This is a genomic window from Nonomuraea sp. IBHARD001, assembly GCF_056106265.1.
Map to the genome: position 1 here is coordinate 5,732,824 of NZ_JBWBBW010000002.1, position 229,425 is coordinate 5,962,248.

The 229,425-nt window shown below is 71.9% G+C and carries 186 protein-coding genes, 10 tRNA genes and 1 riboswitch (2 of these 197 cut by a window edge); of the genes, 98 read left to right on the forward strand and 98 right to left on the reverse strand.

Going from position 1 to position 229,425, the window contains the following annotated elements; translation table 11 throughout:
- Positions 1–375: the 5' portion of an HD domain-containing protein gene (locus ACTWNK_RS28195; protein WP_474307563.1), read on the reverse strand. The gene continues 231 nt to the left of window position 1, outside the view; 375 of the gene's 606 nt are visible here — the first part of the coding sequence; the start codon lies at positions 373–375; the stop codon falls past the left edge of the window.
- Positions 372–824, reverse strand: coding sequence for an Lrp/AsnC family transcriptional regulator (locus ACTWNK_RS28200; protein ID WP_474307564.1), 453 nt, complete (start codon positions 822–824; stop codon positions 372–374). The genes ACTWNK_RS28195 and ACTWNK_RS28200 overlap by 4 nt, the downstream gene beginning before the upstream one ends.
- Positions 825–921: 97 nt before the next feature.
- Between ACTWNK_RS28200 and ACTWNK_RS28205 the strand changes: the two genes are divergently transcribed.
- Positions 922–4,341, forward strand: coding sequence for an indolepyruvate ferredoxin oxidoreductase family protein (locus ACTWNK_RS28205; RefSeq protein ID WP_474307565.1), 3,420 nt, complete (start codon positions 922–924; stop codon positions 4,339–4,341).
- Positions 4,342–4,463: 122 nt separating this feature from the next.
- Here the strand turns inward: ACTWNK_RS28205 and ACTWNK_RS28210 are convergent, their stop codons facing one another.
- The 3 genes from ACTWNK_RS28210 to ACTWNK_RS28220 all read right to left on the reverse strand — a co-directional run bounded on the left by ACTWNK_RS28210 (position 4,464) and on the right by ACTWNK_RS28220 (position 7,273).
- The gene (locus ACTWNK_RS28210; protein ID WP_474307566.1) at positions 4,464–5,093 is read right to left on the reverse strand and encodes an alpha-ketoglutarate-dependent dioxygenase AlkB; all 630 of its coding nucleotides are present in this window, start codon (positions 5,091–5,093) and stop codon (positions 4,464–4,466) included.
- A gap of 88 nt (positions 5,094–5,181) precedes the next feature.
- The gene (locus ACTWNK_RS28215; protein WP_474307567.1) at positions 5,182–6,897 is read right to left on the reverse strand and encodes a S8 family serine peptidase; all 1,716 of its coding nucleotides are present in this window, start codon (positions 6,895–6,897) and stop codon (positions 5,182–5,184) included.
- A gap of 124 nt (positions 6,898–7,021) precedes the next feature.
- Positions 7,022–7,273 (reverse strand): hypothetical protein, encoded by a 252-nt coding sequence (locus ACTWNK_RS28220; protein ID WP_474307568.1) that lies wholly within the window; start codon positions 7,271–7,273, stop codon positions 7,022–7,024.
- 89 nt (positions 7,274–7,362) lie between these two features.
- Between ACTWNK_RS28220 and ACTWNK_RS28225 the strand changes: the two genes are divergently transcribed.
- Together ACTWNK_RS28225 and ACTWNK_RS28230 are read left to right on the forward strand one after the other, a co-directional pair.
- Positions 7,363–7,608: a type B 50S ribosomal protein L31 gene (locus ACTWNK_RS28225; protein WP_474307569.1), complete on the forward strand. Its 246-nt coding sequence runs from the start codon at positions 7,363–7,365 to the stop codon at positions 7,606–7,608.
- 118 nt (positions 7,609–7,726) lie between these two features.
- Positions 7,727–9,862: a DUF7927 domain-containing protein gene (locus ACTWNK_RS28230; protein WP_474307570.1), complete on the forward strand. Its 2,136-nt coding sequence runs from the start codon at positions 7,727–7,729 to the stop codon at positions 9,860–9,862.
- On the opposite strand, the gene ACTWNK_RS28235 is transcribed toward ACTWNK_RS28230, so the two are convergent.
- Entirely contained in the window at positions 9,822–11,252 is a 1,431-nt protein-coding gene (locus ACTWNK_RS28235; protein ID WP_474307571.1) for an MFS transporter, read from the reverse strand. The two genes, ACTWNK_RS28230 and ACTWNK_RS28235, sit on opposite strands and share 41 nt — an antisense overlap.
- A gap of 212 nt (positions 11,253–11,464) precedes the next feature.
- Between ACTWNK_RS28235 and ACTWNK_RS28240 the strand changes: the two genes are divergently transcribed.
- Complete coding sequence (locus ACTWNK_RS28240; RefSeq protein ID WP_474307572.1) at positions 11,465–12,184, forward strand: hypothetical protein; 720 nt, start codon at positions 11,465–11,467, stop codon at positions 12,182–12,184.
- On the opposite strand, the gene ACTWNK_RS28245 is transcribed toward ACTWNK_RS28240, so the two are convergent.
- From ACTWNK_RS28245 to ACTWNK_RS28255, 3 genes are read right to left on the reverse strand one after another with little or no spacing between them, the layout of a single operon-like run.
- Entirely contained in the window at positions 12,174–12,296 is a 123-nt protein-coding gene (locus ACTWNK_RS28245; RefSeq protein ID WP_474307573.1) for a hypothetical protein, read from the reverse strand. The two genes, ACTWNK_RS28240 and ACTWNK_RS28245, sit on opposite strands and share 11 nt — an antisense overlap.
- A complete protein-coding gene (locus ACTWNK_RS28250; protein WP_474307574.1) occupies positions 12,293–12,538 on the reverse strand; it encodes a DUF6011 domain-containing protein in 246 nt (81 codons plus the stop codon). Before ACTWNK_RS28250 ends, ACTWNK_RS28245 begins: the two co-directional genes overlap by 4 nt.
- A 5-nt stretch (positions 12,539–12,543) precedes the next feature.
- Positions 12,544–12,915: a MerR family transcriptional regulator gene (locus ACTWNK_RS28255; protein ID WP_474307575.1), complete on the reverse strand. Its 372-nt coding sequence runs from the start codon at positions 12,913–12,915 to the stop codon at positions 12,544–12,546.
- A gap of 82 nt (positions 12,916–12,997) precedes the next feature.
- On the opposite strand from ACTWNK_RS28255, the gene ACTWNK_RS28260 reads away from it, so the two are divergent.
- Positions 12,998–13,654 (forward strand): SDR family NAD(P)-dependent oxidoreductase, encoded by a 657-nt coding sequence (locus tag ACTWNK_RS28260; protein ID WP_474307576.1) that lies wholly within the window; start codon positions 12,998–13,000, stop codon positions 13,652–13,654.
- Here the strand turns inward: ACTWNK_RS28260 and ACTWNK_RS28265 are convergent.
- Entirely contained in the window at positions 13,651–14,094 is a 444-nt protein-coding gene (locus ACTWNK_RS28265) for an SRPBCC family protein (RefSeq protein ID WP_474307577.1), read from the reverse strand. The genes ACTWNK_RS28260 and ACTWNK_RS28265 overlap by 4 nt on opposite strands.
- On the reverse strand, positions 14,094–14,447 hold the full coding sequence (locus tag ACTWNK_RS28270) for an ArsR/SmtB family transcription factor (RefSeq protein WP_474307578.1): 354 nt from the start codon (positions 14,445–14,447) through the stop codon (positions 14,094–14,096). The genes ACTWNK_RS28265 and ACTWNK_RS28270 overlap by 1 nt, the downstream gene beginning before the upstream one ends.
- 159 nt (positions 14,448–14,606) lie before the next feature.
- On the opposite strand from ACTWNK_RS28270, the gene ACTWNK_RS28275 reads away from it, so the two are divergent.
- Complete coding sequence (locus ACTWNK_RS28275) at positions 14,607–14,744, forward strand: hypothetical protein (protein WP_474307579.1); 138 nt, start codon at positions 14,607–14,609, stop codon at positions 14,742–14,744.
- Positions 14,745–14,764: 20 nt separating this feature from the next.
- On the opposite strand, the gene ACTWNK_RS28280 is transcribed toward ACTWNK_RS28275, so the two are convergent.
- Positions 14,765–15,430: a TetR/AcrR family transcriptional regulator gene (locus ACTWNK_RS28280; protein WP_474307580.1), complete on the reverse strand. Its 666-nt coding sequence runs from the start codon at positions 15,428–15,430 to the stop codon at positions 14,765–14,767.
- A gap of 72 nt (positions 15,431–15,502) precedes the next feature.
- On the opposite strand from ACTWNK_RS28280, the gene ACTWNK_RS28285 reads away from it, so the two are divergent.
- Complete coding sequence (locus ACTWNK_RS28285) at positions 15,503–16,507, forward strand: hypothetical protein (protein WP_474307581.1); 1,005 nt, start codon at positions 15,503–15,505, stop codon at positions 16,505–16,507.
- Here ACTWNK_RS28285 and ACTWNK_RS28290 read toward each other — a convergent pair.
- The 3 genes from ACTWNK_RS28290 to ACTWNK_RS28300 form a co-directional block, all read right to left on the reverse strand.
- Positions 16,491–16,970, reverse strand: a complete 480-nt coding sequence (locus tag ACTWNK_RS28290; protein WP_474307582.1) for an NUDIX domain-containing protein — start codon at positions 16,968–16,970, stop codon at positions 16,491–16,493. The two genes, ACTWNK_RS28285 and ACTWNK_RS28290, sit on opposite strands and share 17 nt — an antisense overlap.
- A 47-nt stretch (positions 16,971–17,017) precedes the next feature.
- Positions 17,018–17,332, reverse strand: a complete 315-nt coding sequence (locus ACTWNK_RS28295; protein WP_474307583.1) for a hypothetical protein — start codon at positions 17,330–17,332, stop codon at positions 17,018–17,020.
- A 334-nt stretch (positions 17,333–17,666) separates the two neighbouring features.
- Positions 17,667–17,738: transfer RNA gene (locus ACTWNK_RS28300), tRNA-Val, on the reverse strand.
- Positions 17,739–18,252: 514 nt separating this feature from the next.
- Here ACTWNK_RS28300 and ACTWNK_RS28305 point away from each other — a divergent pair.
- Complete coding sequence (locus tag ACTWNK_RS28305; protein ID WP_474307584.1) at positions 18,253–18,669, forward strand: SsgA family sporulation/cell division regulator; 417 nt, start codon at positions 18,253–18,255, stop codon at positions 18,667–18,669.
- Between the two features lie 25 nt (positions 18,670–18,694).
- Here the strand turns inward: ACTWNK_RS28305 and ACTWNK_RS28310 are convergent, their stop codons facing one another.
- Complete coding sequence (locus ACTWNK_RS28310) at positions 18,695–19,282, reverse strand: DUF305 domain-containing protein (RefSeq protein WP_474307585.1); 588 nt, start codon at positions 19,280–19,282, stop codon at positions 18,695–18,697.
- A gap of 165 nt (positions 19,283–19,447) precedes the next feature.
- On the opposite strand from ACTWNK_RS28310, the gene ACTWNK_RS28315 reads away from it, so the two are divergent.
- Positions 19,448–20,764: an LVIVD repeat-containing protein gene (locus ACTWNK_RS28315; protein WP_474307586.1), complete on the forward strand. Its 1,317-nt coding sequence runs from the start codon at positions 19,448–19,450 to the stop codon at positions 20,762–20,764.
- Positions 20,765–20,813: 49 nt separating this feature from the next.
- Here the strand turns inward: ACTWNK_RS28315 and ACTWNK_RS28320 are convergent, their stop codons facing one another.
- Genes ACTWNK_RS28320 through ACTWNK_RS28330 form a run of 3 tightly spaced genes read right to left on the reverse strand, consistent with a single transcriptional unit; the run spans position 20,814 to position 23,578 of the window.
- Positions 20,814–21,647, reverse strand: a complete 834-nt coding sequence (locus ACTWNK_RS28320; RefSeq protein ID WP_474307587.1) for an aminotransferase class IV — start codon at positions 21,645–21,647, stop codon at positions 20,814–20,816.
- Positions 21,647–22,645 carry a chorismate-binding protein gene (locus ACTWNK_RS28325; RefSeq protein ID WP_474307588.1) on the reverse strand — a complete coding sequence of 333 codons (999 nt, stop codon included), beginning with the start codon at positions 22,643–22,645 and terminating at the stop codon, positions 21,647–21,649. Before ACTWNK_RS28325 ends, ACTWNK_RS28320 begins: the two co-directional genes overlap by 1 nt.
- Positions 22,646–22,672: 27 nt before the next feature.
- Entirely contained in the window at positions 22,673–23,578 is a 906-nt protein-coding gene (locus ACTWNK_RS28330) for a LysR family transcriptional regulator (RefSeq protein WP_474307589.1), read from the reverse strand.
- Between the two features lie 58 nt (positions 23,579–23,636).
- Here ACTWNK_RS28330 and ACTWNK_RS28335 point away from each other — a divergent pair, with 58 nt between their 5' ends.
- Positions 23,637–24,794 (forward strand): NAD(P)-binding domain-containing protein, encoded by a 1,158-nt coding sequence (locus ACTWNK_RS28335; RefSeq protein WP_474307590.1) that lies wholly within the window; start codon positions 23,637–23,639, stop codon positions 24,792–24,794.
- A gap of 28 nt (positions 24,795–24,822) precedes the next feature.
- Here the strand turns inward: ACTWNK_RS28335 and hutH are convergent, their stop codons facing one another.
- The gene (gene hutH, locus ACTWNK_RS28340; RefSeq protein WP_474307591.1) at positions 24,823–26,370 is read right to left on the reverse strand and encodes a histidine ammonia-lyase; all 1,548 of its coding nucleotides are present in this window, start codon (positions 26,368–26,370) and stop codon (positions 24,823–24,825) included.
- A gap of 117 nt (positions 26,371–26,487) precedes the next feature.
- Here hutH and ACTWNK_RS28345 point away from each other — a divergent pair.
- The 7 genes from ACTWNK_RS28345 to ACTWNK_RS28375 all read left to right on the forward strand — a co-directional run bounded on the left by ACTWNK_RS28345 (position 26,488) and on the right by ACTWNK_RS28375 (position 29,129).
- A tRNA-Gly gene (locus ACTWNK_RS28345) sits at positions 26,488–26,559 on the forward strand.
- 12 nt (positions 26,560–26,571) lie between these two features.
- Positions 26,572–26,646: transfer RNA gene (locus ACTWNK_RS28350), tRNA-Val, on the forward strand.
- A gap of 173 nt (positions 26,647–26,819) precedes the next feature.
- Positions 26,820–27,188 (forward strand): RNA-binding protein, encoded by a 369-nt coding sequence (locus ACTWNK_RS28355; RefSeq protein ID WP_474307592.1) that lies wholly within the window; start codon positions 26,820–26,822, stop codon positions 27,186–27,188.
- Complete coding sequence (locus ACTWNK_RS28360) at positions 27,145–27,672, forward strand: DUF6879 family protein (RefSeq protein WP_474307593.1); 528 nt, start codon at positions 27,145–27,147, stop codon at positions 27,670–27,672. Before ACTWNK_RS28355 ends, ACTWNK_RS28360 begins: the two co-directional genes overlap by 44 nt.
- A 39-nt stretch (positions 27,673–27,711) precedes the next feature.
- A complete protein-coding gene (locus ACTWNK_RS28365; RefSeq protein WP_474307594.1) occupies positions 27,712–28,548 on the forward strand; it encodes a helix-turn-helix domain-containing protein in 837 nt (278 codons plus the stop codon).
- A 222-nt stretch (positions 28,549–28,770) separates the two neighbouring features.
- On the forward strand, positions 28,771–28,965 hold the full coding sequence (locus ACTWNK_RS28370) for a hypothetical protein (RefSeq protein WP_474307595.1): 195 nt from the start codon (positions 28,771–28,773) through the stop codon (positions 28,963–28,965).
- Entirely contained in the window at positions 28,962–29,129 is a 168-nt protein-coding gene (locus ACTWNK_RS28375; RefSeq protein WP_474307596.1) for a hypothetical protein, read from the forward strand. Before ACTWNK_RS28370 ends, ACTWNK_RS28375 begins: the two co-directional genes overlap by 4 nt.
- Before the next feature lie 648 nt (positions 29,130–29,777).
- On the opposite strand, the gene ACTWNK_RS28380 is transcribed toward ACTWNK_RS28375, so the two are convergent.
- The 3 genes from ACTWNK_RS28380 to ACTWNK_RS28390 all read right to left on the reverse strand — a co-directional run bounded on the left by ACTWNK_RS28380 (position 29,778) and on the right by ACTWNK_RS28390 (position 32,082).
- Positions 29,778–30,062 (reverse strand): hypothetical protein, encoded by a 285-nt coding sequence (locus ACTWNK_RS28380; RefSeq protein WP_474307597.1) that lies wholly within the window; start codon positions 30,060–30,062, stop codon positions 29,778–29,780.
- Positions 30,063–30,137: 75 nt separating this feature from the next.
- Complete coding sequence (locus ACTWNK_RS28385) at positions 30,138–30,797, reverse strand: response regulator (RefSeq protein ID WP_474307598.1); 660 nt, start codon at positions 30,795–30,797, stop codon at positions 30,138–30,140.
- 37 nt (positions 30,798–30,834) lie between these two features.
- A complete protein-coding gene (locus tag ACTWNK_RS28390) occupies positions 30,835–32,082 on the reverse strand; it encodes a sensor histidine kinase (protein WP_474307599.1) in 1,248 nt (415 codons plus the stop codon).
- 160 nt (positions 32,083–32,242) lie between these two features.
- Here ACTWNK_RS28390 and ACTWNK_RS28395 point away from each other — a divergent pair, with 160 nt between their 5' ends.
- Positions 32,243–32,965, forward strand: coding sequence for a DUF2306 domain-containing protein (locus ACTWNK_RS28395; RefSeq protein WP_474311011.1), 723 nt, complete (start codon positions 32,243–32,245; stop codon positions 32,963–32,965).
- A gap of 61 nt (positions 32,966–33,026) precedes the next feature.
- Here ACTWNK_RS28395 and ACTWNK_RS28400 read toward each other — a convergent pair whose 3' ends face one another.
- Positions 33,027–33,476 carry an Lrp/AsnC family transcriptional regulator gene (locus ACTWNK_RS28400; protein ID WP_474307600.1) on the reverse strand — a complete coding sequence of 150 codons (450 nt, stop codon included), beginning with the start codon at positions 33,474–33,476 and terminating at the stop codon, positions 33,027–33,029.
- Between the two features lie 93 nt (positions 33,477–33,569).
- Here ACTWNK_RS28400 and ACTWNK_RS28405 point away from each other — a divergent pair, with 93 nt between their 5' ends.
- The 4 genes from ACTWNK_RS28405 to ACTWNK_RS28420 all read left to right on the forward strand — a co-directional run bounded on the left by ACTWNK_RS28405 (position 33,570) and on the right by ACTWNK_RS28420 (position 36,502).
- Positions 33,570–34,424, forward strand: a complete 855-nt coding sequence (locus ACTWNK_RS28405; RefSeq protein ID WP_474307601.1) for an LLM class flavin-dependent oxidoreductase — start codon at positions 33,570–33,572, stop codon at positions 34,422–34,424.
- Positions 34,414–34,842, forward strand: a complete 429-nt coding sequence (locus tag ACTWNK_RS28410; RefSeq protein WP_474307602.1) for a nucleoside deaminase — start codon at positions 34,414–34,416, stop codon at positions 34,840–34,842. Before ACTWNK_RS28405 ends, ACTWNK_RS28410 begins: the two co-directional genes overlap by 11 nt.
- Before the next feature lie 206 nt (positions 34,843–35,048).
- Positions 35,049–35,882: a metallophosphoesterase family protein gene (locus tag ACTWNK_RS28415; protein WP_474307603.1), complete on the forward strand. Its 834-nt coding sequence runs from the start codon at positions 35,049–35,051 to the stop codon at positions 35,880–35,882.
- Positions 35,879–36,502: a 4'-phosphopantetheinyl transferase family protein gene (locus tag ACTWNK_RS28420; RefSeq protein WP_474307604.1), complete on the forward strand. Its 624-nt coding sequence runs from the start codon at positions 35,879–35,881 to the stop codon at positions 36,500–36,502. Before ACTWNK_RS28415 ends, ACTWNK_RS28420 begins: the two co-directional genes overlap by 4 nt.
- Here the strand turns inward: ACTWNK_RS28420 and ACTWNK_RS28425 are convergent.
- The 4 genes from ACTWNK_RS28425 to ACTWNK_RS28440 all read right to left on the reverse strand — a co-directional run bounded on the left by ACTWNK_RS28425 (position 36,499) and on the right by ACTWNK_RS28440 (position 41,980).
- Entirely contained in the window at positions 36,499–38,472 is a 1,974-nt protein-coding gene (locus ACTWNK_RS28425; RefSeq protein ID WP_474307605.1) for a prolyl oligopeptidase family serine peptidase, read from the reverse strand. The two genes, ACTWNK_RS28420 and ACTWNK_RS28425, sit on opposite strands and share 4 nt — an antisense overlap.
- A gap of 417 nt (positions 38,473–38,889) precedes the next feature.
- The gene (mreB, locus tag ACTWNK_RS28430; RefSeq protein ID WP_474307606.1) at positions 38,890–39,969 is read right to left on the reverse strand and encodes a rod shape-determining protein MreB; all 1,080 of its coding nucleotides are present in this window, start codon (positions 39,967–39,969) and stop codon (positions 38,890–38,892) included.
- A 16-nt stretch (positions 39,970–39,985) separates the two neighbouring features.
- Complete coding sequence (locus ACTWNK_RS28435; protein ID WP_474307607.1) at positions 39,986–41,146, reverse strand: 4-hydroxybenzoate 3-monooxygenase; 1,161 nt, start codon at positions 41,144–41,146, stop codon at positions 39,986–39,988.
- A 21-nt stretch (positions 41,147–41,167) separates the two neighbouring features.
- The gene (locus tag ACTWNK_RS28440) at positions 41,168–41,980 is read right to left on the reverse strand and encodes an SAM-dependent methyltransferase (protein ID WP_474307608.1); all 813 of its coding nucleotides are present in this window, start codon (positions 41,978–41,980) and stop codon (positions 41,168–41,170) included.
- Positions 41,981–42,141: 161 nt separating this feature from the next.
- Here ACTWNK_RS28440 and ACTWNK_RS28445 point away from each other — a divergent pair, with 161 nt between their 5' ends.
- Positions 42,142–43,653: a M1 family metallopeptidase gene (locus tag ACTWNK_RS28445; protein ID WP_474307609.1), complete on the forward strand. Its 1,512-nt coding sequence runs from the start codon at positions 42,142–42,144 to the stop codon at positions 43,651–43,653.
- Between the two features lie 32 nt (positions 43,654–43,685).
- Here the strand turns inward: ACTWNK_RS28445 and ACTWNK_RS28450 are convergent, their stop codons facing one another.
- The gene (locus tag ACTWNK_RS28450; RefSeq protein WP_474307610.1) at positions 43,686–44,423 is read right to left on the reverse strand and encodes an HNH endonuclease family protein; all 738 of its coding nucleotides are present in this window, start codon (positions 44,421–44,423) and stop codon (positions 43,686–43,688) included.
- A gap of 40 nt (positions 44,424–44,463) precedes the next feature.
- Positions 44,464–47,832: a WD40 repeat domain-containing serine/threonine protein kinase gene (locus ACTWNK_RS28455; RefSeq protein WP_474307611.1), complete on the reverse strand. Its 3,369-nt coding sequence runs from the start codon at positions 47,830–47,832 to the stop codon at positions 44,464–44,466.
- Positions 47,833–47,997: 165 nt separating this feature from the next.
- Between ACTWNK_RS28455 and ACTWNK_RS28460 the strand changes: the two genes are divergently transcribed.
- The 4 genes from ACTWNK_RS28460 to ACTWNK_RS28475 all read left to right on the forward strand — a co-directional run bounded on the left by ACTWNK_RS28460 (position 47,998) and on the right by ACTWNK_RS28475 (position 53,319).
- Complete coding sequence (locus tag ACTWNK_RS28460) at positions 47,998–48,411, forward strand: hypothetical protein (protein WP_474307612.1); 414 nt, start codon at positions 47,998–48,000, stop codon at positions 48,409–48,411.
- A 79-nt stretch (positions 48,412–48,490) separates the two neighbouring features.
- Positions 48,491–48,862, forward strand: a complete 372-nt coding sequence (locus tag ACTWNK_RS28465) for a hypothetical protein (protein WP_474307613.1) — start codon at positions 48,491–48,493, stop codon at positions 48,860–48,862.
- Positions 48,863–48,890: 28 nt separating this feature from the next.
- Complete coding sequence (locus ACTWNK_RS28470; protein ID WP_474307614.1) at positions 48,891–52,478, forward strand: tetratricopeptide repeat protein; 3,588 nt, start codon at positions 48,891–48,893, stop codon at positions 52,476–52,478.
- Between the two features lie 157 nt (positions 52,479–52,635).
- Positions 52,636–53,319 (forward strand): Crp/Fnr family transcriptional regulator, encoded by a 684-nt coding sequence (locus ACTWNK_RS28475; protein WP_474307615.1) that lies wholly within the window; start codon positions 52,636–52,638, stop codon positions 53,317–53,319.
- 3 nt (positions 53,320–53,322) lie between these two features.
- On the opposite strand, the gene ACTWNK_RS28480 is transcribed toward ACTWNK_RS28475, so the two are convergent.
- From ACTWNK_RS28480 to ACTWNK_RS28505, 6 genes are all read right to left on the reverse strand, one after another.
- Positions 53,323–53,562 carry a helix-turn-helix domain-containing protein gene (locus ACTWNK_RS28480; protein ID WP_474307616.1) on the reverse strand — a complete coding sequence of 80 codons (240 nt, stop codon included), beginning with the start codon at positions 53,560–53,562 and terminating at the stop codon, positions 53,323–53,325.
- A 163-nt stretch (positions 53,563–53,725) separates the two neighbouring features.
- Entirely contained in the window at positions 53,726–55,111 is a 1,386-nt protein-coding gene (locus tag ACTWNK_RS28485; RefSeq protein WP_474307617.1) for an MFS transporter, read from the reverse strand.
- Between the two features lie 120 nt (positions 55,112–55,231).
- Positions 55,232–55,966, reverse strand: a complete 735-nt coding sequence (locus tag ACTWNK_RS28490; protein ID WP_474307618.1) for a GntR family transcriptional regulator — start codon at positions 55,964–55,966, stop codon at positions 55,232–55,234.
- Between the two features lie 65 nt (positions 55,967–56,031).
- Positions 56,032–57,006 (reverse strand): LLM class flavin-dependent oxidoreductase, encoded by a 975-nt coding sequence (locus tag ACTWNK_RS28495; protein ID WP_474307619.1) that lies wholly within the window; start codon positions 57,004–57,006, stop codon positions 56,032–56,034.
- A 32-nt stretch (positions 57,007–57,038) separates the two neighbouring features.
- Positions 57,039–58,397: a dihydroorotase gene (locus tag ACTWNK_RS28500; protein WP_474307620.1), complete on the reverse strand. Its 1,359-nt coding sequence runs from the start codon at positions 58,395–58,397 to the stop codon at positions 57,039–57,041.
- Positions 58,394–59,332, reverse strand: coding sequence for an alpha/beta hydrolase (locus ACTWNK_RS28505; RefSeq protein ID WP_474307621.1), 939 nt, complete (start codon positions 59,330–59,332; stop codon positions 58,394–58,396). The genes ACTWNK_RS28500 and ACTWNK_RS28505 overlap by 4 nt, the downstream gene beginning before the upstream one ends.
- A gap of 192 nt (positions 59,333–59,524) precedes the next feature.
- Here ACTWNK_RS28505 and ACTWNK_RS28510 point away from each other — a divergent pair, with 192 nt between their 5' ends.
- From ACTWNK_RS28510 to ACTWNK_RS28550, 9 genes are read left to right on the forward strand one after another with little or no spacing between them, the layout of a single operon-like run.
- On the forward strand, positions 59,525–60,370 hold the full coding sequence (locus tag ACTWNK_RS28510) for an ABC transporter ATP-binding protein (protein ID WP_474307622.1): 846 nt from the start codon (positions 59,525–59,527) through the stop codon (positions 60,368–60,370).
- Positions 60,367–61,185 (forward strand): ABC transporter permease, encoded by an 819-nt coding sequence (locus tag ACTWNK_RS28515; RefSeq protein WP_474307623.1) that lies wholly within the window; start codon positions 60,367–60,369, stop codon positions 61,183–61,185. Before ACTWNK_RS28510 ends, ACTWNK_RS28515 begins: the two co-directional genes overlap by 4 nt.
- On the forward strand, positions 61,178–61,951 hold the full coding sequence (locus tag ACTWNK_RS28520) for an ABC transporter permease (protein ID WP_474307624.1): 774 nt from the start codon (positions 61,178–61,180) through the stop codon (positions 61,949–61,951). The genes ACTWNK_RS28515 and ACTWNK_RS28520 overlap by 8 nt, the downstream gene beginning before the upstream one ends.
- 43 nt (positions 61,952–61,994) lie before the next feature.
- Positions 61,995–63,023: an ABC transporter substrate-binding protein gene (locus ACTWNK_RS28525; RefSeq protein WP_474307625.1), complete on the forward strand. Its 1,029-nt coding sequence runs from the start codon at positions 61,995–61,997 to the stop codon at positions 63,021–63,023.
- Positions 63,020–64,087: an alcohol dehydrogenase catalytic domain-containing protein gene (locus ACTWNK_RS28530; protein ID WP_474307626.1), complete on the forward strand. Its 1,068-nt coding sequence runs from the start codon at positions 63,020–63,022 to the stop codon at positions 64,085–64,087. The genes ACTWNK_RS28525 and ACTWNK_RS28530 overlap by 4 nt, the downstream gene beginning before the upstream one ends.
- Entirely contained in the window at positions 64,084–65,184 is a 1,101-nt protein-coding gene (locus ACTWNK_RS28535; RefSeq protein ID WP_474307627.1) for a CaiB/BaiF CoA transferase family protein, read from the forward strand. Before ACTWNK_RS28530 ends, ACTWNK_RS28535 begins: the two co-directional genes overlap by 4 nt.
- Positions 65,181–66,029: an amidohydrolase family protein gene (locus tag ACTWNK_RS28540; RefSeq protein ID WP_474307628.1), complete on the forward strand. Its 849-nt coding sequence runs from the start codon at positions 65,181–65,183 to the stop codon at positions 66,027–66,029. Before ACTWNK_RS28535 ends, ACTWNK_RS28540 begins: the two co-directional genes overlap by 4 nt.
- Positions 66,022–66,846, forward strand: coding sequence for a DODA-type extradiol aromatic ring-opening family dioxygenase (locus tag ACTWNK_RS28545; RefSeq protein ID WP_474307629.1), 825 nt, complete (start codon positions 66,022–66,024; stop codon positions 66,844–66,846). The genes ACTWNK_RS28540 and ACTWNK_RS28545 overlap by 8 nt, the downstream gene beginning before the upstream one ends.
- A complete protein-coding gene (locus tag ACTWNK_RS28550) occupies positions 66,843–67,145 on the forward strand; it encodes a hypothetical protein (protein WP_474307630.1) in 303 nt (100 codons plus the stop codon). The genes ACTWNK_RS28545 and ACTWNK_RS28550 overlap by 4 nt, the downstream gene beginning before the upstream one ends.
- Before the next feature lies 1 nt (position 67,146).
- Here ACTWNK_RS28550 and ACTWNK_RS28555 read toward each other — a convergent pair whose 3' ends face one another.
- The 3 genes from ACTWNK_RS28555 to ACTWNK_RS28565 all read right to left on the reverse strand — a co-directional run bounded on the left by ACTWNK_RS28555 (position 67,147) and on the right by ACTWNK_RS28565 (position 69,227).
- Positions 67,147–68,259, reverse strand: a complete 1,113-nt coding sequence (locus ACTWNK_RS28555) for an alpha/beta hydrolase (RefSeq protein WP_474307631.1) — start codon at positions 68,257–68,259, stop codon at positions 67,147–67,149.
- Between the two features lie 3 nt (positions 68,260–68,262).
- Positions 68,263–68,643, reverse strand: coding sequence for a hypothetical protein (locus tag ACTWNK_RS28560; RefSeq protein WP_474307632.1), 381 nt, complete (start codon positions 68,641–68,643; stop codon positions 68,263–68,265).
- A 110-nt stretch (positions 68,644–68,753) separates the two neighbouring features.
- Positions 68,754–69,227, reverse strand: a complete 474-nt coding sequence (locus tag ACTWNK_RS28565; RefSeq protein WP_474307633.1) for a DUF6968 family protein — start codon at positions 69,225–69,227, stop codon at positions 68,754–68,756.
- Between the two features lie 191 nt (positions 69,228–69,418).
- Between ACTWNK_RS28565 and ACTWNK_RS28570 the strand changes: the two genes are divergently transcribed.
- Positions 69,419–70,153: a FadR/GntR family transcriptional regulator gene (locus ACTWNK_RS28570; protein ID WP_474307634.1), complete on the forward strand. Its 735-nt coding sequence runs from the start codon at positions 69,419–69,421 to the stop codon at positions 70,151–70,153.
- Positions 70,154–70,185: 32 nt separating this feature from the next.
- Positions 70,186–70,869, forward strand: a complete 684-nt coding sequence (gene pyrF, locus ACTWNK_RS28575; protein ID WP_474307635.1) for an orotidine-5'-phosphate decarboxylase — start codon at positions 70,186–70,188, stop codon at positions 70,867–70,869.
- Here pyrF and ACTWNK_RS28580 read toward each other — a convergent pair.
- The 10 genes from ACTWNK_RS28580 to ACTWNK_RS28625 all read right to left on the reverse strand — a co-directional run bounded on the left by ACTWNK_RS28580 (position 70,864) and on the right by ACTWNK_RS28625 (position 81,660).
- Positions 70,864–71,742, reverse strand: a complete 879-nt coding sequence (locus ACTWNK_RS28580; protein WP_474307636.1) for a ribokinase — start codon at positions 71,740–71,742, stop codon at positions 70,864–70,866. The two genes, pyrF and ACTWNK_RS28580, sit on opposite strands and share 6 nt — an antisense overlap.
- A complete protein-coding gene (locus ACTWNK_RS28585) occupies positions 71,739–73,136 on the reverse strand; it encodes an ADP-ribosylglycohydrolase family protein (protein WP_474307637.1) in 1,398 nt (465 codons plus the stop codon). Before ACTWNK_RS28585 ends, ACTWNK_RS28580 begins: the two co-directional genes overlap by 4 nt.
- A 76-nt stretch (positions 73,137–73,212) precedes the next feature.
- Positions 73,213–74,358, reverse strand: coding sequence for an ADP-ribosylglycohydrolase family protein (locus tag ACTWNK_RS28590; RefSeq protein ID WP_474307638.1), 1,146 nt, complete (start codon positions 74,356–74,358; stop codon positions 73,213–73,215).
- Positions 74,355–75,350 (reverse strand): ADP-ribosylglycohydrolase family protein, encoded by a 996-nt coding sequence (locus tag ACTWNK_RS28595; protein WP_474307639.1) that lies wholly within the window; start codon positions 75,348–75,350, stop codon positions 74,355–74,357. Before ACTWNK_RS28595 ends, ACTWNK_RS28590 begins: the two co-directional genes overlap by 4 nt.
- Before the next feature lie 6 nt (positions 75,351–75,356).
- The gene (locus ACTWNK_RS28600; RefSeq protein WP_474307640.1) at positions 75,357–76,463 is read right to left on the reverse strand and encodes an ADP-ribosylglycohydrolase family protein; all 1,107 of its coding nucleotides are present in this window, start codon (positions 76,461–76,463) and stop codon (positions 75,357–75,359) included.
- Positions 76,460–77,755 (reverse strand): ABC transporter substrate-binding protein, encoded by a 1,296-nt coding sequence (locus ACTWNK_RS28605; RefSeq protein WP_474307641.1) that lies wholly within the window; start codon positions 77,753–77,755, stop codon positions 76,460–76,462. The genes ACTWNK_RS28600 and ACTWNK_RS28605 overlap by 4 nt, the downstream gene beginning before the upstream one ends.
- A gap of 40 nt (positions 77,756–77,795) precedes the next feature.
- A complete protein-coding gene (locus tag ACTWNK_RS28610) occupies positions 77,796–78,614 on the reverse strand; it encodes a carbohydrate ABC transporter permease (RefSeq protein ID WP_474307642.1) in 819 nt (272 codons plus the stop codon).
- Positions 78,611–79,531 (reverse strand): carbohydrate ABC transporter permease, encoded by a 921-nt coding sequence (locus tag ACTWNK_RS28615; protein ID WP_474307643.1) that lies wholly within the window; start codon positions 79,529–79,531, stop codon positions 78,611–78,613. The genes ACTWNK_RS28610 and ACTWNK_RS28615 overlap by 4 nt, the downstream gene beginning before the upstream one ends.
- The gene (locus tag ACTWNK_RS28620; protein WP_474307644.1) at positions 79,528–80,550 is read right to left on the reverse strand and encodes a LacI family DNA-binding transcriptional regulator; all 1,023 of its coding nucleotides are present in this window, start codon (positions 80,548–80,550) and stop codon (positions 79,528–79,530) included. Before ACTWNK_RS28620 ends, ACTWNK_RS28615 begins: the two co-directional genes overlap by 4 nt.
- Before the next feature lie 90 nt (positions 80,551–80,640).
- Positions 80,641–81,660 (reverse strand): phosphotransferase enzyme family protein, encoded by a 1,020-nt coding sequence (locus ACTWNK_RS28625; protein ID WP_474307645.1) that lies wholly within the window; start codon positions 81,658–81,660, stop codon positions 80,641–80,643.
- A 109-nt stretch (positions 81,661–81,769) separates the two neighbouring features.
- On the opposite strand from ACTWNK_RS28625, the gene ACTWNK_RS28630 reads away from it, so the two are divergent.
- Positions 81,770–82,174: a GlcG/HbpS family heme-binding protein gene (locus tag ACTWNK_RS28630; RefSeq protein WP_474307646.1), complete on the forward strand. Its 405-nt coding sequence runs from the start codon at positions 81,770–81,772 to the stop codon at positions 82,172–82,174.
- A gap of 302 nt (positions 82,175–82,476) precedes the next feature.
- A complete protein-coding gene (mihF, locus tag ACTWNK_RS28635; protein WP_474307647.1) occupies positions 82,477–82,785 on the forward strand; it encodes an integration host factor, actinobacterial type in 309 nt (102 codons plus the stop codon).
- A 1,173-nt stretch (positions 82,786–83,958) separates the two neighbouring features.
- On the opposite strand, the gene ACTWNK_RS28640 is transcribed toward mihF, so the two are convergent.
- Together ACTWNK_RS28640 and ACTWNK_RS28645 are read right to left on the reverse strand one after the other, a co-directional pair.
- Positions 83,959–84,606, reverse strand: a complete 648-nt coding sequence (locus tag ACTWNK_RS28640) for a response regulator (protein ID WP_474307648.1) — start codon at positions 84,604–84,606, stop codon at positions 83,959–83,961.
- Positions 84,597–85,844, reverse strand: a complete 1,248-nt coding sequence (locus ACTWNK_RS28645; RefSeq protein WP_474307649.1) for a sensor histidine kinase — start codon at positions 85,842–85,844, stop codon at positions 84,597–84,599. The genes ACTWNK_RS28640 and ACTWNK_RS28645 overlap by 10 nt, the downstream gene beginning before the upstream one ends.
- 186 nt (positions 85,845–86,030) lie before the next feature.
- On the opposite strand from ACTWNK_RS28645, the gene ACTWNK_RS28650 reads away from it, so the two are divergent.
- Positions 86,031–87,326 (forward strand): acyltransferase family protein, encoded by a 1,296-nt coding sequence (locus ACTWNK_RS28650; protein ID WP_474307650.1) that lies wholly within the window; start codon positions 86,031–86,033, stop codon positions 87,324–87,326.
- 17 nt (positions 87,327–87,343) lie between these two features.
- Here the strand turns inward: ACTWNK_RS28650 and ACTWNK_RS28655 are convergent, their stop codons facing one another.
- Positions 87,344–88,387 carry a DUF4344 domain-containing metallopeptidase gene (locus tag ACTWNK_RS28655; protein ID WP_474307651.1) on the reverse strand — a complete coding sequence of 348 codons (1,044 nt, stop codon included), beginning with the start codon at positions 88,385–88,387 and terminating at the stop codon, positions 87,344–87,346.
- A gap of 76 nt (positions 88,388–88,463) precedes the next feature.
- On the opposite strand from ACTWNK_RS28655, the gene ACTWNK_RS28660 reads away from it, so the two are divergent.
- Positions 88,464–90,959: a DEAD/DEAH box helicase gene (locus tag ACTWNK_RS28660; protein WP_474307652.1), complete on the forward strand. Its 2,496-nt coding sequence runs from the start codon at positions 88,464–88,466 to the stop codon at positions 90,957–90,959.
- A gap of 47 nt (positions 90,960–91,006) precedes the next feature.
- Here the strand turns inward: ACTWNK_RS28660 and ACTWNK_RS28665 are convergent, their stop codons facing one another.
- Positions 91,007–91,639: a hypothetical protein gene (locus tag ACTWNK_RS28665; RefSeq protein WP_474307653.1), complete on the reverse strand. Its 633-nt coding sequence runs from the start codon at positions 91,637–91,639 to the stop codon at positions 91,007–91,009.
- Positions 91,640–91,687: 48 nt separating this feature from the next.
- On the opposite strand from ACTWNK_RS28665, the gene ACTWNK_RS28670 reads away from it, so the two are divergent.
- Entirely contained in the window at positions 91,688–92,200 is a 513-nt protein-coding gene (locus ACTWNK_RS28670; protein ID WP_474307654.1) for a DUF2087 domain-containing protein, read from the forward strand.
- Positions 92,197–92,529 (forward strand): DUF1330 domain-containing protein, encoded by a 333-nt coding sequence (locus ACTWNK_RS28675; RefSeq protein ID WP_474307655.1) that lies wholly within the window; start codon positions 92,197–92,199, stop codon positions 92,527–92,529. Before ACTWNK_RS28670 ends, ACTWNK_RS28675 begins: the two co-directional genes overlap by 4 nt.
- On the opposite strand, the gene dusB is transcribed toward ACTWNK_RS28675, so the two are convergent.
- Positions 92,478–93,587 carry a tRNA dihydrouridine synthase DusB gene (gene dusB / locus ACTWNK_RS28680; RefSeq protein WP_474307656.1) on the reverse strand — a complete coding sequence of 370 codons (1,110 nt, stop codon included), beginning with the start codon at positions 93,585–93,587 and terminating at the stop codon, positions 92,478–92,480. The two genes, ACTWNK_RS28675 and dusB, sit on opposite strands and share 52 nt — an antisense overlap.
- Positions 93,588–93,717: 130 nt before the next feature.
- On the opposite strand from dusB, the gene ACTWNK_RS28685 reads away from it, so the two are divergent.
- From ACTWNK_RS28685 to ACTWNK_RS28730, 10 genes are all read left to right on the forward strand, one after another.
- Complete coding sequence (locus tag ACTWNK_RS28685; protein WP_474307657.1) at positions 93,718–94,371, forward strand: ACT domain-containing protein; 654 nt, start codon at positions 93,718–93,720, stop codon at positions 94,369–94,371.
- A gap of 57 nt (positions 94,372–94,428) precedes the next feature.
- Positions 94,429–94,500: transfer RNA gene (locus ACTWNK_RS28690), tRNA-Gly, on the forward strand.
- 28 nt (positions 94,501–94,528) lie between these two features.
- Positions 94,529–94,602, forward strand: a tRNA-Cys gene (locus tag ACTWNK_RS28695).
- A 1-nt stretch (position 94,603) separates the two neighbouring features.
- Positions 94,604–94,678, forward strand: a tRNA-Val gene (locus ACTWNK_RS28700).
- A gap of 173 nt (positions 94,679–94,851) precedes the next feature.
- Complete coding sequence (locus ACTWNK_RS28705) at positions 94,852–95,103, forward strand: hypothetical protein (RefSeq protein ID WP_474307658.1); 252 nt, start codon at positions 94,852–94,854, stop codon at positions 95,101–95,103.
- On the forward strand, positions 95,084–95,611 hold the full coding sequence (locus ACTWNK_RS28710; RefSeq protein WP_474307659.1) for a DUF6879 family protein: 528 nt from the start codon (positions 95,084–95,086) through the stop codon (positions 95,609–95,611). Before ACTWNK_RS28705 ends, ACTWNK_RS28710 begins: the two co-directional genes overlap by 20 nt.
- A gap of 1 nt (position 95,612) precedes the next feature.
- Complete coding sequence (locus ACTWNK_RS28715; RefSeq protein ID WP_474307660.1) at positions 95,613–96,455, forward strand: helix-turn-helix domain-containing protein; 843 nt, start codon at positions 95,613–95,615, stop codon at positions 96,453–96,455.
- A gap of 186 nt (positions 96,456–96,641) precedes the next feature.
- Positions 96,642–96,836, forward strand: coding sequence for a hypothetical protein (locus ACTWNK_RS28720; protein WP_474307595.1), 195 nt, complete (start codon positions 96,642–96,644; stop codon positions 96,834–96,836).
- Positions 96,833–97,000, forward strand: a complete 168-nt coding sequence (locus ACTWNK_RS28725; protein ID WP_474307596.1) for a hypothetical protein — start codon at positions 96,833–96,835, stop codon at positions 96,998–97,000. The genes ACTWNK_RS28720 and ACTWNK_RS28725 overlap by 4 nt, the downstream gene beginning before the upstream one ends.
- A complete protein-coding gene (locus ACTWNK_RS28730; protein ID WP_474307661.1) occupies positions 96,997–97,632 on the forward strand; it encodes a hypothetical protein in 636 nt (211 codons plus the stop codon). The genes ACTWNK_RS28725 and ACTWNK_RS28730 overlap by 4 nt, the downstream gene beginning before the upstream one ends.
- Here ACTWNK_RS28730 and ACTWNK_RS28735 read toward each other — a convergent pair.
- The gene (locus ACTWNK_RS28735; RefSeq protein ID WP_474307662.1) at positions 97,580–98,632 is read right to left on the reverse strand and encodes an aldo/keto reductase; all 1,053 of its coding nucleotides are present in this window, start codon (positions 98,630–98,632) and stop codon (positions 97,580–97,582) included. The two genes, ACTWNK_RS28730 and ACTWNK_RS28735, sit on opposite strands and share 53 nt — an antisense overlap.
- 88 nt (positions 98,633–98,720) lie before the next feature.
- Here ACTWNK_RS28735 and nfi point away from each other — a divergent pair, with 88 nt between their 5' ends.
- The 4 genes from nfi (at position 98,721) to ACTWNK_RS28755 (ending at position 102,533) form a co-directional block, all read left to right on the forward strand.
- A complete protein-coding gene (gene nfi / locus ACTWNK_RS28740) occupies positions 98,721–99,368 on the forward strand; it encodes a deoxyribonuclease V (RefSeq protein WP_474307663.1) in 648 nt (215 codons plus the stop codon).
- A 47-nt stretch (positions 99,369–99,415) separates the two neighbouring features.
- The gene (gene glsA, locus ACTWNK_RS28745; RefSeq protein WP_474307664.1) at positions 99,416–100,663 is read left to right on the forward strand and encodes a glutaminase A; all 1,248 of its coding nucleotides are present in this window, start codon (positions 99,416–99,418) and stop codon (positions 100,661–100,663) included.
- Between the two features lie 84 nt (positions 100,664–100,747).
- Complete coding sequence (locus ACTWNK_RS28750; RefSeq protein ID WP_474307665.1) at positions 100,748–101,836, forward strand: hypothetical protein; 1,089 nt, start codon at positions 100,748–100,750, stop codon at positions 101,834–101,836.
- Complete coding sequence (locus ACTWNK_RS28755; RefSeq protein WP_474307666.1) at positions 101,826–102,533, forward strand: hypothetical protein; 708 nt, start codon at positions 101,826–101,828, stop codon at positions 102,531–102,533. Before ACTWNK_RS28750 ends, ACTWNK_RS28755 begins: the two co-directional genes overlap by 11 nt.
- On the opposite strand, the gene ACTWNK_RS28760 is transcribed toward ACTWNK_RS28755, so the two are convergent.
- A complete protein-coding gene (locus tag ACTWNK_RS28760; protein ID WP_474307667.1) occupies positions 102,472–103,173 on the reverse strand; it encodes a Crp/Fnr family transcriptional regulator in 702 nt (233 codons plus the stop codon). The genes ACTWNK_RS28755 and ACTWNK_RS28760 overlap by 62 nt on opposite strands.
- 86 nt (positions 103,174–103,259) lie before the next feature.
- Here ACTWNK_RS28760 and ACTWNK_RS28765 point away from each other — a divergent pair, with 86 nt between their 5' ends.
- Positions 103,260–104,480, forward strand: coding sequence for an FAD-dependent oxidoreductase (locus tag ACTWNK_RS28765; protein WP_474307668.1), 1,221 nt, complete (start codon positions 103,260–103,262; stop codon positions 104,478–104,480).
- 120 nt (positions 104,481–104,600) lie between these two features.
- Here the strand turns inward: ACTWNK_RS28765 and ACTWNK_RS28770 are convergent, their stop codons facing one another.
- From ACTWNK_RS28770 to ACTWNK_RS28780, 3 genes are all read right to left on the reverse strand, one after another.
- Complete coding sequence (locus ACTWNK_RS28770) at positions 104,601–105,710, reverse strand: hypothetical protein (protein WP_474307669.1); 1,110 nt, start codon at positions 105,708–105,710, stop codon at positions 104,601–104,603.
- 51 nt (positions 105,711–105,761) lie between these two features.
- Positions 105,762–106,271, reverse strand: a complete 510-nt coding sequence (locus tag ACTWNK_RS28775) for a SigE family RNA polymerase sigma factor (RefSeq protein WP_474307670.1) — start codon at positions 106,269–106,271, stop codon at positions 105,762–105,764.
- Between the two features lie 113 nt (positions 106,272–106,384).
- On the reverse strand, positions 106,385–106,969 hold the full coding sequence (locus tag ACTWNK_RS28780; RefSeq protein ID WP_474307671.1) for a hypothetical protein: 585 nt from the start codon (positions 106,967–106,969) through the stop codon (positions 106,385–106,387).
- Between the two features lie 187 nt (positions 106,970–107,156).
- Between ACTWNK_RS28780 and ACTWNK_RS28785 the strand changes: the two genes are divergently transcribed.
- Together ACTWNK_RS28785 and uvrA are read left to right on the forward strand one after the other, a co-directional pair.
- Positions 107,157–108,572, forward strand: coding sequence for a WGR domain-containing protein (locus ACTWNK_RS28785; RefSeq protein WP_474307673.1), 1,416 nt, complete (start codon positions 107,157–107,159; stop codon positions 108,570–108,572).
- Positions 108,573–108,618: 46 nt separating this feature from the next.
- Complete coding sequence (uvrA, locus tag ACTWNK_RS28790; protein ID WP_474307674.1) at positions 108,619–111,090, forward strand: excinuclease ABC subunit UvrA; 2,472 nt, start codon at positions 108,619–108,621, stop codon at positions 111,088–111,090.
- Here uvrA and ACTWNK_RS28795 read toward each other — a convergent pair.
- Positions 111,087–111,479, reverse strand: coding sequence for a winged helix-turn-helix transcriptional regulator (locus tag ACTWNK_RS28795; RefSeq protein WP_474307675.1), 393 nt, complete (start codon positions 111,477–111,479; stop codon positions 111,087–111,089). The genes uvrA and ACTWNK_RS28795 overlap by 4 nt on opposite strands.
- Positions 111,480–111,588: 109 nt before the next feature.
- On the opposite strand from ACTWNK_RS28795, the gene ACTWNK_RS28800 reads away from it, so the two are divergent.
- From ACTWNK_RS28800 to ACTWNK_RS28810, 3 genes are read left to right on the forward strand one after another with little or no spacing between them, the layout of a single operon-like run.
- Positions 111,589–112,443: an NmrA family NAD(P)-binding protein gene (locus ACTWNK_RS28800; protein WP_474307676.1), complete on the forward strand. Its 855-nt coding sequence runs from the start codon at positions 111,589–111,591 to the stop codon at positions 112,441–112,443.
- Between the two features lie 41 nt (positions 112,444–112,484).
- Complete coding sequence (locus ACTWNK_RS28805) at positions 112,485–113,516, forward strand: MsnO8 family LLM class oxidoreductase (protein WP_474307677.1); 1,032 nt, start codon at positions 112,485–112,487, stop codon at positions 113,514–113,516.
- On the forward strand, positions 113,510–114,433 hold the full coding sequence (locus tag ACTWNK_RS28810) for a LysR family transcriptional regulator (RefSeq protein WP_474307678.1): 924 nt from the start codon (positions 113,510–113,512) through the stop codon (positions 114,431–114,433). Before ACTWNK_RS28805 ends, ACTWNK_RS28810 begins: the two co-directional genes overlap by 7 nt.
- On the opposite strand, the gene ACTWNK_RS28815 is transcribed toward ACTWNK_RS28810, so the two are convergent.
- Entirely contained in the window at positions 114,430–115,191 is a 762-nt protein-coding gene (locus ACTWNK_RS28815; protein WP_474307679.1) for a serine hydrolase, read from the reverse strand. The two genes, ACTWNK_RS28810 and ACTWNK_RS28815, sit on opposite strands and share 4 nt — an antisense overlap.
- Entirely contained in the window at positions 115,188–116,771 is a 1,584-nt protein-coding gene (locus ACTWNK_RS28820) for an N-acyl-D-amino-acid deacylase family protein (protein WP_474307680.1), read from the reverse strand. Before ACTWNK_RS28820 ends, ACTWNK_RS28815 begins: the two co-directional genes overlap by 4 nt.
- 179 nt (positions 116,772–116,950) lie before the next feature.
- On the opposite strand from ACTWNK_RS28820, the gene lysA reads away from it, so the two are divergent.
- A complete protein-coding gene (lysA, locus tag ACTWNK_RS28825) occupies positions 116,951–118,216 on the forward strand; it encodes a diaminopimelate decarboxylase (RefSeq protein ID WP_474307681.1) in 1,266 nt (421 codons plus the stop codon).
- Here lysA and ACTWNK_RS28830 read toward each other — a convergent pair.
- Together ACTWNK_RS28830 and ACTWNK_RS28835 are read right to left on the reverse strand one after the other, a co-directional pair.
- A complete protein-coding gene (locus ACTWNK_RS28830) occupies positions 118,195–119,175 on the reverse strand; it encodes a WD40 repeat domain-containing protein (RefSeq protein WP_474307682.1) in 981 nt (326 codons plus the stop codon). The two genes, lysA and ACTWNK_RS28830, sit on opposite strands and share 22 nt — an antisense overlap.
- 5 nt (positions 119,176–119,180) lie before the next feature.
- Positions 119,181–120,233 (reverse strand): WD40 repeat domain-containing protein, encoded by a 1,053-nt coding sequence (locus ACTWNK_RS28835; protein ID WP_474307683.1) that lies wholly within the window; start codon positions 120,231–120,233, stop codon positions 119,181–119,183.
- Positions 120,234–120,526: 293 nt separating this feature from the next.
- Between ACTWNK_RS28835 and ACTWNK_RS28840 the strand changes: the two genes are divergently transcribed.
- The 4 genes from ACTWNK_RS28840 to ACTWNK_RS28855 all read left to right on the forward strand — a co-directional run bounded on the left by ACTWNK_RS28840 (position 120,527) and on the right by ACTWNK_RS28855 (position 122,821).
- On the forward strand, positions 120,527–121,294 hold the full coding sequence (locus ACTWNK_RS28840) for a sirohydrochlorin chelatase (protein ID WP_474307684.1): 768 nt from the start codon (positions 120,527–120,529) through the stop codon (positions 121,292–121,294).
- 42 nt (positions 121,295–121,336) lie between these two features.
- Positions 121,337–121,882 (forward strand): GNAT family N-acetyltransferase, encoded by a 546-nt coding sequence (locus ACTWNK_RS28845; protein ID WP_474307685.1) that lies wholly within the window; start codon positions 121,337–121,339, stop codon positions 121,880–121,882.
- A gap of 116 nt (positions 121,883–121,998) precedes the next feature.
- The gene (locus tag ACTWNK_RS28850) at positions 121,999–122,400 is read left to right on the forward strand and encodes a nitroreductase family deazaflavin-dependent oxidoreductase (RefSeq protein WP_474307686.1); all 402 of its coding nucleotides are present in this window, start codon (positions 121,999–122,001) and stop codon (positions 122,398–122,400) included.
- A gap of 55 nt (positions 122,401–122,455) precedes the next feature.
- On the forward strand, positions 122,456–122,821 hold the full coding sequence (locus tag ACTWNK_RS28855; RefSeq protein ID WP_474307687.1) for a PH domain-containing protein: 366 nt from the start codon (positions 122,456–122,458) through the stop codon (positions 122,819–122,821).
- Positions 122,822–122,844: 23 nt separating this feature from the next.
- Here the strand turns inward: ACTWNK_RS28855 and ACTWNK_RS28860 are convergent, their stop codons facing one another.
- Complete coding sequence (locus tag ACTWNK_RS28860) at positions 122,845–124,281, reverse strand: PH domain-containing protein (protein ID WP_474307688.1); 1,437 nt, start codon at positions 124,279–124,281, stop codon at positions 122,845–122,847.
- The gene (locus ACTWNK_RS28865; RefSeq protein ID WP_474307689.1) at positions 124,278–124,820 is read right to left on the reverse strand and encodes a PH domain-containing protein; all 543 of its coding nucleotides are present in this window, start codon (positions 124,818–124,820) and stop codon (positions 124,278–124,280) included. Before ACTWNK_RS28865 ends, ACTWNK_RS28860 begins: the two co-directional genes overlap by 4 nt.
- Positions 124,821–124,944: 124 nt before the next feature.
- On the opposite strand from ACTWNK_RS28865, the gene ACTWNK_RS28870 reads away from it, so the two are divergent.
- Entirely contained in the window at positions 124,945–126,360 is a 1,416-nt protein-coding gene (locus ACTWNK_RS28870; protein WP_474307691.1) for a hypothetical protein, read from the forward strand.
- On the opposite strand, the gene glgA is transcribed toward ACTWNK_RS28870, so the two are convergent.
- The gene (glgA, locus tag ACTWNK_RS28875; protein WP_474307692.1) at positions 126,361–127,536 is read right to left on the reverse strand and encodes a glycogen synthase; all 1,176 of its coding nucleotides are present in this window, start codon (positions 127,534–127,536) and stop codon (positions 126,361–126,363) included. It lies immediately after the preceding gene.
- 70 nt (positions 127,537–127,606) lie between these two features.
- Between glgA and glgC the strand changes: the two genes are divergently transcribed.
- Together glgC and ACTWNK_RS28885 are read left to right on the forward strand one after the other, a co-directional pair.
- Positions 127,607–128,842, forward strand: coding sequence for a glucose-1-phosphate adenylyltransferase (glgC, locus tag ACTWNK_RS28880; protein ID WP_474307693.1), 1,236 nt, complete (start codon positions 127,607–127,609; stop codon positions 128,840–128,842).
- Positions 128,843–128,884: 42 nt separating this feature from the next.
- Positions 128,885–131,959: an ATP-binding protein gene (locus ACTWNK_RS28885; RefSeq protein ID WP_474307694.1), complete on the forward strand. Its 3,075-nt coding sequence runs from the start codon at positions 128,885–128,887 to the stop codon at positions 131,957–131,959.
- 64 nt (positions 131,960–132,023) lie between these two features.
- Here ACTWNK_RS28885 and ACTWNK_RS28890 read toward each other — a convergent pair whose 3' ends face one another.
- The gene (locus tag ACTWNK_RS28890; protein WP_474307695.1) at positions 132,024–132,950 is read right to left on the reverse strand and encodes a TIGR03564 family F420-dependent LLM class oxidoreductase; all 927 of its coding nucleotides are present in this window, start codon (positions 132,948–132,950) and stop codon (positions 132,024–132,026) included.
- A 91-nt stretch (positions 132,951–133,041) separates the two neighbouring features.
- Between ACTWNK_RS28890 and ACTWNK_RS28895 the strand changes: the two genes are divergently transcribed.
- From ACTWNK_RS28895 to ACTWNK_RS28905, 3 genes are all read left to right on the forward strand, one after another.
- Complete coding sequence (locus tag ACTWNK_RS28895; RefSeq protein WP_474307696.1) at positions 133,042–133,566, forward strand: TetR/AcrR family transcriptional regulator; 525 nt, start codon at positions 133,042–133,044, stop codon at positions 133,564–133,566.
- A 281-nt stretch (positions 133,567–133,847) separates the two neighbouring features.
- Complete coding sequence (locus ACTWNK_RS28900; protein WP_474307697.1) at positions 133,848–137,522, forward strand: nSTAND1 domain-containing NTPase; 3,675 nt, start codon at positions 133,848–133,850, stop codon at positions 137,520–137,522.
- A 10-nt stretch (positions 137,523–137,532) separates the two neighbouring features.
- Positions 137,533–138,324 (forward strand): alpha/beta fold hydrolase, encoded by a 792-nt coding sequence (locus ACTWNK_RS28905; RefSeq protein WP_474307698.1) that lies wholly within the window; start codon positions 137,533–137,535, stop codon positions 138,322–138,324.
- Positions 138,325–138,329: 5 nt separating this feature from the next.
- Here the strand turns inward: ACTWNK_RS28905 and ACTWNK_RS28910 are convergent, their stop codons facing one another.
- On the reverse strand, positions 138,330–139,034 hold the full coding sequence (locus tag ACTWNK_RS28910) for a carbon-nitrogen hydrolase family protein (protein ID WP_474307699.1): 705 nt from the start codon (positions 139,032–139,034) through the stop codon (positions 138,330–138,332).
- Positions 139,035–139,129: 95 nt separating this feature from the next.
- On the reverse strand, positions 139,130–139,885 hold the full coding sequence (locus ACTWNK_RS28915; protein WP_474307700.1) for an enoyl-CoA hydratase/isomerase family protein: 756 nt from the start codon (positions 139,883–139,885) through the stop codon (positions 139,130–139,132).
- Positions 139,886–139,956: 71 nt separating this feature from the next.
- Between ACTWNK_RS28915 and ACTWNK_RS28920 the strand changes: the two genes are divergently transcribed.
- Positions 139,957–141,540: a hypothetical protein gene (locus ACTWNK_RS28920; protein WP_474307701.1), complete on the forward strand. Its 1,584-nt coding sequence runs from the start codon at positions 139,957–139,959 to the stop codon at positions 141,538–141,540.
- Here ACTWNK_RS28920 and ACTWNK_RS28925 read toward each other — a convergent pair.
- The 5 genes from ACTWNK_RS28925 to ACTWNK_RS28945 all read right to left on the reverse strand — a co-directional run bounded on the left by ACTWNK_RS28925 (position 141,537) and on the right by ACTWNK_RS28945 (position 147,774).
- The gene (locus tag ACTWNK_RS28925; protein WP_474307702.1) at positions 141,537–142,607 is read right to left on the reverse strand and encodes a mechanosensitive ion channel family protein; all 1,071 of its coding nucleotides are present in this window, start codon (positions 142,605–142,607) and stop codon (positions 141,537–141,539) included. The genes ACTWNK_RS28920 and ACTWNK_RS28925 overlap by 4 nt on opposite strands.
- A 12-nt stretch (positions 142,608–142,619) precedes the next feature.
- Positions 142,620–143,615, reverse strand: a complete 996-nt coding sequence (locus tag ACTWNK_RS28930; RefSeq protein WP_474307703.1) for a ribonucleotide-diphosphate reductase subunit beta — start codon at positions 143,613–143,615, stop codon at positions 142,620–142,622.
- Positions 143,615–145,792, reverse strand: coding sequence for a ribonucleoside-diphosphate reductase subunit alpha (locus ACTWNK_RS28935; protein WP_474307704.1), 2,178 nt, complete (start codon positions 145,790–145,792; stop codon positions 143,615–143,617). The genes ACTWNK_RS28930 and ACTWNK_RS28935 overlap by 1 nt, the downstream gene beginning before the upstream one ends.
- Positions 145,793–145,896: 104 nt before the next feature.
- Positions 145,897–146,098, reverse strand: a riboswitch (cobalamin riboswitch).
- A 4-nt stretch (positions 146,099–146,102) separates the two neighbouring features.
- Positions 146,103–147,077, reverse strand: coding sequence for a Bug family tripartite tricarboxylate transporter substrate binding protein (locus tag ACTWNK_RS28940; protein WP_474307705.1), 975 nt, complete (start codon positions 147,075–147,077; stop codon positions 146,103–146,105).
- Positions 147,078–147,159: 82 nt separating this feature from the next.
- A complete protein-coding gene (locus tag ACTWNK_RS28945) occupies positions 147,160–147,774 on the reverse strand; it encodes an ArsR/SmtB family transcription factor (RefSeq protein WP_474307706.1) in 615 nt (204 codons plus the stop codon).
- An 81-nt stretch (positions 147,775–147,855) separates the two neighbouring features.
- On the opposite strand from ACTWNK_RS28945, the gene ACTWNK_RS28950 reads away from it, so the two are divergent.
- Together ACTWNK_RS28950 and ACTWNK_RS28955 are read left to right on the forward strand one after the other, a co-directional pair.
- Complete coding sequence (locus ACTWNK_RS28950) at positions 147,856–149,265, forward strand: alpha/beta hydrolase family protein (protein WP_474307707.1); 1,410 nt, start codon at positions 147,856–147,858, stop codon at positions 149,263–149,265.
- A 153-nt stretch (positions 149,266–149,418) separates the two neighbouring features.
- A complete protein-coding gene (locus ACTWNK_RS28955; RefSeq protein WP_474307708.1) occupies positions 149,419–150,615 on the forward strand; it encodes a cytochrome P450 in 1,197 nt (398 codons plus the stop codon).
- A 37-nt stretch (positions 150,616–150,652) separates the two neighbouring features.
- Here ACTWNK_RS28955 and glmS read toward each other — a convergent pair whose 3' ends face one another.
- Both glmS and ACTWNK_RS28965 read right to left on the reverse strand, forming a co-directional pair.
- Positions 150,653–152,473: a glutamine--fructose-6-phosphate transaminase (isomerizing) gene (gene glmS, locus ACTWNK_RS28960; RefSeq protein ID WP_474307709.1), complete on the reverse strand. Its 1,821-nt coding sequence runs from the start codon at positions 152,471–152,473 to the stop codon at positions 150,653–150,655.
- Positions 152,474–152,491: 18 nt separating this feature from the next.
- The gene (locus ACTWNK_RS28965; protein ID WP_474307710.1) at positions 152,492–152,758 is read right to left on the reverse strand and encodes a hypothetical protein; all 267 of its coding nucleotides are present in this window, start codon (positions 152,756–152,758) and stop codon (positions 152,492–152,494) included.
- A gap of 242 nt (positions 152,759–153,000) precedes the next feature.
- On the opposite strand from ACTWNK_RS28965, the gene ACTWNK_RS28970 reads away from it, so the two are divergent.
- From ACTWNK_RS28970 to ACTWNK_RS29025, 12 genes are all read left to right on the forward strand, one after another.
- The gene (locus tag ACTWNK_RS28970; protein ID WP_474307711.1) at positions 153,001–155,340 is read left to right on the forward strand and encodes an N-acetylmuramoyl-L-alanine amidase; all 2,340 of its coding nucleotides are present in this window, start codon (positions 153,001–153,003) and stop codon (positions 155,338–155,340) included.
- 243 nt (positions 155,341–155,583) lie between these two features.
- Positions 155,584–155,655: transfer RNA gene (locus ACTWNK_RS28975), tRNA-Gly, on the forward strand.
- A 12-nt stretch (positions 155,656–155,667) separates the two neighbouring features.
- A tRNA-Cys gene (locus ACTWNK_RS28980) sits at positions 155,668–155,738 on the forward strand.
- A 73-nt stretch (positions 155,739–155,811) separates the two neighbouring features.
- Positions 155,812–155,883, forward strand: a tRNA-Gly gene (locus tag ACTWNK_RS28985).
- A 1-nt stretch (position 155,884) separates the two neighbouring features.
- Positions 155,885–155,959, forward strand: a tRNA-Val gene (locus ACTWNK_RS28990).
- A 158-nt stretch (positions 155,960–156,117) separates the two neighbouring features.
- Positions 156,118–156,489 (forward strand): hypothetical protein, encoded by a 372-nt coding sequence (locus tag ACTWNK_RS28995; RefSeq protein WP_474307712.1) that lies wholly within the window; start codon positions 156,118–156,120, stop codon positions 156,487–156,489.
- Positions 156,470–156,991 carry a DUF6879 family protein gene (locus ACTWNK_RS29000; RefSeq protein ID WP_474307713.1) on the forward strand — a complete coding sequence of 174 codons (522 nt, stop codon included), beginning with the start codon at positions 156,470–156,472 and terminating at the stop codon, positions 156,989–156,991. The genes ACTWNK_RS28995 and ACTWNK_RS29000 overlap by 20 nt, the downstream gene beginning before the upstream one ends.
- 6 nt (positions 156,992–156,997) lie before the next feature.
- Positions 156,998–157,858: a helix-turn-helix domain-containing protein gene (locus ACTWNK_RS29005; RefSeq protein WP_474307714.1), complete on the forward strand. Its 861-nt coding sequence runs from the start codon at positions 156,998–157,000 to the stop codon at positions 157,856–157,858.
- A 368-nt stretch (positions 157,859–158,226) separates the two neighbouring features.
- Positions 158,227–158,391, forward strand: coding sequence for a hypothetical protein (locus ACTWNK_RS29010; RefSeq protein WP_474307715.1), 165 nt, complete (start codon positions 158,227–158,229; stop codon positions 158,389–158,391).
- Positions 158,388–159,026: a hypothetical protein gene (locus tag ACTWNK_RS29015; protein ID WP_474307716.1), complete on the forward strand. Its 639-nt coding sequence runs from the start codon at positions 158,388–158,390 to the stop codon at positions 159,024–159,026. Before ACTWNK_RS29010 ends, ACTWNK_RS29015 begins: the two co-directional genes overlap by 4 nt.
- Before the next feature lie 97 nt (positions 159,027–159,123).
- Positions 159,124–159,339 (forward strand): hypothetical protein, encoded by a 216-nt coding sequence (locus ACTWNK_RS29020; protein WP_474307718.1) that lies wholly within the window; start codon positions 159,124–159,126, stop codon positions 159,337–159,339.
- A gap of 60 nt (positions 159,340–159,399) precedes the next feature.
- The gene (locus ACTWNK_RS29025; protein WP_474307719.1) at positions 159,400–159,858 is read left to right on the forward strand and encodes a hypothetical protein; all 459 of its coding nucleotides are present in this window, start codon (positions 159,400–159,402) and stop codon (positions 159,856–159,858) included.
- 203 nt (positions 159,859–160,061) lie between these two features.
- On the opposite strand, the gene ACTWNK_RS29030 is transcribed toward ACTWNK_RS29025, so the two are convergent.
- On the reverse strand, positions 160,062–164,237 hold the full coding sequence (locus ACTWNK_RS29030; protein WP_474307720.1) for an nSTAND1 domain-containing NTPase: 4,176 nt from the start codon (positions 164,235–164,237) through the stop codon (positions 160,062–160,064).
- Between the two features lie 105 nt (positions 164,238–164,342).
- Here ACTWNK_RS29030 and ACTWNK_RS29035 point away from each other — a divergent pair, with 105 nt between their 5' ends.
- The gene (locus ACTWNK_RS29035) at positions 164,343–164,630 is read left to right on the forward strand and encodes a VOC family protein (protein ID WP_474307721.1); all 288 of its coding nucleotides are present in this window, start codon (positions 164,343–164,345) and stop codon (positions 164,628–164,630) included.
- Here ACTWNK_RS29035 and ACTWNK_RS29040 read toward each other — a convergent pair.
- From ACTWNK_RS29040 to ACTWNK_RS29110, 15 genes are read right to left on the reverse strand one after another with little or no spacing between them, the layout of a single operon-like run.
- A complete protein-coding gene (locus ACTWNK_RS29040) occupies positions 164,627–165,502 on the reverse strand; it encodes an ABC transporter permease (RefSeq protein ID WP_474307722.1) in 876 nt (291 codons plus the stop codon). The genes ACTWNK_RS29035 and ACTWNK_RS29040 overlap by 4 nt on opposite strands.
- Positions 165,495–166,385 (reverse strand): ABC transporter ATP-binding protein, encoded by an 891-nt coding sequence (locus tag ACTWNK_RS29045; RefSeq protein ID WP_474307723.1) that lies wholly within the window; start codon positions 166,383–166,385, stop codon positions 165,495–165,497. The genes ACTWNK_RS29040 and ACTWNK_RS29045 overlap by 8 nt, the downstream gene beginning before the upstream one ends.
- A complete protein-coding gene (locus ACTWNK_RS29050; RefSeq protein WP_474307724.1) occupies positions 166,382–167,554 on the reverse strand; it encodes a M20/M25/M40 family metallo-hydrolase in 1,173 nt (390 codons plus the stop codon). Before ACTWNK_RS29050 ends, ACTWNK_RS29045 begins: the two co-directional genes overlap by 4 nt.
- Positions 167,551–168,435: an ornithine carbamoyltransferase gene (locus ACTWNK_RS29055; RefSeq protein WP_474307725.1), complete on the reverse strand. Its 885-nt coding sequence runs from the start codon at positions 168,433–168,435 to the stop codon at positions 167,551–167,553. Before ACTWNK_RS29055 ends, ACTWNK_RS29050 begins: the two co-directional genes overlap by 4 nt.
- Positions 168,432–175,505, reverse strand: a complete 7,074-nt coding sequence (locus tag ACTWNK_RS29060; RefSeq protein ID WP_474307726.1) for an amino acid adenylation domain-containing protein — start codon at positions 175,503–175,505, stop codon at positions 168,432–168,434. Before ACTWNK_RS29060 ends, ACTWNK_RS29055 begins: the two co-directional genes overlap by 4 nt.
- Positions 175,502–178,708: a non-ribosomal peptide synthetase gene (locus ACTWNK_RS29065; RefSeq protein WP_474307727.1), complete on the reverse strand. Its 3,207-nt coding sequence runs from the start codon at positions 178,706–178,708 to the stop codon at positions 175,502–175,504. The genes ACTWNK_RS29060 and ACTWNK_RS29065 overlap by 4 nt, the downstream gene beginning before the upstream one ends.
- Positions 178,705–188,028 carry a non-ribosomal peptide synthetase gene (locus tag ACTWNK_RS29070; protein ID WP_474307728.1) on the reverse strand — a complete coding sequence of 3,108 codons (9,324 nt, stop codon included), beginning with the start codon at positions 188,026–188,028 and terminating at the stop codon, positions 178,705–178,707. Before ACTWNK_RS29070 ends, ACTWNK_RS29065 begins: the two co-directional genes overlap by 4 nt.
- Positions 188,018–194,305, reverse strand: coding sequence for an amino acid adenylation domain-containing protein (locus ACTWNK_RS29075; protein ID WP_474307729.1), 6,288 nt, complete (start codon positions 194,303–194,305; stop codon positions 188,018–188,020). Before ACTWNK_RS29075 ends, ACTWNK_RS29070 begins: the two co-directional genes overlap by 11 nt.
- Positions 194,302–195,069, reverse strand: a complete 768-nt coding sequence (locus ACTWNK_RS29080) for a thioesterase II family protein (RefSeq protein WP_474307730.1) — start codon at positions 195,067–195,069, stop codon at positions 194,302–194,304. Before ACTWNK_RS29080 ends, ACTWNK_RS29075 begins: the two co-directional genes overlap by 4 nt.
- Entirely contained in the window at positions 195,062–201,148 is a 6,087-nt protein-coding gene (locus ACTWNK_RS29085; protein WP_474307731.1) for an amino acid adenylation domain-containing protein, read from the reverse strand. Before ACTWNK_RS29085 ends, ACTWNK_RS29080 begins: the two co-directional genes overlap by 8 nt.
- A complete protein-coding gene (locus tag ACTWNK_RS29090) occupies positions 201,138–204,278 on the reverse strand; it encodes an amino acid adenylation domain-containing protein (RefSeq protein WP_474307732.1) in 3,141 nt (1,046 codons plus the stop codon). The genes ACTWNK_RS29085 and ACTWNK_RS29090 overlap by 11 nt, the downstream gene beginning before the upstream one ends.
- A complete protein-coding gene (locus ACTWNK_RS29095; RefSeq protein ID WP_474307733.1) occupies positions 204,275–209,203 on the reverse strand; it encodes an amino acid adenylation domain-containing protein in 4,929 nt (1,642 codons plus the stop codon). Before ACTWNK_RS29095 ends, ACTWNK_RS29090 begins: the two co-directional genes overlap by 4 nt.
- A complete protein-coding gene (locus ACTWNK_RS29100) occupies positions 209,200–210,156 on the reverse strand; it encodes an LLM class flavin-dependent oxidoreductase (RefSeq protein WP_474307734.1) in 957 nt (318 codons plus the stop codon). Before ACTWNK_RS29100 ends, ACTWNK_RS29095 begins: the two co-directional genes overlap by 4 nt.
- Positions 210,157–210,161: 5 nt before the next feature.
- The gene (locus tag ACTWNK_RS29105; protein ID WP_474307735.1) at positions 210,162–210,365 is read right to left on the reverse strand and encodes an MbtH family protein; all 204 of its coding nucleotides are present in this window, start codon (positions 210,363–210,365) and stop codon (positions 210,162–210,164) included.
- A 51-nt stretch (positions 210,366–210,416) separates the two neighbouring features.
- Positions 210,417–215,864, reverse strand: a complete 5,448-nt coding sequence (locus tag ACTWNK_RS29110) for a type I polyketide synthase (RefSeq protein WP_474307736.1) — start codon at positions 215,862–215,864, stop codon at positions 210,417–210,419.
- 171 nt (positions 215,865–216,035) lie between these two features.
- Between ACTWNK_RS29110 and ACTWNK_RS29115 the strand changes: the two genes are divergently transcribed.
- Positions 216,036–217,319 (forward strand): MFS transporter, encoded by a 1,284-nt coding sequence (locus ACTWNK_RS29115; protein ID WP_474307737.1) that lies wholly within the window; start codon positions 216,036–216,038, stop codon positions 217,317–217,319.
- Positions 217,300–218,109: an alpha/beta fold hydrolase gene (locus tag ACTWNK_RS29120; RefSeq protein ID WP_474307738.1), complete on the forward strand. Its 810-nt coding sequence runs from the start codon at positions 217,300–217,302 to the stop codon at positions 218,107–218,109. Before ACTWNK_RS29115 ends, ACTWNK_RS29120 begins: the two co-directional genes overlap by 20 nt.
- Here ACTWNK_RS29120 and ACTWNK_RS29125 read toward each other — a convergent pair.
- Both ACTWNK_RS29125 and ACTWNK_RS29130 read right to left on the reverse strand, forming a co-directional pair.
- The gene (locus ACTWNK_RS29125; RefSeq protein WP_474307739.1) at positions 218,099–218,314 is read right to left on the reverse strand and encodes a helix-turn-helix domain-containing protein; all 216 of its coding nucleotides are present in this window, start codon (positions 218,312–218,314) and stop codon (positions 218,099–218,101) included. The genes ACTWNK_RS29120 and ACTWNK_RS29125 overlap by 11 nt on opposite strands.
- Positions 218,315–218,413: 99 nt before the next feature.
- The gene (locus tag ACTWNK_RS29130; protein ID WP_474307740.1) at positions 218,414–221,332 is read right to left on the reverse strand and encodes an AfsR/SARP family transcriptional regulator; all 2,919 of its coding nucleotides are present in this window, start codon (positions 221,330–221,332) and stop codon (positions 218,414–218,416) included.
- 179 nt (positions 221,333–221,511) lie between these two features.
- Here ACTWNK_RS29130 and ACTWNK_RS29135 point away from each other — a divergent pair, with 179 nt between their 5' ends.
- The 3 genes from ACTWNK_RS29135 to ACTWNK_RS29145 are packed head-to-tail and all read left to right on the forward strand — an operon-like array spanning position 221,512 to position 224,250.
- Positions 221,512–222,543: a pyridoxal-phosphate dependent enzyme gene (locus ACTWNK_RS29135; RefSeq protein ID WP_474307741.1), complete on the forward strand. Its 1,032-nt coding sequence runs from the start codon at positions 221,512–221,514 to the stop codon at positions 222,541–222,543.
- Between the two features lie 20 nt (positions 222,544–222,563).
- A complete protein-coding gene (locus ACTWNK_RS29140; protein ID WP_474311012.1) occupies positions 222,564–223,598 on the forward strand; it encodes an ornithine cyclodeaminase family protein in 1,035 nt (344 codons plus the stop codon).
- A 25-nt stretch (positions 223,599–223,623) separates the two neighbouring features.
- Positions 223,624–224,250: a rhomboid family intramembrane serine protease gene (locus ACTWNK_RS29145; protein WP_474307742.1), complete on the forward strand. Its 627-nt coding sequence runs from the start codon at positions 223,624–223,626 to the stop codon at positions 224,248–224,250.
- On the opposite strand, the gene ACTWNK_RS29150 is transcribed toward ACTWNK_RS29145, so the two are convergent.
- Entirely contained in the window at positions 224,247–225,266 is a 1,020-nt protein-coding gene (locus ACTWNK_RS29150) for a FecCD family ABC transporter permease (RefSeq protein ID WP_474307743.1), read from the reverse strand. The genes ACTWNK_RS29145 and ACTWNK_RS29150 overlap by 4 nt on opposite strands.
- Before the next feature lie 4 nt (positions 225,267–225,270).
- Positions 225,271–226,305, reverse strand: a complete 1,035-nt coding sequence (locus ACTWNK_RS29155) for a FecCD family ABC transporter permease (protein ID WP_474307744.1) — start codon at positions 226,303–226,305, stop codon at positions 225,271–225,273.
- Between the two features lie 486 nt (positions 226,306–226,791).
- Between ACTWNK_RS29155 and ACTWNK_RS29160 the strand changes: the two genes are divergently transcribed.
- The gene (locus ACTWNK_RS29160; RefSeq protein WP_474307745.1) at positions 226,792–227,826 is read left to right on the forward strand and encodes an iron-siderophore ABC transporter substrate-binding protein; all 1,035 of its coding nucleotides are present in this window, start codon (positions 226,792–226,794) and stop codon (positions 227,824–227,826) included.
- 273 nt (positions 227,827–228,099) lie between these two features.
- Here the strand turns inward: ACTWNK_RS29160 and ACTWNK_RS29165 are convergent, their stop codons facing one another.
- On the reverse strand, positions 228,100–228,663 hold the full coding sequence (locus ACTWNK_RS29165) for a DUF305 domain-containing protein (RefSeq protein WP_474307746.1): 564 nt from the start codon (positions 228,661–228,663) through the stop codon (positions 228,100–228,102).
- Positions 228,664–229,245: 582 nt separating this feature from the next.
- Here ACTWNK_RS29165 and ACTWNK_RS29170 point away from each other — a divergent pair.
- Positions 229,246–229,425 carry the 5' portion of a BlaI/MecI/CopY family transcriptional regulator gene (locus tag ACTWNK_RS29170; RefSeq protein WP_474307747.1) on the forward strand. The gene runs 192 nt beyond the window's last position, so 180 of the gene's 372 nt are visible here — the first part of the coding sequence; the start codon lies at positions 229,246–229,248; the stop codon falls past the right edge of the window.

The window sequence follows — 229,425 nt, forward strand, 5'->3', positions numbered from 1 at the left end:
GTCACACAACACGGCCCCGTCGACGTCACCGGGCTCGGGCGCGTGCGAAGCGGTCAGCCGTACCAGCCTGGCCACCTCGCGCACCCGGGAGGCGGGCAGACCGCAGGCGGGCAGGCGGGCCTGGGCGAGCTGGGCGCTGCGCTCCTCGTCGCGGCCGGGCTGCCCGTCGTAGACGGCGTCGTGGAACCACGCGGCCAGCCGTACGGCCTGCGGATCGGCGGCGGTTCCGGCGAGCAGGTCGAGGGCGGCCAGGACGGCACGCAGGTGGGTGAGCGTGTGGTAGCGGCGGTGCGGCTCGGCCCAGCGGGCGACGAGTTCGGCGCCGAGCGCCCGGGAGGCGGGCGAGTCGGGAAGAACGCTCCAATGGTCGATCACAGCGGGAGCTCCCCACCCGGTTTGAGGGCTTTCATAGCTATCTGGGAGGTGAGTTTGTCGAGACCCGGCAGGCGGCCCAGCTTCTCCAGGCACAGCTGCCCGTACGCCTCCATGTCGGCCACCGCCACCCGCAGCACGTAGTCCGGCCTGCCGAACATCCGCAGGCACTCCACCACGTCCTCGACCTCGACGACCGCGGCCTCGAACGCCTCGACGGTCTCGGCGTCCTGCGCCTCCAGTTCGACATAGGCCAGCACCTGGAATCCCCTGCCGACGGCGGCCGGATCGATGACGGCGCGGTAGCCGCTGATCACCCCGCTCTCCTCCAGATTGCGTACACGGCGCAGACACGGGGAAGGGGTGAGCCGCACCCGTTCGGCCAGGTCAAGGTTGCTGAGCCGGCCCTCGACCTGGAGCAGGCGCAAAATTGCGCGGTCAGTGGCGTCCATAGCTGTTGATGCTAACAAGCAAGGAAATCCCGGTGAATGTTGACATCGGATTCTGGACCCCCTGACATAACCTTGCGGCAATCGAAGGGAGCCTGTCATGACGATCCTCGCCGACAGCTATGTGCTCGAGGAGAGCACCGTGTTCATGACCGGCACGCAGGCCCTGGTCAGGCTGATCCTCGACCAGATGCGCGCCGACCAGGCCGCGGGCCTGGACACCGGGGCCATGGTGTCCGGCTACCCGGGCTCCCCGCTCGGCGGTTTCGACCAGGAGCTGGCCGCCAGGAAGGCGCTCGCCGAGCCGCTCGGCATCGTGCACCGCCCCGGCCAGAACGAGGAGCTCGGCGCCACCGCCGTCTGGGGCAGCCAGATGGTCCCCTCGCTGCCCGGCCCGCGCAAGCGCGGCGTGCTCGGCGTCTGGTACGGCAAGGCTCCCGGCGTCGACCGGGCGGCCGACGCCTTCAGGCACGGCAACTTCGTCGGCGCCCACCCCGACGGCGGTCTGATCGCCCTGTGCGGCGACGACCCGACCTGCAAGTCCTCCACGCTTCCCTCGGCCACCGAGAGCGCGCTGGCCGCGCTCGGCATGCCGATCGTGTTCCCCGGCACCGTGCAGGAGCTGCTCGACCTGGGCAGGCATGCCATCGCCGCCTCCCGCGCGAGCGGCCTGTGGGTGGCGATCAAGGCGGTGTCCAACGTCGTGGACGCCTCCGGCACCGTCCAGGCCGGTCCGGGCCGGATCCAGCCGGTCATGCCCGTGGTGGAGTACCAGGGCAAGCCGTACGTTCACCGGCCCGACGCCACGCTGCTCACGCCGTGGTCGCTGGAGATGGAGCGCACGCTGGTCGGCCCGCGCACCGAGCTGGCCAGGGCCTACGCCCGCGACAACGGCCTCAACACGATCACCTCCGACCCCGGCGGCGCCACCTTCGGCATCGTGGCGGCGGGCACCGCCTACCAGGACCTGTGCGAGGCCTTCCGCAAGCTCGGCGTCACCCCGCAGGAGGCGGGCGTCAGACTGCTCAAGATCGGCATGCTGTGGCCGCTGGACGCCGACATCGTCCGGACGTTCGCCAGGGGCCTGCGCGAGATCCTCGTCGTGGAGGAGAAGTACCCCCTGCTCGAAGGCCTGGTCAAGGACGCCCTGTACGGCACGCCCGACGCCCCGGCGGTCGTCGGCAAGCGTGACGGGCGCGGCGCCGCGCTGATCCCCCAGGCCGGAGGCGTGGACGCCGATCTGCTGGCCAAGGTGCTCGCGCCCAGGCTGCCGGAGACCGTGCGCGAGCGGGTCGCCCCGGCGCTCAAGGTGATCAACCGCCCGGCGCCGCTCAAGCTGCTCGGCCCCTCCCGCACGCCGTTCTTCTGTTCCGGCTGTCCGCACAACCGCTCGACCGCGGTGCCCGAAGGCTCGGTCGTGGGCGCGGGCATCGGCTGTCACACCATGGTCGTGCTGAACCCGGAGAACAAGGGCGACCTGGCCGGGCTCACCCAGATGGGCGGCGAGGGCGCGCAGTGGATCGGCCAGGCGCCCTTCACCGACACTCAGCACATCTTCCAGAACCTGGGCGACGGCACCTTCCACCACTCCGGCTCGCTGGCCGTACGCGCGGCGGTGGGTGCGGGTGTCAACATCACCTACAAGATCCTCTACAACAGCGCGGTCGCGATGACGGGCGGGCAGACGATCACGCCCGCGCTCAGTGTCGCCGAGCTCACCCGCTGGCTGCAGACCGAAGGGGTGCGCCGGGTGATCGTCACCACCGACGAGCCCGAGCGCTACAAGCGGATGCGCCTGGCGCCGATCGCCGAGGTACGGCCGAGGACCGCGCTGGAGCAGGCGCAACGCGACCTGGCCGCGGTGCCGGGCGTGACGGTGCTCGTGCACGACCAGCAGTGCGCCGCCGAGAAGCGCCGCCTGCGCAAGAAGGGCGACCTGCCGGACCCGGCCATGCGCGTGGCGATCAACCAGCGCGTGTGCGAGGGCTGCGGCGACTGCGGGCAGAAGTCTGAATGCCTGTCGGTGCTGCCGGTCGAGACCGAGTTCGGCCGTAAGACCGAGATCCACCAGTCCTCGTGCAACAAGGACTACTCCTGCCTCGAAGGCGACTGCCCCTCGTTCCTGACCGTGCTGCCCGCCAAGGAGGGCAAGGGCGCCAAGCCGAAGGCCAGGAACGCGCCCAAGCCGCCCCGCCTGCCGCTGCCCGACATGCGCACCGGCGAGACGACGATCAGGCTGGTCGGCATCGGCGGCACCGGCGTGGTCTCGGTGGCGCAGATCATCGGCAAGGCCGCCATGCTCGACGGCCGCCAGACGCGCGGCCTGGACCAGACCGGCCTGGCGCAGAAGGGCGGCACGGTCGTCTCCGACATCCTCATCTACGACGGCGAGGGCTCCGACCGCTCCGGCCAGGCCAGTGCGGGCAGTGTCGACGCCTACCTCGCCCTCGACCTGATCGGCGCGACCGACCCCAAGCACCTGGCCACCGCCGGACGCGAGCGCACGGTCGCGGTCGTGTCGACCAGCCTGGTGCCGACCGGCGCGATGGTGGTCGACCCCTCGCGTCACTCCACGGAGATCGGCTCGCAGGTCGCCGCCCTTGAGGCGCGTACCCGCAGCGAGCTGAACGTCTATGTGGACGCCGAGCGGCTGGCCCTCGATCTGTTCGGCGACCACATGGCCACCAACACGATCGTGGTCGGCGCCGCCTGGCAGCGCGGGCTCATCCCGATCGGGCTGGCCTCGATGGAGCAGGCGCTGGGCAAGCGCGGCCTGGCCGCCTTCCACTGGGGCCGTGCCGTCGTGGCCGCGCCCGAGGCCGTCGCCGCCGCCTCGGGCACTGCGCCGAAGGCCGCGGCGCCCACGGCCAAGGTGCGGGCGCTGATCGCGTTCGCGGATGGCGACGAGGCCCTGCACAAGCTGCTGGCCGTACGGGTGCCCGACCTGGCCGCCTACCAGAGCCCTCGCTACGCGGTGCGCTACGCCGATGCCGTACGTGCGGTGCACGAGCGGGCGCCCGGGGCGATCGCCCTGGCCTATGCCACGCAGCTGCATCGGCTGATGGCCTACAAGGACGAGTACGAGGTGGCCAGGCTGCACCTGGACCCGGCCGAGCGGGCCCGCGTCGAGGCGGAGTTCGGGCCGGGCGCCCGCATCGCCTACAACCTGCACCCGCCGGTCCTGCGTGCGCTCGGCATGAACCGCAAGATCAAGCTCGGCCCGTGGTTCGACCCGGCCTTCAAGCTCCTGTACGGCATGCGCCGGGTACGCGGCACGAAGCTGGACGTCTTCGGCATCGGCGAGGTGCGCAAGGCCGAGCGCGACCTGGTCGGCGAGTACACCCGTGACGTGCGGGCGGCGCTCACGGCGCTCGGGCCGGGCACCGAGGAGCAGGTGCTGGAGCTGGCCGGACTGCCGGACGTGATCCGCGGCTACGAGCACGTGAAGCTGCGCGGCGTCACCCGCTACCGCGAGCGCGCGGCCGAACTGCTGGCGGCGCTCGGCGCGACCGGCCGCTGATCAGTCCCCGGCCCGGACCAGCGCCATGCCCGCCACGCCGATCGCCATCGCGATCAGGCGTCCGTAGCCTCCTGTCAACCGCGACGGGAGGCTGCGGCTCCAGGCTGCGGCGCGTGCGGGCCTCAGCGCACGCCCCTGGGCCGGAACTGGATGCTGATCCTCGGTCCCACGGCCTTGGCCGTCTTGGGGATGGCGTGCTCCCAGGTGCGCTGGCAGCTGCCGCCCATCACGATCAGGTCGCCGTGGCCGACGTCGTGCCTGACCACGGCGCCGCCGCCGCGCGGGCGCAGCAGCAGCGAGCGCGGGGAGCCGAGCGAGACGATGGCCACCATGGTGTCGTCGGTGGCGCCTCTGCCGATGGTGTCGCCGTGCCAGGCCACACTGTCGCGGCCGTCACGATACAGGCACAGGCCCGCGGTGGTGAACGGCTCGCCGAGCTCGGCGGCGTAGTGCCGGTCGAGGGCGGCGCGGCCCTGCTCAAGGGCGGGCTCGGGCAGTTTCGCGCCGTCGCCGTAGAAGCACAGCAGCCTCGGCACGTCGACCACGCGGTCATACATCCGCCGCCGCTCGGCCTGCCACGGCACGGCGTCGAGCAGCCGCTCGAACAGGGCGTCGGCGCCGGAGATCCAGCCGGGCCGCACGTCGACCCAGGCGCCGTGCGCCAGCTCGGTGCGGCGTACGCGCTCGCCGAGCGGGCCGGGCGCGGCCTCGTCGCCCAGGTCGAGCAGCGAGCCTTGAAGTGCAGCTCTCATACCGACGAGTGTACGCCACGATGGGAACACATTTTCGATGATCGGCCGCCCGGCCGTCGCGGACGCGTCCGGCCGGGCGGCCTGCGGATCAGCGTCCGGCCCGCAACGCGTCCACGATGCCGGCGCCGTAGAAGCCGTTGCGGCCCCTCGACCCCTCGCAGGTGTGGGTGGCGGTGACGGTCGAGCCGTCGGGCAGGACACGCGTGTAGGTGTAGGCCCTCGGGTTCGGGCACGCCGTGTCGGTGGCGGTGGACTTCAGCACGTCCTCGACCACGTCCGGGTCGAGCGTCTTGCCGCCGCGGTGCCAGTCGCGGTGCCCGAGACGGCTGACGATCAGCGCGGCCACGCCGACGGCGCGGGGCGAGGCCATCGAGGTGCCCTGGCTGTAGCGGTAGTACGCGCAGACGGTGCCCTTGCAGTCGCGCACCACGCTGGTGGTGTTCGGCGTGCCGTCGGGGTTGAGCTCGCCGCGTGCGACCGCGAGCGACTGCGGGTAGGCGGCCAGCGTCGCCCGTGTCACGTCACGGGTGTTGCCCGGCGTGTCGTAGACGTCTCCGCCGGGCGAGGCGACGGCGATGTAGCCGTTGCCGTAGTCGGAGAAGTACGACTTGCGCTTGCTGATACCGGTCGAGGAGACCGCGATCACGTGCTTGCCCTCGCTGGGCAGCGAGACGCAGTTCGGCGAGATCGTCCGGCTGTAGGGCACCTCGCCCGGCACGCTGGCGAAGTCGGGGCTGGAGGCGTCGGTGAGCTCCTTGGTGTAGTCGGTCGCGCCGTTGCCCGCGGCGGCGACCAGCGTGACGCCCTTGCGGTGGGCGTAGTCGAGTGCGCGCTGGGTGGCCTTGATGATGGTGGCCTGCTCGGCGCGGTCGGCGGGTGAGTCGGCCGGGTTGTTCGTGCAGTTGAACAGCCACGGGTCGATGTAGTAGCTCATGTTGGCCACGTCGACGCCGATGTCGCCCGCGTAGGTGAGCGCGTCGACGCTCGCCTGCAGGAAGAAGTAGCCGGAGTCCTGGCCCACGCGCAGGTTCACCAGGGTGACCTTGGGCGCCACGCCCGCGATGCCGAGCTTGTTGATCGGCGAGGCGATCGAGGAGGCGACGTGGGTGCCGTGGCCGTTCTCGTCGACGTCGTTGGCGTCGTTGCACGACTGGTCGGGCTCGGCCGCGCACGGCCCGTCGACCTCGCCGCCGTCGGCGTCGACGGGGATGTCGACGGTGAAGTTACGGCTCTTGGCGCGGTTGAAGTTCGGCGCGATGTCGGGGTGGGAGCCGTCGACGCCGGTGTCGAGCACGCCGACGAGCACACCGGGGTCGCCCTGGTTGTGCTTGTAGGAGCCGTCGACGGTGGCGTTGATCTGCTTCAGGTCCCACTGCAGCTCCGACAGCGGCTCGGCCTGCGGCCTCGGCCTGCCGAAAGTGCTGGCCGCCGGGGCGCCGTCACCGGCCTGCTCGACGGCCCTGGACTCGATCGCCTTGCGTACGGCCGCGCTCACCTTGGCGCCTTCGGCGGGCACGCTGCCGATGGAGCGGTTGTGCGCGACGCCCTCGATGACACCGCCCGCCGTCGCCTGGGCGGTGAAGGCCGGGTTGGTCGTCGTCACGGTGGCGACGCCCACCGCGGTGTTCTCCTTGACGAGGGTGGCGCCCGCGGCCCGCAGCGCCTGCTGCGCCTCGGCCGGGCTCACGCCCTCCTTGTACAGGACGATGTACTCGGTCTGCTCCGCCCGCTCGGCCAGCGCCGGCGGCCCGAGTCCGGCTAAGACGAGTGCCGCCGCGGCGCTGAAGATGATCGCGCGTCTCACACACACCTCCGTGTGATGAAAGGGTTTGATCATCAATGTGGCCACGGCGTCGTGAATAGTCCAGACATTTGCCGATATGTGCCAACGATTTATGCCGACATCGAGTGCAGGACGCAGTCAGGGGTCAGGCGATGTCCGTCCCGGTGCCCGCCTGCTCGTCAGGGCCGTGCAGCGATGCCAGGTCGACGATCTCGGCCACGTCCTCGATGTCGCGGAAGTAGCCGGGCCCCACGGCCTCGCCCCTGCGCGTGATGAGGTACCAGGTCTCCCCCTCGGCGGCGTCGGCATGCGAAAGGCGGGCCAGGACCAGGTGCGAGCCGGTCAGGAGCACGGGTTCGACCCGGAGCCCGCCGGGACCGACGAGATAGCGCGACACACGTGTGGTGTACCCGGAATACGACAGCCCCTCCCGTTGCTTACGACGACAACGGTTTTCATAACCGCCAAGCGAAAGGACCAGCCGCCATGCAGAAGAACCTCCACCCCGCCTACCGCCCGGTCGTCTTCCGCGACGCGAGCGCGGACTACGCCTTCCTCACCCGCTCGACCGTGAGCAGCGCCAGGACCGTCGAGTGGAGCGACGGCCGCAGCTACCCCGTCGTCGACGTGGACGTGTCCTCGGCCAGCCACCCGTTCTACACCGGCAGGAGCCGCGTGCTGGACACGGCGGGCCGCGTCGAGCGCTTCAACCAGCGCTACGGCCGAGGCTGAGGCCCCAACGCGAGACCATGTGTGATCCAGTTTCCGGCGTCGTGCCGTCGCGGCTGAGCCACGGGCCGCCCGTACCCTCCTAGCGTCACCCCGAGGAGCACCGAATCGGGGGCATGGGATGAACAACGGGATACGGGCGGCCCTGGCGACGGCGCTGGCCGCGTGCTGCCTCACCGGCCTGCCGGGCCAGGCCCAGGCCGCGTCCGGCTCGCTGCTGCTGGCCGAGAACTTCACCGGTGCCTTCGTCGCCGACCCGGGATTCGTGCCGCTCGGCGACGCCTGCCTGACCCGCGCCACGGACCCGCCGCCCGCGGGTACCTCCACGCTCGGCCCCTGCCCACCCGTGCAGACCGGCCCGGTGCCCGCGACGGGAGCCGCGCCCGGCTACCTGCAGCTCACCGACAGCCGCTTCGGCCGCACGGGCGGCGTGCTCTACAACCGGCCGCTTCCCGCCAACGGCGGCGTCCAGGTGAGCTTCGACCAGTACCAGTACGGAGGCACCGGCGCCGACGGCATCGCCTTCTTCCTCGTCGACGGCGCCGCCGACCTGGAGCGCACCGGCGCGTACGGCGGCAGCCTGGGATACGCCCAGCGCGGCGACGAGCCCGGTGTCGCCCACGGCTACCTGGGGCTCGGGCTCGACGCCTACGGCAACTACGCGGTGGACTTCGAGGGCAAGGGCACCGGATGCCCGGACGGCCAGACCTCGCCGGCGCAGTATCAGGTCTACGACCGCCCGCCGAACAATGTCACCCTGCGCGGCCCGGGCGACGGCACCACCATGTACTGCTACCTGGCGGGCACCGGCACCGGCGCCCAGATCGGCGTCGACCCCGACGGCAACAAGCTCTACGGCAGCACGCTGCCAGGCAGCCTGCACTCCCCCACGCTGGCCGGGGCCTGGCGCACGGTGACGGTCACGGTCAGCCCCGACACCAGGCCGACCGTGACCGTGGCCGTCGACTTCCACGACGGGGCCGGCTCCCAGCAGGTGCTCAGCGCCACCATGCCGACCGATGCGCCGCGCACGTACAAGTTCGGGTTCGCCGCCTCGACCGGGTCCGACGACGACGTGCACCTGATCACCGGGCTGCGTGTGTCGTCCGAGGCGCCGCTGTCGCGGTTGAACCTGGTCAAGCAGATCGACATGAGCACCGAGCAGCCGGACGCCTACCGGCTGGGCGACCGCGTGCCGTACGAGTTCGTGGTGACCAACACGGGCGCGACCAGGCTGACCGGCGTGGCGGTGTCGGACCCGAGCATCGGCGCCGTGTCCTGCCCGGCCACCACGCTCGCACCGAGCGGGGAGCCGGGCGCGAGCATGCGGTGCACGGCCGTACACGTGCTGACCGGTCCGCAGGTGCGCGGCGGCCGTTTCACCAACACGGCCGTCGCCCGAGGCAGAGCGCCGAACGGCACCGCCGTCACCTCCAACCGCTCGACGGTCACGGTGCCGGTGACCGGCGGCGTGCTGCGCCTGGCCAAGAAGGCCTCCCGTACGACGGCGTCGGCGGGCGACGTCGTGACCTACACGATCACGGCCGCCAACGCCGGGGACCTCCCGCTCGACGACGCGCGATTCGCCGACGACCTCACCGGCGTGCTCGACGACGCCGCCTACCGGGGCGACGCCGAGGCGAGCGGCGGCAGCGTGTCCTACGCCGCGCCCACGCTGTCCTGGCAGGGCACGCTCGAACCCGGACAGCAGGTCGAGGTCACCTACTCGGTCAAGGTCACCTCGCAGGGCGACGACGAGCTGCGCAACGCCGTGACCTCGGCCACGACCGGCTCCAACTGCCCCGGCGAGGAGCGCTGCCGTACCCTGGTGAAGGTCGGCCACGGCCGGCTGACGCTGACGAAGAAGGCCGACACCAGGCGCCCCAAGGTCGGCTCGACGCTCACGTACACGATCAGGGCGGTCAACACCGGCGACGCCCCGCTGCCCGCGGCCACCTTCACCGACGACCTGACCGGCGACCTCGACGACGCCCGCTACCGCGCCGACGCGAGGGCGAGCAGGGGCACGCTCGGCTACCGCGCCCCGGTCCTCACCTGGACGGGCGCGCTCGCCCCCGGCGAGTCGGCCGTGGTGACCTACTCCCTGCGCGTACGGCCGGGCGGCGACGGGCGTATGCGCAACGCCGTGGTCTCACCGGCCGGGCACACGAACTGCCCGCCGCGCTCGCGCGACCCCCGGTGCGCGGTGACCGTGATCAAGATTCCGAAGCGCCCGGAGAAGCCGCCTCTGCGCTGAGCCCGTGCTGCCTGCGCTCGTAGAACACGTCGGCGACCGCCGCCACCAGCGCGGCCACCACGAACCCGAGCACGATGAGCAGCCCGTGCCTGAACGCCGCCGCCCAGCCGAGCGGCAGCGCGCCGAAGAAGACCGATCCCGCCGCCGCGATCCCGACGGCCGAGCCGAGACGCTGACCGGTCTGCAGCACCCCGGCCGCGCTGCCGCCCTGCACGGGAGGTACCTCCGCCAGGGTGAGCGCCTGGTTGGGCGCGATCACCAGGCCGCTGCCGACCCCCGCGACCAGCAGCGGCAGCGCGGTGGCCGCGCCCACGCCGTGCCCGGGCACGAGCTCGGTCGCCAGCAGCGTCGCGCCGAGCCCCACGACGACCGTGACCAGCCCCGCCGCGACCAGCGGCCGGCCCGCCCTGGTGACCAGCCGCCCGCCGACGGCCGCGGCGACCGCCGAGCCGAGCGCGAACGGCGTGATCGCCAATCCGGCCAGCAACGCGCTGTAGCCGAGGCCGTTCTGCAGATAGAGCGTGTAGATGAAGAAGATGCCGGTGAACCCGGCGAAGTACAGCAGCCCGATCGCCGCGCCCAGGCTGTAGGAGCGCTTGGCGAACAGCGACAGATCGACCAGCGGCTCCCTGCGGTAACGCCGCTCCCAGCCGACGAAGACCAGCAGCACGAGCAGCGAGGCCGGGATCAGCAGCCACTTGAGGTCGCCCTCCCACTGGTGCTGCTGGACGAAGGGCAGCAGCAGCCCCACGACCGCCGTGCCCAGCAGCAGCACGCCGATCGGGTCCATGCTCTGCCGGGGTCCGCGCACGCCCTGCGGCGGGGGCAGCAGCCGCCAGGCGAGCGGCAGCAGGACCAGTCCGATCGGCACGTTGACCAGGAACACCCAGCGCCATCCGTGGTCGGCCCCGAACGCGGTGACGAGCAGGCCGCCGATCAGCGGCCCCGCCGCGGTCGCCAGCCCGATCGTGGCGCCGAGCGCGCCGAAGGCCCGGCCGCGTTCCTTGCCCTGGAACATCTGCTGGATCAGGCCGGACACCTGCGGGGTCAGCACTCCGGCCGCCATCCCCTGCGCCAGCCTGGCCACGATCAGCGCGTGCATGCCGGGCGCGAACCCGCACGCGGCACTGGCCAGGGTGAACAGCGCCGTCCCCACCACGAAGACGGTCCTGCGGCTACGCGCGTCGCCCAGGCGTCCGGCGGGCACCAGCAGCAGGCCGAACGTCAGCGCGTAGCCGGAGACGATCCACTGCAGCCCGTCCTCGCTCGCGCCGAGCCCCTCCTTGATCGAGGGCAGCGCCACATTGACGATGCTGACGTCCAGCCCCGACATGAACGCCGCCACCAGGCACACGGCCAGGGCGGGCAGCCGGTTGTCGCGCTTGTCCATCCGGTGGCTCTGCTCCCGTATGCGTCAGGACAAACTCCCCATCCGGTCGAGGAACGCCGCTCGGGGCCTGGACTCGGGTGTCGGGGAAGGGCCGACATACAATCGAATTCGACCACTTAGTACGTTCCATCCCGTAATCCGGGGAGCACAGCCAGGCGTCTTAGTCACATCGGTACCTCCCACCACCCCAGCCACTCCTGGAGTCCCAGCCCATGAGCGCCCGACGCGTGGCAGGCGGCCTGAGCATCGCCGTGGTGATCGGCGTGACCGCCGCCTGCGCCCCTGAGACTCCCGTCCCCGTCGTGCCCAACAGCCTCGCCGCCACCGACAAGGCCAAGGGCCGGGCGTTCACCCCCGCCCAGGTCGCCTTCATCAAGGCCGTGCGCAGGCAGGTGCCGCCCGGCTTCGCCACCTCGACCGACCGCGAGATGGTCAAGTACGGCCGCGACTTCTGCGGCATCAGCAAGAGCTCCCCGAACGTCTACGACAACTACGGCGGCAACCCGCCCACGGTCAGGGGCCTGCTCACCAACAAACACCTGCTCACCCGCCTGGAGAAGGCGGCCGTGGTCTACCTGTGCCCGAAGTACACCTGGGTCTGGCAGCAGGCCATGTACGGCTTCGCCGACGACACCGGGCAGAAGGTGGGCAAGGACATCAAGCCGGGCCAGTACCGCACGCTCGACAAGAACGTGAAGGGCTGCCGCTGGAAGCGTGTGGCCAAGACCGGCGAGATCATCGAGACGGCCTACGAGCCGTTCGCGCCGGAGGGCATCACGGTGACGGTCCTGCCGACCGACGGCTCCTTCGGCAGCAACGACCGCTGCGGCTTCTGGATCCCCACCGCGCCCTTCACCCGGGCCACCCCCACACCCACGCCCACGCCGTCTTCCACCGTGAGCGCCACGCCGAGCCCCTCGCTCAGCGAGTGAGCCACCACACAGCGACCACGACCGCCCCGGCGACGAGCGCCAGGCCGTACCCGAGCAGCGCCCTCCCCACCCGCCTGCGCACATAGCCGGGCCGATGGCGATCGGCGGTCACCGCTCCACCCGCCCGCTCCGGCCCTGGCCGAACAGGTCGAGTTGGCCGTCGCAGTCCCAGCCGCCGCCCAGTCCCGTGATCCTGATCGGTCTGCGCGCGGCCAGGCCCAGCCGGGCGGCGCACTCGCGCCCGAGGCCGAGCAGCCGCGACTCGGGCGAACGCAGGGCGTGCTTGCAGGCGGCGCACCTGACGACGTGCTCACGGGCCTGCGGCTCGGACAGGTCGAGTTCGAGCTCATCCATGGCGCTCATCGTGGCACAGCCGATCGCAGGGCCGTGTCGAGCAGCGAGTCCAGCACCTCCTGCGAGGTACGCAGCTCGGTGATCGCCTCGGCGATGCGGGCGCGCTCCTTGCGCAGATTGGTGATCATCACCGGGCAGGCCGAAGGCACGATCCGCTCGCCCTCGTCGTGCACGCAGTGCAGCAGCCCCGCGATCACCGTCGTGGGCAGCCCCGCGGCCAGCAGCGCGCGGATGTGGCGCACCGCGGCGACGTCGGAGTCGGCGTACTCGCGATAGCCGTTGGCCCGGCGCACCGGGCGCAGCAGCCCCTGCTCCTCGTAGTAGCGCAGCAGTCGCCGGTTGACCCCCGTGGCCGCCGTCAGGTCGCCGATCCGCATGAGCCGCCTCCCCGACTTGACCTTCACATCAATGTGATGGCTTACCGTCCCATTGTCGCTCAACCCATACAAGGAGTCCGATATGCCCGGTGTAGTGGTCATTGGAGCAGGTCCCGGCATCGGCAGGTCCGTCGCCCTGAAGTACGCCAGGCAGGGCACCCCCGTCGCCCTGATCGCACGCACCGCCGCCACCCTCGACGCCACCGCCCAGGCCCTGCTCCCGTACGGCGTGCCGATCGCCACCGCCGAGGCCGACAGCACCGACGAGAACGCCCTGCGCGCCGCACTCGACGCGACGGCGGACGAGCTCGGCCCGCCCGACGCCGTGGTGTACAACGCGGCGCTCATCCAGGCCGACAAGCCCGGCGAGCTGTCGCTGCGCGCCCACCTCGACGCCTGGGCGGTCAATGTCGGCGGTGCGCTCGTCGCCGCCGCGCACGTCGCACCCGCGATGGCCGAGCGCGGCGGCGGCTCCTACGTCATCACCGGCGGCATGCCCGAGCCCGTGTCCGGCTATGTCAGCCTGTCGCTCGGCAAGGCCGGGGTCAGGACGCTGGTCACCCTGCTCGACCAGGCCTACGGCGCCTCGGGCGTCCACGTGGCCAGCGTCACCGTCGGCGGCGCCGTCGCGCCCGGCACCGCCTTCGACCCCGACGACATCGCCGAGCACTACTGGCGCCTGCACCACCAGCCCCAGGACGCATGGGAGCACGAGGTGCACATCGGCGCGGCAGGCTAGGCCGTGAGGCCGGCCAGGTAGTCGTCGAAGCGGTCCAGGCTGGTGGCGAAACCGGCCTGCGCCTCGGCGGTGAGGTACATCTCGGGCACGTTCGTCTGATGGGTGGTCACCTCGGTGCGCCCGTCGCCCAGGTCGGCGAACGTGACCGAGGTCCGCAGCCCGCCCTGGACGTCCGACTCGATCCACACCAGCCGCCACGGCCTGCTCACCTCGGCGAACACGGCCTTCATCACATAGGTCGACCCGTCGGCCTCGCTCACCATGGTGGTCTCGAAGGCCCCGCCGGGCCGCAGGTCGACGGTGATGCCGTCGAGCGGCGTGGTCGAACCCTTCGGGCCCCAGAAGTGCGTGAGGTGCTCGGGCGTGGTCATACAGTCGAACAGCAGCTCCGGCGTGGCCTTGTGCACACGCCTGAAGGTGAGCTCCCCTGTCTCGGTCATCAGGTCTCCTCGTCGTCGGGCCGCCCCGCACGCAGGGCCGCCAGATGGTCGTCGAGACGGTCGTGACGATCGGCGAGCATGCGCCGGTGCACGGCGATCCACCCGGCCGCCGCGTCGAGGCGCTCGGCGTCGAGCGCGCACGGCCTGGCCTGCCCCGCCCGGGTCCGCGAGATCAGGCGGGCCCGCTCCAGCACCTTCACGTGCTTGGAGATCGCCTGCTGGGTCATGGCGAACGGCTCGGCGAGCTCGTTCACCGTCGCTTCGCCCTGGGTCAGGCGCTCCAGGATCGCCCGCCTGGTGGGATCGGCCAACGCCGCGAACACCAGGCTCAACTCGTCTTCGACGACTGCCATACCCACGACCTTACCTACAACTAGGCGGTTGCACAACCATTCGGTTGTCTATCAAGGACAGCCCCCCTCCCGGCGCACCACCGGCCACGATTGACACCCCCTGCGAACCGAAGGACGCTGACGCCGTACCCCGCCCTCCCCGAACACGACGGAGAACGCATGGACATGCGGCGAAACCGGTGGTGGTGTCTGCCGAGCGAGGACGACGAGGACGTCGACTTCGGGCCGTGCCTGCCCGAACTCCTGCCCCGAACGCCGCCGCTCCTGCCGAAGATCTGGATGCAGGAGGAGGAGTAGATCTGACGCAGGAGGAGCAGTCAGCCCTCCGACACGATCCGTCGCACGAGCTCCCGCACCTCTGTCTCGAACAGTGCGCCCGGGTCGGGCACCATGGCGGCCAGGTGGCCGTTCAGCTCCAGGACCAGCAGGCCGTGGCAGGCGGCCGCCAGCCGTACGGCCAGCAGGAACTCGGGGTCGGCGCTGGGCACGGGGGTGCTGGTCCAGGCGGCGTCCGGGGCGGCGGGCGGGGTGTTTCTCGCCTCCTTGACCAGGCCGGTCAGCAGGGACATGAGGCCACGGGCGGCGGGCCCGGTCTCGGCGGGTGCGCGGTAGCCGGGGACCGGACGGCCGTAGAGCAGGTCGAACAGCTCGGGGTGGGCGAGCGCCCAGGCGCGGTAGGCGCGGGCGTAGTGCCGGATGCGTTCGGCCGGCGGCTCCCCGCGCTCCCCCGTCTCGGCCACGGCACGGCCGACCGCCTCGCCGAGGTCGGTGTAGGCGTCGAGGAGCAGTTCGGTGATGAGCGCGTCGCGCGAAGGGAAGTACCGGTACAGCGACGGCCCCCGCATGCCCAGATCGCGCGCGACGGCGTTGACCGACAGCTGTCCCGCGCCTCCCAGCTCGGCGAGATGGCGCCGGGCCACGTCCTTGATCTCCTGACGCAGCTGGTCGCGGTAGCGCGCCCTGGGGGTGCCGTTCACTGCCATGCGCCCTATCTTGACATCCTCCCGCTTTAGCTACAGGCTCTAGCGAAAGCTACAAGCTCTAGGGAGATGACGATGATCGAGCTGTTACGCCGTCGATCGGTCCAGGTGACGGCGGCGCTCTGGGTACTGGCCTGTGCGGCCGTGTTCCCGCTGGCGGGCGAGGCGCTGCCGTTCACCCGGGGGGCCGAGCCGCTGCCGGTCGCCACCGAGGTGGTCAACGGGCAGCTCAACCTGCTGATCGCGATCGTCCTCATCGCGGTGGCCGTGTTCATGACCCGCGACAGGCCGCCCGTCGACCTCGCCGCCCGCGCCCCCGGCCGCCGGACGTCCGGCCTCGAGGTCGCCGCCCTGATCGGGTACGGCGTCGCCGTCAGCATCGGAGGGCTCGTCGTCGGGCGGCTCGCCGGGGAGCACGCCTACAGCCTGCATCTGCCCGGCACGATCTACGGGCTGCACCACCAGGCCGCACTGCACCCGGGGTGGGTGGCCGGCTGGGTCGCCTACAACTTCGTGTTCTTCGCCGTCGTGCCGTACCTGGTGTTCAGGAGACGCGGGTACAGCAATGCGCAGCTCGGGCTGCGCTCGGCCGATCGGCGCGGGGACGCGCTGCTCATCGTGGTGATCCTGGTGATCGAGAGCGTCGCGGAGCTGGGCGGGGTGAGCCATGCGCTGCTGGAGCTGAGTCCGGGCGAACTGCTGATCGGGGTGCCGCTGGCGTTCACGGTGAACTTCTTCGGGGCCGTGCTACCGATCATGGTGTTCATCTACGCGATCCTGCTGCCGCGTTTCGCCCGGCTCACCGGTTCGGCGGTGACGACCACGATCCTCGGGGGAGTCGCGTACTCGGTGATCCACGTCTTCGAGTCGTGGGCCGTCTACGACAGCCTGGACGCCGGGGTGCTTACGGTGATCTTCCTCTTTCTGCAGTACATGGGGCCAGGCATGATCAAGGCGGTGCTCACGCTGCGTACCGGTAGTACCTGGGTACACGTGTGGGCCTACCATGCCGTCGCCCCGCACGTCACCCTCGACACCGCCACCTTCCTCGACAGCCTGAACCTCAGGGGGCCCTCCTGACGCCGAGCTCCAGGTACACGGTCTCGCCCGTCGCCCGAGCCGCCAACGCCGCCCGCACCCGCCGTCCCAGCCGTTCGATCAGCACGCCGCCCTCCGCCAGCTCCCGCATCCCGTAGAAGCCGTGGGCGCTCAACTCCGCCTCCGGCAGTCTGATCCGCTCCCGCGCCTCCCGGTCGAGCACGCCTCCGTCGAACACGAACATCACCCGATCGCCGTACACCGGATGCGGCGCCCAGTCCACCACCAGCAACCGCCCGACCGGCGGCGCGATCCCCAGTTCCTCCCCCACTTCCCTCACGCACGCCTCGTACGGCGTCTCGCCCGCTTCCACACACCCGCCCGGGATCTCCATCCCCGGCTTGTACGTCGGCCGGACCAGCAGGACCCTGCCGTCGTCATCGAAGAACAACGCCCCCGCAGCCGCCCCCACCTGGGGCGCCGGAGGCCCTTCAAGATCACTCATACCCCGGAAAATACGCGATTCCCGCCGCCCGCGCCGCTTCCCGGCCTCTAGCTCGTCTCCGCCGTCCGGCAGACGGGGCAGGGGGCGACGACCATGGTCCGGGTCGGCTCGTCGATATGGCTGACCTGGCGGGCGTCGAGGCAGTAGCGGCAGGAGATCGCCCGGGCCACCTCGGGGGTGCGCCAGGTCGGGTGCTCCCAAGCGGCGGGGTACGGGGGCGGTGGGGCCTCGCCGCGTTCGGCCGGTTCGTCGTCGCCGCCGACCCATCCGTGGCCGTGACAGAACCGGCAGGCCAGGAACATGGGGCCGATCTGCTCGCCCTTGCGGCCTTCGCATTCGGGGCAGGTGATGGGGTCACTCACCGCTCCGCCGCCGCCCTGTCCCTTTGCATGGCTCGCACGCCTTCCATGTGCGCTGCGCGCCCGGTGCGCCGTTCTTCTCCTCCCAGTGCCCCTGCTCACCGAGGCAGACCGGGCAGGCGGTCGGGTCCTTGCCCGGGTCCTTGGCCATATGTCCACCGTAGGTCAACCAGTGGCCACTGTCAGTGCTTTCGCCGCTTGCGCGCCACGTCGAACAGCAGTCCCGGCAGGCTCGCCGCCACGGGCAGCGAGCCGTCGGCGGCCGCGTCTCCCAAACCTCTCCCTCAACAGCGAAGAGGCCGGTTCCGATGACACGGAACCGGCCTCTGACCTGCGGTGGGCGATACTGGGATCGAACCAGTGACCTCTTCGGTGTGAACGAAGCGCTCTCCCCCTGAGCTAATCGCCCGCCCTGTCGGCGGCTTGCGGTGCCGACGTGGAAAACCATACCGCAATCTCGGAGCGCTCGCGAAGCGAAGCGGCACGCCCGGGCCGATCTTCGGAAGCTTCCGGCCGGAAAGATCTCCCAACGATCTGCATCCCCTTCCCCGTCTCGCACGAAGGCGTGGACGGTCGTCTCGACAGAAGGTCAAAGACGGGTGTTGCCGGTCAGCATGACGCCGGTTGGCATACCATCAAGCTGTCCCGGAAGGACCCTGAACGTGATCATTCGCCCGAAAGGTCACAGAACAAAGGCCGGGATCGGCTCTGTGAGGCGCAAAACCCTCGCAAACACCACCCGGTTGATGATGTTTAGCCAGGTAGATGCCGAAATGTCCTGCTGTGATGTGCGTTACAGAACGGCCTGGGAGCGGAATCTTTCCTACAGGTTCCTTCGTTCCGCGTCATAGCTCAGGACGAAGTCCGTTAGAGCAGTGAAAGCCCCGAAGAGGGGACCGTACGACGAAAAGGTTTGGCTGACGATGAACAGCACCACCGTCTCCGCCGAGCTTGGCCTTCGGCTTGTGGTCCCCGACCGTACCACCGTCCCCCTGCTTGCCGGACTGAGCTACACGGCCGACGACCCGTATGCGATCCGGATGGCCTTCCACGTGGGGAACGACGAGCCGGTCGAGTGGATCTTCGCCCGCGAACTCCTGACCGTCGGGATCGTGAGGCGTGTCGGCGACGGCGACGTGCAGGTGTGGCCTGCGCGCGCCGACGGCGAGCGCACGCTTCACATCAGCCTGACGTCGCCGTTCGGGCAGGCGCTCTTCGAAGTCCCGCTCGCTCCTCTCACCGAGTTCCTGCATCGCACCTATGAACTGGTGCCGGCAGGCCGGGAGACCGATTTCATGGATCTGGACGCCGAGCTCACCAACATGCTCTGGAGCTCCTGACCACCGCCGACCGCCCGCGCGCAGGCTAGTCGAGCCTGCGCATACGGGCGATCTCGATCGTCTGGCCGGAGTACACATCCTTGGCCAGCAGCAGCATGCGCCGGTCCCGCCCGGCGGCCAGTTCCTCCGACGCCATGCGCAGCGCACCCTCGTGGTGCCTGATCATCAACCGCACGAACATGCGGTCGAAGGCCGTGCCCCTGGCCGAGCGCAGTGCGTTCAGCTCCTCGGCGCTCGCCATGCCGTACCCGCCGGGCCCGTGCGCGCCGTGCTCGGGGGCACTGCGACCGAGGCCGCGCAGCCAGGTCGTCATGAGGTCGATCTCGGGCCGCTGGGCCAGCGAGATGCGCCCGGCGAGTTCGGTGACGGCTGCCGTGGTCGTGCGTCCGGCGACCATGCCGGTCATCTCCAGCGCCTGACGGTGATGCGGCACCATGCCTTCGGCGAAACGCACGTCGGCCGCCGTCTGCGCGTTGACATCGCCCTCCACCGTTTCGCCGGGCTTCGCGGTACGGGCGGGTGAGCCGGGTGTGCCGGGGACCAGGACGGGGGCCTCGGTGCCGACGGTGGTGGGCTGGGCGGCGGAGGACGGACTGCAGGCGGCGAGCGGCAATGTACTCAGAACTGTGACAATAACCCCGCACACAACAGACCTTCCTGGCATAGCTTCCATACTGGGCCATGTTCTAGGGGGACGTGCATGAGGAAGTGGGCTACCGCATTCGCGGGGGTCGCATTGGTGCTGGTCGCGGCCTGTTCCGGGAACGATCCAGAGGCAGTGCGGACCCCTACGGCCCCCTCCCAGAGCGCCAAGGGCAGCACGGCCCAGGGCAAGGCCGGGGACGACGCCAGGATGAGTGCGAACATCACGCATGTCGTCAACGTCCCGCGTACGGCTCCGCTCAACGACGAGGAAGCCTGGAACTCCGACCTCGCCTTCCAGGGCGACTACGTCTATGTCGGGAACTTCGCCGGTTTCGGGGTCTACGACATCAGCGACCCCACCCACCCCAAGACCGTCTCGCAGGTCTCCTGCCCGGGCGCCCAGAACGACGTGTCGGTGTACGGCGACCTGCTGTTCCTGTCCATCGACGAGGCCCGCTCCACCGACACCTGCGACTCCGACCGGGGCAGCCCGATGGACGACACGGCGTGGGAGGGCATCCGGATCTTCGACATCAGCGACAAGGCGGCGCCCAAGTACGTCTCGTCGGTCCGGACGCAGTGCGGCTCGCACACCCACTCGATGGTGCCCGGCGACGAGGACACGCTCTACGTCTACGTGTCGTCGGCGGGGCCCGAGCCCGACTCCAAGACCTGTCCCGCGCCGCACGAGCTGATCCAGATCGTCGAGGTGCCGCTGAAGGACCCGGCGGGCTCCAAGGTCGTCGCCGCGCCCGACATCTTCCCCCAGGGCCAGCAGCCCGAGGGCGCGGGATCGGGATGCCACGACGTGACGGTGTACCCGGAGAAGGGGCTGGCCGCCGCGGCCTGCTTCGGCGACGGCGTGCTGCTCGACATCTCAGACCCGGTCAGGCCCACGGTGTTGCAGCAGGTCAGGGATACCGAGAACTTCCAGATCTGGCACTCGGCCACCTTCAACAACGACGCGACCAAGGTCGTGTTCACCGACGAGCTCGGCGGCGGCTCGATGGCGACCTGCGACAGCGGCACCCCGGTGACCAAGGGCGCCAACGCGATCTACGACATCGTCGGCGGCAAACTGGAGCGCCGGGCGTACTTCAAGATCCCCAGGGAGCAGGAGGAGTCGGAGAACTGCGTCGCGCACAACGGCTCGCTGCTGCCGATCGCCGGTAAGGACATCATGGTCCAGGCGTGGTACCAGGGCGGGGTCTCGGTGTGGGACTTCACCGACTCCGACGCGCCCAGGGAGATCGGCTGGTTCGAGCGCGGGGCCGAGAAGGGCGACTCGCCGATCGCCGGGTCGTGGTCGGCCTACTACTACAACGGCTACATCTACTCCAGCGACATCCTGCGCGGGCTGGACGTCCTGGAGATCAGGGACCCGCTGACCGATCCGGCCAGGTCGGTGCGGATGGCGGATTTCAACGTACAGACCCAGAAGTCCTACTGAGTCTGGGTGAAAGGCCCCCAGCCCGGTCCGGGCTGGGGAACGACGGACGTCAGCGCGGGTCCTCGTCGGCCGCCGCGCGCTCGGCGAAGACCTCCATGGCCTTGGCGGTGATCGGGCCGGGAGCCGCGGGCAGCACGGTGGAGTCGACCAGCTTGATCGGCTGTACGTCGCGCGTGGTCGAGGTGAGGAAGGCCTCTTCGGCCTCGTACAGGGCCGACAGCGGGACGTCGGACTCCTCGCCGCCGCACCACTCCAGGGTGAGCGCCCTGGTCACCCCGGCCAGGCAGCCCGACTCCAGCGTCGGGGTGAGCAGGCGCCCGCCGAGTACGACGAAGATGTTGGAGCCGGTGCCCTCGCACAGGTTGCCCGCGAGGTTGCCGAAGATCGCCTCGCCGCCGCCACGCGCCTTGGCGTAGGCCAGGGCCTTGGCGTTGTCGCCGTAGGAGGTGCTCTTGACGCCCGCCAGCGCGCCGCGCTCGTTGCGGGGCCACGGGACGACGGTGACGTCGGCGCTCGCCGGGAAGGGCTTCTGCTCGTCGACGATGACGATCGCGGTGGCGCCCTGGTTGCCCCGGTCCGAGCCGAGCGGGCCGTTGCCGCTGGTGTAGGTGATGCGGATACGGCCGAGCGGCCATGCGGGTGCGGCGGCCAGGCAGGCGGCGACGCCTCCGGCGATCGCGTCCACGTCCGGCTCGGGCAGGTCCATGCGCTGGGCGGAGAGCCTGAGCCGGTCGAGGTGCCTGGTGAGCGCGAACGAGCGGCCCTTCACGAACTTGACGGTCTCGAACACGCCGTCGCCGACCATCAGCCCGTGGTCGAACACCGACACCGTGGCCTGCGCCGGGTCGAGCAGTGCCCCGTTGACCCAGACGGGAACGTTCATCACAATCCTCCTGAGGAAGCCAATCCAATGAGCCGGGATGCCTTGAGTTCGGTCTCCAGCCACTCACGCCGAGGGTCGCTGCCCCAGGTGATGCCCGCTCCCGTGCCGAATCTGATCTCCGCTGACGAGATCCAGAACGTGCGGATGCCCACGGCGAGCGCCGCCGTGCGCCGGTCGGCGTCGACCCAGCCCACGGCACCACAGTACGGCCCGCGCGGCTCCGGTTCGAGCTCATTGATGATCCGCAAAGCGGAAGATTTGGGGGCACCGGTCACCGAACCCGGAGGAAATGTGGCAGAAAACAGTTCCGGCCAACCGATTCCCGGCGCCAGCCGAGCGCGCACGGTCGAGACCAGGTGGACGAGCCCCGGATGCTCCTCCAGCACACACAGCTGCGGCACCTCCACCGACCCGACGGCCGCGACCCGGCCCAGGTCGTTGCGGACAAGGTCGACGATCATCACATTCTCGGCGTAGTCCTTCTCCAGCAGGTCATCGGCCGTCGCACCGGTGCCTTTGATCGGCCCGGACTCGACCATGTCGCCGGAGCGAGACAGGAAGAGTTCTGGTGAGGCCGAAACCACGTCCAGACCCGGCACCCGCACCACGGCCGAGTACGGCGCCGGATTGCCCTCGGCCAGCCGTACGGCCAGCGCGAGCGGATCGGCGCCGGAGGCGAGCGGCGCGGTCAGCACACGGCACAGGTTGGCCTGGTACACCTCGCCGAGTTCGATCTGGTCGCGGATGCGCTGGACGCCGCGTTCGTATGCCGCCTGGTCGAGGGAGCTTCGCCACTGCTCGGGCCTCGGGCCGTGCCATGCGCCGGACCTGGGCAGGGGGGCCGGACGCACCTCGTCGAACCGTGCGCACGTGACCTTGCCCTCGTAGTCGACCACCACGGCCCACCAGCCCGTGCCGTCGAGGGCGGACAGGTCGGTCGTGAGGTCCCTGAGCCGGGTGGCCAGCAGACCTCCGGCATAGGCGAAACTGTCGTGCACTCCCCCATTGTCCCAGCCGAAATCCCCTCATCCCGCCCACGCCCCCTGCGTGCGCCCGAGCTCCTGCACCAAGGCCAGGGCGGAGGGCAGCGGCACGTCGGGCAGCGCCGCGTACACATGACGCCTGGGCGCGAAGCGGGCCAGCCGCCGCAGCACCAGCGCGGCGGGCACCGCGGAGGCGGCGAGTTCGGGCACCAGCGTGACGCCGAGCCCGGCCGCGACATAGCCGAACTTCCCGCTCCACTCGGCCACCCGAAGCCCCACCTTCGGCTCGAACCCGGCCGAAGCGCATGCCGCCCGCAGCATCGTCGCCCTGCCCTGCGGCGCGGCCTCGATCCACTGCTCGTCCGCCAGGTCCTCCAGATGCACGACCTCACGCCCGGCGAGCCGATGCCCCGCGGGAAGGGCGAGCAGCAGTTCGTCCGGGCGCAGCAGGACGGTCTCGGCCTCGTCAGGCAAGCCGGAGGGGTAGTCGCTGACCACGGCGACGTCCAGCGAGCCGGAGCGCACCCGTGCGGCCAGCGCCGAGCTCAGCCCCTCGACCACGCGGATCTCCACATCCGGCCTGGCCCGTGCGAACGCCCGCAACGCCTGGGGCACCAGCTCCACATGGGCCGTCGGGAACGCGCCCACGCGCAGGGTGCCGCCGGTGCCCGCGTGGATGGCGGCCAGCTCGTCGGCCGCCGTGGCGAGCCGTTCCAGCACCGCGACCGCGTGCCGGTGCAGCGCCACCCCGGCGGGCGTCAGCCGCACGCCCCTGGCCAGGCGTTCGAACAGCGGGCCGCCCGCACTGCGCTCCAGGGCGGCGACCCGGCGCGAGACGGCCGACTGGGTGTAGTCGAGCAGCACGGCCGCGGCCGTGAAGGAGCCGCTGCGCGCGACGGTGTCGAACAGGCGCAGGGTGTCGGTGTCGAAGGCATTCGTGTCAGGCATGGCTGCCATGCAATCTACTCGCTGGTGGAATGCCTCCGTCCGGGCTTGAATCGCTGCCGTGATCGCATTTCTCGGACAGGGACGCATGGGCGTACCCATGGCTCGGCGGTTGGCCGAAGCCGGATATGACGTGACGACGTGGACGCGTAGCCAGGGCGGCGATCCCGCCAAGGCGGTGGCGGGCGCCGATCTGGTGCTCACGATGCTGAGCGACGGCGAGGCCGTACGTTCGGTGCTCGAGGCGGCGCTGCCCGGGTTGCGGGCGGACGCGACCGTGGTCGATCTGTCGACGATCGGGCCTCGGGCCGTGCGCGAGGTACGCGCGCTGCTGCCCGCATCGGTGGGGCTGGTGGACGCGCCGGTGCTCGGCAGCGTGGGCCCGGCCGCCGACGGCACGCTGACCGTGCTGGCCGGAGGCGACCTCACCGCGTGCCGCGAGGTGCTGTCGGTGCTCGGCGAGGTACGCCACGCCGGTCCGCTGGGCGCGGGGGCCACGCTCAAGCTCGCGGTGATGGGCGCGCTCGTGCCCGCGCAGGTCCTGCTGGCCGAGACCTACGCCACGGCCGAGGCGAACGGCGTCGACACCGCGCTGCTCACCGACGTGCTCTCCGGCACCGCGCTCGGCGCACTGGCCGCACGGCTGACCGCTCCCCCAGGGCGTACGAGATATGCCCTGGCCCATGCCGCCAAGGACGTCGCCCTCGCCACCGGGCCCGGCGCCACCCTGGCCACCGCCGCCCTGGCCAGACTGCGCGCCGCCGAGCACGACGGGTACGGCGGGCACGACCTGACCGCGATCGCCGGGCACGTGCGCGGGGCCGCCACGCCGGCCAGGGTGCAGGCGGTGACCGCACCCGGCGTTCCGCCGACCAACGGGTACTACTCGCATGCCGCCAGGGCCGGGGACACGCTCTACGTCTCGGGGCAGGCCGCGCTCGACGCCGAGGGGCGGGTGGTCGGCGAGGGCGACATGACGGCGCAGGCCGAGCACATCTTCGCGTGCATCGGGCACATCCTGGCCGATCAGGGGGCGACGTTTCAGGACATCGCCTTCATCAGGACGTATGTGACCGACATGTCATCGCTCGACGCCTACGGGAGCGTACGGAGCAGGTACCTCACCGGGGCGCCGCCCGCCTCGACGACGGTGGAGGTGGCGCGGCTGTTCAGGCCCGGCCTGCTGCTGGAGGTCGACCTGGTGGTCAGCCTGCGGTAGCGGCGGCCGGGCCTGCGGGGGCGGGAGGTCAGGCCAGCGGGCCGGTGACCGACTCCACGGCGGCCAGCACCGAACCGTCGGCGACCAGGCGCACGACGGACTCGATCTCGGGCGCGAGGAACCTGTCGGGCCCCGGGCCGGGCACACTCCCGCGCAGCAGCGCGACGACCGCGCCGGTCGCGGGGGCCGGCGTGAGCGGAGCGCGCAGGTCGAGTCCGCGTGCGGCGGTGAGCACCTCGATGGCCAGCACCCGGCCCAGCCCGTCGACGGCGCGACGCAGCTTGCGGGCGGCCGACCAGCCCATCGACACGTGGTCCTCCTGCATGGCCGAACTCGGGATGGAGTCGACACTCGCGGGCACGGCCAGCCGCTTGAGCTCCGACACGATCGCCGCCTGGGTGTACTGGGCGATCATGTGGCCGGAGTCGACGCCCGGGTCGTCGGCGAGGAAGGCGGGCAGGCCGTGGTTGCGGGCCACGTCCAGGAAGCGGTCGGTGCGCCGCTCCGACATCGAGGCGACGTCGGCCGCGACGATCGCCAGGAAGTCCAGCACGTAGGCGACGGGCGCGCCGTGGAAGTTGCCGTTGGACTCCACCCGGCCGTCGGCCAGCACGGCCGGGTTGTCGACCGCACTGGCGAGCTCCCAGCCCGCGACGTTGCGGGCGTGCTCGACGGTGTCACGGGCGGCGCCCGCCACCTGCGGCGCGCATCGCAACGAATAGGCGTCCTGCACCCGGGTGCACGTGCCGTCGCGATGGCTGGCCATGATGCCGGAATCGGCCAGCACGCGGACCATGTTCGCGGCGGCCAGCGCCTGGCCCGGCTGCGGGCGCAGGGCCTGCAGCTCCGGGGCGAAGACGCGGTCGGTGCCGAGCAGGCCCTCCACGCTCATCGCGGCGCTGATGTCGGCGGTCCGCAGTAGCCTGGTCAGGTCGGCGATCGCCAGCACCAGCATGCCGAGCATGCCGTCGGTGCCGTTGATCAGCGCCAGGCCCTCCTTGGCGGCGAGTTCGACCGGCTCGATGCCGTGCCGCTTGAGCGCCTCGGCGGTGGGGACCGTACGGCCTTCGGCGTCGCGCACGACGCCCTCGCCCATCAGCGCCAGCGCCACGTGCGAGAGCGGGGCCAGGTCGCCCGAGCAGCCCAGGCTGCCGTACTCGTGCACGGTCGGCGTCAGCCCCGCGTTCAGCAGCGCCGCGAGCGTCGCCGCCGTGGTGGGCCGTACTCCCGTGTGCCCCGTGGCCAGCGTGTGCAGGCGCAGCAACATCAGCGCCCTGACCACCTCGCTCTCCACCTCTGGCCCGTTGCCCGCCGCGTGCGAGCGCACCAGCGAGCGCTGCAACTGGGTACGCAGGGAGGGGTCGATGTGCCGGGTGGCGAGCGCGCCGAAGCCGGTCGACACGCCGTAGGCCGGGGTCGGGCTCTCGGCGAGCTCGTCGACCCGCTGCCTGGCCGCTGCCATCGCGGCCACGGCGTCGTCGCTGAGACGCACGGCGGCGCCGTGCCTGGCTACCTGGATGACGTCGGTGAGGGTCAAAGGCGCAGGCCCGACGATCACGACTCCGTTGTCGCTCATGTGTCACTCTCTCGCTTGGTAACTGCCACAAGGCATGTTAGCCCCTTACATGTCATTCTGGTTTGGGGAGTCGGCCGGGATTCGCTAGAGTTACCCCCGTCGCCGCACGACGGCTACGCGGAAGTGGCTCAGTGGTAGAGCATCACCTTGCCAAGGTGAGGGTCGCGGGTTCGAATCCCGTCTTCCGCTCTGCGGTATCCCGGACGATTAGCTCAGCGGGAGAGCGCTTCCCTGACACGGAAGAGGTCACAGGTTCAATCCCTGTATCGTCCACCAGCTCCGACTCGCTCGGACAGGACATAGAGCCCCAGCTTGCGGTTTAGCCGCGGGTCTGGGGTTTCGTGTTGTTGGCGATTGATCCCGGTGGTCACCGTTTTGCGCACCGACATTGTGCTGACTCATATGACGCCTTCGGGCACAGGCCCTTGACCACGCCATAGTCCGCGTTGATGCTCCTCCAGTACGGGACAACCTCAAGCGACTCCTGGGCAGGACTCATGAAGCGGTTGGATTTCGTAGGCGTCGACCCCACGAACGAGACGGACGACTGCCCCGCAGTCTTCGTCGATCCCGAGACTGGAGACTTCTTCTTCCAGGGTGACACGGTCAGCGACCCCGACATACTGGCGTGGATCAACTCCGACAGCCGGATCAAGGACTCGGAATCGGTGGTGCGACTTCCCGCCGCAATGGCGGACATCATCATGGAGGCAATCCGTGGCAGCTACGAACAAGGTAGGCGTCGATTCACTCCCGCCACACACCCCAGGCCCGATGAAGATATTCGGACACGACTCGAAGAAGCCGACCTTCGCTGAACTGCTGGGCAGCTGCACCACATCGGCCGTGCATCTGGAGATGCACGATCAGCACATGACGTCCAACCCTTCCTTCCAAGCCTGGAAGCTTGGAAAACCCTTCGTGGATGCCAGCAAGGCGGAAGCGTGGGTGAGTCTGGTGTCGGGTGCCGTGGCGCGTGGCGTTACGGTGCGGCGAGTGCGCATCGTCTCTGAGCCGGTGTCGGACTATGTCCGCTGGGAGTACGCCGTTGTTCCCGTCTTCCAGCTTCCGGCAGGCGAGGAAGTGCGCTGGCTGCCTCGCGCGTTCACTTCCGGGCTTGCACTGCCCGGCAATCCCTACTGGGTCTTCGACGGGCGATTGGTGCGCTTCTCACTGTTCGACGGCAACGGAGAGCTTCAGGGACACCAGTTCACGGAGGACCCATCTGTGGCCGGCCTCTGCGCTTCAGCGTTCGAGACCGTGTGGGATGCGGCCACGCCGCATGAGAACTACCAGGTCTGAACCTGCAAGCCCATGCCTTCGTCAGGCTCTTCAAGTGCCATGCACGCACGGCAGGTACTCGCCGATCAGCTTCGAGAGGCTCGTACAGATGCGGGGCTGAGCGGAACAGCGTTGGCGGAAGCGGCGGGCTGGCACGGGGTATCCAAGGTATCCAAGATCGAAAATGCGATCCGGCCTCCGTCCTCAGAGGACATCCGCATCTGGTGTCGCGTCTGCGGAGTACCTCCGGAGCGCACGGCCGAATTGCTGGCCAGTCAACGAGCCGCGGCCGGAATGTGGACGGACTCTCGGCGGATCAACCGGGCAGGACTTCGAGCGGCGCAGAAATCTGTACGACCGATCTTCGAACGGAGCGCTCTTGTCCGCGTCTATCAGCCAAGGATGATCCCCGGGCTCCTGCAAACACCGGGCTATGCCGGGGCGGTTCTCCACGCGGTCCAACAGCGACACAAGGTACACACGAATGACATCGACGCCGCCGTGAAGGAGCGTATCCGTAGGCAGAGCATCCTTCACAAGGCAGGACACCGATTCATATTCCTCATCGAGGAAGCCGCTCTGCGCTTCCAACTCTTCGAACGCGGCGTGCTTCGAGACCAGCTCAGCGCCCTTGAGCGGGCCATCGCCCTTCCATCGACCTCACTAGGAATCATCCCCCTGGGCGCGGTCAGAGCCGCGTCGCCTCACGCGGCTCCCGTCGAGGGGTTCACGATGTTCGACAACGACATGGTCAGCGTGGAGCTGGTCTCTGGCCACTTGAAGTTGAGCCAGGCATGGGAAATCGCCCTGTACTCGGAGCGCTTCGCGGCTCTTGCAGCCATCGCAGTTCACGGAGATGCCGCACGACGGCTCATCAAAGGAGCCCTCCCGGACTGAGTGAATAGGGGCCCAATATGGGCAAGATCGTTGAGCCTCAGAATCCTCCGCTCCTACCGTCGAGGCATGCTCCCACGTCAGGCGGTCCCACGCCGTCAGAGACATTGCCTCAAGCCCGAGAAGGCGTTCCTGATAGGGCCGCTCACCGATGCCGAGTTGGACGAGCTCGGTCGTGAGCCAGTCCCTGTACCTCCTCCGTCATGGACATGCGAGGAGTACAGGGTGCAGATGCTTCGGCGGGGTGTGCGGGAGAGCGGTGATCCCGGCACGCTGGGGATCGACGGCTACCTCGCCCTTGCCGAATCCAACACCGTGCTGGAGAAGCGGCCCAACACCCTGTGGGACATAGGCGGTTCCACCCCCTCGCGGTCGCATCCTTCCCGCCACGCGCCGAGCAGACGGGCGTGCGCGGCATGAGCGCCCCAGCGGGACGGCCTGAGCCCGCCGCTGCCGACGAGGCTCTGACACAGCAGTCGGCCGATCCCCTGTACGAGAACGCACGGACGTTCTCGCTCGCCGACTTCGGGCCTGTGCTGGCCGCGTGCCTGGATCCGGAGTTCCGGCATCGGGGACCGGCGTGAGCGACTTCGAGATGCCCTATGTGGTCGGACACGAAGGCGAGGCGGTGTCCCAGCGCCTACGGATGGTCCGCCACCCTGAGGGCGGAGTACGGCTCTCGCACCGCGATCCCGTTCCCGGGGACTGGCGGCACGGGGTGTTGCGAGCTCGGATGCTCGACAACCGGGCAGGACGCCCGGATCTGAAGACCGTGAACGTGGTCCGTCAGTGGCGGTGCATGGATCAGGCGTTGTGCCAGGCGTGCGCACGCCCGGCGCGTGATTCGGACAGTGGCCGGGTGTGGTGGCTGCTGTCTCGCGAGGAGACGTGGGAAGAGGGCGGGGCGAGCTCGGGGTTCACCAATGCCCCTCCCACCTGCCTTTCATGCATTCCCAGGGCAATCGCCCAGTGCCCCCACCTGCGGCGCTCGGCCGCCGTCTACAGCGTGGGGGGCTATTCCCGGTACGCGGTGATCGCCGATCTGTTCGAGCCACACGGCAGGAGACCCCGACTGGTGGAACGCGGCGCCCAACTCCGACTGGACTCCTCCCACCTACGCTACGCACTGGCCAACCAGCTCCTCGTGCGCCTGGACGATGTCGTTCCCGTGCCGTGGGATCTCCGGACCAGGCTCCTCCCGTCGAAAGCGGCACCCGCCCCCTCCTGAGGCATCACGGCTCGCGATCGGCATAGGTCTCCAGCCAATCGCGCCCGCCAAGGCACCAGCCCGCATCACAGGCCTGGGTTGGTGATTCCCGGACCTTCCGAACGCCCTGGGAAGAGGACACATGCGGCACTGGCACGCCTGCCAATGGATCGGCCAGGGTCGGGAACGCGAGCAGGAGGCGCTGCGCCGCCCATCCGTGGACGTCGACAAGGCCGTCGCCTGGCTGCGAGTCCAATGGGAGGAGCACTGCGGGCAGATGCTCGACGGTCGCCAGGGTCGGCAGGGGCATCGGGCGCGCCTCGACAATGCGCGGGCTGCCCCGTCACCACACGCCGGCGTACCCGTGTCCGGTGACGACGGCCGCCTACCCCCGGTCCACGAAGCCCGTTCGGTAAGCCCACACCACTGCCTGGGTGCGGTCTCGGACCTCCAGTTTGCCCAGGAGGTGTTTGATGTGGGTTTTGACCGTCTCCACGGAGACGTGCATCGAGCGGGCGATCTCGGTGTTGGACTTGCCGCTGGCCAAGGCGCGGAGGACGTCGGCCTCGCGGTCGGTCAGGCGGGTGGCGTAGGCGGTGGTGGCGTCGTCGGCGGGTTTGCGGGTGGCGGCCAGGGTCTGCAGGAGGCGGCGGGTGACGGAGGGGGCGACCAGGGCGTCGCCGCCTGCGACCGTGCGGATGCCGGAGACGACCTGCTCGGGGGTGGCGCGTTTGAGCAGGAAGCCGTCGGCGCCCGCGGCGATGGCGTCGTCGACCACCTCGTCCAGGTCGAACGTCGTCAGGACGAGTACCCGGGGCCTCGGCTGCGGCCATGAGGTGATCTCCCGTGTGGCCTGGACGCCGTCGTAGCCGGGCATCCGGACGTCCATGAGCACGACGTCCGGACGACAACCGCGTACGCCGTGCACCGCGTCCAGGCCGTTGGCCGCCTCCCCCACGACGGTGAGATCGGGCTCGGCGTCGAGCAGAGCACGCAGGCCACCCCTGACCAGGGCGTCGTCATCGGCCAGAAAAACGCGGATCATCCGCACACCGGACCGGACCGCCACACCGCAGAGCCGATCATGCCCGCACCCCGGGAAGCGGCAACCGCGCTCGTACCAGGAAGCCGCCTGCGACCGGCCCCGCCTCCAGGTCGCCGCCTTCGAGGCGAGCCCGTTCGCGCATGTTGACCAGCCCACGACCGGGTACCGGCGCCGGGAAGTGCTCGCCCTCGTTGCTGACGTCCAGCCGGATCTCGTCGCCGACCGTGGACAGCCGCAGCCGGATCCGGCCGTGCGTACTGTGACGCAGGGCATTGGTGACGGCCTCCTGCGCGATGCGGTAGAGCGCGGGCGAGGCGTCGAGGGTGAGGTCGGCGTCGCCGGTGTCGAGGTCGAGGACGCGGCCTGCCGCCTTGACGCGTTCGGCCAGCTCCTTGAGACCGCCCGTGTCGCCGGGAAGGTCGCGGGGAAGGTCGCCGGGAAGCGCGCCTTCTGTCGTGGCGCGAACGGCAGCGTGCGGAACCCGGCCCGGAAGGTCGCGGGGAAGCACGCCTTCCGTCCGGCCCTCGTCCGGCGGGTGCAGTACCTTGATCAACCGGTCCAGCTCGTCCAGCGCCCCGCGCCCGACGGTCTCGATGTGTCCCAGTGCCTCGTGCCCGAACTCCGGATTGTCGGCGAACACCCTGCGCCCCACCCCGGCCTGGATCACCATGACGTTCACCGCGTGGCCCAGCGCGTCGTGCAGCTCGCGGGCCAGGCGGGTGCGCTCTTCGAGCTGGATGCGTTCGCCGAGCATGGCGCGTTCGCGGGCCTCGCTCAGCACCCTGGCCTCGGCGGCCTCGGCATAGGCACGACGGCTGCGGGCGGCGTCGCCGCCGATGGTGGCGATGAGGAAGCACATCACGATGCCCGCCATCTCGGACGCGTCGACGGGCTGCCGGTCGAACACCATGTAGCCGCCGATGGCCAGAACGGTGGTCACCACGCCGGTCACCCGTCTGCCCTGCCCCACCGGCAACGAGAACGAGGTGAACAGCGCGATCCAGGCCGGCCACTGCACCACGGTGACGGCGTAGCCGAGCGCCGCGTTCACGACCAGGACCGTGCCCGAGACCAGCAGGACGGGCACCGGCCAGCTCTTGCGCCACAGCAGGGACGCGGGCGCGATCACGGTGAGGACGACGCTGACCAGGTCGACGCCGCGATAGGGAGGGCCGTACGGAGCCAGCACGGTTGCCGCCACCGACAACGCGGTGAGGCCGCCCGCCAGCCAGGCGTCGGTCAGCGGGGGCCGTAACGTCGCGAGGCGGCCCCTGGGGATGCGCATGTCTCATCCTGCACCGTTCCCCTGTTCGGCGGTCAACCGCGCGGCCCCGGCCTCACTCGAATGAGGGAGGCCGCCTCCCTTGTCCGAGTGGCGACCGGGCCAAGGCCGCGATCCTAGGTTGGGGCCCGACCGAGGAGTCCAGCGGGAGGGCGTGTGCGAGATGGTGACCCAGGAGCGTGTACGGCGCGGCAGTGTGGGCTGGTGGTGGTGGATCGCGCTGAGCGCCGTCGGCATCACGGCGCTCACCATCCTGCCGTACTTCAGCGGATCGCTGCAGGAGCTGGCCAAGGGCGACAATCCGATCGCCTCGAACTTCGCCGCCCGCCCGGCGTGGGTGCATGTGGCGTTCTATCTGCACATCGGGTTCGGCGCCGTGGTGCTGGCGCTGTCGCCGCTGCAGTTCGCGGCCAGGGTACGGGCCAGGTGGCCACGCCTGCACCGGCTCACCGGACGTGTGACGATGGCCGGCATGATCGTCGCCGGGGTGTGCGGGGTGCTGCTGGCGCCGATGAGTGTGGCCGGGTGGATGGGCGGCGCGGGGTTCGGGCTGCTCGGGGTGTTGTGGGTGGCGTTCACGGTGGCGGCGTTCCTGGCGATCAGGCGTCGTGAGGTCGCCGCGCACCGGCGCTGGGCGATCAGGGCCTTCTCGCTGACGTACGCCGCGGTGATGCTGCGGCTGATCGTCGGGGCCGGTGTGCCGATCCAGGGGCTGGTCGCGGGGGTCGATCCGGAGACGGCGTTCGAGCGGGTGTACGCGCTGGTGCCGTTCCTGTGCTGGGTGCCGAACCTGATCGTGGCCGAGCTCATCCTGCGCCGCGAGAGCAGAGGAACACGCAGGGGCGTACGCGGCGGCAGAGGCGTGCCGCAGTCGGCACTGCGCTAGGGCTCCCGATAATCGCGCCGCAGTCGGCACGGCGCTGACGCCCCCGATAAACGCGCCGCACTCAGCTCTTCGCCGAAGGCCCCCGATATGGCAGCGTCTGGCTGTAGACGAGGTTGGTCGTCGTGCTGCCGAACACGGCCAGCTCGTCGACCAGCTGCTCCAGGTGCGGCATCGACGTGGCGGCCACCTTCAGCGTGTAGCAGTCGTCGCCGGTCGTGCGCAGGCACTCGATGATCTCCGTGCGCTCGGCCAGCAGGGTGTGCAGCGGCCCGTGCCTGCTGCCCGGGTACTTCAGCCGCACGACGGCCAGCACGGCGAAGCCCGCCTTCTCCAGGTCGACCACGGCACGGTAGCCGGTGATGACGCCCTGCGTCTCCAGCCGTCTGACCCGCTCGGCCGTCGCGGAGGCGCTCAGGCTGACCCGTCTGCCCAGCTCGGTGATGGGCAGACGGCCGTCGCGTTGCAGCTCGCCCAGGATCGCCCAGTCGATCGCGTCAAGACTCTCGGCCATCACGCCAATCTACCGGGCTTTCCACGGCAGATCGCGTCGTTCACCGTGACGATCGCCTTCAGCCGGGCCCGGGCCACTGGATAGCCTTGGTGGGTGCAACTAGGAGTCAATGTCCCGAACTTCGGCCCGGGCACCGATCCAGGCGTGCTGCGCGCCTGGGCCCAGACGGTCGAAGGTCTCGGCTACGGCCTGCTGATGGTCTCCGATCACGTCGTGGTGACCCCGGACGTGGCCGCGCAGTACCCTGCGCCGTTCTACGAGCCCTTCACCACGCTGTCCTGGCTGGCCGGCATCACCACGAAGGTACGTCTGGGCACGACCGTGCTCATCGTGCCCTACCGCGAGCCGCTGCTCACCGCCAGGATGGCGGCCAATCTCAACGACCTCAGCGGCGGCAGGCTCGTGCTCGGCGTGGGGGTGGGCTGGGCCAGGCAGGAGTTCGAGGCGCTCGGCGTGCCGTTCGAGCGGCGCGGCCGCCTCACCGACGAGTACCTCGTCGCGATCAGGAAGGCGTGGGCCGACGCCGGCGACTACCGCAGCGGCGACATCCCGTTCTGGGTGGGCGGCAACAGCACCATGGGCATGCGCAGGGCCGCCAGGTACGGCCAGGCCTGGCACCCGCTGCGTTTCACGATGCCGTGGCTGCGTGCGGCCGTGGCCGAGCTGAAGGCGGTCACGGTGGCCGAGTCCCTGCCCATGCCGGGCCTGGTCCCGCGCATCGCACTGCGGCTGACCGAACGACCGGTCACCACGGCCGGGCGGCTGGCCGGAGAGGGCACGCTCGACCAGGTACGCGCCGACCTGGAGGAGCTGTCCGCACTGGGCGCGAGCACGGTCGTGCTCGACCCCTTCGGCGGGGACCCCGAAGAGACCCGCACCCCGCACCGGGCCTGGCACGCGCTGGCGACGATCGCGGCCACGACGAGAGGAGAGGGCGATGACGCCTGAGGAGGAGCAGCATCTGCGCAGGGCCGTTGAGCTGGCGGCCGAGGCCAGGAGGGGAGGCGACCCGCCGTTCGGCTCGCTGCTGGCCGGGCCTGACGGCGTCGTGCTGGTGGAGGAGCGCAACACCACGGTCACCGGTGACGACATCACCGCGCATCCGGAGCTGAAGCTGGCCAGATGGGCGGCCCAGCACCTGGACGCCGAGGCGGCCGCGGCCACCACGATGTTCACCAGCTGCCAGCCGTGCGGCATGTGCACGGGCGCGATCGAGCGCTCGGGGCTCGGCCGGGTGGTGTTCGCCCTGTCGACCGAGCAGTTCGGCACGCTGAAGCCGGGCGGCGGCGGGTGGCCGGCCGTACCTCAGGAAGGGCCGGCGCTGCTGGAGGAGGCGAGCGTTCCGGTACGGGGTTACTACACCTGACCCAGGGCTGCCCGGCGCGATGCACACTGGGTGTGGGGGCTCGGTTCCTCGCGACACTGGGGGTACCTGCCATGAGCCGAGATCGGCTCGCCGTGCTCGTTCTGTGGGGTGTCATCTGGCTGCTCAACGCCACCGAGTTCCTGTTGGCGATCTGATCTTCCGCGCCCTAGAGTGCGGATGTCGACCTTCGGCGGAGGAGGCCCGGTTTGAGTTCGGTCGTGGCGATCAGCGATCTTCACATCGGTTATCGGGAGAACCGGGAGATCGTCGAGGCCCTGCGACCGGCGTCGCCCTCCGACTGGCTGCTGCTCGCCGGTGACGTCGCCGAGCGCCTTTCCGATGTGGAGTGGGCGCTCGGCCTGCTGGCCCGCAGGTTCGCCAAGGTCGTCTGGGCGCCGGGCAACCACGAGCTGTGGAGCCATCCGAGCGACCCGGTGCAGGTGCGCGGCGTCGAACGCTACGAGCGGCTGGTCAAGACGTGCCGCAACCTGGGAGTGATCACTCCCGAGGACCCGTACCCGATCTGGGAGGGCGAGCAGGGCCGGGTGGTGATCGCACCGCTGTTCCTGCTCTACGACTACTCCTTCAGGATGCCCGGCGTGCCGACGGCCGAGGCGGCGCTGGCGCTCGCCTACGACAAGGGCGTGGTGTGCACCGACGAGATGCTGCTGCACCCCGACCCGTACCCGAGCCGTCAGGCGTGGTGCGAGGCGCGGGTGGCCGAGACCGAGCGCAGACTGCTGGAGCGTCCCGACGGACTGCCGACGGTGCTCGTCAACCACTACCCCCTGGTACGGGAGCCCACGCTGGTGCTGACCTATCCCGAGTTCGCCATCTGGTGCGGCACCGAGCGCACCGCCGACTGGCACGTGCGCTTCGACGCGGTCACCGCCGTGTACGGCCACCTGCACATCCCCCGCACGACCTGGTACGACGGGGTGCGCTTCGAGGAGGTCTCGCTCGGCTACCCGCGCGAGTGGCAGGCCCGCGCGACGCCTCCCCGCCTGCTGCGCACGATCCTCCCGGCCCCGCTCGCATGATCGAGAAGATCCTGCCGTCGTGGGTGACGGCACACGAGTGCCTCGACGACCCTCCCGGCGTACGGCTGTGGCCCGAGGAGGAGGAGCTGATCGCGAGGTCGGTCGACAAGCGCAGGCGTGAGTTCACGACCGGACGGCACTGCGCCCGCGAAGCCCTGGCCGGGCTCGGGATCGCGCCGGGGCCGATCGGCCGGGGGGAACGCGGCGCGCCGGTGTGGCCCGAGGGGGTGCGGGGCGCGATCACGCACTGCGACGGCTACCGCGCCGCGGCGGTGTCGCTGCGGGCGCGTTCGGTCGGCATCGACGCCGAGACGCACGCGCCGCTGCCCGACGGCGTCTTCGGCCTGATCTCGCTGCCGCGGGAGCGCACGGAGCTGGCCGGGCTCGGCGGCGAGGTGCACTGGGACAGGCTGCTGTTCAGTGCGAAGGAGAGCCTGTACAAGGCGTGGTTCCCGATCACCGGCCGCTGGCTCGACTTCGCCGAGGCGCATGTGCGCGTCGAGCCGGACGGCACGTTCGTCGGCAGGCCGCTGGTGGCGACGCCGGTGGCGGAGTTCCACGGCCGTTGGCTGGTGGCGGGCGGCCTCGTGCTCACCGCCATCGCCCTGCCCGCGCCCTAACGCCTGACCGGTGTCTCGATCGGCAGCACGGGCACGTCCGGCAGGTCGAGGCCGAAGCACTGCGCGTAGAAGGACAGCTCGGCCTCGAACGACCTGACGATGGTGTCGGCCTTCCTGAAGCCGTGCGACTCGCCGGGGAAGGCCAGGTAGGCGTGCGGCACACCGGCCTCCTGCAAGGCCTCGGCGAACCGCGCCGACTGCCTCGGCCTGACGATGGGGTCGTCCAGGCCCTGGATCAGCAGCACGGGACAGGCCGCGCTCCCGGCTCTGGCCAGGGGCTCGCGGGTGGCGGGGTCCGCCGAGCCGATCAGGCCGTCGACGTACCTCGACTCGAAGTCGTGCGTCTCGTCCCTGAACCCGGCGACCGTGCACAGCCCGAAGTAGGACGTCGCGGCGGCGAACACCGGTGACGAGGTCACCGCGGCCAGCACCGTCCAGCCGCCCGCGCTCGCTCCCCTGATCGCCAGCCTGGCGGGGTCGGCCAGACCCGATGCGGCCAGCTCGGTCGCCACCGCGATCACGTCGTCGACGTCGGCGACGCCCCACTGGCCGCGCAGCCGTTCGCGATGCAGGCGGCCGAAGCCGCTGGAGCCGGTGTAGTTGACGTCGGCGACGCCGATGCCGTGGCTGGTGAAGAACGCCTTGCCCAGGTCGAGCCCGGTGCCCGCGTGACCGGTGGGCCCGCCGTGCACCCAGATCACGTACGGCGGCGCCTGGCCCGACGGCGAGGGCGTGGTAGGCGGGTAGACGAAGGCCGAGACCGGCAGGCCCGCCGTGTTGCGTGCGTGGATCTCCCTGGGCCTGGGCAGCTGGGAGCGGTCGGGCGGCCTGGGGATCGTACGGGCGAGCACCTCCCAGCTGCCGGTAGCGGCGTCGGCCCACACCAGCGACCAGGGCAGGCCGGGCCCGCCCGCGATGCCCGCGACCGTGGTGCCCGAGACCGACAGGGCGGGCTGCCAGGTGGTGAAGGGCAGGTCGAGGTCGTCGAGCACGCCGCTCTCCGGGTCGAGCACGCCCAGGCGCATGTCGCCGCGCCCGTGCAGCACGGCGAGCCGCCCGTCGTCGAGCCTGCCGTAGGTGGCGCCGCCGAGCTGCCACAGCGGCTGGGCGAACTCCTCCTGCGCCGGGTGCAGCGGCCTGCTCGCCGAGCCGTCGGCGGCCAGTTCGTACAGGTTCCACCAGCCGGACCTGTCGGAGACGGCGTAGAGGGTGTCGTCGTCCTTCCACACGGGCGTCAGGACCGACTCCTCGGGGCCACCCGCGAGCACGGCTGCGGGGCCGAGCGTGCCGTCGGCCGCGACGTCGGCGACGCGCAGCTCGGTGCCGTCCCACGGCATGCGCGGGTGCTCCCAGGTGACGAAGGCCAGCCTGCGGCCGGACGGCGACAGCGCCAGGCAGGCGTAGAAGGCCGAGCCGGTAGCCAGCACGCGCACGGCGGCGGGGTCGGAGGCGGCCACGCCGGTCAGCGGCAGGGCGACCAGGGCCCGGGTGACACCGCCGTCGGCGTCGAGCTCCTCACGCACGCACCACAGCTCGCGGGCGTCGGGCGACAGGGTGAGCTCGGCGTAGCGCAGCCCTGCGGGCACCGACGGCATGGGGCTGATCGGCGCCGGGTCGTCGCCCCGGGCGTGCCGGTAGACGCGCTGGTCGGCTCCGTGCACGAAGATCAGCTCGCCGGACGGCAGGGCCAGGTAGGAGCGTCCGCCGTACTCGTGCACGCGGGTTCTGACATTCCAGCCGTAGTCGTGGACGCGGGTCCTGATCTGCCAGCCGCCGGTGTCGTTGAGCGGCTCGCGCAGCACACCCGGGCCCGACGCGTGCACGACCGTGGTCCTGCCCCCCTGGGCCGGGCGGCTCTCCTGCCACCACACTCCGCCTTCGATCTGCGGGAAACCGAACGACAGCCGGGCTCTCGCCGCGTCGCTCGCCGTTACCGGTCTGGGGATCGAACCTTCGGGGGCCTGCTGCACTACGTGTCTCTCCGCTCTTGTCCGGCACTTTCTTCGCCGAAATCACACCGTTGCCGTGAAGATGAGATGAACGTATGCGGACGGCGGCCCAAAACCCCACTCCGGGAAAGTCCGTATCTCACCGAAGAAGGGGTGACAAACCGCTGCACTGCGTTACGAGATGCGATCCGGTGGCCGTGAAAGTGCTCGACGAGGCGGTGTCCACACGGCGTTCGCCCAGGTGGGGATGCGTTCTCCGGGCAGCCCGAACACAATGCACGACATCATCCGGGCCTCTCGTCGCGTGGGGTCGACCTCAGGGGTCACACGATGCGCAGCTCTTTCCCATCACTTATTACCCCAGCTTTCTTACCCGATCTTTTGCGGTCCGTCGAGTCCTGAGCAATATCGGCGTCCTATTATCCGCGCGAAGGGCACTCAAAGCTGCTGGCCCGCCTCCAGATACCGGCCGGAACCCAGTGCGGCCGAGTGCCTCGGCCGTTCGACGGCGACGACGGGCACGCCGGTCTCCCTGCGGATGCGCCCGGCCAGCCCGCCGAGCAGCGAGCCGCCTCCGGTGACCACGATGCCACGCTCGGCGATGTCGGCCACCAGGTCGGGCGGGCACTCGGTGAAGGCCGCGCAGATCGCGTCCACCACGGCCGTCGCGGGCCCGGCCATGGCCTCCTGCACCTGCTCGTACGGCAGCGCGATCACCTTGGGCAGGCCGGTGCCCGCGTCCCTGCCGCGCAGCCGTACGCTGGGCCGGTCGCCGCCGACGGCCATCTTGGCCTTCTCGGCCGTCGCCTCGCCGATCACCAGTTGGTGCTCCCTGCGCGCGTAGCCCGCGAGCGCCCGGTCGAAGGCGTGGCCGCCCACCCGGACCGAGTGGGCGACGACCGTGTTGCCGAGTGTGATGATCGCGATGTCGGTCGTGCCGCCGCCGACGTCGACGACCATGTGCCCGCGCGGCTCGCGCAGGGCCAGGCCGACGCCGCTCGCGGCGGCCGACGACTTGTCGACCAGGTCGACGTGCCTGGCCTCGACCTGGTAGCCGATCTCGATCGCACTGTGCTTCTCCACCGCGGTGGCGGCGCCGGGCACCGCGATGACCAGGCGCGGCCTGGCGTAGCGGTGGCCGTGCACCTTGGCCACGAAGTGGCGCAGCAGGTGCCTGGCGGCGTCCTGGTCGGCGATGGCGCCTTCGCGCAGCGGCCTGACGATCGTGACCTCGTCGGTCGTACGGCCGGACAGCAGGGCGGCCTCGGCGCCGACGGCCAGCACCCGGCCGGTGGCCTTGGCCTTGGCCAGCATGGAGGGCTCGTCCAGGACGATGCCCTTGCCTCGGACGTAGACGACGGTGTTGGCGGTGCCGAGGTCGACGGCCATGTCGTGACCGAAGCGGGACAATGGGCGTGGCCAGGGCATCGTTCCCCCCGTGTTCCGTCCGGCCGGGGGTGCCGGGCTGTGGTGTGAGTCAGATCCTGTTAGATCACCATTCCGGACATGCCCGTCCATATGATCATAGAAACTCTTATTCGAGTGGAAGTCCGACGTAGTTCTCCGCGAGCGAGGCCGACGCCGCCCGCGAGGACGTGACGTAGTCCAGGTGCGAGCGCCGCAGCCGCCGCTCGTAGGCGTCCTCGCCGTCGAAGGTGTGCAGCAGCGTCGTCATCCACCAGGAGAAGTGCTGGGCCCGCCACACCCGGTCAAGGCATGCCCGCGAGTAGTCCGCCAGCGCACTCCCGTCCCCGCTCTCGTAGTGCGCCCGCAGCGCCCTGCTGAGCACCAGCACGTCGGCGACCGCCAGGTTCAGCCCCTTGGCCCCCGTCGGCGGCACGATGTGGGCGGCGTCCCCCGCCAGGTACAGGCGGCCGTGGCTCATCGGCTCGACCACGTGAGCGCGCATCGGCGTGATCGAGCGCTCGACGATCTCGCCCGTGGCCAGCGCGAAGCCGGGCACGGTCTCCAGCCTGGTCCTCAGCTCGGCCCACACGCGCTCGTCCGGCCAGTCGGCCAGCCGCGCGTCCGGCTCCACCTGGAGGTAGAACCTGCTGACCTCGGGCGTGCGCATGCTGTGCAGTGCGAAGCCGCGCTCGTGGACCGCGTAGATCAGCTCCCGCGTCGAGGGCGCCACCCTGGCCAGCACCCCGAGCCAGGCGAACGGGTACACGCGCTCGTAGGAGCTGAGCACGCCTTCGGGCACCGAGGCCCGCGACACCCCGTGGAACCCGTCGCACCCGGCCACGAAGTCGCAGTCGAGCCGCTCGCCCCCGAAGGTGAGGTACGGCCCGCCCTCCAGGTCGTGCAGGGCGACGTCCTCGACGCCGAAACGCAGGTCGCCTCCCGCGGCGAGCCTGGCGGCGACGAGGTCCTTGACCACCTCCTGCTGGCCGTAGACCGTGACGGCCCGGCCGGGGACCAGGTCGTCGAAGGCGATGCGGTGGGCGGCGCCGCCGTACCTCAGTTCGATGCCGGTGTGGCGCATGCCCTCGCGCAGGAGGCGCTCGCCGAGCCCGGCCGCGACCAGCGTGTCCACCGTGCCCTGCTCCAGCACGCCCGCCCTGACCCTGCTCTCCACATGGGCGCGTTCGCGTCGCTCCAGGACGACCGAGGTGATGCCGCCGCGGTGCAGCAGGTGGGACAGCAGCAGGCCCGCGGGCCCGGCTCCGACGATCGCGACCTGGGTACGCATGGCCCCATCTTCGCGCGGGGGCTACGGCTTGCGTGCGATGCCGCCGTACATCAGTCGCTGGCCGACGGTCAGCTTGGCCTCGTCGCCCTCCTCGCCCTCGTCCGGACGCCACTGCGGCAGCGGGACGACGCCCGGCTCCAGCAGGTCCAGGCCGTCGAAGTAGGCGCCGATCTCCTGCGGCGTGCGGAAGCGGCCGGTGCCGAGCAGGGCCAGGAACTTCTGCTCGGCCTCGCGCGCGTCCTGGCTGGAGTCGCAGAAGTGGGTGACGAACAGATAGCTGCCCGACGGCACCGCGTCCAGGTAGGCGCGTACGATGCCCGCCGGGTCCTCGTCGTCGTGCAGGTGGTGCAGGATGCCGACCAGCATGACCGCGATGGGCCGGGTGAAGTCGAGCTGGTCGCGTAAGGCCGGGTCGGCGAGGATCTCGGCGGGTCTGCGCAGGTCGGCGACCACGACGGCGGTGCGGTCGTTCTCCGCCAGGTGCGCCCGGCCATGAGCCAGAACCATGGGGTCGTTGTCCACGTACACGACATGCGCCTCGGGGTTGGCCCGCTGGGCGACGTGGTGGGTGTTCTCCGCCGTCGGCAGGCCCGAGCCGAGGTCGAGGAACTGCGTGACGCCGAGCTCGACCAGATGGCGCACGCCCCTGCCCAGCATCTGCCGGTTGTAGGCGGCGACGTCGTAGATCTCGGGGACGACCTTGACGACCTCGGCGACGAAGGCCCGGTCGACCTCGAAGTTGTCCTTGCCCCTGAGCACGACGTCGTAGGCCCTTGCGATGCTCGGCCTGCTGGTGTCGATGCTGCTCAGCCACTCGGCCGATCTGTCCCTCATGACGGAAAGCATAGAACTGATTGATCATCTAAAGATGTGAAATTTCCGAAGTGAAGCTTTTTCGGAGGTCGCCCACGACCTGGCCGACAGGGCTGCCGCGCGCATGGACGACCCCGACCGGCTCGGGTTACGTTCCGATCATCGCTATCGGAAGGGCCTTCATGCGACTGCTACGAGCACGTGCGTTCCTGGCCGCAACCGGAGCCGTGAGTCTCCTGCTCACCTCCCCCGCCATCGCCGCGGGCGCGGGACCGGGCGCTCCCGGCATCGGCGACCCCTACTTCCCCGCGCACGGCAACGGCGGCTACGACGCCAGGCACTACCAGCTGCGCCTGGACTACCAGCCGGGCGCCGACCGGCTGCAGGGCAGGGCCACCATCCAGGCCACCGCCACGCAGAGCCTGACCCGTTTCAACCTCGACTTCCTGCTGGCCGTGCAGTCGGTGCGGGTCGACGGCAAGAGCGCCGCCTTCACCAGGAGCGGTGTGCACGAGCTTGAGATCACGCCCGCGCGCAAGCTGGCCAAGGGCAAGGCGTTCACGGTCGAGGTGACCTACTCCGACACGCCGGGCTCGGTGCCCGTGCCCGCCGAGGTGGACGGCACGCCGTGGATCGCCACCCCCGACGGCGCGCTCGCGCTCGGCCAGCCGTGGGTCGCCTGGTTCTGGTTCCCCGGCAACGACCATCCCGCCGACAAGGCCACCTTCGACATCGAGATCACCGTGCCCAAGGGCGTCCAGGCCGTCAGCAACGGCGTCCTGGCCGCCAAGCGGACCGGTGGCCCCAAGTCCGTCTTCCGCTGGGTGATGGACAAGCCGATGGCCACCTACCTGGCCACGCTGTTCATCGGCGACCTCGACGTGCGCCAGGCCCGCTCCTCCGGCGGCCTGCCCGTCACCACCGCCTACAGCAGGAACCTGGGCCGCTACGACGCCGCCGCCAGGCACAGCGTCGAGCAGACCGCCCCGATCGTCGACTGGCTCGCCGACCAGGTCGGGCCCTATCCGTTCCGGTCGATGGGCGGCTCGGTCACCAGCTCGCTGCCCGGCTTCGCGCTGGAGACGCAGACACAGCCGGTGTACGACCCGAGGTTCTTCGCCGCCGGGCCCAACACCTATGTCGTCGTGCACGAGAACGCGCACCAGTGGTTCGGCGACAGCATCGCGCTGAAGAGCTGGCGTGACATCTGGCTCAACGAGGGATTCGCCACCTACGCCGAATGGCTCTGGTCGGAGAAGATCGGCGAAGGGACCGCGGCCGAGATCGCCGACTTCTTCTACGGCGACATCCCGGCCGACGATCCGTTCTGGCAGGTCAAGCCCGGCGATCCCGGCGCGGCCCTGCTCTTCCACGACTCCACCTACACCCGGGGCGCCCTCACCCTGCACGCCTTGCGTACGGAGATCGGCGACGCGAAGTTCGCCAAGCTGGTCACCACCTGGACGAGGTCCAAGCGGCACGGCAACGCCGACACCGCCGAGTTCGTCGCCCTGGCCGAGCGCATCTCGCGCAAGCGGCTCGACGCGCTGTTCACCACCTGGCTCTACACCCCGGCCAAGCCCGCGACCGGCCCGAACGGCGCCGCCGTCGCCGCCAAGGCCGCCGTCGCGCCGCCCGCCTCGATCGCCCAGATCAAGGCCACGCACGACCTGCTCCAGCACGGCAAGGGCTGACACCGGCAGGCGCCCGGCGCCGGGCGCCTGCCTCAGGAGCACTGCGCGATCATGACCCGTCTGTCGGCGGGCGTGACCGGCAGGCCGTACTTCAGGGCGACCTGGGCGAACCTCACCACATAGGCGCAGCGCACCCGGCGCACGGGCGGCAGCCAGGTGGCCGGGCCCGAGCCGTCCTTCTGCTCGTTGGCCCTGCCGTGGACCGGCAGCAGGTTCAGCGGGTCGTTGGCCGAGCGGGTGCGTTTGGCCTTGGACCAGTGCCGTGCGCCCATGCGCCAGGCGTAGGACATCGGCACGACGTGGTCGACCTGTACCTCGTCGGCCCGGCGTTTGGTCCAGCGCACGGTCTTGCCTGTGTAGGGGTCGCGCAGGGTCATCGAGGTGACCACGCAGGCCGAACCGTCGCGGTAGACCAGCCGTTCGCCGTCGCGGGCCAGCAGGTCGTTGCGCGTGTCGCAGCCGTTGCCCGCCAGCGGCACGCCCGACGCCCGGTCGCTCCAGTTGGCGCCGAAGCGCTCGCGCGAGTAGCCGGCCTTGCTGCGCATGGGGGCGGTGCGCAGGTTGCGCAGCAGGCGCACGGCCGCCGCCCGGTCCTTGCGGCTCGTGATCGGGGCCAGGCCGGGCAGCACGCCCTCGGGGTTGCGCAGGGGCGCGGCGATCGCCGCCGCCGCCTTCGGCGTGCCCGCCCTCACCTCGCCCTGGGCGGCAAGGGAGACGACGATGACCGCCGCCGCCAGCAGGGTCACCAGGTCACGGGTGCTCGTCGCCACCTTTCGACTATGACCGATATCCCGCCCGGTGATCCAGAGCTCAGGGACAGGTCCTGACATAGGCCAGGTTCGGCACCTGCCTGGCCCACTCCTGCTCGCTCAGCCCGCCGCCCGCCAGCGCGCACACCCTGGCCGCCGCCGCGTCGCCGTCGGTGAGCAGGACCGGCCTGCCGCCCGCCAGCAGCCGCCCGCCCACGAACGCGGGAGCCCCCGACACCCCCTGTACGGCCTGGCCGAGCGGCTGCACGCCGACGGCGTCCCACAGTCTGAGCGTGGCGTCGTTGCCGGTGGTGGCGACGGTGGCGCCGTCGGCCGAGAACGCGATGGCCTGGATGTCGTCGGTGTGCCCGTCGAGCGCGGGCCCGGCCCTGCGCCAGGTCCTGGTGTCGACGAGCAGCAGCCGCCCGTCGGCGTCGCCCACGGCCACCAGCCTGCCGTCGGGGCTGAAGGCCGCCGCGCTCATGTAGTCGACCGGCAGCACCGTGCGCCGTCCGGTGCCGACCTCGACGGCCTCGCCCTGCCCGCTTCCCGGCGTGCCGTTGGCCAGCACCACACCGCCGGGCCCCACGGCCACGATCTCACCGGCGGGCTCGACGACCCGGCGACGGCGTTCGGCGCCGAGATCCCATACCTCGCCGCCGATCGCGAGCGTGCGGCCGTCGGGAGCGAAGGCGGCCCTGGCGCCCCGCGTGTCCAGCACACCGGCCTCGCGCCTGGTGCGCGTGTCCCACAGCCGCATGCCCTTCCCCTCCAGCGTGCCGTAGGCCACCAGCGCGCCGTCACCGCTGACGGCGACCATGGGGGCCGCGTCCTTGTCGCCCAGGCGCAACCGGCCGAGCACGGCGCCGTCGCCCTCGTCGGCGACGACGAGCACACCGCCGGGCGTCGCGGTGACGAGCGTGCCGCCCGCGCTCCACGTCTCGGGCGGCGGCTGCGGGCCGGCGAGCGTCTGCGGCGAGAGGTCGAGCGTGACGACCGAGCCCGAACGCGTCAGGTAGCGGGCCAGCCGCCCGTCGGCCGACAGGTGCACCGACTCGGCCGACTCGTAGCCGAAGCCGTGCGTCAGCAGCGACCGGTAGGTCTCGGCCGGTCGCCACAGGACGAGCGCCTCGGTGCTGTGCCCGAGCGAGTCCGAGCGCAGCACCAGCAGGTGCCTGCCGTCGGCGCTGAAGGCCAGGCCGGAGCCGCGCGCCTGGCCCAGCGTCATCTCCTCGCGCCTGGCTCCCGTCTCGGGGTCGTGGAAGCGCACCTCGTTCCTGCCGGTCACGGCCAGCAGCCCACCGGGTTCGAAGGCCAGCGTCAGCACGTCGGCCGCGGGCGTCGCGCGGATCAGCGCGCGGGTGCGCAGGTCCCACCACTCCAGCGTGGGCGAGCTCACGCCGTCGTCCGCCGTGGTGTGCAGGGCCAGCACCCGGCCGTCCGCGCTGAGCGCCGCCGCGCCGGTCGAGACGGCACGCCGTTCCAGCAGCACGGCGCCGTCCTCGGCCGAGCGCACCCGGAAGCCGGTGCGTTCGCGGACCAGCAGGACGCCGGGCCCGGCGAAGGCCAGGGTCTCCACGTCGGCGAGCAGCGGGCCGATCGCCTTGCCCGTGTCCGTGTCGTGCACCTGGACGCCCTCCTGGCGCACGAGGGCGAGCCGGGAGCCGTCGGTGCTCACGATCACCGCGAGCGGGTCGTCGCCCTGGTAGGCGAAGCCGCCCTTCCTGCGGTGCGTGGCCACGTCCCAGGTCGTGACGGCTCCGCCGCCCGCGCCGACCAGCACGCCGCCGTCGCCGGTGAGCGCGCGCACCGTACCGGGCACGGGGTCGGGCTCGGCGAAGACGTCCCGCTCGGGCTGGGTCTGCGCGCCGTACAGGGCCGATCTGGCCTCGGTGACGGGGGCGACGCGCCAGGCGGCGACGCTCAGCCTGCGGGCGGTGACCGGGTCGCTCGCGCGCAGGCCGGCGGCCCTTCTGGCCAGGTCGCGTGCTATCGCCTGGTCGCGCTGACCGGCGGCGACCCGGCGCTGGTACTCGGCCAGGCCGACCGCGCCGAGCGCCACCACGAGCAGCACGGCGAGGGCGGCCGACAGCGCGCGCCTCCTGGCCGCACGCCGCCTGGCCAGGCGGGCGCCCGCGTCCAGGAAGGCGCTCTCGGCCGTGTTGAGCGTCAGGTGCCTGCGGCCCGTCGCCGCCCACTGCAGCGCCTGCTCCAGCGTGGAGCCCTGGTAAAGGTCGCCGTCGCGCCTGCCGCCTTCGGCCCACTGCCTGGCCGACGCGCCGAGCCTGTGGTGCAGGGCCAGGCCCTCACGCTCGGCCTCGACCCAGGTACGCAGCTGCGGCCAGGCGCGTACCAGGGCCGGATGGGCGATGACCACCGAGTCTCCGTCGGTCGTCAGCAGCCCGGCCCCGGCGAACGCGCCGAGCAGCCGTTCGATGGGCGCCCTGCCGTCGACGAGTTCGGCCCGGCTGACCCGGCGCACCGAGTCGGCGCCGTCGGCCTCGACCATGCGCAGGAACATCTCCGGCACCAGGTCCCTGTCGTCACGGTCGAGCCGCTCGTAGACCTCTTCGGCCAGCACCCCCAGCGAGCGGTCGGGCAGGCCCGGCCCGCCGAGCGCCGCCGCGGCCCTGCTGCCCCTGGCCAGGTCGTCGCCGCCGACCAGGCCCCACAGCAGCTCCGACGCCGACGGCCTGGCCTGCGGCTCCTTGGCCAGGGCGGCCAGCACGAGTGCGCGCAGCGGCTGGCGCAACATGCCCGCGTCGGGGGTCACGCTGAGCACCCTGTGCATGACCGCGCCCAGGCTGTCGGCCTCGAACGGATCGCGGCCCGTGGCGGCGAACAGCACGACCGCCCCCCAGGCGAACACGTCGGCGGCAGGCTCGGCCCGCTGCCCGGCGAACACCTCGGGCGCCATGTAGGTCGGCGTGCCCGCCACCATCGCCGCCGTGGTCAGCGACATCTCGGCCGTCCTGGCCACCCCGAAGTCGATCACTCGCGGCCCGTCGGGGCCCAGCAGCACGTTGTCCGGCTTGAGGTCGCGGTGGATCACGCCCGCCTGGTGGATGGCCGACAGCGCGGTCGCGATCCCGGTCGCGAGCCTGCGCAGGTCGTCACCGGCGAACACACCGTGCGCGCGTACGGCGGCGCGCAGGCTCGGTCCCTCGATGAAGTCGCTGACGATATACGGCCTGGCCGCCTCCAGCCTGGCCTCGACCACCCTGGCCGTGCAGAACGACGCCACCCGCTGGGCGGCCTCGACCTCCTTGCCCGCCCTGCCGGTCAGGCCGCCGTGCAGTACCTTGATCGCGAACCTGGCTCCGGCCGCGTCGTAGGCCTCGTAGACGACTCCCTGCCCGCCCGAGCCGAGCCTGCCCGCCAGCCAGTAGCCGTCGATGCGCTGCGGGTCACCGGGTGCCAACGCGGCCATGCGGTCCTCGTCTCTGGGAGAGCCTGACATCTTAGACGCCGCCGGACGGCCCGGGGTTCTGGCACGCACCGGCCGGAACCGGCGCCTTCCGGGTGTGCGCCCGAGCACACGGTCGGGCCCACCGATGTCCGCGCCGTGGCCGGACGGCACTGGTGGGATCGAGGTATGAACGCCCTCCTCAACAGGGCCGCGCGCGACGTCCTCATCGCCTGCGCCGTCAGCGCCCTCGTGCTCGTCATCGCCGCCGTCAGGCTGCCGCACCTGCTCGGCGGATCCTCGCCGTGGGTGGTGCGCGCCGCCCTGCTCACCCTCGTCTCGCTGCTGCTCCTGCGGGCGGTCGCGCTGGCCGTGCACGCCAGGGTCGTCCTGCACAGGCGGCTCGACGTGGCCAGGCGGCTGATCGGCGCGCCGCACACGCCGCAGCCGCCGTGGCCGACGTTCCTGCCGGCCGCGCCGGTCACGGCCGAGCACGCCGAACTGCTCGCCGACGGGCTGCGCACCCTCGCCGCCTCCTCCACGGGGGCGGCGCACGCGGCGATCCAGGCCGCCGTACTCATGCTGTTCTCGTTCATCACTTGATGATCAAGTGCCGCGTCGCACACACTTGCGGGTACGTGGTTCCTCGCGAGTGCCTCCGATTCCCGATGGAGTCACAGGTATGACAGAGACCCCTTTCGACCGGCTCGGCCCCGCCGAGCAGTGCGCCGAGATCGCCGCACTGCTGCTGAGGTCGACCCACGAGCTGCGCCTGGCCGCCCTGCTCGACGGGGTGGCCGCGGTGCTCGGCGCCGGAGTGCTCCTGCCCTCCGCGCTGATCGTGGTCCCGATGGCCGCCTTCGTGTGCGCGCTCGTCTCGGCCTGCTACCTCGCCGCCGCGGGCAGTGCGGGCCGTACCCCGGGCGGCGAACTGCGCACGACGCTGGCCGCCGCCCGCCTGCGCTGGCACCGGGGCATGCGCGCGCTCTTCTGGGCGGGAGGCGCGCTGCTGCTGGCGGTCGCCGCCACGCTCGCGAGCCCCATGCTCCTGTGAGCACCGCACCCCACGACGAGGAGAGCGGATGACCGCCCCCACCCCCTTCTGGCACCTGCTCCCCTCCGCCGTGCAGGACCGCATCCGCGCCGACCACCAGATACTCGGCCAGGACGACCGCGTCTACGCCCAGGGATTCGTCGCGGCCGACATCACGATCGTGGTGACCGGCCATCTGGTCGAGACGCACACCGCCATCGACGGCACCCAGACCGTGCTGTCCATACTCGGGCCAGGCGACGTCGAAGGGCTGGCCGCACTGTCGGGCACGCCGCAGCGCGCCTCGGTGACGCCGCTCGGCGGCGCGGAGCTGATGCGCATCACGCTGGCCAGGTTCAGGCGGCTGGTGGCCACCTACAAGGAGGTCGCCGCCGCCGTGCTCGCCACCCAGGACGCCAGGCTCACCCACGCGGGCGTCAGGCTCGCGCTCGCCCAGGGGCCGAGGGTGACCGCCGAGCCGAAGCTGGCCGCCTGCCTGGCCGAGCTGGCCGAGCGCTTCAGCACACCGCAGGGGCCGGGCGCCGCCCTGGACGTGCAGCTCACCCAGGAGGAGCTCGGCGCCTACGCCGGTCTTTCGCGTGCGGTCGCCTCCAGGACCGTCAACGCGCTGCGCAGGCAGAAGCTGCTGCATCCCGACTCGCACGACGTGGCCGACCTGGAGGGGCTGCGCAGCCTGGCCATGCCGTACCACGACCTGTGGAGCACGGGCGCGCGGCCCGCCCCGGCCGAGGACCAGGACGTACGGCTGCCGCTGACCGGGCTGGGCAACCGCTCGGCCGCCGAGCCGAAACCGGCCAAGCTGCCGCCGGACGTGCCCGACTTCGTGGGACGCGAGCAGGAGTACGACATGCTGCGCATGCTGCTGCTGGAGTCCGGGCCCGAACGCGTGGCGGTGATCAGCGGCGAGGCGGGGTCCGGCAAGACGGCGCTGGCCGCGCGGTTCGGCCACCGCACCGGCGAGTACTTCCTCGACGGCCGCATCATGGTCGACCTCGAACTCGGCGACGACTCCATCGTGCTGGGCTCGATCCTGCGCGACCTCGGTGTGCCCGGCGAGTCGATCCCGCGCAGCGAGCAGGCGCTGACCGAGCTGTACCACACCACGATCGCCGATCGCAGCATCCTGCTCATCCTCGACGGCGCGCGCGGCTCGGCCCAGGTGCGCAGGCTGCTGCCGGGCAACGGCTCGTGCGCGGTGATCGTCGTCTCGCGCCGGTCGCTGGCCGAGCTGCGCATGCCGGAGATCCGGCTCAAGCGCCTGGCGCCCGACGACGCGGTGTCGCTGATCGGCTCGTTCGTCGGCGCCAGGGCGGGCGCCGAGCCGGGTGCGATGCGCGAGCTGGCCAGGATGTGCGCGCACAACCCGCTCGCCCTGCGGGTGGCCGCCGCCCACCTGTCCAGGCACCCCGACGGCGACCCCTCCCCCTCGGCCGGCGCCCGCGACACCCCTCCCGGCTCCCCGGTCCGCGAGCTGTTCCCCCAGGTACGGCAGGCGCTCGGCCTGGCCTACGAAGGGCTCGACCCCGATCTCAGGCAGGCCTTCCGCTTCATCTCGGTCATGGTCGGCCCGTCGTTCTCGGTCGCGGCCTACGCGCACATGCTGGGTGTGCCGCAGAGCACGTGCTACCAGTGGCTGGCCGAGCTGGAGCGGGCCCAGTTCGTCACGCTGGCCGGGCCCGGCAGGTTCAGGCAGCACGCCCTGCTGACCAGGTTCGCCGACGAGCGCATCCAGCTCGACACCACGCCCGCCGATCGGCGTGAGGCGGGGCGCAGGCTGCTGACGTACTACCTGGAGCAGGCCAGGGAGCAGGGCGACCTGCTCGGGCGGCATCGCCGTACCCTGCATCGCGACACGCTCGACCACGCTCCGGCGCAGAGTTCGGCCAGGGCCGAGGCGCTGACGTGGTTCGAGCACGAGCGGCGCTGTCTGGTGGCGGCGGTGCGCAGGGCGGCGCAGACCGATCTGCACCAGCTCGCCTACGGGCTGGCCGACGCCTGCTACGACTTCTTCGAGCTGCGCCGCTACGGGCGCGACAACATCGCCATGCACAAGATCGGCATGCAGTCGGCGAAGATCGCGGGCGACCAGCGCGCGGTCGCGTGCATGGCGCTGCACCTGTCGGTCGTCGAGCACGCGCTGGGCCAGAACGTCACCGCGATCGGCTACGCGACCATGGCGGGCGAGATCTTCGAGTGGTCGCGCGACGACTACGGCATCGGCGTGGTGCAGGGGCATCTGGCCGTGGTCTACGGCGTCATGGGGCGCTACGACGACGCCATCAGGCATGCCAACGCGGCGCTCGGCTCCCACCATGTGATCGAGCATCCGCGTGGCGAGGCCGACGCGCTGGAGTCGCTGGCCAACAGCCTGCTGCACCAGGCCAAGTACGACGAGGGGCTGACCAAGGGCAAACGCGCGCTCGACATCCGCAGGTCCATCTCCGACCGGCGGGGCGAGGCCGCCGCGCTCATCATCCGCTCGCGCATCCTCTACGAGCAGCACAAGTGGACCGAGGCCACCCACGACGCCGAGCGCGCCCTGTCGATCAGCGAGGCCGAGGGCGACACCCGGGCCGAGGCCGGGGCGCACATCATCCTGGCCAGGCTGCACGGCGTGCAGGGCTCGTGGGACGCCCAGCGCATGCACGCGGGCGCGGCGCTCGACACCTGCAGCGCGGCCGGCGACCTGCACAACGAGGGGCAGGCGCGCATCCTGCTCGGCGACCACCTGACGGCCGTCGCCCGGCTCGACGACGCCTTCGAGCACTACACCGAGGCGTTGCGGCTGCAGCGCGAGATCGAGTACCCGAGGGGTCAGGTCGGGGCGCTGACCGGGCTCGGCAAGGTGTCGTTCTGGCGGGGGCGCTACCACGACGCGCAGGAGCCGCTGCGTCAGGCCATCGCGCTGGCCAGGCAGATCGAGCACCCGCGCGGGCAGGCCACGGCGCGCGAGTGGCTGATGCGGGTGCTGCGCCGACTGGACCAGCTCAGGGACGCGCTGGAGATGGGCCAGCAGGCGCTGGAGATCTGGCGGGCGCTCGACCATCTGCTGGGCCAGGCCTCCACCCTGGGCGGCATCGCCAGGGTCAGGCTGAGGCTCGGCCAGTTCGACCTGGCGCTCGACGCCATCAGGGAGTCGATGGACCTGCGTGAGCGGCTCGGCAACGCGCACGGCCTCGGTGTGCTGCACGACACGCAGGCCAGGGTGCTGGAGCGGATGGGCCGTCACCGGGAGGCGCTGGAGAACGCCGACGACGCCCTTCGCCATCTGGCCCACACCAGGCCGCTGTTCTACGAGCCGGACGCGCGCCGGGTCAGGGCCAGGATCCTGATGGGTCTCGACCGGGTCGACGAGGCGCTGAAGGAGGCGGGCATGGCGCTCGAAGGGGCGCAGCGGCTGGGCAACTACCACGGGCAGTGGACGGCGCACGTGGTGATGGCCCTGGTCCTGCAGCGCCTGGGCCCCGAGCACGACGAGCCGCGCCGCGACCATCTGCGCAGGGCCGAGGCGATCCTGCTGGAGATCACCGATCGGCGCAGCTACGCCACGGTACGGCGGCTGCTGGAGGACGAGGCGTTGCAACGGCAGCACGACGTCGACTGGATCTCGGAGTGACCGGATCGGGAATCCCGCAATTCGGACGTGGATCCCCGCGCCATTTTCCCGGGATTTGCTGGGAAATTATCTGAGCTGTCCGGCACACCCCATTCCCTCTCGGCATGGTGTGTCGCCGGGCACAACGCCGTACGGGCGGGCGTGGTCGGCTGGGAGCATGACACAAACGGGCTTCTGGGGCGGGATCTCCGAGCAGACCCGCCTCGACCTCATCGCCGCGGCGAGGTATCTGTCCTGGCCGCGCGGCTCCCACCTGATGCGTCAGGGCGACGCCTGCGACGCCGTGCACGTCGTCCTGGCCGGATGGGTACGCATCTGGTGCGACGACCTCGACGGGGAGCGGGTCCTCGACCTGCTCGGCCGGTGCGAGATCCTGGGCGACCTCGAACTCGCCGACGAACGACCCCGCCTGGCGACGGTCACCGTGATGGAGACCCTCACCACGCTCACCCTCCCCGCCACCCGCTTCAGGGCGATGGCCGTCGACCATCCCGACCTGCTGTGGGCCCTGCTCGCCACCCAGGCCACCCGCCTGCGCGACGGCAACGAACTGCGCATGGCCGGTCAGGGCAGACGCCGCCTCGGCCTGCTCCTGACCCGCCTGGCCGACAGGTACGGCATGCCGGCGGGCAAGGACAGGACGGTCGTGCACATCCCGATCAGCAGGGGACGCCTGGCCAGCTGGGCCCGGCTGACGACCAAACAGACGACGCAGCACCTGCGCCCGTTCGCCGACGACATCGTCTTCGAACGCGACCGCCTCCTGCTCCGCCCCTCGGCCCTGGCCGCCCTGCTGAGACCCGATCCGGCCCTGACAGCGGTGCCCGCGCTGTCGGCCTGAGGCTCAGCCCCGGCCGAGATCCCCCAGCGCCGGGCCGAGACGGTACCCGGCGCCGGGGGCGGACTCGACCAGGCCCTCGGCCCGCAAGGTCGCGCACAGGGCGTGGACGGTGCTGCGGGGAATGCCGGTGCTGGTGGCGAGCTGGCGGACCGAGAGGGCGGCGGGTGCGGCGGCCAGGGCGCGCAGGACGCAGGCGGCCTTGGCGACCGAGCCGACTCCGGTGGGACGGTGGGGTGGGCGCATGGAACCTCCGCGCCCAGTCTCACCACCCCGCTCCCCCGCACTCAACCCACGGGACCGCACGGTGGAACCTTGTTCCGGAGCCACAGGACTCCCGCAGCCACAGGACTTCCAGTGCCACAGTGCCTCCGGTGCCACAGGACTTCCGGAGCCAGGGCCTCCGCGACTACCTGGGCGCCGCACGACGGGGCAGGATGAGCACTGCGAGCACGCCGAGCACGACCACGCCCGCCATGGCCAGGAAGACGTTGTGCACGGCCGCGGTCAGCGCGGCGCGCATGGGGGCGTCCAGCGCCACGGCCGCCTCGTCCACCGAGACGCCGGGCCCCAGCCGCGCGGTGAGCGTGGCGTGCGCGATGGCGGCGAAGGCGGCCGTGCCGAGCGCCCCGCCGCCGATCCTGAAGAAGACCACACCGCCGGTGACCACACCGCGTTCGGCGAACCCCACCCGGTTCTGCGCGCCGAGCAGCATCGACACCGAGACCAGCCCGAGCCCGGCCCCGTTCACGAACGCGCTCACCCCGGCGTACAGCAGCGACGAGGACGCCGACATGAACGAGAACAGCACGGCCGAGACCGCGACCAGCGCCAGCCCGGCCAGGGCCGTGTCGCGGAAGCCGTGCCTGAGGTACAGCCTGGCCGAGAACGCCACCGAGATCGGCCAGCCGATCGACTGCACGGCCAGCGCGAACCCGGCGGCCACCGCGCCCGCCCCGAGCACCGACTGCGCGAACGTCGGCAGGTAGATGGTGGGCGCGACCAGCACCATGCCGACGATCGCACTGCCGAGGAACGAGCCGAGCAGCACGCGGTCACGCCACATCCACGGCGGGATGAGCGGCTCGGCGGCCCGCCGCTCCCACCAGGCGAAGGCGACCAGCAGCACCACACCGGTGCCGACCAGCACCCACGAGCCCGGCTGCAGCCCGAGCATGACGGTGACCACACCGCCGGTCAGCAGCGCGGTGCCGAGCAGGTCGAGGCGGTGCGGACGGCGTTCGACCGACTCGCGCAGCCACAGGGCGATGATCACGACGGCGATCACACCGATCGGCAGGTTGAGCAGGAAGATCCACCGCCACGACACGAACTCCGACAGCACACCGCCGAGAGCCGGTCCGACCAGCGCCGACACGCCCCACACCGACGACAGCAGACCGCTGATGCGGCCGCGCTCCTCCAGCGGGTACAGGTCGGCGGCGACGACCTGGGTGATCGACTGGATCGCTCCCGCGCCGATGCCCTGTACGGCACGCGCCACGATGAGCGCGGGCATCGACCAGGCGAACCCGCCGAGCAGCGAACCGGCCAGGAAGATCAGCATGCCGCCGATCAGCATGGGCTTGCGCCCGAACAGGTCGGCCAGCTTGCCGTACACGGGGGTGGAGACCGCCTGGGTGAGCATGTACGCCGACAGCACCCAGGGGAAGAGGGAGAAGGAGCCGAGGTCGCGCACGATGGCGGGCACGGCGGTGGCGACGATCGTCTGGTCGATCGCGGCCAGCGCCATGCTGGCCATCAGACCGGCGGCGACCGGACCCCTGCGGCTCACCACGAGCCGGGCGAAGCGGGGGTGGTGAGCCGGGCCCGTTCCGGGACGGGCGGGGGGAAGTCGGAGGAGGTGGCGACCCTGATCATGTGCGGCATTCTCCCGAATCCGGAAAAACGAACGTCACGCGGGGGTGGCCCGAGCCTTGCGGCGGGGCTTGCCCGCCGGTGGGCGTTCGGCCTGTTCGAGCAGGACCTCGACCAGCTTTCTCGACACCTGGTCCAGGTGCGCCCGCAGGTGCTCCTCGGCCTCGGCGATGTCGCCCCTCGCCACCAGCCTGGCCAGCTCGCGGTGCCCGCCGTCCTGGTGGCCGACGGGCAGGCCGAGCAGGTAGCGGCCGACCGTGTTGCGCAGGTCCTCGATGATGCCGACGGCGACCGGGTTCTCCTCGGCGTCGTAGAGCTCGCGGTAGAAGGCGACCCGCTCGTCGACGAGGGAGTTGCTGTCGTGCGGCTCGTCGAGCGCGGTGCCGAGCTCGCGCAGCCTGCCCGCCCTCGCCGACGTCATCCTGGCCACGGACCTGCGCAGGGCGTGCGTCTCCAGCAGCGCCCTGATCTCGTAGATCTCGCGCACCTGCTCGACGGTGAGCGTGCGCACGACCGCGCCCTTGTGCGGGTTGAACGAGACCAGGCCCTCCGCCTCCAGCTGCATCAGCGCGGTGCGGACCGGGATGCGCGACACCCCGATCCGCTCGGCGAGCTCCTCCTGACGCAGGTGCTCGCCGGGCGCGAGGACGCCGGAGATGATGGCCTCACGGATGATGTCGTAGGCCATCTGGCCGACCGTCTTGTATCCGGCCGACATCCGGCCGACAACGGCGGCGAACGCGGGCTCAGCGGCGCCCTTGGCGCTGACCATTCATGGACTCCTCTGCAGGTTGGATCCAATCCAAGCACAAAGTGTCCCGCATGGCCGGACACCCTTCAGCGAAGCCGGGGCAGAACCTCGGTCCCGAGCAGCTCGATCTGCTCGAACCAGCGGTGGAACTTGAACCTGAAGTCGAACACGATGTGCTCGACCCCGGCAGCCTCGAACTTCTTGACCTCGTCGACCACATCCGCGGGACTGCCCACGATGAGCTGGCCTTCCAGGTCCTCCACCGTCTCGAACGTGCCGGACGGCGGGCGTACGGCGAACTTGGCCTTGTTCGCCCACGCCAGCAGTCCGGGCACGTTGACGTCGCGCAGCGCCTCCTCCCGCGTGGCCTCGATCGAGGTCGGCGGGATGACGGCGACGGTCGGCATCGCTCTGCCGTTGGCCGCCACGATCTCACGCATCGCCTCGGCGCGCTTGACGATGCCGCCGAGCGAGATACGACCTGGCATCCAGCCGTCGGCGAACTCGGCCGCGAGCCTGGCCGAACGCGGGGTGGCTCCGCAGTACCAGAACGGTACGGGACCGCCGACCGGCCTGGGCTCGATCGTGATGTCGGTGAAGGAGAAGTTGGCGTCGGAGTAGGTGACCTCGCTCTCGGTCGCCACCCTGCGCAGGATCTCGGCGTTGGAGCGCACGAGTTCCACGCGGTCGCGGTCGCCCCAGCCGATGGCGTCGAACTCGTGCTGGAAGGTTCCGGCGCCGAATCCGAGGATGAGCCTCGGCCCGACGAGCTGGGTCATGGTGCCCAGCTGCAGCGCGGTGGTCAGCGGGTGCCTGAACGGGATCAGCGAGCCGGTGCCCAGCTGGATCCTGCTGGTGACGGCGCCGATCGCGGTCAGCGTGGTCAAGGCGTCGTAGAACTCCCTGTTGGGCGACTCCATCTCGCCGTGCGGCTCGAAGACCAGGTGGTCGCGTACCCAGACGGAGTCGAATCCGAGCTCCTCGGCCATGATCGAGCCGCGCAGGATGCGGTCGGCGGAGGCGAACTCACCGAAATGGGGAAGCAGCAGTCCGAACTTCATCTCACTCCTCAGCAGGAAAGAAAGGGGGGTGTTCAGGCCAGGCGGCCGTGGCCGGGGCGGCCGGTCACCTTGCCGTCGGCATAGACCTCGACGCCGCGCACGAGCGTGCGCTCGATGGCGACCGAGCAGGCCAGGCCGTCGTAGGGGGTCCAGCCGACCTTGGACAGCACGCCATCGTTGGTGATCGTCCAGGAGGAACCGGGGTCGGCGATGACGAGATCGGCGTCGCGGCCGGGCAGCAGTGCGCCCTTGCGGTCGAGGCCGAAGTGCCTGGCCGGAGCCTCGGCCGCCATCTCCACGACCCGCGCGAGCGGGATGCGCCCGGCCATGGCGGCGTCCAGGAGCAGCGGGTAGAAGTACTGGATGCCCGGCGTCCCGGTGTGGGAGCTCCACATCTGGGTCCAGCCGATCTCCTTCTCCTCGCGGGTGTGCGGGGCGTGGTCGGAGGCGACGACGTCGATGGTGCCGTCGAGCATGCCCTCCCACACGGCCTCGCGGGCGTCGTCCGGCACCCAGTACGACAGCGCGTAGGGGCCGAGCCGCTCGACGTGCTCCCACTTGGACAGGAACGGCAGCCAGTGGTTGACCTCGCAGGTCACGTCCACTCCCCTGGCCTTGGCCCTGCGCACGGCCTCGACCGAGCGGCGCGTCTGCATGTGGGCCAGGTGCACCGGGCAGCCGGACGCCTCGGCCAGGCGCAGGACGACGTCGATGGCGGTGTCCCAGATGACGCCCTCGCGCGCGGCGTAGGCGCTGGCGTAGCCGGCCGGGGTGTTCTCGCCCCTGGCCAGGTAGTCGCCCTCGATGTAGTCCATCAGCGCCTGGTCGTGCGGGTGCACGATGAAGCGCTTGCCGGTGGTGGCGATGGTGTCCATCATGCGCAGCAGGTCGCCGTGGTCGTGCATGCCGGTGCCCGCGGGGTGCGGGTAGGTCCTGCCGGTGTCGACGACCATGTAGACCTTGAACGCGCGCACCCCGGCGGCGGCCATCTTGGGCACCTGGTCGGGCAGCGTGGCGGCCGGGTTGTGGTTGTAGTCGACGAGCGAGCTCGCCGCGTACATGCCGAGCACGTCCTGGAGGGTCTCCAGCGTGGTGGTGGGCGGGTCCAGGTTCGGCATGCCGAACATCGTGGTCACGCCGCCCGCCGCCGCCTGCAGGGAGGTGGTGTGGATGTCCTCCTTGTGGGTGAAGCCGGGCTCGCGGGTGTGCACGTGCACGTCGACCATGCCGGGCAGGACGAGCTTGCCGGTGGCGTCGATCTCGGGGGCGTCGGTGGGGACGGCCCGGTCGACGAGGCCGGCGACGACACCGCCGGAGATGAGGACGTCGGCGGCGAGCGCCCCGGCCGGGGTCAGCACGGTGCCGCCCGACACCCGCAGGTCGATGCTCATTCGGCGGCCTCGATCCGGTGTGCCCCTTCGGGGGTGGTGATGACCAGGTTGGCCGGGCCGAGGTGGCGTTCGAACCAGCCGACGATGCGCGGCGTGACCTGGGTCCAGTAGCGGTCGTATGCGGCGTAGTGCGTGGTGTGGCGCTGCATCACCAGCTCCTTCGGCCCGCGCGCCGCCGCGTAGATCTTCTCGGCGTGGTCGGTCGGCGTGGTCGCGTCGCCCTCGATGCCGACGACGAGCAGCGGCGTGTCCAGGGTCGCGGCCGCGCTGACGGGCGAGTAGGCGAGGATCTCCTCCACGGCGGGCGCGAAGCCGACCGAGGTCGGGATCCGGTCGTCGACGTCGGCCTTGACCTTGGTGTTCCTGCGTTCCTGGGTGGGAACCATGATCTCCTCGCGCGGGTGCACCTGGCGGCCCTTGCCGGTCAGCGTGCGCTCGCTCCTGTCGGCGGCGACGGAGGCGAGGAAGTCCAGCCACTCGTACTCGCTGCGCATGCGGTGCAGCCAGTCGGCGCCGTCGGCGACGGGCAGCTGGCTGACGGCCGCGCGTACCCTCGGGTCGGCGGCGGCCAGCAGGACGGCGTTGCCGCCGCCGGTGCCGCCGCTGCCGAACACCCCGATGCCGTCGGCCACGACGTCGTCCCTGCTGCTCAGGTACGTCACGGCCGAACGCAGGTCCTGGAGCTGGCGGGCGGGCGAGAGCACGGTGCGGTCGCCCTCGGAGTCGCCGAACCCCCGGTAGTCGAACACGAGCACCGCGAATCCGGCCGCGGTGAGTGCCTCGTGGTAGCGGACATAGAGCTTGGCGTCCTTCAGCCCGAGCCATCCCGGCCCTTGCACGACCGCCCGGTACGGCCCAGTCGTGTCGTCAGGAGTGCGCCACAGCGCGCTGATCCGATCGCCTTCGCTGAACCAGCTGACCTCTTGAGTGCGCATAGACCCTTCTTCGCTCTCAGCCGGGCCTCACGCCCGGACGGCCCCCTCAGGCTGAACTTTGTATCCAATCTTGTCAACAGCTTCTCTGAACTGACCTGAAAGCACAGGATTTTGGGGGTTGACCATGAATTCAAGCGATGAATAATGTAGCCATTCCTGCCGCAGGCGGTCCGTACTGAGGACGGAGAGCGCATGGCGAACGGCTCGGCCCCCCTGACATCGGCCCACGAGACCCCGGCCTCCTCCCGCGATCCGGTCATCCGGATCCGGGACCTGACGGTCGGCTACCACGTATCGAGAACCGGAGAATGGCTCACCGCCGTCGACGGCGTCAGCATCGACGTGCACGAAGGCGAGTTCCTGACCGTCCTCGGCCCCAGCGGCTGCGGCAAGACCAGCATGCTCAACGTCGTCGCCGGTCTGGTGCCCGCCGCGTCGGGCGAGGTGCTGGTCGACGGCAGACCCGTGACCGGGCCCGGCCCCGACCGCGCGGTCGTCTTCCAGGACTACGCGCTGCTGCCCTGGCGTACGGTCACCGACAACGTCAGGTTCGGCCTGGAGATGCAGCCCCGGCTGCGTCAGGGGTCGGCCGAGGCGGTGCGGGAGGCGATCAGGCTGGTCGGCCTGGCCGGGTTCGAGAGCTCCTACCCGCGCGAGCTGTCGGGCGGCATGCAGCAGCGCGTCGGTCTGGCCAGGGCGCTGGTCGCGGCCCCCCGCATCCTGCTCATGGACGAGCCGCTCGGCGCCGTCGACGCCATGACGCGCGAGGTGATGCGGCTCGAACTCGAACGCATCATCGCCGCGACCGGCGTCACCGTCATCTTCATCACCCACAGCATCGACGAGGCCATCCAGCTCGGCGACCGGATCGCGGTGTTCAGCTCACGGCCGGGACGCATCCGCGAGGTCGTCCAGGTCGGCCTGCCCAGGCCGCGATCGGGCGACGGCAAGTCGACGGAGTACCTCGACCTGCGCCGCCACCTGTGGGAGTCGCTGGAGGCCGACGCCAAGGCCGCGGCGCGAGGGGTCGCCGAGTGAGCACGGCCACCCCCGTCAGGCCGAAGGCGGCGGCCGTGCGCTCGCCCAGACGCCGGGCCACCCGGCGCGCGGTGCTGTTCGCCCTCTTCGACCTGGCGCTCTTCCTGATCCTCTGGCACGTGGCCGTCGTCGGCCTCGAACTGGTCAACAGGGTCTTCTTCCCCTCACCCGGCGACGTGCTCGCAGCCCTGGTCGAGCTGACGACGTCGGGGCAGCTCGGTGTCCACCTGGCGACCAGCGCGCAGAGCTGGCTGATCGGCTACACGCTCGGCGCCGTCGCCGGAGTGGCCACCGGGCTGCTGACCGGGACGAAGGTATGGGCCAACCGGCTCCTCATGCCGCTGCTGTGGTCGTTGTGGGCCACACCGCTCATCGCCCTGCAGCCCACGCTGACCGCCTGGCTCGACTACGGCTCGGGGCCGATCATCGTGCTCGTGTTCCTCAGCACGATGATTCCGGTGGCGCTCAACACCGCGACGGGCGCGGCGCTGACGCAGCGCTCGCTGCTGAACGCCGCCCGGGTGTTCGGCGCGACCAGGCGGCACCTGTACTGGAAGATCCGCGTGCCGTGGGCGATGCCGTACATGGTGGGCGGGCTGCGGCTGGCGGTGCCGACCAGCATGATCGGGCTGCTCGTCGGGGAGATGGTCGGCTCGCCGAGCGGGCTGGGGTCGGTGATCGTCAACGCGACCAGCAGGTTCCGCACCGGTGAGGCGTTCGCGGCGATCGCGGTCTACGTGGTGCTCTCGGTGGTGCTGGTGCGCCTGTTCGACCTGGCCGAGCGCCGGGTCGGGAGCTGGAGGACCGGTGACTGAGACCCGGTGGAAGGCACTGGTCGCCCTGGAGGTCGTGGGGCTGTTCGCGGTGTGGGAGCTGGCGATCTCGGTCTTCGAGCTGGCCTCGCCCGCGTTCGTGCCGCCGCCTTCGGCCATCGCCTCGGCGCTGGTGGCGATGGCCTCGGACGGCACCCTGGCCGGGCACGCCTGGTTCAGCACGCAGAACGCGCTGGCCGGGTTCCTGCTCGCGGTCGTGGCGGGCATCGGCTGCGGGCTGGCGCTGGGGACCTCGCGCTGGGTGCGCGACCTGGCCGGGCCGCCGTTCTGGACCGCCTACTCGCTGCCGCGCATCGCCTTCCAGCCGCTGCTGGTGCTCTGGATGGGCTTCGGCGCCGGGCCCAAGATCCTCATCATCTTCCTCATGGCGGTCTTCCCCATCGCCATCAACACCATGGACGGCATCAGGGGCGTGGACCCCTCGCTGGTCAAGGCGGCCAGGGTGTTCGGCGCCGGCCGGCTCACCGTCTTCGTGAAGGTCCAGCTCTGGGCCGCGCTGCCGCTCATCCTGACCGGCGTCCGCATGGGCGTGGCCAGGGCGATGGTCGGCATCGTCGTGGGCGAGTTCATCGGCGGCAGCGAAGGACTCGGCTATCTCATCTTCCGCAGGTCCGCCGATTTCGATCTGGCTTCGGCGCTCGCGCTGACGCTGCTCCTGGTCGTCATCGCCAATCTGCTGATGGCGCTGGTCACCCTGGTCCGCAGGATGATCGCGCCGTGGTTCAAAGAGGGCGTCACACCGATGTGATTCCGGGGGCCCTCAATCTCGTGCACTACCCCAAGGAGTGTCCATGCGGCGAACAGCAGCCCTCCTCGCGACACTGACACTGCTCACCACACTGGCCGCGTGCGGCGGAGCACAGGAGGCCGCGACCCCGTCCCCTGCCGCCCAGGCCACAGGGCCGGTCGGCGCCCCCGAGAAGACCACGATCAAGGTCGGGATGCGTCTGCCCAACCTCGACACCAACGCCCCCATCGAGATCGCCATCGACAAGGGTTTCTACAAGGAGGAGGGCCTGACCGTCGAACGCGTCGAGGTGCAGTCCATCCGCGAGGGCCTGGTCGGCGGCAGCCTCGACTTCGGCGCCGAGGCCTCGCCCGACGTGGTCGCGGCGGCGGCCGCGGGGACAGGCCTGCGGATCGTGGCCGGGTACCGCAACCGCGAGCCGTTCGTGGTGGCCGTGCAGCCCGACGTCAAGACGCCCCAGGACCTGGCGGGCAAGCCGATCCTGCTGGGCGCCAACCCCGGCACGATCGAGTACGACGTGCGGGCCGGCCTGTTGAAGGAGGCCGGTTTCGACATCACCGGCGTCGCCGTGAAACCGGTCAACCTGCCCGGCGGCTCCAACGCCTGGGTGGAGCAGTTCAAGCAGAAGAAGCTGGCCATGACCGTGCTCTTCCCCCGGCACAAGACGCTGGTGGAGCAGGCGGGCGGGCGGTTCGTGCTGGACGTGATGAAGGAATGGCCCAACGACAGCATGACCGCGACCGAGGATTTCGTGGCCAAGAACCCCAACACCACCGCCAGGTTCATCCGCGCCACGATCAAGGGCATCAAGGTCTTCAAGGACCCCGCCCAGCAGAAGTACGTCCAGGACATGATGACCGCCAAGGGCTTCACCGTCTCGCCCGTCGAGGCCGACCCTGCGGTCTACGCCAACGGGCCGCTGCTCTACGACGAGGACATGGGCCTGGTGGCCGACACCTTCACCGACCTGCTGGCCGTGCTGAAGCTGCCGCCCGCCGACTTCGCCTCCTTCACCAGCCTCGCCCAGCTGCACAGGGCGCAGGCCGAGCTCGGCATCGGGAAGCGCCCATGAGCGCGATGCGCGCGGCACGGTTGCGGGACGGCGCGCTCCACCTTGAGCGGATCGCGCCTCCCGTGCCCGGGGAGGGCGAGGTCCTGCTCCAGGTGCACGCTGTAGGGGTGAACCAGCTCGAACGGCAGATCATGGCCGGGGCGCCGCTCGGCGGGCGGCCCCCGCTGCTGCCGCGCACGGTCGGCCTCGACCCGGCGGGCGTGATCGTCGCGGTCGGGCCCGGCGTGCCGGACTCCAGGATCGGCGAGCGCGTCGCGGTCAAGCCGAACGTGCCGTGCCTGACCTGCGCGTACTGCACGGCCGAGCACGAGGCCGACTGCGCCGCGCAGTACGTGCTGGGCGTGCACACCGACGGCGGGGCCGCCGACTACACCGTCGTGCCCTCGCACGTGGCCTTCCGCATCGACGACGAGGTGTCGTTCGACGTCGCCGCCGCCGCCGTGCACAGTGTGCCGATCGCCCTGCACATGATCAGGCGGGCCTACCGTGCGCCGTGGGGGTTCGCGCCTGGCGCCTCGGTGCTGGTCACGGGGGCCACCGGTGCGCTCGGGTGCGCCGCCGTACAGGTGGCGGCGGCGCTGGGCGGGCGGGTGATCGCCGGAGTGCTCAAGGGCGAGCCGGTCGACAGGCTGCCCGAGCTCGGCGCGGCCGAGATCGTGGAGTACCCGATCGACGGGGCCGACGAGCTGGAGAGCGCGGTGCGGGCGCTCGCCCCCTCCGGCGTGCCGCTCGCCCTCGACTGCACCGGGAGCGGCACACTGATCGGCGCGGCCGTACGGTGCGCGGCGTGGGCCGGGCACGTGGTGGTGGCCGCGCATCTGCCCGAATCGGCCTTCACGGTCGACACCCGTGCGTTCTACACCCGGCGCGTCACGCTGCACGGCTGTGCGGCGGCCGACTACGAGGACGTGCGCGACGGCTTGGCGCTGGTGGCGTCGGGCCGGGTGCGTCCGCCGGTGTCGGGCAGGCTGCCGCTGGAGGAGATCGAGGCCGCGTTCGAGATGACCAGGCGACGCGACCATCTGGGCAAGGTCGTACTGACGGTGAGAGCGGAGGAGCGATGACGCCACTGGACGGGGTCAGGGTGGTGGAGCTCGGGCAGTACATCTCCGGGCCCTATGCCGGGAAGCTGCTGGCCGACCTCGGCGCCGATGTGATCAAGGTGGAGTCGCCGGACGGCGATCCGATGCGCCGCTGGCAGGGCGGCGGAACGTTCAGCCCGCAGTTCGGCGCCTACAACCGGGGCAAGCGCTCGGTGGTGCTCGACCTGAAGACCGAGGAGGGCCTGGAGCACCTGCTGGGCCTGGCCGACTCGGCCGACGTGCTGATCGAGAACTTCAGGCCGGGCGTGGCCGAGCGGCTCGGCTTCGGCTGGGAACGGCTCAAGACACGCTGCCCCCGGCTCGTGTACTGCTCGATCACCGGGTTCGGGCCCGGCGGGCCGTATGCGAGACGACCGGCCTACGACACCGTCATCTCCGCCATCGGCGGCATGTACGCCCATCTGGTGCCGCTCGACGACCCCAGGCCGACCGGCCCGGCCTTCTCCGACCTGCTGTCGGGCATGTCGGCCACCCAGGGCGTGCTGGCGGCGCTGCACGCGCGTGGGGTGAGCGGCCAGGGGCAGCGGGTCGAGGTGTCGATGCTCGGCGCGGTCGCCGACTTCCTCACCGAGGCGATCTCCACCTATCTGGAGACCGGCTCGGTCGTCCAGCCGGGCACCAGGGCCGCCCGCGCCCAGGCCTACGGCTGCGTCGGCTCCGACGGGCTGCCCTTCGTGATCCACATGTCGGTGCCCGAGAAGTTCTGGCTCGGCCTGCTGGGCGTGCTGGAGCGGCCCGACCTGGCCACCGACCCGCGTTTCGCCGATCGCGAGCTACGCTTTCGCCACTACGCGGCGTTGGAGGAGGTGCTACGGACCGAGACGGCCAAACGCACCCGCGAGGAGTGGTTCGAGAGGCTGACCGCCGCCGACATCCCGCACGGGCCGCTCAACACGGTGGCCGACCTCGTCCAGGACCGCCAGGTGCTGCATCTGGGGCTGGTCGACGACATCGGCACCAGGCCGGGCACGAGGTTCTCCACACACGAACGACGGGTGCCTCGCCGTACCCCAGGACCCGCCCCCGAGCTGGGCGCGCACAACGAGGAGCTTTTGTGAAGGCCGTGGACGTGCACACGCACCCGCAGACGGAGGAGTTCCTCGCTGCGATGGGCCGGCGGCGCGGGCAGATGGGGACCCACTTCGGCAAGGAGCGCAAACCCGTCTCCTTCGCCGAACAGGCCGACATGTACCGCGACCGCGACATGATGGCGGTCATCGTCAACTCCGACGACGAGACCCAGTCGGGCGTGCGCGGCGCCCCCAACGACCTGCTGGGCCGGGCCCAGGCCGAGCACCCGGACGTGTTCATCGCCTTCGCCGGGATCGACCCGTGGAAGGGCCGGGCCGCGATCGAGGAGATCAGGCGCTGCCACGGCGAGTACGGCATCAAGGGCGTGGGCGAGCTGAACCCGGGCCGGCAGCGCTTCCATCCCAACGACCGGCAGTTCTACCCCATCTGGGAGGTCTGCGCCGAGCTGGGGCTGCCGGTGATGTTCCATGGCGGCTTCCTCGGCGCCGGGGCGGGCACGCCGGGCGGCATGGGCTACAAGCTGGAGTACGCCAGGCCCATCCCCTACCTCGACGACGTGGCCGCCGACTTCCCCGAGCTGACCGTGATCGCCGCCCATCCGTCGTGGCCGTGGCATCTGGACAACCTGGCGGCGTGCTGGCACAAGTCCAACTACTACATCGACCTGTCGGGCTGGGCGCCGCGCTACTGGCCGCCGGACGTCGTGCACTACGCCAACAGCATCGTCACCGACCGGGTGCTGTTCGGCACCGACTGGCCGGTGCTGACGCCCGAGCGGTGGATGAAGGAGTTCGACGAACTGGGCTTCAAGCAGGAGTCGAGGAGCAAGATCCTCCTGGAGAACGCGAAGAGGGTGTTCGGCCTTGGCTGAGCTCGTCGGCGTCTACGGCACCACGCACAACCCGCTGCTGTGGCGGGCCAGAGGAGAGGACCTCGACGACACGCACGCCGGGTTCGCCCGGCTCGGCGCGCGTCTGGAGGAGGCCAGGCCGGACGTTCTCGTGGTGGTCGCGACCGATCACCTGACCCAGTGGTTCTACGAGAACATGCCCGCCTTCCTCATCGGCAAGTCGGCCTCGATCCCGGCGACGTTCTGGAACGAGGAGCGGGAGTTCGGGCTGCCGCAGCGCACCCTGCACGGCGACCGCGACCTGGCCCGCGACCTGCTCGCCCAGGGCATGGACCACGGGGTCGACTACGCCGCCTCCGACGACTTCCGCGCCGACCACAGCGTGCTGGTGCCGCTGCTGCATCTGACGCCGTCGCTGGACATCCCGGTGGTGTGCCTGTTCACCAACTGCATGGCGCCGCCGCTGCCGACGGCGCGCAGGTTCTTCGAGGTCGGCCAGGCGTTGCGGCGCTCGATCGAGGACTCGCCGCTGCGGCGGCGCGTGGCGGTCGTCTCCAGCGGGCATCTGGCGACCGAGGTGGGCGGGCCGAGGCACTTCGCCGGGTCGCCCGATCCCGGTTTCGACGAAAGGGCGGTCGGCTGGATGGCCGACGGCGACGTGGAGGGGGCGATCGGCGCTTTGTCCTACGAGCGGCTGCGTGACGCGGGGAACGTCACCCACCAGTTCCTCAACTTCATGCTCACGATGGGGGTGGCCGACGGCAAGCCCGCCGTCACCGCCGAGGGCGCGGTCTCCCGCTTCGCCACCTCGCCCTTCTTCGAGTGGCCCGTCGCATGAGCGTCTATGCGATCAACGCCTTCATGCGCGAGGTGAACATGGACCCGACCGCGTTCGCCGACTACCTCGCCGACCCCGCCGGGTACGTCGCCGCCTGGGACTACGCCGAGCTGACCGGGCCGGAGCGCGAGGCGTTCGCCGCCCGCGACTACGGCACGCTGTACGGCATGGGCGGCCATCCCTACCTGCTGTGGAGCTTCTCCGAAGCGGTCTGGGTGCCCGAGGTGACCCGGGCCGAACTGGTCGAGGACTTCCGGCGCAAGAGCAGCGCGCACGGCTATCCCGACTGTTCGACCTGAGCTACCGCACGGCGGCCAGATGTCCGGCGACGGCCAGCACGGTGGTCTTCCAGATCGGTGCGCCGGGGTCGATGACGGCGAAGTGGTCGCCCGACATCTCCAGGTAGGTGAGCTCGTCGCCCGCCTCCTGGGCGGCCCTGGCGTAGCGGCGGCCGAAGTCGACCAGGTCGAGGTCGTCGCCGGAGCCCTGGACGACGAGCTGGGGCACGCCGAGCGGGAGGCGTTCGAGCGGGCTCGACCGGGTGTAGAGGCCGGTCGGCTCGCCGTCGGAGGCGTCGCCGAGCGCGGCGGGCACCGCACCCGCGCTGATGTGCCTGCGCTCGCCCTCGACCAGGTCGAGCACACCGGCGAGCGAGACGGCCAGCGCCACGCCCGCCTCGCCGGACTCGCGCAGGTCGGCGGCGGCGCGCAGGGCGAGCTGGCCGCCCGCCGAGTGGCCTGCGACCGCGATCCGCCGTCGGTCGAGCGGCGCGTCGAGCGTGGCCAGGGCGGCGAGCGCGGCCCGGACGTCGGCGGTGGTGGCCTGCCAGCCGTGCAGGTCCGGGCGGCGGTACTCGACGTTCCAGGCGGCGAATCCCCTGGCGACCAGGTCGGCGCAGAGCGCGTCCATGAGATCGGCGGCCCAGATCGAGCGCCAGTAGCCGCCGTGCACCAGGGCGAGCACGGGGAAGGGCCCTTCGCCTTCGGGCAGGTGCAGGTCGGCCCACTGCTCGTGGTGCTCGCCGTACGGGATGCGGGTGGCGGGGTGGCGCAGGCGGTTGACGGCGTGCCTGATGGCCCAGGTCAGGCCGCCGACGCCGCGGCCCTGGACGTGGGCGACGCCGGGTGCGGGCGTGGTGCGGGTGAGGTCGAGCCAGACGGCGCGTGAGGCGCTCGTGCCCGTCATGAGGGCCCTGCTGGGCGCGTCCGGGCCGGCGATGACGACCAGGGCGATCGGCGGGCCGTCGGGGCCGTAGCCGTCGAGCTCGGCGGCGAGTGCGGCGGTGTCGGGCGCGTGGCGCAGGCTGCCGGTCACCCCCAGGGCGGCGAACTCCCTCTCGGCGACCTCGCCCAGCAACGCCCTGTCGGCGACCACGCCGGGCCCGGCGAGCACACGCACCACGACATCCCTCATGAGCTATGACATTACAGACCTTTCGCCTCGTCGCCACCAGGCCCACACCAGGAGCCACACGCTCAATCCGAAGATCGTCATGCCGAGCGGCACGTGCACCAGCACCGCGCCCGTCCCCCCGGTCATCGACTGGAGGAAGCCCAGCAGCAACACGCCCAGCGCGACCAGCGCCGGCCATCCGGCGCCACGTCCGGGCCGCCAGCGCAGCACCGCCGCGACCAGCAGCGCGAGCCCCGCCAGATGCACCGCACCGGCGCCCGCCCCGTGCGCCGCCGCGCCGCCTCCGTCGATGAGCTGCCCGGCGGTCACCGCCTGCGCGAGCACCGCCGCCGCGTTCACCGTCACGACGGCGACGAAGGCCGTCTCATACCCTTTGGCAGCCATTCGGCTCCCCTCCACTGCACCGCGTTCGACCGGACCGTCACAGGATCGCGGGAGGGGAGCACGCGGACATCCCACGCAGGGTGCGCGACCGCATACGTCACGAGGAGTAGCTACAGCCGCATCTCCGACGGCAGCAGCTTCCAGGCGTCGAGCAGTTCGAGCCCCAGCAGCTCGCCGTTCGCGCCGAAGTCGAGCACGACGCCCTCAGCACTCGCCTGCCGTACGGCCTCGCCGGGCACGATCTCGCGCTTCAGGGCGACATAGGCGACGTTGTCGCTCTCGTCCCAGCTGAGGTAGGCCGTCTGCTGGGTGACGCCCTCCTCGTCCATGCGGCCGAGCAGCCCCTCCCTGGCCTCGTGCGAACCGGTGAGCGCACTGCGGACCATGGCGAGCGCCTGCTCCAGCGCGCCGAGCGAGTCGGGCCCCGTCACCTTGCGCTCGTGCTCCCAGCCGTCGAGCCCGTCGATGCGGTACGGGCACGACCAGTCGCCCGACGTCTCCTCGTACGGCAGGCCGATCGTGACCGTGACCTCACGCGGCGGCTCGGTGTGCAAGTGCAGCGTGCGGAGCGCGATCTCGTACATGAGGATGATCTACCCAGCGAAACCTCGTCTGATCATCGCCGGGCCCGGCCGGGAGTCGTTGATGGCGTGCGAGCCGCCGGGATACCGTGCGTTCACCCCGCCCACACCGAGGAGTGCCCGCCATGCACATCGTCGCCCCGCACCGCGATCCCGGACCCCGCGGCGGCTCGCCGCGCACCCGGCGGCCGTAGGTGTCGGTCACCGAGCAGACGATCGCCCGGGTCAGGGAGCTCATCGTCTGCGGCGAGTTCGAGCCGGGCCAGCGGCTGCCGACCGAGCGCGATCTGGCCGCCCGGCTCGGCGTCTCGCGCAACACCCTGCGCGAGGCCATCAGGGCGCTGACGCTCGGCGGGGTGCTGGAATCGCGCCAGGGCGACGGCACGTACGTGACCAGCCTGTCACCGGCCCGGCTGCTCGACTCGTTCGGACTGCTCATCGAGATGTCGCGCGACGCCACCGCGCTCGATCTGCTCGGCGTGCGCAGGGTGCTGGAGGCCGAGGCCGCCGCACTGGCCGCCGTGCGCATCACCGAGCGCGAACTGGCCGAACTGGCCGCCTGCCTGAGTGCCATGCGGGCCGCGGCCGAGGGGGACGGCGCCCAGGTCGTGGCCGCCGACACCCGTTTCCACCTGGTCGTCTCGACCGCGGCGGGCAATCCCGTGCTCGCCGCCCTCATCCAGGCGCTCAGCGGCCCGACCTCGCGGGCCAGGGGCTGGCGCGGCCGTGCGTCGTTCGCCAGGGCGGTGGAGGAGCACCAGGCGGTGTACGAGGCCCTGCTGGCCCGCGACCCCTCCCGCGCGGCGGCGGTGATGGCCGCGCACATCGCGGCCGTCGAGACGGGCATGCGGGCCGGGCGCGCGCCCGATATTGCTTCGGCGCGTCTGCCGCACATCGGGACAGACAGCTTTCCCGAAGTGGCACAATAGCCGCACATTGTGGGAACGCTTGGGGTTGGTTCATGAGCGGGTTCGCGCGTCGCCTGGCCGAACGACTCGACGCGCGCGGGCCGCTGTGCGTCGGGCTGGAACCGAGCCCCCGCCTGCTCGACGCCTGGGGCCTGCCCGACTCGCCCGCCGGGCTCGACCGCTTCACCGCGATCGTCGTCGAGGCCGTCGCCGACCTCGCCACCGCCGTCACCGCGCATCCCGCCTGGTACGAACGCTGGGGCAGCAGGGGCATCGCCGTGCTCGAACGGGCGCTCGCCGACCTGCGCGCGGCCGGGGCGCTGACCATACTCGACGCCAGGCGCGGCGACGAGGCCGCTGTGATGGCCGCCTACGCCGACGCCTACCTCACCGAGGGCAGCCCGCTGGCCGCCGACGCCGTGACCGTCGCGGCGCGCCTGGACGCCGAGTCGCTGCACGGCATGCTCACCCTGGCCAGGGGCAACGACGCGGGCGTCTTCCTCCCGGCGGGCACGGCCGGGGCCGTCGAGGCGATCAGGCAGACGGGCGAGCCCGCGGCCGTGGCCTGGTGGCACGACGTGCCGCCCGCCGCCGCGATCGGCATGCCGCTGCTGGTGCTCGGGTCGGGCGCACGCGGGGTCGTGCCCTCGGGCCCGCCCGGCGCGCTCGTGCTGCTGCCCGGCGACGTGCTCGACGACCCTGCCAAGATCAGATCGCGACTGCTCGCCCTCTCATGAGGCCAGGTGCCCGTCGATCTCCGCCCGTGTGGGCATCGACGTGCTCGCCCCCTGCCGGGTGACCGAGAGCGCCGCCGCCACCCCCGCGAACCGCAACGCCTCCTCCATCGCCCTGCCCTCCGCACGAGCCACCGCCAGCGCACCCGCGAACGTGTCGCCCGCCGCCGTCGTGTCCACCGCCCGCACGGGTACGGCGGGCACGTGCAGGCGGCCGCCCGTGCGCGAGCCGTACAGGCAGCCTGCGGAGCCGAGGGTGACGACGACCTCGGGGACGGCGTCGAGCAGGGCGGTCAGGGCGTCGGCGGGATCGGCGTGACCCGTCAGGGCCTCGGCCTCGTGCTCGTTGGGCAGCAGCAGGCTCACGGCCGCCAGCAGGGCGTCGGGCAGCGGCCGGGCGGGCGCCGGGGTGAGGACGACCGGGACCGGCGAGGCGGTCGCGGCGGCGAGCACGGCCTCCATGGGGAGTTCGAGCTGCAGCAGGAGCATGCTGGAGCGGGCGATGAGGGCCAGGTCGGCATCCGTGGGACCGCGCACCGAGCCGTTGGCGCCCGGGACGACGACGATGGAGTTGCCGCCCGACTCCTCGACCACGATATGGGCCGTGCCGGTGGCGACCCCGGCCGTGCGCAGGGCCGAGACGTCGACCCCGGCGCCGGTGAGCGCGGCACGCAGGTCCGCGCCGAAGGAGTCGTCGCCCACCGCGCCGATGAAGGCGACCGCACCGCCCGCGCGGGCCGCCGCGACGGCCTGGTTGGCGCCCTTGCCGCCCGGCACCGTGCGGAACGCCGTGCCCGCGACCGTCTCGCCCAGCCTCGGCGAACGGGGCGCGTAGGCCACCAGGTCCATGTTCGCACTGCCGAATACCGAGATCACATGCCCTCCTCGGTGTCCATCATCGCCTGTGTCCTGCGGGCCAGCTCCTCCAGGGTGACGCCGTCGAAGCCCGGCAGGCTGCTGGCCAGGCGCCCGCCCAGCCGCCACCGCTCCGGCACACCCGCGTTCAGCGCGCCCGCGATCGACCCGGCCGTGGCTCCCGCCGAGTCGGTGTCCCAGCCTCCGGCCACCGCGCCCGCGATCGAGGCGGTGAAGTCGCCTTCGGCATGCACGAGGGCGGCCGCGATCAGGGCGGCGTTGTTGACCGTGTGCACCCAGTGCAGCCCCGCGTGCCGTGCGTGCAGCCGGTCGAGCACACGCTCGAAGTCCGGCTCGGCGCTCGCGTCGGCCACCGCCTGCCGTACGGCCAGGGCCAGTCTGGAGTGCGGCGGCACCACCGACAGGCCCGCCTCGACCACCTCGCGTGCCGCCGACCGGCCGCAGGCCACCAGCGACGTCGCGCACATCGCGGCGGCGAACATGGCGCCGTGCACGCCCGAGGCGGTGTGGCTGAGCCGGGCGTCACGCCAGGCGAGCTCGGCCGCGGCTCCCGGATCGCCCGGGTTGACCCAGCCGTACACGTCCGCCCTGATCAGCGCGCCGATCCACTCCCTGAACGGATTGCGGTACGTGGCCGTGCCCGGCGGCTCCAGGCCGAGCAGCAGGTTGCGGTAGGCGACCCGCTCGGCGGTGAACGTACGGCCCGCGGGCAGCTCCTCCAGCCACACCCTCGCGACGTCGTCGGTCGTGAAGCCCCTGCCGTGCCGCTCCAGCACGGTCAGGGCGAGCAGGGCGTAGTTGAGGTCGTCGTCCTCCGGGATGCCGTCGATGGTCTCGGCCAGCGAGGTGGGCGCGCTCCTGCGGTTCCACGGCCAGCGGGCGGCCAGGTCGGCGGGCAGCCCGCGTGCGGTGAACCAGCCGGAGATCGGCCAGTTGCCCGTGGCCTCGGCGAGCCGCCTGACGCCCTCGCGCGGGATCTTCTCCACCGGCTTGCCGAGCACGCATCCCGCCGCCCTGCCCTGCCAGGCGCCCAGCAGCCGTGCGTGCAGGTCGGGCGGGGGCTTGGCGGCCTGGGTTGGCCGGTGCTGGGTTGGCCGGTCCTGTGTGGGCCGGTCCTGTGTGGGCCAGGACGGGCAGGAGGCTCTGATCGCGGCCAGGTCGGTGGGCTCGGGCAGGGGTGAGGGCATCGCGCCGAGCTCGTCGAGCAGCTCTTCGGCCAGACGGCGCAGCTCCGGCACGGCCTCCGGGGAGGCGCCCGCGCGCGGCGGCGCGGCGTGTCCACCTGCCTGCGCCCAGCGGGCGGCGATCCGGCTCACGTCGCGGCCGTCCTGCTCGGCCTGGCGCAACTCGTGCCCGACGAGATCCTCGGGCTGCACCCAGGTGAGCCTGATCACACGCTGTCCTTCGGGGGTGCGTGCGTGGGCTCGGTCGCGCGCCCTGTGCCGTGCGGTCGTGCCCGCGTGAGCCCGGTCATGCGCCGTCCTCGACCAGGTCGGCGAAGGCCTGTTCGTGTGCTCTTCGGCGTTGGACGTCGCGGTGGTGGACGCGGGCGGCGACGGCGGCCAGGGCGCGGCCGGGGGCGACCAGGTCGACCCTGCTGGCCCTGGCCACGTCCTCGGCCCAGTCGGGCGGCACACAGGCCTGGCCGCCGAGCGCGCCTGCGATGGCGCCGCCCATGGAGGCGATGGAGTCGGCGTCGCGGCCGTAGTTGACGCCGCCGAGCACCGTCTCGCGGTAGTCGCCCTTGGCGATCAGCAGGAAGGCCAGCGCGAGCGGCAGCTCCTCGATGCTGTGCACGCGCGACGGCCGGCGCGCACCGAGCCCCTGGTCGCGGTAGGTGTCGGCGACGGTGTCGAAGGGGCGTACGGCCGTGCGCAACGCCTCGAAGGAGCCGTCCCAGTGGCCGAGGTCGCGGGCGCGTGAGCACACGGCGTCGATCGCGGCCCTGGTGCCGTCCTTGGCCAGGCGCAGGCACGCCGCCACGACCGAGTCGGCGCTGGCCCCTGGCCGCATCGCCTCGGCCACGGCCGCCGCCATCACGCCCGCCGCCTCACGCCCGTAGCTCGACTGGTGCGCGCCCGCCAGGTCCACGGCCTCGGCGTATGCGGCGTCGGGGTCGGCGGCGTTGACCACGCCGACGGGGGCCATGTACATGGCGGCGCCGCAGTTGACGATATTGCCCACGCCCGCCTCGCGGGGATCGGCGTGCCCGTAGTGCAGGCGCAGCACCAGCCACTTCTCGGCCAGGAACACCCGCTGCAGCGGCAGCGCCTCGCTCTCCAGCTCCGGGATCCAGCGCGGCTCGCCGATCATCTCGGGCACCAGCAGCTCGGCCGCCGCATAGGCGTCAAGATGGCCGCCCGCCCGCTCGTACACCCTGATCAGCGCATGGGTCATCAGGGTGTCGTCGGTGACGTGCCCGTCGCCCTTGTGGTACGGCGCGATGGGCCTGGCCGTGCGCCAGTCGGGGAAGTACGGCGGGACGATGCCCGCGACCTGCCCGCCGTACCTGTCGACGATCTGTTCGGGCGTCCAGCCTTCGGTCGCGCCGCCGAGCGCGTCGCCCACCGCCGCCCCGACCACGCAGCCGACGGCCCTGTCCTCAAGCGGCGTCATGCCCTTCCCTTCCGCACGATGTCCAGCAGATCTGCTCCACGAAACTCCGGCAGGCAGCACCCGGCCAGCCTCGACGCCGCCGTACGCCAGGGCACGGGCACGGCCGCGAGGCCGCCGCACGCGCCGGTCAGGGCGCCGGTGAGCGCGGGGGCCGAGTCGGCGAGCGAGGCCAGGCACGCGGCGGCGGGCACGGCCGAGACCAGCGCACCCCCGGCGGCCTCGGCCAGCGCGAGCGCGACCGGCACGGTGTGCGCCGCGGTGACGCCGTAGCTGTAGACGTGGTCGAGCAGCTCGGCGTCGAGCGCGGGCACGGCGGCGAACGGCTCGCCCGCCCGCCGTGCGACCTTCAGCGCCGCCCGCGCGTTGTGCCCGATCGCGGTGTCGGCCGGCAGCACCTCCAGCGCCGCGGCCACCGCCGCCCGGACGTCGCCCGTGCGTACCGCCGTGCCGATCGCCTCGGCCATCGCGTGCGCGGCCAGGACGCCGTCACCGGCGTTGGTGACCCGGGCGTCGGGCAGCGGGTCGCGGCCGAACGCGCCGAACGCCACGGCTCTGACGGCCGCGGCGTCGTCGAAATGATGCGGGTTGTCGTGCCCGCTGGCCGGAGGGCCGACGCCCCTGCGCAGGTTGTCCAGCGCGCTCGCCACCGAGATCCTCGCCCGTACGTCGGTGCGCACGGCCAGTGCGCCGAACGCCTCCGCCCGGTCGGCGTCGATGGTCCGCAGCGTCCAGGCCAGCCATTCGGCGTCGTCCGAAGGGCCGGTCGCCAGCGGGGCCACCGGCTGGTTGAGTGCGAAGGGCACCGGCAGCGTGGTGATCGCGTGCTCCTCGGCGAACGCGTCGAGCTCCCTGTGCAGCCGCCTGCTCCACGGCGCGTGCAACGCCGCCCGATGCCTGGCCGCGGGCCATCCGGCGGCGTCCCCGACCGCGAGCCCCAGGAACGCGCCGTCGATCCGGTCACCGGCTCCGGCGTCCATCTTCTGCCCGGTCATGGGCCGCTATCCGCCTTTCCCGAGTTCGGTCGGTCCGTCGCCTTCGGCTTCGGTAGGTCCGTCGCTCTCCGTTTTGACAGGTCCGTCGCCCTTGGCTTCGGTGGGTCCGCCGCCCTCAACTTCGACAGGTCCGTCGTACTCGGCTTCGACAGCTCCGCCGCCCTTGGCTAGGTCCGTGGCCGCGTCCAGCACGTGCATGCCCTTGACCGCGGGCAGGCAGGCGCCCGACACCGGCCCGATGCGCGCCGCCCACCTGCGTGGCACGCCCTTCTCGCCCTGCCCGGCCCCGGCCAGCGCCCCCGCGATGGCCGCGGTCGTGTCGGCGTCACGCCCGAGGGCGACCGCGCGCACGACGCTCTCCTCGACGTCTCCCTCGCCCCGCAGATACGCGGCGAACGCCAGCGCCACCGCCTCGGGCGCCAGATCGGTCCACGGGTAGTGCCGTGCCACCACGGCCGCGTGCAGTTCCTCGGGGTCGTCACCCGCCGCCAGTGCCCGTTCGATCGACCGGTATGTCCACGAGTCGACGGGCACGACCGACACACCGGCCGCGACGACCGCCTCGGGCGGCGCGCCCGTCATGGCCATCGCCACCGCCCCCGCCACCGCACGCCCGCCGAGCACGCCCTCGCCGCTGTTGCTCACCCGGCCGTCCTGCTCGGCCAGCCGCGCCGCCTCCCACGGCTCCCCCGCGCAGAACACCCCGTACGGCGCCGCCCGCATGGCCAGCCCGTCGGACCAGCCGTGCGAGTGCGCCAGGCCGGTCAGCGGCGGCTCCAGGCCCCTGCGCAACGCCTGGACGGCGCCCAGCTCGGAGAACCCGGCGCCCCGCATCGGGCCCACGGCCGCGGGCACGATCTCGGCCCGGTAGGCGGCGGCCACGTCGGCCGAGGTGAGCGCCCTGCCGTGGCGCAGCAGCAGGGTGGCGGCGAACAGGGCGTACTCGGTGTCGTCGGTGCCGCCGCCCTCGATCTCGGTCAACCGGCCCCACCGATCGGCGATCTGCGCCGGTGTCATGTTCTCCGCCGGTCGCCCGAGCGCGTCGCCCGCCGCCAGGCCGAGCAGGCACCCTCTGGCCCTGTCGATCCTGGCGGCCGGGCCCGGCTGGATCACTTGTAGCGTCCCAGCACGGCGTTGCCGTCCTCGACCAGGACCGCGGCCACCTCGTCCAGCGTGAGCTCGTCGGCGAAGTACTTCTGCAGCGCCGGGGTCGCGACCTTGCTCTTCCACTCGTCGAACCCGTTGACCTTGAGGTACGGCGCGACGACGAGGTTCTTGGCCGATGCGGTCGCCACGTCCCAGCCGTTGTCCTTGGTGGTGATGGCGGGGTCCTGCGCCGCGGCCAGCGAGGTGGGCAGCAGCCAGTCGCCCTTGGCGAGCTTGGCCTGGTTGGCGCCGTTGAGGAAGAAGGCGATGAACTTCGCCGCCTGCTCGGGGCTCTTGCTGTCGGCGGCCACCGAGAGCGTCTGCGAGACCGCGCCCTGCTCGGCCGTCGTGCCCTTCAGCGGCGGCAGCGTCACCCAGTCGAACCCGTCGGGCGCCTGCTCGGCGATCTGCTGACGCAGGTAGACGCCTCCGGCGACCATCGCGTACTTGCCGCCGAAGAAGCTCGGCAGCGGCTCGGCGGCTCCCAGGCCGAGTGCGGCCGGGTCAGCGGACTTGTCGACGTACAGCTGGTCGTGCACCCGCTTGAGCACCTCGCGCTCCTCGGGGCCGACCTGGACGGTGGTGGTGCCGTCGGGCGCGGTCCTGAAGAACGTGCCGCCGAAGTTCAGGGCTAGGTTGAGCATCTTGTTGACCGGCGACTTCATCGGCCAGGCGACGCCGTAGGAGCCGTTCTTCGTCAGCCGCCTGGCCGCGTCGGCGAACTCGTCCCAGGTCCACGGCTGCTCCGGCGTGGGGGTACGCGCCTTGACCTCGTCGAGCAGTTTCCTGTTGGCGAACAGCACCTGCGACTCCTGCAGGAACGGCACGCCGTACACGCCCTGTCTGCCGCTCTTGTCGCTGAAGGTCACGGTGTCCCAGGCGGCCTTCGGGATGTCGCTCGACAGCTCCTGCGGGAGTCGGCCGGTCAGGTCGAGCAGGAAGCCGCGTGCGGCGAAACCGGCGAGGGCCGGGGAGTCCTCGTGGATGACGTCCGGCGGGTCGCCCGCCTCGAACGCGGTCACCAGCTGGTCGTTCACATTGTCCCAGCTGCCCTGGACGTACTTCACCTGGATCTTGGGATTGGCCTTGTTCCAGGCGGCCACGATCTCCTTGTTCGCGGCGATCGCCTCCTTCTGCCAGGCGAGGCTCTGGAAGGTGATCGTCACGGGCTCGTCCTTCGGCGCCTCCTCGGCGGCGCCGCCCCCGCACCCGGCAGTGGCCAGGGCGAGCAATGCTACGGCGGCCACGATGCGTCTCATGACACTTCTCCTATCAAGGGTGGTACAAGGTGGGGGTGGTTCATCCCTTGACGGCACCGGCCATGAGGCCGGACTTCAGCCGCCGCTGGATGAGGGCGAAGAACACCAGGCTCGGGATCGTGGCCAGCAACGAGGCCGCGGCGAGCGGGCCGAGCCTGACGACGCCCTCGGCGCCGGTGAACTTCACCAGCGTCAGCGGCAACGTCTGCGACTCGGGGGACTTCATCACGACGAGCGCGAAAAGGAACTCGTTCCACGAGGAGATGAACGCGAACAGCAGTGTGGCGACCACACCGGGCGCCAGCAGCGGCGCGACCACGCTCACGATCGAACGCCAGCGCCCGGCCCCGTCGACGGCCGCCGCCTCCTCCAGCTCCCTCGGCACCGCCCGCACGTAGCCCTGCAACATCCACAGCGCGAACGGCAGGGTGAACGTCACGTGCACGACCGTCAGCCCGGCCAGCGTGCTGACCAGGTCGAGGTTCTTGAGCACCATGAACAGCGGAATGATGATCAGGATGAACGGGAAGACCTGGCTGACCAGCACCCACCCGTTGGCCACCCGGGCCACCGCTCCCCTGTGCCTGGCCAGCGCGTAGGCGGCCGGAAGCGCGAGCACCACGGTCAGCACCGCGCTCGCCACCGCCACGACCAGGCTGCGCGTGGCCCCGCCGAGCACGTCCTGCTCGGCGAAGGCGGCGGCGAAGTTGTCCAGCGTCGGCTCGCGCGGGATCCACGTCGGATCGAGCAGCGCCATCTCCTGGGGCGTCTTGAACGCCGTCGACAGCAGCCACAACAACGGAAAAGCCAGGAAGAGCACATACCCGGCCAGCGCGAGGTACTGCCCGGCCCTGCTCACACCGCCTCCCGCATCTGCCGCCACAGATAGACCCCGAGTACGGCGAGCACCACGATGACGATCGCGACGCCCAGCGTGGCCGCGTAGCCGAAGAAGCCGTACTTGAACGCCTCCTCGTAGGCGAACAGCATCGGCAGCCTGGTCTGCCCGCCTGGCCCGCCGCCCGTGAGCACCCAGACCAGGCCGAACTGATTGACGTTCCACACGAAGTCGAGCGAGGTGATGGCCACGATGACCGGTCTGAGCTGCGGCAGGGTGATGTTCCAGAAGCGCCGCCAGCGTCCGGCGCCGTCCACCTCGACGGCTTCGTAGAGCTCCTTCGGCACGTTCTGCAGCCCGGCCAGCAGGACGACGGTGGTCTGCGGCATGCCCGACCAGACGCCGACCACGACGATGGCGGGAAGGGCGAGGGAGAAGTCGGCCAGCCAGTTGACGTCGGTGCCGAGCAGGCTGTTGAGCAGCCCGGCGTCCGGGTGGTAGACCAGGCGCCACATCAGGCCGACCACGACCGGCGGCATCGCCCACGGCACCACGGCCAGCACCCTGGCCAGGCCCCGGAAGCGTAAGCGCTCGTTGAGCAGCAGGGCCAGGCCGAGCGCCGCGGCGAACTGCAGCACGGTCACCGAGACCGCCCAGACGAGGCCGATCCTGAAGGAGCTCCAGAAGTCGGCGTCGCCCAGCAGCCTGCCGAAGTTCTCCAGGCCGGTGAACGACGTCACCGCATTGCGCCCCGACTCGGCGTCGGTGAAGGCCAGCGAGATCCCGTACAGGAGCGGTCCAGCGCTGAACAGCACCACGGGCACCAGCGCGGGCAGCAGCAGCAGGAAGGTGCCGCGTCCCTGCCCCCGCGCCGCACGTCCCCGGCCGGGCGGCGGCGTCGTGCGCCCGGACCTGGGCCGGGTGACCGTGCTGGTCACCCGGCATCGCCCCCCGTTGAGCCCCCCGTTGAGCCCCTGACGACCAGCCTGGGTGGCACGGCGATCACGCGCGGGTCCCTGTCGCCGTTGAGCAGCCGGTCGAGCAGGAGTTCGGCGGCGGCCCTGCCGCGTTCGGCCGAGCCGAGCGAGACGCTGGTGAGCGTCGGCCAGGAGGCGGTGGCCAGGTCGGTGTCGTCCATGCCGACCACGGCCACGTCGTCGGGCACCCGCCGCCCCGCCGCCCTCAGCACGTCGAGCGCGCCGAGTGCGATGAGGTCGTTGGCGCACATGAGCGCGTCGACGTCGGGCGCGCGCCCCAGCAACGCGCTCGCCGCCGCGGCGCCTTCGGCGCGGTAGAAGTCGCCGATCTCGACCAGGTCCTCGTCGTAGGGCAGGCCGAGCGCCCGCAGCGAGTCGGCGTAGGCCGCGCCCCGGGTCGCGCCGGGCACGGTGTCGGTCGGGCCGTTGAGCAGGCCGATCCTGCGTCTGCCGAGCGCGTGCAGGTGGTCGATGGCGAGCCTGACGCCGGTGCGGGAGTCGGCCCTGACATTGTCGACGTGCGTGCCTTCGGGCACCGAGCCGATGATGACGACCGGGGCCCTCGCGGTGGCGATCATCTTCAGGTGCTCGTCGGTGACGCGCAGCGGGCTCATGATCAACCCGTCGACGTAGCGCTCGCCCAGGCTGTGCAGCACGTCGATCTCGTCGGCCGCGATGGCATCGGTGGAGTGCAGCAGCAGCCGGTACCCGGCGGCCTTCAGCACCGGCTGGATCTGCCTGACCATGGCCAGGTAGACCGGGTTGCCGATGTCGGCCATGGCGAACGCCACCTGGTACGTACGGCGGGACTTCAGCGACCTGGCGACGGCGTTGCGCACGTAGCCGAGCTCCTCGGCGGCCGTCAGCACCTTGCGCACGGTCTCCTGCCGGGTGGGCAGGCCGTTGAGCACCCGTGACACCGACGCGATCGAAACACCCGCACGTTCGGCGATCGTGTTGATCGTGGGTCCGTCGGCCAAGGCAGCACCCTTTCGCGAGAACGGTAAACGTTTTCTGTAAACGTTTACCGTGATGGAATCATGAAACAAGCACGCCAGTTCGACGTCAAGTCACAACCGAATAACTCCCGGCCCCCGCGCCCACTCCCCCGAAAGGTAGCGCTCGGCCAGCTCGCACGTGCCACGCGTGTAGCCTGCCCCGAGCTCCCGTGCCACGTCCACCCCTTGGTGCGAGCCGATCCACGCCGTCAGCAACAACCGGCGGAAGAGGATGAACGTCCAGATCTCCCCCTCGTCCTCCCGCGACCCGTACCCGCGCAGCCACGCCTGCACCAGAGCGGGCACCCGGGGGTCGTCCTCGATGAAGCTGAGCGCCGCCGCCAGGTCGTAGAGGTACCAGCCGAAACCGCAGTCGTCGAAGTCGATGACCTGGGTGCGCTCGCCCTCGACCAGCAGATTGGCCAGCCGCAGATCGGCATGGATCAGCCCGTATCTCTCCGGCCCCGCGCCGAACGCGGCCAGCCTCGCGCCGAGCTCCTTCTCCAGGCGTCCGAGCAGCGCGACGGCCTCCGCGTCGACGCCGACGCCGTCCCGCCATCGGCCCCACCTGGCCTCGCCGGTGAAGGCGGCGTCCATGTCCCAGTGGAAGCGCGTGAACGCCTCGGGCCTGCGCCAGCGCCTGGCGTGCTCGTGCATGCGCCTGGTGATCTCGCCGAGCCGTTCGAACTCGGGCTCCAGCCTGTCGTCCGCCGGTTCGCCGCCCGGCAGGAACTCGAAACGCACGCAGTGCCGTGCCCGGCCGCCGCCCTCCGGCCGCACGACGACCACGCGCCTGCCGTCGAGCGCGGGCAGCACCCTGGGGGTCCTGACGCCCGCCTCGCGTCTGAGCGCGGTCAGCCAGTCGAGCTCGGACTCGATCGCGGCCGGCGCGTGGTAGCCGAGCCGGTGCACGCGCAGGATGGACCGCTCGCCCGTGGCCGGGTCGTTCACCTCGAAGGTGGCGTTCTCCGAGACGTTGACGAGCGTGACGGCGGCGCCCTCGGGCAGGCCGTACGCGTCGAGGGCACGCCTGGCCACCTCGGCGACCCGGTCGAGCACGCCGCCGCCCGCAGAAAGATCATGAAGCTCCACGCGCCCCATTCTTCCGTCCCTGTCCAACCGTTGAGCATGATCTTGCGAGAAGGCCTCCCGAGAAGGTACGAACAAGGCACATCCCGAAAAATCATGAAAGCAGGAGTCCGTGAACCTAGAACTCGCCCTGCGCATGTGTGAGGCGGCGCTCAAGCAGGCCGCCCGCGAGGGGGCGCTGATCTCGGTGGCCGTGGTCGACTCGGGCGGGCACCTGGTGAGTTTCATGCGCATGGACGGCGCCGAGATCGCCGGACCCGCCCTGGCTCCCGGCAAGGCCTACACGGCGGTCGCCCACCGCATGTCCACCGCCGACCTCGCCCCCCTCGTGGCACCCGGCGGCGAGCTGTACGGCCTTGCGGGCGGTGCGTACGTGTGCTTCGGCGGGGGCGTTCCGCTGTGGGCGGACTACGGCGAGGGCGAGCGCGTGGTCGGCGCGATCGGAGTGAGCGGCGGGACGGTCGTCCAGGACATCTCCTGCGCCGAAGCCGCAGCTTACGTATGGCGGGCCAACTGACGACCCGCCGTACTCCCCCCGATGCCGGGATCGGTCCTCGGGGCTTCGCATCTCGCCGGATGTGACGTTACGCACGCGACACGCGGGTGCGACAAGACGCACAAACCGCTAAAACCCGGCAAGATGGCCTAGTCAGGGCGCTATGCGCCAGGTGCAGGAGAGTCGGGGGAAACGCATTCCGGGTCCAATCCCCCTTGCTCCCTGACTCACCCGGACATGACCCGCTGTTGTCCGCCATGATTAGCCGCGGCACGACGGGTAACAGAGTCCCGGATCCTAAACTCCCCAAGGAGAGAAAACAGATGGCACTTCCCACTCTCACCCCCGAGCAGCGCAAGGCAGCGCTGGAGAAGGCAGCGGAGGCCCGCGCCGCCCGCACCGCCCTCCTCGCCAAGGTCAAGACCGGCGAGCTCACCTTCGCCGACCTGCTCGAGCGCGACGACGACATCGCCAAGAAGATCAAGGTGTCGCAGGCGCTGCGCGCGGTCAAGGGTGTCGGCCCCGCCAAGGCGACCGCCCTCATGGAGGAGGCAGGCGTCGACGACAAGCGCCGTCTCGGCGGCCTGGGTGCCCAGCAGCGCCGCAAGCTGGTGGACGCCCTCTCGGGCTGACCCGTGCTGCCGGGTCCGCCTCGGTAACCCCAGGCGGACCAGCGGCACCCCGTACGGCGCCGCACCGCCGTACCCACCCTCCTCGCCCTCCGGCGAGCAAACAGCACCACAGGCACGCGCACGGGCCCCCTTCCCTCCTCCGGCCCGTCCCCGCCCACTTCGTGCCTGGTGTCTGGTGTTGAGGGGGTGCTTGTGGGGTGGTTGGGGTGCGGGGTTGGCGGGTTTTGAGGGGGCGTGACGGGGCTGGACGGTGCGAGGGCCGTCCAGGGGGCGAGCGTTGCCGGGGGCTGGGTGCTGGGGGTGGGCGCGGTGGGGTGTGGCTGGCTGCAGGCCTTGCAGGCGCGCAGGCTTTGAAGGGCGCGAGCTTGGGAAGCGCACAGGCTCTAGGCGCGCAGGTCATGCAAGGCTGCGAGCTCCAAGGGGGCGTGAGCCCTCAGAGTGCTTGAGCCCTCGGGGCGCGTGAGCCCTCAGAGTGCTTGAGCCCTCGGGGCGCGTGAGCCCTCAGAGTGCTTGAGGCCTGGAGATGCACAAGCCTTGGAAGTGCCGCCCCATGCCATCGTCTAACCGCATATGACGGGATATGGCCGGACTTGATTCGATCCTGCACGTCAACGTCAACCCGCCCGCCACCACGTCACCACGTCACCACGGCCGAGCGCCACGCTAAGCCAGCCCCAGGCCCAGGCCCCACATCCCCGCTTTACCGGGTACTACGCCCATTCCCGGCCTGCGCCACTCCTGGCCCAGCAGCACGCCGATCGCCGCACACATCACTCCTTGGCCCAGCCGCACACCTGGTCCGACCTCAGTCCGGTCTCAGCCCGGCCGCACCCCCTTCCGCGCTCCGCACCACCCCTGGCGCGGCACCACACCCATCTCGCGTCCCGCCCAAACCCTCCCGGACAGGGGCGCTACGCCAGCCCGGACCAGCCCTGCCCCACGCCCCTCCCCCGCCTCACGTGCGCCGTTCGGGGGCTCAGCCACGTCCTGCTGGAGGGCGCGCCGGGGACGGAGCTCGGGCGGAGTCCCCAGGGCGGCGCTGGGGGCGGCTTGCCGTACCGGGAGCCGGGCTTGTCGTGCGGCCGCCCGGACGCCTGCCGTGTGAGGCATGCCGGACTTCCCGCGAATCACCGCGCTTCCGGGCGGGTCAAGCGCCTCACCCGGCAGCAGGCATCACGTCCGCAAATATGCCAGTACGGCAAGGACGCGGCGGTGTTGGTCGCTGTCGTCGGCGTAGAGGCCCAGTTTGGAGAAGATGCTGCGGATGTGCTTTTCGACGGCGCCGTCGCTGATGACGAGCTGGCGGCCGATGGCGGGGTTGGAGCGGCCTTCGGCCATGAGGCCGAGTACCTCGCGTTCGCGGGGGGTCAGCTGGGCCAGGGGGTCGTCCTTGCGTCTGCGCACCATGAGCTGGGCCACCACCTGGGGGTCGAAGACCGTGCCTCCGGAGGCCACCCTGCGCAGACCTTCGAGGAACTCCTCGACGTCCACGACGCGGTCCTTCAGCAGGTAGCCGACCGCGCCGCTGGCGTCGGCCAGCAGGTCGTCGGCGTAGGAGACCTCGACGTACTGGGACAGGATCAGCATGGGCGCCCCGGGCACCCGGCCGCGTGCGGCGACGGCGGCGCGCAGGCCCTCGTCGGTGAAGGAGGGCGGCATCCGCACGTCGACCACCGACACGTCGGGACGGTGCTCGGCGACGGCCTCGACCAGCGCGTCGCCGTCGCCCACGGCCGCCACCACCTCGCAGCCGAACTCTTCGAGCAGCCTGATCAGGCCCTCTCTGATCAGCACCGCGTCATCGGCCACGACTACCCGCATGGAACCTCCGCCACAATCACCGTCGGCCCGCCCACAGGGGAGTCGACGACGAACTCGCCGTCGACGGCGCGGAGCCGATCGGCCAGCCCCGCCAGGCCGTGTCCCTTGGCGACGTGCGCGCCGCCGACCCCATCATCGCCGATCGTCAGCATGAGCTTGCCACCGGACTTGGTGAGCGTGATCGTGCACAGTGTGGCGCGGCTGTGCTTGGCGATGTTGGTGAGCGACTCGGCGACCACGTAGTAGATCGTGTTCTCGATCGCCGCCGTGTAACGCTCGACGGTCTGCACGTCGAGTTCGACCGGCACCGTGCAGCGTCCGGCGAGCGCCGCCAGCGCGGGCGACAGGCCGCGGTCGGACAGGATGGGCGGTGCGATGCCGCGCGAGAGGGCCCGCAGTTCGTCCAGGGTGTCGCGGGTCGAGACGATGGCCTGGGAGATCATCGCCTGGGCGGCGTCGGGGTCGCGCTCCATGTGACGCTGGGCCCGCGACAGCTCCATCGCCAGCGAGACCAGCCGCTGCTGCGGCCCGTCGTGGATGTCGCGCTCCAGCTTGCGCAGCGCGTTGGCCTCGGCCGAGACGGCGGCGGCGCGGCCCTGGGCCAGGTCGTCGATCCGCTCGCGCAGGTCGGCGGCGCCCACCAGCAGCGCACGGCCGAGCCCGGCCTTGAGCATGGCGCCTCCCCTGGTCACGAACGGCAGCAGCACCGCGGCCAGCACGCCGATGAACATGTAGAAGACGGAGTTGACGATGTAGCTGTCGTCGAAGCCGAGCAGCTGCGGCACCTCCTGGTTGCCGGGAATGCGCATGGTGATCCATCCGTACAACGGCCAGGAGAGCCCGCCGAGTGCCAGCGCCCAGAACGCGACCGCGAAGACGAACGTCACGATCGCGATGGGGAACATCACGATGCCGTGCAGCACGTCCAGCCACGACTGACCGGTGAACAGCGGGTTGGCCGCCCGGCGGAAGAACCCGGCGTTCTCGGGAGCCTCCTTGTACCGGGGCCTGGCGACGGGACGGCCGAGGATCTCGGGCAGCCACCCGCGTTCGGCGTCGGCGAAACCGCGTGCCATCAACAGCGTGCCGCCGAGTATGGGCACGCCGATCCACACCACGGCCAGCCCGAGCCCCGCGGCCATCCCGGCCACGAGCATGCAGAAACAGATGACGGCCGTGGGAAAGCCGATGAACAGATATCTCGTGTCGGTCAGCACGCGACGCAGCATCAAACGCATGCCCTCACGCTACGAGGCCCGCGAGGGGGTACGCGACCCGGCGCACATGCCTATGGGGGTAGGGCCAGCCCTACCCTCCCTGGTGGGGGGATCTTCCCGGTAACAGGGCAGTGAGCGTCACTGTGCTCGTGAGCCCCGCACGGAAGCCTTGAACACGTCACCGAACGGACGAAACGAGGCACTCCGATGACGACGATGCTCCAGGAGCGAACGGCGCTCCAGACGCCGCCCGCCCCCAGGCCGGCCCCTGCGGGCACCGGCGTCCCGCGCAGGGAGCGCGACTCGTTCATCGACCTGCTGAGGCTGTTCGGCATGGCGCTGGTGGTGCTGCAGCACTGGACGATCCCGGTGCTGGCCTTCGACGGCGACCGGCTGTCCACGGGCAACGCGCTGGCCTCGCCCGGCGTGTGGGTGGTGACGTGGCTGAGCCAGGTGATGCCGCTGGTCTTCTTCGCCGGAGGCGCGGCCAATGCGATCAGCTTCACCCGGGCCAAGGGCTCGGCCCCCGCCTGGCTCGCCGTACGGCTGCGGCGGCTGGCCTGGCCGCTGCTGCCGCTGGCGGCGGTGTGGATCCCGCTGCCGCAGATGCTGGCGGCGGCCGGTGTGCCCGCGCAGCCGCTGGAGACGGGGGCGCGGCTGACGGGGCAGCTGCTGTGGTTCCTCGCGGTGTACCTCATCGCGGTCACCGCCACGCCGCTGCTGACCAGGCTGCACGAGCGGTGGGGCTGGCGGGTGCCCGCGGTGCTAGCGGCCGGGGCGGTCGGCACCGATCTGCTGAGGTTCTCGCTGGACACCGACATGATCGGCTACCTGAACATCGTCTTCGTCTGGCTCGCGGTGCACCAGCTCGGCTTCTTCTACGTCCAGGGCAGACTGCGCAGGCCCGCCCTGCTGGCGCTGGGCGGGTTCGGCGCGGCGGCGGCGCTGGTGGCGTTCGGCCCCTACCCCGGCAGCATGATCGGCCTGCCGGGCGCGGAGATGTCCAACGTGGCGCCGCCGACGCTGGCGATACTCGGGGTGGCGTTCGGGCAGATCGGCCTGGCTGTCCTGCTTCGCCCTCTCCTGGTACGGCTGCGCACCGGGCGGCTGGTCGCCTGGGCCGGGCCGCGGATCATGACGGTGTACCTCTGGCACATGCCCGCGCTGTTCACGGTGACCGGCGTGGTGGTCGTGGCGCTCGGTGTGAACACCCCCACGCCCGGCAGCATCGGCTGGCTCGCGGGCTGGCCGCTCTGGCTGGCGCTGCTGGCCCTGGTGATGTGGCCGCTGCTCACCTGCTTCGCCAGGTTCGAGGAGCCGCCCGCGCTGCCGTACGGCAAGGCGACGTGGCCGGGGGTGCTGGTGTCGGCCGCGCTGGTCGGGGGCGGGCTGCTGACGCTGACCGTGTTCGGGTTCGCGCCGGGCGCGGCGCCGGTGCTGGCGACGCTGGCCCTGGTGGCGGGGCTGCTGCTGACCGGCCCCAAGGCCAGGGTTCCGGCCTGACCTCGGCGCCGGTGCGTTCAGCCGACCGTGTCGGTGGTGCCGGGTGAGCCGGTGGTGCCGGGTGAGCCGGTGGTGTCGGGCGAGCCGGTGGTGCCGGGTGAGCCGGTGGTGTCGGGCGAGCCGGTGGTGCCGGGTGAGCCGGTGGGGCTGGTCGTGCCGACCGGCTCGGGGAAGTCCTGGCGCAGGTGCGGGGCCAGCAGGGTGGTCCAGGAGCGGGCCATCTTGTCGTACTCGGCCTCGCACCGCGCCGCACGCTCGACCGGCAGCTCACCGCTGGAGACGAGCGGCAGGAACGCGTTGTGGTTGGAGCCGTACAGGTAGCACATCATGTTGTAGTACCGCTGGCCGCTGAGCGAGTGCTCGTCGGCGAAGACGTCCTTGCCGATCGGCCCGCTCTCGGTCTGCTGCGACATCCGGCCCCACGTGTCGATCGTGCTGATGATCGCGCCGTAGTCCTTGTCCTGCTCGGCCTGCGAGATGAGGACGAGGGCGGCGAGCTGGTCGACGGCGTCCTCCTCCTTGCCCGTCGTCGGCAGGTCGTAGAAGTCGATCAGCGCGTGCCCGAGCTCGTGGTAGTAGATGCCGTTGAGGGCGCCCTCGACCGCCTGGTCCACCTCGGCGGCGTCCGGCTTGGTCTCGCCGTCCTCGGGGGTGGCCAGCAGCTTCATCAGATAGGCGGTCATCTCGTAGCACATCGTGATCGACTTGTTCTCGGGGTCGTAGAAGGCGTTGACCGTGTCGCACTGCTTGGCCACGACCGGGATGTCCGCCGGAGGCACGAACCCGTCGTTGGCCGCCTGCGCCCACTGCTGGACCAGGTCCTCCTCACGCATCAGCCGCTCGGCCCCCAGCAGGTCCCTGTCCACGGGCGCGTCGTAGGAGGGGACGAAACTGTGCCCGGGACTGGGTACGGCGGCGCCCCCCACGGCCTCGTCGGTGGGCGAGGCCGTGGCGCCGGGCGCGGGCTCGGTGGCGGCGACCGGCTTCTGCGGCGTCAGCGAGCACGCGCCCAGCGCGGCGAGGAGAACTCCGGCGGCGAGACCGGACACGATCATCTTCATGAACCGATAGTAGTCACACGAATACGTGAAGTAATGGACGGTCGGACCTGGCCCGTTTCTTCGGCACTATAAGAGGGTGACCCTTCTCGACTTCCTGCCTGAAGAGATCGACGCCGATCCCGATGCCATCTTCGACGCGTTCGTCAGGTGGAACACCGAGCGAGGCCTGGCGCTGTACCCGCACCAGGAGGAGGCGCTCATCGAGGTCGTCTCCGGCAACAACCTGATCATCGCCACGCCCACGGGCTCGGGCAAGAGCCTGGTCGCGGCGGGCGCCCACTTCACCGCGCTGACCCGCGACGTGCGCACGTTCTACACCGCGCCGATCAAGGCCCTGGTCAGCGAGAAGTTCTTCGACCTGTGCGAGATCTTCGGCACCGAGAACGTCGGCATGATGACCGGCGACGCGAGCGTCAACGCGGGCGCGCCGATCATCTGCTGCACGGCCGAGATCCTGGCCAACGTCGCCCTGCGCGACGGCGCCGCCGCCGACATCGGCCAGGTCGTGATGGACGAGTTCCACTTCTACTCCGAGCCCGACCGGGGCTGGGCCTGGCAGGTGCCGCTGCTGGAGCTGCCCGGCGTGCAGTTCGTCCTGATGTCGGCCACGCTCGGCGACGTCACGATGTTCCAGGAGGACCTCACCCGGCGCACCGGGCGCGAGACGTCGGTGGTGAAGAACGCCGAACGGCCGGTCCCGCTCATCTACTCCTACCGCATGACGCCGTTGCACGAGACGCTGGAGGAGATGCTCTCCACCCAGCAGGCGCCCGTCTACGTCGTGCACTTCACCCAGGCCGCGGCCATGGAGCGGGCCCAGTCGCTGATGAGCATCAACATGGCCTCCAAGGCGGAGAAGGAGGCCATCGCCGCCCTGATCGGCCATTTCCGCTTCAGCACGAAGTTCGGCCAGGCCCTGTCGCGCCTGGTCAGGCACGGCATCGGCGTGCACCACGCCGGAATGCTGCCCAAGTACCGCCGCCTGGTCGAACGGCTGGCCCAGGCCGGGCTGCTCAAGGTCATCTGCGGCACCGACACGCTGGGCGTCGGCGTCAACGTGCCGATCCGCACCGTGCTGTTCACCGCCCTGTCGAAGTACGACGGCAACAAGGTGCGCAGGCTGCGCGCCCGCGAGTTCCACCAGATCGCCGGAAGGGCGGGCCGCGCCGGTTTCGACACCATCGGCTATGTCGTCTGCCAGGCCCCCGACCACGTCGTCGAGAACGAGAAGGCGCTCGCCAAGATCGGCGACGACCCCAAGCGCAGGCGCGGCTACGCCCGCAAGAAGCCGCCGGAGGGATTCGTCGGCTGGAGCGAGGAGACGTTCGAGAAGCTCCAGGAGGCCGAGCCCGAGCCGCTCAACTCGCGTTTCAAGGTCAGCAACGCGATGCTGCTCGCGGTCATCAACCGCCCCGGCGACTGCTTCGCCGCGATGAAGCACCTGCTGACCGACAACCACGAAGACCGCAAATGGCAGCGGCGCCACATCAGCCAGGCCATCGCCATCTACCGCTCCCTGCTGGCCGGAGGCGTGGTCGAGCAACTGAGCGAGCCGGACGAGCAGGGCCGCAGGGCCCGCCTGACCATCGACCTGCAGGAGGACTTCGCCCTCAACCAGGCGCTGTCCACCTTCGCCCTGGCCTCCTTCGAACTGCTCTCGCCCGAGTCCCCGACCTACGCGCTCGACATGGTCTCCATCGTGGAGTCCATCCTCGACGACCCGCGCCAGATCCTCTCGGCCCAGCTGAACAAGGCCAAGGGCGAGGCCGTCGCGCAGATGAAGGCCGACGGCATCGAGTACGAAGAGCGCATGGAGCTGCTGGCCGAGGTCATGTACCCTATGCCGCTCGCCGATCTGCTGCTCGGCGCCTACGAGACCTACCGGCGTGGTCATCCCTGGGTCGGCGACTACGTCGTCAGCCCCAAGGGCGTCGTGCGCGACATGTACGAACGCGCGATGACGTTCACCGAGTACGTCCAGTTCTACGAGCTGGCCAGGTCCGAAGGCACGGTCCTGCGCTATCTGGCCGACGCCTACCGCACGCTGTCGCGCACGATCCCCGAACACCTCAAGACCGAGGACCTGATCGACCTCATCGAATGGCTCGGCGAGCTGGTCCGCCAGGTCGACTCCAGCTTGATCGACGAGTGGGAGAAGCTGGCCAATCCGAGCGAGGCGCTGGAGACCCGCGAGACCCTCGACAGCGCCACCAGGCCGGTCACGGCCAATCCCCGCGCCTTCCGCGTGCTCGTGCGCAACGCCATGTTCCGCCTGGTCGAGCTCGCCGCCATCGAGAAGGAGAACGAGCTGGAGGAGCTCGCGCCCGACGTCGACTGGGGAGCCGCGCTCGACGCCTACTACGACGAGCACGAGGAGATCCTCACCGGTCCCGACGCCAGAGGCCCGGCCAAGCTGCAGATCACCGAGGAGCAGGGCCTGTGGCGCGTACGCCAGGTCATCCTCGACCCCGCCGGAGACGGCGACTGGGGCATCTCCGCCCAGGTCGACCTGACCGCCTCCGACGAGGAGGGCCGCGCGGTCGTCCACGTCACCGCCTTCGACCGCCTGTGACCCCGGCCGCCCCGCCGTACCAGGACGGTACGGCGGGGCGGCGGCGGTCAGGCGGCGCAGTCGGCTACGGTGCAGATCTTGGCGAGCATGCGCTTGGCCAGCTTCGTCTGCGGGACGAAGTCGCCCTTCTCCGGCTTGCTGTACTCCCCGCCTTCGGCGTAGACGAGCACCGCGTTGCCCTTGCGTACGACGAGGGCACGCTCACCGCCGATGGCGGCCTGCTTGCCCTGGTAGAGCTGGCCGGTCGCGGCCAGGGCCTCGTCGCCGAGCGCGACGGCCCTCGCGCTGAAGCGGTAGTTCGCCTGCCCGTCCTTGGTGCTGGCGCACTTGCGTACGGCCAGGCGCAGCTCGGCGACGGCCGCCCGGGCGCTCTGCGCCGAGCTGTAGAGCACGACCTGCTCCGACCTGGAGAAGTCGGGCACGCCGGTGTAGATCACGGTCCGCGCGCCGATCCGGCCCGCGGTGGCCAGCCGGGGCTTGCGGCAGGGGTTCACCACGAACTCGGCGTTCTTGCGGCGGTTGATCTCCCAGTTGGTCTCCGGGTCCTTGTCGTCTTGGCCCGCGGCCTTCTCCTGCAGCAGGAAGCCCTTGGGGATCGTGCCCGAGGGGGTGGCCGACGCGGGGAGCGCGGGCACGAGAGTCGCACCGGCGAGTACGGCGGCGATCAGGATCTTCTTCATCACGTTGATCAGACGCCCGAAGCCCGCCAAAGGTTCAAAATGGAGGGCATGAGCGACGAAGAGATGCGGCGGGTGCTGGGACTGCTCTATCAGGAGGACACGCTGAGGGAGCTGGCCGGGCTCGTGCTCGGCGTCGACTCCGGCCTGACCCCCGAGGCCAGGCGTATCGCCCTGGACCGCCTGGAGCGCGGCGGCCTGGTCGTACGCGAGGAGGGGCGCGACTGGCGGGCCAGGCCCGAGCGCTTCCGCGAGCTGCTGCACATGGCGGCCAAGCCCGAGCCCGCCTCCTCGCCCGAGGAGAAGCTGCTGCAGAGCTTCCTGGTCGAGGGCCGGTTGCGCGCCCTGCCCACCAAACGCGACAAACGCCTCGTCGTCCTGAGATACGTCTCGCGGGTGTTCGAACCCGGTGTGCGCTATCCGGAGAAGGACGTCAACGTCGCCCTGCGCGCCTTCCACGACGACTTCTCGGCGCTGCGGCGCTACCTGGTCGACGAGGAGTTCCTCAGCCGCGGCGACGGCCTGTACTGGCGCAGCGGCGGCCCCGTGGACCTCGACACATGAGCGTCTACGTGGTTTCGCGGGTGGCCGTGCGCGACCGCGCGGCCATGACGCGCTACGTCGAGCAGGCCCCCGCCACCGTCGAGGCGTACGGCGGGCGCTATCTGTTCAGGGGCGGGGCCGTACAGGCGCTGGAAGGGGCGTGGGAGCACGATCGCCTGGTGCTGCTGGAGTTCCCCGACCGGGCCTCGGCACTGGCCTGGTACGACTCGCCCGCCTACCGGCCGCTCAGGGCGCTGCGGCACGACAGCGCCGACTCCGTCATCCTGCTGGCCGGGCCTCAGCCGCCCGAGGTGTCGGACTCGGCCTCCTCGGCGACCACGGCGTCGTAAGGGTCGTCGAGCCAGCCGTCGGGCAGGTGCACCCGGTCGCGCACGCCCGACTTGCCGCGCGGGGTGTCGGTGTTCGGCGGCCAGGGCTGGTCCAGGTCGAGCCGGTCCAGGCCGGAGCGCAGCCCGTCGAGCGACTCCGACGTGGCCAGCTCGCGCCGCAGCCCGGACCCGACCGTGAAGCCCTTGAGGTACCAGCCGACGTGCTTGCGGAAGTCGGCGATCGCATAACGCTCGGTGTCGTAGCCGTCGACCAGGCCCTTGGCGTGACGCATCATCGTGTCGGCCACCTCGCCGAGCGAAGGCAGCGCGCGCTCGTCGCTGCCCTCGAACGCGTTCTGCAGGTCGCGGAACAGCCACGGCCTGCCCAGGCAGCCGCGCCCGACCACGACGCCGTCGCAGCCGGTCTCCCGCACCATGCGCAGGGCGTCGTCTGCGCTCCAGATGTCGCCGTTGCCCAGCACCGGGATCTCCGGCACCGCCTCCTTCAACCGCGTGATCGCCGCCCAGTCGGCGACGCCGCCGTAGTGCTGGATCGCCGTACGCGCGTGCAACGCGATCGCCGCCACGCCCTCCTCGACCGCGATGCGGCCCGCGTCGAGGTAGGTCAGGTGCTCGTCGTCGATGCCCTTGCGCATCTTCATCGTCACCGGCAGCCGCCCCGCGTTGCCCACCGCCGCCCGCAGGATCCGCCGCAGCAGATGACGCTTGTACGGCAGCGCCGAACCGCCGCCCCTGCGCGTCACCTTCGGCACCGGGCAGCCGAAGTTCAGGTCGATGTGGTCGGCCAGGTCCTCCTCGGCGATCATCTTGACCGCCTTGCCCACCGTGTCCGGGTCGACGCCGTAGAGCTGGATGCTCCTCGGCCGCTCGCTCGCGTCGAACCTGATCATCCGCATCGTCTTCGGGTTGCGCTCGACCAGCGCCCTCGTGGTGATCATCTCGCACACGAACAGCCCGGCGCCCTGCTCACGGCAGAGCACCCGGAACGGCGCGTTGGTGATCCCCGCCATCGGCGCCAGCACCACCGGCGGCCACACCTCGATCGGCCCAATCTTCACCTGTTCAGTTGTAGCGCAGCTCGGGCCGTGAGCGTTATTCGCCGTTACTCTTGGGGCCGGGGCAGGGGGCAAGGGGAGAGGTCACCTGGTGAGGACAGCCTTGTGAGGACATCCGACGGGAGGGGCCGCCATGCTCCTGAAACTTCGCCTGGCACTGCCGGACAGGCCCGGTGCGCTGGGACGGGTCACCCGGGTGCTGGGCATCGCCGGGGCCGACATCACCCAGGTCACGGTCCTGGAACGCGGCGGCGGCAGGGCCGTCGACGACATCACGGTGTTCTGCCCCGACGCCACGCCCAAGGAGTCCCTCGTCACGAGCCTGGCCACGGTGCCCGGCGTGACGGTCGAAGGCGTCTGGGCCACGCGGGAGGCGCCTGGCACCTATCCCGAGCTGGAGATCCTCAAGTACCTCACCACGGCCGGCGAGCGCGCGTTGCACACGCTGGTCGACTCCATGCCGGTGCTGTTCAGCGCCGACTGGGCCGCCGCCGGGACCGAGAAGGAGCCGCGCGAACTCCGCTACGCCAGTTGGCGCGCCCCCGCCGAGGTGCCGCTTCCCGACCTCACCCCGCCACGGCCCACCGCCTCCACGCACGCCTCCGGGCTGCACGTCATCACGGCCCCGCTGCCGCCGCTCGGCCTGACCGTGCTGCTGGCGCGCAGCGAGGGCCCCGCCTTCCACCGGATCGAGGTGCACCGCCTGACCCGCATCCTGGAGATCTTCCTGACCCTCCCCGCCGTCGAGCGCGGCGCCGCACGCCTGCTCCGCAAGGGCGCGGGATGACGCATCCGCTCGGAAAACCCGATAGAGTTCTCTTCGTCGCCCCACAAGAGCGACAACGCGGAAGTGGCTCAGTGGTAGAGCATCACCTTGCCAAGGTGAGGGTCGCGGGTTCGAATCCCGTCTTCCGCTCGGAGAGGCCGTAACTCCGGCCTCGCTCGGTGGAGTGGCCGAGAGGCGAGGCAGCGGCCTGCAAAGCCGCGTACACGGGTTCAAATCCCGTCTCCACCTCCAAGGACGATTAGCTCAGCGGGAGAGCGCTTCCCTGACACGGAAGAGGTCACAGGTTCAATCCCTGTATCGTCCACCAGCTCCGACTCGCTCGGACAGGACCTAGAACCCCAGCTTGTGGCATATGCCACGAGCCTGGGGTTTCTTGCTGTCGGCGGCCGACGGTACGCGTGCCGACTCGGATGGAGCTCTGATTCGCCTCACGGTCTTGACGTCTTCGCGCCACACGTTCAGGATCGAGCAGTCTGCAACATGAGCAACATCGAGGAGTCCCACGTGGCTATTCGTCTGCTCGGAGGCCCGAGTGGCAACCAAGGATCACCCACTCTGTACGAAGACGGGGAAGACATCCTCATCCAGGGGTATGCGCTGAGCCCCGAGGAGATCGCCGCCATCCCGTTCCCCGCCGGACGCTCGCTACCGGACGGCGAGGTCGTCACCCGCGTCCCGAAGGCGCTCATGGCCTTCCTGCCCGAGGAGTGTCGTGGAGCTTCTGAGGCCTGAGCAGTGGGAAGAGTTGTTCACGTCCTTCAAAGAAACCGCGTGGCACCTGGAGCTACGTGATTCTTATGCCGTCGGCGAGGAACAAGAGTTCGTCGATCAATGGCGAAAGGGGCAGCTCGATCTGGAGAGATACAAGGATTCGCGACGCTGGTGGCTGGATCTGATGCGCCGGGCCACACTCTCCGGAAGGCAGGTTCGACGCGCTCGAATCGTGTGCGAGCCCGTCACCGAGTACATCGCATGGGAGCATGCCGGCTCGTACCAGAACGTGGAGGCAGGCGAGGAGATTTCCTGGCTTCCACGACATCGGGCCGGGGCAATTCCCTTGCCTGCCAACGACTTCTGGCTGTTCGACCGACACACCGTTGTCCTGAACTACTGGACCGGGTCCGGAGAGTGGCTGGGCAATGAAGTGACCACGGATCCCGCAATGGCCGAGCTGTGCGCCACGGCCTTTCGGAGGGTGTGGAGCATCGCCGTCCCCCATAGCGAATACCCACTGACGTAGCGTGCCGCCACAGTCCGTCAAACAGGCGAGAGAAGCACTCGGAGCCCGCCTGCTGGAGATCAGAAAAGCCGCCCGCCTGTCTGGCCGCGCACTGGCCGGCCAGGCGGGCTGGCATTTCACGAAGATCTCAAAGATTGAGCACGGCACAATCATGCCGTCCGAGGACGACCTCTACCTCTGGTGCTTCCATTGCCATGCGCTCGCCGATCTGCCCGAGCTCAAGAGCATGCGCAGCAATACCGAGAAGATGTATGTCGAGCTTCGCCGACTGATGAAGGTCGGTTCTTCCGCCTACCAGCAGGAGCTGAAGGACAGAGAAGCCGAGAGTCGCACCATGCGGGTCTTCAGCTCATATCTGGTCCCCGGCGCTCTTCAAACACAGGCCTACGCGACGTTCAGATTTGCCGAGTTCTCAGACATGACCGGCATTGTTCCTGATGTGGCCGAAGCAGTGGCTGCAAGACTGGAGCGATCAGCGCTCCTGCTGACCGGCCGAACCCTCTTTCACTTCGTACTGTGTGAGACTGTTCTCATTTCCGCCATGGCTCCGCCGAACGTCATGCTGGACCAGCTTCGGCACCTGGCCGAGGCAGCGAAGCTTCCCCGCGTGCACTTGGGCATCATTCCGCTCGGCACCCCGCACTATCCACCGCTATGCGATTTCTGGATCATGGACGATCGCGCCGCGGAGACCGAGACGTACACAGCCTTCATCAGGGTTACCCAACCAGCCGAGGTAGCCATGTATGCGAAGGTCTTTGACAGCCTCTCGCGAGTGGCCCTCTACGGTTCACAGGCGCAGACGATCATCCAGCGGCAGATCGACAAGCTCGTGCAACATTGAGCAACACTTTGGACTTGGGTACCTGGCCCTGCCTACCGTCGAGGCATGCCCCCACGCAAAGCGAGACGCTGCCCCCAGCCTGAGAAGGTGTTCCTTGCAGGCCCGCTCACCGATGCCGAGTTGGACGAGCTCGGTCGTGAGCCAGTCCCTGTACCTCCTCCGTCATGGACATGCGAGGAGTACAGGGTGCAGATGCTTCGGCGGGGTGTGCGGGAGAGTGGCGATCCCGGCACGCTGGGGATCGACGGCTACCTCGCCCTTGCCGAATCCAACACCGTGCTGGAGAAGCGGCCCAACACCCTGTGGGACATAGGCGGTTCCACCCCCTCGCGGTCGCATCCTTCCCGCCACGCGCCGAGCAGACGGGCGTGCGCGGCATGAGCGCCCCAGCGGGACGGCCTGAGCCCGCCGCTGCCGACGAGGCTCTGACACAGCAGTCGGCCGATCCCCTGTACGAGAACGCACGGACGTTCTCGCTCGCCGACTTCGGGCCTGTGCTGGCCGCGTGCCTGGATCCGGAGTTCCGGCATCGGGGACCGGCGTGAGCGACTTCGAGATGCCCTATGTGGTCGGACACGAAGGCGAGGCGGTGTCCCAGCGCCTACGGATGGTCCGCCACCCTGAGGGCGGAGTACGGCTCTCGCACCGCGATCCCGCTGCCGAGGACTGGCGGCACGGGGTGTTGCGAGCTCGGATGCTCGACAACCGGGCAGGACGCCCGGACCTGAAAACCGTCAACGTGGTCCGCCAATGGCGGTGCATGGACCAGACGCTGTGCCAGGCATGCGCACGCCCCGCCCGCGACCCAGACAGCGGCCGGGTGTGGTGGCTGCTGTCACGCGAGGACGGCGGGGGCGCCTCGGGATTCACCAACGCCCCGCCCACCTGCCTGCCATGCATCCCCAAAGCCATCGCCCAGTGCCCCCACCTACGCCGCTCCGCAGCCGTCTACACCGTAGGCCGCTACTCCCCCTACGCGGTGATCGCCGACCTGTTCGAACCACGCGACCACAGGCCCCAACTGGTGAAACGCAACACCCGACTACGGCTCGACTCCTCCCACCTGCGCTACGCCTTGGCCAATCAACTCCTCGTGCGCCTGGACGACGTCGTACCGGCCCCCCTCAAGCCGCCGAGCGATCCTCGACAGCACGACGGCGCAGGTGAGAATCGGTGAGGGAAGGAGGGCGCCAGGCGCCGTCGGGGGTGTAGAGGTTGGTGCCGGGTGGGACGAGGGTGTCGATGTGGTCCAGGGTGGCGTCGTCCAGGGTGAGGGGGGCGGCCTTGATGAGGGTGTCGAGGTGGTCCATCGTGCGGGGGCCGGTGATGACGGAGGTCACGGCGGGGTGGGAGGCGGCGAAGGCGACGGCGAGGCCGGGCAGGGTGGTGCCGAGGTCGGCGGCTAGGTCGGCGAGGCGGGTGGCGACGGCGAGCTTGACGGCGTTCTCGGGTATGGCGGGGTCGAAGCGCCGGGGAGTGAGGGCGGCGCGGCCGCGGGAGAGGTCGACGGGGCTGCCCTCGCGGTACTTTCCGGACAGGTAACCGGAGGCCAGGGGGCTCCAGGTGAGCACGCCCATGCCGAGCCTGCGGCACACGGGCAGCACGTCCGCCTCGATGCCCCTGGCCAGCAGGGAGTACGGCGGCTGCTCGGTCCTGAAGCGCTGCAGGCCACGGCGTTCGGCGACATGGTGGGCCTCGACGATGTCGGCCGGAGGGAACGTCGAGCACCCGAACGCCCTGATCTTGCCCTCGCGTACGAGGTCGGTCAGGACGGAGAGCGTCTCCTCGATGTCGGTCGTCTCGTCGGGACGGTGGACCTGGTAGAGGTCGATCCAGTCGGTGCCGAGGCGGTGCAGGCTGGCCTCGACCGCCTGAAGGATCCAACGGCGTGAGTTGCCGCGCCGGTTCGGCCCGTCGCCCATCGGGAAGTGCACCTTGGTGGCCAGGACGACGTCCTCGCGCACGCGGTCCTTGAGCGCCTCGCCGACGATCGCCTCCGACTCCCCCGCCGAGTACATGTCGGCGGTGTCGATGAAGTTGATGCCGTTGTCGAGCGCGGTGTGGATGATGCGTACACATTCGTCGTGGTCGGGATTGCCCGCTGCGCCGAACATCATGGCGCCGAGGCAGTGCGTGCTGACCTCGATGCCGGTGCCGCCGAGTGTGCGGTAGCGCATTGTGCCGTCCCCCTGTTCAAGATCGTTCGGCTAGCACGATAGGGGCTGGAGTCCGCTCCAGGTCAAGCTCCGGGGTAGTGTTCGCCGCGTGTGGCCGAAGACGATCTCCGAAGCCGAGGCCGAGCAGGAACGGCTGCGCCCCCTGGTCCTGCTCGACGATCCCGCCGGACCCGAGCGCGAGGTCGAGTTCGTGGCCGGGCTCGACGTCGGGTACGCCGCCGACGGCGAGCGCGTCACCGGGGCGGTCGTGGTGCTGCGTTACGCGACGCTCGAGGTCGTGGACCAGGCGGTGGTGCGCGAGACGGCCGCCTTCCCGTACGTGCCCGGGTTGTTCGCCTTCAGGGAGTTGCCGCCGCTGCTCGGCGCGCTGGAGCGGCTGTCGGTCGCGCCCGACCTGCTGGTGTGCGACGGGTACGGCATCGCCCACCCGCGCGGGTTCGGCCTGGCCTGCCACCTGGGCGTACTGACCGGGCTGCCCACCATGGGCGTGGCGAAGACGGCGTTCGTCGGCGCGAACGCCGATCCGGCCCCGCAGCGCGGAGCATGGTCGCCGATCGTCCTGAACGGCGAGGTCGTGGGCAGGGCGCTGCGCACCCGCGACGGCGTCAAGCCGGTCTACGTCTCGCAGGGGCACCGCATCGGCCTGGACCGGGCCTGCGCCCACGTCCTGCGCCTGGCCCCCGACTTCCGCCTGCCCGAACCGATCCGCCGAGCCGATCGCCTGTCGCGTACCTGAGCCGATCGGTTTGACCGGCCCGCCGCGAGCCGATGTACAGGGTGAACATGACAGGCAATGTGGTCACCGAGGCGCTCGGCGACGTCTGCGCCAGGCTGGCCGGCCTCGGCGAAGGGCGCATCGCCGACTACATCCCGCAACTCGCACTCGCCGAGCCGGGCTCGTTCGGCCTGGCCCTGGCCAGCATGGACGGCCACCTCTACACCGCGGGCGACGCCGACGTGCCGTTCACGCTGCAGTCGGTGTCCAAGCCGTTCGTGTACGGCCTGGCGCTGACGGAGTTCGGCCTGGACGAGGTCAGCAGATGGGTCGGCACCGAGCCGAGCGGCGAGGCGTTCAACGCCATCAGCCTGGAGCCTGGCACCGGCCGCCCGGCCAACGCGATGATCAACGCGGGCGCCATCGCGGTGACCGCCCTGGTGCCGCCCGAGGAGCGTTTCGCCCGGATCCTGGCCCTGCTCAGCGCCTGTGCGGGCCGCGAACTCAGCGTCGACGAGGAGGTCTACGCCTCCGAGAGCGCCACCGGCGACCGCAACCGCGCCCTGGCCTATCTGATGCGCGGCTCGGGCTCGCTGCCCGGCGGGCGTACCGAGGTCGTCGAGACGTACTTCAGGCAGTGTGCCGTCCTGGCGACGGCCGCCGACCTCGCGGTGATGGCGGCGACCCTGGCCGCGGGCGGCGTGAACCCGGTCACCGGCGTGCGGGCGCTGCGCGAGGAGATCGCCGTGCAGGTGCTCGCGGTGATGGCGACGTGCGGGATGTACGACAGGGCGGGCGAGTGGCTGCTGCGGGTCGGCCTTCCGGCCAAGGGCGGCGTGTCGGGCGGGCTGATCGCGGCCAGTCCGGCGAGGTTCGGCGTGGCGGCCTACTCCCCTCTGGTCGACGGGGCGGGCAACTCGGTGCGCGGTACGGCGGCGCTGCGGGAGTTGTCGGGCAGGTTCGGGCTGCACATGATGCGCAATCCGGGCCAGGCGGCGCCGACCGTGCTGGAGGTCCGCACCGCCTCCGGCGACGGGCCCGCGCTGGTGGCGGCGCAGGGCGTGCTGGACTTCACCGCGGCCGAACGCGTCCTGCACGCGCTCGGCACGGCCTCGGCCGGACGCCCCGGGCCGCTCGTCGTCGACCTGGAGCGGGTGACACAGGTCGACGAGATCGCCGACGCCATGCTGAGCGCCACCCTGGCGCACCTGTCGGCGCTCGGGCATCGCGTCGCGCTGGTGGGGTCCGCCTGTCGGACGGCGGGGCGGGTACGGCGGTTCTCCGGCAGGGGTGAGGCGTTGCGGGCGGGTGGGTGAGGTGGTGTGGACCTGTTGGGTGCGGCCGCCCACCCTGGGACCTGGCACCGCTCCTCTTGCGACAGTCGCGGCAGGAAGTACGGCATGCGCCCACCGGCTCACGGTCAGCTGCACCTGAGTCTGCGGGCAGGCGCGGGCACGGCCGTGCAGATCGGTGAGCTCATCGTCACGATCGAGGACCAGCCGCACCGGGAACACACACCCGACCTGCCGCTCAGAAGGGCGCAGGGCTTCTCGGGCCGCACACGCGAGCTGGAGGCGATCACCGCCATCGCATGCGCCGACGGCGGCCCGCGCGGCATCGTACCGAGCGGCGCGCCGGACGTCGGCAAGACGGCGCTGGTCGCCGAGGCCGCGCACCGGCTGGCGGGCCGCTACCCGGGTGGCAGGCTGCTGGCCGAGATGCGCGGGCACGGCGGCGGCAGCCCGCTCACCTCGGGCGCGGTGCTGCCCGGCCTGCTCAGGGCGCTGGGGCTGGACGACTCCGACATCCCGCGTTCGGCGCGCGACAGGGTGGGGACCTACCGGTCGGTGACCGAGGGGCTGCGGCCCTTGGCCGAGCTCGACGTGATGGTCGCCGCCGACACGCCGTCCGGTGCGGTGATCTCCGGGCCCGCCGGGTCGGGCAAGACGGTTGGGGTGCCCGGACGCCCGGCGCCCGGACCGCTGCAGGAGCGTACGGCGGTGCTCCGGCGACTGCTCAACCGGCGACGCCTCCTGCTGGTCCTCGACGACGTGACCGAGGAACGCCAGGTACGCGACCTCCTGCCCGACCCCGGGACCTCGTTCGTCATCGTGACCAGCCGCGACGCACTCGGCGGCCTCGTCGTGGACGGCCTGCGACCGATCAGGCTGAACAACCCGGCAACCAACGTCCCGAGCGAAGGGGGGTCGGAGTTCCGGCCGGCCTCTCGTGGACCCGCATGGCAGGGCATCACGGTCACCGGCCCAGGTGACGACAACGCCCCGGGCGTCGTGATGCTCATGCTTCGGCCCGCTCTCGATCAAGCCCTCCGCACGGCCGATCACCCCCTGACCGCCAAGCTCGCCCTCCACCTGACCAAGGCATGCGTACGCGAAAAGGCCACCGCCCAAGCCCTGGCCCCGGCGGCCGAGCAGGCCCTGCGCACGCGTCTGGACGACCTGGCGAAGGAGCACCCCCATGACCCCTGACCGTACGGCGGGCCGCAGGCGGCTGTGTGTGGCCGTGGACATGGAGGGGTACAGCACGCGCGTGGACGCAGGTCAGGCCGTCGCGCAGCACCGGCTCGCCGCCCTGATCGGCGCGGTGCGCGGCGCCCTGGCCGGGGTCAACGGCGAGTTGCGCGCCGAGTCCCGCATGCGGCTGCGCCTGGCCGCGCACTACGGCGTCGGCTGGCACGGCGAGCAGGGCTTCGTCGGCCAGGCGGTCGTCCGGACGTGCCGGATGCTCGACGGCGAGCCGCTCAGGCGTGCGTTGCGCGCCTCCCCTGCGACCCAGCTGGCGGTCATCGTGTCCGACAGCCTGTACGAGGACGTGGTGCGCGGGCTGCTGCACGAGTTCCCGGCGCCGCCGTTCGAAAGGGTCAGGGTGGCGGCCGACGGCAAGGACTTCGCCGCCGACGGCTGGATCTGGGCCGTGCCTGCGCACACCGCCGCCGACCACCCCCAGGCCCCTGATCGCCTCGGTCAGGTGACGCCGATGCGGGTGGAGGTGCGCGACGGCGGCAGCGTGCACATGGTCGTACAGGTGGGCGAGGTCAGCGGCGGCCTGGTGATCAACCCGCCGGGGACGCCGGGGACGCCGGGGACGCCGGGCGAGGACGACGTCAGGAGGCCGGTTCCTCGTCTTCGTGCCGTCCCAGCGCCACCAGCCGGTCCTGATCCATGATGACGATGCGCCGGTAGCTGGTGGAGACGATGCCCTCGGCCCGCATCGCGGTCAGGCCGCGCTCGACGCTGGCGCGCTGGACGCCGACGAAATCGGCCAGTTCCTGCTGGGTCAGCGGCACCCGGATGCGCACGCCGCCGCCGTCGTCCGGCACGCCGTGGTCGCGGGCGAGCTGGATCAGGCCGCGTACCAGGGCGGTCTTGGCCCCGACGCCGTCGACCTCGATGTGGTGGCGTGCGCCCGCCCTGGTCTTGAGCGTCATGTAGGCCAGCGTGCGCCGATGCGCCATCGGATGGCTCTCCAGGAAGCCGGTGAAGGCCGATGCCGCGATCACCCTGGTCGTCATCCCGGTCAGCGCGAGCACCGACGCCGAGCGCGGCATGCCGAGTATCGCCGCGAACTCCCCCACCAGGTCGCCGGGCGCCCTGATCGCCAGCAGGACCTCGTGCCCGGCCGACGACATGCCCGACACCTTGGCGTAGCCCGACATGATCACGTAGATGTGCGTGCTGTCGGCGCCCTCCAGGATGAGCCGTTCGCCCCGGTGGAAGCGCCTGGCCCGGCCCAGCGCGCACAGCGCGTCGCTGTCGGCGGGATCCAGCGTCTGCAGCAGCCCGCTCCAGCGCTCGTCCTCCGGCATCGGCGCAACTCCTTCAGGTGAGGGAATCGACGGGCCAACGAATCGTCACCGTGAGCGCAACGGCATCGAGTCGAGGGGAGAGGCCGATGGCGCACCGGCCGGTCGTCGCAGTGCTGGGTGCGGGGATCAGAGGAGCTCTGGTGTCTGCGTTGCTGACCGCGTCGGACCAGGTGGAGGTCGTGCTGGTAGAACGGGCGACCCCGGGCGCCGGAGCGACCTCCACCAACCACGGGCGCCTGCACAGCGGGACCTGGAACTACCGCTACAACGTCGACCCGCTCTCGGTCGCCAAGACGGTGGCGGCCAACACGCTGATGCGCCGTGTGTTCGACCTGCCCGCCTCCTCGCCGCCGGGCCACTATCTGGTCGAGCGCGCCTCGCACGTGCGCCCGTTCGAGGAGTACTGCGCCGCGCACGGCATCACGATCCGCCGCACGGAGGCCCCGGGCTACGCCGCGTGCTTCGAGGTGCCCGAGTACCCGTTCAACCCGGCGGCCGTCGCGCTGGCCGCCACCCGCCTGTGCGCCAAGGGCGAGGCGTTCGCCTACGTGCCGCAGGCGGCCGAGGCCCTGGACCGGCGCAAGGGCGGCGGCCTGCGCGTGCGCCTGTCCGGCGGGCCGCACCTCGACGCCGACCTGGTGATCAACGCCATGGGCGCGTGGGCGGGCACGCTGCGCTCGCCGATCGACCTGATCGGCGTCGACCTGGTGTGGAAACGCTGGCGGCTGCTCGCCATGGACAACAGCCGCGTCCCCGAGTACGGCAGGCCCTCGCGCGTCACGACGGTGGAGGAGGCCGACCGCTCGCTGTGCGCCGTGCCGCATCGCGACTGGACGGTCTTCGGCTGCGACGTGCCCGCCGAGTGGCTGCCGACGGCCGAGAACACGCCCGCCGGGCAGCGCTGGCGGCCCTTCGACCCCGGGCATCCCGTCGACGCCGAGCTGCTGGCCGCCCATCTGCCGCACTTCGGCTGTCTGGGCGACAGGCAGGCGTTGTGGACGTTCTCCGGTGTGCACGCCGATCTGCGGGCCCAGGACGAGCTGCTCACCTCGGCGACGGGCCGCGCGCCCTACCCCGAGGCGCTGACGCGCAGCAGTGCCTCCTGTCCCGGGTACTGGCTGCTGTTCGGCGGCAGTGCGACGACCGCGATCCTGGACGCCTCCAGCGCGGCCACGACCCTGCTGGCCAGTGTGAGCGACGTCCCCGCGGGCGATCTGGTCGAGCGGATCGCCCCTGGGCTCAGGAGTCTGACGGTCGACGAGGGAATGGTCTGGCACACGTCCTCCATGCCGTCCATCCGGGGATAGCTGACCTCGCCCCTCCCATCGAAGTGATCGGCGGGCCCGGGCACAACCCCCTCGGGCATGCGTACTGGGGCGCCGCCCCCGCTGCGGTGAGGGCGGCGCCCCTGCCTTGCGGCGTCCTCGTCAGTGCCGAGCCTGGCCGGGCAGCACGACCAGGGCGCCTTCCGGCACGTCGAACGCGACGCGTGTGCCCGTGGGCGAGCGCACGTCGACGGCCGGACCCGCCAGGACGGCGAAACCGTCGCCGACGGGGGTCAGGGGGCCCTCTCCGGGGTTGAGCGGCAGGCGGGTGAGCCGCCTGCCGGTGTCGTCGAACACGACGACGGTGGTGAGGTCGGGCGCGACGGCGTAGAGGCGTTCGCCGCGCGCGTGCACGCTGGGGCCGCCGTCGGCCGTGACCAGCGGGGTGGAGCCGCCGTCCAGGACGAGGGTCCGCCCCGTCGCGCCGATCCTGAGCTCCACCCGTGTGGCCCGCCTGCCGTACGCGGCCAGCGGGAAGAGCAGGGGTTTGCCGTCGGCGGTGAGGCCGATCGGTTCGTAGTCGCTCGGCGCGTCCACCGTGACGACGCTTTCCTCCTCCGGGCCGACCTCGACGTAGGAGCGCACGACGCCGCTCGCGTGCAGGCCGAGCAGCAGGGTACGGCCGTCGGCCGACCAGGCCCACGGGCTGTAGAGCAGGGAGGCGTCCGCGCCCTGCGGCCTGTCGACGCGCTGGGCGCCGCCGCCGAGCAGGTCGCGCAGCTCGTAGCCGGTCTCGGTCTGCAGGCCGAGCCAGCGGCCGTCGGGCGAGAGCGTCAGGTTGCCCGGCGGGGGCGCGGTCCTGGCGCCGATCACGTAGTGCCGTCCGTCGCCGCCCAGCAGGTAGGTGGGGCAGGCGTGCGCGCACGGGCTGTAGACCAGGGCGCCCGCCGTGCCGATGGGGCCCTGGGGCAGGGGCGGCGCGTCCGGCGGTGGCGTGACGGTGACCTTGGGCGGCGGTCCCGGCGCGAATCCACCGCCGGTGACGTGGGCGCCCCCGGCCGGGTCGTGTCCGGCGCTCGCCGTCCAGGGCGAGTACTGCAGGCCCGCGGCGGTGGCGAGGGCCAGGACGACGACGGCGGCGCCGATCGAGGCCTGCCCGGCCCTGCGCCTTCGGGCGCCCGTCACGGCGCGTACCGGGTCGGCGTAGTCGCGTGCCTCGTTCTCCAGCTCCCGGTAGGCGGCGCGCAGCGCCTCAGCTTCCGTGCTCTCCATGGACCCGCCCTCCTCCTGATCTGTACGGCGATCGCCGCTTTCGCCCCCGGGTCACGAGCGGGCGTCCTCGGGGGTCCCGAGCAGGGCCGGCGCGTGTTTGCGCAGTCTGGCCAGCGCGTCGTGCGCGTGCCGTTTGACGGTGCCGATCGTGCAGTCGAGCCGCTCGGCGACCTGCGCCTCGGAGAGGTCCTCGTAGAAGCGCAGGTAGAGCACGGCACGCTGGCGCGGGGTGAGGACGGCGAGCGCGCTCGCGAGCATCACCTTCCTGTCGCTGTCGCCCGATCCGTCGGCCACCGTCGGCTCCGGCACCTCGGCCGCGGCGAAGAAGGCGAGCCTGCGTGGCCGCCGCCAGGTGCGGAGCTGGTTGAGCATGACCGTGCGCACGTAGGCCTCGGGGTTGCCGCCCGCCGAGACCCTGCGCCAGCGGGCAGCCGTCTTGACCAGTGCCTCCTGCAGCAGGTCGGCGGCCGTGTGGTGGTCGCCGGTGAGCAGGAAGGCGGTTCGCGACAGCGCAGGACCTCGGGTCACCACGAACTCGTGGAACCCTGCGGGATCTGTCACGGACGCCCCTCCGCCTCGCCGATGCTCTTATCCGCTTAACCGATCGAGGGCGGGGAAAGGTTGAGGGCTTGGCGGGATTTATCCGGAGATCGTGTGATCGGGCAACCGGCCCGTCAGACGCCCGCGCCGACCCTCAGCACCTCACGCCGCTCCTCCCCCGACCAGAGCCTGACCGACAGCCAGGCGATTCCGGCCGCCGCGAGCACCAGCCCGCCGAGGTAGACCGGCAGCGGCACGAGCGAGCGCAGCGAGCCAGGCGTCATGCCCGCGACGAAGAGCACGACCGCGGCCACCGGCAGCGCCCGCGAGCGCGCGGCGGCGAAGCCGAAGACGAACACACCGGCCAGCAGCACCGCCGACGTCACCAGGAACGCCCGTCCCGTGCCGCCCGCCACCAGCGCGACCACCGTCGCGGGCGGCAGGTAGGGGAAGACGAAGTGCAGCGTGTACTCCACGGCGAAGGCCCCGGCCAGCCCGGCGGCGGCCAGCACGTAACCGGTCAGGCCGACGCGCCCGGCCACCCCTCTGATGAGCAGGTAGAGCCCGGTCACCGCGAACAGCCCGCCGAGCGCGGCGAAGGGCGCGACGGCGTGGGTGAGCGCGGTCTCGGGCAGCAGGCCGCCCCGCCGCGCGACGTTGACGAGCAGCAGTGACGCGCAGCCGAACCCGGCCACGGCAGTGAAACGGATCAAGGACATGAAAGGCCTCCACGAGGAGATCGGACGGGATGTGAACGCCATCCTGATCGCCGCCGGATGCCGTGTGGAGGGCTGCGGCGGGGACGTAAGAACCTCGCAAGACCTAGCGATGTGCGAAATATGTCGTGGATCTCCTCTAGTCTCCCGACCAGTCGATCAACCCCGACACATGCGAACGGATGCTGACATGACCTACCTTGAGCTGTCTGAGGACGACGGCGGATCGCACAAGTTCTACGACGTGGCGGTGTCGGGAACCCAAGTGACGATCACCTACGGCCGCATCGGGGAGTCCGGCCAGGTCAAGGTCACCTCCTTCCCCACCCTGGAGAAGGCCCAGGCCGCCGCCGCCAAGAAGATCGGCGAGAAGGTCCGCAAGGGCTACGCCCCCGCCGTCCGAGGCGTACGGCAGCGCCGTACCGTGACGCGCAGGGCGATCAGCAGCACGCGCTCGACCGCGCAGCAGGCGCCGGTGTTGTGGCGTTTCGCCAGTGGGGCATCGGCGTTCGGCATCTTCGTCGACGGCGAGCGGTGCTGGGTGGGCAACCAGAACGGCGATGTGTACACCGTCAGCCACACCGGCTCGGTGACCGGGCGCTTCCGGCTGCCCGACGGCGTCAAGTGCATCGTCGCCGACGACTTCTGGATCTACGCGGGCTGCGACGACGGCAAGGTGTACGACCTGAGCGGCAAGGTGCCGAGGGCGGCCTACGAGATCGCGGCCGATGTCGACATCTACTGGCTCGACGTGCACGACGGTGTGCTCGGCGTCTCCGACCGGGCCGGGCGGATCACCACGATCGACTACGAGGACGAGTTCCAGTGGGCCCGTACCGGCCAGGGCGAGGCCGGGTGGATGGTGCGCTGCGACGAGGACGCCGTCTACCACGGCCACTCCAAGGGCGTGGCGCGCTACGCCGCCTCCGACGGGGCCCCGCAGTGGCACTCGCGGGTCGAGGGGCAGGTGCTGTTCGGCTGGCAGGAGGCCTCATCGGTGTACGCGGGCACCTCGGCCTCGACCGTGCACAGGCTGGCCAAGGCCGACGGCGCCACCGAGGGCGTCTACCGGTGCGACGCCTCCGTCTTCTCCTGCGCCACCGCGCCGGGCGGACGCTACGTGTTCGCCGGGGACAGCCACTCCTCCATCTACTGCTTCGACGCCTCGGGCGAGCGGCTGTGGAAGCTCGGCACCGGGTGCGGCTCGGCGTTCTCCATGCAGTTCCTCGACGACAAGCTCTACATCGTCACCACCGACGGCACGCTGGCCTGTGTGGACGCCAGTGAGGCGGCCATCGCGGCGGCCAGGTCGGGCACCGTGCCCGAGCCCGTCGACGTCAAGGCCGCCGCCTCTCTCGCGGTCGTCGAGCCCTCGATCGTGCTGGAGACCGTCACGCACGCCGACGGCGACGGCGTGATCGTCGAGTGCGTCATGGAGGGCGAGCGGCTCAGGGTCCGCGTCGTCACGCCCGGCTACGAGGGCTGGAACGTGCAGTTCCCCAAGGAGATCAGGCAGGCGGGCGCGCGCTACCTGGTCGACGGCGTGCGCTCCTCCGGCCGGGGCGGCTTCTACCGTACCTTCGGCGAGATCAGGCGCATGGTTTAGCGAAATGGTCCAGGACGGCCCGCGACCTGGGCATACGCTCGACCTCATGATCGAGGATGCGGCCGCCGACCCGATGGTCAGGGTGCGGGACGCGCGTGAGCACAATCTCCGGCACGTCGACCTCGACGCCCCGCGCGACCGGCTGGTCGTCTTCACCGGGGTGTCGGGGTCGGGCAAGTCGTCGCTGGCGTTCGGCACGATCTACGCCGAGGCGCAGCGCCGCTACCTGGAGTCGGTCGCGCCCTATGCCAGGCGGCTGATCGAGCAGGTCGGCGCGCCCTCGGTCGGCGACATCACCGGCCTGCCGCCCGCCGTGGCGCTGCGGCAGGCCAGGGGCGGCGGCAACGCGCGTTCCTCGGTCGGGACGGTGACGCGGCTGTCGAACGTGCTGCGCATGCTCCTCTCGCGTGCCGGTGACTATCCGCCGGGCGCGCCCCGCCTGGACTCCGACGCCTTCTCCCCCAACACCACGGTCGGGGCCTGCCCGCACTGCCACGGTCTCGGGCGGGTGCACACGGTCAGCGAGCGGAGCCTGGTCCCCGATCCGGGCCTGAGCATCAGGCAGGGCGCGGTGGCCGCCTGGCCCGGCGCCTGGCAGGGCAAGAACTACCGCGACATCCTGGCCGAGCTCGGCGTCGACGTCGACATCCCGTGGGAGCGGCTACCGGCCGAGCGGCGCGAGTGGATCCTGATGACCGACGAGCAGCCGGTCGTCACCGTGCACCCGGTGCGCGAGGCCGGGCGCATCCAGCGCGACTACCAGGGCACCTTCTCCAGTGCGCGCAGGTACGTTCTGCACACGTTCGCCACCACCAAGAGCGCGGCGCTGCGGGCCAGGGCGGCCCGTTTCCTCGAGTCGGAACCCTGTCCGGTCTGCCACGGCCGCAGGCTCAAGCCGGACGCGCTGGCCGTGCGTTTCGCCGGGCGGGACGTGACCGAGCTCGCGGCGCTGCCGCTGACCGGCCTGGCCCGGGTGCTGGGCGAGCACGTCGCGGCGACGGGTGCGCCGCCGTACGACGAGGCCAGGCGGGCGGCGGCGGCGCTGGCGGGCAACCTGGTGGAGCGGATCGCGACGATGGCCGAACTCGGGCTCGGGTACCTGAGCGCCGACCGGTCGACCTCGACCCTGTCATCGGGCGAGCTGCAGCGGCTGCGGCTGGCCACGCAGCTGCGTTCGGGCCTGTTCGGCGTGCTCTACGTGCTGGACGAGCCGTCGGCCGGGCTGCATCCGGCCGACACCGAGGCGCTGATGACGGCCCTGCGACGGCTGCGCGAGGCGGGCAACTCGATCTTCGTCGTCGAGCACGACCTCGATGTGATGCGGCAGGCCGACTGGATCGTGGACGTGGGGCCGGGTCCGGGCGAGCGCGGCGGGCGCGTGCTCTACAGCGGCGAGGTGGCGGGCCTGGCCGGGGTCGCCGAGTCGGTCACGCGGACGTACCTGTTCGGCGGGCGCGCCCCGCACCGCGACCCGGCGCGCACGCCTTCGGGCTGGCTCGACCTGCACGGCGTCACCTGCCACAACCTGCACGCCCTGGACGTACGGCTGCCGCTCGGCGTGCTGACCGCGGTGACCGGCGTTTCGGGATCGGGCAAGACCACCCTGGTCGGGCACGTGCTCACCGGCGTCGTGGCCGCCCATCTCGGCCAGGAGCGCGAGCAGGAGGACGGCGACGACGGCGAGGGACGCCGCGTGCCGGAGGGTGTGCTCACCGGCGTCAAGGGCCTGGAGGCGATCAAGCGGCTGGTGGTGGTCGACCAGCGGCCGATCGGGCGTACACCGCGTTCGAACCTGGCCACCTACACCGGCCTGTTCGACGCGGTGCGCCGCCTGTTCGCGGCGACGCCGGAGGCCCGGCGCAGGGGCTACGACGCCGGGCGTTTCTCCTTCAACGTCGCGGGCGGGCGTTGCGAGGAGTGCCAGGGCGAGGGCGTGATCTCGATCGAGATGCTGTTCCTGCCCGAGGCGAGCGCGCCGTGCCCGGTGTGCCACGGGGCCAGGTACAACGCCGAGACGCTCCAGATCGAGGTCGACGGCCGCTCGATCGCCGACGTGCTCGACCTGACGGTGGAACGGGCGCGCGAGGTGCTGGCCGCCGTGCCGCAGGCGGCGCGCAGCCTGCGGGTGTTGGAGGAGGTCGGCCTCGGCTACCTGCGTCTCGGGCAGCCCGCGACGACGCTGTCGGGCGGCGAGGCGCAGCGGGTCAAGCTGGCGGCCGAGCTGCAGCGGGTACGCAGGGGGCACACGCTCCACGTCCTGGACGAGCCGACGACCGGGCTGCATCCGGCCGACGCCGATCTGCTGCTGGCCCAGTTGCGCGGCCTGGTCGCGGGCGGTGACACGGTGGTGCTGGTCGAGCACGACATGGACGTGGTGGCCTCGGCCGACTGGGTGATCGACCTGGGACCCGGCGGCGGCGACGCGGGCGGGCGCATCGTGGCCGAAGGCACGCCGCGCGAGGTGGCACGCGGCGACGGCGCCACCGCCCGCCACCTGCGCCGCAGGCTCGACGCCTAGGCTTGCTGGCTCTCCTTGGCGGCGTCGTGCCGCTCGCGTGCGGCCATCACCTCGGGCATCTGCGCCTCGGTCCACTCGATGAGCCGCATCAGCCTGACGGCGGCCTCACGGCCGATCTCGGTCAGGGAGTACTCCACCTTGGGCGGAATGCTGGGCTGGGCCTGCCGGTCGACCAGGCCGTCGCGTTCGAGCGCCTGCAGCGTCTGGGCCAGCATCTTCTCGCTGACCCCGTCGACCCGGCGGCGCAGGGCGTTGAACCGGTAGGTGCCGTCGAGCAGGGCGGCGAGCGCCAGGATGCCCCAGCGGCCTGTCATGTGCTCCAGCGTCTCGCGTGAGGGGCAGGCGCGCATGAACACATCGAACAGGATCTCGTTGTGCTCGTCTTCCATAGCGCCATGGTATCCAACGCTGCACTATCGAAAGGTTTGCACTGTCGAAAAGTTAGTACTAACCTCTGGCCTGTTAGTTTCATGCGCATCGTGAGAGGGATCAGCCGAGATGATCGTCGTCACCGCCGCCACCGGGCACCTGGGCCGCCTCGTCGTCGAGGAGCTGCTCGGCAGCGTGCCCGCCGACCAGGTCGCCGTCGTCGTCCGCGACACCGCCAGGGCATCGGACCTGGCCGCCCGAGGGGTCACGGTGCACCGGGGCGACTACGACGCCCCGCAGAGCTTCGCCGACGTCTTCGCCGAGGGCGACAGGGTGCTGCTCATCTCCGGCAACGAGTTCGGCAAGCGCGCGGCCCAGCACGCCGGGATCGCCGACGCGGCGGCATCGGCCCGGGTCGCCCTGCTGGCCTACACCAGCATCCTGCACGCCGACACCTCGCCCATCGGCCTGGCCGTCGAGCACAAGGCGTCCGAGGAGCACATCAGGACGACCGGCGTGCCCTTCAGCCTCCTGCGCAACGGCTGGTACACCGAGAACTACGTGTCGTCGGCGCGCACCGGCCTGGAGTACGGCACCATCTTCGGCGCGGCAGGCGAGGGCCGGGTGGCCAGCGCCTCGCGCGCCGACTACGCCGCCGCTGCCGCCGCCGTCCTGACCGGCGAAGGCCACGACGACACCGTCTACGAGCTGTCGGGCGACGTGGCCTGGAGCCTGCCCGAGCTGGCCGCGGCCGTCGCCGAGATCGGCGGCAAGAACGTCGCCTACCAGGACCTGCCGCACCAGGGCTACCTCGACGTCCTGCTCGGCGCCGGCCTGCCCGCCGAGTACGCCGCCGCGCTGGCCGACGCCGACGTGCGCATCTCCGAAGGCTGGCTCGCCTCGACGCCCGGCGACCTGGCCAAGCTGATCGGCCGTCCGACCACTCCGCTGGCCACCGGCCTGGCCGCCGCGCTGCGCGGCTGAGCCTCGCGGAATCTCCCCGGCCCTCAGGCGTTGCACCTGAGGTGAGCCCATCCCTGCACGACACCAGGCTGTCCGTACTCGACCGGTCGCTCGTGCGGCGGGGGCGCTCGCCCGCGCAGTCGCTGCGCGACACCGTGGCCTTCGCCGCGCAGGCCGAGGCGCTCGGCTACCACCGTTTCTGGGTCGCCGAGCACCACGGCGTGCCGGGTGTCGCCGGGTCGGCGCCGACCGTGCTGGCCGCGGCCGTCGCCGCCGCGACCTCCCGCATCAGGGTCGGCACCGGCGGGGTCATGCTGCCCAACCACCGGCCGCTGGTGGTCGCCGAGCAGTTCGGCGTGCTGGAGTCGCTGCACCCCGGCCGCATCGACATGGGTCTCGGCCGCTCGGTCGGCTTCACCGGCCGGGTACGGCGGGCGCTCGGCGCCGACCTGCGTGCCGCCGACGGGTTCGCCGACCAGATACGCGAGCTGCTCGGCTACTTCACCCAGGAGGGCGAAGGCACCTCGGTCAGGGCGATGCCCGCACAGGGCCTTCGGGTGCCGCCGTTCGTCCTGGCGATCGGCTCGGGCGCCGAGGTGGCCGCCGAGCTCGGCCTGCCGCTCGTCATCGCCCGCACCCGCGACGAGGACCGGATGCTGCGCGCGATCGACGGCTACCGCGACGCCTTCACGCCCTCGGCGTGGTCGCCGCTCCCCTACGTGGTCGTGGCCGTCTCCGTCGCGGTGGCGGCGAGCACGCGGCAGGCGCGCGACCTGCTCGTGCCCGAGGCGTGGGCCACCGCCTACTCGCGTACCCACGGCGTCTTCCCCGCCCTGCTGCCCGCCACCGAGGCGCTCGCACTCGACCACTCCCGGCGCGAGCGCGAGCACCTGGAGCAGGCGCTGTCCGGCCAGATCCACGGCACCGACGAGGAGGTCGCCGCCGCACTCGACGACCTGCTGCGGCGCAGCGAGGCCGACGAGGTGCTCATCACCATGAACACCTTCGACCTCGGCGAGCGGCTCGACTCCTACGGCAGGCTGGCCCGCCTGGCCGCAGCCGGTGAAGGGCGCTCTACGCTGGTCGGATGCTGAGCAGCAACCGTCTGCGCGTCCTGCTGGAGGTCTTCCGCACCGGGAGCATCGCCGGTGCGGCGCGCGCGCTGAAACTGTCGCCGTCGGCGGTCTCGCACCAGCTGTCCAAGCTGGAGGAGGAGGCCGGGGTCGGCCTGGTCGAGCGCAACGCGCAGAGCCTGCGCCTGACCGAGTCGGGCAGGCGCCTCGCGCTGCGCGCGCAGGAGGTCGTCGACATCATCGAGGCGGCCGAGAAGGACCTGCTGGCCCAGGCCAGGGTCGACGCGGGCGAGCTGCGCATCGGCTTCTTCGCCTCGGCGGGCTACCGGCTGCTCCCGCTGGCCCTGTCGCGTTTCGCCTCGCGCTATCCGCAGGTCTCGCTCGACCTCGTCGAAGGCCAGCCGCACGAGCTGCTGCCCGATCTGGAGCGCGGCGCGCTGGACGTCCTGGTGGTCTTCGAGCACGCGCTCGACCCGTGGAGCTGTCCGGAGGGCGTGGAGATCCTGCCGCTGTTCGACGAGCCGCAACTGCTGGTCGTGCCGTCGGGGCACCCGGCGGGCATGCGGCCCAAGGTGCGTCTGTCCGACCTGGCGGACGAGCCCTGGATCACCACCTTCGGCACCGAGCACCCGGTGTCGATCCTGGAGCGCGCCGCCGCCATGGAGGGCTTCCAGCCGAAGATCCGCTGCCGCAGCGACCACTACGAGGTGACGGTCGGCCTGGTACGCGCCGGGCTCGGCGTCGCGCTCGTGCCCAGCCTCGGCCTGCACGGCGTGGCGGGCATCCGCACGTGCAGGCTGGCCACACCGCAGCTGTTCCGCAGGATCGGCGTCGCGGTGCGCCCGACCAATCCGAACCCGGCCCTGCGCTCCTTCCTCGCCTACATGCGCACGGCCTCGGCCCAGCTGCGCAACTCGCTGGACCCGGCGCTGCGCTAGAGGAGCCCGCCGATCACCGCGCCCGCCCGGCGCACCGCGTCGGCCAGGCCCTCCTCCGAGCCGGGTGGGCCGTTGGCGACGACCGCGTAGGCGAGCACGCCGTCCATGACGCCGACGTCGGCCCTGACGCCCTCGTCCGTGCCGGTCTTGTTGGCCAGCCAGCCGGACTCCGGGTCATGCCTGACCAGGGCGGGGACGAGCGTGTGGTCGGTGCAGGCGCGCATCCAGCCAGCCATGATCGGCTGCCAGCCGCCCTCGCCCGCGACCATCGCGGCCAGCCTGGCCAGCTCGCCCGCCGTACCGAGTGCGAAGGTCGGCGGGTGCTGTGGGCCCCTCGGCTCCCTGATCCGGTCCAGCAACCTGGTCCTGGGCAGGCCGAGCGCCGCCGCGGCGGCGTTGACCCGGTCGAGGCCGACCCGGCGCAGCAGCGCGTTGGTGGCGGTGTTGTCGCTGACCGCGGCGGTGAGCAGCGCCAGGTCGCCGAGCGACCAGACGCGCCCCGACAACGACGGCAGCAGGCCCGAGCCTTCGCTGTAGTCGTCGTCGAGCAACTCCCAGGGCTCGCTCAGGTCGAGGATGCCGCCTTCGGCGCTCATCGCCACCTCGGCCAGCAGCAGCAGCTTGCCCACACTGGCCAGCGCCAGCTCCCGCTCCTGGCCGACCCCGAGCGCGGGGCCGCCGCGCAGGTCGCGTACGGCGACGCCCAGCGTGCCCGGGCACGTCCCGGCGATCGCCTCAAGGGCGGCTGCGGCGTTCACAGTGTGATGATCCTTCCGGGACGGTCCTCGGTCAGCTCGCCGCCCCGCACCGCGACGCGTCCCGAGACGACGACGGCGGCGATGCCCTGTGGCGGGAGCAACGGCTCAGCATAGGTGGCGCCGTCGGCGATCGTCGCCGGGTCTAACACGACGAGGTCGGCGTGTGCGCCGTCGCGTACCACGCCGCGGTCGCGCAACCCGAACCGTTCGGCTGCCATGCCCGTCATCCGGTGCACGGCCGTCTCCAGCGACAGCAGGCCGAACTCGCGCACATAGCGGCCGAGCACACGGGGGAAGGTGCCGGCGAGCCTCGGATGGGGATGGCCAGGCTTGGGCACGCCGTCGGAGCCGATCATCGTGAACCCGGCCGCGAGCACCCGGCGCACGTCGTCCTCGCGCATCGAATGGCTGATGATCGTGACCTCGCCGCGTTCGCTGAGCAGCAGGTCGGCCACCACGTCCATCGGGTCGCCCGATCCGGCGAGCTCCTGGATCGTGCGGCCTTCGGCCTCCGGGTTGCGGGTGGCGCAGGCCACCGAGATGCGGTCCCAGCCGCCGTTGCCCACGGTGTTCTCCCAGCCGGGCACGCCTTCGGCGATGGCCTCGGCCATGCGCCCGCGCTCGGCGGTCGAGGTCAGGCGCTCCAGCAGGGCGTCGGCGCCGCCGTCGTTGGCCCACGGCGGCAACATCGCGGCCAGCGACGTGCTCGCCTCGGTGTAGGGGTAGACGTCGCAGGTCAGGTCCATGCCGGAGGCCCGGAGTCCGGTCATACGGGCGAGGGTGCGTTCGGTGCGGCCCCACGCGTGCCTGCCCGCCGTCTTGTGGTGCGACACGTGCAGGGCGGCGCCGCTCCGTCCGGCGATCTCGACCGCCTCCTCCAGCGCCTGCTCGACATTGGCCATCTCGTCGCGCAGATGCGTGACGTACGGCCTGCCGTACCGTGCGGCGACCTTGGCCAGGGCGACGACCTCGTCGGTGCCGCCGTAGGTGCCTGGGGTGTAGATGAGGCCGGTGGACAGGCCCGCGGCTCCGGCTTCGAGCGCCTCGGCGAGCAGGCCGCACATGCGGTCGAGCTCGTCCGGCCGTGCGGCCCTGTCGTCGTAGCCGACCACTCCCGCGCGCAGCGTGCCATGGCCGACCAGCGAGGTGAGGTGGTTGGAGCGGGGGACGGCCCGGTGCGCCTCGGCGAAGCCGTCGAAGCCCGCGAAGACGGGCACGTCGCCGCCGAACCCGGCCCGGCTGGAGCGCCGCAGCCCGGCCAGCCGTTCGGGCAGGGCGGGAAACAGGCTGGAGCCGCAGTTGCCGCAGATCTCCACGGTCACGCCCATCAGCACGGGCGCGGCGGCCAGTGCGGCCGCGACCGGGCCGAGCAGCGACACGGCGTCGGAGTGGGTGTGCACGTCGACGAAGCCGGGCGCGACGACGAGGCCGGTGGCGTCGAGCACCTCGGCGGCCTCGGGCCTCGCCTCCGGCGGGAGCAGGACCAGCCGCCCGCCGCGCACGCCGACGTCGGCGCGGCGTCGTGGCGCGCCGGTGCCGTCGGCGACCAGCCCGCCGCTGAGGAGCAGGTCGAGGCTCAAAGGGGGTGCTCCATCCTGTGCTGAAGTGGGGAGGGCACTACGCGGACCACCCCCGGGCAAGGGACATCGTGTCCGCAGCACCGGCGGAGCCCAACAATCATGAAGGCTTGTGAGCCTGAGCATCGAAACCATCGGCGCTCACCCGGCCAGGGCGACGACGCTGCCTAGGCTGTCGCGTCATGACCATGGTGAACGTGTGGCCGCGTACGGCGGCCTGGCAGGACGGCGAGCTCAGCGTCGGCGGCGTCGGCGTCGCCGAACTCGCGCGCACGCACAGCACGCCGCTGTACGTGCTGGACGAGCACGACTTCAGGTCACGCTGCCAGGACTGGCTGCAGGCCATGGGCGACGGCGACGTGCACTACGGCGGCAAGGCGTTCCTGTGCCCGGAGGTCGTGCGCTGGCTGGACCAGGCGGGCCTGTCGCTCGACGTGTGCACCGGGGGCGAACTGGCCGTCGCCAGGGCCGGTGGCATGCCGCCCGGCCGTGTGGTCTTCCACGGCAACAACAAGTCGCCCGCCGAGCTGCGCCAGGCCGTCGCCTGGGGCGTGGGGTGCGTGGTCGTCGACTCCTTCGAGGAGATCGCCAGGCTGCGGGAGATCACGGCCGGGCTCGGCGTGCGCCAGCCGGTGATGGTCAGGGTGACGCCAGGCGTCGACGCGCGTACCCACGCCTCGATCGCGACCGGCGGCGACGACGCCAAGTTCGGCTTCTCGCTGAACGCCGGGCTGGCCGCGCGTGCGGTGGAGGAGGTGCTGGCCTGCCCCTCCCTCGAACTCGTCGGGCTGCACTCCCACATCGGCTCGCAGCTGCTCGAACTGACCGGCTTCGCCACCGCCGCCGCGCGCATGGCCGCCTTCGCCACCGAACTCGAACTCGCGCACGGCATCACGATCGGCAAGCTCGACCTCGGCGGCGGCCTCGGCGTCAGCTATCTGGCCGACCAGCTCCCGCCGACGCCCGCCGAGCTGGTCACCACGCTGCAGAAGGAGACGGGCGGGTTCAGGCTGGCCGTCGAGCCCGGCCGTTCGATCGCGGCGCCCTCGACGGTCGCCCTGTACGAGGTCGGCACCGTCAAGGGCGTCTTCGTCAGCGTCGACGGCGGCATGAGCGACAACCCACGCCCCGCCATGTACGGCGCGCCGTACACCGCCGCCCTGGCGGGCCGCTCCTCGGCGGCGCCCCTGCGCCCCTTCACCGTCGTCGGCAAGCACTGCGAGAGCGGCGACGTCCTGGTCCGCGACGTCCCCCTGCCCGGCGACGTACGGCCCGGCGACCTGATCGCGATCGCCGCCTCCGGCGCCTACCAGCGCGCGATGGCGAGCAACTACAACCACGTCGCCAGGCCTGCCGTCGTCGCGGCCCGCGACGGCGCGAGCCGGGTGATCGTACGGCGCGAGACCGAGGAGGACCTGCTGCGCCTCTACCCGCCGCAGGAGGCGTAGGTGTAGGTGTCGGCCAGGACCGTGTAGGAGTCGCGTACCTTCGTCACGCCGGTGGCGACGTCGAGCTGGATGACGGTGACCTTGGTCGGGCCGCTGTCGGGATAGGTGTCCAGGTGCAGGGTGAGCTGCGTGTCGCCGGTCCAGTCCGCCTTCTGCACGCTCGCCCCCTTGGGCGCCTTGACCGGCAGGCTCGCGGTGATCTGGTCGCCTTCGAGGTCGTACAGGACGACCTTGAGCCTGGGTGAGCTCACCACGACGGCCAGCGTGGCGCCGTCGGCGTGCAGGGCGTAGGGGGAGTTGCGGCCGACGAGCTGGGGCGGGACGGCGCTGACGACCGCCTCGCCCGAGACCTTGTGCACGTTCAGGCCGGTGACGCCCTCGTCGTCGTAGGTGCTGGTCAGCACCTCGCCCGCGTCGCCGCTCAGACCGACGAAGGACTCCTTCTTCCCGACGGTGCCGAGCAGGGCGCCCGAACCGGTGTCGAACAGCCGCGTCCAGCCGCGATCGCCGTTGGAGAACACCGCCAGCACACCGCCGTCGTCGGAGAGCTGGAAGGTCAGGTCGTAGTCGTTGGTCCCGGCGGGCAGCGTGCTCTTGGGCAGCAGCTTGACCGAGCCGCCGAGCGTGCGGACGGCGACCCTGCCGTCCTTGCGGAGGTAGACGACCTTCTGTCCGTTGCCGCTCACCGCGATCGGCGTGACGCCTCCCGATTCGCGGCCGTCGGCGCCACGGGGCAGCCTTCTGGCGTCGGTGAGCTTGATCTGCTTGCCGCTGTGCAGGACCAGGCGCCACGGGCCGCACGGCTCGGTGCCGCCGTACTTGTCCGGGCAGCCCGCCATCGAGGCGTAGCGGATGTCGTCCTTGCCGTGGTGGTGCGGATCGGCGTGCGCCGCCGTACCGGTGGCCGTGGCCAGGAGGGCGGCCAGGGCGGCCGAGAGCGCGATCGATGTCCTGTTCATGTCCTTCACTCCCCCGCCGCGTACCAGGTGAAAGCCGATGATGTGATCGTGTACCTGTCGTTCTGCCGTGCTGTCCCGGTCTCGGTGTCGACGGTGAGCACCCGTACCACCGTCGGCCCGCTTTCCCCTCCGGACTGCGTCTTGACCGTCAGACGGCCCTCGTCCGCCCACTGGGCCTTCCACACGGCCATGCCCGGCTTGAGGCCGAGCGGGATCCGCCTCGACAGCGCCCCGCTGTCCAGGTCGTACAGCCGCAGCGAGACCGGCCCCCTGCCTTCTCCCGCGGTGTTGCCGATCGAGGCCAGCGTCGTGCCGTCGGCCGCCAGGGCCCAGGGCTCGTTCACCGCGACGACCTGCGGCGGTACCCGCCTGGTCGATCCCCCGTCGGTGAGCCGGTGCGCGACCAGTTCGGTGACGTCCCCGGCGCGTTCGCGCGTGGCGAGCACCTCGTCGCCGTCGGCGCTGAAGCCGCGCGGCACGTCCTTGCCGGGCAGCGTGCGGATCACGCCGGTGGCGACCGTGACGACCTTGGTCGACCGGCCCTTGTCGTAGTCGTAGTCGATCAGCACCCTGGTCCCGTCGGGCGAGAGCCAGATCCGCAGGCTCTCGGTGCCGTGGCCGCCTTTGGTCAGCGAGACCGGAAGCTCGCGCACGGCTCCGCCGCTCGCCTTCCTGACGACGATGCGGTGGTCGCGTGCCCGCTCGTAGACGATCCAGCGGCCGTCCTCGCTGATCGCGAACTGGGCGATGTCGGAGCCCTGCCTGCCCTGGCCCGTGATGTCGTTGCGGGCGGCGTCGGCCACGGTGAGTGTGCGGCCGTCGCGCATGAGCAGGCGCCACGATCCGCACGGGTGGTCGACGTCGTCCTTGCCGGTGCAGCCGGCGATCCAGGCGGCGCGGGCCTGCGCGGGGTCGCCGGTGGGCATGAAGGTGGCGGTGGAGGTGATGACGAGGGGCGGTGCGGGGTCGGCGGCTGCCGGAGCCGCCGTCGCACCGATGGACGCGGCCGCGAGCAGAGCGGCGGCGGCCATGGTGGTGGTGCGTGAGGTGTGCCTCATGGGCGTTTTCCTTTCAACTCGCCGTGTTAGACAGCCGCCTTTCACCTCCGGTTGATCACAGCTCAGCCACAGATTGTCCCGCTCTGTCGGTGAGGACGAGGCTCCGGCGCGCGGGAGGGTGAGCCTCTGATGTCCGCCGGGCGAAGTCCGGGCGACCGGGCGGGGGGAGGCTCCGGTGTGCGGCGGTCATTGAACGGCCCGAGTGTCCGGATGCCCGGAAAACACTGAGGTTTGTGATGGAATCGCGCCCGATTTCGGTGATACGGGTGGGGTTTTAGTCATAAATTTGCCCCGTGAGTCTGCCTGTACGTGAACGATCCCCCCGGCCCGGTGGCGGCCGCCATCGGCGGCCCGTTCCCTCCTCCCTTCCCTCGGACGCCCCGGTGCTGCTGCTGGTGACCCCGGGCGAGGCTCAGGGGGTGTCCGCCGAGATCGCCGAGATGGTCAGCGTGGACAACCCCCAGATCGAGGTACGGCTGGCCGCGCTCGGCGCACTGGCACAGGCACTGCCCGAAGGCCGCTCCGCCGTCATCGTGCCGCTGCTGACCTGGCCGGACCCGGCCGTGCTCACCGAGATCGGCAAGGTCGTGGCCTCGGCCGGAGCCGACGTCACCGTCGCCGAGCCGCTCGGCCCGCACCCGCTGCTGGCCGAGGCGCTGCACATCAGGCTCGCCGAGCGCGACCTGGCCAGGCACGACCGTGTGCGCCTGCTCAGCGTCTCCACCCCCGTCGACGCCGTCATCCTGGCCACCCTGGGCGGCGGCCGTGCCGTACACGCCACGCAGGCCACCGCCGTACTGCTGGCCTCCCGGCTCACGCTGCCCGTCGTGGCCGCCTGCCTGGACGGCGAGCCCGGTGTCACGGTCGCGGCCGAGCGGCTGCGCGCGGCCGGTGCCGCCCGGCTGGCCCTCGCGCCCTGCCTCATCGGTCCCGAGGGTCCGGCGGACCTGGCCGAAAAGGCGGCGCAGAGCATCGGCGCCGGATGCGCTCCCCTGCTGGGCTCGCACAGCACGGTCGCCGAGCTCGTCGCGCGTGCTTACGGTAGTCAACTGGCCATCTGACCACTATTGGCAAGATCGTCGCTCAGGCACTAACGTTCGCCCATGAGCAGGGTGGAGTACGCAGGCAAGAGGCTGGGGCTGCGTGATGTCACCCCCCAGGACGTCGACGCCCTGCACGCGGTGTACGGCGATCCGGCCGCGACCGAGCACCTGCCCTTCGATCCGCGCAGCCGTGAAGAGGTCGAACGCATCGTCGAGGAGGCCATCTCCGGCGCCTCGGCCCGGCCGCGCAGGCTCTACGTGCTGGCGGTGCTCGACGGCGACGACGTGCTCGGCGTGGCCAGGCTGCATGTCGAGCACGACCATCCGCACAGCGCCGAGATCGCCATCGGCCTGCGGCCCGACCTGTGGGGCCGGGGCATCGGCACCGACTCCTTCCGGCTGCTGCTGCGCTTCGGGTTCAAGCATCTCGGCCTGCATCGCATCTGGGGGGCGCGTTCGCCCTCCAACACCGCTGCGCAGCTCGCCATGCTGGTCGCCGGGATGGTGGAGGAGGGGCGTATCCGCCATCACGTGTCCACTCCGCTCGGGTGGCGCGACTCCATCGTGCACTCGGCGCTGGAGGACGAGTGGGAGGGCGACCGCTGACCCGCCCTGCGCCGCGGTCGCCGGGTGAGGTCGACGGGTGAGGTCGACGGGTGAATTCGTCGCAAAGAGTCACCGCGAAGGGCGATGCGAGGCCCGATAACGGGTAGGCGCTCCACATGCTTTACGGACCCGAACACGTGCGGCGCTATCTGGAGACCGACGGCGCCGAAGGCCACGACTGGAACGGCACCACGGTGCTCCTGCTCACCACGCTCGGCCGCAAGAGCGGTCAGGAGCGGACCACACCCCTCATCTACCAGCGCCACGGCGACGACCTGGTGATCGTCGCCTCCAAGGGCGGCACACCGGAGAACCCGGCCTGGTACCTGAACCTGCAGGCCGATCCCGAGGTCGAGGTCCAGGTCAAGGGCGACCGCTTCCGGGCCAGGGCGCGCACGGCGGACGCAGACGAGAAGCCGGAGCTCTGGGAGCTGATGGTCAAGACCTGGCCCGCCTACGACGAGTACCAGACCAAGACCGACAGGGACATTCCGGTCGTCGTCCTCACCCGCGACTGAGGCCCCATACGAATCGGGCAAGGAACCCGCCCTTTGCCCGATTCGTTACCCGGATATGGCAGACATCGCGTACGACCGGCGGGAGCAGCTCCAGCAGATCCAGAGCGGCCTGCTTCCCGGCGAGCAGATCATCGCCGTCTACGACGCCATCGGGGCCGGAACCGGGTTCCTCGGCCTGACCGACCGGCGGGTCATCGTGCAGGACAAGTCCTTCGTCGGCAAGAAGATCGCCATCACCAGCATCCCGTTCTCCAAGATCTCGGCGGTGAGCGTGGTGAGCAACAAGTCGTTCGCCGGCTCCTTCTTCTCCTCGGGCGCGATCGCCATCCACGTCGGCACCCACACCTACGAGGTCGAATTCCGCGGCGAGAACAAGGCCCACCACGTCCACAACGTCATCCTGCACTACATCTCAGCCTGACAGCCAAGAACCGCAGCGCCGCACTACCGCTCACCCCGCCCCCGTACCAGGAACGGCGCCAGCAGTCCGGGCACCACCTGTTCGGCCAAGGCCAGGCCGTCGGCGACTGCGACGTCTCGCACCTTGTACATGCCCTTGCCTGCCGCCGTCGTCGCGCCGAGGGTGAGCAGGCCGGTCCGGCGTTGTGAGGGTGATCTGCTCACCGTCCAGCCCACCACGGCGTCACGACTGAGGGCGGCCGTCCGGCGGCGGAGGGAGCCGTGGCGCGTGACGAGGTACGGGCCGGCCAGGGTGTGGCCGAGGTTGCGGTAGGAGTCGAGGGCGTAGGTCAGGCCGAGGGCCAGGGCCACCGGGGCCGCCGCCCAGGCCGCGACGGGCAGCCAGGCCGTCGACACCGCCAGTACGGCGAGCACGGCGGCGGCCGGCCACCAGGCCCGTCCCAGCCTGCGGCGCAGGGCGGAGCGCGGATGCGGCACGAGGGGCGTGTCGAGGGAGCGGCCGAGGAGGTCGGCCGCCAGGCGGTGCGCGCGGGCGCGGGGGGCCGGAGGGAGCAGCGCCGTCGACTGGTCCTCGTCGAGGCCGGTCGCGATGGCGTCGAGCCTGGCCCCGTGGCCCCAGCGCAGCGGGATCGGCTCGGCGATCTCTGCGCCGCGCAGCCTGCCCTCCTCCAGCGAGAGCGACCTGGTCGTCAGCAGTCCGCGCCTGACCAGCAGCGAGCCGTCGCTCTGGCGGGCCAGCCGGAACCGCCACCAGGTCTCGACGTGCAGCGCCAGCGCCCCCGCGAGGCCGACGAGCACGACGACGAACGCCCCCAGCAGGACCGCGGTCACCGGATCGGCCGCGACGACCTGCCACAGGTCGGCCAGGAAGCCCACCTGGCCGGGGTTGATCCCGAGCGCGTCCAGCACCCGGAAGAAGGCCGCGAACGGCGTCAGCCCGATCAGCAGCGCCCAGCTGCTGAGGAAGGCGTAGCCGATCCAGGCGGGTCTCAGCTCGGCCATCGGCGTCTCGGCCTGGTCGGTGCCCGCCAGCAGTCTGGCCCGCAGTTCCCGCGCGTGCCCGGCGGAGATCGCGTCCAGGCGCAGGTCGCCCTCCTTCCTGCCGGTGCCGATCCTGACGACGCTCAGCCCGAGCAGGCGGTGCAGCGGCGGCGCGGTGAGGTCGACGCTGCGTACCCGCTCCCGTGGCGCCGAGCGCCGCCGTCTGAAGATCAGCCCGGACGACAGTTCGACCCGCTCGTCGGTGACCACGAACCGCGTGGTGAGCCATCGGCTGAGCCGGATCCAGCCGAGCACGCCGAACGTGGCGAGCAGGCTGCCCCCCACGATGGCGGCCCGCAGGTCGAACCCGTAGGTCAGAGCGGTCACCAGCAGCGGCGCCAGCGCCCCGAGCAGCCAGGCGACCGCCAGCCAGAGCGTTCGGGGATGCAGTCGCCGGGTGAGGGGGACGGTGGGCGTCATGTCGCGTCTCCGGGCGTGGACTCGGTACGGGTGGACAGGTGGGCGGCCAGGTCGGCGGCCGTCCGATGGTCCAGGGCGGTGATCTTGACGGCGCCCGCGGCCGAAGCGGTGGTCACGGTGACGGCGGCCAGGCCGAAGAGCTGCTGCAGCGGTCCGCGTACGGTGTCGACGGTCTGCACGCGTGACATCGGCGCCACGCGCCACTTCTGCCAGATCCAGCCCGAGGCCGCGTAGACCGCCTCGTCGGTGCTCTCCCAGCGATGCACGCGGTAGCGACGCCTGGGCATCACCAGCACGTAGGCCAGCCCGGGCACGGCGATCACCGCGGCGGGCCACAGGAACCAGGCGGCGGCCACCGGGATCAGCAGCGCGAGCGCCGCAAGCACCAGCACCGGCGGCGCGACGAACACGAGCGCCTGTACGGTCCACCACCCGACGGCCCTGCGGTCGATCGCGTGCCGAGGCGGCCGCAGCTCGTAGCCGTCGAAGTTGGCCTCATCATCAGAAATATATCCAGCTGGCTGATTTTTTGACCGCATGGCCAGATATTAGCATTCGTCACGATTTCCCGTCCCCGGCCGAGCGGCGGGTTGTCCGTTCGGCGCCGTGGCGGGACCCTGGTTCGGCGGGCCGACGGCCCCGGTGGCGGGAAGAAGGGGTGACATGCGGCGTTTCGTAGTGCCTCTGGTGGTCGGCACGAGCCTGGTGGCGGGCTGCTCCGCGGCGATCGGCGCGCCGGAGAGCGCCGGAGCCGACCGCGACGGCCGGGCCATGGCGGACTCGCCCGTGCCGTCGGTGCCGCCGTCGCCTTCGCCGCCCACACCGCCGGGCCGCTCCGCACGCCCGACGCCCAGCCCGATGGCCGCCGCGGCGGGCGCCCTGCTCCCGGTCCCCGTGCCCGGCCTCTCGCAGGCCGCGCTGCCCGCCGTACCCGGGCGGTGTCCCGCGCCGGTCGAAGGGGACGGGTGGCGGGTGCGCGAGGGGGCGGCGCGGTGGCGTGGCGTACACGTGGAGAAGGGGTACGGCGACTACGCCACGCCCGCCGTGGCGGCCGACGGGAGCGTGTGGACGCTCAGGTGGGAGCAGCGCGAGGAGGGGGCGGCGCTGGAGAGCCAGGCGGGTGGCGTGGCGCGCTGGGACCGCGGGGCGCTGAAGGTGTTCGACGTGCCGAGCGTGCGGGGCGAGGGCGCCGACCAGCTGCTGGCGCTGGCCGCCTCCTCGCGCGACAAGGCGTGGGTGGCGGGCGGCACCTACGCGAGCGACAGCAAGGACATCGGCCTGCTGGGCACGTTCGAGAACGGGCGATGGCGCACGACCAGGCTCGCGCCTCCCGCCTCATTGGTGATCGGCTATGCGGGCACCTCGGCCTACGCCCTGCCGGACGGCGGGGCCTGGGTGCTGAACGGCGGCACGGCGCTGCGGTGGACGGGCGCGCGGTGGGAGTCGCACGCGCTTCCCGTGCCCGTCGGCGCGGTGGGTGGCGACGGGGAGCGGGTGTGGGCGGTGTCGGGGCCGCATCCCACGCCGGGCGCGGTGCGGTGGCAGGCGGGCGGCTGGCAGGCCGTCGGGGTGCCGGGGCTCGGCGCGGCGGTGCCCGTCGGCGGGACCTCGCCCCGGATGAGCCTGATGGACGTGGCCGTGCTCGGCGAACGCGAGGTGTGGGTGCTCGGACAGGTGTCGTGGCTGGAGATGGGCCGCCTCAACGAGGAGAACGAGCCCCTTGAGCCCTACCGTGCGGTGCTGCTGCGTTTCGACGGGGCCGGGTGGACGTGCTCGTGGGGGCCCGAGCGGCGCACCTTCACCGAGATCGAGCCGGACGGGCGCGGCGGGCTGTGGCTGCTCGACAGGGGACGCCCCTTCGAGCCGGACGGCGACAGCCTGTGGCACCTGCCGCGCACCGGCGCCTGGGTACGCGAACGCCTGCCCGCGCCGCCCGGCCACCGCTCCCGCATCGCCGGGCTGGCCCGCAGGCCGGGCACGTCCGAGGTCTACGCGGTGGGCTCGGTGACCACGGCACGCGGCGAGGAGACCCGCGCCTCACGCGCGGCCCTCTGGCGCAGCCCCCGAAGCCCTCGCTGACTACCGCCGGAGCAGTTCCTCGTACAGGGCGTGGGTGCGCTCGGCGATCTGGGGCCAGGAGAAGTGCTCGACCGCCCTGGCCCGCCCGGCCCTGCCCAGCGCGTCGGCCCGCTCCGGGTCGGCGAGCAGCGTGTTGACCGCGTCGGCCAGGTCGGAGGCGAAGCGTTCGGGGTCGTGCGGTGTGCCGTCGGCGCCCTGGTCGATCGGGACCAGCAGACCGCTCTCGCCGTCGGCCACCACCTCGGGAATCCCCCCGGTCGCGGTGGCGACGACGGCGGTCTCGCACGCCATGGCCTCCAGGTTCACGATGCCCATCGGCTCGTACACCGAAGGGCACACGAACACGGTCGCGTGCGTGAGCAACTGGATCACCTGGGGCTTGGGCAGCATCTCCCTGATCCAGAACACCCCCGCGCGACCGAGCCCCTCGACCAGCCCGCGCACCTCGTCGGCGATCTCCGGTGTGTCCGGCGCGCCGGCGCACAGCACCAGCTGCGCCTCCGGCGCGAACGACCTGGCCGCGTGCAGCAGGTGCACCAGCCCCTTCTGCCGCGTGATGCGCCCCACGAACAGCACGTACGGCCTGGCCGGGTCGATGCCGTGGCGCAGCAGGACGTCGGTGCCGTGGTCGGGGAGGTACTCGGTGGTGTCGATGCCGTTGTGCACGACCGAGACCCGCTCGGGCGCGATCTCGGGATAGGCGGCCAGGACGTCGCGGCGCATGCCCTCCGACACCGCGATCACCGCGTCGGCCGAGGCCAGGGCGGTGCGCTCGGCCCACGACGACAGCGTGTAGCCGCCGCCGAGCTGCTCGGCCTTCCACGGGCGCAGGGGTTCGAGGCTGTGCGTGGTCACCACGTGCGGCACGCCGTACAACATCTTGGCCACGTGGCCGGCGAAATTGGCGTACCAGGTGTGGCTGTGCACGAGGTCGGCGCCCTGGCAGCCCGCGGCCATCTCCAGGTCGACGCCGAGCACCTGCAGGGCGGCGTTGGCCGCGCCGAGCCCTCCGGGTACGGCGTAGGCGGACACGCCCGGCTCGGTGCGCACGGCGCCGAAGCAGCGCACACGCACGTCGGCCAGCGCCCGCAACTCCTTGGCGAGGTACTCGACATGCACCCCCGCTCCCCCGTAGACCTCGGGCGGATACTCACGGCTCAGCAGATCGACTCGCACGGTGCCGACCTTAGTCGAACTGCGCGTCCGAATGCTGCCTGGTCGTGGCGTTTCGGGGTAGCGTCTGCGCATGACGACGCCCAGGGTTCTCGCAATCGTGCTCGCCGGTGGAGAGGGAAAGAGGCTGATGCCGCTCACCGCGGATCGCGCCAAACCGGCGGTGCCTTTCGGCGGGATGTACCGGCTGATCGACTTCGTGCTGTCGAACCTGGCCAACGGGCACTATCTGAAGATCGTCGTCCTCACCCAGTACAAGAACCACAGCCTCGACCGGCACGTCTCGCGCACGTGGCGGCTGTCGGCGATGCTCGGCAACTACGTGACGCCCGTGCCCGCGCAGCAGCGTCTCGGGCCGCGCTGGTTCGCCGGGTCGGCCGACGCGCTGTTCCAGAACCTCAACCTCATCTACGACGAGCTGCCCGAGCACGTGATCGTGTTCGGCGCCGACCACATCTACCGGATGGACCCGCGGCAGATGGTCGAGCAGCACGTCGACTCCGGCGCCGACGTCACGGTGGCCGCGATCAGGCAGCCGCTGTCGCTGGCCGACCAGTTCGGCGTCATCGAGACCGACCCGACCGGGCGGCGCATCGTGGCCTTCAGGGAGAAGCCCAAGGACGCGGTCGGCCTGGCCGACTCCCCCGACGAGGTGTACGCCTCGATGGGCAACTACGTGTTCAAGACCCAGGCGATGATCGACGCGCTGCGTGAGGACGCGCTCGACCCGGCCAGCAGGCACGACCTCGGCGGCGACATCATCCCGATGCTCGTCAAGTCCGGCAGCGCCCAGGTCTACGACTTCGCCGACAACCTGGTGCCCGGCTCCACCGAGCGCGACCGGGGCTACTGGCGCGACGTCGGCACGCTCGACGCCTACTACGAGGCCCACATGGACCTCATCTCGGCCCATCCGATCTTCAACCTCTACAACGAGCGCTGGCCGATCTACACCGGGCACGACCCGCTGCCTCCGGCCAAGTTCGTGCACAACGACGGCGACCGGGTGGGGCACGCCATCGACTCGCTGGTCTCGCCGGGCGTCATCGTCTCGGGCGGCACGGCCGTGCGCTCGATCCTGTCGCCCCGGGTGTTGCTGCACTCGCACGCGCTGGTGGAGGACTCGGTGCTGATGGAGTCGGTGAAGGTCGGCAGGGGCGCGATCGTCAGGCGGGCCATCGTCGACAAGAACGTGATCATCCCCGACGGCGCGCGCATCGGCTTCGACCTGGAGTACGACCGCACCCGTTTCGCCGTCACGCGCGGCGGCATCGTGGTCATCGGCAAGAACGAGATCGTCGAGAGGTGAGCACAGGTCACGTCCACTCGCGGCCGATGGCAGGCTTGGGGCGTGCGTGTGCTGCTGCTGGGGTCGTTCGAGGTCCATGACGAGGACGGGCGTTTGGTCGAGGTCCCGGGGGCCAGGCTGCGCGCCCTGCTGGCCAGGCTGGCGCTGGAGCCGGGCCGGGTGGTGCCCGTCGACGTGCTCACCGCCGCCGTCTGGGGCGACGAGCCGCCCTCCGGCAGCGCCAACGCGCTGCAGTCGCTCGTCTCGCGCACGCGGCGGCTCGTCGGCTCCTCGGTGATCGTCTCGCACCCTGCCGGGTACCTGTTGGCGGTCGAGCCCGGCGCCGTCGACGCCGTGCGGTTCGAGCGGCTGGTCGGCGCCGGCACGCTCGCCTCGTTGCGGGAGGCCGAAGGGCTGTGGCGGGGACCGGCGTTCGGGGAGCTGGCCGAGCTGCCCTTCGCCCGTCGCGCGGGGGCCAGGCTGGACGAGCTGCGGATCTCGGCCGCCGAGGACCGGCTTGAGCTGGAGCTCGACGGCGGCGGCGACGTCCTGGCCGAGCTGGGGCCGCTGGCCGGGGCGCATCCGCTGCGCGAGCGGCTGCAGGGCCTGCTGATCAGGGCGCTGTATGCCGCCGGGCGGCAGGCCGACGCGCTGGCCGCCTTCGAACGCACACGCGCCACGCTGGCCGACGAGCTCGGCGTCGATCCGTCGGCCGCGCTGACCGAGCTGCACCTGGAGATCCTCAGGCACGACCCCAGGCACCTGGCCAGGCCCAGGACGCGCCCGAACAACCTGCGGGCACAGGTCACCAGCTTCGTCGGCAGGCAGGACGACCTCGCCCGGGTCGGCGCGGCGCTGGCCGAGGCCCGGCTGGTCACCGTCGTCGGGCCCGGCGGTGCCGGCAAGACGCGCCTGGCCGCCGAGGTCGCCCAGCGCGCGGACGAGCTCTCGCCCGACGGGGTGTGGCTGGTGGAGCTGGCCTCGGTACGCGAGCCGCTCGACGTCGCGCACGCGGTGCTGACCGCGATCGGCGCCAGGTCGGAGTACGGCGACGCCGGTGACGCGCTGGCCGAGGCGCTGGCCGGGCGGCGGGCGCTGCTGGTGCTCGACAACTGCGAACATGTCGTGGCCGCCGCCGCCGAACTGACCGACCGGCTGCTCGGCCGCTGCCCCGGGCTGCGCGTCCTGGCCACCAGCCGGGAGTCGCTGGCCGTACCCGGTGAGCGGTTGCATCCGATCGGGCCGCTGCCGTGGCCGGCCGAAGGCGAGGCCGACCCGGGCGCCTATCCGTCGGTGCGGCTGTTCGCCGAGCGTGCCGCCGCGGTGCGGCCCGGGTTCGAGCTGGAGGCGGGCAACGCCGCCGCCGTCGCCGAGATCTGCGCCAGGCTGGACGGCATGCCGCTGGCCATCGAGCTGGCCGCGGCCCGGGTCAGGGCGCTCAGCCCGCAGCAGATCGCCGCCAGGCTCGACGACCGCTTCCGCCTGCTGAACAGCGGCAGCCGTACGGCGCAGCCCCGTCATCGCACGCTGCTGGCCGTCGTGGAGTGGAGCTGGGAACTGCTGTCGCAGGAGGAGCGCGAGCTGGCCGAGGCGCTGGCCGTCTTCCCCGGCGGCGCCACGCTGGAGGCGCTGGAGGCGGTGTGCGAGCTCGCGCCCGCCGATGTGTTCGACGCGCTGGCCGGGCTGGTGGACAAGTCTCTGGCGGAGTTGTCAGGCGAGCGCTATCGCATGCTGGAGACCGTGCGTTCGTACGGGATGCGGCGGCTGGCGCACAGCGGACGCGACCAGCGGGTACGCCAGGCGCACGCCCGGCACCACCTCGCCCTGGCCGAGCACGCCGACCCGCTGTTGCGCGGAGCCGATCAGCTGCGCTGGATCGCCAGGCTCGGCGACGAGCACGACAACGCCCTGGCTGCCCTCCGCTTCGCGGCCGAGCACGGCGACCCCGAACTCGGGGTACGGCTGGCGGCGGCGCTGTGGTGGTACTGGCACCTGCGAGGCATGACCGCGCAGGGCCTGCGCTGGGCGCGCCCGGTGATCGACCTGCCGGGCGAGGTCGCGCCGGGACGCCGGGCGGCACGCCTGGTGCTGCGGGGCCTGGCCCACCTGGAGGACGGCGAGGCCGACGCGGCCGAACACGCGCTGGCCGAGGCCGTCACCTCGGCCGAACCGCCGGACGCCCCGTCCGGGCGGGTGCTCGTCCTGCTGTTCGCCCCCGTCCTGCTCCGCGACCGGGCCGCGGCCGCGCTCGCCGCCGAACGCGCGCTCGCCGGACCGGCCGGCTGGGAGCGTGCGATGACGCTGGTGGCGATGGCCGGGCACGAGCAGGACGCGGCCAGGGCGTTCGAGCTGCTGAGCACGGCCGTGTCCGAGCTCGGGCCGCTGGGCGAGCGCTGGGCGCTGGGCTCGGCCACCCGCATGCTGGCCGGGCACCACGCCCGCAGGGGTGACCCGCAGGCGTCGATCGCGGCCGATCTGGAGGCGTTGCGCCTTTCGCGTGAGCTCGGCGTGCTGGAGGACGAGGCGGGCATCCTGGCCGGGCTCGCCCGCACCCATGCCCGTCTGGGCGAGCTCGGCACCGCCCGGGCGTATGTGCGCACGGCGCTCGACCAGGTCGCCAGGATGAGCCCGCACGAGGACATCGCCCACATCAGGCTGGCCGCCGCCGAGGTCGCCCTGCTGGCCGGGGACAGGCGGGCGCTGGCCGCCGAGCTCGACGCCGCCGGGCGTGCGATCGGCGGGCGCCCGCCCGGCAGCCGGGTGCGCGGCTGGATCGGCTTCCACCGGGCGAGCGCCGCCGTGCTCGACGGCGACGCCGTGCTCGGCCGTGCCCTGCTGTCCGGCGCTCTCGCGCTGGCCGAGGAGGCGGGTGAGCCCGATCTGCAGGCGGGCCTGGCGCACGTGGGCGCGGCGCTCGCCCTGCTGGACGGCGACGCCGGGCGGGCCGCCGTCCTGCTGGGCGCCGCGTCCGCGATCCGGGGGCGGGAGGACCTGAGCGGTTTCGACGCCTCGCTCCGGCCGGGTGAGCGCGCGGAGACCGCACTGGGCGCCGACGGTTATGCCTCGGCCAGGGCGCGGGGGGCCGCCCTGGGACGTGAGGAGGCGCTCCGGCTGGTGCGGGCGTCGGCCACGGGGTGAGCAGCGTCAGTCGTTCGACGCCTGGCGTGCGGTCGTCCAGAAGCGCGAGCTGTCCTGCGCCCTGTCAGTCGTTCGACGCCTGGCGTGCGCTTTTTCTGAAGGCGGCCAGGAGTTCCAGGGTTCTGGCGCGTTCGGTGGCGTCGCCGTACGCGCTGGCTACGAACTCGGTGGCTCCGGCCTTGGCGTAGGCGGTCAGGACGCGTTCCACCTCGCTCTCGTCGCCCGCCACGACGGTCTCGTGCACCCCGGCCCGGCCCTGGCGCTCCAGCACGGCCCGGTAGGCGGGCAGGTCGTTGGCCATGGCGTACTGCTCGGCCACCTTGGCGCGTATGCCTTCGGGGTCGGAGGTGACCGAGACGACCGCCGTGACGACCACGCGCGGGGCCGGGCGTCCGGCTTCGGCCGCGGCCCTGGTCACGATGGGCACGACATGGCCTTCGATCGTCTCGGGGCCGGTCCACACGGTCACCACGCCGTCGGCGAGCTCTCCGGCCAGGCCGAGCATGACGGGGCCGAGCGCCGACAGCAGCACGGGAGGCGCGCTCGCGCCGGGCACCTCGACGCGCCCGACGGCGGTGAGCGCAGGCCCGTGGTGGTCGACGGCCTCGCCGCGCAGCAACGGCCCGAGCACGCCGAGGTACTCGCGGATGTGCGCGGCCGGTCTGGCGTATGACAGGCCGAACAGCCCCTCGACCAGCGGCCGGTGGCTGGGGCCCACGCCGAGCACCAGCCTGCCCCTGCCCGCCGCCTGTGCGGTCAGCGCCTGGCCCGCGAGCACCAGGGGATGGCGCGTGAACGTGACGGTGACGGCGGTGCCGACGTCGATGCCGGGCACCTCCCTGGCGGTGAGCCCGGCCAGGTCGACGGCGTCCCACGCGATGAGCTGGCCGTAGTAGGCGCTGTCGAGCCCGGCGGCGGCGACCCCCCGGGCCTGCTCGACGAGGGCGTCGACGCCGAGCCCTTCGCCGTCGATGTGCATGCCGATGCGCATGTCCCGCTCCTAAAGTGAATCGGACCTTCATCTTCCGGATGAGGACCATACACTAACCTGAATCCGGGATTCCGAAAGGCGGTCCGACCACATGCGTGCGGACGCACGACGCAACAGGGAGCTCATCGTCGCCACCGCGATCGAGCTGTTCACCGAGCACGGCCCCTCGGTCTCGATGGAGGAGATCGCCAAGGCGGCCGGGCTCGGGGTCGGCACGCTCTACCGGCACTTCCCCGATCGGCAGGCCCTGATGGAGGAGATCGCGGCCGACAGCCTCACCCGGCTGCTGGCCGCCGCCGGCGAAACCGGGCACGGCACCGGCTGGCAGGCGCTGGAGGCGATCGCCGAGCGCTGCGCCGACCTGCCGCTCGCCCTGACCAAGTCGCTCGACGCCGCGAGCGCCTCCCACACCGACCTCGGGAGGCTGGCCGACGAGGCGGGCGCGATGTTCGCCTCGCTCGCGGCCAGGGCGCAGGCCGAAGGCTCGATGCGCGACGACCTGACACCCGCCGAGGTCGTCGACCTGCTCAACGTCGCCCTGTGCCGCCCCGGCGCCAGGCCCGGCGACGCGCTCACCACCGTCATCCTCGACGGTCTGCGGAAGCCGCCGCTCTAGGGCCCGCCGTCCGCAGCGGGTGCGGGCACGGGCGGCGGCGCGCCTGGACGTCGTAGGCGTAGTACGGGCGCTCGTCGTCGGTCTCGGGCTCGTGCGGCGTGGCCGTACAGGATTCGGTGTGTGCTCTCATGCGCGTTCCTTCGATGTGGGGTGGAGGATGAAGATCGCGAGGACTGCACACCCGCGACTGCTTTATGTGTAGCTTTCGGCGTGTTGTCCGGCAGCGGTGTGGAGTGCCGGACAATCAACTGCGGTCAACGAAAGCCATGTGAGGGGGCGTGATGGGCCGGCCGGAAAGGCCAGTGGACCCGGAGGCCGGTGCGGTCGAACGCCTGGCCTGGGAGCTGCGGCGCCTACGCGAGGCCGCGGGCAGGCCGAGCTACCGTCGGCTCGCCACCATGGCGCACTACTCGGCCAGCACCCTGGCCGACGCCGCCAAGGGCGAGCGGCTGCCCTCCCTTGAGGTGACGCTCGCCTACGCCCAGGCCTGTGGCGGCGACGCGGCCGAATGGCGGTTGCGCTGGCACGCCGCCGCCGAGACGCCCGCTGAGCGGCCGCACGACCACGCCGACGAGCACCACCCCTACCCCGGCCTGACCGCGCTGCAGCCGGAGCAGGCCGACTGGTTCTTCGGGCGCACGGCCCTGGTCGAACGGCTTCGCGACCTGATCGCCTCCGCGCCGGTCGTCGCCGTGCTCGGCGCGTCGGGCAGCGGGAAGTCCTCGCTGCTGCGGGCGGGGCTGCTCGGCTCGCTGGCCGCAGACCCGGCCTGGCGCACGATGCTCATGACGCCCGGCCACCACCCGATCGCCGAGCTGTCGGACCAGGTGGCGAAGATGTCGGACGCGAACGTGTGCGAGGTCGCCGCCGAACTCGGGGCCGGGAGCACGGCCCTGGACGTCGCGATCCGCGGGGCGCTGGCCGCCGGGCCCGCCGACACCAGGGCGCTGCTCGTCGTCGACCAGTTCGAGGAGCTGTTCACGCTCTGCGCCGACGACGCGGAACGTTCCCTGTTCGTCGCCTCGCTGCTGGACGCCGCACACGGGCAGGAGCGGCGCACGACGGTCGTGCTCGGCGTGCGGGCCGACTTCCTGTCCCGGCTCACGCAGCTTCCCGGGCTGGCCGAAGGGCTGGACGCCCAGGTGCTCGTGGGGCCGATGACGGCGGCCGAGCTGAAGGAGGTCGTCCTGAAGCCCGCGGCGCGTGCCTCGCTCACCGTGCGGCCCGACCTGCTGGCCACCCTGCTGGCCGACGCCTCGGCCGAGCCCGGCGGGCTGCCGCTGCTGGCGCACGCGCTGCTGGAGACCTGGCGGCGGCGCGAGGGCGCCGACCTGACCCTGGCCGGGTACCAGGCCGCGGGCGGCATGCGCGGCGCCGTCGCCACCAGCGCCGAGCAGGTGCACCGCGACCTGAACCCGGCCCAGCGCGAGACCACCCGGCGGATCTTCCTGCGCCTCACCGCGCTCGGCGAAGGCACCGACGACACCAGAAGGCCGATCGCCCGCACCGAACTCGACGGCGTCGAGCACGCGGGCGAGGTGCTCGACCGGCTCGCCGCCGCCCGGCTCATCGTGCTCGGCGACGGCCAGGTCGAGGTCGCGCACGAGGCGCTGATCAGGGCCTGGCCCCGGCTGCACCGCTGGCTCGGCGACGACAGGGCCGCCCTGTTCACCCATCGCCGCCTCACCGAGGCCGCGCACGCCTGGCAGGAGCTGGCCCGCGACGAGGGCGCGCTCTACCGGGGAGCCAGGCTGCAGGCCGCCCGCGCCTGGGCCGATGAGCACCCGGCCGAGCTCAACGCCCTGGAGGCGGCGTTCGTCGAGGCCAGCAGCGCACACGAGCGGGCCGAGGCCGACCGGGCCAGGCGCAGGGCCACCCGGATGCAGCGCATGCTCGCCGCCGTGGTGTGCCTGCTGGTCCTGGCCGCGCTCGGCGGCGTCGTCGCGGTCAGGCAGGGCCTGGAGGCCCGCGACCAGCACCGCCTCGCGCTCGCGGCCGAGAACGCGCTGCAGGCGCGCGGCCTGCTCGCCACCGACCCGCTGCGGGCCGGACGGCTGGCCGCCGACGCCTACGCCCAGGCGCCCGGCCCCGAGACGCTCGGCAGTGTGATCAGCGCCGCCGCCGTCTCCCCCCGTGTCGTGCTCAACGCCGGAGGGCCCACCGTCCAGCAGCTCGCCTTCGCGCCCGCGCCCGGCCGCGCGCTGCTCGCCTCGGCCAACGGCGACGGCACCGTCACACTGTGGGACGCGGCCACCGGGGCCCGCAGCGCCCTGCTCGAAGGACACCGGGGGCGGGTCTGGACCGTCGCCTTCAGCTCCGACGCCACCCGGCTCGCCTCCTCGTCGGTCTCGGGCGCGTCCGGCTCGGTGATCGTCTGGGACGTGCGCACGCGTCGGCGCACGGCCGCCTACGACGTCGACAGGCCCAGCAGGGGCATGGCGTTCAGCCCCGACGGGCGGCGGATCGCGGTCGGCACCACGAGCGGCGACATCGAGCTCATCGACACCACGACCGGCGCGCGGCGCGTGCTCAGCGGGCACAGACGGCCGGTGACGTCGCTGGCGTTCAGCCCCGACGGCGCGCTGCTCGTCTCGGCCAACGGCGCCGAGCCCGCCGTCGCCTGGCGGGTGGCCGAAGGCGAACGGCTCGCCGAGCTGCCCGCCACCAGGACCGACAGCGTCGTGTTCGCCCGCACCGGCCGTCTGCTGGCCGCCTCGGCCGACGAGAGCGGGATGAACCTGTGGGACCTGACCGGCGACAAGGTCAAGGTCCTGCCGACGCCCGACCTGCGCGGCTCCTACGGCTGGGCGGTCTCGGCGCCGGTCGGCGAGCGCATCGCCGTGGCCGACGAGAGCGGCGCCGTCACCGTGTGGGACCTCGCCGGGCGCATGCCGTTGCAGGTCTTCCAGGACCGGGGGCGCAGCGAGACCGGCTCGGTCGTCCTCAGCGCCGACGGGCGGCTGCTGGCCTCGGCCGGGTTCAACGGCAGCATCGTGCTGCACGACCTCGGCCGTGACGCCTTCGCCGGGTCGGGGGCCGCCGTGCACGACGTCAAGGTCGCGCCCGGCGGGGCGCTGGTCGCCTCGGCCGGGGGCGACGGGATGGTGCGTCTGTTCGACGCGGCAGGCGCTCCGGCCGGGGTGCTCGGGCCGCATCCGGACGTCGTGCAGTCGGTCGCCTTCAGCCCGGACGGCGCCGTGCTGGCCGCCGTCACCCGCACCCGCACCCTCACGCTGTGGGAGGTGCGCTCGGGCCGCCGCCTGCTCGCGCCGATCGCCGTGCCCGGCATCGGCACGGCGACCGACGTGGCGTTCACACCCGACGGCCGGTACGTGGCCGCCGCGACGTTCGGGCACGCGGTGTGGCGGATCGCCGATCCGGCGAAACCGGTCGAGGTGCCGTTCGAGCATCCCGGTGTGATCGCGACCACGCTCGGCTTCTTCCGCGACGGGACCCGCATGGTCTCCAGCAGTCCCGGCGGGTACCTCAACATCACCGAGCCGTCCACCGGCCGGAGCCTGGCCAGCCTCCCGACCGGCCAGGGAGCCGTGCAGGACCTGGCCGTCGATCCCGCCGGGACCCTGCTCGCCACCGCCGGTGACGCGCGTACGGTCAAGCTCTGGGCGTTGAAGGACGCCAAGGCCACCGAGCTGGCCACGCTGAGCGGCCACACCGCCTCCATCCAGACCGTCGCCTTCAGCCACGACGGCCGCCTGCTCGCCTCGGCGGGCGACGACCGCACGATCCGCGTGTGGGACGTGCGCGCCCGCCGCCTGGCCGCCACGCTCAGCGGGCACACGGCGCGGATACGGGGACTGGCGTTCACGCCCGACGGCGTGCTGCTGTCCGGCGCGGAGGACGGGCGGGTCGTCAGGTGGCCGCTCAGCCCGGCCTCGGCCCTCGCGACGCTCTGCGCGCGCGACCCGGCAGGCGTCAGCGGGTGCGCGGCCCGGTAACCTCGCGGGCGTGCCCTACGCGACCACCTCCGACGGCGTCACCCTGGCCTACCAGACGGCGGGAGCCGCCGACGGGCGACCGCTCGTGCTGCTCGCCGGGCAGTCCAACCATCACCACTGGTGGGACGGCGTGCGCGAGGACTTCGAGCAGGCCCATCGCACGATCACCCTGGACTGGCGTGGCACCGGCGACAGCGACAAACCCGACCGGCCGTACAGCACGCGGGGGTTCGCCGACGATGTCGTCGCCGTGCTGGACGAGCTCGGCGTCGAGCGGGCCGACGTGTACGGCACGTCGATGGGCGGCCGGGTGGCCCAGTGGCTGGCCGCCGGCCATCCGGACCGGGTCGGCGCCCTCGTGCTCGGCTGTACCTCGCCCGGCGGCCCGCACGCCGTCGAACGCGACCTCGCCGTCCGCAGGGCGCTCGGCCAGCGCGACCGCAGGGCCGCCGGGCGTGCCCTGCTCGACCTGATGTACACCCCCGCCTGGCTGGCCACCCATCGCGGCCCCTACCGGACGACCGGCGATCCGGCCATGCCGTCGTTCGCGCTGCGCCGACACTACGCCGCGAGCGCCGAGCACGACGCCTGGGACGCCCTTGCGACCGTCACCGCCCCGACCTTGATCGTCCACGGCACGGACGACCTGTTCAACCCGTCGGCCAACGCCGCTCTCCTGGCCTCGCGCATCCCCCACGCCGAGACCTGTCTGATCCCGGGCGCACGCCACGCCTACTTCGAGGAGTTCCGCTCGACGGCGGGCCCGGCGGTGGCGGACTTCCTGGCGCGCCATCCGGGTTAGCCGCCTCAGGCCAGCGTCGCCTTGGTGAACGTGCCCGGTTCGGCGCCCGCCCGGGTGCGGACGGCGCCGTCCGGCGACCAGACGGCCGAGCCGCCCGCCGCGTGCGTGTAGCCCTCGCCGGTGGATCCGGCGAAGCTGGACAGGGCCACCCAGACGTGGTGCGTGGTGGCGATGCGACGGCCGCGTTCGTGCTGGATGTCGCTCTCGTGGGCGTGCATGAGCGTTCCGGCGACATAGGCGTCGATGCCCAGGGCGGCGGTGTCGGAGGCGTGCTGCGGGATGCCGGTGTCCTTGCAGATGGCCAGGCCGAGACGCCAGCCGTCGACCTCGAGCACGGCGGGCGCGGCCCCGGGCGTGAACCGGTCGATCTCACTGCCGTCGAGCCAGACCTTGCGGTAGGCCAGGGCGACTCCCGAGGCGTCGACGGCCGCGGTGGCGATGTAGGCGTGCCCGTCCTGCCCGGCCAGGGCCAGCCCCACCAGCGCCACACTGCCCGTCTGGGCGCACGCCTCGACGATGGGCCGCAGCCGGGCGTCGTCGAGGTCGACGGTCGGCGCGTCGAGGTGGTACCCGGTCAGGGAGAGCTCGGGAAAGGCCACCACCCTGGCCCCGGCCGCCCGCACGAGCGCCGCGTGCGCCTCCGCGTTGGCCTCGACGTCGTACGGCTGGCAGAGCGGCTGGGCGACGGCGACGATCAGCGGAGTACGCATAAGGGACTCTCCCGTGATATCGGACACGACAGAGCATTCTGACAGGGACCGGCACGGCCCGCCGTTCCGGGGCGCGGCAGGCGGCCCCGGCCGACTCACCCCTCCCGGGAGGAGAACGGAAAAAGCGGCGGACGGCGGGACAGGAAGGCCGACACCCCTTCGGCCTGCTCGCCGCTCTCCCTGGACACCTTCTGCCACTCCCGCACCCGCCCGTCGCCCGAGCGGCCGTCGACGACCTCCTTGGCCGCCGTCAGCGTGAGGCTGGAGCGCGTCGTCATCGTCGCCGCCAGGGCGTGGACCCGATCGGCCAGCCGGTCGGCCGGATGCGCCTCCTCGACCAGCCCCACGCGCAGCGCCCACGAGGTGTCGAACAGATCGGCCGAGTACAGCAGCAGCTTCGCCGCCCCCGGCCCGACCAGATCGACCAGCCGCCGCGTCGAGGAGTACGGGTAGACGATGCCGAGCTTGGCGGGAGTGATCCCGAAACGTGTGCCTTCGGCGGCGATGCGCAGGTCACAGGCCAGGGCGAGCTGACAGCCGCCGCCCACGCAGAAGCCCTCGATCATGGCGATGACCGGCTTGGGGCACTCGGCGATGGCGCGTTCGGCGCTCACCGTGAGGGCCGTGTCGTCGCCGTCGCGGCTGAGCGCGGCGATGTCGGTGAGATCGGCTCCCGCGCTGAACACCCCGCCCGAGCCGGTCAGCACGACGACGCGCACGGCGGGGTCGGCGCCGAGCGCGGCGAACAGCGTCGGCAGGCTCGCCCACATGTCGGCGGATATCGCGTTGCGTTTGTCGGGCCGGTCGAGGCTCAGGGTGGCCACGCCGTCCGCGAGGTGCTGACGGATCACGCTGACGATTGTGCAGGGCGCTCCCGCGCAGCGGCGCTCCGGGGCCCCGGCCAGCGCCTAGAGTTCCCCCTGTGCGTAGATCATCGCAAAGCCGTACCGAACGTGACCTCACCCCCGTCGAGCGGCGCATCTGGCGCGCCTACCCCAGCGGGCAGTGGGTGGACCTGCGCGAGGGCGACGACGCCGGGGACGACCCGGCGCAGGCCGCCTCCTGGGGGCCCGAACGCGAGGTGCGGGCCGAGGTGCTGGCGGCGCTGCTGCTGGGCGCGGTGGAGCGCAAGCCGGGCCAGGTACCTGGCGTACGGGTGGCGGGCGCCAGGATCGTCGGCAAGCTGAACCTGTCGGACTCCACCCTTGAGGCCAAGCTGCACCTGCTCAACTGCGCGCTGCCCGGCGTGCTGGAGCTGACCGACGCCACGACCAAGGGCGTGCGCTTACGCGGCTGCGACATCCGGCGCGTGCGCGGCGCGCGGGCCACGATCGACGGCCTGCTGGAGCTGGACGGCACCCGGGTGCACGCGGGCGTACGCCTGGACAACGCCCATGTGACCGGCCAGTTCCGCCTGTCGATGGCCGAGCTGTCGGCCCCCATGGCCAGCTCCTACGCCAGCGAGGATCGCATGGCCGACGTGCGCAGGCCCTACAGCGAGCACGACCTGGTGGAGCGCGGCAGGGCGCAGGACGAGTGGGCGCTGTGGGCGGGCGGCCTGGTCGTCGACGGAGGCGCGTTCATGCGGGGGCTGCGCACGCGAGGCGGGCTGCGCCTGGTGGGCGCCAAGTTCCACGGCGGGCTGTGGCTGGAGCGCGCCACCCTGGTGGCGACCGGCGTGCACGCCCTGCAGGGCGACTTCATGGAGGCCACCGCCGCCGAGCTGAGCAGAGGCTTCACCGCACACGGCACGGTACGGCTGCGCAGTGCGAAGATCAACGGAGTGCTGTCCTTCCACGACGCCGAACTGGACGCGACGGGCGGCCGATGCCTGCACCTGAGCCACGCCCAGGTGGAGGAGCTGATCCTCACCCCCGCCGCCCTGCGCGGCGAGGTGAACCTCAACTACTCCCGGATCGGCGTCCTGCTGGATCGGCCCGGCGCCTACCCGGACGGCGTGCAGCTCAACGGCCTGACGTTCGAGTCGTTGCGCGGCGACTGGACGCTGGCCGAACGGCTCGCCTGGCTGTGCCGCGACCCCAGCGGGTACAAACCGCAGCCGTACGAGCAGGTCGCCGCCTGGTACCGCCGGATCGGCGACGAGCCGGACGCCCGCAGGGTCCTGCTGGCCAAACAGCGCGAACGGCGTGAGACGCTTCCCGCTCCCGGCCGGATGTGGGGGCGGCTGCTCGACCTCATGGTGGGATACGGCTACCGCTCGTGGCTGGCCGGGCTGTGGGCGCTGGCCCTGCTGGTGACCGGCTCTGTGGTGTTCGGCGCGGTTCCGCCCACGCTGGTCGACCCCGGCGAGCAGCGCACGTTCAACGCCTTCGTCTACACGCTCGACCTGCTCGTGCCGGTGAGTGTGTTCGAGGTGCGAGGGGCGTGGGAGCCCGCGGGGTGGACGCAGTGGGTGGCGTGGACGCTGGTGGTGACCGGCTGGGTGCTGGCCACGGCCCTGGTCGCGGGCGCCACCCGGGTGCTGCGCCCCTCCCAGGGCGCCTAGGGCATCCGGCCGCCGAACGCGCCCGGCTGCGGCGGCGTCTCGATGCGGAAGCGGGGCAGCGTCTCGGGGTGCCTGGTCCTGATGTACTCCACCAGGTGCTCGCGCACGTCGCACTTGAGGTCCCAGGCCGATGCCGAGTCCGCCGCGCTCATCAGCGCCCGCAGCTCCACCAGCCCGTTCGGCAGCAGATCGGTGACCTGCAGCGTCCAGTCGGTCTGGTCCCACAGCGGGTGGTCCTTGATATAGGTGTGCAGCTCCTCGCGCAGATCGGCCACCGGCACCGACCAGTCGACCCGCAGGAACACCGCGCCGATCACCCTGCTGCCGTGCCGCGTCCAGTTCTCGAACGGATTGGTGGTGAAGTACGAGACCGGCAGCACGACCCGGCGTTCGTCCCACGAGCGCAGCACCACGTACGTGAGCGTGAGCTCCTCGATCCGGCCCCACTCGTTGTTGACCACGACGACGTCGTCCAGGCGCAGCGCGTCGCTGAAGGCCAGCTGCAGCCCGGCCAGCAGGTTGCCCAGCGTGGACTGGGCGGCGATGCCGACGATGGCTCCGGCGATGCCCGCCGAGGCGAGCAGGCCCGCGCCGAGCGTGCGCACCTGCGGGAAGGAGAACAGCATGGCCCCGAGCGCCACCACCACGATGACCGCGGTGGCGACCCGGCGCACGAGCGTGATCTGGGTCCTGATCCGCCTGGCCCTGCGGTTGGCGTCGCCCTCGATCTGCACGAGATGGTCGAGGACGACGTCGGTCACCGCGTAGGCGGCCTGGATGACCAGCCAGGTCACACTCGCGATCAGCATGAGCGTGAGGATCCGGTCGAGTACGGCGCCGCCGGACACCTCCCGGTCGTCACCGACGAGCGAGGGGGCGTAGACCGCGTTGAACGCCACCAGACCGGCCGTCACGAAGCCGGGCCACGTGCACCGCCGTACCAGGTGCCTGGCCAGGTTCCACTTGCGGCCCGCCCGCAGCAGCGCCCGCCTGAGCAGCTCGACGCCGATGATCGCGGCGGCGACCACGGCGATCAGAAGCGGCCAGCTCGGTGACGACACGTTCATGCCCTCCTTGTCTCAGAATGACTCGTCGAAACTCACATTTCCCTCGACGGCCACCTGATATGCGGACACCCGGCGCTCGAAGAAGTTGGCCAGCTCCTGGACGTCCTGCAGCTCCATGAAGGCGAACGGATTGGCCGTGCCGTACCTGGTGGGCATGCCGAGGCGGCGCAGGCGCTGGTCGGCGACGTACTCCAGGTACTGGCGCATGTGCTCGACGTTCATCCCGCCGACGCCGTCGCCGCACAGGTCGCGGGCGAAGGCCAGCTCGGCCGCCACCGCCTCCTCCAGCATCTGGGTGACCTCGGCCGCCAGCTTGTCGTCGAACAGCGAGGGCTCCTCGGCCCTGACCGTGTCGACCACACTGAAGGCGAACTCCATGTGCATGGACTCGTCGCGGAAGACCCAGTTGGTGCCCGTGGCCAGGCCGGACAGCAGGCCGCGCGAGCGGAACCAGTACACGTAGGCGAAGGCGCCGTAGAAGAACAGGCCCTCGATGCAGGCGGCGAAACAGATGAGGTTGAGCAGGAACGCCCTGCGGTCGGCCGCGCTGTCCAGGCTGCGCAGGCCGCCGAGCGAGTCGATCCACTTGAAGCAGAACTCGGCCTTGTCCCTGATCGAGGGGATGTGCTCGACCGCGGCGAACGCCTTGACGCGCTCGTCGGGGTCGGGCAGGTAGGTGTCGAGCAGCGTCAGGTAGAACTGCACGTGCACCGCCTCCTCGAACAGCTGCCTGCTCAGGTACAGGCGGGCCTCGGGGGCGTTGACGTGCTGGTAGAGGTTGAGCACGAGGTTGTTGGCCACGATGGAGTCGCCGGTGGCGAAGAAGGCGACCAGCCGGTTGATGAGGTGGCGCTCCTGCTCGCTCATCCTCGCCAGGTCGGCGAGGTCGGTGTGCAGGTCGACCTCCTCCACCGTCCAGGTGTTGCGGATGGCGGCCCGGTAGCGCTCGTAGAAGTCCGGGTAGCGCATCGGGCGCAGCGTCAGGTCCATTCCAGGGTCGAGCAGCATTACTGGCACGCCTCGCAGATCTCGGGGTTCTCAAGGGAGCACGCGATCGCGTCCTCCAGGGGCTCGGCGGGTGCGGGCACCGCGGCGACCGTGGTCTGGGCGATGCGGGTCGCGGGGCGCGAGCGCAGGTAGTAGGTGGTCTTCAGCCCGGCCTTCCAGGCGTAGGCGTACATCGACGACAGCTTGCCGATCGTCGGCGTGGCCATGAACAGGTTCAGCGACTGCGACTGGTCGATGTACGGCTGGCGGGCGGCGGCCAGGTCGATCAGCGCCTTCTGCGGCAGCTCCCACGCCGTGCGGTAGAGCACCTTCAGATCGGCCGGGATCCCGGCGACGTCCTGGACGGAGCCGTCGGCCCGCTTGAGCGCGTCGCGCATCTCCTGCGTCCACAGCCCGAGGCGCTGCAGGTCCTGCACCAGATAGCGGTTGACCTGGAGGAACTCACCGGACAGCGTCTCGCGCTTGAACACGTTGGACACCTGGGGCTCGATGCACTCGTAGCACCCGGCGATGGAGGCGATCGTCGCGGTCGGCGCGATGGCGATCATCAGCGAGTTGCGCAGCCCGTTCTCGGCCACCTTGGCGCGCAGCGCCTCCCACGCCGCCGAGTCCGCCGCGCCGTAGTGGTCGGCGTGCAGCACACCGCGCGCGGCCCTGGTGTCGTCGTAGGAAGGGTGACGCCCGCGCTCGACGGCCAGGTCGGCCGAGGTGTCGTAGGCGGCCAGCGCGATCTCCTCGGCGATCCGCGTGGACAGCGCGCGCGCCTCCGCCGAGTCGAACGGCAGGCGCAGGCCGAAGAACACATCCGCCAGGCCCATCACGCCGAGCCCGATCGGCCGCCACTTGTGGTTGGCGCTCTCGGCCTCGGGCGTCGGGTAGAAGCCCAGGTCGATGGTCTTGTCCAGGAAGCGCACCGCGGTCCGCACGGTGGCGCGCAGGCGCGGCCAGTCCATGCTGTCGCCCGACAGGTGCGCGGCCAGGTTGACCGAGCCGAGGTTGCACACGGCCGTCTCGCCGTCGCTCGTCACCTCCAGGATCTCGGTGCAGAGATTGGACAGGTGGATGACGTTCTCCGGCAGCGCCGTCTGGTTGGAGGTGCGGTTGGAGGCGTCCTTGAAGGTCATCCAGCCGTTGCCCGTCTGGGCCAGCGTGCGCATCATCCGGCCGTACAGCGTGCGCGCCGGGGTCGTGCGCGACGCCAGGCCCCGCGCCTCGGCGGCACGGTAGGCGGCGTCGAACTCCTCGCCCCACAGGTCGACCAGCTCGGGCACCTCCTTGGGGTCGAACAGCGACCACTCCTGGTCGGCCTCGACCCTGCGCATGAACTCGTCGGGGATCCAGTTGGCCAGATTCAGATTGTGCGTACGGCGGGCCTCCTCGCCGGTGTTGTCGCGCAGTTCGAGGAACTCCTCGATGTCGGCGTGCCAGGACTCCAGGTAGACGCAGGCCGCGCCCTTGCGCCTGCCGCCCTGGTTGACGGCGGCCACGGAGGAGTCGAGTGTGCGCAGCCAGGGGACGATGCCGTTGGAGTGCCCGTTGGTGCCCTTGATCAGCGAACCCCGGGAGCGGACCCTGCTCCACGCGATGCCGATGCCCCCGGCGTACTTAGAGAGCCTGGCGACCTGGCCGTAGCGGTCGTAGATGCCTTCCAGCTCGTCCCGGGGCGAGTCGAGCAGGAAGCACGAGGACAGCTGCGGGCGGCGCGAGCCGGAGTTGAACAGGGTGGGCGAGCTGGGCAGGTACGACAGCGTCGACATCAGCGCGTAGAGCTCGGCCGCCTCGGCGACGGTGGCCGACAGGCCGCAGGCCACCCGCAGGAAGAAGTGCTGGGGGCGCTCCAGCACGGCCCGCGTCTCGGGATGGCGCAGCAGGTAGCGGTCGTAGACCGTGCGCAGGCCGAAGTACTCGAATCTGGCGTCGGCCCCGGTGTCGACGAGCGCGTCGAGCTCGGCGGCGTGCAGGGCGACGAACTCGGCGAGTGAGTCCTGCAGCAGGCCCTCGGCATGACAGGCAGCGACGGAGTCGGAGAAGGAGCGCACACCGTGCGCGGCGCTCTCGTCGGCGATCTCCTCGGCCAGCAGCGCGGCGGCGATCCTGGAGTTCTGCGGGTCGGTGATGACCCTGGCCGCCGCCTCTTCGATGGCCAGCCTGCGGTCGGCCTCAACGATCTGTGTCACGTGCTCTCTCCTCGCGAGCTCTTCCCCCGGCAGGGCACGCGAGAGCATGACGGCATGGATCCACCCCGGCCGTCACCGCCCGCGGACCCTCCCTCGAGGCCCTGGACATTCATCGATCGCCGGCAGGTCTTCGGACTCGCGGGCATGGTGCCTCGGCCTACTGGCCGTCGCTTCCCGGAGAGTCGCCTCTCCAGTGCTTGATGACGGCGGTCGTTCCCGCTCACCGCTGCGGGGCAGTCTCAGATTCGCACTGAGTTCCCTATTGCTCCGCCCCTGCCGGGGCGAACCAGCGACGAGCAGGATCCTACATCTAGTGGCCGTTCCCGCAACTACCCCAACAAGTTGTGTCGGGCGTGTTGAGAAGTCCGAGATCGCGCAACACCGCGCGCAGCCTGTCCGTCTCGGTGCCGAGCCAGGCGGCGAAGTCGTCGCCGCTGAGCGTGATCGGCGTCAGGCCGCCGTCGGCGCAGGCCGTGCGCCAGGGGTCGGAGCCGGTGACACTGTCGCACATCGCGACGGCGTCGTCACGTTCGGTCTCGCTCATGCCCGCCGGGCCGAGCAGGGCGCACCAGTCGGCGAAGTCCAGGCGCACCCCGCACTCGTGCAGGGTGGGGGCGTCGATGCCGGGCAGGCGCTCGGACGAGGATACGGCCAGCGCCCGCACCTTGCCCTTGTCGATGCGCGTGCGCCACTCGCCGACGCCGCCGCAGGCGACTCCGGCCTGGCCGCCGAGCAGGGCGGCGACGACCTCGCCGGTGCCCGGGTAGCCCGCATAGTCGAGCAGGCGGGCATCGGCGCCGACCCCCTGGGCGAGCAGCCCGAACAGCAGGTGGTCGGCCCCGGCCTGCGGCCCTCCGGCCAGCAGCACCCGCCCGGGGTCGGCACGCAGGTGCGAGGCCAGGTCGTCGAACGTGGCCAGCCGCGAGTTGGCGGGCACGACCAGCACCTCGGGTTCGCCGACTAGCCTGGCGATGGGCGTGCTGACGTCCAGGATCGAGCGACCGGAGTTGATCTCGGCGGCGGTCAGCGCGGGCAGCCCGCTGACGGCCAGCTTGGTGGCGGCGTCACGCGCGGCGAACGCGGAGGCGACCGGCGGCAGGTGCCCGGTCCTGCGCATGGCACGGGTGAAGGCGTAGGCGACCGAGCCGAGCTCCTGCTCGCCGGGCACGACGGCGAACTGCCCGAGCGCACGCGTCGCGGGAGCGCCCGCACTGCTCGCGGTGGCGCACCCGCTCGCACACGCGGCCAGTCCCAGACCGAGCGCGAAAAACTGCCGACGGCGCATGGGTGCCCCTCCCCCGAAGTTCCCCCTATACGAGAGGTTATCGACATGTCACTACGTGTCACATATCGGGGGTCTTATTAGCTCATAGGTCGTCGGCTGGCAGTCCGAAAAGCCGGATGTACAGGGGTCTGGCGTCCTCGGTGGCGTTCTCGGCCAAGCGCTTGTGCTTGTAGAGCAGCTCGATGTACTCGTCGAAGAAGGCGGCGAACCCCTCCCTCGTCATCCGGGCCGACCCGCGCGAGAACTTCGCCCAGTCCGGGTCGCGCCGGTAGGCCTCGGGGAAGGCGTCGAGCAGGGCGCGGTCCTCCTCGTAGGACACGCGCTGGAACTCGGCGAGCACCGCCCGGTCCCGCTCGGGCACCTCGTCCGGCGTGGGCAGGCGCACATTGTGGCCCGGCTCGACCTGGCGCCACCAGCGCTCCCTGCCGGTGGACAGCTCCGGGATCTCCTCGATGAAGCCGTGCTTCTCCAACTGCCGCAGGTGGTAGCTGGTCGTGCCGGTCTTGGCCTGGAGGATCTCGCCCAGCGTGGTGGAGGTGGCGGGGCCGTGCACGCCGAGGTGGCGCAGCATCGCCCTGCGCATGGGATGGGCCAGGGCCTTGAGCCTGCCGGGATCGCTCAGCGTCAGCGTCGTCAGGGTCGGCGACATCGAGGGCGGCGGTATCAGGGGCGGCGTCAGGGGCGGCTCATCCTTCATGAGGAGCATCCTATCCACCTGCCGAACGAGTTCTGCAGAGACTTGTTTGCCGAGAGTTCTCTGCAGACTATTGTCGGTCATATGAGAAGAATCCTCCTCCTGGCCGTCCTCTGCGCCGGCCTTCTCGCCGCTCCCGCCGCCTCCGCCTCGGGCGTGCCGCCCGCCGTACCCTCCGATCTGCGGGCGAGCGAGGTCGCCTTCGCCGGGGCCGGTGGGGTCGCCCTGCACGGCACCGTGCTGCGTCCCGCCTCGGCCGAAGGGCGGCTGCCCGGTCTGGTGCTCGTGCACGGGGCCGGTGAGACGCCCCGGACGAAACTGCTCGGCGAGGCCGTGGCGTTCGCCAGGCAAGGGCTGGCCGTACTGGTCTACGACAAGCGCACCGAGGGGTACTCGCTGTTCGAGCGCTCCTACGACCTGCTCGCACTCGACGCCGTCGCCGCGCTCGGCGCGCTCAAGGCGCAGCCGGGCACCGACCCGGCCAGGCTCGGCCTCTGGGGGCTCAGCGAAGGCGGCTGGGTGGCGCCCAACGCGGCGGCGCGCACGGCGGACGCGGCCTTCCTCGTCCTGGTCGGGGCCAACGCGCACGCGCCGCTGCGCCAGCAGAGCTGGGCCGCCGAGTCCGGCCTGCGCCGCGCCGGGGTCTCCGGCTCGCTCATCGGCGCCGTGCGCACCATGCACCGCTTCGTCGCCTCGGCCGGGATGTTCCCCGTGCCCTACTACGACCCCACGCCCGTCCTGCGCTCGGTACGGCAGCCGGTGCTGTCGATCTGGGGTGTGCACGACCTGCTCACCCCGCCGCAGGAGAGCCCGCCGCTGATGGCCGCCGCCCTGGAGTCGGGCGGCAACCGGCACTACACGTTCAGGTACCTGGAGGGCGACCACGCCGCCCACCGCACGCCAGACGGCGGCGTGAGCAGGCTGCCCGACCTCTCCCCCGGCTACGCCGACCTCGTCGGCTCCTGGATCGCCGACGTCACATCGGGCCGCCTGCCCACCGCCGACGTGCCCGCCCGCACGCCCGTCCAGGCCATCGCGACCGTGCCCGTGCCGCCCCTCGCCGGGTGGGAGTCGCCCGCCGTCCAGTTCGGGGTGCTCGGGCTGCTCGTGCTCGCGTTCGCCGCCTACCCGGTCACCGCGGCGGTACGGCGGGTCAGGGGGCGGGGCGTCAGGCCGGTCGGGGTCGCGGCCCGGTGGCTGGCCGCGGGCGGGCTGGTGGTCTCGCTGACGCTGTTCGGGTATCTCACCTCCGTCATGATGTCCAGCGGGAAGCTGGCCTCGCCCGGCCCGATGCTGGCCGGCCGGCCGATCGCCTGGCTGGCCCTGCAGGCGCTGACGCTCGGCGCGCTCGTCGCCACCGCGCTGACCGCACTGGCCTGGCGTCGCGCGGGCACGGGAGTCGCGCGCGGCGAGCGGGTCAGGCTCGGCGCGCTCGTCACCGGGGGTGTGCTGCTGGTGCCGTGGGGGGTGTACTGGGGGCTGCTGCTGCCGTGAGTGCTTTGCCTCGCTGCACGTCACCACGCGCTGCTGCTGCCGTAAACGCTTTGCCCCGCCGCACGTCACCACGTGCCGGCCTGCGCCCACGCCAGGCTGGCGCCGCCGTAAATGCTTTGCCCCGCCGTACCCGCCGGGGTTAGGTTCGCCGGCATGGCGGAAGTCGAGCGATTCCCCTTTCCCGCCGGGCCTCGCGGCTGCCCTTCGGGGCAGTACGCCAGGCGGCTGCGGGAGGACCCGCTGGGACGGGTCAGGCTGCCGAGCGGTGACGAGGTCGTCCTGGCCACCCGCTACGACGACGTCGTCGCCGTACTCGGCGACCGGCGCTTCAGCAGGGACCTCGGGCACGAGGGCGCGCCCCGGATGAGCGACGGCTTCGACATCACCACCCAGCCCGGCGGGCTGATCGGCAGCGACGGCGCCGAGCACGCCAGGCTGCGGCGGCTGCTGTCGGGCGCGTTCACGCCTGCCCGGGTGGCCGGGTGGCGGCCCAGGGTGCGCGCCCTGGCGCACGACCTCGTCGACGCCCTGCCCGGCTCCTTCGACCTGGTCGCCGACCTGGCCTTCCCGCTGCCCGTCCAGGTGATCTGCGAGGTGCTCGGCGTCGAGGGCATCGACGTCGAGAGGGTACGCCACTGGTGCGACGCCGCCCTGTCGACGTCGGCGCTGACGGCCGACGAGCGGTGGGAGGCGACGGCCGAGTTCTATGAGTATGTCGGCGACCTCGTCGCGGCCCACGCCGCCGAGCCGGGCGACGGACTGCTGGCCGCGCTCATCGAGGCCCGCGAACAGGACGACGCGCTGAGCACGGGCGAGCTGACCGGCATCACGTTCACACTGTTCTTCGCCGGGCACGAGACGACGGGCTCGGCGCTGTCCAGGATGGCGCTGCGGCTGCTGGACCCGCGCGAAGGCTACGCACGGCTGGTCGCCGATCCCTCGCTGATTCCCGCGACCGTCGAGGAACTGCTCCGGGTGGAGATGCCGGGCGAGACGGCGCTGCTGCGGGTGGCGACCGACGACGTCGACCTGCCCTCCGGCCGGGTGGCGGCGGGCGAAGGGATCATCGCGGCCCTGGTCGGGGCCAACCACGATCCCTCCGCCTTCGCCGACCCCACGACGCTGGCGCCCGGCCGGGAGCGGCCGCATCTGACGTTCGGGCGGGGGCCGCACTTCTGCCTGGGGGCCAATCTGGCCCGGATGGAGCTGCAGGAGGTGCTCGGGGTGCTGGTCGAGCGGCTGCCCGGTCTGGCGTTGGGCGAGCCGGGCGACGCCGTGCCCTGGACGAGCGGCAGCCTGGTGCTGCGCCCGCTCAGGCTGCCGGTGCTCGGGCGGGCAGCCGAGGTCTGACCGGGGCTCGGGCGGGCAGGGCGTCGAGGGGTGACCGCTACTCGACCGTGACGCTCTTGGCCAGGTTGCGGGGCTTGTCGACGTCGCGCTCCAGGCTGACGGCGGCGTGGTAGGCCAGCAGCTGCAGCGGGAGCGTCAGCAGGATCGGGTCGAGCTCGATCTCGTTCTTCGGCACCACGATCACGTCGTCGGCCAGCTTGGAGTCGGGCTCGCGGTGGCCGACCATGAGCACCCTGCCACCCCTGGCCCGGATCTCGCCGAGCGTGGTGAGGTTCTTGTCCAGCAGTTCGTCGTCGGGGACGATCGCGACCGTGGGCATCTCGGGGCCGATCAGTGCCAGCGGGCCGTGCTTGAGCTCGCTGGCCGGATAGGCCTCGGCATGCACGTAGGAGATCTCCTTGAGCTTCTGCGCGCCCTCACGGGCGACCGGGTAGCCGCGTACCCGTCCGACGAACATGATCGACGGGTGCCCGGCGTACTTCCTGGCCAGCTCCGCGATCTCCTCACCCTTGGCCAGGATCTCCTCGATCTGGCCCGGCAGCCTGCGCAGCCCCTCGCAGATGCGGCGGCCGTCGGCGGGCGAGAGGTCGTGCACCCGGCCGAAGTGCAGCGCCAGCAGCGCGAACGCCACGGCCGTCGAGGTGAAGGCCTTGGTCGAGGCCACCGACACCTCGGGCCCGGCGTGCAGGTACATGCCGCCGTCGCACTCGCGGGCGATCGCACTGCCCACGGTGTTGACGATGCCGAGCACCCGGCCGCCCTTGCGCTTGAGCTCCTGCACGGCGGCCAGCGTGTCGTAGGTCTCGCCCGACTGGCTGATCGCGACGTACAGCGTGTCGTGCTCGACGACCGGATTGCGGTAGCGGAACTCCGACGCGGGCTCGGCGTCGGCCGGGATGCGGGCCAGCTCCTCGATGAGCTGGGCGCCGATCTGGCCCGAGTAGTACGCGGAGCCGCAGCCGATGATCTTCACACGACGGAAGGCCCTGGTCTCGTGCGGGGTGAGGTTCAGTCCGCCGAGGTGTGCGATGTGGAAGCGGTCGTCGAGCCTGCCGCGCAGGGTGCGGGCCACGGTCTCGGGCTGCTCGGAGATCTCCTTCAGCAGGTAGTGCTCGTAGCCGCCGGTGTCGTAGTGCCCCGCGTCCCAGTCGACGGTCAGCGGCTCCTTGGCGGTCTCGCGTGCGTCGCTGGTGAAGGTGTGGAAGCCGTCGGCGGTGAGCACGGCCAGCTCGCCGTCCTCCAGGTGCACGACCTGGCGGGTGTAGCGCACGAGGGCCGCGACGTCGGAGGCGGCGAACATCTCCTTCTCGCCGATGCCCAGCACGATCGGGCTGCCGTTGCGGGCCACGACGACCTCGCCCGGCCGCTCGGCGTCGACGACCGCGATGCCGTACGTGCCCACGATGCGCTTGAGCGCCAGCCGTACGGCCTCCTCCAAGGAGCCGGTCTCCTCGACCGTGCGGGCCAGCAGGTGGGCCAGGACCTCGGTGTCGGTCTCGGAGGCGAACACGACGCCGTCGGCGGCGAGCTTGGCGCGCAGTTCGTCGGCGTTCTCGATGATGCCGTTGTGCACGACGGCGATGCGCTGGTCGGCCGACAGGTGCGGGTGGGCGTTCTCGTCACTGGGTACGCCGTGGGTGGCCCAGCGGGTGTGGCCGATGCCGAGCCCGCCCTTGAACCTGGCGGGCACCACCTTGGCCAGGTCGGCGACGCGGCCCTTGACCTTGCGCAGCTTGAGGCCCTTGCTGGAGACGACGATCCCGGCCGAGTCGTAGCCTCTGTACTCCAGTCGCTGCAGCCCCTCCAGCAGGATGGGGGCGGCGTCCTTCGGCCCGACGTAGGCCACGATTCCGCACATGGTCGACTTCTCCTCTGACTAGCCGTAGACGATCCTTCTGAGCTGCCGCGCGGACAGCTCGGGCGCCGCCACCCTGCGCAGGGGCAGCTCGGCGGTGATCCTGGGGAAGATCTGGTCGTTGGTCAGGCCTCTGGCCTTCAGCTCGGCGTGCCTTCGCCTGACGAACTCCGTGACGGGCTCGGAGAAGTAGGCCAGCACGTCGGCCACCACCCTCGCCGCCTCACCCGGACCGAGCGCGCTCGTCCTGGCCAGATGGGCGATGAGCTCCGCGTGAGGGTGCGACACATCGCAGGACACTACGCAGCCGTCTGCTGTCATGCCAACATCCTGCCCGAAATCGGGCAGGAATCGCGAACTTCGGGTGGCGGTGAGTTTTGAGGCTGTGCGCTTCGGGTCGCGCCGAGCTCGCGGCGGCCGTGTTTCGGGGCCGAGGGCCGGCTCTCGGCGATCTTCACCCCCCACGTGTGGGGCAGATGTGACGGTTGATTACTGTGAGTAGCGATCTGTTCTCTCACCGTGGAGGTGCCATGCTCGCCCTGGTCGTGGCCGTCACCCTGTCCACCGGACTGCTCACCGCACCCACCGCAGCCCGAGCGGCGCCCGCCGGTCGCGAGGGCGACTTCCAGGCCGCCGCCGCCCAGTACGGCGTGCCGATCGGCGTGCTCAAGGGCGTCTCGTACCTGCAGTCGCGCTGGGACGCCAACGACGGACTGCCGAGCACGGCCGGAGGGTACGGGCCGATGCACCTGGTCGACGCCGTGCCCGCCGTACCCAGCACCCATCACGTCGGCGATCCGCGCGGCGACTCGGCGCGGCCCCGCCGTACCGTGGTGCCCGACGTGCCGCCGCCCGTCGTGGACGCGACGCTCGCGCGGGCCGCCCGGCTCACCGGGATCGCGGCGGCACGCCTGCGGCGGGAGCCGTCGGCCAACATCAGGGGCGGCGCCGCCCTGCTCGCCTCCTACCAGCGGGCGCTCGGGCGGCCACGCGGGGGCGAGGCGAGCGCCTGGTACGACGCCGTGGCGCGGTACTCGGGCGCGGCCGACGCCGGGACGGCACGCGCGTTCGCCGACGAGGTCTACGCGGTGCTGCGCGACGGCGCCGCCCGGCGCACCGACGACGGGTACCTCGTCACCCTGCGCCCCTCACCCGGGCTGCCACCCAGGCGTGCGGCCGCTCCTCCGCAGGGCGTGCGCAAGGCCGAGTGCCCGGCGTCGCTGCCGTGCGAGTGGATGCCCGCGGCGTACAAGCGGCTCAGCGGCGGCGACTACGGCAATCACGACCGGCTGGCGGGCAATCGCAAGATCGACTTCATCATCGTGCACGACACCGAGGGCTCCTACCGGGGTGTGCCTTCGATGGTGGCCAATCCTTCGTATGTGAGCTGGCACTACACCATCCGCTCCCAGGACGGGCATGTCGCCCAGCATGTTCGCAATCGCGATATCGCCTGGCATTCCGGCAACTGGGATATGAACTCCCGTTCCATCGGCATCGAGCACGAGGGGTACCTGGCCAAGGGCGGCACCTGGTACACCGAGGCGATGTACCGCTCGTCGGCCAAGCTCGTGCGCTACCTGTCGGACAAGCACGGCGTGCCGCTGGACCGGGCGCACATCATCGGGCACGACAACGTGCCAGGCACCTCGCCCTCCACCGTGCCCGGCATGCACGAGGACCCCGGGCCGTACTGGGACTGGGAGCGCTACTTCAGCCTGCTCGGCGCGCCCATCACCGGGCCCGGCGTCGGTCAGACCGTGCTCATCAAGCCGCGATACGCCCGTAACAAGCCCGTCTTCACCGGGTGCTCCTCGCGCAATCCCGGCAAGGCGTGCAAGGCGCACGGCGCCTCCACCGTGTGGCTGCGTACCCGGCCCAAGGCCACGGCACCGCTCGTCGACGACATCGGCAAGCGCGTCGGCGCTCCCTCCTCCTACAGCGTCTACGACCACAGCGCCCGTGCGTCGGCCGGGCAGCGTTACGCCCTGGCCGGGGTCAAGGGCGATTGGACCGCCATCTGGTACTTGGGGCAGAAGGCCTGGTTCCACAATCCTGTCCGTCGTCCGACCGCCGTGCTGAGTCCCGGGTACGTGGTGACTCCCAAGAGGGACCTCGTTCCGGTGTACGGGCGCGCATATCCCGAAATTTCGGCATATCCGACCGGCGTGCCGTATCAGCGTCATGTGGCATTGCAGTACAAGCTCCGCCTGGGCGAAAGGTACGCCGTGGGGCAAACGCTGACCGGGACCTACCAGTGGACCGGCGGCTACTCCCCCACGGACAACGTGACGGTCGTGGGCAAACTGCGGTATCGGCAGATCCAGCTTGGACACCGGATCATGTACGTCCGAACGAAGGACGTGAACTTGATCAAGGATCCGAGCGCGTCTCGGGGGGTTGCGCCCGTGGGCACGCCGGGTGAGGCGGGGGCTGGGACGGCGAGTGCCGGGACCGCGGAAGCCGGCCTGACTGGGTCCGGGACAACCGAGACCTCGACAACGGGAACCACGGCGACAGGCGCTGGGGCCGAGGCGACAGGGGCCGCGGCGTTGGGGGCTGCGGCGACAGGAACCGGAGTGGCGGGAACCGGCGGCCCAGGCGCATCCGGCGCAGGGGCAGCCAAGGTGGTCGGGGTAAGCGCAACAACATCCGCCACGACGACATCCCGCCCGCCGACCCCCCGCACCCCCACGACCGGAACCGCCAAGCCAACACCCAGGCCGACAACACCCGGCCCCTCAACACCCAAGCCCCCAACGAAAACCCTCACCCCTTCCCCCTTCACAACCTCACCCACAAGAGAAGGCCACCAAGCACCAGCCACCGCAGACATCGAGGGCATCCTGGCGACGCCGATCGCTACCTAGAAGCGCCCATAACCACCATCCCCCCATCCCTCATCCACTCCCCCCGCCCTTCATCCACTCCCACACGCCCACGCGGTAGGCCTCCCATCACCCCACGCCCATGCGGTATCACCCTCCCAAGATCACCCTCCCCAGCGATTTCCCACTCCCCGCCCACGAGCCACCCGCATGCGCATGCGCACGCCCACTCCCGGAACACGCTATGGTTTTCCCCGTGACCGACGGAGTTCCCGCCCGGTTCACGCGGAAGTGGCTCAGTGGTAGAGCATCACCTTGCCAAGGTGAGGGTCGCGGGTTCGAATCCCGTCTTCCGCTCGGAGACGTCCTGGTGGAGTGGCCGAGAGGCGAGGCAGCGGCCTGCAAAGCCGCGTACACGGGTTCAAATCCCGTCTCCACCTCGCAACAGCTTGGACTACGGACCCGGTTGGATCCGCTAAGGTAAGACAGGTGTCGCCGCGCAAGCGGACACACGCGGAAGTGGCTCAGTGGTAGAGCATCACCTTGCCAAGGTGAGGGTCGCGGGTTCGAATCCCGTCTTCCGCTCGGACGATTAGCTCAGCGGGAGAGCGCTTCCCTGACACGGAAGAGGTCACAGGTTCAATCCCTGTATCGTCCACCAGTTTCTCCGCAGTTGATCGGGCCTGACCTGGTGAGCTGGAGACAAAGCCCCAGCTCACGGCCCATGCCGAGGGTCTGGGGCTTCTTGCTGTGTGCGGCTGAATTGCTGTGTGCGGTTGATTCCCGGCCATCGTCATCACCGGTACGCATGCTGCTGTTGTGCTGACCTCCCAACAGCTCGGTCCCACAGAAGGGCTTGACCCCTCCGGCAATCAGGGTGATGGTCATTGCGAGCGTTCACCGGACGACGGAGGCCGCAACGTCATGCAAACCCCGAAGCCTGCTGACGGCCTGAGCCTCATGTTCTACTGCAAGGATCCCGACTCCGTTCCAGGGGAGGACTGCGCAACCTTCTACCAGACCAACCGGGACACCTGGGTGGTCCAGGGGGATCGCCGAGAGGAAGCGCAGGTGGTCGAGCAACTGGTGGCCCTGAAGGCCTACGAAACCTCGGTCGAGGTTCCCGGGTCTCTGATAGACCTTCTGGTTCGCAGATTCGCCAAGGAGCGATATGGAATTGATCTCGGCTGAGGAGCGCGGAAAGCACTTCGCGAGCTTCAAACGCGAAGCTGTTCACCTGGAACTGCGCGATGACTACGCCACCAGCGATCTGGAGAGGGAAAGATTCGCAGCGTGGAAGGCGGGCATGCCGGACGATCTCAGCTGGATGACGCCTTGGTGCGATCGAATCCGCACGGCCGTTGCCGAAGGCAAGCGCTACCGGCGGGCTTGTGTCGTGTCCGAGCCCTTGTCGGAGTATCGCCGCTTCGCATACGACGTGGTCGGCCCCAGCGTGGCAGCGGGTGAGGAAATCCATTGGGTTCCCCGGCATCTCGTGTCGGGGATTGCGCTGCCGGGCAACGATTTCTGGATGTTCGACGAAGAGGTCGTCGTGTTCGCGGTGTTCTCCGGAAATGGCGAAGTCGTTCAGCGTCAGCGCTGTACGGACCCCGCAGTGATCAGGCTCTGCGCCGACGCCTTCGAAGCCGTATGGGAGTTGTCCATCCCGCACCAGGACTACCGGCCTGCCTGATCGCTCATGTCCGAACAAGCGATATCGGCCAAGAAGGCATTTGGGGCCAGGCTCCGCGACCTGCGCAAGGATGCGAGGCTCACAGGACGTCAACTCGCCCAAACGTCCGGCCTGCACAACACCAAAATCAGCCGCATTGAGCACGGGCAGCAGAACCCCTCGGAGGACGACATCCGGGCCTGGTGCATTGCGTGCGGCGCCGCCCGGATGATTCCTGAACTCATAGCCGTGCAGCGAGAAATCGAACAGATGTGGGTGGAGTGGCGCAGGCATCTTCGAGCCGGACAGCAGCACATCCAGTCACGAGCAATGTCGCTGTACGAGAGCACGGCCCTGCTCTGCGTGTACGAGTCCACCCGCATTCCAGGGATATTGCAGACCGTACGCTATGTCAAAGCCCTCTTCGAGTCGGCGAGTACTCTCTACGGCTTGCCCGAGGGCGAGGCCGACGCGGCAGTAGCGGCCCGCCTGCCCCGACAAAAGCTGGTCACGGCTGGGAATGGACTGAATTGCTACAACTTCCTCATTGAGGAGTCAGCGCTTGACGTTGTCATCGGCGGCACAGGCGTAATGTTGGAGCAGTACGAACTCCTGCTTGCCGTACTGGGCTTGCCTCACGTGTCCCTAGGGATAATTCCGCGCGGACGCGTACGCTCCCTGTACCCCGGGGAGGGTTTCTATATTTTCGACGGCAAGCTTGTGCGTAGCGAGTTGTGGTCCGGTGGATTCAGGACCAACCAACCCGAGGAGATCGACACCTTTCTGAAAGCGTTCGCCCTGCTGAGTGAGCAGGCGGTCCATGGCGCGTCGGCCCGTGCGTTGATCGAGGCCGCCAGCCTGAGGCTGCAAACCACAGAAAACTTCTAGCCACTGGGCACAGGGGCTTTCTACCGTCGAGGCATGCACCCACCCAAGGCGGCCTCGCGCCGTCCGAGACGTTGCCCCAGGTCTGACAAGGCGTTCCTTGCAGGGCCGCTCACCGATGCCGAGTTGGACGAGATCGGCCATGAGCCGGTCTCTGTGTCTCCTGCGTCGTGGACACGCGAGGAGTACAGGGTGCGGATGCTTCGGCGGGGTGTGAGGGAGAGCGGCGATCCCGGCACGCTGGGGATCGGCGGTTACCTCGCCCTCGCCGAAGCGAACACGGTCCTGGAGAAACGGCCCAACACCGTCTGGATCATCGGTGGTACGACTGCTCCCGCTCCGACCACCCTGTGCTCACAGGAGCCGGCGGCATGACGGCTCAGACCGGGCTGGCTGAGCCCTCGGCTGAAGAAAGCCTGACGCAAGCGCCGGCCGAACCACAGCACAACAACGCACGGGCGTTCTCGCTCGCCGACTTCGGACCTGCGCTGGCCGCGTGCCTGGACCCGGAATTCCGGCACCGGGGACCGGCATGAGCACCAAGGCCGACTTCGAGATCCCGTACGTCATCGGGCACAGGGACGAGGTGATGTCCCAGCGACTGAAGATGAGCTGCCACCCGGACGGCGGCCTACGCCTCGCCCACCGCGACCCCGTTCCTGGAGACTGGCACCACGGGGTGCTCCGGGCTCGAATGCTCGACAACCGGGCAGGACGCCCGGATCTCAAGACCGTCAACGTGGTCCGCCAATGGCGGTGCATGGACCAGACGTTGTGCCAGGCCTGCGCGCGCCCGGCGCGAGATCCCCGCAGCGGCCGGGTGTGGTGGCTACTGTCACGCGAAAAGACAGGGGAAGACGACGAGGCGACCTCGGGATTCACCAACGCCCCGCCCACCTGCCTGAACTGCATCCCCAAAGCCATCACCCAATGCCCCCACCTACGCCGCTCCGCAGCCGTCTACAGCATCGGCAGCCACTCCCGCCACGCGGTGATCGCTGACCTGTTCGAGCCACACGACAGGAACGCACGCCTGGTGGAACGCAGCACCCACCTACGACTCGACTCCACCCATCTGCGCTATGCACTGGCCAATCAACTCCTCGTACGCCTGGACGACGTGATCCCAGTGCCGTGGGAGTCCTTGGTCGAGACCGTTCCCGCAGCGTAGACGTCGGCATCGGCCGCGCGCTGAGGAAAGAGCCCCCGTCCGAGTCGCAGGCGGGAGCTCACCGGCCCTTTCCCTCACCACAAGGCAGGACACAGCAATGAACCTCTACATGGCCGATACCCACAACACCATCCTGGTCCCGCTGTGCGGAGGCAACCAACAGGAGGAGGAGGTGGACTCCTGTGTGACGGCCGCACGTATCCCCGGTGTCGAGGACGCGTTCCTGCTGGGTGACTCCAAGCTGCCCGGCGCGAGCCTGCGTTTCACCGGTGCCGAGCTGCGCGCGGCGGGCATCGACACCAACCGCGTCTGAGTCACTTCCGCCACACCGACGCCTCCACCGAGGGGCGGAGGCAGCTTCACAGGGGGAAGCATGCAGTACGTCAGGGACGGCAGGGGGTATCACTGGCACGCCTACCAGTGGATCGGACACGGCCGAGAGCGGGAACAGGAGTCGTTGCGTCGTCCGTCGTCGGACGCGGCGGCCAACGCCGCCTTCCTGGCCTCGCCCCTGCCTCCGAACCGGACCTGCGACTGGCTGCTCAAAAGCCCAGCGCAGATCAGGCACACCTTCCGCGAGCCAGACAGAGCCGTCGCCTGGCTGAGTGATCAATGGGACGCCCACGTCGAACTCATACCGAACTACATCGGGAGGCCCGTGGCGGCCGGGCGACACAAAGGGGTTCGCCTGAAGAACGCCCGGACTGCTCTGCCCGCCGCCGTTGACGTCGTGTGGGGCAACTGGCTGCTCGGCGGCCGGTTCGTCACGACCGCCGTGATCTGCTGCCCGAACCTCCACGCCTCCTGTCGGTGCCCCCTGGCGGTCAGATAGAACGTCGTACACCCCGAACAGGTGCCGACGCGGCCGCCCCCGGCCGCGTCGGCTGGACCCCCGGCGGAAGGTGGGTCCCGTGTGGTCGCGCCGATGTGCGCTTCGTGGGGAAGCGCACAGCCCCTGCGATGGCGCGGACCGGGCTGACGGTTACAAGCGTGCGCCATGGCGTTATATCCGATGTATATTGCCGTTCCCCCAGGTCAGGGACACACAGGAGTCACGTCATCGTCGGGCAGGAAGCGGTGGCGTTCCTGGGGGGTGAGGTCTCGGGCGACCTCGGCGCAGATGCGGTGGACGGCGGCGGCGGGGTCGAGGTCCCAGGCGATGACGCGGTTCTCCTCGGCGCCCGAGATCACGGTGCCGCCGGGGCCGAACGCCAGCGCCTGAATGCGCGTCTGGTGACCGGTGAGAACGGCGAGCGGCGCGGTCGAGCCGGTCGTACGCCATACGGTGACGGCGTTGTCATGGCCTCCGGCCGCGATCGTGGCGCCGTCGCGGCTGAAGGCGACGGTCCGGATCTGGGCGGTGGGACCGGTGAGCGTGGTACGCAGGCGGCCGGTCGCCGCCTCCCACAGCCTGACCGTGGTGCCTCCGGCGGTGGCGATGACGGCGCCGTCGGGGCTGACGGCCAGGTCCGTCGCGCCGCCCTGCCCGGTGTCGAAGCGCAGGTGCTCCGCGTCCGTACGCATGTCCCAGACCAGGACACTGCCCCCGGGACTCGCCGAGACGAGATAACGCCCGTCCGGGCTGAAGTCCAGCGTCACGGTGAGCTGCGCATAGGTGAAGGGCGCGGCCTTCGGGCGAGCGGGGTCGGCCGCGTCGACGCGGTAGCGGCCGAGCGCGGCGGCGGCGATCACCGTGCCGGACGAGCCTGGCTGGAAGGCGACGTCGGTGGAGGTGCCGATGGCCTCGTAGTGGGTGGCGCCCTTGCGGGTGCCCGTGGCCACGTCCCACACGCTCACCCGGTGGTCGCGGGTGACGGCGGCCAGCAGGCGGCCGTCCTGACTGTAGGCGACGGCCTCGACGTGGTCGCCGTGCCCGTCGAGGGTACGCAGCGGCTCACCTCCTGGCGTCCACAGCCGGACCGAGCCGTCACTGCTCGCGGTGGCGACGCTGCTGCCGTCGGGTGCGAGTTCGACGTCGTTGACGGGGCCGGCGTGCCCGGCGAACGGTGTGCCCCCACGCTGCCTGATCACGATGGAGCCGTTGAGCCCCGAGGTGGCCAGCATGCGCCCGTCGGGACTGAGCGCCACGACGATCGTCTCGGCCCGCCCCCGGTCCTGGTAGGTCTCGATGGGTTTGCGGCGTTCGGTGTCCCAGACGGTGATGAGACCGTTCTCGTCGGCGATCGCGAGCCTGCCGCCGACGGGCGCCGACACCGACCACTCCCACGGCTCCTGGTACGGCAGGCCGCCCGCCTTGGTGGCCCGATCGCCGGACATCGTCCAGAACTCGACGCCGTGCCGTTCCATGGCGACCACGAGGGTACGGCCGGTGGCGTCGAAGGCCACCGACTCCGAGTGCAGCCCGCCGATCAGCACCCGGCCGGGCCCGCCCTTGTCGACGTCCCACCCGACGACGCCGTCGAGCTGGTCGGAGCCGATCAGGCGGCTGCCGTCGGGGCTGAAGGTCAGCGAGCTCAGCCGCCCGCCCTTGCGCGCCAGCACGCGCAGCGACCCGTCGGGGATGCCGACGAGAAGGGCGTGCCCCTGGTCGGTGCCGATCGCCACGTGCCTGCCGTCGGGTGACATCGCCATCGTGTCGGCCACCATGCCGACGTCGCGCTTGACGATCGCCCGGCCGGTGCGCATGTCCCTGACGACGAGCGTGCCGTGCGGCTGCGTGCCGCGCAGCGGTTTGGCTAGGGTGGCGAGATAGGAGCCGCTCGCGTCGAACGCCGCGTCCCAGACGTACGGCAGCGCCTCGCCCTTCGTCATCTCCACGTGCTCGCCGTACGTGACGGTCCTGGTGCGGGTGCGCAGGTCCCACAGGGTGACCAGGCCTTTGGTGTCACCGGCCACGAGGTGGCGGCCGTCGGGGCTGAAGGCCAGGCCGAACACCTGGGGGCCGCCGACGTTGAGCACGTCCTTGCGCCTGGCGGCGGCGGCGGTGCTGAGCACGGCTCCCCTGGTGTCGGCGTCGGCGTGGCGGCGGTGCGCGGCGACGGCGAGCAGTCCGGCGAGGTCGGGGTCGGTGGCGGCCAGCGACCTGGCCTGCAGCGCGAGCTGGTGCGCCTGCTCCACCTCCCTGGCCTGTACGGCGCCGCCGCGCTGCTGCAGCGCGACGACTCCCCCGGCGACCGCGGCGACGAGCAGGGCGAGCACGGCGACAAGCAGGCGGCGCAGCTGGCGGTTGCGGCGCAGCTGGTCGGTGTGTTCGGAGCGCTCTCGCGTCCTGCTGGCTTCGAGGAAGGTGGTTTCGAGGTGGTTCAGCTCGCCGGGGTGGTCGCGGCCCCACTCCAGCGCGGCGCGCAGCGGCTCGCCCCGGTAGAGCACACCGGGGTCGTGCTCCAGGCTGAGCCAGTGCTGGGCCGCCTGGGTGAGCCTGCGGTGCACGACGAGTTCGGCGCGGTCGTCGGTGAGCCAGCCGTGCAGGCGTGGCCACGACCTGATGAGCGCCTCGTGCGCCACCTCGGCCGTGCTCTCGTCGAGGACGAGCAGCCTGGCGGCGGTGAGCCGGTCGAGGACGCGGTCGACGACGTCGGGGTCGGCGATGCCGTCGAGTTCGGCGCGCCGCATCGGGCGCCGGGTGTCCTCGCTGCCTTCGCCCAGGGTGGTCAGCCGCAGGAAGATCCGTCTGGCGGCCTGCCGTTCGGGAGGCGAGAGCTCGTGGTAGGCGCCTTCGGCCGTCTGGGCGATGGCGCCGCGCAGCCCGCCGATGGCACGGTAGCCCTCCAGCGTCAGGTCGTAGCCCAGGCGGCGCCGCCAGGTCTCCAGCAGGGCGTGCGACAGCAGCGGCAGCACGCCGGGCTCGGTTCCGGCGTCGGCGAGCAGGACGGCGATCAGTTCGGCGTCGACGGCGAGCCCGGCTTTGGCGGCGGGCCCGGTGACCATCGCGCGCAGGTCGTCGGGCGAGGGCGGCCCGACCAGCAGGGTGCCCTCGTCGGCCAGCGCCTCCACCAGGGCGGCATGACGGCTGACATGTCCGAGGAAGTCGGCCCGGATCCCGAGGACGAAGGCCACGTCCGGTATCTCGGAGGCGGCCAGCAACTCCTCGGCGAACGCCGCGCGCACCGCCTCGTCCCCGCACAGCGTGAAGATCTCCTCCAGCTGGTCGACCACGACGACGACCCGCCCGTCGGCGGGCAGATCGGCCAGCAGGGTGCGCAGGGCGAGGACGCCCTCGCGCAGCGAGACCAGCGGATCGGCGCCGGGCGTGAGCAGCAGCGTGCGCCACTCCTCCTGCGGCGCGGACGTGCCGAGCAGCCCGGCGCGCAGCAGCGAGGACTTGCCGCTGCCCGAAGCGCCGACGACCGCCGTGATCGGCCGTTTGGCCGCACGCTCGGTGAGCCGTTCGAGCAGGACGGCACGGCCGAAGAACCAGGCGGCGGTGTCGGCCTGGAAGGCGGCCAGGCCCTGGTAGGGGCAGACCTCCCCCGAGGGCGGCAAGGCGGGCGCTCCCGGCGAGGAGGCGGGCGCCAGCAGGGAGGGGTCGGCGCGCAGCATGGCCTCGTGCAGGCGGCGCAGGTCCGGGCCGGGCGCGATGCCGAGCTGCTCGTCGAATGCGGCCCTGGTCTGCCGGTAGACCTCCAGCGCCTCGGCCTGCCGCCCGCCCCGGTACAGCGCGAGCATGTGATGGCCGACCAGCGGCTCCCGGAACGGATGGGCCCTGACGATCTCGGCGAGCGCGCCGGGCAGCTCGGCGACCCTGCCGACGGCCAGCTCGCTCTCGGCCCACAGCTCGAACGCGCTCAGCCGCAGGCGCTCCAGCCTGCGCGACTCGTCGGCCAGCGGCTCGCAGTCGGTGAACTCCTCGTAGGCGGGGCCGCGCCACAGGTCGAGCGCCTGTTTCAGCGCCGTGCCCGCCGCCCGCGCGTCCCCACGGCCGAGCTCGGCATGCCCCTGGGCGACGAACCCGGCGAACCGCACGGCGTCGAGCCCGTCCTCGACCTCGATCGTGTAGCCGCCCGCGCTCTTGCCGACCAGGTCGAGGCCGAGCTGACGCCTGAGTTTGTGCACGTACAGATAGAGGTTGCGCCTGGCCGACATCGGCGGGTCGTCGCCCCAGACGGCGGCCGTCAGCCAGTCGAGCGAGACGTGCCTGCCCGGCCTGGACAGCAGCAGGGCCAGGACGAGCCTCGTCTTGTACGCCCCGGTGAGCGGGACGACCTCGCCGTCGCGCAGCACCCGCAGGTGCCCGAGTACCTGGAACTCCACGCCTGCTCCTCATGCTTTGCCCATGGCTGGGGCCGCCAATATGGCACATTCGGGAGCTCCGGCTCCCGTTCATGAGGGATCGGGTGAATGCCGCACACTGTACGGATGCGGATGAACCTCGTGGTGATCTACACCGACAGGCTCGACGAGTGCCGGGCGTTCTACACCGGACTCGGCCTGGAGTTCACCCCCGAGCAGCACGGGAACGGGCCCGCGCACCACGCGGCCGTCCTGCCCGACGGCACCGTGTTCGAGCTCTACCCGGCCGGACGCAGGCCCGCGACGGGATCGCTGCGTCTGGGGTTCGAGATCGCCGCGCGGCCGTACGGGCGGCAGGTGCTGACCGACCCGGACGGCCGTGCGATCGAGGTGTACGGCCGGGCGCGAGACTAGCCCGCTCGTGCGCTCTTCCAGCGGAAGGTGAGCAGGCACAGGATGAGCCCGCCCACGGTCCAGGCGCCGAGCACCAGCGCGACCCGCTCCATCTCGTAGGAGCCCGCGACCTCCAGGACGGCGGCCTCAGGACCGAGGAAGACCCCGCGCATGCCCTGGCACAGCCACTTCAGCGGGAAGATCCCCGACAGGTTGAGCAGCCAGTCGGGCACGTCGGTGTGCGGCAGGAAGGTGCCCGAGACGAACTGCAGCGCGACGAACGGCAGCGTGATGACGGCCGTGGCGCTGCGGTGCGAGCGCGGCACGCTGCTCGCGGCGATGCCGAGCATGGTCATGGCGCTGAGCCCGAGCAGGAACACCCAGGTGAAGGTCAGCCAGGGCCCGATCGTCGAGGGCAGCGTCAGGTCGTAGAAGATGACGCCGATCGCCAGCAGGATCGCGATCTGGATGATCGCGATGACCAGCACGCTGCCCATCTTGCCGATGAAGTACGCGCTGGGCGGCATCGGGCTGCCGGTGAGCCTGCGCAGCCCGCCGAGGTCGCGTTCGACGGCGATGGCGATGCCGAGGTTCTGGAAGGAGACGGCCATAATGCCGGTGCCGATCAGCCCGGCGACGTAGACCTGGGAGACGGTGACGTTCAGGCCGCGGTACTGGGTGGTGAAGATCGAGGCCAGGATGATCAGCATGACGACGGCGATGGAGAAGACGAAGGCGATCTGGTCCTTCTCCCTGAAGAACATCTTCAGCTCCATCACCGTGCGCAGCAGCCCCAGCCGCAGCGCGCGGCGCGGCTCCAGGCGTCTGGCGGGGGCGACGGGCCGGGGTTCCCGTGGTGCGGTCAGGGTGGCGCCGCTGGTCGTGTCAGTCATCGCTCGCTCCCGTTGTGTCCGCTGATGCGCCGTCGTCCGCCAGGTCGTCGGTGTCGCCGATGAGACGCAGGTAGACCTCTTCGAGGGTGGGCCTGGAGACCGCCAGGCCGGGGATCTCGCCGTCGAACCTGGTGGCCAGGTCCAGGACGAACTCGGTCGGCGTCTCGGTCTCGACGGACTTCGGCCCGTCGTCGGCCACCCAGCGCACGGTCGAGACGGCCGTGGCCCGCCCGCCGAGCGTCTGCGGCAGGCCCTCGGCCACGATCTTGCCCCTGGCGATGACCGCGAGCCTGTCGGCCAGTGCCTCGACCTCCTCCAGGTAGTGCGTGGTGAGCAGGATCGTGGTGCCCTCCTTGGCCAGGTCGCCGATGAGGGCGGCGAACCTGCGGCGGGCCTTGGGGTCGAGGCCGGTGGTCGGCTCGTCGAGGAAGAGCAGGTCGGGGTTGCCGATGACGCCGAGCGCCACGTCGAGCCTGCGCCGCTGGCCGCCCGAGAGCCGGTAGACGAGCTTGCCCGCCTGCTCGGTCAGGCCGACCTGCTCGATGACCTCGTCGGGGTCGCGGGGCCGCTGGTAGTAGTGCGCGAACCCCCTGACGATCTCGGCGACCGTCAGTTCGGGGGTGTCGGCCGTGCTCTGCCACACGATGCCGATGCGGTCACGCCAGGACGCCGTGGCCTTGCCCGGGTCGACGCCGAGCACGCTCACCTCGCCGGAGTCGCGGTACCTGTGCCCTTCGAGGATCTCCACCGTCGTGGTCTTGCCCGCGCCGTTGGGGCCCAGCAGGCCGAAGACCTCGCCCTGCTGGATGTCCAGATCTATACCGTCGACCGCGCTCACACCGCTGTACTGCTTGCGCAGTCCTCGCACGCGCACTGCCGTCATGTCCGTTCTCCTCTCACCAGGTCGGGCCCGCGCGTCACCAGATCGGAGACGCGGGACCAGGAGACAACCGTTTCGAGTAGTGCCTGACAGCCCAGGACGAGCTGCCGGTCGGGCGTGTGCTCGGCAGGGGCGTGGCTGACACCGCCGGTGCTGGGCACGAACAGCATGGCCGTCGGTACGGCGCGGCTCAGCACGCCCGCGTCGTGCCCGGCGAAGCTCACCATGCTGGTCCAGGGGACGCCCAGGCGACGGCACGCGTCGCCCAGGAGATCGCGGAGTCCGGGGTCGAACCTGGACTCCGGCTTGTGGGAGAGCTGTTCGACCTCGGCCGTGCAGCCCTCCTCGGCGGCGACGGCGTCGGCGTGCTCGCGCAGTCTGGCCGCGGCCAGGTCGAGCGCCTCCTTCGTCGCGGCGCGGAACTCCACCACCAGGCGGGCCTGGCCGGGGATGACGTTCGGGGCGCCCGGCACGACCTCCACGCAGCCGACATTGGCCACCATGCCGGTCGTGGCCAGGTCGCGCACCGCCACCAGGACGCGGGCCGCCGCCCTGGCCGCGTCGGCGCGCTGGTCCATCGGCGTGGTCCCGGCGTGGTTGGCCTCGCCGTACAGGGTGACGGTGTGGCGGTCGATGCCGACGATGCCCTCGACGACGGCCAGGTCGAGGCCGGCCTGTTCCATCCGGGGGCCCTGTTCGATGTGCAGTTCGACGAAGGCGGCGATCTCGCGGGGGTGCTCGCCCTGGCAGAAGGCGGTGGAGCCGACCAGTCCGCCGGTGGAGGTGGGCGCGGCGCCCTCCTCGTCCCAGAAGTTCACGATCTCCAGCGTGCGTGCCGCCGGGTGACCGCTCTCGTGCAGGGTACGCAGGACCTCCAGCGCGGCCAGGACGCCGTAGGCGCCGTCGAGGCGTCCGCCGCCTGGCACCGTGTCGGTGTGCGAGCCGGTGAGCAGGCGTGGGCCCGATCCGCCGGGCGACCTGCCGAACAGGTTGCCCGCGGCGTCGCGCCAGGCCAGGCAGCCCGCCTCGGTGATGCGTCCGGCCAGCCAGTCGCGTGCGGCCAGGTCGGCGGGCGAACCGGCCAGCCGGTCGATGCCGCCGTCCGGTCTGGCGCCGAAGGCGGCGAGTGCGGCGATGTCGGCCAGCAGCCGCTCACCGCGGATCGAGGTCACGACCGCCCACCTCCGAGCGCCCACTCCAGGACGGCCATCGCACTGTGCATCTTGGTGTGGGCCTGGTCGAAGGCGATGCTGGCCGGGCCGTCGAGCACCTCGGCCGTGACCTCCTCGCCCCGGTGCGCGGGCAGGTCGTGCATGAAGCTCGCACCCGGGTAGCGCTCCATCAGCTCGGCCGTCACCTGGAACGGCGCGAAGGCCGATCGCCATTCGGGGTCCGGCTTGACCGTGCCCGTGGTCTGCCATCGGGTGGTGTAGACGACGTCCACCTTGTCCGGCAGGTCGTCCATCGTGTGCTGCTCGTCGAGGCCCGTCGTGTTCAGGCCGTAGCCGGGCGGCGTGCGCAGGTACAGCTCGGCGCCGGGGAAGCGGGGCAGGGCCAGGGCCAGCGCCGACGCGGTGTTGTTGCCCTCGCCGACATAGAGCACGCGCAGGCCTTCGAGGCTGCCGAAGCGCACCGCCATGGCGGTGAGGTCGGCGAGCGCCTGCGTGGGGTGCTCCTCGGCGCTCATCGCGTTGACGACGGCCATCCGGCCCTGTGCGGCGAGCGCGGCCATCTCGCTGACGGGTCCGGCCGTCCTGACGACGAGCCCGTCCAGCATGCCCGACAGCACCTTGCCGGTGTCCTGGAGGGTCTCGCCGGTGTTGAGCTGCAGGTCGTTCGGGCCGTACGCGACGACGCCCGCGCCCAGCCGCAGCGCCGCCGAGGAGAAGGCGGTGCGGGTGCGGGTGGAGGTCTTGGTGAAGTAGACGCCGACCACCCGCCCGCGCAGGGTGTCGGCGGGCCCCTGCCCGGCGGCGAGGGCACGACCGCGTTCGACCAGGGCGGCGAGGTCGGCGTCTGACAGGTCGGCGACGGTGAGCAGGTGGCGGATCATGAGGTCACCTCGGTGAGATGCTCGATGTAGGGAGGATGGAAGACGCCTCTGTGACTGCAGCCGAGCCGCTTGACCGTGAGCCCGCCTCCCGCCAGCTCGCGCCAGCGCTCCAGATAGGTCTCGTACGGCAGATGCCCCGTCACCGAGTGCTGGCCGCTGGCGCAGTCGTCGCTGGCGACCAGGTGCACGGGGATGGGCAGGGGCTTGAAGCGGTAGGCGGCGCTCGCCCGGTCGAGGGTGCGCCACAGCGAGATCTCGGCGGCGAGCCCTTCGAGGTCGTCGCGCGCCGCGGCGATGCCGAGGTCGGCCAGCAGCCTTCTGGCGCGGTACCCGGCGAGCCCTCTGGTCAGGCGGCTGCCGCCGCGCTGGCCGAGCAGCCCTTCCAGCAGGTCGAACGTCTCCTCGCCGACGTCGCTGCCCGGCAGGTCGGCCATCGGGTCGACGAGCGTCAGGCGCGGCGCCGAGTACCCGTCCGCGATCAGGCGCAACGCCATCTCCCAGGCGACGACGCTGCCCGACGACCAGGCGAGCACGTCGTAGGGCGTGCCGTCGTCGAGCCCTTCGGCACGCAGGCGCGCCAGGTAGTGCGCGGCCAGCGTGCCGATGTCGGCGGCGACGTCGAGGCCGGGCACGGCGAAGGCGGCGACCGGCCTGGCCAGCCGGTCGGCCAGCGGCAGGTACCAGTGCGAGCTGCCACCGGCCGGGTGCACGACGAGCAGCGGCCTGGTGTGGTCGGCGCGTTCGCGCAGCCAGATGAGCTCTCCGGGAGGGGCCTCGGCCAGGGCGGGGTCGACGCGCCTGGCGATCGCGGCGATCGTGCGCAGTTCGAGGATGTCGCGCGCCCTGACCGACAGCCCGCGCTTGGCCGCGATGGCGACGACGCGCAGCATGAGCAGCGAGTGGCCGCCCAAGTCGAAGAAGTCGTCCTCGGCCCCGATCTCGTCGTGCCCGAACGCCTCACGCCAGACGGCGGCCAGCACGATCTCGGTGGCGGTGTCCGGCTGGCGCGAGCGCCTTTCGGCGCCTTCGCCCGGCGCCGGGAGGGCGGCCTTGTCCAGCTTGCCGTTCGGGGTGAGCGGCACCGCGTCGATGTCGACGACCCGCCACGGCACCAGGTACGAAGGCAACCGCTCGCGCGCCCACTCCAGCACATCACCAGGACCGCGGCGCACGACATAGGCGACCAGCCTGCCCTCGGCCGCCACCACCACCGCCTCCACGACATCCGGGCACGCGGCCAGCACGGCCGCCACCTCACCCGGCTCGACCCGATAACCCCGGATCTTCACCTGCTCGTCCACCCGGCCCAGCAGATCCAGATCACCCGACACCAGCACCCGGCCCACATCACCCGACCGATACAACCGACTCCCCGGAGCACCGAACGGATCCGGCACGAAACGCTCCGCCGTCAGACCAGGACGCCCCCGATACCCGCGAGCCACCCCGGCGCCGCCGATCAGCACCTCGCCGGGTGTGCCCGGCGGGCACGGCTCGTACCAGCGGTCGAGCACGCGCAGGTCGGCCCCGGGCATCGGCCTGCCGATCGGCACGCGCTGGCCCTCGGCGTCCGGCCCGGCGGTGAACACCGAGCAGGCGACGGTCGTCTCGGTCGGGCCGTACTCGTTGATCACCGTCGTGCCGGGCGCGGCACGCAGCCAGCGCCGTACGAGGGAGGGGCTCAGCGTCTCGCCGCCGACGAGCCAGGTCGACGCCTCCACCGGGCGGCCCGAGCGTGACAGCAGCTCCAGGTGGGAGGGGGTGAGCTTGACGAAGTCGTAGGGGCCGCCTTCGGCCAGCAGTCCGGCCAGGTCGTCGAGGTCGGGGTCCGGCGGCAGCAGGTGCAGCCGGTGCCCGCCGGTGAGCGGGCCGAACAGCGCGGTGACCGCCAGGTCGAACGCCGCCGACGACAGCAGGACCGAGCTGCCCCGCCCACTGGCGTGCCCGAGGTAGGCGGCCAGGTTGGCGTGCGTCACCTCCACGCCCTTGGGGCGGCCGGTCGAGCCAGAGGTGTAGACGACGTAGGCGAGCGTGCCGGGGTCGACCGGCCTGGGCTCGGCGGGGTGGGCTCCGGCGCAGTCGGCCGGGGTGACCAGCGTGACACCACCGAAGACGCCCGGCTCCGTGATCGTAGGCGTCACCCCGGTGTCCGGATCCGCGATCAGCAGCCTCGCCCCCGCGTCCGCCAGGAGAGACGCCGTGCGCGCCTTCGGCCACGACGGTTCGAGCGGCAGGTAGGCGCCTCCGGCGTACCAGACGCCGAGCAGCGACGCCACCAGGTCGGGGCCGCGTTCCAGGCACACGCCGACGACGGTCTCGGGCGCGAGCGCGCCGAGCCTGCCCGCGACCCGTCTGGCCCGCAGGTCGAGCTCGCGATAGGTCATGACCTCGCCGCTCCCCCACGACAGCGCGACCTCCTCGCCCCTCCTGGCCGCGATCGCCTCGGGCACACTCGCCCAGGCGGCGGCGCCGGCCCGCGCGAGGACGGGCGCGGGCGCGGCGGCGTCGGCGGGCAGCCGTACGGCCAGGGCGTCGCCTTCGGGGTCGGCGGCCATGGCGTCGATGACCAGCCGGTAGGTCGCGGCCAGGGTGGCCGCCGCCTCCTCGCCGATGACGTCGCGGTGCGTGGTCAGGGTGAGGGTGCCGCTGAGCGTCGTCACCTGCAGCGGGAACTCGTTGGGCACCTCGCCGCCGCTGTCCATGAGATCGACGCTCCCGGCGTCGACCACCCGGAAGTCGAGATAGTTGAAGAACGCGGGCAGCAGATCGCCGCCTTCGCCCCATCTGCGCTGCATCTCGGGCAGTGGGTAACGCCGATGCGGCCACAGCGCCACCTCGTCGTCGAACACCTGCCTGACCAGCTCACGCCAGGTCGGCGCGCGCAGTTCGAACGGGAAGGGCACCATGTTGAGGAACATGCCGTGCACCCGGTCGGCCCCGGCGACCTCGGGTCTGGCGTCGACGAGCAGCCCGGTGTGGAAGCGCGTGTCGCCCGCGAAGGTGTCGAGCACCTTCAGATGCGCCGCCAGCAGCACGCTCTTCAGCGGCACGCCAGCGACCGCCGCCAGCCGCAGCAGCCCCTCGTAGGCGTCGAGCAGGTCGACCCTGGTCTGGTCGATCTGCTGACCGGCGCCCGCCCAGTGCGCGGGCGGCTCCCAGCGCGGCCTGCCCGACAGCGTGCGCTCCCAGAAGCCGATGTCGGGCTCGGAGGCGAGCGAGGCCTGCTCGGCCGCGACGAAGTCGGCATGCCGGACGGCCGCCGTCCTGTGCTCGGGCGGCGCGAGGCCGTCCCTGATCGCCCGGTAGTCGGCCACCAGCTCCATCAGCAGCAGGTGCTGGCTCCAGCCTTCGATCATGACATGGTGCAGCGTCATCCCCAGGTGCCAGCGCTCGTCGCTCTCCACCAGGGCGAACAGCCTGAGCAGCGGCGCGCGCTCCAGCTCGAAGGGCCGCTCGCGCTCCTCGTCGGCCAGCCGCGCCAGCGCCTCGGCCCGATCGCCTTCCGACAGCCCCCGCAGGTCGCGCACGTCGAGCGGCACCTCGGCACGGGCATGCACGACCTGCATGGGCACCGAGTAGGAGGCCAGGTCGACGGAGGTGCGCAGGTTCTCGTGCCGTCCGGCCGCCAGGCCGATCGCCGCACGCAACGCCTCGGCGTCGAAGGGCCGGTCGTCGGGGATCGCGAAGGAGAACAGGTCGTGGTAGTAGTGCCTGCCCGGATGCAGCAGCGACTGGTAGACCATGCCCGCCTGGATCCGCGACAGCGGGTAGACGTCCACGGCCCCCTCGGGCACCAGGTCCCTCTCGCCCGGCCCGAGCAGCTCGAACGGCGCCACGGGGGCGGCCTGCTCGGCGGCGGGCCGCCCGTCGGCGAGCGCGGCCAGGGCGGCGACCGTCCTGCGTTCGAACAGGTCGCGCACCGACACGTCGAACCCGGCCGCGCGCAGCTCGCCCACCAGCGCCACCGCACGCAGCGAGTCGCCGCCCAGGACGAAGAAGTCCTCGCCGACGCCGACGGCGGCAAGCTCGAGCGCCCTGGCCCAGACCGCGGCCATGAGCGCCTGGGTGCGCGTCTCGGGCGGAAGCACGCCCTGCCCGCCCGAGGCCTGGGCGGGGGCGGGCAGAGCGCGTCTGTCGAGCTTGCCGTTGCCGGTCAGCGGCAGCGCCGCCAAGCTCACGAAGATCGCCGGAACCATGTACGACGGCAGCCTGGCGGCGCAGTGCTCGCGCAGATCGGCGGGCGGCTGCCCGGCCTCGCCCGGCGTCACATAGGCGACCAGCCTGCCGTCGCGCACGACGACAGCGGCCTCGCGCACGTCCGGATGCCTGGTCAAGGCGGCCTGGACCTCGCCGGGTTCGATCCGGTGTCCGCGCAGCGCGATCTGGTCGTCGATGCGCCCGAGGAACTCCAGCGTGCCGTCGGCCCGCAGCCTGGCCCGGTCGCCGCTGCGGTAGCGCCGCGACCCCGGCGGCCCGTCGGGATCTGGCACGAACCGCTCGGCCGTACGGCCGGGCAGCCCGAGGTAGCCCCTGGCCACGCCCGCACCGCCGACGTGCAGCTCACCGGCAACCCCCACGGCCGCGCCGTCGCCGTAGCAGTCGACGACGACGGCGCTGAGGTCGTCGAGCGCCCGGCCGATCCTGCTGCCCTCGCCTTCGGGCTCGCCCGCGGTCGCGGCCAGGTCGTGCCGGGTGACGTGCACGGTCGTCTCGGTGATGCCGTACATGTTGACCAGCTCGACGCCCGGCCACCGCGGCAGGCCCGAGGTGTCGAGCCGTTCGCCCGCGAAGATCACCAGACGCAGGTCGCCCGGTCCTTCGGCCGCCTTGGCCAGGCCGTAGAAGGCGGACGGCGTCTGGTTGAGCACGGTGACGCGTTCGGCGGCGAGCAGGTCGCGGAACTCCTCGGGCGAGCGCGAGACGCCGTAGGGCACGACGACGAGCCTGCCGCCGGTGGCCAGCGCGCCCCACATCTCCCATACCGAGACGTCGAAAGCGGCCGAGTGGAAGAGCGTCCAGACGTCGTCCTCGGCGAAGGCGTAGCCGGTGCGGGTGACGCCGAGCAGCCTGGCCAGGTTCGCATGGGTGACGGCGACTCCCTTGGGGCGGCCGGTCGAGCCCGAGGTGTAGATGACGTAGGCGAGGTTGTCCTCGTGCACGGGGGTGATCGGGCCGCGCTCGCCGCCCTGCTCCTCGACCGTCAGCACCGGCAGGCCGGCGAACAGCCCGGCGTGCGCCTCGTCGGTGACGACCAGGCTCGCGCCGCTGTCGTCGAGCATCATGCGCAGCCTGGCCTGCGGGTGGCCGGGGTCGAGCGGCACGTAGGCGGCTCCCGCCTTGCTGACCGCCAGCAGCGCGGGCACCAGGTGCTCGCCTCGCGGCAGGCACACCGCGACCCGGACCTCGGGCCCGGCGCCGCGTTCGCGCAGCCGCCAGGCCAGGCGGTCGGAGCGCTCGTCGAGATCGGCGTAGGTGAGTTCGGTGCGCGTCTGACCCGAGCCGGGTTCGGCGGGCACGACGACGGCGACCGCGTCCGGACGCAGCCCGGCCTGCTCGACCACCCGGCCGACGAGCGGCGCGGTGTCGGGGCAGGGCACGGGGGCGGGCACGGTGAGCTCGCCAGGCGAGACCAGGGTGAACGCCGACAGCGGCCGGTCGGGGTCGGCGGCGACGGCATGCAGCAGGCGGTGCAGGTGCCCGGCCATGCGCGTGGCGCTCTCCCGGTCGAACAGGGCGGTGGCGTAGTCGAGCACACCGGACAGGCCTCCGGCCGAGGTCTCCTCGAAGTGCAGGTTGAGGTCGAACTTGGCGACCGATCCCTCGGTGAGCAGTGTCTCGGCCTTCAGCGTGCCGTAGTCGCCCTCGCCCGACTCCTCGTTGTGCAGGCCGAACATCACCTGGAACAGCGGGGTGCGTGACATGTCCCGTTCGGGTTCGAGGTCGTCGACCAGTCGTTCGAACGGCACCTCCTGGTGGTCCAGCGCGTCGAGCACGGCCGTGCGCGTGCGGTCGAGCAGGTCGGGGAAGGCCGGGTCGCCGCTCCAGGAGCCGCGGATCACCAGGGTGTTCACGGTGAAGCCGATCATGCGGGCCAGCTCGGGCGGCGTGCGCCCGGCGACCGGCGTGCCGACGGCGATGTCGCGCTGGCCGGTGTACCTGGACAGCATCATCTGCAGTGCTGTGATCAACACCATGAACAGCGTCGCCTGCCGCTCCCTGCCGACCTGGCGCAGCCGCTCGGTCAGCTCGGGCGTCACCGCGAAACGCACCTTGGCGCCCGCCCAGTCGCGCACCGCGGGCCTGGGCCGGTCGGTGGGCAGGTCGAGGGCGGGCAGGCCGGCGAGTTGCCCGTGCCAGTAGGCCAGCTCGCGCTCCTGCAGACCGGAGACGCGCCCGCGCTGCCAGGTCGCGTAGTCGCCGTACTGCACGGGCAGCGGCGGCAGGTCGGCGGCCGGGTCGGCCTGGCCCAGGGCGTAGCCGAGATAGAGGGCGGGCCACTCGGCGTCGATCACGCCGAGCGACCAGCCGTCGAAGGCGATGTGGTGGTAGACCGCCACCATCACGTGGTCCTCGGCGTCGAGCTCGGCCAGCCAGACCCGCAGCGGCCACTCCTTCGCCAGGTCGAACGGCGTGCGCGCCTCCTGCTCGAAGCGCGCCATGACGGCGGGCAGCCGTTCGGACGGCGGCAGCGCGCTCAGGTCGCTCTGCCTGACCGGCACCGGCGCGACCTCGTCGACCACCTGCACGGGCTCGCCGTCCACGACGACATACCGGGTACGGAGGATCTCGTGCCGTCCGGCCATGGCGTCCCACGCCCGCCACACGGCGGAGGTGTCGAGCGGGCCGCGCAGCCGCATGGCCATCGGCACGAGGTACTCGGGGCTGTCGGGGTCGAGCTGGTTGAGCAGCCACAGGCGCCGTTGGCCGAACGACAGGGGCAGCGGCCCACTGCGGTCGACGGGCGTGATGCCCTGCCGTCTGCGCCGCGATCCGGCCAGCCGCCGCTTGATGAGGTCCTCGCGCAGCGCCGCCGCGGCCGCTGCCGCCGCCTGGTCGGTGGTGTTCGTCATGACTCCTCGCCGTAGGCCACGAGCTCGTCGTAGGACATGCGCTCGATGTCGGCGCGTACGGCCTCCTCGACCTCGACGGCGAGCACGGCGATCGTGGGACCGGCGAAGAAGGTGCGGAACGGCAGGTCGATCTCGAACGCCTCCCTGATGCCGGCGATCATCCGGATGGCGCTGATGGAGTCGCCTCCCGCGGCGAAGAAGTCGTCGTGCACGCCCGGGTTCGCGACGCCGAGCACCTCGGTCCACACCTCGGCCAGCACCTCTTCGGTCTCAGTGCCCGGCGGCTGGAAGAGCGTGGCCGCGCCGGGGCCGGGTGCGGGCAGGGCGGCTGTGTCGATCTTGCCGTGCGGGGTCAGCGGGATCGCGTCGAGCACGGCGACGTCGGCGGGGACCATGTAGTCGGGCAGCCGCAGCCTGCAGTGCGCCAGCACCTGCTGTGCGGTGCCGGCGTCGCCTTCGGCCGTGCGCGTGACAGCCGTGAGCGTGACATAGGCGAACAGGCGCAGGCCGCCCTGCTGGTGCTCCCTGGCCAGCACGACCGCCTCCCTGACCTGCTCGTGCTCGCGCAGCACGGCGGCGATCTCGCCGGGCTCGATGCGGTAACCGCGGATCTTGACCTGTTCGTCGGCCCGGCCGAGGAAGCGCAGCACGCCCTGTGCGGAGAGCACGGCCAGGTCGCCGGTGCGGTAGAGGCGTCCGCCTCCCGGCGCGGGCACGAACCGTTCGGCCGTCAGGCCCGGTCTGCCGAGGTAGCCGCGTGCCAGGCCAGGCCCGGTGACGCACAGCTCGCCGACCACGCCCGGCGGGACCGGCTGCAGCTCGTCGTCGAGGATGTGCGCGCCGACGCCGGGCAGCGGCACGCCCACCGGGACGATGCCCTCCTCGACGCCTCTGATCTGGTGGTGCGCGCAGCCGACCGTCGCCTCGGTGGGGCCGTACTCGTTGTAGAGCGGCGTGTCCGGGTCGAGCTCGCGCCAGGCCTCGATGTGGGCGTAGGGCAGTGCCTGGCCGCCGAGCACGAGCAGGTGCGAGAGGTTGGCCGCCTCCTCGGCGCTGAGCTGGTGGGTCAGCAGCTCCAGGTGGGAGGGGGTGAGGTCGATGAAGGCGTGCGGGCTGTGCCTGACCAGCTCCTTGCCGAGGTCGGCCAGGTCGAGGTCGTCGGGCAGCAGGTGCACGGGCCTGCCGGTGATCAGCGGCGGCCACAGGGCGGGCACGCAGATGTCGAAGGCCACCGAGAGCAGGGCGGGCACGCCGCCGGTCGGGCCCATGTAGCGCGCGGAGTGGGCGACGTACCCGGCGAGCGAGCCGTGGCTGATCATGACACCCTTGGGACGGCCGGTCGAGCCGGATGTGTAGATCACGTAGGCCAGGTGGCCCGGGTCGGTCCGCCGGGCCGGCGCCACGTCCGGCATGCCTTCGGCGGCGCGGGGATGCACCGCCTCGACGCCGCTCTGCTCCGCCTCGGTGAGCACCAGGCGGGCGCCCGCGTCCTGGAGCATCAACCGGCGGCGCTCGTCGGGGAAGGCCGGGTCGAGCGGCAGGTAGGCGGCTCCCGCCTTCCACACGCCGACCAGGGCGGGCATCAGGTGCTCGCCCCTGGGCAGGCAGACGCCGACGACGGACTCGGGCCCGGCGCCGCGCCCGCGCAGCAGGTGCGCGATGCGGTTGGCGCGCACGTCGAGCTCGGCGTAGGTCAGGGTGAGCTCGCCCGCCGTGACCGCCACCGCCTCGGGGCTCTCGCGCACCCTGGCCTCGAAGTCGTCGAGCACGAGCGGCCCCTCGTGCAGCGGGCCGCCGTCCAGCTCGCTGGGCTCGTCGAAGATCTCGGCCAGGCCGACCAGGCCGGTGGGGTCGGCGGCCAGCAGGCCGAGCAGGCGCACGTACTGCTGGGCCATCCGGGTCACGGTGGACCTGTCGAAGATCGCGGTGGCGAACTCCAACCGGCCGAGCAGCGCGCCGTCGGCCTCGTCCTCGACATAGGCGCTCAGGTCGAACTTGGCCGCGGGCGAGTCCGGCACCACCTGGGTGGCGGCCAGCTCGTCCAGCTCCACCCGCAGCGAGTCGTCGGTCTGCGAGCCGAACATCACGTCGAACAGCGGCATCCGCGACGGGTCGCGTTCGGGCTGCAGCTCGTCGACCAGCTGCTCGAACGGCAGGTCCTGGTTGTCGAGGGCGCCCAGCATGGCCGACCTGGTCAGGCCGACGAGTTCGGTGAGCGTCGTGTCCGGCCGCCAGCTGGTCCTGATGACCAGTGTGTTGACCAGGAACCCGACCATGCGGTCCACCTCTGGCCTGGTCCTGCCGCACACGACGGTGCCGACGATCACGTCACGGGTGCCGCAGTGCCGTCCGAGCAGCCCCTGGAAGGCCGAGAGCAGCACCATGAACAGCGTGGCGTCGTGCTCCTTGGCCAGGTCGCGCAGCCGGTCGGCGACCTCGGCGGGCACCCTGAACGGCACCGTGCCGCCGGTGCCGCCGCGCACGTGCGGCCTGGGGCGGTCCAGCGGCAGCATGAGCCTGGGCTTGCCGTCCAGGCGTTCGCGCCAGTAGCCGAGTATCCGCTCGCGCAGCTCGCCGGTCAGCCGCTCGCGCTGCCACACGGCGTAGTCGGCGTACTGCACCGGCAGCTCGGGCAGGCCGTGCGGGCGGCCTTCGGCGAGCGCGGTGTAGATCGTGCCGAACTCCTCGCCGATGACGCCGTTGGACCAGGCGTCGCAGGCGATGTGGTGCAGCACCACGACCAGCAGGTGGTCGCCGCCCGGCAGTCTGGCCAGCCGTACCCTGACCGGCCACTGCTCGTGCAGGGCGAAGGGCTGGCGCGAGACGGCGTCGGCCCACAGCAGGGCCTCGTCCTTGTCCATCACGCGGAAGTCGAAGTCGACCTCGCCCTCGGTGTCGATGACCTGCATCGGCTCGTCGTCGACCAGGACGTACCTGGTGCGCAGCGCCTCGTGCCGTTCGACGAGCTGCTGCCAGGCGCCGCGGACCAGCTCGGGTTCGAGCGAGGCCGGCATCTGCATGACGGTCGGCACGAGGTACTCGGCGCCGTCGGGGTCGAGCCGTTCCAGCACCCAGAGGCGCCGCTGCCCGAACGACAGGGGCAGCGGGCCGCCGCGCGGTACCCGGGGGATGGCGCTCTGCCGTCCGGTCCGGCTGCCCGCGAGCCTGGCCTGGATCAGCTCCTCGCGCAGGATGTCCGTCATGACCGTTTGCCTCTCTGCTCCGCGACCTCCGCGTCGGTGAGGTCCTCCACCTGGGCGCGAATGGCCGCTTCGACCGCTTGGGCGAGCCCGGCCACGGTTGGCCGCTCGAAAAGAGTCCGGAATGCCAGCTCCACCTGGAAGATCTCCTGGATCTTGGCCAGCAGCCTGACGGCCATGATGGAGTGACCGCCGAGGGAGAAGAAGTCGTCGTGCACACCGGGTTCGACGCCGAGCAACTCGGCCCAGACCTCGCTGAGCAGGCGTTCGGCGGCGCTGCTCGGGGGGGCGTGCCCCACGGGGGCGACGGGCGCGGGGAGGGCGGCCTTGGCGAGCTTGCCGTTCGGGGTGAGCGGCACCGCGTCGATGTCGACGACCCGCCACGGCACCAGGTACGAAGGCAACCGCTCGCGCGCCCACTCCAGCACATCACCAGGACCGCGGCGCACGACATAGGCGACCAGCCTGCCCTCGGCCGCCACCACCACCGCCTCCACGACATCCGGGCACGCGGCCAGCACGGCCGCCACCTCACCCGGCTCGACCCGATAACCCCGGATCTTCACCTGCTCGTCCACCCGGCCCAGCAGATCCAGATCACCCGACACCAGCACCCGGCCCACATCACCCGACCGATACAACCGACTCCCCGGAGCACCGAACGGATCCGGCACGAAACGCTCCGCCGTCAGACCAGGACGCCCCCGATACCCGCGAGCCACCCCGGCACCGCCGATCAGCACCTCGCCCTGCGTACCGGTGGCGACGCCGTCGAACCACGGGTCGAGGACGTGCACGGCGGCCCCCGCGATGCGCGCGCCGACGGGGGTGCGGGCGGCGGTGGGCGCGGGCAGGTCGCGGTCGTGCGCACGGTGGGCGGTGCAGGCGACGGTCGTCTCGGTCGGGCCGTACTCGTTGACCACCGTCGTGCCGGGCGACGCCTCCAGCCAGCGCCGTACCAGGGACGGGCTCAGCGCCTCGCCGCCGACGACCAGGTGCCGGGTGGCGGGCAGCGGTCCCGGCCTGGAGGCGAGCATGGCCTCCAGGTGCCCGGGGGTGAGCTTGACGAAGCCGTAGGGCCCGGCGTCGGCCAGCAGTCTGCCGAGCCCGGCCAGGTCGAGGTCTGCGGGCAGGACGCAGACCCGGCCGCCCGCCAGCAGCGGGGCGAACAGCGCGGTCACCGCCATGTCGTAGGCGACCGAGGAGAAGACCGCTGAGCCGAGCGCCGCGTCGTAGCGCTCGGCGGCGTCGGCCAGGTAGGCGTGCAGGGCGGCGTGGTCGATCTCGACGCCCTTGGGCACGCCGGTCGAGCCGGATGTGTAGATCACGTAGGCGAGCGATCCCGGGTCGGGCGAGACGGGCTCGATCTCCTCGCCCGCCAGGCACTCCTCCAGGGTGAGCGTGCCGGGCCCGGCCGGATGCGCGGTGAGCAGCACGCCCGCCCCGGCGTCGGCCAGCAGGGCGGTGCGCCTGGCGGCGGGCCAGGCCGGTTCGAGCGGCAGGTAGGCGGCTCCGGCGTACCAGACGCCGAGCAGGGCCGCCAGCAGGTCGGGGCCGCGCTCCAGGCACACGCCGACGACGCTCTCCGGGCCGGCGCCGAGTGCGGACAGGCCTCCGGCGATCCTGCGGGCCTTCGCGTCCAGCTCGGCGTAGGTCAGCTCGCCGTGCGCCGGGCTCGCGCCGGTGACGGCGACGGCGTCGGGGGTCAGCCGCGCCCAGGCCGCCACCGCGTCCGGCACGGTCGCGCCGTCGTGCGTCCCGGCCTCGACGGCGGGCGCGGCGGCGACCTCGGCGGGCGCGTTCGGCACGGCCAGGCGCGACAGCCTGGCGCCGGGGTCGGCCGCGATCTGCTCCAGCAGGGCGAGCAGGTCTTCGGTCAGGCGTTCGGCGCTCGCGCGGTCGAACAGGCCGGTGGCGTACTCCAGGATTCCGGCGAGCGCGTCGCCGTGGTCGTCCAGGTGCAGGTTCAGGTCGAACTTGGCCACCGCGCGGTCGAGCACGACCGGGGTGGCCCCGGCGAGATCCCAGGTTCCCCTCGTCTCCGCGTGGTCGAGTGCGAACATCACGTCGAACAGCGGGTTGCGTGACAGGTCGCGCTCGGCGACGAGCTCCTCGACCAGCGTCTCGAACGGCACGTCCTGGTGCTCGATCGCCTCGGCCAGCGTGCGTCTGGCCGCCCGGACCAGGTCGGTGAACGCCGGGTCGCCGCGCAGGTCGCCCAGCAGGACGAGGGTGTTGACCGTGCATCCGACGAGTGCGGCCAGGTCGGGGTGCTCGCGTCCGGCGGCCGGAGTGCCGATCGGCACCCGCACCGCGCCCGTGCGCCTGGCCAGCAGCACCTGGAAGGCGGCCAGCAGGGTGACGAACAGCGTCGTGCCCTCGGCCGCCGCGATCCGCTGCAGCGCCCGCGCAGTGGTGTCGGGCACGGTGAACGGCACGGCGTCGCCCGCCCAGTCGCGCAGGCCGGGCCTCGGCCGATCCAGCGGGAGCGGCAGCGGCTCGGCGTCGGCGAGCTGGGCACGCCAGTACTCCAGCGCGGCCGGATCGGCGCCCGCCGCCTGCCAGGCCGCGTAGTCGGCGTACTGCACGGGCGGTGGCTGCAGCTCGGCACCGGCGTACAGTGCGGCGAACTCGCGGCCGAGCAGCCCGGCCGACCAGCCGTCGCAGGCGATGTGATGCAGCACCGCCACCACCAGGTGATCGTCGGGGCCGAGGCTGAGCAGCCTGACCCGCACCGGCCACTCGCCCGCCAGGTCGAAGGGCTGCCTGGCCGCGGCGAGCGCCAGCCGCCAGGCCTCTCCGGTGCCCGCCACCTCGACGTGCTCGAAGGAGATCTCCCCCGCCGGGTCGACGACCTGGACCGGCTCGCCCGCCACCACGGCGTAGCGGGTGCGCAGGATCTCGTGCCTGGCCACGATCGCCTCCCACGCCCGCCGCACCCCGGCCGGGTCGAGCGGGCCGCTCAGCCTGACGGCCAGGGGGACGAGGTACTCGGGGCCCGCCGGGTTGAGCCGGTCGAGCACCCACAGGCGGCGCTGGGCGGGTGAGAGCGGGATCGGCGCGTCGCGGTCGGCGCGCGGGATCGGCTCGGCCGCCCTGCCCTTGGCCAGCAGCGCGGCCACGCCCTCGACCGTGGGCCGGTCGAACACCGCGCGCATCGGCAGGGCGACGCCGAACAGCTCGCGCAGCCTCGACACCATCCTGACGACGGTGATCGAGTGGCCGCCGAGCGCGAAGAAGTCGTCGTGCACGCCGGGTTCGAGGCCGAGCAGGTCGGACCACACGCCCGCCACCCGCCGCTCGGTCTCGGTGCGGGGCGCCTGCCTGACCCGGTCGTCGTCGGCGGGCTCGGGCAGCGCCTTCCTGTCGACCTTGCCGTTGGCGTTGAGCGGGATCGCGGCGATCGCCACCGCACGCCAGGGCACCAGGTGCTCGGGCAGCCGCAGCCGGCACCAGGCCAGCAGGTCGAGCTCCCCCGCGCCGGGCTCGGGCACCCAGTAGGCCACCAGCCTGTCGTCCCTGGCCAGGACGAGGGCCTCGCGCACGTCCGGGTGACCGGTCAGCACGCTCTGGATCTCGCCGGGCTCGACCCGGAAGCCGCGGATCTTGATCTGGTCGTCGACCCGGCCGAGGAAGTCGACGTCGCCGCCGGGCCGGACGCTGCCGAGGTCGCCGGTGCGGTACAGCCTGCTGCCCGGAGGGCCGTAGGGGTCGGGGACGAAGCGTTCGGCCGTGCGGCGTGGCATGGCGTTGTAGCCGCGCGCGACGCCGTCACCACCGATGAAGATCTCGCCCGTCACCCCGTCGAGCACAGGTTCGAGCCAGCGGTCGAGGACGTACATCGAGGTGTTGGGTATCGGCACGCCGATCGGGACGAGGTCGCCCTCGATCGGGCCGTCGATGGCGTAGGTGCTGTTGGCGACGGAGATCTCGGTCGGGCCGTACTCGTTGAGCGACCTGGTCGTGCCCGCCACGGCCAGCCAGCGGTCGAGCACGCCCGAGGGGAAGGCATCGGCGCCGATCGCCAGCAGTTCGGCCAGGGAGGCGGCCTCGCCGGGTGCGAGCTGGTGCACGAGGATCTCGACATGGCCGGGCGTCAGCTTGACGAAGCTGTAGGGCGCGGCGGCGGCCAGCAGCCTGCCCAGGTCGTCCGGGTCGTGCCCGGGCGGCAGCATGTGCACGCGCTGGCCGATCATGAGCGGGGTGAAGAGGTTCGGCACCACCATGTCGAAGGCGATCGAGGAGAACAGCGGCGCGCCGCCGCACCCGTGCTCGGCGTAACGCTCGACCGTCCACCACAGGTAGTTGGCCAGGCCCCGGTGGCCGATCAGCACGCCCTTCGGCCTGCCGGTCGAGCCCGAGGTGTACATGATGTAGGCCAGCCCGTCGAGGTCCGGCCTGCCGGGCGGCCTGGTGCGCGGTCGCCCGGTCCACGCGCCGGTCTCGACGACCTGGCCCGGGTACACCTCGCCCAGCGCCTGCGCGTAGCCGGGATCGGCCACGACCAGCAACGCCCCGGCGTCGGCCAGCACCGCGGCCCAGCGCTCGGCCGGGTGCGCGGGTTCGAGCGGGGTGTAGGCCGCGCCCGCCTTCCACACACCGAGCAGCACGGGCAGCAGGTCGGCCCCCCTGTCGACGCACACGCCGACGACGCTCTCCGGCCCGGCGCCGAGCTCGCGCAGATGCCTGGCGACCTGGTTGGCCCGGGCGTCGAGTTCGGCGTAGGTGAGCGAGCGGCCGTCCCAGAGGGTGACGGCGACGCCGTCGGGCAGCAGTCTGGCGCTCTCCTCGATCACCTCGAGGGCGGTGGCCTGCGGTCTGGGCAGCTCGGGGGCGGGATCCGGCCTGCCGGTGCCGCGGAGGGCGTCGCCGTAGGGGTCGGCCGCCATGGCGCCCAGCACTTCGGCGTACCTGGCCACCAGCCGGTCGGCATGCTCGCGGGCCAGGACGTCGGGGCGCGAGGTGAGCGTGAGCAGGCCGCCGAGCACGGTCACCGACAGCGGGAACTCGGTGGGGCTGACGTCGATGCTGCCCGCCAGGTCGACCAGCGCGGTGTCGACGACGGTGAAGTCGAGGTAGTTGAAGTACACCTGCACCAGATGCGGCCCGCCGCCGAGCTCACGCTGGATCGCCGGGAGCGGGAACCTGCGGTGCGGCCACATCGCGGTCTCGGCCGCGAACGCGTCACGCGCCAGCCCCCGCCAGTCCGGCGCCTTCAGTGTGAACGGGAAGGGCACGGTGTTGATGAACATCCCGTAGAGCCGGTCGGCGTCCAGCGCCTCCGGCCGGGTGTCGCAGACCAGCCCGGTGTGGAAGGCGGGCTCGTGCGTCAGCCCGGCCATCACCTTCAGATGCGCGCCGAGCAGCACGCTCTTGAGCGGTGTGCCCGCCGACTCGGCCACCCGCCGCAACCCGTCGTGCAGGTCGAACAGCGGCAGATGCACCTGGTACGGCTCCCGCCCGCCCGCCGGGTCGGCCCACGCCTGCGGCACGGCGACCTTGGCATGCGTCTCGACGACGTCCTGCCAGTGCCTGCGCGTGTCCTCGTCCGCCAGGGTGGCGAGTTCGGCCGCGACGAAGTCGGCACTGCGGATCGCGACCGGCCGGTGCGGCGGGGGCGGCACGCCGTCCCGGATGGCCCGGTAACAGCCCAGCAGCTCCATCAGCAACGAGTGGTAGCTCCAGCCTTCCAGGATGGCGTGGCACTCGGTGAGCGACAGCCGCCAGGTCAGCTCGCCCGTGCGATGGGCGAACACCCTCAGCAGCGGCGCCCGCTCCAGGTCGAACGGCGTCTGGCGCTCGGCCGCGAGGAAGGCGGCGAGCACGGCCTCCTGGTCGGCCTCCTCGCGCAGATCGGCGAAGCCGACGCTCATCTCGGCACGCGCGTGCACGCGTTGCAGGGGTTCGGCGTGGCCGTCGAGGTCGATGGAGGTACGCAGCACCTCGTGCCTGTCCACGATCACGGCGACGGCCTGGCGCAGGGCCGCCTCGTCGAAGGGGGCGTCGTCCTTGAGGCTGAAGCTGGTGACGTTGTGGTAGTTGCCGCGCTCGGCGTCGGCGAGCATCTCGTAGACCATGCCCGCCTGCACCCTGGACAGCGGGTAGGCGTCGAGCACCCCTTCGGGCAGCGCGGCGCGCACCTGCTCGCCGACGAGGGCGAACGGCCGCACGCCCTCCGCCTGGCTCACGGCGTCGCGCCCGGCGACCCTGACGGCGAGCGCCTCGACCGTGCGGTCCTCGAACACGTCGCGCACGGCCAGGTCGAAGCCTTCGGCCCGGAGGGCGCCGACGAGCGCGACGGCTCTGATGGAGTCGCCGCCGAGTGCGAAGAAGTCGTCGCGCACGCCGACCGTGTCCCGGCCGAGGACCTGCTGCCAGATCTCGCTCATCCGGTGTTGCGCAGGCGTCGAGGCGGGCACGTGGGCCGCGCCCGTACGGCCGGACGGTCTGGGCAGTGCGGCCGTGTCGAGCTTGCCGGTGGCGGTGCGCGGCAGTGCGGGCACGGCGAGCACGGCGTGCGGGACCATGTGGTGCGGGAGCGTCGTGCGCAGATACGCGCGCAGCGCCTCCCCCTCGACCGGGGAGACCGTGTAGGCCACCAGGTGCCGCACGCCGGGTGTGTCCTCGCGGGCGACGACGGCGGCGTCCGCCACGTCGGGATGCGTGAGCAGGGCCGCCCTGACCTCGCCGGGCTCGATGCGATAGCCCCTGATCTTGACCTGCTGGTCGGCGCGCCCGGCGAACTCCAGGCCGCCGTCCGGCCGCCACCTGGCCAGGTCGCCCGAGCGGTAGAGCCTGGAGCCGGGCGGGCCGTAGGGGTCGGGGACGAAGCGCTCGGCGGTCAGGCCGGGCCTGCCGAGGTAGCCTCTGCTGACGCCGTCGCCGCCTACGTACAGCTCGCCAGGCACGCCTTGGGGCGCCAGGTCGCCGAACCTGTCCAGGACGTGGGTTCGCATGTCGGACAGGGGGCGGCCGATCGGGCTGCCTGACTCCCCGGCCGTGAGGTTCGCCCTGGTGACGTGGACGGTCGTCTCGGTGATGCCGTACATGTTGACCAGCTCGACGCCCGGCCAGGCGGGCAGGGTGGCCGCGTCGAGGCGTTCGCCGCCGAAGATCACCATACGCAGGTCCGCGTGCGGGGTTCGGGCGGCGAGTGCGGCGAAGGCCGTGGGCGTCTGGTTGAGCACGGTGACGCGTTCGTCGGCGAGCAGGCGGGCCAGGTCGTCGGGGTCGCGTGCCACCTCGTGCGGGACCACGACGAGGGTGGCGCCGTGCACGAGCGCGCCCCACATCTCCCATACCGAGAAGTCGAACGCCGGGGAGTGGCACATCGCCCACACGTCGCCGGGGCCGAAGGCGAAACGGGCGGCGTCGGCGGTGAACAGCCTGGCCAGGTTCGCATGGGTGACGAGCACGCCCTTGGGGCTGCCGGTCGAGCCCGAGGTGTAGATGACGTAGGCGAGCCTGGCCGGATCCCAGGCGGCGGGCGGCCCGGCCGCTCCCGCGTCGAACGGCGGGAGCAGCAGCGGGCCGGGGATCGAGGCGGCGTGCTCGGGTGCGGTGACGGTGAGCTCGACGCCCGCGTCGGCGACGAGCGCGGCCAGCCTGGCGGCGGGCCAGGCCGGGTCGAGCGGCACGTAGGCGGCTCCGGCCTTGGCGACCGCCAGCAGCGCGACCACCAGGTCGGCCCCCCGTCCGAGACACACGCCGACGCGGCTCTCCGGACCGGCGCCCGCCTCGGTGAGCCGGTGCGCCAGCCGTCCGGCCCGTTCGCCGAGCTCGCGGTAGGTCAGGCGGTCCTTCCCCGCCACCAGGGCGAGCGCGTCCGGCGTGGCCCGCGCGTGCGCCTCGAACCTGGCCACCACGTCGGGCGCCTGCCGCTCCGGCTCGCCCTCGCCGCTCCAGCCGAGCAGCGTGCGCCGCTCCGCCTCCTCCAGGACGCCCAGCTCGCCGATGCGCGCCTCGGGATCGGCGGCGACCGCGTCGAGCAGCCGGGCGAAGCGTGCGCCCATCGACTCGGCCGTGGTGGCGTCGAACAGGTCGGTGGCGTACTCCAGCGCGCCCATCAGGCCGCCGTCGGGCCCGCGCACGAGGGTGAGCTGCAGGTCGAACTTGGCGGTGCGCGAGGCCACCGGCAGCACCTCCGGCCCGCCCTGCCCGCCGCCCGCCGCCTCCTCGTAGGCGAACACGTGCTGGAAGAGCGGATTGCGCCCCAGGTCGCGATCGGGATGCAGCTCCCCCACCAGCCGCTCGAACGCCAGCCCCTGATGGGCGAACGCGGCCAGCGCGCACTCACGCACCCGGTCGAGCAGCTCGCCGAACGTCGGCTCCCCCGACAGGTCGACGCGCAACGCCACCATGTTCACGAAGAACCCGACCACGTCGTCGAGCTCGGCCCGCGTCCGCCCCGCGACCGGCGTGCCCGCCGTCACCTCGCGCCGCCCCGACAGCCGGGCCAGCCACAGACAGTAGACCGCCAGCAAGGTCATGTACGGCGTCGCACCACGCTGCCTGCCGAACGCGGCCAGCGCCGTGGCGCTCGCCTGTCCCACCTCGAACACGGCCATCGCACCGGCGCCGCTGCGCCGCGCGGGACGCGGCCGATCGGCGGGCAGCTCGACGGGTGTGAGATCGGCCAGCCGCTGCCGCCAGTAGTCCAGCTCGCGCCCTTCGACCGGCAGGGCCGCCTGCCAGGCGGCGAAGTCGGCATAGCGTGCGGCGGGCGCGGGACCCGGCTCGCCTCCGGCCAGCAGGACGGCCAGCTCGCCCGCGAGGATCTCCAGCGAGCGCCCGTCGCATGCGATGTGGTGCACGGTCAGCACCAGCACGTGCTCGTCCGCGCCCTCTCGCAGCACCAGCGCCCGCCACGGCGGCCCCGAGGCCAGGTCGAAGCCCCGCCACACCTCGTCGGCGATCGCCGTCTCCAGCGACCTGCCGCCGAGCTCGGCCATCGGGACGCGGATCGGGCCCGGCTCGTCGATCACCTGGTGTGGTTCGCCCGCCACGACCAGGTAGCGGGTGCGCAGCGTCTCGTGCCTGGCCACCAGCGTGGCCAGATGCCCGCGCAGCGCCTCGGCGTCGAGCGCTCCCCGCAGTCGCAGCACCAGCGGCACGGCGTAGAGCGCGCTGCCGGGGTCGAGCCGGTCGAGGAACCACAGCCGGCGCTGCCCCGGCGAGAGCGGCACCGGGCCCGAGGTGTCGGCGCGTGGCAGCCGCCTGCCCGTGCCCTGCGCCCCGGCCAGTCGCCTGCGCAGCAGCTCGCGCCTGAGCTCGGCCGAGCGTGCGGCCTCGGCGACGGTGTCGCGTGAGGTGTCATGAGTCATCGCGGGCTCCCTGGAACAACAGCGTCTCCACCTCGGCGTCGGACAGACCGGCGATCTGCGCCTCCAGCTCGCCCTCGACGGCGGCGGCCAGCGCCGCCACCGTGGTGGCCTCGAACAGCAGGCGGAGCGGCAGCTCCACGTCGAACTCCTCGATCAACAGGTGATGGGCGCGCACGGCCAGCAGCGAGTGCCCGCCGAGTGCGAAGAAGTCCTGGTGCGCGCCCGGCTCCAGGCCGAGCAGCCCGGCCCACACCGCGGCGATCCGCTTCTCCGCAGGGCTGCGCGGCGGCCTGTCGCCCTCGACGGCCACGGGTTCGGGCGCGGGCAGCGCGGCCCGGTCGAGCTTGCCGTTGCGGCCGACGGGCAGCCGCTCCAGCGGGATCCACACGGCGGGCACCATCGAGGCGGGCAGCCTGCGCGCACAGTGCGCGACGAGATCGGGCGTGCGCGGCGGCTCGCCGAACGCGGGCACATAGTAGGCGACCAGCCGCTCGCCGACCGCGCCGACCACGACCTCGCGCACGGCGGGGAAGGTGACGGCGACGGCGGCGATCTCGCCCGGCTCCACCCGGACGCCGTGGATCTTGATCTGGTCGTCGGTCCGCCCGAGGTACTCCAGCTCGCCGCCGCCGTTCCAGCGCACGACGTCGCCCGTGCGGTAGGCCCGCGCGCCCGGCCCGCCGCCCGGGTCCGGCACGAAACGCTCGGCGGTCAGGCCGGGCCGGTTGACGTACCCCCTGGCCACGCCGACGCCGCCGCAGTGCAGCTCACCCGGCACGCCGATCGGCGCGAGCTCGCCCGAGCCGTCGAGCACGAACGCCCGCATGGCGTCGATCGGCACGCCGATCGGCACCGGGTCGGCCTGCCGTGTCGTGTGGTGGGTGACGTCGACCGACACCTCGGTGGGGCCGTACAGGTTGTGCAGGCGTGCGGCCGAGCGCTCGCGGAAGGCGCGGACGGTGGCGGCGGTGAGGCGTTCGCCGCTGCAGTACACCTCGCGCACGCTCGGCGGCACGCGCGCCACCACGGCCAGCAGCGCCTCCAGCATGCTCGGCACGAAGTGCAGATGCGTGACGCCCTCGCGATCGGCGAGCGCCGCCAGCTCACGCGCGTCGCGGTGCACGCCGGGCGGCGCCATCACCAGCGTCGCACCGGTGGCCAGCGGCCAGAAGAACTCCCACACCGAGACGTCGAACGTCACCGGCGTCTTCTGCAGCACGCGATCGCCGGGCCCGAGGGCGTAGGCGCGGCTCATCCAGCGGATCCGGTTGACGATGGCGGCGTGCTCCACCATGACGCCCTTCGGCGTGCCGGTCGAGCCCGAGGTGTAGATGACGTAGGCCAGGTCGCCGGGCAGGACGGGCGGCGGGTCCTGCCACACGCCCCGGTGCTCGGCGTCGGGCGCGACGACGGGCAGCCGGGAGGGCAGCCGGTCGGGCAGGTCGGTGACGACGGCGGCGGCGTCGGTGTCGGCGAGCAGCCAGGCCAGCCGTTCCCTGGGGTCGTCCGGGTCGAGCGGCAGGTAGGCGGCGCCCGCGAGCAGCGTCGCGAGCAGCGCGGGCACCAGTCCCGGCCCGCGCGCCAGGCACACGGCGACCACGTCCCCCCTGCGCACCCCCACCGCGCGCAGCCTGGCCGCGAGCGCCTCCGAGCGGGCGAGCAGCCCGGCATAGGTGAGCTCGCCGCCCGCCCAGCGCACCGCGACCGCGTCGGGCGTGCGCGCGGCCTGCGCGGTGACGAGCTCGTGCAGCAGGCTCGGCGGCTCGGGCACGGGCGTCGCGCCCCGCCCGTGCTCCTCCAGCAGGGCGATCTCGGCCGCGTCCAGCATCGGAGCCGTGGACACCGGCCCTTCGTGTACGGCGAGCGCTTCGGCCAGGCGGGTGAACCTGGCGGCGAACCTGGCGACGGTCGCGGCGTCGAAGAGCGCGGTGGCGTACTCGAACCGGCAGCTCAGTGTGCCGTCGCCGCGCAGCCTGACCATGAGGGTGAGGTCGGCCTTGGCCGTGCGCCAGGCGTCGAGCGCGCCGCCCTCGTCGGGCCCGCCGTCGGGGTCCTGGCCGCTCTGCAGGTCGAACAGCACATCCACGATCGGGTTGCGCGACAGGTCGCGTCCGGGTCGCAGCTCGTCGACGAGCAGTTCGAACGGCAGGTCGCGATGGGCGAGCGCGTCCAGCGTCAGGTCGCGCACCCGGCCGAGCAGCGTGCCGAACGAGGGGTCGCCGCTCAGGTCGGCCCGCAGGACGAGCGTGTTGACGAAGAACCCGGCGACGTCGTCGAGCTCGGGCCGGTCCCGCCCGTCGACCGGCACGCCGATCGGCAGGTCGTCGGCCCCGGTGTGCCTGGCGATCAGCACGCCGAATGCGGCCAGCAGCGTCATGAACGGGGTGGCGCCCGCCAGGCGACCGCGTTCGAGCAGCCCGGCGGCGGGCACGTCGAAGGCGAGCATCGCACCCGAGGCGTCGCGCAGCGCGGGCCTCGGCCGGTCGGCGGGCAGGTCGATCCTGGCCACGCCGTCCAGGCGCTCGCGCCAGTGGGCGAGCAGCCGCTCCAGGTGTTCGCCCTGGAGGGCCTGCCGCTGCCAGGCGGCGAAGTCGGCGTAGCCGAGCCCGCCGGGAGTCGCGGGGAGCGGCCCGCCCGCGCCCAGGTCCGCGGCCATGACCCGCAGCGAGCGGGCGTCGCAGGCGATGTGGTGCACGGTGAGCAGCAGCAGGTCGCCGCCGTCGGGCAGCACGACGAGCAGGGCCCGCCACACCGGTCCGGCCTCCAGGTCGAAGCCGCGCCGCAGCTCGGCCCCGGCCAGCGCCGTCACCTGCTCGGCCGAGTCCGCCGCGCACTCGGCGAGCTCCACGCGCGCCTCGACGTCGACCACGGCGTACGGCTCGCCGCCGCCGGAGACGTACCTGGTGCGCAGGGCCTCGTGCCGGAGCGCCAGCGCCCGCAGCCTGGCCAGCACGCCCTCGCGACCGCCCGGCCCGGCGGGCACGGCGAGCGGGACGACGTACTCGGCGCTGTGCGGGGTGAGCCGGTCGAGGAACCACAGCCTGCGCTGGCCGAAGGAGAGCTCGAGCGGGCCGGTGCGCGGCACGCGGGTGAGCGGCGTCTGGCGTCCTTCGCCGTGCTCCCGCAGCAGGGCGGCCTGCGCCCCGACGGTGGTGGCGGCGAACAGCTCGGCCAGCTGCACCTGGCTTCCGGTGACCTCGCGCAACCGGGAGGCGAGCCTGGCGACCAGCAGGGAGTGCCCGCCGAGCCGGAAGAAGTCGTCCTCGACCGCCGCCCCGCTCACCCCGAGCAGCTCCGCCCACACCTCGGCGACGGCCAGCTCGGCCCGGGTACGCGGGGGTGTGCGCGGTTCGGTGTCCTGCGGCAGCTCGGCCGAGGCGAGCGCCTGCCTGTCGACCTTGCCACTGGTGGTCCTCGGCAGCGCGGCCAGTTCGACGAACACCGAGGGGATCATCGCCTCGGGCAGTCTGGCCCGCAGCCGCGTCCGTAACCTGGCCGCAAGCTCGTGCGGGTCCGCGGCCTCGTGCACGATGACGTGGGCGACCAGCCTGGTGGCACCCGCCGGGATCCGGCGTGCCGTCACCACGGCCGCGCGCAGGTCGGGGTCGGCGGCGAGCACCGCCTCGACCTCTCCCGGCTCCACCCTGACACCGTTGATCTTGATCTGGTCGTCGGTCCTGCCGAGGAACTCCAGCACGCCGTCGCCGTTCCACCTGGCCAGGTCGCCGGTGCGGTACAGGCGTGAGCCGGGCGGGCCGTAGGGGTCGGGCACGAAGCGCTCGGCCGTGCGCGCGGGGTCGCCGAGGTAGCCCCTGCCCACGCCGACGCCGCCCGCGTGCAGTTCGCCGACCGCGCCGGAAGGCGTCCTGGCGCCGTCGGACAGCACGAGCACGCGCATGTTGTCGATCGGCGTGCCGATGGGGACGGGTCCCGCCTGCTCGACGGCGTCGTGGAAGGTGACGTCGATCGAGCACTCGGTCGGGCCGTAGGTGTTGCACACGGCCGTGTCGCTCAGCTCGCCCACCCGGGCCCGCAGCTCGCCGTGCAGCGCCTCCCCCGCGCAGAACAGCAGCCGCAGGGCGCCGCACCGCTCCCAGCCGGGCTCGGCGACCAGCATGCGCAGCAGCGCGGGCACCACCTGCAGCACCGTCACGCCGTACTCGGCGACGGCCGCGACCAGGGCGCCGGGGTCGCGTTCGGCGCCTTCGGGTGCGAGCACGACGCTCGCGCCGCACACCAGCGGGGCGAAGAACTCCCAGCCCGCCGCGTCGAAGGTGACCGGCGTCTTCTGCAGCACCCTGTCGCCCGCGTGCAGCCCGTGCCGTCGCACGGTCCACAGCACGCGGTTGGCGATGCCGCCCTGGGTGACGACGACGCCCTTGGGCCTGCCGGTCGAGCCGGAGGTGTACATGACGTAGGCGGCGTTGCCGGGCCGCAGTCCCGGGTCCGGCGTCTCGCCCTCGGTCCACGCCCCGGCGCCGGGCCGCACGACGTGGCGTTCGCCGAGGTCGAGCGCGTCCCGCAGGTCGGGCGACGTGACGACGACGCCGACGCCTTCGAGCATGGCGGCCTGGCGCTCGGGCGGCTGGCCGGGTTCGAGCGGCACGTAGACGCCGCCCGCCTTCCACACGCCGAGCAGCGCGGCGGGCAGATCGGCCGTGCGGCGCAGGCACACGCCGACGAGGGTCTCGGGGCCGACGCCGCGTGCGCGCAGCCCCCTGGCGATCGCGTCGGCGTCGGCCTCCAGTTCGGCGTAGGAGACGTGGCGCTCGCCGTCGATCACCGCGGTGGCGTCGGGCGTGCGCCTGGCCTGGTCTGCGACGAGTTCGTGCAGCAGGCCCGGGTTCGCCCTGCGCGGCCCGGACTCGGCGTGGTGCTCGTCCTCCGGCGTCATGGGGATGCGGGCGACGGGCTCGTCGGGCGCCTCGGCCAGGCCTTCGAGCAGGAGCAGCAGGTGGGCGCTGAGCCGCTCGACGGTCGCGGCGTCGTACAGGTCGCTGGCGTACTCGAAGGTCAGCCTGATCGTGCCCGCCTCTTCGATCATGTGCAGGGTGAGGTCGAGCTGCGAGCCCCTGTGCGTGATGTCCAGCGGGAGCGTGCTGCCGATCGCGGGCAGCGCGCCCGCCTCGGCCGGCATGTTGTAGGCGACGCGCACCAGCGGCGGCGCCGACCGGTCGAAGTCGCCGCGCAGCTGTCTGACCAGCCGTTCGAACGGCACGTTCTGGTGGCTCATCGCACCGAGCAGCGCCTGCCTGACCCGCGCCACCACCTCGCGAAAGCCCGGCTCTCCGGACAGGTCGGCCCGTACCACGATCATGTTCGTGAACATCCCGATCAGGTCGTGCAACTCCGGCTCGGTGCGTCCCGAGACGAAGGCCCCGAGCGCGACGTCACGCGTGCCCGTGTACCTGTGCAGCAGCACGCAGAAGGCCGCGAGCACCGTCATGTACGGCGTCGCGCCCGCCGCCCTGCCGATCGCGCACACCGCCGAGGCGAGAGCCGGGTCGAGCAGCACCTGCAGCGAGTCGCCCCGGTAGCTCGGCCTGGCCGGGCGCACCCGGTCGGCGGGCAGTTCGAGGGGTTCGAGCCCGGCCAGCCGCTCGCGCCAGTAGGCCAGCTCGGCGTCGAAGCCGCCGCCCTCGACCTGGCCGCGCTGCCAGGCGGCGAAGTCGGCGTACCCCACGGGCAGGGGCGGCTCCTGGATCCCGGCGAGCTCGCGCAGGATGAGGGTCAGCGAGGTGCCGTCGATCGCGATGTGATGCGCGGCGATCACCAGCACGTGGTCGGCCGGGCCGAGCCGTACCAGCTCGACCCGCCACAGCGGCGCACGCTCCAGCCGGTAGGGCCGCATGCCGGTGTCGTAGGCGTGCTGGAAGGCCAGCCGCTCGGCCTGTCCGGGCTCGGCCCCCGACAGGTCGACCAGCGGGATGCGCACGGGCACGGCGTCGGCGATCCGAAGGTACGGCTCGCCGCCCGCCTCGGTGACCGACATGCGCATGGCGTCGTGCCTGGCGACGACGGCGGCCAGCCGCTCGCTCAGCTCGGCGTGGTCGACCTCGATCGGCAGGCGTCCGGCGATGACCAGGTTGAACAGCGGCAGGTCGCCGGCCAGTCCGTCCATGAGCCAGACGCGGTCCTGGGCGTAGGACAGGCGCACGGGGGAGCCGTCCGGCCTGGGCGTGACCCTGGGCGGCGGCGGGCCCGACTGCGCCCCGGCGGCCAGGCGCGCCAGCAGGCGGCGCTTGACGTCCGACAGCGGCGGCGGTGTCGTGGTCATCGGCGGGTCACCGCCTCCTCACGCGCGTCGGCCAGGTCGGCGGCGACGGCGCGGACGATACGGCGGCGCTCGGCGGTGAAGAAGGAGTGGTCGCCGGGGAAGACCCTGAGCGTGAACCTGCCCGAGGTGCGCTCACGCCAGGCGGCCAGTTCCTCGACGGTGACACTGGGATCGGCGTCGCCGCCGAGCACGGTGATCGGCACGGGCAGCGGCTCGCCCGCCCGGTGCGTCCAGGTCTCCATGACCTCGTAGTCGGCCCGCACCCCGGCCTCGAACATGGTGAACAGCCCCCTGTCGGCCAGGATGACGTCCGGGATGATGCCGAGCCCGCGCAGATGGGCGGCCAGCTCGTCGGCGGGCAGGGCGTGCACGCTGGTGGGCTCGACCAGCGCGGGCGCCGGGAAGGCGCACACGGCCAGCAGCTCGGGCGCCCTGCCGACGGCGCTCAGATACCTGGCCAGCTCGTAGGCGACCAGCGCACCCGAGCAGTAGCCGAGCAGCGCGTAGGGCTCGTCGAGCACGTCGGCCAGGCCTTCGGCGAGCGCGGGCACGAGCTCGTCCATCCGCACGTGCGGCTTCTCGCGCAGCCTGCTCTCCCTGGCCGGGAGCCGCACCCCGCACAGGTCGACCCCGGCGGGCAGCTCGTCGACCCACTCGCGGAAAGTGGCGGCGCCGCCGCCCGCGTGCGGGAGGCAGATGAGCCTGGTCGCGCCGTCGGCCGCCGGGCGCAGTCTGGCCAGCCAGGGGTTCCTCGGATCACTCATCGTCTCTCCAGCCAGCTTCGTGCGACCTGCTCATCGCGTGCACGGTCGGATGGTCGAACACCCAGCTGATCGGCAGGTCGACGGCCAGCTCGGCCGAGAGCCTGCCGACCAGGACGGGGGCGAGCAGGCTGTGCCCGCCGACGTCGAAGAAGTCGTCGTGCACGCCGACCGGCCTGCCGAGCTCGGCCGTCCAGACGGCGGCGATGCGCCGCTCCAGGTCGGTCGCGGGTTCGTCGCCCGTCCGGCTCGCGTGCTCGGGCGCGGGGCGGGCCTCGGCGAGCAGGCGTCTGTCGATCTTCCCGGTCGGGGTACGGGGCAGCGCGTCGCACGCGGTGAACGTCGCGGGCACCAGGTGGGAGGGCAGGCGCCTGGCCAGGGCGGCCTTGAGCTCGCGCGCCGGGCCGCCGCCGGTGCGGACGACGTGTGCGGCCAGGCTCGTCCGCCCCTGGTCGTCGTGCACGGCGACGACCGCCGCCTCGCGCACGCCCGGCAGTTCGGCCAGCACGGCCTCGACCTCGCCGGGTTCGACCCGGGCACCCCGGATCTTGACCTGGTGGTCGCTCCTGCCGATCAGTTCGATCTGGCCGTCGGCCCTGACCCTGGCCAGGTCGCCGGTGCGGTACATGCGCTCGCCCGCCGCCGCCGGGTCGGGCAGGAAGCGGTCGGCGGTCAGGCCCGGACGGTGCAGATAGCCTCTGGCCAGGCATCGGCCGCCGACGTAGAGCTCACCGTGCACGCCCTGGGGCACCGGGTTGAGCGAGCGGTCGAGCACCTGGGCGCGTACGCCGGTGATCGGCGCGCCGACCGGCACGCCCGCGGTCGCGCCCGGCGCCAGGTCGGGGTCGCCCTCGGTGCACAGCGCGTCCCACGCCTCGGAGGAGCCGTAGAGGTTGAGCAGCGTACGGCCGGGCATCCGCTCGGCGAAGGCCGAGGCCAGCTCCCTGGTCAGCGCCTCCCCGCTGCTCACCCAGGTCGTCAGGTGCGCCAGCCGGTCGGCCAGGTCGGGTGTCACGCGCAGCAGCACCCGCAGCAGCGAGGGCACCAGCAGGATCCTGGTGACCCTGCCTTCGGCGAGCTCGTCGACCAGCCTGCGCGGGTCGCGTGCGGCGTCGGCGCAGGCGATGTGCGTCGGCATGCCGCCGATCAGCGGCCCGAACAGCTCCCACAGCCCGTCGACGAAGGCGATCGAGGTCTTCAGCACCGACACCTCACCCGGCCCGAACGGCACGGCGGCCGTCATCCAGGTCAGGCGGTTGAGCAGCGACCTGCCGGTGAGCGCCACGCCCTTGGGCCTGCCGGTCGAGCCCGAGGTGTAGATCACGCAGGCCAGCGCGTCGGGGTCGGCGGCCCCGATCTGCTCCAGCCCCTCCCCCTCTTGGTCTGGCTCCAGCGTGCGCACGCCGTCCGGCAGCACGGCCGGCCGGTCGGTGACGACGAGGGCCGTGCGGGAGTCGGCCAGCAGGTGGGCGATGCGCTCGTGCGGCAGCGCCGGGTCCAGGGGCAGGTAGGCGGCTCCGGCGTACAGGACGGCGACGGCGGCGACGGCGAGGTCGAGGCCGGGCGGCAGGTGCACGCCGACGGGCGACTCGGGCACGGCGCCGTGCGCGCGCAGGACGGCGGCCAGCGCGCGGGCACGGCGGTCGAGGTCGGCGTAGGTGAGCCGTTCGGTCGCCGTCGCGAAGGCGATGCGCTGCGGTGTGGCCACCGCCTGGGCGGCGATCAGCGTGGCGATCGTGCCGTCCGTCGCGGCCGACCGGCCAGTGAGCGGTCGCGGTGCGGCCAGCGGCAGGCGTGACAGCGGCGTCGAAGGGTCGGCGATGCCCGCCTCGACCACCCGGTGCAGCGCGTCGGCGAGCCCTTCGACGCTCGCCCGGTCGAACAGGTCGGTGGAGTACTCGACGAACCCGTCGAGCCCGCCGTCCTCCTCCGGCCACACCTGGATCGACAGCTCGAACGCCGCCTTGTCCACCGGCATCGACACGGCCTCGATCACGATGTCCTCGTCCAGGCGCCCCAGCCGCTCGGGCGTGTTCTGCACGACGAGCGCCACCTGCACGTACGGCGTGACGCCCGCGATCCGCTGCGGCGCGCACTCCTCCACGACCCGGTCGAACGGCACGCCCTGGTGGGCCAGCGCCCCGACGGCCGTCTCGCGCGAGCGGGCCACGATCTGCGCGAAGCCGGGATCGCCGCCCAGGTCGGTGCGGAGCACGACGGTGTTGACGAAGAATCCGATGAGCTCCTCCAGCTCCGGCAGCACCCGGTCGGAGGTGAACGTCCCGACGACGACGTCGCTCGTGTCGCAGCACCGGGCCAGCACCGCGTTGAGCGCGCCGAGCAGCCCCATGAACACGGTGGCGTCGGCGCTCCTGCACACCCGTTGCAGCCCCGCGACCACCTCGGGCGCGAAGCGCAGCGCCACCCGCCCGCCCGCGCCCGTGGGATGGGCGGGCCTGGGCCGGTCCAGGGGCAGCGCCATCACGGCGGGCGCACCGGCCAGCCGGCCACGCCAGTAGGCGAGCCCGGCCTCGGGGACGCCGTTCTGCCTCTCCCAGATCGCGTAGTCGCCGAAGCCGACGGTCAGCGGCTCCAGCTCCTCCCCCCGGTACAACGCCGCGAGATCACGCACCAGCACCGACTCCGACCACCCGTCGAACACGATGTGATGCACCCCCACCACCAGCACATGCACGTCCGCCGACTCCCGCACCAGCCAGAACCGCACCACCGGACCCACCTCAAGATCACCACCCACCACCTCCACATCACCCACACCCCCCTCCACCACCTCAACCACCACCCCACCACCCCCCTCCACCACCATCACCGGCTCCCCCTCCACCCCCACAAAACGCGCACGCAACACCTCATGCCGCCCCACCACACCCGACACCGCACCCACCAAACGCCCCACATCCAAACCACCCACCAAACGCAACCCCACCACCACCCCATACGCCGACCCACCCAGCCGATCCACGAACCACAACCGCCGCTGACCGAGCGAGAGCGGCACCGTGCCGTCGTGCCCGGCGGGCAGCAGCGGCCTGGTCTCGCCCTCAAGGCGCTGTTCGACGAGCGTGGCGAGCGCCGCCACGGTCGGGGTGGCGAGGAAGTCGGCGAGCGGCACCTCCCGTGCGAACGTCCTGCGCACCCGGGCCAGCAGCCGCCCCGCCAGCAGGCTGTGCCCGCCGACGTCGAAGAAGTGGTCGTGCACGCCGACCCGGTCCAGGCCGAGCAGGCCCGTCCAGATGTCGGCCAGCGCCGTCTCCACCGGCCCGCGCGGCGGCACGTAACCGCCTTCGAGGTCGGGCCTGCCGGTGCCGGGGTCGGGCAGCGCCGCCCTGTCCACCTTGCCGTTGGGGCTGACCGGCAACGCCTCCAGCGTGACGAAGACGGCCGGGACCATGTAGTCGGGCAGGACCGCTCTGCAGTGCACGAGCAGGTCGCTGGTGCCCGGCCACGGCCCGGCGGGCACGACGTGTGCGATGAGCCGCCTGTCGCCGTCGTGGTGCGGTGCGGTCACCACGACGTCCTTGACCGAGGGGTGCCTGCGCAACACCTGCTCGACCTCTTCGGGCTCGACGCGGAAGCCCCGGATCTTGACCTGCTGGTCGGCGCGGCCGAGGAACTCGATCGTGCCGCCGTCGCGCAGCCGTACCAGGTCGCCTGTGCGGTACATGCGGGAGCCCGGCCTGCCGAGCGGGTCGGGCAGGAAGCGTTCGGCGGTCAGCGCGGGCCTGCCCAGGTACCCTCTGGCCAGTCCTTCGCCCGAGACGAGCAGCTCGCCGGCGACTCCCGCCGGGACCGGCTCCTGCCGCCTGTCGACGATGTGCGCCCCGGTGCTGGGCAGCGCGTGGCCGATCGGCACCCTGCCCTCGTGGCCGTGCGGTACGGGGAAGACGGTGCTGAAGATCGTGGCCTCGGTGGGGCCGTAGCCGTTGACGACCCGGCCGCCAGGCACCAGGTCGTGGGCCCTGCGCACGTGGTCGGCCGAGAGCTGGTCGCCTCCGGCGATGAGATGGCGCACGGCGGGGAAGGGGCGTTCGGCGCAGTCGACGACCGCGTGGAACAGCGCCGCCGTCAGCCAGGCCACGGTGACCGGCTCGTCGGCGAGGAAGGCGGCCACCCGCTCGGGCAGCGCCTTGCCCGCCGGGAGGATGGCCAGCGTGTGCCCGTTGACCAGGCAGCCGAACAGCTCCAGCACCGACACGTCGAACGACAGCGGCGTGGCGAGCATGAACACCTCGTGCTCGCCGAGCGGCAGCCACGCCGGTTCCAGCACCCGGCACGCGACCGCGCGGTGCGAGACGGCGACGCCCTTGGGCCGTCCGGTCGAGCCCGAGGTGTAGATCACGTAGGCCAGCGACTCGGGGTCGGCGAGCACCGGCTCACCGGGCGCGTGCGGCGCGGTGTCGCCGGGCGCGAGCGTGAGCAGCCCGCCGGGCACCCGCTCGGGCGCGTCGGTCACGACGATCTTCGCCCCCGAGTCGGCCAGCATGTACGCCAGGCGCTCCTGCGGGTAGTCGGGTTCGAGCGGCAGATAGGCGGCTCCCGCCTTGAGCACGGCCAGCAGCGTGACCGGCACGTCGAGCGAGCGCCGCAGGCACACGCCCACGACGGACTCGGGCCCGACGCCTTCGGCCCGCAGCCGCCCGGCCAGCGCGTCGGCCCGCGCGTCCAGCTCGGCATAGGTCAGCTCGTCGCCCGCGCAGGTCGCGGCCACGGCGTCCGGCCGCAGCCGGGCCCGCTCCGCGATCAGGTCGTGCAGGCAGTGCGCCAGCGGCGGCGGTTCGTCGGCCGCGGCGCCAGGCGGCGTCAGCGGCAGCCTGGAGTACGGCAGCGCCGGATCGGCCGCGCCCGCCCGCACGACCTGACGCAGCGCCGTGGCGAACCCGTCGACGGTGGCCTGGTCGAACAGCTCGGTGGAGTACTCGACGAACCCGTCGAGCCCGCCGTCCGCCGTACGCCACACCTGGAGCGACAGGTCGAAGGCGGCGCTACGCACCGGCATCGGGACGGGCTCGACCCGCACGTGCTCGTCGAGCCGCGCGGCGGGCTCGGGCGTGTTCTGCACGATGACCGCCACCTGCGCGTAGGGCGTGACGCCCGCGATCCGCTGCGGCGCGCACTCCTCCACGACCCGGTCGAACGGCACGTCCTGATGGGCCAGCGCCCCGACCACGGTACGGCGCGACCTGGCCACCACGTCGGCGAGGCCGGGATCGCCGCCCAGGTCGGTGCGCAGCACGACGGTGTTGACGAAGAACCCGATCAGCTCTTCGAGCTCGGGCAGCACACGGTCGGACGTGATGGTGGCGACGACGACGTCGGTGGTGTCGCAGGAGCGGGCCAGCACCACGTTCACCGCGCCGAGCAGCCCCATGAACAGGGTCGCGCCCGACGCCGCGCACACCGAGGTCAGCCCCTCGACCTCGCCCGCCGACAGCCCGAACGCACTCCTGCGCCCCGCGCCCGTCCGGCGTGCCGGTCGCGGCCGGTCCAGCGGCATGCCCATCAGCGCCGGCGCCCCGGCCAGCCGTTCCCGCCAGTAGGCCAGGCCTTCGGGGTCGACGCCCTGCTCGCGTTCCCAGGCCGCGTAGTCGCCGAAGCCGACGCTCAGCGGCTCCAGCTCCTCCCCCCGGTACAACGCCGCGAGATCACGCACCAGCACCGACTCCGACCACCCGTCGAACACGATGTGATGCACCCCCACCACCAGCACATGCACACCCGCCGACTCCCGCACCAGCCAGAACCGCACCACCGGACCCACCTCAAGATCACCACCCACCACCTCCACATCACCCACACCCCCCTCCACCACCTCAACCACCACCCCACCACCCCCCTCCACCACCATCACCGGCTCCCCCTCCACCCCCACAAAACGCGCACGCAACACCTCATGCCGCCCCACCACACCCGACACCGCACCCACCAAACGCCCCACATCCAAACCACCCACCAAACGCAACCCCACCACCACCCCATACGCCGACCCACCCAGCCGATCCACGAACCACAACCGCCGCTGCGCCCACGACACCGGCAGGACCCTGGCGCGCTCATCGCTCATGACCGCTCACCCCCAGCTCGCGCAGCAGCGCGTCCAGCTCGGCGCCCTCGCCGACGGCCGAGCGCAGTGCGTTGCCCGTCGACACCGTGCCGATGCGCGAGGCCGTACGCGCCGGGGCGGCCCGGTCGACCGCCGAGGCCAGGTCGGCGAGGCGGGGGTGCTCGAAGACCAGCGCGACACCCACCGCCACCCCGAAACGCCGTCGCAGCCTGGCCGCGACCTGCCCGGCGAGCAGTGAGTGCCCGCCGAGTGCGAAGAAGTCGTCGTCCGCGCCGACCGCCTCGACGGCCAGCACCTCCCGCCAGATCTCGGCCAGCGCGTGCTGCGTGGCGCCGCTCAGCTCCCGGGGCGGCGCCGACCGCCTCCCGGGATCGGGCAGCGCCGACAGGTCGACCTTCCCGCTGCCCGTCCTCGGCACCTCCGGTATCCACACGTGGACGACCGGCACGAGATGCCTGGGCAGCAGTGCGGCCACGTGCTCGCGCAGGGCGTCGGGGGAGGCGACCGGCTGACCCGGTGCGGCGACCAGATAGGCGGTCAGGCGCTCCTGCCTGACGGTCACGACGGCGTCGGCGACCGACGGGTGCGTGCGCAGCGCCGCCTCGCTCTCGCCCGGTTCGATGCGCAGGCCGTGCAGGCCGATCTGGCGGTCGAGCCTGCCGACGATCTCCAGCGACCCGTCGGCGCGGCGACGGCCCAGGTCGCCGGTGCGGTAGAGGCGGCCTCCGGCGGCGAAGGGATGCGGGACGAACCTCGCCGCCGTACGGCCGGGCTCGTCCCGGTAGCCCCTGGCCAGGCCCGCGCCGCCGATGTGGATCTCGCCGGGCATGCCGTCCGGCACGGGTTCCATGCGGGCGTCAAGCACGTGCACCTCGGTGCCGGCGATGGGCGTGCCGACGCTCACCCGGCCGCCGTCGGCGTGCACCCGGCCGAGCGGGGCGATCGTCGAGACCATGCTCGCCTCGGTGACGCCGTAGACGTGGGCCAGCCGTACGCCGGGGGCCGCCGCCTGCCAGCGGGCCAGGGAGGCGGGGTCGGCGGGCTCGCTGCCGATCACGACGAGCCTGAGCGTCGCGGGCACGCCCGACGCCTCGGCGGCCTCGGTCAGCGAGACGAGGAACGACGTGGACAGATGCGCCACCGTCACACCGAGCCGTTCGACGGCCCGCAGGAAGGCGGCCGGACCGTCGAGCATGTCCGGCGAGCCGATCACCAGCGTGGCGCCCGCCGCCAGGCACGGGAAGATCTCCTCGGCGCTGAGGTCGAACCCGAGCGAGGCGAACTGCAGCACCCGGTCCCCGCGTACCAGCCCGTGCGCCCGGCCGTGCGCCGACGCGTACGCCGCCACCCCGCCGTGCGTGACCTCGACCGCCTTGGGCCCGCCGGTCGAGCCCGAGGTGAACATGACATAGGCCAGCTCGCCCGGATCGACGGCGCAGGCGGGCGCCGAAGCCGCACGCCCTTCGCCCAGGCACACGAGCAGCGGGTCCCAAGCGGCGAACGCCCCCACGTGGGCCTCGGTCGTGACGACGGCGGCGGGCCGCGACGCCTCCAGCAGGGCGGCCAGCCTGGCCTGCGGCTGGGCCGGGTCCACCGGCAGGTAGACCGCGCCCACCCGGTGAATCGCCCGGATGGCGACGATCGCCTCCGCGGACCGCCCGCACCCGGACGCCACCAGCGCGCCTCGCCGCACGCCCTTCGCGACCAGTTCGGCGCCCAGCGCGGCCGAGGCCGCCTCCAGCCCGGCCCACGACAGCGACACCCCCTCCGCCTCGACGGCCGCCCCGCCCGGCACCTCGACACCGGCCCCGCCCACGACAGGCCCCCCCGATCCCAGGCCGATGACCCGCTCGCGCGTCCGCTCGTCCAGCAGCGGCAGTTCGCCCACCGCCCGATCGCGCTCGGCGAGCACCGCACGCGCGAGCGTCCCCAGGCACCGGGTGAGGGCGTTCACGGTCGAGGCGTCGAACAGGGCGGTGTCGTACTCGCAGACCAGCCCGGACGACGTCATCGTCAGGCTCAGGTCGAACAGCGACACCCGCCGGTCCAGCACCGTCACGGGCCTCGCCTCGACGCCGGGCAGCTCGAGCCCGGCGCCAGGCTCCGCGTCCAGCATGACCTGGAACACCGGATGATGGCCGAGTCCCCGCACCGGATTGACCGCCTTGACGACCTGGTCGAACGGCGCTCCGCCATGCTCGTGCGCCTCCCGCACCACATGGGCGGCCCGCCGCACCAGCGCCCCGAACCCTTCGTCCGGCCGTACGGCCAGCCGCAGCGGCAGCGTGTTGGCCAGGCAGCCGACCACGCGCTCGGTGCCCGGCCTGTCCCGTCCCGCGTGCACGGTGCCGACGACCACGTCGCGCTCCCCCGTCAGGCGGTGCAGCCACAGCCCGAACAGCGCCAGCGTCACCGCGAACGGCGTCGCCCGCTCCCGTACGGCCAGGGCGGCCAGCCCTTCGGGCAGCGGACCGAGCTCGACGAGCGCGCCCTCGTTGCGGCCGACGCGCGGCCTGGCCCGGTCGAACGGCAGGTCGAGCACGGCCGGAGCGCCGTCGAGCGAACTCCTCCAGTGCGCGAGAGCGGCGTCGAAGGCGCCACGCCCGGCCTGCTCGCGCTGCCAGATCGCATAGTCGGCGTACTGCAGGGCGGGCGCGGGCGGCGGCTCGCCCCGGTAGTGCGCGCCGATCTCCGCGAGGATCAGCCCGAGCGACCAGCCGTCGCACACGGTGTGGTGCACGGTCAGCGTCAACACATGGCGTTCGGGCCCGACCCGCAACAGTTCGGCGCGCAGCAGCGGCCCGGCCGCCAGGTCGAACCTGCGCCTGGCCTGCCCGGCCGCCCGGCCCGCCACCTCCTCCTCACGCACGTCCACGACCTCGAACGGCACCTCGACGGTGTCGGCGATCACCTGGTACGGCCGCCCGCCGATCGTCCTGAACGTCGTGCGCAACGCCTCGTGCGCCTGGACGACGGCGCCCAGCGCGGCCCGGAAGGCGGGCACGTCGAGCGGTCCCACGAGCTCGGTCGCCAGATGCAGGTTGTAGGGCGCCGCGCCGCCCGCGAGCTGTTCGGCCAGCCAGAACCGCTCCTGCGCGAAGGAGGCGGGCACGGCGACGGCCTCGCTCATCGAGGCGCCTCCCCGACCTCGTCGAAGGCGTCCCAGGACACCAGGAAGGCGGCCCGGTCCACCACGCCCGGCCCCTGTTCGGCCGCCTCGTCCATCGCGGCCACCCGCCGGGCGAGCGCCGCCACACTGGGCGCGGCGAGCACGTCGCCCGCCGACACCGCCCTGCCGAGCGCGGCCCGCAGCCTGACCCCGGCGCGTGCGGCCAGCAGGCTGTGCCCGCCGAGTGCGAAGAAGTCGTCGAAGGCGCCGACCCGCGTGCCGAGCACCTCCGCGAACACGGCGGCGATCAGCCGCTCGGTCTCGTCCCTCGGCTCGACGTGCCGCGCGCCGCTCCCCTCCGGCCTGGGCACGGCGAACGCGGACCTGTCGATCTTGCCGGTCGGGGTGCGCGGGAAGGCGTCGAGCACGGTGATCGTCTGCGGCACCAGGTGCGCGGGCAGCCGCGCCCGCAGCCAGTCGGTGAGCGACTCCCCCCGCACGCTCCCTTCTCCCAGGACGAAGGCGGCCAGCGACTCCAGCCGCCCGCCTTCCTCCCCGGCGGGGAGCACGACGGCGTCCCGTACCCCTTCGGCCGAGCGCAGCACCGTCTCGATCTCGCCTGGTTCGATCCGGAACCCGCGTACCTTGACCTGCCGGTCGCCTCGTCCGAGGAACTCGATCGCCCCGTCGCCCCGCAGCCGCCCCCGGTCCCCGGTGGCATACAGCCGCTCACCCGGAGCCCCTTCGGGATCGGGTACGAAACGCTCGGCCGTACGGCCCGGCATGCCGTGGTAGCCCCTGGCGAGGGTCGGCCCGGACAGGTGGATCTGCCCGGCGATGCCGGGCGGCACGGGCCGCAGGCAGGCGTCGAGCACGCGGGCCCCGACGCCGGGCAGGCCGCCGCCGACGGGCAGCCAGGCCGAGCCGCCGACGGGCTCGCCCTCCCACAGCGTGCTGCCGACGGTTGCCTCGGTGACGCCGTAGACGTTGAGCACCCGGGTGCCTGGCCCGGCGACGCGGCGCAGTGCGGCGTGCTCGGCGGCGGTCCACGGCTCGCCGCCGACCGCGATCAGTGTGAGGAAGCCGAGCGACAGGCCTTCGGCCTCGCAGTGGTCGACCAGCAGCCTGGCCACCGAAGGCAGCAGTTCGGCGTAACGCACGTCGTTGTCGCGCAGCGCCTCGTACAGCCTGCGGGGATCGAGCACGACGTCCTTCGGGCAGATGACCAGCGTGCCGCCCGAGGCCAGGGCGCGGACCAGGTCGCCCGTGCACACGTCGAAGGCGAACGAGGCCAGGCTGGCGTGCGCGGCCGGGGTGAGCGCGTAGGCCTCGGCCCAGGCCCGGTACTCCGCCGCGAGTGCGCCACGGCTGATCACCACGGGCTTCGGCTCGCCGGTCGAGCCGGAGGTGCCGATGAGATAGGCGGCGTGCCCCGGCAGCTGCGGGCCGCCGTACGAGGGACCGGGATCGCCCTCCAGGTCGTCGAACAGCACCGCGCCCGCCGCCTCGACCAGCGACGCGATCCGGTCGGCCGGCCAGTCCGGGTCGAGCGGGAGATAGGCGGCTCCCGCCTTGAGCACGCCGAGCACGTGCTCGGGCAGCCGCAGGTCGCGCTCAAGGCACAGCGCGACGACGTCCTCCGGCCCGACGCCCTTGGCCCGCAGCACCCGCGCGACGCGCTCGGCCCCGGCGTCCAGTTCCCCGTAGGTGAGCGCGCCCCCACCGGCCAGCCGTACGGCCGGCCGGTCCGGGTTGGCGGCGGCATGCCCCTCGAACAGCGCCAGCACGGGCGTCGGCGTGGACGACGGGCGCCTGCCGGGTGCGCTCGCACCGCCCAGGGGCAGCTCGGCGATCCGCGTGCCGGGGTCGGCGAGCGCCGCGGCGAGCAGGAGTTCGTACTGCGCGGCGAGCCTGGCGACGCTCCCGGCGTCGAACAGGTCGGAGCGGTACTCCCAGATCATCGTGATCCGCCGGTCGCGCTCGTCCGGCGGCAGCCCGGTCTGCCGTTCGGCCCTGGGCACGGCCAGCACCGACAGGTCCACCTTGGCCGTGCCGTTGTGCCGCTCCAGGTACGTGCCTTCGACCTCGCCCAGGTCGATGGGGCCGAGCGGCGCGTCGTCCATGTTGAACATGGCGGCGAACAGCGGATTGCGGCCCGGTGTCCTGATCGGCGCGAGCGCCTCGACGACCCGGGTGAAGGCGACGTCCTGGTGGGCGTGCGCGCCGAGCGTGACAGCGGCGGCCTGCTCGACCAGCGCCCCGAAGCCCGGCGATCCGGACAGGTCGAAGCGCAGCACGACCGGGTTGACGAACATGCCGATGACGTCCTGGGTGCCGGGCGCGGCCCGATTGGCGAAGGCGGAGCCCACACAGAGGTCCTGCCTGCCTCCGGCCCGGTGCAGCAGCGCGACATAGGCGGCCAGCAGGGTGGCGAACAGGGTGACGCCGCTCGCCCTGCTGCGTTCGCGGGCCAGCTCGCACAGCCACGGCGGCAGCTCGACGCGGTGCACGCCGCCGGCGTAGGCGGCCTCGGCCGGGCGCGGCCGGTCGAGGGCCAGGCCGAGCTCGTCGTCGGCGCCCTTCAGCCGCTCGCTCCAGTACGCCAGGCGCTCGCCGTCGGCCCGCGCGCGCTGCCTGCGGGCGAAGTCGGTGTAGCGCAGCCGCCCGCCCGCCGGATCGCCCGGCTCCTCGCCCCGGTAGAGCGCCGACAGCTCCTGGGTCAGCAGCGCGAACGACCAGCCGTCGTGCACGAGGTGGTGCTCGACGAGCACGAGTTCGTGCAGGCCGGGCGCGAGCCTGAGCAGCGTCCAGCGCACCAGCGGCAGCCTGGCCACCTCGAACGGCGTGCGCGCCTCGGCCAGCACCAGCGCCTCGACCTCGTCGGCGCTCGACTCCACGACGGGGATGCGCACGGCGTAGGGCGGATGCACCCGTTGCACGGGCACGCCGTCCGCGCCGGTCTCGATCGTCGTGCGCAGCACCTCGTGCCGTTCGACGAGCCTGCTCACCGCGTGTTCGAGCCTGGCGTGCTCCAGCGGGCCCCGCAGGGTGAACGTGGTGGGCGCGTTGTAGGCGATGTTGCCGGGCGAGGACTGCTCGTGGAACCAGATCTGCTCCTGCATGAGCGTGAGCGGCGCCTCGCCGTCGGCGCTCGGCGCCTCCCGCTCCCCCGTGCAGGGCGTGCAGGCGTCGGCGACCGCGGCGAGCGCCTCGACGGTCCTGCCGGTGAACAGGTCGTGCAGCTCCAGCTCGGCCCCGGTCGCGGCGCGCAGGGCGGCGAGCACCCTGATCGCGCCGATCGAGGTGCCGCCGAGCCGGAAGAAGTCGTCACGCGTGCCGACGCGCTCCAGGCCGAGCACCTCACGCCAGATGCCGGTGAGCAGGTGCTCGGTGGGCGTCTGCGGCTCGCCCACCGACTCGGACTCGATCGGCGAGCGCGGCAGGGCGGCTCTGTCGATCTTCCCGGCCTCGGTCAGCGGGAGCCTGTCGTGCGCGTGCCAGCCGGTGGGGATCATCCACGGCGGCAGCCGCAGCGCCAGCCAGTCGCGCAGCTCGCCGACCCCGGGCGGGCTGGTGGTGTCGGCGGCGACCAGATGGGCGACCAGCCGCCCCGACTCCAGCACGACGCAGCACCGCGTCACCTCGGGATGGGCGTCGAGCGCGGCCTCCACCTCGCCCGGCTCGACGCGGTGCCCGTGGATCTTGGCCTGGTCGTCGGTGCGGCCGAGGAACTCCAGGCCGTGCGGGGGGCGGCGCCGTACCAGGTCGCCCGTGCGGTACATGCGGGCGCCCGGCGGGCCCGCCGGGTCGGGGACGAAACGTTCGGCGGTGAGCGCCGGGCGGCCGAGGTAGCCCCTGGCCAGCAGGTCGCCGCCCAGGTGCAGTTCGCCGCCCGCCTCGCCTCTGACCTCGCGCAGCTCGGCGTCCATGATGGCGAGCCTGCGCCTGCCGACCGCACGGCCGATCGGCACCCTGTCGCCGTCGGGCGTCACCCGGTGCGTGGTCGCGGTGATGACGGCCTCGGTGGGGCCGTAGGCGTTGAGCAGCGTCAGCGTGTCGGTCGACCACCGCCTGGCCGCCGCGGACGGGAACTGCTCGCCACCGACGCTGAGCAGCCGCAGCACCCCGGTCGGGAAGGGCCGCTCCTCGGCCACGAGCTCGGCGAACAGCGCCGCCGGCAGGTCCGCGACGGTGATCTCGTCCTGGTCGAGGGTACGGCGGAGCTCGGTGACCCCCCACGGCCGAGGCCCGCGCATGACGACGGCCGCGCCCGCGAACAGCGCGGTGAACAGCTGCTCGACGGCGACGTCCACCGACTCCCCCGCCAGCTGCAGCACGGTGTCACGCCTGCTGAGCCCCAGCTTGGCGGTCATCGACCTGATGTGCGCCGACGCGGGCCGGTGCGGCACCACCACGCCCTTCGGCGTGCCGGTCGAGCCCGATGTGTAGATCACGTAGGCGGCGCTGAGCGAGTCGACGGCCATCGGGGCCGGCGCGGCGTCCTCGCCTTCGAGTGCGACGGCCGTCAGGCCGGGGAAGCGCCCGGCCGTCTCCTCGGTGGCGACGACCCTGCGCACACCCGCGTCCTCGGCCACGGCGCGGGCGCGCGAGGCGGGAAAGTCGGCGGGGATCGGCAGGAAGGCCGCGCCCGCCTGCAGGACGCCGAGCAGTGCGACCGGCAGCCCCACGCCTCGCGGCACGCAGACCGCCACCACGTCCTCGGGCCCCGAGCCCGCCGCCCGCAGCCGCAGGGCCAGCCCCGAGGCCCGCGCGCCGAGCTCGCCGTAGGTCAGGCGTTCGCCGCCGCACACCACGGCGACGGCGTCGGGCGCCCGCCCGGCCATGGCCAGCACCGGGCCGTGCAGCCCGCAGTCGGCCCCCGGCCCGCTCGACGCGGCGCAGGCGCCCTCGTCCTGGGGCTCGGCGCCCAGCGGCTGCGGCGTCACGGGGCGACCAAGGCTTCGACGGTACGCGCGAACAGGGCCCTGTCGTTGTGCGCCGAGGCCATCGGCGTGATGACGACCTGGGTCGCGCCCGCCTCGCGGTAACGCCGTGCCATGGCGGCCACGGCCTGCTCGTCGCCGAGCACGGCGATGCCGTCGAGCATCTCGTCGCCGACCACGCCGCGTTCCAGGTCGGCGCCGAAGCCGCTCCTGCCGTACATCGTGCGGTAGGTGGGGACGCGGGCGTACGCGGCCAGGTAGCGGCGCAGCAGTTCGCGGTCGCCCGGCAGGTCCTGAGACACCGCGCCCGGCACCATCGCGACGACGGGGAAGCCGTCGAGTGTGCGACCGGCCTTGCGCAGGCCCTCGCGCAGCGCCGGCATGACGACGTCGCGCAGGTAGGGCGCCGTGCACATCCACAGCATGAGCCCGTCGCCGAACTCACCGGCGAGCTCGGCCAGTCTCGGCCCGAAAGCGCCGAGATAGACCGGCAGCTCAGGACGCCTGGGCGCCGCGTACACGGCATGCGCCCTGAACCACGAGCCGGTGACGTGCGCCTCGCCCTCGCGGATCAGCGAGGTGACGATCGAGAGGTACTCCCGCATCGACTCCACGGGCGGGCCCATCGGCACGCCGAGCATCCACTCGCCGGTCACCCGGTGCCCGCCGCCGACGCCGAGCACGAAACGCCCGCCCGACAGCTCGTCGACGGTGAGCGCGGTCTGGGCCATCGTGACAGGTGGGCGGGTGTAGAAGGGCAGCACGCCCGCCCCGATGGTGACGCGCTCGGTCGAACAGGCCAGTGCGGCCAGCACGGCCGCACTGTCGCGCAGGCTGGGCAGCTGCACCAGCCACACCGCGTCGACGCCGATCTTCTCGGCGAGCCTGGCCCGCTCGATCATCTCGGCCACGGGCAGGTCCTGCCCGTGGATCACCACCCCTGTCTCGAAGGACATCGAGGTCAGCCGCCCATCCGCTCGCGCAGGCTCTTGGGCCGCATGTCGGTCCACACCTCTTCGATGTAGGTCAGGCACTCGGCCTTGGGGCCGGTCCTGCCGACCTCGCTCCATCCGGCGGGCACGGTTCTGTGCACCGGCCAGATGGAGTACTGCTCCTCGTGGTTCATCACGACCGTGTACTCGCGGTCGTCGTCGTCCTCGAACACGCCTGTCTCCTCTTGCTCACGGGGTGAATGCGGTGCGGTGGGTACGGCGGGCTATTCGAGCGTGGCCAGCAGGGCCGCGGCCTCCTCGTCCGACATCCCGGCCACCTGCTCGGCGAGCGTGGCCTCGATGTCGGCGGCGAGGTTGCGCGTGGTCCTGCACTCGAACAGCACGGCGACGGCGAGTTCCGTCCTGAAGTGCTCCCTGATCCTGGCCACGAGCTGGACCGCGATCAGCGAGTTGCCTCCGAGGTCGAAGAAGTCGTCGTCGACGCCGACCTTGTCGACGCCGAGCGAGTCCTGCCAGAACTCGGCCAGGGCCCGCTGCGCCGCGGTGACCGGCTCCACGTACGGGGTGGCGAGGTTGCGCGCGGTGACGGCGGCGGCCCGTTGCGGGGCCTGGGCCATCTGCTCGCGCAGCGCCTCCCTGGTGACGCCCGCCGCCCTGCGCAGCCGCTCGCCCAGGCCGTCGGGGCACATGATGAGCTGCGGGTGCACACCGCTGTCGAGGATCTGCCAGAGTGCGGCCGATCCGGCCTCGGGGTGGATGCCGAACTCCAGGTCGGCCTCGCGCAGCAGCCGCAGCTCCAGGTCGGCGGCGGCGGACGCGCCCGCGCTCTCCTGGCCGTCTGCGGCGATGACGAGCCCGCTGTCGGAGCCGGTCGGCGCCATCGCCTCGGCCGCGCCGCCCGAGTCATAGGCCAGCAGCGTGAAGCCTTCGACCAGGACGAGCTCGCGGCCGTCCGCGTCCATGATGGTGATGTCGCTGCGGGTGATGTCGCCCGTGGTGTCGTCACGGTGGCGGATGTGGCTGAAGATCCGTCCGGGCAGCTGCCCGCGCACCACGATGCGGTCGTAGCCGAACGGCAGGAAGCGGGCGTCGGCCGCGATGGCCTGGCCGAGTGCGTTGGCGCTGTCCAGCATCGCCGGGTGCAGGCCGTAGCCGGGCAGCTCGGCCACGAAGGCGTCCGGCTGCTCGACGAGGACCAGTTCGGCGTCCTCGCCGCGCCACCTGCCCCTGATGTTGTCCCAGTGCGGGCCGACGGTCAGGCCGCCGATCGCCGGGTCGTAGGAGGGGGTGTCCAGCACGTCGCACAGGATGCGCAGCGTGCCCAGGTCGTGCACGGGGGCGGGCTCGTCGGGCGCGCGCCTGACCCTGGCCCTGGTGTACTCGGTCCCGCCTCCGCCGTCCTCGGCGTCGGCGACCGTGACCAGGTAGCCGCCGTCGCCGTCGGGCCGGTAGACCACCTTGACGTTGCGGCTGTGCTCGAAGGTCAGCGGACGCATGAACACCACGTCCTTGATCTCCATCAGCGCGTGGCCGGTGCCGAGCTCGAACCCGGCCCTGATGATCTCCACGAGCCCGGTGCCCGGCATGGTCGGCAGGCCTTCGAGGCGGTGCTCGTCGACCTCCCAGTCGGCCTCCGACAGCCGCTTCACGAACACGATCTCGTCGGAGTAGAGCTGGTGCAGCCTGCTGTCGAGCAGCGGGTGCTCGACCGCCTCGTACCTGTCGCCGCGCTCGAAGTCGGTCAGCAGGGCCGGCGCGTAGGTGTCGTGCGCCATGCCGATGTTGAACCAGATCGGCCAGTTGATCGACAGCACACGGGTACGGCCGCCCGCCCTGGCATGGGCGTAGGCGTCCATGACGGCATTGGCCGCACAGTAGTCGCCGAGGCCGAAGTCGCCCGAGATGACGGCGATCGAGGAGTACAGCACGAGCAGGTCGAGCTCGTCGCCGAACACCTCCTCGATGGCGTAGAGGCCGCCGACCTTCGGGGCGAACACCCCTTCGGCCGCCTCGGCCGAGCGGGTCTCCAGCATGCCGCCGCCGGAGACGCCCGCCGCGTGGAAGACGCCGTTGACCGGCCCGAACGCGGCCTCGGCGCGGCGCCGTACCTCGCGCATCGCCTCGGGGTCCGCCACGTCGGCGGCGACGACCAGCACGTTGTCGCCGAGTTCGCGCACCTTCAGGATGCGGCGGGCGACCGGGTCGTCGTCGCCGTGCGCGGCCAGATAGCCCGCCCACGACTCCCGCTCGGGCAGCCCGCTCCTGCCGACCAGCACCAGCCTGGCGTCGACCCTTTCGGCCAGGTCCTTGGCCAGGACCAGGCCGAGACCGCCCAGACCGCCGGTGACGACATAGACGCCCTGCTCGCGCAGCGGAGGCGGGCCCGAGGGTTCGAGGTCGATGCGGTCGTAGCCCCACACCCAGCGCTTACGGCCTCGGTAGGCCACCTGGTCGGCGGCGTCACCCGCGACGATCTCGGCCTCCAGCCGCACGGCGTCGGCCGCGGCGTCGCCGGAGTCGGTGAAGTCGACGCCCTTGCACGAGACGCCGGTCAGCTCCTTGGGCACGAGCTTGATCAGGCCGAGCAGTGCGCCCTTGGCCGGTTCGACCGGGTCCTGGCCGGTGACGTCGTTCATCGCGGTCGTGGCGAGGAAGAGGTCGGCCTCGGGCGCGTCCCTCCTGCGGGCCAGGGCCTGCAGCAGGTTGAGCACACTGTAGAAGCCGAGGTCGAGCCAGCCGTTCGGGCTGCCGGCCGTGCCCGGCCGCGCGGCCGACCAGCCGTGCACGACGGTCAGGCGGCCTTCGCCCGCGCCCGGCAGGGCGAAGACGGCGTCCAGCGCCGCGGCGTGTCCCGCCGGGTCGCGTGCCTCCACCGCCAGGTCGCCTTCGCCGGGCGACGGGGTCACCGCGACGACCGGCAGCCCGGCCGCGCGGCGGCGCCGTACCAGCTCTTCGGCCGGGCCGTGGCCCGGGGTGAAGACCAGCCACGGGCGCGTGTCGGCGGGTGCGGACGGCGGCGGGGCCGTCTCGCGCCAGACCGGCACGTAGTAGGGGCCGGTGTCCTTGGGGCCGGCCGCCGCCGCGGTGAACGACTCGGGGTCGGGTTCGGCCCAGCACCGCTGGCGTTCGTAGGGGTAGGTCGGCAGCGGCACGCGGGAGCGCGGCTCCTCGCCCCAGAACGCCTCCCAGTCCACCCTGCCCGCCGCCTGCCAGACCTGGCCGACGGCCGTCAGCAGCGCCTCGACGTCGGACTGACGCCTTTGCGGGTGCCGCATCGCGGGGACGACGAGCCCGGCCATGTCGGCGTCGAGCCGCCTGCGGGCCAGCGTGGTGAGCGTCTGGCCCGGCCCGACCTCGACCAGCACCCGGCGCCTGCCCTCGGTGAGCACGCCGACCGCGTCGCCGAAGCGCACGCAGCGCCGCAGGTGCTCACTCCAGTAGCCGGGATCGGTCGCCTGCTCGGCGGTGATCCACGTCCCCGTGACGTTCGAGACGTACGGCAGGCCCGGCGCACGCGGCCCGGTCTCGGCCACCTTCGCCGCGAACTCCTCCAGGATCGGGTCCATCGCGGCCGAGTGGAAGGCGTGCGAGGTGTGCAGCGGGCGCCCCTCGACGCCCTGCAGCGACAGCACCTCGCGCAACTCGGCGATCGCCTCGGCCGGTCCCGAGACCACGCACTGGTCGGGCGCGTTGACGGCGGCCAGGTCGACGCCGGGTCCGAGCATGGGCCTGAGCAGGTCCTCGCTGAGCGGCACCGAGAGCATGTCGCCGCGCGGCAGGTCCTGCATGAGCGCGCCCCTGGCGACGACCAGGGCCAGCGCCTCCTCGCGGGTGAAGACACCGGCCAGGCACGCGGCGACGTACTCGCCGATGCTGTGCCCGACCATCGCCGCCGGTCGCAGGCCCCAGGAGCGCAGCAGCGCGGCCAGGGCGTACTCGACGGCGAACACGGCGGGCTGGGTGACGGCCGTCTCGTTCAGGCCTTCGCCGCCGAAGAGCTTCTCGCGCAGGTCCCAGCCGGTGATGAGCTCGGCGCAGGCGTCGATCTCGGCCCGGAAGACCGGCTCGGTGTCGTAGAGGTCCTTGCCCATCCCGGCGTACTGTGCGCCCTGGCCGGGGAACATGAACACGACCTCGCGCGCGTCGCCGCGCGGCGGTGTCAGCGCGGGATGGCCGGGAACGATCCCGGCGGCGAGCCGCTCGACGGCCGATGCGGCGTCCTGGGCCACGACGAACCCCCGGGCCGCCCTCGGCGTCCTGCCCTTGGCCAGCGTGCTGGCGGCGTCGGCCAGGTCGGCCGGCTGGTCCTCCAGGTGCCTGCTCAGGTCGGCGCCGATGGCGTCGAGCGCCGTCGGCGTGCGGGCCGACAGCGGGATCAGGTGGTAGGCGCGTTCCGAAGGCGCCACGACCCTGCTGGGCCCCTCCTCCAGGATGACGTGCGCGTTGGTCCCGCCGACGCCGAACGAGCTCACCCCGGCCAGCAGCGGATGGCCGTTGGCCTTCCACGGCATGAGCTCGGTGTTGACATAGAACGGCGAGGAGTCGAAGTCGATCGCCGGGTTCGGCTCGTCGTAGTTGAGGCTGGCGGGAAGCGCCCTGCGGCTCAGGCAGAGCACGGTCTTGATCAGACCGGTGACGCCCGCCGCGGCGCCCAGATGGCCGACGTTCGACTTGACCGAGGCGATCGGGCAGTCGGCGACCCTTCCGGTCTGGGCCCTGAAGGCCTGGGTCAGGGCGGCGACCTCGATCGGGTCGCCGACCAGCGTGCCGGTGCCGTGCGCCTCGACGTACCCGATGTCCTCCGCCCCGACCCCGGCCCTGCGCAGGGCGTCGGTGATGACCGCGACCTGGCCGGGAACGCTCGGCGCGGCGAAGGCGCCCTTGGCCGCTCCGTCGTTGTTGATCGCCGAGGCCCTGATCACCGCGTGCACGGTGTCGCGGTCGGCCAGGGCGTCGGCCAGCCGCTTGAGCACCACGATGCCCACGCCGCTGCCGAAGATCGTGCCTCTGGCCTTGGCGTCGAACACGCGGGCGTGGCCGTCGGGCGAGAAGATGCCGCCGTCCTCGTAGAAGTAGCCCGAGATCCTCGGCAGGGGCTCGTCCACGCCGCCCGCCAGCGCCATCTCGCACTCGCCCGCCAGCAACGCCCGGCACGCGGTGTGCACCGCGACCATGGAGGTGGAGCAGGCGGTGAGCGTCGTGAGCGCCGGGCCGCGCAGACCGAGCCGGTATGCGGTCTGCGTGGCGACGTAGTCGCTCGTGTTCGACAGGTCGATCGCGAAGTGGCCCATCAGCCTGATCGCGTCGGCGTTGCGGATGACGTTCAGCTCGCGGTAGCGGTTGATGCCCACGCCGCCGAAGACGCCGATGCGCGCCTCGTAGCGCGAGGGGTCGTAGCCCGCGTGCTGCAGTGCGGTGTCCGATGCCTCCAGGAAGGCCCGGTGCTGCGGGTCGAGGATCTCCGCCTCCCGGGTGGACATCCCGAAGTAGGCGGGTTCGAAGAACTCGGTGTCAGGCGCGATGGGCGCCGCCCTGACATAGGTCGGGAACGCGAGCAGCTCGTCAGGCGTGCCCGCGGCGCGCAGCTCGTCGTCGCTGAAGAACGTGACCGACTCGACCCCGGCCACCAGGTTCTGCCAGAACTCCTCGATGTCGTGAGCACCGGGGAATCTCCCGGCCATACCGACGATCGCGATGTGATCTCTCTCCACTGCTGCGCTCCTGATGTGATCATCCGGGCACCGGCAAGGTCAAGGCTGCAAAACGGCGGGGTGCCCGGCAAGGCCATGAGCTGCTGTTGGCGACAAGTCGCCAGCGCCGTTGACGTGCGGGCCCGTACACGGTGGCCTGAGGGACGGTCCCCGCGGAAGGAGCGCCGACACGTGGTGTCGCCGACGAGCCCCAGCCTGCTCAGCGGACGTCGCAGGCTCGGTACGGGCTTCTGGATGTTGTGGGCCGCCTTCGTGGTGTCCAATCTCGGCACCGGCATCAGCGCGGTGGCCTTCCCGTGGCTGGCGACCTCGCTGACCAGGGAGCCGATCCTCATCGCGCTCATCGGCGGCGCGGCCGAGCTGCCGTGGCTGCTGCTGAGCCTGCCGATCGGCGCGATCGTCGACCGGGTGGACCACAGGCGGCTGCTGGCCGTGACGCACTGGGGCCGGGCGCTGCTGGTCGGCGCGGTCGCGGGCGCGCTCTACGTCGGCCACATGTCGCTGCCCGCCCTGTACGTGGTGGCGTTCGCGCTGGGCACGCTGACGGTGGCCAACGAGAACGCCTCGCAGACGATCCTGCCCCGGCTGGTCAGCAGGCCGATGCTGCAGAAGGCCAATGCCAGGCTGACCATCGCCGACACGGTCGCGGGCGTCTTCGTCGGCCCGTGGGTGGGCGGGCTGCTGGTCGGGGTGATGCTGGCGGTGCCGTTCACCGTGGACGCGGCGCTGTTCGCGGTGTCCGGGCTGCTGGTGCTGCTGCTGCCGACGGCCAGGGTGGAGCGGCCCGAGGGCGAGCGGTCGATGCGCAGGGAGCTGGCCGAGGGGCTGCGCTTCTTCTGGGAGCATCGGGCGCTGCGTTCGCTGGGGCTGCTGCTGGCCCTGGTCAATCTGGCGGGCGCGCTGGCGCTGGCCACGCAGGTGCTGTTCGCCCAGGAGGTGCTGGGGCTGAGCGCGCTGCAGTTCGGGCTGCTGTTCATGGTCGGCGCGGTCGGCGGCATGGTGGGCGCGCAGTCCACGCCGTGGCTGGAGGCCAGGCTCGGGCCGCGTAAGGTGCTGCTGCTGTCGTTGATCGGCAGTGCGCTGGCGCTGGTCGTGGTGGGATTGTCCTCCAGCGGGATCGTGGTGGCGATCGCCCTGTCGTTCAGCGCCGGGCTCGGCCTGGCGTGGAACATCATCACGATCAGCTACCGGCAGCGCATCGTGCCCGAGCGCCTGCTGGGCCGGGTCAACAGCATCTACCGGCTCATCTCGTGGGGCCCGTTGCCGCTGGGCTCGCTGCTGGGCGGCCTGCTGGTCACGGTGGGCCAGGGCGTGGGCGGCAGGGAGATCGGGCTGCGCACACCGGTGCTGGTGGCGGCGGCGGTCATGGCGGTGCTGTTCCTCGTCGCCCTGACCAGGATGACGACAGGTCTGTGGAGCAAGACGGGGAGTGCCGATGCCGACGGTGGCGAGTAACGGGATCAAGCTGTCCTACGAGGAGCAGGGGTCCGGCCCGCCCGTCCTGCTGATCGCACCGGCCGGGTCGCGCTCCAGCGTGTGGGGCATGCACCAGGTGCCCGCCCTGCTGGAGGCCGGCCATCGGGTGATCACCTTCGACAACAGGGGCACGGCGCCTTCGGAGTGCCCGCCCGGCCCCTACCTGCTGAGCGACATGGTGGCCGACACGGCCGGGCTGATCCGCGAGCTCGGCCACGGCCCGGTCAGTGTGGTCGGCGCCTCGCTCGGCGCCCTCATCGGCCAGGAGCTCGCCCTGGCCCATCCCGAGCTGGTCACCGCGGCGGCGCTGCTGGGCACCAGGGCACGCGCCGACGCCTTCCGTACGGCGATGACCGAGGCGAGCGCCGAGCGGGTGCGGGCGGCGGGCGCGCTCTCGCCGCATGCGAGTGCGGTCGCGCTGATGGTGCAGCTGTTCTCGCCGCGCACCCTGGCCGACGACACGGTCGCGACCGACTGGCTGGACGTGCTGACGGCCTTCCCGATCAAGGGAGAGGGGGCCGCGCTGCAGTACGAGGCGACGCTGGTGGGCGATCGACGGGCCGCGCTCGGCGGGGTGCGGCGGCCGATGCTGGTGGTGGCCTTCTCCGACGACCTGCTGATGCCGCCCTCGCTGGTCAAGGAGGCGGCCGAGGCGATGCCCGACGCCACCTACGCCGAGCTCCCGGGGTGCGGCCACTACGGTTTCCTGGAGCGGCCGCACCTCGTCAACCGGGTGCTCGTGGAGTTCCTCGCCAGGGTCAGAGCCTGACCCAGCCTCTCTTGATCACCTCCGCTCCGGCCTGGAACCGGCTCTCCACGCCCAAGTGGTCGAGCAGCTCGGAGACCCTGCGGCTGTAGGTCCTGGGCGAGATGCCCAGGCGATTGCTCGCAGCCTGGTCGGTGGCGCCTGTCATCAGCTGGAGCAACACGACGTGCAGGTGGTCGGGAAGTACGCGTCGGGGAATGGCATCCATCTCCGGTTTCCTTGTGGTGACCCCGTCTGAAGGACCCGTTCCGCCACCGTAGGGCGATATCGGCACACTGTCCTCTTCGTCCTCTCTTCGCCCGCTCTATCACAGCTCATCGATCGCCTGCTTGCTCCGCGCCTCCCACAGGGCGAAGCCGATGTCCTGCCAGAGCCTGACCGCCTGGGCCAGGCAGTCGCGCGCCCACGTCGCCTCGCCCTCCTCGGCGTATCGCACGCCGAGGTGGTGCAGCGTCAGCGCCCTGCCGTACCTGTCGCCCGTCACCACGAACAGGTCCAGCGCACGCGACAGCGCGCGGTGCGCCTCGGCCTTGTCGCCGTCGGCGCCGTGCAACGCGCCCAGGTGGACCAGCGTGAAGCCCTCGCCCACCGCGTGGCCGCAGGCGCGGAAGATCACCAGCGCCAGGTCGAGCAGCGGCCTGGCCGTCTGCGTGTCGCCGCGTTCCAGGTGCAGTGCGCCCAGATGGCGTACCACCAGGCCCCTGCCGAGGTCGTCGCCCAGCTCGGCGAACAGGGCCAGGCTCCGGTCGTAACAGCTCGCCGCCGCCTCGTAGCGTCCCAGGTCGCGATGGACACACCCGAGCGCGTGCAACGCCCTGGCCTCCCCCGCCCGGTCCACGCACTCCACGAACACCGCGAGCGTACGGCGCAGCGTGCGCAACGCGGTGCCCAGCCTGCCGGTCCTGGCATGGGCGAGCGCCGACGCGCACCGGACATGGGCCGCGCACCTGACATTGCCGAGCTCGGTGAACAGCTCGGCGGCCTCGTCCAGACAGCCGATCGCCTCGGCGTACCTGTCCAGGTCCAGGTAGCGCTCGCCGAGCGAACGCAGCAGGTGCGCCTCGCCCAGCGTGTTGCCCGCCTCGCGCACCGCCCGCAGCGCCCTGGCGTGCACGCCGAGCCAGACGTCGGCATACCAGCGCACCTCGAGGAACCTGCTCAGGCAGCAGCACAGCTCCCAGGCCGCCTCGTCCTGCCCGCGTGCGCACATCTGCTCGCACACGCTCACCAGCGTCTGCCACTCGGCCTCGAACCAGGCGACCGGATCGCCGAGCACCCGTTCGAGCCCGGCCCTGGCCATCGCCACCCTCGGCGTCGTGCCCCTGCCCAGCGGTGCGACGCCGCCGGGCAGCCTGGCCTGTGCCTGCTCGGTCAGGTGCAGGAAGCGGCCGAACACCCTGCGCATGGCCGCCTCCACCTCCTGCGGGCACTCCTGCGCCGCCGCCCTGTCCCTGGCGTACAGGCGCAGCAGGTCGTGGATGCGATAGCGGACCGTTCCCGTCTCCTCCTCGACCTGGGCGACGTCCACCAGCCTGGCCTCGACCAGGCGCTCCATCACCTCTTCGGCCCTGGCGTCGTCGAGGTCGAGCAGCGGTCCCGCCACCCACGAGGCGAACGTCGGCGCCTCCAGCACGCCCAGCAGCCGAAACAGCCTGGCGGCCGGCTCGTCGACGCAGTCGTAGCTGAGCGCCAGGCTGGCGCGCACGCCGACGTCCCCGGCGCACAGCGTGTCGAGCCGGTTGCGCTCGTCCTCCAGCAGGTCGATCAGCCTGGCCAGCCGCCAGTGCGGACGGCCCGCCATCCTGGCCCCAGCCATCCTGATCGCCAGCGGCAGCCTGCCGCACAGCTGCGCCACCCTGCGCGCCTCCTGCGCCGAGCCGGCCCGCTCGTGCCCGACGATCGAGACGAGCAGCTGCGCGGCCTCCGGCTCGGTGAGCACGTCGAGGTCGAACGAGCGGGCGTTCTCCAGGCCGCCGAACCTGCGCCTGCTCGTGACGATCACCGTGCAGCCGGGCACGCCGGGCAGCAGCGGGCGCACCTGCTCCTCGCTCCAGGCGTTGTCGAGCACCAGCAGGATGCGGCGCTCGGCCATGTGCGCGCGGTAGAGCGCGCCGCGCTCGCCGGTGTCGGCGGGGTTCTCGCCCTCCTCGACGCCGAGCCGGTGCAGCAGTCTGGCCAGCACCGCGGTCGGATCGGCCGGGCGATGACCGAGACCCCGCAGATCGACGAAGAACTGCCCGTCGGGGAAGCGCTCGCACAGCAGATGCGCCACGTGTACGGCCAGCGCGGTCTTGCCCGTGCCCGCACGTCCCGAGATCACCCCCACCGAGGGCACGGCCGCGCCGATGGTCAGGAAGGCGGTCAGCTCCTCGATCACCTCCTGCCTGCCGGTGAACCCGGCCACGTCGGGCGGCAGCTCCCGGCGCCTGGGCGGCCCCTGCGTCCTGACGGCGGCGAGCGGCTGGTCGAGTCCGGGCGCCGAGGTGAGGATGTCGCGGTGCATGTCCTGCAGTTGCCGTCTCGGTTCGAGGCCGAGCTCGGCGACCATCAGCCGGTGCCCCTCGCGGTAGCTCTCCAGCGCCTCGGCCTGCCGTTCGGAGCGGTAGAGGGCGAGCATGAGCTGGCCGCGCAGCCGTTCGTTGAAGGGGTGACGTGCCACCAGCTCCTGCAGTTCGGGCACCAGCTTGCGGTGACCACCGAGTGCCAGCGCGGCCTCCATGCGCTCCTCGACGGCCAGCAGCCGCAGCTCCTCCAGCGTGGCCGCAGCCGAGCGCACGCCGACGATCTCGACGTCGCTGAACGCGGGCCCACGCCACAGGGCGAGGGAGTCCTCGAGCAGCCTGGCCGCGGCCTCGGCGCCGCCTTCGGCCAGCAGGGTGCGGGCGCGGTGCACGCCGGTCTCGAACCTGGCGAAGTCCAGCGCCTCCCTGTCGGCCTGCAGCATGTAGCCGCCCGGCCTGGTGACCAGCGCCGAGCCGCCCGACTTGCCCCCGGCGCCGTTGAGCATCGTGCGCAGCTTCCAGACACGGGTCTGGATCTGGCCGAGCGCGGTGTCGGGCGGGTCCTCCCAGAGCTCGTCGATGATCTCCCTGACCGGGACGACCTTGCCCACGTTCAGCAACAGGATCGCCAGCAGCGCACGCTGGGTACTGCCACCGGGGGAGCACACCCGGCCGTCGATGGAGATCTCCAGCGGTCCGAGGGCGCCGAACTCTATGCGGCTCACGTGATCAATGTTCACAAAACATGACAACCTGTGAAGACCAAGAGTGCACATTCCCAAAAAAGCCCCAGGGCATTAATCGCTAGTTTCCCTACTGGCGACAACTCGCCAAGGCCCTTCCGCAACCTCCGGCCCGGCTTGATCCTGCTGGTGAACCGTCGAGGACTGGTGAGGTAGCGCTGATGCCGCCGACCGCGCAGGAGGTGCTCAGAGCGGCGATCCCGGGCACTCCCGTGGTCCCCGTCGAGGTCTGCGTACGCGACCGCACCCACGTGATGCTGCTGAAGCTGGAGAGCGGCAACCCCACGGGCTCGGTCAAGGACCGCACGGCCGCGGGCCTGCTCATGTCGCTCGACCGGCAGTCACCGCTCGTGCCCGGCACGGTCGTCGTGGAGTCCACGTCGGGCAACCTCGGACTGGCGCTGGCCGGACTGCTGCGCGGACTGGACTGCCGCTTCATCGCCGTCGTCGACCCCAACACCCCGCCCGTCACCCGCCGGACCATGGCCGCGGCGGGCGGCGAACTGCACGAGGTACGCGAACCCGACGGGCGCGGCGGCTACCTGCTCACCCGCCTGCGCGAGGTCCGCCGGCTGCTGACCGAGCACCCGCACTACCGATGGACCGACCAGTACCACAATCCGGCCAACCCGCTCATCCACCACGACACGACCGGCCCGGAGATCGCCGAGCAGGGCGGGCCCGGCCTCGACGCCGTCTACGTGGCCGTCTCCACCGGCGGCACGCTCGCCGGGGTGGCCGCCCACCTGCACACGCTCGGGCGCGGCATCCAGGTCGTGGCCGTCGACGCCGAGGGCTCGCTGGCCACGGGGCACTCCGCCGGGCCGCGCCTGATCAGCGGGTTCGGCGCGAGCCGCCGATCGGCCTTCCTCACCAGGGCCACCTACGACCGGGCGCACCGCGTCTCCGACGCCGAGGCCGTGGCGCTGTGCCGGGTCTTCCGCGCCGACACCGGGGTCGCGCTCGGCGGCTCCAGCGGCAGCGTCGTGGCCGCCTGCCTGCGTGACCTGGGCGGCGCCCAGCCGCCACGCCGCCCGCTGTGCCTGTGCGCCGACGGCGGCCTGACCTATGCCGACACCCTCTACGACGACGTCTGGCTGGAGCGCCACCGGCTCACCCGGCTCATCCTCGCGGCCGAGTCGCGGCTGCGGGCCGAAGGCGTGCGTTTCCATCTGACCGGCGCGGGACCGTGACCCTTGGAGCCCTCTTGCCCGTGACCTTCGACGAGTACCCTCCCGCCGAGCTGCGCTACCTCTCACGCGAGGCGGTGCTGGCCTGCTGCGCCGAACTCGACCTCGTCTCGCTGGTACGCGACGCGCTCACGTGCGCGCGCACGATCCTGCCCGACGAGGCCTACCTCGGCTGGCAGACCTCCGCCGGGCACGCCGCACGCTCCCTGGCCATGCCGGGCGGGCTGTGGATCGACGGGCGGGCCGCGCTCGGCCTCAAGACCATCAACGGCAGCCTCGGCAATCCGGCCATGGGCCTGGCCCGCTCCCAGGGCCTGCTGATGATGTTCGACCCCGAGACCGCCCGGCCTCGTACGATCATGGAGTCGGCCTATCTGAGTGCCGCGCGCACGGCCGCGGTCACCGCCGTCACCGCCGCCGCGCTGCTGCCCGCGCCGCCCTCGCGGGTGGCCGTCATCGGCTGCGGCACCCTGGCCAAGGCCCATCTGGCGCTGCTCGGCCCCGCCGAGGTCGTGCTGTACGACCTCGGCCGCGAACGCGCCGAGCGCCTGGCCGAGGCCGTACAGCTCGACGGGCTCACGATCGGCGTCGCCGACGACCCGCGCTCCTGCGTGGAGGGGTGCGACCTCGTCGTCACCACGACGACCACGACCGAGGGCTACATCCCCTTCGATTGGCTGGCGCCCGGCTGCCTGCTCGCGCACGTCTCGCTCGACGACGTGCTGCCCGACGTGGTCGAACGCGCCGCCCTCGTCGTCGTCGACGACTGGAACCTGGTACGGCAGGACCACCGCCGCCTGCTCGGACGCCTCTACCGCACCGGCCACCTGCTGGCGCCCGGCGGCGAGGCCTGTCCCGGCGTCGAGCCCGCACCCGGGGCCCGCGCGGTCGACGCGACGCTCGCCGAGGTGCTCACGGGCGCGCACCCCGGTCGCGGCGCGCACGACGACGTCGTGCTGAGCAATCCGTTCGGCATGTCGATCCTGGACATCGCCCTCGGTCACGCCGTCGAGGCCGTCGCCCGTCGCGACGGCGCCGGACGGCTCCTGCCCGTGTAGACACCCCCAACCAGAGGAGGTCGCCATGACCACTCCAGCACCCGCACGCGCCGCCGGGGCACGTCCCGTGATGTGGATCATCGCCTCGATCAACATCGCGGTCACGCTCGTCACCACCATCATGATCATCTCGGCCAAGGGCTTCGACACCGGGGCCGTCTTCATCGACGGGCTCAGCAGCCTGCACGAGTCGACGGAGATGAGCGGCAAGGCGGTGGACGCGGGCGAGGTGTGGCGCCCGCTCACCAGCATCTTCCTGCACTACGGCGTCGCACACCTGCTGGCCAACCTCGTGCTCCTGCTGCTGGCCAGCTGGCGGCTCGAACCCGTGCTGCGCTCGCTGCCGTACCTGGCCGTCTACCTGCTGTCCGGGCTCGGCGGCTCGCTGGCCGTCTACCTCGCCGACCACGACACACTGACCGCCGGGTCGTCCGGGGCGGTGTTCGGGCTGTTCTCCTCGTTGCTGATCGTCTCCATCAAGCATCGGCTCGGGCTGACGCTGCCGATCGCCCTGCTCGTGTTCGGCGTCGCCAGCACGTTCCTGATGCCCGGTATGTCGATCACGGCGCACGCGGGCGGTCTGCTGGTGGGAGCCGTCGCCACCGCGGTGATCGTGGTACGCAGCCCGGGACGCGCGCCCGCCGAGGTCTAGCGTGCGCTCCTGGCCAGCTGCCACAGCAGGAAGGGAGCGCCCAGCACACCCGTGACGACGCCGACCGGCAACACCGAGTCGCTCAGCAGGCGCTGGCTGATCAGGTCGGCGACGAGCACCACGGTCGAGCCGGTCAGCGCGGCGGCCGTCAGCGGCGGGGCCGAGGCGCGGGCCAGGCGCTGGGCGATCTGCGGAGCGGCCAGCGCGACGAACAGGATCGGCCCCGCCGCGGCCGTGCCGAACGCGGCCAGAGCCGCGGCGCAGAGCAGCAGGACCAGGCGCGTGCGCTGCACGCTGACGCCGAGGCCGGTCGCGACCTCGTCGCCCAGGTGCAGCCCGCGCTGCTGCCTGGCCATGAGCAGGGTCAGCGGCGTCAGCACGACCAGCGCGCCCGCCAGCGGCCACACATGGGTCCAGCCGCGTTCGTTGAGATTGCCGACCAGCCAGCCGAGCGCCTTCTGCGCCTGGTACAGCTCGGCCCGGCTGAGCAGGTAGCTGGTGACGCTGACACAGATCCAGCTCACGCCGATGCCGACCAGGACGATCCGGTAGCCGGTCGTGCCCCTGTTCCAGGCCAGCGTGTAGATCAGCGCTCCGGCCGCGAGCGCGCCCGCCAGGCCCAGCGCCTGGGTGCCGAGTCCGGTCAGGCCGAGCACGATGCCCGCCGCGACCGCCGTACCCGCTCCCTGGGTGATGCCGAGCACGTCCGGGCTGGCCAGCGGGTTGCGCGTGACGGTCTGGAAGAGCGCGCCCGACAGGCCGAACGCGGCTCCCGTGAGCAGGGCGACCGTGGCCCGGGGCAGGCGCAACTCCTGGACGACGAACACCGCCGCCGGGTCGTCGCCCGCACCCCACAACGCCTGTACGGGCACCGTGTAGTCGCCGGAGCCGATCGCCAGCGTCAGCCCGAACGCGAACACGGCCAGCAGCGCCAGCACGCACCAGATCACCACGAGCCTGGGCCTGACCGCGCCGGAGACGGCGGGCCTGGCCCACCGGAAGACGAGCATGGACATCGGTTCAGAGCTCCGCGAGTCGTCGGCGCCTGGCCAGGGCGATGAAGAAGGGCGCCCCCAGGAAGGCGGCGACCAGGCTCACGTCCAGCTCCTGCGGTCTGATCACGATCCGCCCCAGGACGTCGGCCGCCAGCAGCACGCACGGGGCCAGCAGCATGCAGCCAGGCAGCAACCGGCGGTGGTCCGGCCCCGTGACCATCCGGACGACGTGCGGGACGACCAGGCCGACGAAGACGATCGGTCCCGTGAGGGCCACCGCGGCCCCGGTCAGCACGGTGACGGCGACCGCCGCCCGTATCCTGACCCGGCCGAGCCTGCGACCGAGCGCCACCGCGACGTCGTCGCCGAGCGACAGGCTGTTCAGCGCGGGCGCCGTACTCAGCGCGAGCGCGGTCCCCGCCAGCAGGAACGGCAGCACCTGCGCCACCGTGGACAGCTGATGCCCCGTGAGCGATCCGGCCGACCAGTACCTGAAGCGGTCGAGCGCCTCCGGATCGGTGAGTGCGATGCCGCCGGTGAGCGAGTCGAGCAGGTACGTCACCGCCACACCCGCCAGCGCCAGCTTGACCGGCGAGGCCGCCCTCCTGCCCCTGGTCCCCAGCAGGAACACCACGACAGCGGCCAGCGCGGCCCCGCCGAAGGCGAACCAGATCGACGCCGTCAACGCCGTCAGCCCGAGCGGCCCCGCCGCCACCACCGTGCCGAACGCCGCGCCCGCACTCACACCCAGCAGTCCCGGATCGGCCAGCGGATTGCGCGTCACCCCCTGCATGACCGCCCCCGCCAGCCCGAGCGCCACCCCCACCAGCACCGCGACCAGCGTCCGTATCACCCGGGTCCCCGTCACGATGGCCACCACCTCGGGCTCGGCCGCCTCCGGGTCGACCAGCGCTCCCACGACGTCCCCCAGCGCGATCGGCCTGCTGCCGACCGCCAGCGAGAGCAGACAGAGCAGCGCCAGCACAGCCGCGGCCGAGACGAAGAATGCCGTGGCGCGTCCTGATCGGGTCCTGACCGATGGGAAGTTCTGGGGTGTCACTAGGATCCGATCATGCGACATTTTAGGCGAGGCATACCTTACTAGGGTGCTTGAACTTAGGTAAGCCTTGCCTTATCATGCCACTTTGTGTCACGGGTGTCACGGGTGTCACGGGTGCCACGGGTGCCACGGGTGCCACGGGTGCCACGGGTGCCACGGGTGCCACGGGTGCCACGGGTGCCACGGGTGCCACGGGTGCCACGGGTGCCACGGGTGCCACGGGTGCCACGGGTGCCACGGGTGCCACGGGTGCCACGGGTGCCACGGGCGTCACGGGCGTCACCTGCACTTTGCCCGCACGACGCGCATCACCTCAACCTTCCGCACCGTCCGCACCACCCGCATCTCCCGCACCACCTGTACGTCTCGCACCACCTGCACCACCGCACTTTTCGCACCACCCGCACCACCCGCACCACCCGTACGTCCTGCACCACCCGCACCACCTGTATTTCCCGCACCACCCGTACTGCCGAAGAGGAACACATGCCCCACCCCTTGACGACCGGCCGACTGCTGATGGCGATGGCCGCACTGGCGCTGACTGCGATGACGGCTGCCTGCGGGGGTGGTACGACGGCCACCGAGACCGCATCGCCTCAGCCGGATGCCACGCAGGCGTCGGCCGCCGCGCCTGCCGCCTTTCCCGTCACGGTCGAGCATCTGCTCGGGACCACCGAGATCGCCAAGAAGCCCGAGCGGATCGTCACGATCGGCCTGAGCGACCATGAGCCCTTGCTCGCACTCGGCCAGCGGCCCGTCGGTGTCGTCGACTGGTTCCAGCGCACGCCGTTCACCGACTGGCCGTGGGCCAAGGAGGCGTGGGGCGGCGTGGAGCCCACGGTGCTCGGCCTGCGTGAGGACGGCGTCAAGATGGAGAAGGTCGTCGCGCTCAAGCCCGACCTGATCTTCGCCATGTACTCGGGCATCCAGAAGGAGCAGTACGACCAGCTCTCGAAGATCGCCCCCGTGGTGGCCCAGCCCAAGGGGTACGACCCCTACGCCGCCCCCTGGCAGGACATGACGCTGCTGGCCGGCAAGGCGGTAGGCGAGGAGGCCAAGGCCAAGGAGCTCATCGCGGGCATCGGCGCCAAGTTCGCCTCGGCCCGTGAGGCCAATCCGCAATGGAAGGGCCTGACCGCGGTCGCCGCCGACAGCTTCAAGCCCGGCACGTACTTCGCCTTCCAGAAGGGCGACCCCAAGTCGGCCTTCCTCGCCGAACTCGGCTTCACCATCCCCGAGACGATCAACACGAAGGCCGGAAAGCTGAACGGCGTGGAGTTCGGCTCCGAAGGCCTGAACATGCTGGAGGTCGACCGCCTCGTCTGGCTGACCACGGGCAAGGAACCGTGGGCCCGCATCAAGGCCGACAGCGTCTACAAGGAACTCGCCGTGGCCAAGGAGTCCCGCGACGTCTTCATGACGTACCAGGACCCGCCGATCGGCGCCGCCCTGTCCTTCAACACCGTGCTGAGCATCCCGTACGCCATCGACCAGGCCGTACCGCTGATCAAGAAGTAGTACTAGGCATCGTCGTAGCCGGGGCGCACTCCATACAGGGGTGCGCCCCGCGCACGTTTACGTGGGTTTCGTCCCGGAGTCCTCCAGGCCGTTCGCGAGAGCGGCCACATCGTGCGACCTCCCGCCCGGCCCTCCGGCAAGCCCCCACACACAGCGCACACCCGCCACTCCAGCCACACCAGGCGTCCTCCGAGCCACACCAAGCGCCCCCCGAACCCGAAACCCGCCTCCCGGCCGAGCCCGACCCCTCTTCGGACCCGGCCGGAAAGGGCCCTACAGCCTTGCCAGCAAAGCCTTGAGCTGGGTGACCTCAGCCTCCTGAGCCGACTCCACCGCAGCGGCCAGCGCCTTGACCACCGGAGCAGTACCCTTGGACTGCTGTTCGCGGGCCATCTCGATCGCGCCTTCGTGGTGGGCGATCATCAGCTCGGCGAACCGCCGGTCGAAGTCCGCGCCCGTCGAAGCCTTCAGGTCGGCCATCTGCCGGTCGGTCATGAGGCCGGGCATCCCATGGCTCATGTCATGCCCTCCCGTGACGCCCCAGGCCGTGAGCCAGCCCTTCATCGTCTCGATCTCCGGCCCCTGGGCACCCTTGATCGTCACGGCTAGCGCCTTGACCTCGGCATCGGCCGCACGGGTCGAGGCGAGGTCGGCCATCTCCACGGCCTGCTCGTGGTGCGGGATCATCATCTGCGCGAACATCACGTCCGCGTCATTGAACACGGCTGCCGTGGCCGCCTCCTGGGACGCCCCCGCCGCCGCAGGAGCCGAAGCCCGAGCCGAAGCTCCGGAAGCATCGGAAGCGCCCCCGCCGCACCCGGTGAGCAGCACGACCACCGCCACCCCCGCCACGCCGTACCCGAAAACCCTGCCGAACCTGCCGGACCCATCGAACGTACTGAACGCCATCTGCCTGAACTCTCTCTCGGTCGTCGCCTCATCAGCCCTTCGCCTACGCACGCGAACCCCGCGCGCAAGAACGAACGGCCCTATACGCGAAGAACCGACAACCGCGCCAGCCGTACGGCGATGCGTTCAGGAGGAGGCCTGGCCAAGCCCTCCACCCAAACGGCCACGCCGGACGCCACCCCACCCCCACAAGGCACGACAAACGCCCACGAAGCTCCAAGCCCAACCAACACCGAGGAGGAGGCGAGAACGGCCACGCAAACCGACGCCGGATCAGGGGCCGGATCAGGGGCGGGATCGGCGGCGCCCATGGTGTGACCTGGGCGGACATGCCCGAGTGTGTGCATACCGGCGACGCCGAGCACGAGCGCGACGAGCAGCACGAGTGACGCCACCCGCCCGCCCCTCGTCGCCATCGCGCCTCCCGCCAGCATCCGGCCATTCTACTATCTAATCTAGTAGCCCTTTCGCCGGTACTATCAAGGCACTCGCACGAGAGAGGACCAGCACATGGCGCGCCGCCTGGGAGAGCTCGAGTCCACGATCATGGACCGGATGTGGTCGTACCACCGCCCGGCCTCGGTCAGGGATGTGCTCGAAGATCTCCGCACCGAGCGGGAGATCGCCTACACCACGGTCATGACGGTGATGGACAAGCTCCACACCAAGGGCCTGCTCAAGCGCCAGCCC

Excerpts from the sequence above, each read along its gene's own strand:
- ACTWNK_RS28850 (WP_474307686.1), top strand. The coding sequence starts at position 121,999 with ATGCTTTACGGACCCGAACACGTGCGGCGCTATCTGGAGACCGACGGC.
- ACTWNK_RS28365 (WP_474307594.1), top strand. The coding sequence starts at position 27,712 with ATGCACGCACGGCAGGTACTCGCCGATCAGCTTCGAGAGGCTCGTACA.
- ACTWNK_RS29100 (WP_474307734.1), bottom strand. The coding sequence starts at position 210,156 with ATGTCCTTCGAGACAGGGGTGGTGATCCACGGGCAGGACCTGCCCGTG.
- ACTWNK_RS29005 (WP_474307714.1), top strand. The coding sequence starts at position 156,998 with ATGTCCGAACAAGCGATATCGGCCAAGAAGGCATTTGGGGCCAGGCTC.
- ACTWNK_RS29020 (WP_474307718.1), top strand. The coding sequence starts at position 159,124 with ATGAACCTCTACATGGCCGATACCCACAACACCATCCTGGTCCCGCTG.
- ACTWNK_RS28320 (WP_474307587.1), bottom strand. The coding sequence starts at position 21,647 with ATGAACGTTCCCGTCTGGGTCAACGGGGCACTGCTCGACCCGGCGCAG.
- ACTWNK_RS29035 (WP_474307721.1), top strand. The coding sequence starts at position 164,343 with ATGCGGATGAACCTCGTGGTGATCTACACCGACAGGCTCGACGAGTGC.
- ACTWNK_RS28750 (WP_474307665.1), top strand. The coding sequence starts at position 100,748 with ATGCGCCCACCGGCTCACGGTCAGCTGCACCTGAGTCTGCGGGCAGGC.
- ACTWNK_RS28535 (WP_474307627.1), top strand. The coding sequence starts at position 64,084 with ATGACGCCACTGGACGGGGTCAGGGTGGTGGAGCTCGGGCAGTACATC.
- ACTWNK_RS28250 (WP_474307574.1), bottom strand. The coding sequence starts at position 12,538 with ATGGATGAGCTCGAACTCGACCTGTCCGAGCCGCAGGCCCGTGAGCAC.
- ACTWNK_RS28930 (WP_474307703.1), bottom strand. The coding sequence starts at position 143,615 with ATGCTGCTCGACCCTGGAATGGACCTGACGCTGCGCCCGATGCGCTAC.
- ACTWNK_RS29055 (WP_474307725.1), bottom strand. The coding sequence starts at position 168,435 with ATGATCCGCCACCTGCTCACCGTCGCCGACCTGTCAGACGCCGACCTC.
- ACTWNK_RS28355 (WP_474307592.1), top strand. The coding sequence starts at position 26,820 with ATGCTCCTCCAGTACGGGACAACCTCAAGCGACTCCTGGGCAGGACTC.
- ACTWNK_RS28895 (WP_474307696.1), top strand. The coding sequence starts at position 133,042 with ATGCGTGCGGACGCACGACGCAACAGGGAGCTCATCGTCGCCACCGCG.
- ACTWNK_RS28410 (WP_474307602.1), top strand. The coding sequence starts at position 34,414 with ATGACGCCTGAGGAGGAGCAGCATCTGCGCAGGGCCGTTGAGCTGGCG.
- ACTWNK_RS28845 (WP_474307685.1), top strand. The coding sequence starts at position 121,337 with ATGAGCAGGGTGGAGTACGCAGGCAAGAGGCTGGGGCTGCGTGATGTC.
- ACTWNK_RS28240 (WP_474307572.1), top strand. The coding sequence starts at position 11,465 with ATGAGCGCCCGACGCGTGGCAGGCGGCCTGAGCATCGCCGTGGTGATC.
- ACTWNK_RS28510 (WP_474307622.1), top strand. The coding sequence starts at position 59,525 with ATGGCGAACGGCTCGGCCCCCCTGACATCGGCCCACGAGACCCCGGCC.
- ACTWNK_RS28390 (WP_474307599.1), bottom strand. The coding sequence starts at position 32,082 with ATGCGCATCCCCAGGGGCCGCCTCGCGACGTTACGGCCCCCGCTGACC.
- ACTWNK_RS28595 (WP_474307639.1), bottom strand. The coding sequence starts at position 75,350 with ATGACCGGGCAGAAGATGGACGCCGGAGCCGGTGACCGGATCGACGGC.
- ACTWNK_RS29010 (WP_474307715.1), top strand. The coding sequence starts at position 158,227 with ATGACGGCTCAGACCGGGCTGGCTGAGCCCTCGGCTGAAGAAAGCCTG.
- ACTWNK_RS28760 (WP_474307667.1), bottom strand. The coding sequence starts at position 103,173 with ATGCCGGAGGACGAGCGCTGGAGCGGGCTGCTGCAGACGCTGGATCCC.
- ACTWNK_RS29085 (WP_474307731.1), bottom strand. The coding sequence starts at position 201,148 with ATGAGCGATGAGCGCGCCAGGGTCCTGCCGGTGTCGTGGGCGCAGCGG.
- ACTWNK_RS28210 (WP_474307566.1), bottom strand. The coding sequence starts at position 5,093 with ATGAGAGCTGCACTTCAAGGCTCGCTGCTCGACCTGGGCGACGAGGCC.
- ACTWNK_RS28605 (WP_474307641.1), bottom strand. The coding sequence starts at position 77,755 with ATGAGACGCATCGTGGCCGCCGTAGCATTGCTCGCCCTGGCCACTGCC.
- ACTWNK_RS29060 (WP_474307726.1), bottom strand. The coding sequence starts at position 175,505 with ATGACGAACACCACCGACCAGGCGGCGGCAGCGGCCGCGGCGGCGCTG.
- ACTWNK_RS28230 (WP_474307570.1), top strand. The coding sequence starts at position 7,727 with ATGAACAACGGGATACGGGCGGCCCTGGCGACGGCGCTGGCCGCGTGC.
- ACTWNK_RS28685 (WP_474307657.1), top strand. The coding sequence starts at position 93,718 with ATGCTCCTGAAACTTCGCCTGGCACTGCCGGACAGGCCCGGTGCGCTG.
- ACTWNK_RS28275 (WP_474307579.1), top strand. The coding sequence starts at position 14,607 with ATGGACATGCGGCGAAACCGGTGGTGGTGTCTGCCGAGCGAGGACGAC.
- ACTWNK_RS28385 (WP_474307598.1), bottom strand. The coding sequence starts at position 30,797 with ATGATCCGCGTTTTTCTGGCCGATGACGACGCCCTGGTCAGGGGTGGC.
- ACTWNK_RS28460 (WP_474307612.1), top strand. The coding sequence starts at position 47,998 with ATGAACGCCCTCCTCAACAGGGCCGCGCGCGACGTCCTCATCGCCTGC.
- ACTWNK_RS28655 (WP_474307651.1), bottom strand. The coding sequence starts at position 88,387 with ATGAAGATGATCGTGTCCGGTCTCGCCGCCGGAGTTCTCCTCGCCGCG.
- ACTWNK_RS28900 (WP_474307697.1), top strand. The coding sequence starts at position 133,848 with ATGGGCCGGCCGGAAAGGCCAGTGGACCCGGAGGCCGGTGCGGTCGAA.
- ACTWNK_RS28470 (WP_474307614.1), top strand. The coding sequence starts at position 48,891 with ATGACCGCCCCCACCCCCTTCTGGCACCTGCTCCCCTCCGCCGTGCAG.
- ACTWNK_RS28735 (WP_474307662.1), bottom strand. The coding sequence starts at position 98,632 with ATGCGCTACCGCACACTCGGCGGCACCGGCATCGAGGTCAGCACGCAC.
- ACTWNK_RS28500 (WP_474307620.1), bottom strand. The coding sequence starts at position 58,397 with ATGAGCATCGACCTGCGGGTGTCGGGCGGCACCGTGCTGACCCCGGCC.
- ACTWNK_RS28550 (WP_474307630.1), top strand. The coding sequence starts at position 66,843 with ATGAGCGTCTATGCGATCAACGCCTTCATGCGCGAGGTGAACATGGAC.
- ACTWNK_RS28480 (WP_474307616.1), bottom strand. The coding sequence starts at position 53,562 with ATGCGCCCACCCCACCGTCCCACCGGAGTCGGCTCGGTCGCCAAGGCC.
- ACTWNK_RS28285 (WP_474307581.1), top strand. The coding sequence starts at position 15,503 with ATGATCGAGCTGTTACGCCGTCGATCGGTCCAGGTGACGGCGGCGCTC.
- ACTWNK_RS28375 (WP_474307596.1), top strand. The coding sequence starts at position 28,962 with ATGAGCGCCCCAGCGGGACGGCCTGAGCCCGCCGCTGCCGACGAGGCT.
- ACTWNK_RS28255 (WP_474307575.1), bottom strand. The coding sequence starts at position 12,915 with ATGCGGATCGGCGACCTGACGGCGGCCACGGGGGTCAACCGGCGACTG.
- ACTWNK_RS28525 (WP_474307625.1), top strand. The coding sequence starts at position 61,995 with ATGCGGCGAACAGCAGCCCTCCTCGCGACACTGACACTGCTCACCACA.
- ACTWNK_RS28830 (WP_474307682.1), bottom strand. The coding sequence starts at position 119,175 with ATGAACAGGACATCGATCGCGCTCTCGGCCGCCCTGGCCGCCCTCCTG.
- ACTWNK_RS28265 (WP_474307577.1), bottom strand. The coding sequence starts at position 14,094 with ATGACCGAGACAGGGGAGCTCACCTTCAGGCGTGTGCACAAGGCCACG.
- ACTWNK_RS28705 (WP_474307658.1), top strand. The coding sequence starts at position 94,852 with ATGAGCAACATCGAGGAGTCCCACGTGGCTATTCGTCTGCTCGGAGGC.
- ACTWNK_RS28665 (WP_474307653.1), bottom strand. The coding sequence starts at position 91,639 with ATGAAGAAGATCCTGATCGCCGCCGTACTCGCCGGTGCGACTCTCGTG.
- ACTWNK_RS28560 (WP_474307632.1), bottom strand. The coding sequence starts at position 68,643 with ATGGCTGCCAAAGGGTATGAGACGGCCTTCGTCGCCGTCGTGACGGTG.
- ACTWNK_RS29070 (WP_474307728.1), bottom strand. The coding sequence starts at position 188,028 with ATGACTCATGACACCTCACGCGACACCGTCGCCGAGGCCGCACGCTCG.
- ACTWNK_RS29125 (WP_474307739.1), bottom strand. The coding sequence starts at position 218,314 with ATGGATGCCATTCCCCGACGCGTACTTCCCGACCACCTGCACGTCGTG.
- ACTWNK_RS28555 (WP_474307631.1), bottom strand. The coding sequence starts at position 68,259 with ATGAGGGATGTCGTGGTGCGTGTGCTCGCCGGGCCCGGCGTGGTCGCC.
- ACTWNK_RS28860 (WP_474307688.1), bottom strand. The coding sequence starts at position 124,281 with ATGACGCCCACCGTCCCCCTCACCCGGCGACTGCATCCCCGAACGCTC.
- ACTWNK_RS28440 (WP_474307608.1), bottom strand. The coding sequence starts at position 41,980 with ATGAGGGACAGATCGGCCGAGTGGCTGAGCAGCATCGACACCAGCAGG.
- ACTWNK_RS29075 (WP_474307729.1), bottom strand. The coding sequence starts at position 194,305 with ATGACCACGACACCGCCGCCGCTGTCGGACGTCAAGCGCCGCCTGCTG.
- ACTWNK_RS28945 (WP_474307706.1), bottom strand. The coding sequence starts at position 147,774 with ATGAAGGATGAGCCGCCCCTGACGCCGCCCCTGATACCGCCGCCCTCG.
- ACTWNK_RS29065 (WP_474307727.1), bottom strand. The coding sequence starts at position 178,708 with ATGACGGACATCCTGCGCGAGGAGCTGATCCAGGCCAGGCTCGCGGGC.
- ACTWNK_RS28270 (WP_474307578.1), bottom strand. The coding sequence starts at position 14,447 with ATGGCAGTCGTCGAAGACGAGTTGAGCCTGGTGTTCGCGGCGTTGGCC.
- ACTWNK_RS29000 (WP_474307713.1), top strand. The coding sequence starts at position 156,470 with ATGGAATTGATCTCGGCTGAGGAGCGCGGAAAGCACTTCGCGAGCTTC.
- ACTWNK_RS28940 (WP_474307705.1), bottom strand. The coding sequence starts at position 147,077 with ATGCGCCGTCGGCAGTTTTTCGCGCTCGGTCTGGGACTGGCCGCGTGT.
- glsA (WP_474307664.1), top strand. The coding sequence starts at position 99,416 with ATGACAGGCAATGTGGTCACCGAGGCGCTCGGCGACGTCTGCGCCAGG.
- uvrA (WP_474307674.1), top strand. The coding sequence starts at position 108,619 with ATGATCGAGGATGCGGCCGCCGACCCGATGGTCAGGGTGCGGGACGCG.
- pyrF (WP_474307635.1), top strand. The coding sequence starts at position 70,186 with ATGAGCGGGTTCGCGCGTCGCCTGGCCGAACGACTCGACGCGCGCGGG.
- ACTWNK_RS29120 (WP_474307738.1), top strand. The coding sequence starts at position 217,300 with ATGCCGACGGTGGCGAGTAACGGGATCAAGCTGTCCTACGAGGAGCAG.
- ACTWNK_RS29025 (WP_474307719.1), top strand. The coding sequence starts at position 159,400 with ATGCAGTACGTCAGGGACGGCAGGGGGTATCACTGGCACGCCTACCAG.
- ACTWNK_RS28435 (WP_474307607.1), bottom strand. The coding sequence starts at position 41,146 with ATGCGTACCCAGGTCGCGATCGTCGGAGCCGGGCCCGCGGGCCTGCTG.
- ACTWNK_RS28200 (WP_474307564.1), bottom strand. The coding sequence starts at position 824 with ATGGACGCCACTGACCGCGCAATTTTGCGCCTGCTCCAGGTCGAGGGC.
- ACTWNK_RS28205 (WP_474307565.1), top strand. The coding sequence starts at position 922 with ATGACGATCCTCGCCGACAGCTATGTGCTCGAGGAGAGCACCGTGTTC.
- ACTWNK_RS28280 (WP_474307580.1), bottom strand. The coding sequence starts at position 15,430 with ATGGCAGTGAACGGCACCCCCAGGGCGCGCTACCGCGACCAGCTGCGT.
- ACTWNK_RS28495 (WP_474307619.1), bottom strand. The coding sequence starts at position 57,006 with ATGAAGTTCGGACTGCTGCTTCCCCATTTCGGTGAGTTCGCCTCCGCC.
- ACTWNK_RS29160 (WP_474307745.1), top strand. The coding sequence starts at position 226,792 with ATGCCCCACCCCTTGACGACCGGCCGACTGCTGATGGCGATGGCCGCA.
- ACTWNK_RS28235 (WP_474307571.1), bottom strand. The coding sequence starts at position 11,252 with ATGGACAAGCGCGACAACCGGCTGCCCGCCCTGGCCGTGTGCCTGGTG.
- ACTWNK_RS28505 (WP_474307621.1), bottom strand. The coding sequence starts at position 59,332 with ATGCGCACTCAAGAGGTCAGCTGGTTCAGCGAAGGCGATCGGATCAGC.
- ACTWNK_RS28675 (WP_474307655.1), top strand. The coding sequence starts at position 92,197 with ATGAGCGTCTACGTGGTTTCGCGGGTGGCCGTGCGCGACCGCGCGGCC.
- ACTWNK_RS28290 (WP_474307582.1), bottom strand. The coding sequence starts at position 16,970 with ATGAGTGATCTTGAAGGGCCTCCGGCGCCCCAGGTGGGGGCGGCTGCG.
- lysA (WP_474307681.1), top strand. The coding sequence starts at position 116,951 with ATGACCATGGTGAACGTGTGGCCGCGTACGGCGGCCTGGCAGGACGGC.
- ACTWNK_RS28950 (WP_474307707.1), top strand. The coding sequence starts at position 147,856 with ATGAGAAGAATCCTCCTCCTGGCCGTCCTCTGCGCCGGCCTTCTCGCC.
- ACTWNK_RS28305 (WP_474307584.1), top strand. The coding sequence starts at position 18,253 with ATGAACAGCACCACCGTCTCCGCCGAGCTTGGCCTTCGGCTTGTGGTC.
- ACTWNK_RS29045 (WP_474307723.1), bottom strand. The coding sequence starts at position 166,385 with ATGACGGCAGTGCGCGTGCGAGGACTGCGCAAGCAGTACAGCGGTGTG.
- ACTWNK_RS28855 (WP_474307687.1), top strand. The coding sequence starts at position 122,456 with ATGGCAGACATCGCGTACGACCGGCGGGAGCAGCTCCAGCAGATCCAG.
- ACTWNK_RS28725 (WP_474307596.1), top strand. The coding sequence starts at position 96,833 with ATGAGCGCCCCAGCGGGACGGCCTGAGCCCGCCGCTGCCGACGAGGCT.
- ACTWNK_RS29150 (WP_474307743.1), bottom strand. The coding sequence starts at position 225,266 with ATGTCCATGCTCGTCTTCCGGTGGGCCAGGCCCGCCGTCTCCGGCGCG.
- mihF (WP_474307647.1), top strand. The coding sequence starts at position 82,477 with ATGGCACTTCCCACTCTCACCCCCGAGCAGCGCAAGGCAGCGCTGGAG.
- ACTWNK_RS28755 (WP_474307666.1), top strand. The coding sequence starts at position 101,826 with ATGACCCCTGACCGTACGGCGGGCCGCAGGCGGCTGTGTGTGGCCGTG.
- ACTWNK_RS29080 (WP_474307730.1), bottom strand. The coding sequence starts at position 195,069 with ATGAGTGATCCGAGGAACCCCTGGCTGGCCAGACTGCGCCCGGCGGCC.
- ACTWNK_RS28565 (WP_474307633.1), bottom strand. The coding sequence starts at position 69,227 with ATGTACGAGATCGCGCTCCGCACGCTGCACTTGCACACCGAGCCGCCG.
- ACTWNK_RS28475 (WP_474307615.1), top strand. The coding sequence starts at position 52,636 with ATGACACAAACGGGCTTCTGGGGCGGGATCTCCGAGCAGACCCGCCTC.
- ACTWNK_RS28260 (WP_474307576.1), top strand. The coding sequence starts at position 12,998 with ATGCCCGGTGTAGTGGTCATTGGAGCAGGTCCCGGCATCGGCAGGTCC.
- ACTWNK_RS28770 (WP_474307669.1), bottom strand. The coding sequence starts at position 105,710 with ATGGAGAGCACGGAAGCTGAGGCGCTGCGCGCCGCCTACCGGGAGCTG.
- ACTWNK_RS28645 (WP_474307649.1), bottom strand. The coding sequence starts at position 85,844 with ATGCGTTTGATGCTGCGTCGCGTGCTGACCGACACGAGATATCTGTTC.
- ACTWNK_RS29145 (WP_474307742.1), top strand. The coding sequence starts at position 223,624 with ATGACCACTCCAGCACCCGCACGCGCCGCCGGGGCACGTCCCGTGATG.
- ACTWNK_RS28380 (WP_474307597.1), bottom strand. The coding sequence starts at position 30,062 with ATGCCCCTGCCGACCCTGGCGACCGTCGAGCATCTGCCCGCAGTGCTC.
- ACTWNK_RS28225 (WP_474307569.1), top strand. The coding sequence starts at position 7,363 with ATGCAGAAGAACCTCCACCCCGCCTACCGCCCGGTCGTCTTCCGCGAC.
- ACTWNK_RS28395 (WP_474311011.1), top strand. The coding sequence starts at position 32,243 with ATGGTGACCCAGGAGCGTGTACGGCGCGGCAGTGTGGGCTGGTGGTGG.
- glmS (WP_474307709.1), bottom strand. The coding sequence starts at position 152,473 with ATGTGCGGAATCGTGGCCTACGTCGGGCCGAAGGACGCCGCCCCCATC.
- mreB (WP_474307606.1), bottom strand. The coding sequence starts at position 39,969 with ATGGACGGGCATGTCCGGAATGGTGATCTAACAGGATCTGACTCACAC.
- ACTWNK_RS28445 (WP_474307609.1), top strand. The coding sequence starts at position 42,142 with ATGCGACTGCTACGAGCACGTGCGTTCCTGGCCGCAACCGGAGCCGTG.
- ACTWNK_RS28955 (WP_474307708.1), top strand. The coding sequence starts at position 149,419 with ATGGCGGAAGTCGAGCGATTCCCCTTTCCCGCCGGGCCTCGCGGCTGC.
- ACTWNK_RS28360 (WP_474307593.1), top strand. The coding sequence starts at position 27,145 with ATGAAGATATTCGGACACGACTCGAAGAAGCCGACCTTCGCTGAACTG.
- ACTWNK_RS28890 (WP_474307695.1), bottom strand. The coding sequence starts at position 132,950 with ATGCGCATCGGCATGCACATCGACGGCGAAGGGCTCGGCGTCGACGCC.
- ACTWNK_RS28785 (WP_474307673.1), top strand. The coding sequence starts at position 107,157 with ATGACCTACCTTGAGCTGTCTGAGGACGACGGCGGATCGCACAAGTTC.
- ACTWNK_RS28925 (WP_474307702.1), bottom strand. The coding sequence starts at position 142,607 with ATGAACGTGTCGTCACCGAGCTGGCCGCTTCTGATCGCCGTGGTCGCC.
- ACTWNK_RS28910 (WP_474307699.1), bottom strand. The coding sequence starts at position 139,034 with ATGCGTACTCCGCTGATCGTCGCCGTCGCCCAGCCGCTCTGCCAGCCG.
- glgC (WP_474307693.1), top strand. The coding sequence starts at position 127,607 with ATGACGACGCCCAGGGTTCTCGCAATCGTGCTCGCCGGTGGAGAGGGA.
- ACTWNK_RS28765 (WP_474307668.1), top strand. The coding sequence starts at position 103,260 with ATGGCGCACCGGCCGGTCGTCGCAGTGCTGGGTGCGGGGATCAGAGGA.
- ACTWNK_RS28640 (WP_474307648.1), bottom strand. The coding sequence starts at position 84,606 with ATGCGGGTAGTCGTGGCCGATGACGCGGTGCTGATCAGAGAGGGCCTG.
- hutH (WP_474307591.1), bottom strand. The coding sequence starts at position 26,370 with ATGAGCGACAACGGAGTCGTGATCGTCGGGCCTGCGCCTTTGACCCTC.
- ACTWNK_RS28530 (WP_474307626.1), top strand. The coding sequence starts at position 63,020 with ATGAGCGCGATGCGCGCGGCACGGTTGCGGGACGGCGCGCTCCACCTT.
- ACTWNK_RS28490 (WP_474307618.1), bottom strand. The coding sequence starts at position 55,966 with ATGGTCAGCGCCAAGGGCGCCGCTGAGCCCGCGTTCGCCGCCGTTGTC.
- ACTWNK_RS28330 (WP_474307589.1), bottom strand. The coding sequence starts at position 23,578 with ATGCCTGACACGAATGCCTTCGACACCGACACCCTGCGCCTGTTCGAC.
- ACTWNK_RS28400 (WP_474307600.1), bottom strand. The coding sequence starts at position 33,476 with ATGGCCGAGAGTCTTGACGCGATCGACTGGGCGATCCTGGGCGAGCTG.
- ACTWNK_RS28870 (WP_474307691.1), top strand. The coding sequence starts at position 124,945 with ATGCGGCGTTTCGTAGTGCCTCTGGTGGTCGGCACGAGCCTGGTGGCG.
- ACTWNK_RS28970 (WP_474307711.1), top strand. The coding sequence starts at position 153,001 with ATGCTCGCCCTGGTCGTGGCCGTCACCCTGTCCACCGGACTGCTCACC.
- ACTWNK_RS28795 (WP_474307675.1), bottom strand. The coding sequence starts at position 111,479 with ATGGAAGACGAGCACAACGAGATCCTGTTCGATGTGTTCATGCGCGCC.
- ACTWNK_RS29040 (WP_474307722.1), bottom strand. The coding sequence starts at position 165,502 with ATGACTGACACGACCAGCGGCGCCACCCTGACCGCACCACGGGAACCC.
- ACTWNK_RS29135 (WP_474307741.1), top strand. The coding sequence starts at position 221,512 with ATGCCGCCGACCGCGCAGGAGGTGCTCAGAGCGGCGATCCCGGGCACT.
- ACTWNK_RS28670 (WP_474307654.1), top strand. The coding sequence starts at position 91,688 with ATGAGCGACGAAGAGATGCGGCGGGTGCTGGGACTGCTCTATCAGGAG.
- ACTWNK_RS28465 (WP_474307613.1), top strand. The coding sequence starts at position 48,491 with ATGACAGAGACCCCTTTCGACCGGCTCGGCCCCGCCGAGCAGTGCGCC.
- ACTWNK_RS28420 (WP_474307604.1), top strand. The coding sequence starts at position 35,879 with ATGATCGAGAAGATCCTGCCGTCGTGGGTGACGGCACACGAGTGCCTC.
- ACTWNK_RS28810 (WP_474307678.1), top strand. The coding sequence starts at position 113,510 with ATGCTGAGCAGCAACCGTCTGCGCGTCCTGCTGGAGGTCTTCCGCACC.
- ACTWNK_RS28835 (WP_474307683.1), bottom strand. The coding sequence starts at position 120,233 with ATGAGGCACACCTCACGCACCACCACCATGGCCGCCGCCGCTCTGCTC.
- ACTWNK_RS29015 (WP_474307716.1), top strand. The coding sequence starts at position 158,388 with ATGAGCACCAAGGCCGACTTCGAGATCCCGTACGTCATCGGGCACAGG.
- ACTWNK_RS28650 (WP_474307650.1), top strand. The coding sequence starts at position 86,031 with ATGACGACGATGCTCCAGGAGCGAACGGCGCTCCAGACGCCGCCCGCC.
- ACTWNK_RS28780 (WP_474307671.1), bottom strand. The coding sequence starts at position 106,969 with ATGTCCTTGATCCGTTTCACTGCCGTGGCCGGGTTCGGCTGCGCGTCA.
- ACTWNK_RS28455 (WP_474307611.1), bottom strand. The coding sequence starts at position 47,832 with ATGGCCGCGTTGGCACCCGGTGACCCGCAGCGCATCGACGGCTACTGG.
- ACTWNK_RS29090 (WP_474307732.1), bottom strand. The coding sequence starts at position 204,278 with ATGAGCGAGGCCGTCGCCGTGCCCGCCTCCTTCGCGCAGGAGCGGTTC.
- ACTWNK_RS28800 (WP_474307676.1), top strand. The coding sequence starts at position 111,589 with ATGATCGTCGTCACCGCCGCCACCGGGCACCTGGGCCGCCTCGTCGTC.
- ACTWNK_RS28590 (WP_474307638.1), bottom strand. The coding sequence starts at position 74,358 with ATGACGCCGCTTGAGGACAGGGCCGTCGGCTGCGTGGTCGGGGCGGCG.
- ACTWNK_RS28865 (WP_474307689.1), bottom strand. The coding sequence starts at position 124,820 with ATGCGGTCAAAAAATCAGCCAGCTGGATATATTTCTGATGATGAGGCC.